This is a genomic window from Hyphobacterium sp. CCMP332, from assembly GCA_014323545.1.
Lineage (GTDB): Bacteria > Bacteroidota > Bacteroidia > Cytophagales > CCMP332 > CCMP332.
In genome coordinates this window covers 1-230,686 of the sequence record CP058647.1, presented here as the reverse complement: position 1 = coordinate 230,686, position 230,686 = coordinate 1, and the positions used below count along the sequence as shown (strand labels likewise).

The following is a 230,686-nucleotide window of genomic DNA, read 5'->3' as shown; positions in this document are numbered from 1 at the left end:
AGAAGCTTCTACCATGTATTCCTTTTACCCGGAGTTTCCCGATACACCCAACAATATTTTTGAATATAACCCCAAAATCAAACTCATTTATATAATAAAAGACCCCGTAAAAAGAATTGAATCGCATTTTGCACATAGGCAGGTGAGAGGAAGGGAAAAAACATCTATAGATGAAGCAATTAGACAAAACCGCGCCTATATCGAAATCAGCAAATATCATATGCAAATTGAGCGATACCTGAAGTATTTTTCAGCCGATCAGATTAAAGTCGTTCAATTTGAAAAGCTGATTGAAAATTTCAGAGCTGAAATTTTAACCTTGTGCCATTTCCTTGAAATCGACGGCAGGGAATTTGATAATATAAACAATCTGCCCAAAACCAATCAATCATTGAATCATTCCTATCTAACGGATAGAGGAAGAATGGTGCTGAATAATCCCATTATAAAAATAATGCCATATAGAATCCGGCAAACACTTAAAAGTATGTTTTCAGAATCGATCGCGCAAAAACAAAAAATGAACAATGAAACAGAGGCCTATATTCGCAATGAACTAAAAGATGATCTTGAAAAACTTGAAAATTTTAGCGGTTTTGATTTGAGCAAGTGGAAAAAACCGCAACAATTAATGCCTAATTAATTCTTGAAAAACAAACAATCTGAGAATAAAATCCTCATTTTTTCAAGCATTTGGCCAACGGCTACGCATCCTTACATTAGTTTTTTATTCCACGGTTTAAAACTAAAATATCCCAATTTGGAATTCTTTTTATTCAAAAAAGGAGAAAGAAGACTGGCCAAAGATCTAATTGGAAATGAGGAATTGAAGAAAATAGAACAAAGCATTTTTTTGCGTTTCAATTTTACTAAAAATCCATTAGCCTATATAATTCCCGTTTTTTATTTACTAGTTAAATTCAGGCGATCTTTGCTGGTTCTAAAACTCTGTTTGAAAAACAACTATACTTTTTATCAGTCCATAGGCCAACTGATTTATTATCATAAACTTTTGAGCCGGAAATACGATCTGGTATATTTTAATTCACTTCAAGTGGCCAGACATATCTGCATTGAGGCTTTTTTTAAGGAAACCAAAGTGATTTGTAGTTCACGAGGCCAGGACTTTGATTTCGAGCCCGATTCTTTTAGAAAAGTTCTCCAAAATTGTGATCAGCTACATGTACTGGGAGAATATTTAAAAAATAAGGCTGTAGCGCAAGGTTATGACAGCAAAAATATAAGCATAATTCAACCTGCTTCACTTCCGGTAGACCTTAAGGACAAATATAAAGAAGTGAACCCTGAAAAATCAGAAATCACACTTATAACAAGCTCCCGCTTATATTGGACCAAGGGTCATATTTATGTGCTGAGAGCCTTGTCAATTCTTAAATACAATCGTCCGGAATTAAATTTCAAATACATTATTGTAGGCGACGGTCCGGAAATGGAGTTTTTAAAATTTGAGGCCAAAAGACTTCAAATCAATGATAAGCTTGAATTCTGTGGTTGGAAAAATCAAAATGAAGTCAATCAATTGGTGATGAATGCGGATATCTATGTACTGCTGAGTATAGAAGAAGGTTTTAATAATTCTGTTACCCAGGCCCAGATGCTTGGAAAAGCTTGTATTGTGTCAAATGCCGGTGGATTGCCTGAAAATGTAAAAAATGAATATTCGGGATTAGTAATAGAAAAATATAGCCCCGAAGGATTTGCAGAAGCCCTTTTGAACTTAATTGACAAGGATTTGTTGGATAATTTTAGTGAAAATGCTAAAAGCAATGTTGCCGGGCGTAGTCTTAGGCACCAATTAAATGAGTTTGAAAACATGTTTGAGAAAGTACTGTCCTGAATGACAGGTGATTACCAATTTACACCCCTAATAAAGCCTTATTCTTTAATGTTTAAACCAATACCTGTAATTTTCGTAAAATAATAGTAGTTTTGCCTTAACCATTATAGTTATGTTAATTAGATACTCCACCGCCCTTTTTATCTGCCTTATACTTTTTACTCTGAATGCCTCGAGTCAAAATGTAAATGTTTACGTAGAAGATTTTGAAACCGATGGCAATAATTCCAGATATACGCTGAGTCATCAGTTTTACGATTTTGGAATTTCCTCATATTTTGGTAGAGGTACCTTGGCACAATTTACAGGATTGCCCTCTGGCATCACAGGTCTAAACGGATCTTATCTAGTTGCAGCTGAAGACCTTGACCGTTCCACAAGTGGCCCGAGCGATGGTGTGGTTACATTTACGACAAGACAGATAAAAGTGGATAGTTTTTCGGATTTAATTTTCATTTTTAAATTAGGTGCAAGGTCGGCCAATAATTATGATTTTTTTGCCGGGAGTAATCGGGATTGGCTTGACGTAGATGTGCGCTACGACGGGGGTTCCTGGACAAGATTAATGCAATTCAGAAACGGTCCAACAGCAAGTACCAATTCTCAAAGAATGTACAGGGACAATGACCTTGACAACCTCGGGGGAGAACAAGCGCAGGACTCCATTTTGAGTGAGACCATGCAAGCTTTTAGAGATACAACTGCAGTAACAGGCGATACGGCTGAGTTCAGAATACGTTTGCGATGTAATTCTTCGAGTGAAGAACTCTTCTTTGATCAAATTGTGGTGAAAGGGATTCCATTAAATACGCCTCCATCCACACTTAACAGAATGCTTTATCAATACATGGGTTATACTACTAATAATCTTCAGGATAATTTGTATTGTACTACAAATGGATCTGCGACCTCTTATGAATTTGAAATAAGTGGTACAGGATTTACCACCCAAAATATTGTTAATACCACCAATAAATTTAATCTGACCGAAGTAACGGGAATGACCTATAACCGTACCTATAATCTCCGACACCGCATAATTACAAGTGGAGGACCCGGAGTTTGGAGTGATGCTTATTACGGATTATGGACAATCAATGTTCTGACCGCGCAATTACCTCAGGTGATGGCCCCACAATGTGGAGGAAATATTACATTGCTCAGTGATCAGATAGATTTTGAACGCATCGGAAATGCCACCAATTACAGATTAAATGTGACAGGCCCCAGTGCTTTTGCAGCCACTGATACATTGAACAGTACAAATAATGAATTTACGCTGGCAGACCTGGGTGCCACTGAAGCAGGTGACTATGATATTCAGGTATCAGCATTTGTAGATGGATCATGGCAGGCTTTTGGTAGTACATGTACCGTAACGCTTTCATCACTAACACCTCAAATTAGCCTATTGAGCAGTGACTGCGGCGGCATTGTAACTAATAAGGCCCAATTGTTTTACACAGAAAATGTAGCCAATGCAGAATATTACGAATGGCGAATAAGAGGTGACGGGGATCCTATTGTTCAACTTATAGTTCAGACAAATGAACGTAAAATGAGAATAAGCGATTTATTCCCAACTGCAACCTATGGGGAGGATTACACCCTGGACGTGCGATACAGAGTAAACAGTATGAATGCTCCTTTTGGCCCGAATTGTGATATTACTTTATCTGCTCCAACCATTAATATACGCAAACCGACCTGTGGTTCCACCATCACTGATTCACTGGATAGGATATGGACTTTCCCGGTAGCGGATGCCAGCTATGAATACAGCGTTTACAATACCTTTTTTGATACACTAATTACATCTTCGGCTCCATACTTGGTCTTTAATCAATTGGATGACAGCTATGATTTGAGTACTATTAATATAAGTGTAAGGCCAATTATCACCGGTGAAACAACCACTTTTGGTGATACCTGTACCTATACCTATACTCAGGCTAGAATGGCCGGCGGAAAGAGGGCTTCAGAAGTATTGTTTGGTTTAAATGCATCTGAAAATAAGGTTTTCCCAAATCCAAACTCAGGACATTTTTCAATTACCGGCAATTTGGATGAAATTGAAATGGTTTCAATTTTTGATTTGCGTGGTAAAAAATTAATGGCCTGGAATGAAGCCGATATAGCTTCCGGATTATTTGTAATAGAGGATTTCCCTAATGGACAGTATATATTAAGAATTATCAAAACGGATAAATCTTCAAGTATACATAGGTTGATAAAGGAATAATCACTTTATCGATAATTATAAAGTCGTATTAATTCAATCAACAGGCGCTGAAAAGCGCCCTTAAAAATTGCCATTTCTGATTTGATACAATCTAAAAGGGTGGGTTTCATGCAAATTGGATTCCAGAAATGCGGAACCACCTCCCTGTACCGGTGGTTAAGGCAACATCCGGCTTTGCATTTTTACAATGGAAAAAAAGATCCGCAATTTTTTAATCGCGAGAAAGACTGGAAAAATAAAATCGATCTTTATCATTCAAATTTTTCGGATAATTCAAAACTTTGGTCGGAAGCGTCGGATCAGTATAGCACCTTTCCCGAATTTAGAAATACAGCCAAACGCTTATTTGAATACAATCCTGATTTAAAATTTGTAGCGGTTATACGCCATCCTGTTGATCGAAGTCTCTCACACTATGATTTTAACAAATTAAGAGGTGGCGCAAGAGGTGAAGATGAAGAAAAAGTAATTTTAAATGCATCCAAATATATTACCAGAAGCCAATATTATTTACAGCTAAAACAATTCAGAAAGTATTTTCCAAAAGACCAGATCAAAATTGTGCTTTTTGATGATTTTAAAACCTCGCCGGAAAAAGTACTTTCATCCATATTCCAATTTCTGGATATTGAAGATATTTCCAATTCACTGAACTACAATCAAAGCAAATCCACCGTAGGCGAATACCATCAAAAATTTAAATACAAAAAGCTCATTGCCAGCGATGGATTTAAATGGCTGCGTAAAATATCCCCTTCGGGAATAAGGAAAAGTTTGAAACCAGTTTTTTATGGCAAAACCGATAAGAAAACAACTTTTTCCAATCAATTTAAAAATGTACTCTGGCAGTTATTTGAAGAGGATATAAACAGTCTGGAAAAAGAATTTGATCTGGACTTGTCGACCTGGAAAAATAAATACAATTAATTCCAATAAATCTTTGAGATTACTTTTCATCTGCAATGAATATCCTCCGGCACCTCATGGAGGAATTGGAATTGTAGTTAAAGACATTGCTGAATACCTGGTTGCGCAGGGTCATGATGTCCTTGTTTTGGGTTATGATAAATCAATTAAAAAGGACATTTCTGAATCTTCCAATGGTGTGATCGTTCACAGATTGCTAAATCCCTATTTGAATAAAGGCATAAAAATTTCCAGGTTTAGATTAAGTGCCGGCCCTTATTTAGAAAGAAAACATCTATCCAAAAGGTTAAAAAAGCAAATTGCCTATTTTAATCCCGATATCATTGAAAGTTACGATTGGTCTGGCCCGCTTTGGTCAAAGCCAAAAAGCCACTTGATTGTGAGAATGCACGGTGCCAATTCAGCCTATCAGTATTTTGAGAAAAAACGAATGAGTCGCTTATTGTATTTCTTTGAAAAACGAAATATTCAAATGGCAGATACGCTTATTTCCGTATCAAAGCATATGGCTGATCTTACACTTGAAAGCTTGCGTATGAACAAGGATTATTCGGTCATTTATAATTGTGTGGATACTACTTTTTTTACAAATCAGCAGGAAGTTCGCAGAGATCCAAACCTATTGCTATTTGTTGGTCGAATTCATCCAAGAAAAGGTCTTGAGGAATTATTTATGACCATGAACATAATTTTTGAGAAACGCCCGCAAACCAAACTTCAACTATTAGGGGCTTTTGATCCTGTATTTAAAAATCAGTTGGAAGGATTACTAAAATCTGATGCCTATTTGGAAAAGGTAGAATTTTTTGGAAAAATACCACATTCGGAACTTGTTGATCACTACAATAAAGCAAGTCTGGTACTCGTGCCCTCAAGGGCAGAAGCTTTTGGACTTGTGGCGATTGAAGCCATGGCTTGTGAAACTCCCGTATGCATGGCCAATAAAGCAAGCGGACCCGAGATAATCAGAGATGGTGAAGGGGCCTGGTTGCTCAATTATGATAATTCTGAAGAAAGTGCTAATCTGATAATTGAAAAGCTCAGTCGACCCGAATTAATTTCAAAACAGGGGAAAGTAGCAAGAGCACATATAAAAGATCATTTTTCCTCAGAAAAAATTCTTAAGAAAAACGTGCAATTCTATCATCAGATTTTAAGTGCTAAGGCCAAAACAAAAGCAATTGAAAGCTGAGGCGATAATTGCCACGCGTAACAGACCCGAATCCTGCCGCCGTCTTGCAGATCAATTGTTGGAGATTGGTATTTTCAGAAATATTATTATTGTAGATTCATCAGATTCGGAACACTCCGGTATTTTCAAGGAAGATCAGATTATCCACATTAAATGCCCTGTTCAAAATCAGCCCTTTCAACGCTATACCGGTTATAAAAGAGCTATGGGCGATGTACTGTTTTTCTTTGATGATGACGTCAGAATCACCAATACCAAAGGAATACATGAGTTGTTTTCACTTTTTTCCACAGCTGATTTAGCAGGAGCATCGCTCGGAATCGAACTTGACAGGGACAATCCAGAAAAGATGTCCGGTGAAATTCGTCACAATGTATTGCTTTCGGGAATAAAAAAATTTAAAGCGGGCGAATACTGGATATACGGATTGAAACAGGCATATCCCATAAATGGAGGAATGGTGCATTATTTAAAAGGTCCGGCTTTCGCTACGAGAAAAGAATTTTTATATCGCAATTTTGATTTCAGGTTGTTTGATATTTATGAAAGAGGCCTTGGAAAAGGTGAAGATGCTATTTTAAGCTATACCTTGTCGAAACAGGGGCCTATTCAATACCTTCCTATTGATGCCATACATCATCAGGTGGTAGATCAAAGCGCATACGCTCAATCTGCCATTTCCTTTTATAAGAGATATGCCTTTTCAAGGTATTTCCACACTTTGAATTATTGTCGCTTAAACAAGGTCTCCTTTATAAAAAAAGTGGGCTATTTATTGGTTTACTACGCGCTTATTTTTAGCACTTTAATTAAATCAATGTTGGGTTCAATTCTAAAATGGTCAAAGAATGATTTAGAAAGAACCAAAGGAATATCAATTGGAATTTTAAAAAGTACATACTTGCTAAATACACTGCCATCCCGTCAAACGGCTTTTAAAAAATGGAATACCAAAGCTGATCAGATTTTGGAAACAGAAAACATAAATAGCTTAAATTGAAACCAGGTCTGGTCTTAATTCCCGGTATCAGAAAATGCGGTACTACAACGCTTTACGACATGCTTGCTGAGAATCCTCAATTATTTACATTGAAAGATTTAAAGGAATCACAGATATTCTGTTTAAAGCGTGCAGATTTTAAAAGAAATATCGATAAACTGACCTCGGAAATGGATTCTTCGGGTACATTTTTGGATGCATCTACACTTGCGCTTTATTCTTCCAATGCCATTGCCAACATTAAATCTCATTTTGAGAAGGTTAAAATTGTATTTATAATCCGCAAACCTCAAACTCGGTTTGTTTCTGCATACATGCACAATGTTAAAAAGGGAAACAAGATTGAAAATCGCACTCTTAAGGAAGTAATCGAGGCATTCAAAAAAGATGAAAATAATTCAGCAATTGAATTATCTGAATTAGAAAAAGCTAAGAGTAGCGGAAAAATAAATTATAGAAAAATTGAATTTCCAAATCTTAACAGCAAATATAAAAGTAGGATTGAAGAGGGCATTGATGAAGATTTCACCCAATTGAAATATTATAGGGAATCCTGTTATTCTGCCTATATAGAAAAATGGGAAAACGAATTTGGTAAGGAAAATTGTTTAGTCATTTCACTTGAAGAATTGCGTTTTGATACAGAAAAAGCCTTAAAAAAGGTAACAAACTTTCTAAGGCTTGAAAATCCATTGGAAATTCAATTAAAATCTTCCAATATGACTTACATGGCTAATTCTTTTTTGGCCAGAACCATGCGTCAGCTGTTTCGGATTATAGGATTAAATCGCCTGGTAAAAAAGTCAACATTATTAAAAAGCGGGGTTTTAAAGATTAGAGCAAAAATTTACGACAAGGAGAAAATAAATAATTCGGAAAGCTACAGAAGAGAATTGGACTATTTATTCAGTGAGGAAATGGCCTACTGGGAAAATCGTTCACCGGAAATCTATAAATACTGGATGTCCTGATGCGCTTGATTGACTATAAATATTATAAAAGAGAAGAGAAAATACTTTTTTGGTTTACCCTCTTTATAGTATTGCAGTTTATACAGGTTGTATTCAATATATCCTTCTATTTTTTCCCATTTTTTATCTATTTCTATTTCATTGAAAAGGGAAAACCTGTAAAGCTTTTTTCTACCTTTTCACTCCTGGCCATAGCCTTTGCCATAGGAGCCTTATTGTCATATGCCCATAGTTCAGATCAGGATAGCTCAGGCCTGGTTATTTTAAATTATATGTATTGGTCATTAATACTTATACTATTTAACTCTATAAAAAATTTCATAAGTCTGAGGGCCATTTTTGATGCAATTCTACTCGGTCTGATAATTTGCGTGCTTTATTATCACATTTTTCAGCGTATCGGTTTTCAATTAATACCAATATTCAAGGATTATTCACAAAATGCCTTTTCATTTCTAGCCATTTGTTTTACTCCGATTGCCACCTATCATTTTGTTTCTAAAAACGGTAAACAAAAAGGCCTGTTTTTCGGTATTATTCTGATTGTATTGTCCTTTTTAAGCGGTTCAAGAGCAGGGTCTTTGCTTGTGGCTGGTGGTGTCGTTTCTGCCTTACTAATTGATCAGTTGCGGTTTAGAACAATTCTTTTTTATGCCATTATAATTGCACTCTTTGGCAACCTTTTCATTGCGCTGCCGATTGTTCAGGACACTATTTACGGTTTGAATGAGCGTACTTATAATATTATTTACAATACTGAAGAGGTCTTCTCTTCCGATCGATCCTATTTAATCAGGCGATCAATGGTAGAAAAAGGTCTGGAAATATTTAATGAAAACAAGAAGTACGGCATTGGGTTGAACAATTTTCAGGGATATGAAATTCAGCTTCCCGGGGAGTTTGAAGGCGCTGAATATGTTATAAACAAAGGGAAAATTATGGATATCGGCTCGCATAATTCCTATATTAATATTTTGGCCGAAGGGGGATTGTTTTTATTTGTGCCCTTCGTTTCTATTCTCGCGATTATTATTCTGACGGGCTTATTTACTTTTCATAAAGTGTCTGATTTTCAGAGGATAATACTTGTTTCCATTATTTTGATGTGTATCCACTTGTATGTAATTACTGCCATATTAAATGTTATGGCCTGGTTTGTCATAGCACTGGGTTTTGTAGGCATGAACTGGGGGAAAAGGAGATCATTTCGATGAGACTGGCTGTGCACTACCATATTCCCTGTTTTGAAGAAAATGGCAAAATTTTTACGGATGCTCAACAAGGGGTTTTTTTGGATTCTATTGCCGTCCATTTTGAAATCATCTTGTGTTTTTTGCACAGTCCTTTGGCGCATGAAATGAAAAATATGGATTATGAAATCCTATCTAAAAACATTAAAGTCATCGGTCTTGGCCCTCATTTAAGTTTCCCAAAGAGGTTGATGAGAGTTATGCACTATCTCAAAACATTCAAAAGATACGAGGGGCAATTCGATGCTATACTTTGTCGGACACCAAGTCCACTTTCAAATTTCATTATCAAAAGGTTTCCAAAAAAATCTGCGATTTATGTCGTTGGCGACTACATTGACGGATTATCAAGCATGAAAGGCAATTGGCTAAAAAAGCAATTGATAAAATTATGGGCCCATTATTATGAAAACCTGCAAAACAAATTAGCCTCTGATATATTGTGCATAACCAATAGCCGTTTAAAACAAAACAAACTTTTAAAATTCAATGGCAAAACCCAATTAATCCGCTCAACCACTCTTAAGAAAGCTGATTTTTACGACAGGGAAGATACTTGTCAGGGAGATGTAATAAAGATCTTATATACCGGCCGTATCGACGAAGCCAAAGGCTTGGAAGATATACTGGAGGCCATTTTAAAAATCATTAATTCCGATAATAAAAAGATAGAATTTCATATTGCCGGGTTTTCTCTGACAAAAAGAAATGATCTTATTGATAAACTAAAAGGGGAGGCCGCAAAACAGGGCAATGAGGGAATTGTACAATGGCATGGTAAATTGAAAATCGGTTCAGAATTAAATGAACTCTACCGTTCATGTGATATTTACTGTATTGCGTCCAGAAGTGGATTTGAAGGTTTTCCCAGAACGATTTGGGAGGCCATGGCCAATTCCTTACCGGTTATTGCGAGTGAAGTTGGATCAATCCCATATTTTATGGATAATTACCGGCATGGAATACTCTCAATACCAAAATCTGTAGAAAGTCTTGTAAAATCGATAAATGAAATTATTGATAAGGAAGAATTGAGAAAAAATATGATCAAAAATGCCCGTGAATTGGCAAAGGACAATACCCTCGACCAGTTCGGAGTAAAAATATCAGGAGAGATAAAATCCTACTTTAATACCTAATAATTTAAGCAGCCCATTAATAAGCCTATGGATAAATTAGAAAAACACAAATGTCTGGTCACCGGAGCCGATGGTTTTATAGGTTCTAATCTGACAGAGTCACTTTTAAAAACGGGAGCAAAGGTGAGAGCATTGGTGCAATACAATTCGCAAAACAGCTGGGGTTGGCTCGAGGTCTATGCCAATGATCAACCTGATAATCTTGAAATCATTTCGGGGGATATCCGGGATTTAAATTTCTGTTATGAACTGACAAAAGATATTGACATTGTATTTCATTTGGCAGCGCTGATAGCAATTCCCTATTCTTACCACTCTCCGGGCAGTTATATTGATACCAATATTAGCGGCACATCAAATATTTGCCTGGCCGCCTTAAAAAACAAAGTAAGCAAAGTACTTCACACTTCTACAAGCGAAGTGTATGGTACTGCACAGTACGTCCCTATCGATGAAAAACATCCATTGCAAGCACAATCGCCTTACAGCGCTTCAAAAATCGCTTCAGATGCCATGGCCATTAGTTATTTCAATGCATTTGAACTTCCACTGGTTGTGATAAGGCCATTCAATACTTATGGTCCCAGACAATCGGCAAGAGCGGTTATTCCAACTATCATTTCTCAAATAGCAAATGGAAAAAAAGAAATAAAACTTGGTGATCTCAGTCCAACGAGGGATTTTAATTATGTCCTTGACACCTGTGAAGGGTTTATTAAAGCCGCAGAAACGAGCAATATAAATGGAGAAATAATCAATTTGGGTAGCGGATCCGAAATTTCTATTGGTGATCTTGTATTGCTTATTGCCGAACTCATGGGAAAGACGGTAAAAGTAGTTTCAGAACAGGAAAGAATCCGACCCGAAAAATCTGAGGTACATCGATTGTTGTGTGATAACAGCAAAGCAAAAAAGCTATTGAACTTTAAATCAAATTACAATTTAAAAGAAGGCCTAAGCGAAACGATAAAGTGGTTTTCAGATGATAAAAATTTAAAAATGTACAAAGCCAATATTTACAATGTCTAAACAAGCTGTCATACTTTGCGGGGGAAAAGGCACCCGGCTTAAACCCTATACCGTTGTTTTACCAAAACCACTTATGCCCATAGGCGAATTTCCAATTTTGGAGGTCATTATCCGACAACTCAAGGAAAATGGATTTAGCAATTTGATATTTGCCGTTAATCATCAGGCCGAATTGATTAAAGCCTTCTTTGGAAATGGAGAAAAATGGGGGATTAAAATCTCCTACTCTTTGGAAAACAAACCATTGAGCACGATGGGGCCTTTGAAATTAATTGACAACCTTGACAGCAATTTTTTGGTCATGAATGGCGATATTCTCACTGATCTGGATTTTTCCGGATTTTATGAAGAGCATGTTAGCACCAATAGCATTTTCACGATTTCATCTTATAGTCGTACGCATATAAATGATTATGGCGTATTAATTAAAAATGCAGCCAACAAGCTTGAGGACTTTAAAGAAAAACCCTCTACTAATTTTGAAGTGAGTATGGGCATATACATGGCCAGTTCAGAGATTTTAGAGGTAATTCCCGAGGATACTTTTTATGGATTTGACCACCTGATGAAAGATTTGATTGAGTTAAAAAAATATCCTTCAGTAAAACGCCATAATGGCTATTGGCTGGATATAGGGCGACCCGATGACTATTCAATTGCTATTGATGAATTTGAAAAAAACAAAAACGTTTTTCTGAAGAATTGAAAATTCTTGTAACAGGTTCGGGCGGTTTTATAGGTCAAATGCTCTGTAAAAAACTCAATGCAGAAGGGTACATGGTTTTGGCTCATAAAAAAGAGGACGGCGATGTTAGAGAACTCAAAAGTTTTGATAAATACGATTCTGAAAGGCCGGAAAAGGTTATTCATTTAGCGGCACTTACTTTTGTACCCGAAAGCTGGGAAAATCCATCAAAGTATTTGGATGTCAATATAAACGGAACCAGAAATGTACTGGAGAAGTGCAGATTATGGGGTTCGGAAATCATTTATCCGAGTACTTATGTTTATGGCATACCTGAATATTTACCAATAAATGAAAGCCATAAGGTTGATCCTGCAAATCCATATGCCTATTCAAAATTTGTTTCTGAAGGTCTATGCGGCTTTTATGCTGAGAAATACAATGTGCCGGCCCTGGTTATCAGACCATTTAATATATACGGTCCCGGGCAGAGCGCCCATTTTCTCATTCCCACAATCATCCGTCAAATAATTGATGAGCAAAGCAAGGAGATAAGCCTTAAAACCCTTAAACCAAGAAGAGACTTAATATATATTGATGATTTTATAGAGCTGATAATTAAAGTTTTAGATTTTTCAAAAAAGAAATCATTCGATTTAATTAATGCCGGCTCCGGAGAATCTTTTTCAGTTGAGGAGATAGTACAAATACTACTGGAAATAAGTGGATACAATAAGGCCGTAATTGAAGAAAAAGAAATAAGAAAATCCGAAGTTTTTGAGATTAAGGCAGACATTAGTAAAGCCAAAAAAGAGTATAATTTCGGACTAAAAACCGGTATTCGTGAAGGTTTGAAGCAGTGTTATGATCATGCAAAAGAAAAAGGTTAAGTCTATACTTTTCCTCATGCCTGAACCGTCTTATGAAGGCGGAATGACCATGATCTCTTTGATGTACCGGGATGCTGGAATATTTAAGCGGAAGGGCATCCATTATTTTAATACAAGCTTCAATCATAAAAATACTATTAGTCGCTTCTTTGAAAGTATTATACTCAAATGGAAGTTCTGGCAAATGCTTATCAAAGCATCAGTTAGGGATGTTTATATTTTAAGCTCCTCGTACACAGGATTTTATGATAAGATTTTATATGTGATAATTGCTAAATTACTATTTAAAAAAACCTATCTGAATTTGGTGGGAGGTGCCTTTTTCAAATTCACGAATTCCGGAACTTTCAATCGTTTGATGGTACCAAAACTTTTAAAATTACCCAATGCAATAGTGGTGGGCTCCGAACTCTGGAAGAACAAATTTAAAGACTTATACGGCTGTGAGAACACAAGGGTAATTTACAATCCCGTAAGAATCCCAGATAGATTTAAAAATTATAATTACAGTAAAAACATTTCGGCTAGAATTGAAATTGTTTTTCTCGGTGCCTTGAACGAGGGCAAGGGCGTCCTGGATTTAATAAAAATTATTCAGGCCTTTTCCGCTGAAGAGTCCCTTATTTTCACAATTATTGGTAAAGGAGAAATGGAGTCGCAAATTTCCGGAGATTTGGAAAAAGAGATTGCACTTGGAAGAGTAAAACTTGAGGGTTTTATAAGTGAAGAAGAAAAGCACGAAATTCTCGAAAGAGCCCATGTTTTTATTTTGCCAAGTTATTTTGAAGTATTGCCCATTTCCATTTTAGAGGCCATGTACACAGGCATGTTGATTTTATCTACGAAAGTCGGAGCCATTCCTGAAATTATCGAAGAAAATAAAAATGGGTTTTTGTACGAGCCGGGACAATACAATTTGATGATTTCCGGAATACAAAGTCTAATTCAAAACCCTGAAATGATTGAAGAAATTGGGAGAAATAACATTTCAAAATCAAAAAATTTCGATGTGGAAACCATATTTGAGGTGCAAATGAATATGATGAAGAACCATTGAAAAAGATTAACACAAAAAAAGACCCGAATATCTCATTTGACAGCATTTAGAATTTTAATTGCCAGAATGGTATTGCTTTTAAATGGCCTTCCTTTGAAAAAAGCGATGAAGGATATTCTTGAATTGAATCAATCATTTAAAAGTCCGGAGGAAAAAAATGTTTGGCTTAATAATAGGAAATGGGATATCTATAATTTTCATACGAAGAATAATCCTTTGTACCGGAAAAAAAATTCATCAGATCAGACTGAGAATTGGGAAGATCTACCGATAATGCGGAAACAGGATTTCCAAAAACCAATAGAAGAAATGTTGTCAGAAGGAATTCAAAAATCTAATGTGCATGTAGGAAATACTTCCGGTTCCTCAGGTCATCCTTTTTTCTATGCTAAGGACAAATATGCCCATGCCAGGACCTATGCCAATATTTACAGGTCTTATGATGAACATGGCTTAAGTCTGGGTATGAAGCAGGCCAGATTCTATGGAATCCCCCTTAGAGGGAAACAACGGAAAATTGAACAGTTAAAAGATTTTTTATTTAATCGACATCGCTTTCCGGTGCACGATTTAAGTCCGGCGCAGCTTGAGATTTTTCTGAAAAAATTCAAACGAAAACCATTTGCCTTTGTCTATGGCTATACCAGTTCAATTCTGGCTTTTGCCAAATATCTGGAAAGCAAAAATGTAATTCTGAAAGATTTGTGCCCAAGCTTGAAAGCCTGTATTGTTACTTCAGAGATGTGTACGGAAGAAGATAAATCTACTATTGAAAAGGCTTTGGGGGTGGAAGTACTCAATGAATACGGCGCTTCTGAAATGGATGTTATCGCTATGACCGATAAGCGAGGTGAGTGGAGAATCTCAAACGAAAATATTTATTTGGAAATTCTGGATGATAATGACAAAGTGCTTGAACCAGGAAATGAAGGCAGAATAGTGATCACAAGTTTATTCAATAAGGCCATGCCTTTTATCAGATATGATATTGGCGACTATGGCAAACTGAAACGTGAAAACCCAGGGATTCTGGAGGAATTGACAGGCAGAACTTCTGATATCATTCACTTGCCAAGTGGGAAAAAAGCAGGCGGGCTTACCTTTTATTATATTTCCCGGAAAATACTGGAATCGGGAAGTGCTATTCGTGAATTTGTTGTAAAACAAAAGGCAATTGACACCTTTGTGTTTGAGGTGGTAGCCGATCGTCAGCTAAATCATGAAGAAACTTTACAAATCAATAAAATGCTGGATGATTATTTGGAAAAGGGCTTAAAACTTGAAATTGAGTATCTTGACAAAATCGAGCGTTCGCCCAATGGAAAAATCAAACACTTTTATTCAGAAATTTAATTGAAGAGCATTTAATAATTGATGCCATCAAAATGGAGCAAGTCTTAGACACATGAAATTTCTTCATGCTTTTTTAAAGCATTTATCAAATAGGGATAATGGGATTCCACTCGTCATTATCAACTTATTACTCTTCGCGGCGATCCTGTTTTTCCCGGTAAAAGCTAAGGTGCTTGGCGATCAGGATTTTCATATAGAGGCCAAATCCATCGCTGCTTATCTTCACGGACTGAACAGCTACAATGAAATATCCATTACCAAGGCTCCGGGACCGGTTTTATTTTATACTCTTCCGTATTTTCTGGCCGGAAAAAACCCTTCGGATGTCCGATTGGTTAATTTTGCCAGAGTCTGGATCTGTGTTTTATCGACAATTTTTTTATTCTGGGCTTATAAATCCCTATTAAGAATTTTTTCGGCTCAAATATCAAATATATTCGCCCTCTTTGTATTTATCATTCCACTGCATGTCTATTATTCAATGGGTATTTTAGCCGAAGGCCCGGCATTTTTATCGGTTTTATTGATTATTATCGGATTCATTAAGTTTCAAAAAAAAGAGGGATTTTGGACATTTGTTTTAGGATTGATCTTTTTGGTGCTCTCCCGCCCAAATTCCATTTTGTGTCTTCCAATTATTTTCTCTCTGGGGCTCTATTATTGGTATTTTAAGAAAAGACCTATGTCGGGAAAATACCTTTTGGCTTCTGTATATGCCGGACTGGTAATAGTTCTTATCACCACATTTGTTAAAATGCTTCCAAATGAAAGGCAAACTTTGAATCAGGAAACCTACCTGGCTTATGTCATTCATATTGGCCGATTTCAATTTCGAACAGAAGAGTTCGATTGGCGATTTTGGGATGGCAACAACCGATCAGACAGCCGTGATTATCAGAATTATATCTCTTCGGTACATGCACTCGAATCGCAAATTGAAAACAGCAATGATTCAAAAAGCGGGGTTTATTATGATTGGATTATTAGAGATTTAAAAGAACATCCTTTTATGGCTGTCAAACAGTTCTTTGTTCGAATTATTTTTGGAAATACCTTGAGAATCAATTCCATATCCACCGATTCATTTTCAATTTTCGGGATTAAGGGCAAAACCGTTTACTATGCCATTACCATTGCCTTGAATATTATTAATTACCTTATACTACTATTGGCTTTGTTTTTTATTATTCAAAAGTCGAGCTGGAAAAAGTACTGGCCGCTCATTTCCATAATTTTAGCCATTTGGATTTTTAATGGCATCGTATACATAGAGCAAAGATATCTTTTCCCGACAAGGCCGATTATTTATTTTTTAGCGAGTTTTGGCTTTCTTCTACTAACAAAAAAAGACAATGAACCCATTGCAGCCTGAGATTTCAGTAATTGTTCCCCTCTTCAATGAAGAAAATGTGATTCCGGAACTTTTCAAACGTCTGGATAGTCTTATTCAAAGTTCTGATCGAAACATTGAAATTGTACTGGTGAATGATGGCAGTAAAGACGCAACGGCAGAACTTATTAAAGCAAAATCTTTGGACGATGCTAATTACGTTTCCGTTCTTCTAAGTCGAAATTTCGGACATCAGATAGCTGTAAGCGCCGGCATGCAATTTTCCAATGCTTCTAAAGCTGTTTTGATTATTGATGGAGACCTTCAGGATCCGCCTGAGCTCCTGGAATCTTTTTACAGCAAAATTGAAGAAGGTTATGAGGTGGTTTATGCCGTGCGTAAAAAGAGGAAAGAAGGGCCGACGAAGAAAATACTCTATTGGCTTTATTACAGAATTCTCAGAAAATTATCCGATATAAGAATTCCGGTCGACAGCGGTGATTTTTGTATGATTTCAAAAAGAGTCAATGACATCATAAAGGAGATGCCCGAAAGAAGCCGTTTTGTTCGCGGTATACGTACCTGGGTGGGATTCAAACAAATTGGCATTGAATACGAACGGGAAAAGCGATTTGCCGGCGAACCCAAATACAATTTCAAAGCACTTTTCAAATTGGCTTACGATGGAATTTTTAATTTCAGTTATGTACCTCTAAAAATGATCACCAGGCTGGGCTTATATACTATTTTGATTTCAGGTATTTATTTTACCTATGTGCTTTATTCAAAATTTGCAGGTCATGCCGTTCCATCTGGATTTACCTCACTTATTGCCGTGATCAGTTTGTTCAGCGGAGTTCAAATGATGTCTTTGGGAATAATTGGAGAGTACCTCGCCCGAATCTATTTTCAGGTAAAAGAAAGGCCCTTGTTTTTAGTCGATGAAGTAGTAAGAAAGGAAAATTAAGATTGGAAAAAGCTTATTATAAACAGTATTACGATTTTGAAAGAAATCATTGGTGGTTTCTCGCCAGGGCAAAGATTTTAGAAGCTTATGTAAGCAATTTTAGCAAATCAAAACTTAAAATTCTGGATGCCGGAACGGGTACCGGCGCCAATTCCATTTGGCTTTCAAATTATGGAGAAGTTGTTTCCATGGAATTTGATAAGGATTGCATAGATTATTCAAGTCAAAAAAATGGATTGGATTATATCAATGGTTCACTGCTTGAATTGCCATTTACGAATGACAGTTTTGACCTCATTTGCGCTTTTGATGTTATCGAACATATTGAAGATCACCATTTGGCTGTATCTGAAATGATCCGCGTATGCAAACCCGGAGGTAAAATTTTGATTACGGTTCCGGCTTTTATGCATTTATGGTCTGAACACGATGAAATAAATCATCATTTTCGAAGATATACCAGGAATGAACTAAGCATTTTGTTTGATCGGGAAGAAGGGGAACTTCAAAACTGCAGTTATTTCAATTTTTATCTCTATCCTTTGGTTTTAATGGCCCGTTTCGCCAATAAACTCTTATCTCCTTTCCAAAAATCAGATGGGCATAAATCCGATTTTGAAAAATTTAAACCGGGACTTTTAAATGATACGCTAAAGCAGATATTTTTATTGGAGCGAAATAGAATTGCATCCAAAAAGAAATACCCTTTTGGAGTATCCTTGATTCTGGAATGGCAAAAAGACAAGCCGGCCCTTTGAGTAACATAAAAAAGATCAGCATTCTCAGCCAGTATTTTCATCCTGAAATGGGAGCACCTCCCAACAGGTTGCTGGAAACTATGCGAGGTTTTAAAAATAGAGGCTATGAAGTTTCTGTGGTAACGGGAATGCCCAATTACCCCAAAGGCATAGTCTTTGAAGATTATCGATCTAAACGATTTATTCAAGAAGAACTGGAAGGGTGCACAGTTTTCAGATATAATTTTTACACATCAAATTCTAAAAGAGCAATTCCGAGGATTTGGTCGATGATTACTTTTTCTTTAAATACTCTCCGCTCTTATAACAAACTGCGAAAAATTAAACCCGATGTCGTATTCGTTGAAAGTCCGCCTTTACTTTTAGGTTTTACAGGTTGGATTCTATCGCGAAGGTTAAAGGCCAAATTTCTATTCAATATTTCTGACATCTGGCCACTCAGCGCCAAAGAAATGGGGGCAATCAATGATGGGTATTTATACAAATTTTTGGAAGGCATCGAAAGCTTTCTTTATCAGCGATCCGATTTGATTTCGGGCCAGTCACAAGAAATTATTGATCATATTCGATCAAAAACCAAAACAAAAGCAATTTTGTTTCGAAATGGAGTGGATATAAATAGATTTAAAAATCACAGCGTAATTGTGCATAGCGGTGAAAAACAAAAAATTGTTTATGCCGGATTGCTGGGCTTTGCACAAGGAATAGTGGATATCTGCAAAAAAGTTGACTTTAATGCGCTAAACTGTGAATTTCATATTTACGGTGATGGCGGGGAAAGACAGGAATTGCTGGAACTTATTGAAGCAAAGCCGGATAGCGCAATTCATTATCACGGTACGGTTAGCAGGGATGAAATACCTCAAATTATTTCGCAGTACGATACCTATTTGGTGCCATTGGCAAGAGCCATTTACGGGGCCGTGCCATCAAAGATTTACGAAGCCATGGCCTCTGGAAAAGCAATATTGTTTTTTGGTGAAGGAGAGGGTGCCGCCATTGTTGAAAAATACAAATTGGGCTATTGCGCTAAAACGGGTGATTTTGAAACGCTGAAGAAAAACATTGCCTTGCTCAATAATTCCGAACAGCGAAAAATATTCGAAAACAACGCACTGCAGACTGCGAAGTTGGAATTTGACAGAAATGTGATCATCGATAATTTTATCTCCAAGATGGAAAATGAATTTAAGTTCGAGTAATTATTCTGATCTGGCCAGACTATCAGAATGTCATCAATCGGCATTCCCAAAATCGCTTTCATCGCGAATGGGCAAAAACTATTTATGCAAAATGCTCGAGTGGTACATTGTTTCGCCCAAGGCATTTATTTTTCATTTGGTGGTAGATAATGAAGTAGTTGGCTATTGTGGAGGCCTTGTTGTTGATGGTGAGCTCGCAACGGGTTCAGCTTCTGCCATGACTCAATACAGTTTTAATTCGGCAGTTAAATCAATTCTTATGAGACCATGGCTCTTATTTCATGGTGAATTGCTGAAAAAGTACAGCTTTGTATTGAGAAATTTGCTTTACCGTTTTAAGAAACCGGAAATAAGCGAAGCGGAAAAATCAGAAAAAAAGCTGGACCCTTATACAGGCCTTGTGGTCATCGGTGTAAATCAAAAATTTCACGGCATAGGTTATGGTTCATTTCTATTGCAGGAATTTGAAAAAAGGACTAAAAATATTGGCCTTAATAAGATGTTGCTAACTGTAAAATCAGATAATGATAAAGCCATTAAATCTTATTTAAGAAATGGATGGGAAAAGGCTAAATTGGACTCGGGTTCATTGCAAATGGTCAAATATATTTAAATGAAAATTTCTTTTTCCCCACCTTATATAGATTCAGATGTCATTGAGAGTGTACTGGAGAGTTTAAACTCGGGCTGGATCACCACAGGGCCAAAAGTAAAGGCCCTGGAAGAACTAATGGCGGAATATGTGGGCACAAAATACGCCCTTTGTGTTAACTCCTGGACTTCGGGAGCGCTATTGGCCTGTAACTGGTTTGATCTCAAAAAAGGCGATGAAGTGATCATTCCGGCTTACACTTATGCAGCTACGGCCCTGGCCGTGCTACATGCCGGAGCCAAACCCGTAATGATCGACGTGGGTGAGGATTTTATGATGAATCCCGATCTGCTTTATTCTAAGATACATGCAAAAACAAAAATTATAATGCCGGTGGATTTCGGCGGAGGGCTGGCTGATTATTATTCAATCAACAAGGTAGCGGAAAGCACTGCAGATCAGTTTGTCCCGGACGGTGAAAGACAGGAAAAATTAAACAGAATTATGGTGCTTGCGGATGCCGCTCATTCTATTGGCGCCAAACAGGGTGATATGTTTTCAGGCAAACTTTGCGACCTTTCCGTATTTTCATTTCACGCTGTAAAAAATGTAACCACAGCAGAGGGAGGAGCAATTACCTTAAATCTTCCCAAAAATTTCGATGAAGCCGAAGAATATAAGTGGCTTAAGCTGATGTCGCTAAACGGTCAGACCAAAGATGCTTTTACAAAGGTACAAGCCGGAGGTTGGAAATACGACATCGTGATGAAAGGCCTTAAAATCAATATGCCGGATATCGCCGCTGCCATTGGCCTGGTTCAATTGAGGAAATACGAGTCACTTCACAAGGAACGCAAAAGGGTTTTTGATGCCTATATTGAACAATTGAAGATATACGACTGGGCGATTTTGCCTGAAATTAAAAAAGACACACGGCCTTCATATCACTTGTTTCCGCTTCGGATAAGAAATATCACTGAAGAGAAACGCGACAAAATCATAAGTATATTGGCCGAGAAGGGCATTTCTGTAAATGTACATTTCAACCCGCTTCCCAACCTGACCTATTTTAAAAAACTGGGTTATGATATTTCCAATTATCCTGTGGCTCAAAAACTCTATCGAAGTGAAATATCACTGCCCATTTACCCACAACTAAAAAATGTTGAAGTGGAATATTTAGTTAGTGAACTGCTAAACGCATATCAAAAAGTTATTTGAAGCGATTTTTAGACCTCATTGTTTCTTTTCTTGGCTTATTAATTCTCTCGCCTATTCTCCTAATCATTGCGATTTTAATTGTTATCGATTCAGGTTTTCCGGTTTTTTTTAAACAGCAAAGAGTAGGTAAGGGAAATAGTGATTTTGGTATGTTAAAATTCAGGAGCATGCATAAGGATGCCGACAAAAAAGGCTTGCTCATCACGGTGGGCGGTCGCGACTCCCGAATTACCAGAGTAGGCTATTATTTGAGAAAATATAAACTCGATGAATTCCCGCAACTTTTTAATGTATTAAAAGGCGAAATGAGTCTTGTTGGCCCCAGGCCTGAGGTAAGAAAATACGTTGAGCATTATTCCGAGGAACAAATGAAAGTATTTAGCATTAAACCGGGCATTACGGATTATGCTTCCATTCAGTTTAGAAATGAAAATGAACTGTTGGCAGGCCAGGACAATCCTGAGGAATTCTATATTAAGGAAATTATGCCGGTCAAACTGAGTTTTAATCTGGAGTATTTAAGGAAGAGAACTTTTTGGGGAGATATAGCTATTCTGTTTCAAACCGTTTTGAGCATTTTCAGATAAGGGGGGGTAATAAGTTTTTGCGGTGAAGATTATAATTTTCATTAATTAATTTTGAAATAATTTAATCTTATTATAATTTACCTAGCACAACAACAAGATGTTTATAATGAAACTCAGGCTAAAAAATATTTTAGAGGCCGTAATTATTACGGTATTTTTTAATAACCAATTATTTTCACAAACTGATCCAGGCTTAAAAGTTTACCAATTTGAAGAAAGAAATCTTGAAGGAAATTGTGTTAAACTTTATAATAATGCGGAACTCATAATTGGAGGGAGAATTGATGATAATGTGCTGATAATGAGAACTGACCTCGATGGTAATATTTTATGGAAACACGAATATGATATTACAAATTTTGAGGATCGGGTTACCGACTTAGTTATTGAGGGATCGACTTTATTTGTAATTGGTCAAAATCAAACACTTCCTGGATTTAATAATGATAGGATTGGATTTGTACTGTGCATTGATCTTGCCAACAATAACAATTTAAACTGGGTATATGAAACAGATCGAAACGACCCAGATATTAGATTCCGTGGTGCGGCATTCGATGCAGTTCAAAATGTCCTTCGAGTAGTTGGAAGTCATATTGGTGTATTCAATTCAAATGCTTTAATGATTGAGCTGGATCCACTAAATGGCACTCAAGTGTATGAACGTATTTTTGATAATGCTCAATATCAAAACGGTTCTGATGATTTTATAAGTATTCTATATAAACAGGGCCTAAATTCGTCATTTACGTTTGGAAGATCTATGATTGCCGGAGGTAGTGGTGCAAGTAGAGCTACTTCCCTCGTACACAATCATACTCAAAATATTTTCACTGATGGTACCACTTATTTTGAAAATTGGTTAGATGGTCATAGGATGTATGGAAGTGATTTAGATTATGGAGTTGATTCTGCCACCTCCGGAGATGTATTGTCTGCCGTAGCAATTGGGGATGATAACAATGATAACGTTTATGAAAGTTATGTGGCTGTTATTGCCGACGGAAGTATTCAAGGTCATATACCAGGAGCGATAATGGGAACTTCTTATATGTATGACATAAGTCATAGTCAAGGATCTGATTTAAGATTTCAAGAAATTATTCATGATACACCTTTCCCAAATAATATTTCTTATTACATATTAGCAACAGTGCGTAATCTTAATGGCGATGTAGATCTTGCACTAATAGCCTTAGATGATCAACTAAGCAATTCAAATTTATGGGCTTACAGATATAATGTTGGACTTGATGAAAATTTTTCTATGAATTATAATTCTCAATTAGCCTATGACGCTAGTTCCAATATTGTCTACTTTACGGGTAAGACCAATGCATACGATGATGATAATTTAAGAACAGATTTGCTTCTATACAAAATTGATGGAGCAAATGGCAAGGCAGGTTACTTGTGTGGTGAAAAAATTGACTTATTAGAAACTATTCATACTATTTTTAATCCTATAAATTTCAATGATAATGAACCAACTATTGGATTAGATGTTAGCTTTTTTGACCAAAATGTACAAGATCCTCAAATTTTAGATAAATGTCAATGCTATAGTTACGGTGACTTCTCTCCATTTAAACGAGCTTATACTGTAGAGACACAGGAAGAAGGAATTGATGAAGAAGTAGAAAAACCTATTGATTTGGCTTCAATGAATGTTTATCCTAACCCAAGTAATAATAATATAACGATTTCCTTGTCAAATAAAGAGGCAAAAATTAGTGAATTAAGACTGATGGACTTTTTCGGAACTAGCTTTATAACAGATCAAAATTTAGCTGGCGACCATATGATTGATATTAGTAGATTAAGGAATGGTGTCTATTTCTTGAATGTAATAGATGACAATGGAAATAGATACTTGAAGCAAATAATTAAAAATTAATTCGATATGAAACTGCTATATTCTTTAATAATAGTATTCCTTTTTCAGTCATTAACATTTGCACAACAAAATGGACCGTTTATTAAGGTTGTAAGAGATCAAGCGGGCAATGATATGTCTGGGCACAGTCTTGTTTTCGATGATAATGGTGATCTGATTATTGGAGGATCTGTAGGCGACGATATTTTTCTTTTAAAAATGGACCCCGATGGTTCTATCATTTGGCAAGATCAATTTAATCTCACAGGGGACGTCGATGATCTTAAAGATTTAATATTTTACAATGGATCCATATATGGATGTGGATACAATAAAGTCGATAATAATAGAGCGGCTTTCGTATTTGAATATATTCCTGGAAACGGGGTTAATTGGTTGTTCAGCCCGAGTCAAGGAAATGTCGAATATTATTTTCGGGACATAGAAATAGATTTACAAAGCCCGACCCCCGGATTAATGGTATATGGTTATTGTCAAGGTTCTTCTTTAACCGATGCTCTGATTTTAAAATTGGACCTCAACGGAAATTTGATACCTAATACCGTATATAGATACGCAGCAACAATTAATGGAAATGTCACCTCAGACGACTGGACTAGTGCTGTTTATGATAATGGTAATTCGTATATAGCCGGTGCTACCATTAGGGGTGTTGACGAATGTTTCAGACGAATAACTTTATCCAAGTTTGATCATACTACAAATTCACTAACAGCCAATAAATTCTATTTCGAAAACACTTCGAACAGCAATAGAATGTACGGAAGAGACATAATTAAAAAGAATAATGGATATGCAATTATAGGCATAGGAACGGCCGGATGGGGTTGTGCAGGAAACAGTAGTGACAGATATGTTGGTTATTTAACGGAAATTGATGCCTCAGGAACAACTGGAATTCAAAAAAGATTTGTTGGGGATGCCGCAGTGGGTAGTGATCTCCGGTTCTTCGAAGTAGTAGCTTCAGGCACTGACAACCTCATTATTTTAGCAAGTTTTAATAGCATTAGTTCCGGCTTAGACCACATTTTATTAAGTGTAAAGAAAAATGCTTCAGGGGACAATTATATTATAAATTGGGCTAGAAGATATGACGCTGGTGCCGATGAAACATTCAATCAAAATACCAATGGTCAATTGGTAGTTGATGATATTAATGAGCTGGCATATTTTGTGGGACAAAGCAATGCTTATAGCAGTCAAAATTCAAGAAATGATCTTATCATCTACAAAGCTTCTATAAAGGATGAAGATGAGGGAATAATAAATGGTCTTTGTAGTCAGGAATTTATTATCAATTCCTATTTTGTAGATCATTTAGAATCATGGACTTTAAATTCAATGACTCCATTTAATTGGAAATTTAAAAATTTTACCACCCCTGCCCAATTGAATATCTTACATCAGGATGTTTGTTTTTGTGAAGGTTTTTAAACTGACATTCATTCGTACTACCCTTTTTCAGCACAAACTACGTTATATATGAAATATCTAATTTCTATTTTATTTATCATATCATGTAATTTTTCAATTGCTCAGAATGATTACTTTGTCAAAATTGTCAGCTCTACGGGAGCTAAAGACATGTCTGGTCATTGTATAAAAATGCATCCACAAAGTGGAAACCTGTTCATTCTTGGAAGTGTAGACGACAATGTATTGATTCTCGAAATGCAAACAAATGGGAATGTTGTCAGGAAATTAGATTTGCCGATTACGAGCTTTTCTGATATTGTGACTGACTTTGAAATAACAAATTCGGAAATAATTGCCGTTGGATATAATAGTAAGACAAATAAGGAAAGCTTTATTTTCAATTTTAATTTATCAACAAATACCTTCAATTGGAAAAAAGTATTAGGCGAAGCAAATAATTACATTCATTTCAGCGAGATTGAGTTAAAAGATACCGACAACTCGAAGTATTTGGTTTATGGTTATATAAAACAAGAACCGGGGGGAATTAACCGACAAGCCAACTCAAATTTGCAAAGAGCAGATGCCATTTATTTTGAAGTCGATTTGTCGACAGGAACAATCACGTCAAATAATATTTATGCTTTTGATAAAAACTTAAGTACCGAGACATGGGTTAGTGCAATTAATGAAAATGATAAGTCAGTAATGATTGGATCGATAATTACTGACGGGTTTTCTGCTGAAGCTAGCAGACGTGTTACAGTTGGAAGTGCTGACCATACATTAAATCCAAATGATCCTTTACCTAGTCCTTTTACTTTCAATAAGAAATATTACGAATATGATGGGGTTTATAGAAGAATGTATGGTCGTGATATATGTAGAGTAAGTTCTTCTCAATATGCTGTGATTGGAATTGGCACTAATGAAAGTCTGAATGCAGCATCGGATACGGTTTATAATGGTTATTTGTGTTCAATTGACCCCTCCAATGGAAACGTAATTCAAAAAGGAAATTTTGACCAAATGTTTTTTGAATTATTAAGTTCATATGGTGATAATCTACAGCCTTTTGAAATCGGACAATCAGGTACTAATTATATCATACTATGCACTATGGATGGGGTTGGCACTAATAAGGATTTTGTATTAATAAGTATTGATGAATTTTCTTATAATGTCAATTGGGCTGTAAGATATGATGCAGGTGGATTTGAAAAATTTATTTCAAACTTTAACTCACAATTAGTGATAGACGATGTCAATAATTCAATTTATTTTGTAGGAGAAACAGATGGGCTTAGCACAACCGGAAGAAAGGATTTAATTGTTCACAAAGTTCCTACTTTGAATGGTGAAATTAATGATGATTGTTTTTCAATAGTTGAATTAAATAGATCTAACATTGATATTTCTCTTGATTGGAATTATTCAGCCAAAGATGATATTCAGTATCCAGTGAATAACTACAACGAATTAATACCTAGAATTGAGACTATTGAATATAAAACATGTTTCTGCGAAGGATTCTGAAAAAGATATTTCCCTTTTAAATCCTATTAATTCATCATTTAAAATATGCATTTTAACCAGTTGATTATAGTTCAAGACAAACCAAAAGCTAGGTCCGCTCTTTATTGTTTGCATGCAGGGAATAATTATATTTGATATATGTCAGAAAATGGAAATCCTGTTGTCATTATAACTGGTGCTTCTTCGGGAATAGGGAAGGGTTGTGCGGAGGTATTTGGTAAAAACGGATACTCTGTATTTATCACGGGTAGAAATCCTGAAAAACTGGAGGAAGCGATTGCTGATTTGATCGCTAAAGATATTTCAGCAAATGGACTTGCTTGTGACGTCAGCCAATTTGAAGATAATGAAAAGATGTTTGAGGCCTGCATGAAGGTTTTTGGAAGAATAGATGGCCTAATTAATAATGCCGGAATAAGCATGAGAGCATTGTTTTCCAAAACCGAAGTGGAAGTCATTGAAAGACTTATGCAGATCAACTTTTTTGGAACGGTTTACGCGACCAAAGTCTGTATCGATGAAATAATAAAAAACGATGGATTTGTCGTCGGGGTATCTTCTATTGCGGGTTATAGAGGCTTGCCCGGCAGAACCGGCTATTCGGCTTCCAAATTTGCCATGCAGGGATTTTTGGAGTCGCTGAGAACCGAGTTGTACAAAAGCAAAGTTCATGTTTTAATTGCCTGTCCGGGCTATACTGAGTCGAACATAAGAAATACGGCCTTAAACTCAGAAGGCAAACAGCAAGGTGAAACACCCTTTGATGAATCCAAATTGATGTCGGCCGAAACCGTGGCAAAACATATTTTAAAAGCCATTATAAAGAAAAAGAAATACCTTACCCTGACCGCGCAGGGCAAATTAACCGTTTTTATGAACAAGTGGTTTCCAGGATTTATGGATAAGCTTGTTTACAATGCCATAGCCAAGGAAAAAGATTCCCCTTTCAAGTGATCAGAATTTTCTTACCAGATTTGATTTCACATAGCCTTGCTTTTCATCATAGGCAATAACCTTCCATACCCCCATTTCATCGAGTATTCTTACACGCCTTCCCTTTTCAGCTGTTTCCAGCACTTCGCTTCCTGAACTCGGCAGCGAATAAATCAAAGCATTTTCAGTAAGTATTCCATTTTGCCGGAAATCCGGAAGAAGGTTAATTAATAAACCACAAATTACCAACAAAGCCACCATTACCAAGGATGTAATGGAAGGTTTTTTATTATTGAAGTATTTGATGAGGGAAATCGAAGCAAAGAGCATGGCCAAAGCCAATACAATCCACATGATTTCGGATTTGTAGCGATTAAAGAGCGACTCAAAAAATCGCAGGTCATCGTATTTATAGCCTTTTAATTTATGCGCCTCTGCCAGATCGGAGATCTTGTCGATGGTTTTTTCATCGTAGCTCAGCTCATAATATTGGTTGAGATAATAAATGGCATTGGTATAATCATTTAGCCCTTCTTTGATGAATGCCATTTTTAACAGCATTTGTTCGGACTGATAGCCCGCATCATTGTAAAGTGAATCGTAAATATTAAAAGCTTGTGTATATTTTTTTTGAACAAAAAGCGAGTCTGCATGTTCAATAGACGATGCCTCTGAGGGCATTACAGCGAATAAAAAATAGAAGTTTAAAAGCGATAAAGAATAAAAAATATAATGTCTTTGCATTTTAATTCTGACTGTCTAAATTTGCACCCTGATTTTGCAGGAGGCAAAGATAATAAACCTCCTTTTTTTATTGATATGATTCGGTAGCTCAGTTGGTAGAGCAACGCCCTTTTAAGGCGTGGGTCCTGGGTTCGAGCCCCAGCCGGATCACGCGAAGCGCCCTGAATTGAACCGTAGGTTCTACTTCAGGGCTTTTTTAACCTCAGCACTATATTTTGTTGAGGCTTTTTTATTCCAATTATATAATATCTATTGTAGGCTGGGGCGAGATCGCCTTTATTTCATTACGGCGATTAAAAAGCAAGGTCCCGTTCGAGGAACAAGCATCTGGGATTTTATCCCGATCGAGTATAGCGAGTATCGGGGAGCCCCAGCCTGCTATAAAGGCGAAGTCCTTTAAGGCCGGATCACGCGAAGCGCCCTGAATTGAACTGTAAGCTCTACTTCAGGGCTTTTTTTAACCTCAGCACTATATTTTGTTGAGGTTTTTTTATTCCAATTATATAATATCTATTGTAGGCTGGAGCGAGATCGCCTTTATTAGATTTAAATTTCCAATCAAAAGAATAATAATCCACCCAATTTATTTTTCTTTGAATCAATGATTGCATTCTTACAAAAGTTTCTCTTATTTCTCTTTGTTCTTTTGCTTTTGTCTATTGCTGTAAGGAATACCATTCCCTATGCTTTGGAAAATGAAGAATTCAATAAAAAACTTCAGACTTACAAGGCACTGAAAAAGACAAAAGACATCAATACCCTTTTTTTTGGATCTAGCCGTATTTATCATCATATATCTCCGGAAGTTTATGATCGGTTAATGGCCGATTATAAAAGCGCATCTTACAATTTTTCACTGCCGGGAACTTTTAATCCGGAGTCTTATTTCCTTCTTGAAAAATTCCTTGAAAAGGATGTGAAGGATTCAGAACTGGATCTTATAATTATCGAACTGCAGTCTTTTAATAATCTTTATTCAAGAAATATATTTTCCCATAAGGCCAGCTATTGGAACAATTTCCCATATTATTATTATGCCTTAAATTTTATCATTAATTCAAATTTGCCTTTGCCTGAAAAGACCAAACTGCTAATAAAATACAGTATTAGTTTTATTTACCGTTTGTCTTCTTATCCCAAATTGTTTCAAAAACAAAAAACAACCAAGCTGGGCGATTCGAGGACAACTACCGGTTTTGTGAGTATTGATGATCAGATAAAAAAAAGACATCCAAATGATTTCCATAACAAAATCAGGGAAAAACGCCTTTCCGACAGTCTGGAAATTGAAAGGCGCTATCGCGCTTCGGGGAAAGTAAATGCATTGTTAAAGAATACCCGCTGCAATGAAGTATTGCAAAAAAAACTACAAACGCTGATTGAAAAAGCAGAGAAGAAAAACTGCCATTTGCTGTTTTTAATTCCACCCCGTCTTACATTAAAGGATTATCAGCAGACCCTGCCATTTATAAATTGTCTGCCGGAAAAAAACATTTTACAAATGGCTGACCGCGAATCATATCCTTATTTCTATCAAGCCAAATACATCATTGACCGCGGCCATCTCAATGGTGCAGGGGCTATAATTTTTACAGAGAAATTAACGGAACTTATCATTTCCAGTAAGATTAGCACTGTTTACAATTAAGAATTCTTGATTTTTTAATGGGAGTGATTGCTGTTATATAATTTTTATTAGTGATAATAATTAGAATTGCCCTGCTTGCTTAGTTTTTAGATTCTTGGCTTTTACACTTTCAAATTACCCTTACACTAAATAGTCATTTTCCGAATAGCCCTCTTTTATAGCTTAGCGATATTCATCAATAATTACATTGCTTATGAAAGCGCTATTATCTTTTGGCCTGATCGTTTTATTCGTCGCAACCCTTTCGGCACAAACCTGGCACTCGAAATTTGATTTTAACATTCAAAGTGAAGATGGAGGTGCCATGGCAACGGTTGGAAATGTGGGCATAGGTTTTTATTCCACCGAGTTGGATGTTCCTGCTACCAATATCAATCAACAGGCTCAAACCCCTTACTTGCCTCAAAAACAATTGCACATAATTGGATATGAAGATGAGGAAAACCCCGAATTTATCGCTCCAATACCGACTATTCGTTTGGATCACAGAACCATCGATGATAATGGTGCCGGCAATACGGGTGGGGGAGAACAAAGAAGCGGTGGCCCCGCAGGGATTTCTTACATGGAATATACGGCTCAGCAGCATGTTTGGGATTTGGAAAACGACGAAGGCATCCTTGGTTTTATCAAAGACGGCACGCATAAGGTAAAATACTCCGGCAATGAAGCCAATTTTGGAATGCCAGTTTCCGGAGCGGAATACGACCTCAACGTTTATGGAACGGTGAGGATTGGCTTGAATGCAAGTACGGCTCCGAATGACCTGATCGTTAATGGCCCTTCTACACTAAAGGGAATTCTCAAATCACAAAACGAAGCCTTTTTTGAAAATCAGGTGCTGATTGGCGACCCGGCGACTATATACAACGCTCAATCAGACCCAAATAATAAATTAATTGTACAAGGCACCGGCGTATTTCAGGAAGTGGTGGTGGATCATGTGAGTGAATGGAACGATCAGGTTTTTAATACAGATTATGATTTACTGGGGCTGTCCGAACTTGAAACCTTCATTTCCGACCATGGCCACCTCCCTGAAATTCCGAATGAAGAGGATGTAATTAAAAATGGATACGATATGGTTAAAATGGATGCCTTGCTGCTTAAAAAAATAGAGGAGTTGACACTTCATGTTATCGCACTTAACAAAGAAAATGAAATGTTAAAAACCAAATTAAAATAAGTGTGTCATGAAGGTTTTAGGTTCTATTCTGTTAAGTCTAATTGCATTTTCAGTATCATTTGGGCAAGGGTTGAATATCAGCTCCTGGACTTATAATTTCAGTTCGAATTATGATTTTTTTATTGATGACAATGATCATATCGTGCTCTCTAACAGTTCCGGGATTTACATTTACGATGATTCCGTTTTAATTCAGCAGGTATCCAATACGAATCGGCCGGCATCCAAAGGACGCTTTGGAAACATACTCTTTTCAGCAGACAACCACGGAATTACTTCGTGGACTTCCAATGGATCTTATACTTTCCCTGGTGACTCATCTTATTTCATTCCATTTCCGGTAACTATGATTCAATTGTCTGATGGAAGAATATTAACAGAAAACGGACTTGGAGATTCCTACGCTATTTTGGATTCAAATGGCATTACAGTATTGCCTTTGTCAAACACCCAGAGCTGTTACAGCGCCCCGATGTTGGAAATTAATCCTGATTTGTATTTGTTTGGGTACAACGGGTTCGTCTCAGTAGATTCTTTAGGCTATTATAATAAATCTACAAATACTGTCACAAGCATTGCCAGCTCTGATATTGTAGGTGCAAATTTTATCCTGGGTTATGACAACAGCATTGGGAATAAAATTTTCATGCATTATGTCGATGGTATTGTAGAAGTAGAGAATAATACGGTCCTGAACATAGAATATTTCTCGAGTCATGGTGTATCCATAAGTCACTTTCACTCCACATCAGGATTTACCTCACTTCCCAATAATAAATATGTGGTTATGGATACAAATTATTTGATGGTATACGATGGTTCAAGTCTTGTCATTTTTGATTCTACAATGGGCTGGAATGTTGGAAGCGGCTTATATGTAAAGGCAGATGCCAATTCTTCAGGTACCGTTTATTTTTCTATAAGGAACAGAATGTACAAAATCACGGCTCCAATCTTAACGTCAATTGACTCTGAAACTAAAAGACAAAAATTCAATGTTTACCCTAACCCTAATAATGGATCATGTGAAATTCACTCTTCTTTAACATCCGGTTCCTTTGAAATATCATTAATAAACTTACAAGGCAAAACAATATTTAAAAGAGTAGTCGCGAATCTTAATGGCAGCTTTCAATTTCCAAATGACCTTCGCGATGGAATTTATATTTTGAAGGCAGAGGAAGAATGTGGTGTGCATTTTTTTAATACAAAATTAATCTTAAAACGTGATTGATTTTTCCACATTCATTTTCAAAAAATCAATTTTTATTGGCTTGTTATTAGCAATTGTATTTTGTCGATCCAATGGACAGAATATTTCTGATCGACTTGAATTGGATAATGTCATTGCGAAATTCGATTCAAAAGCTTATCTCTTTTCTACTAATCTCAACAGTCTGGAGACCGGATTTGAATTCCCAAAAGGATCTGGTAATTCAACCATATTTGCGTCATCCTATTGGTTGACGGGGATTGATTCTTCAACGAATGCTTTACACAGTTCCTTTAAAACCTATCCAAATAGTTTTGACTGCTTTTTTGCAGGTCCTGCAAGAAACCCACCTTATAATGATCAAAGCAGGAATGGCATTTTTAAAATTTCAAAAAGTACGGTAATTGATTTCAATCAAAATTTTGGAATGCCCGGTTATGTCATTCCCTCCTCAATTATAAACTGGCCGGGAAATGGGAATGTCAATTCAGGGATGTCAAAAAAATTAGCACCATTTTTCGACTTAAATAATAATGGAAATTACGAATCTATTCAAAATGGCGATTTCCCATTAGCACTTGGAACAGAAAATTTATATTTCCTCAATAATGATATTTCGGGTAATAGAACAGGTCTTAATCCATCTGTGCCCGGACTTAATATAGAAATCAGGACCTATGCCTATGTACTGGAGGATGAGTATGATGCTTTTAAAGACTGTGTTTTTCTCAATGTAGTTTTAAAAAATAGAAGTCAAATTAAGTACAAGGATGTTTACTTCGGTCTCTGGTTTGACTTTGATATAGGAGGAGGAAGCGATGATTATATTGGCTGCGACAGTGCACTAAATGTGTTTTATGCTTACAATGCTGATAATTCAGATAACGACTATGGCAATTTCATTCCCGCTCAGGGTTTGATGCTCTTAATTAATAATTTCAATTCTTTTATAGGGTATAATAACAGTATCAATTCCATAAATGGCAATCCTCAAAATCCCATAGAAGCCAACAATTATCTGCATGGGCTATGGAAAAATGGAAATAAAATAAGCCAGACTGGAAATGGAACAGATACAATTAATACGACTTATACCAAATTTCTTTTTAATAATGGTGTAAATCAGGAAAGCGGACCGGGATATGATAAAAGAGCTTTAGGCAGTATTGGACCCTTCAGTCTTTCGCCAAATGAATCCGAGTGTTTTGACCTGGTTGTTTTTCCGGCACTAGATACCATTTCGCCAATTGCTTATTCCAGCGTAACCCAATTACTTAACAAAGCGGATACGATTAAGAAATTGTTCGATGTGGTAGGACAAGGTTGTACCTCCCCTCTAATTTCCGGCATTGAAAATTGGAATGAAAATCACGAAATGAATCACGTCTCTATTTATCCAAACCCCAGCAGTGATTGGGTAAATATTTTATCTGAAGACACATTTACCTATTGGAGTTTAAAATTATTTGCGGCAATGGAAGGGAAGGAAATATATCATGCAACCGGAACTGGTACAATAAGCCTGGCTATTAATCTAAATTCCTACCGGAAGGGTTTATATATACTTCAAATACATACCAATCTATTTTCTAATAACTTCAAAATTCTGATTTATGAATAAGCTATTAACAATCAGTGCGAGCCTTCTTTTTGTTGTCTTGCAGTCTAATTATTCATTTGGTCAAATCAAGGGTGGTAATATGCCTGGAATGGCTACACCCAATAAAGCAGAACCTTCTAAACTGGAAGTGGGAAATTATGTGGGTGATGTCAATATTTTTTCAGGTAATTATCAAAACACTATTCAATTGGGATCTGTCAGCACTCCAGGAGGGTTATCCTATACCACTAATTTGACCTATAATAGCAAAAATCAGGTTTCAAATAATCCCGAACACGTAGGAGGTATTCCATACGGAAATGGATGGACAGTCAGTGTACCCAGTATTACAGTAAAAACTGTTAGTAAGAGAATTTCAAAGAAGAATTTAAACAAGGCTAATAATTTACAATTCAAAAAAGAAAATTTTACCAATAAAGAACTTTATGAAGATGGTGAACCCTATTATTATTTTCCATTTCTGAGTATTCCGGGTGAAGTTTCAGGCCGCCTGATATTGAAAGAGAAAATAGGTGAAAGGGCTGTCTTTGTGTTGGACCAATTTGAAAAATATGTTCAAGCCGAATTTTTTAATGGGGTTTGGGATGTTATACTGGATGATGGCAGGGTTTTTACATTTGATTATGTTAAGAATAATTCAAGAAATGCCCCCAACAACAGACTGGATAGATTTAAATATGAATTAGTAGAACAGGATATTTTTGCCCTGGATTCTATCGATGAGATAGATACTGTCTGTATAAAATTTGATCCCAATGATCCAAATACTTGTCTGGAAGAAAACATCATTACCAAGTATGCCATGTCTAAAAAATTTCAAAATCAATTAACGGATCTAGAAAACAATATTAGCCATGACCTGGCAAAAACCATTAGGCCTGTTCTGGAGAGAACGGCATGGTATCCTTCTCAAATCTATGACCCGGGTAAAAGTGACCAAATGATTTTCTTTCAATATGAAACCTACGGTCAAATAAATTTTCATCAGGAATACCTACAGAATAATTTCCAGTTCTTTTTCCTTGAATATGTAATTGAAGATGTTTTTGGTCTTTTTCAGGGAAACACACACGATAGTGGTCTTTTTTCTTCATGGGATGCATCATACAACGTTCCCGAAATAAATGTACCTGATTTGTCCGGATTGTTGCCATACATGAAAGCCTATGACAAATTTACTGAAATGGGTTTTCTCGGAAATGAATCTCATAACTGTGGAACAGTATTTCGAGAAATTTTTTTAAAATCAATAATTGCCGCCGATATGTCAAACGGATATATACCGGTTGAAAAACTAGATTTAAACTATGAAAGTTTTGATGTGCAAAATTACGCTAATAACAATGCCCAATTTTCACTTCAGGAAGCCAATATGTTATTGTGGAAAAACGATCCCTATGTAGTCAGGTTTGACTCACTTTATTCTATGAAAGCGGTGTATCAAAAAGGACATATTGGTGATACAAATTATTTGCCATTCAATGCAAGTAGCGATATCATTTTTTCTAATTCCAATACGAATTATTGGACCAGGTACAGAAATTTGAGATCCGATGAATTCTTAAGAAAATGCCACCCTCAGGTAAGAAATAATACGCATTTTGACAATGCCAATGTTTTTGATAGCTGGAATGATCCAAACAATGGTATTTCGCTGATCAATGATCGCAACCCTTATGCACTAAATACAAATAACAGTCAATATTATTTTGGCAGACAAAAAATAAAACCTACTCATACATCCTTAGCCTTTGATCATAGTTTCCTGGAATCGGAACGAATACAGGGCCCTGATTTTGTGCCAGGTGATAATTATGAAATTAGAACAACTATTCAATCCAACGGGGTACAATTGGCCAATTTTGATATTGAATTAGTTACCGGCGACTTAAGTGCCTCAGATGTAGATGACTACATAGGAACTGCCGACGCGGAAGCAACGGTAAACGGAATTAATATATTTAGCAATTCAGGAAGTCCTACCAAAGATTATCTCGATCCGGAGAAGGTTTCTGCAATTCCCAAGTCCACTTCTTTTTTCAACACATTTAATAACTTGATTAAATGGAGTAGTGGATGGAGTTACAATAGCTCTAACAAAGTATATACGTCGAATAATTTTACCTTTCCAAGCTTGCCCAATAGCTTTAATGGTTTCCATGTTAGAATTGGGCCCGCAACTTCAGATCAGTTTTACAATTTTGGTTTAAAACAAATAGACCGATGGGACCTGGATGACTCTAACTCACCTTCTCAATTAATAAGCAATTTTAGTAATTACGAAACTTACTATTCACATTATAGAAATCAGATTTCACAAAGCCCAAATAATCCTCAATTTGCCTGGGGCAATCATTCGATTCACACTTATTCGCAATACAGAGATGATAAGCATTTAAGGTTATGGGATACGGATCCTATTCCGAATAATTTTGGAAATGGCTCAACCTGGTATATGATGGATAAAGCTCAGGTGGCAGGATTTGCACCATCCTGGTTGGAAAACAATTGGAACCCAAAAGACTATTTTCATCACAGATCCTGGTGGAATAACTTCCCTTTAGCCAATGTATATTGTAGTCCAAGTGGCAATCCATTGGGATCCTTTACGAATGCACCTACCTTAATAGATCATAATACTTCTCTAACTGCAATTCAGATTAACAGAATGTCTAAAAACCCATATGTACTTAAAGAAGTAAAGAAGTACAAACTGTCGGGTTATTACGATTACATGGCAGAATATTTAGAAGTGGATACCATTTGGGATGACAATTTATATGAGCATTTGGTTTTTGAATACGATATTGCCCAGGTTATAAACCCAGCTACTTACTCAAATAGGAAGCGAAATATTTTTTTACTTTCTGAGGTAAAACGAATCAATCTGGATAATCCCAATGAATTCATTGCGACTCAATTCGAATATCAAGTAAATCCTCTAATCAGCACAGATTTACCATGCCATACATTTTTCTCGAATTGCCCTTCATCTAATAGTAATTTGACATTTGAACTAGGAACAATTGTATTGTTAAACAAGATCATTGATAATCTAGGTGGAGAAACACTAATTGAATATTCTGAAGAAGAGCATGCTGTTTTTAGCAGTAACTTTGGTGAATTATGGGATTTTGGAATAATTAATAAAAAACCTGTTTACAACGCTAATGTTGAAACAATTCCTCCAAATATCATACAGGAAGTTGTTTATCCAGTGAGTCGATTAGGAAAAATAGATCAAAATGGAATTCCCAGATATAAGGATTATGAATTTGAAGGTCTTATCACAGATGGAAATATGCTTCAGTACAATTCACTAAAACTTATTAATTACAATGGCGCCACATTTCAACAATCAATTAATGGATTTGAAAAGGCTACCATTGAGTTGCCACCACTGGATCCAAGCATGGAAAATAAGCGGGCTAGAGTTGAATATGAACATTATGGGTCGTTTTCAAATCAACCAAATTATTGGACAGAAATTCCGGATGATCATCCGTACTTTTTCCTTGGGAAAGTTAAATCCAAAAAGGAATATGATGAAAATGGCCAATTGATCAAAGAGAAAAAATACACTTATAAAGCCACCAAGGCCTATGCTAATTACTATCACAGAAGAAAATTCTGGACACCATCAAGTTCCGTCTGTGAATCAGAAAAGTTAAATGCTAATTTTAATCCCGGTGATCAATCAAGCGCATTTGGTGAATACTATGATTTGAATCTTGTTAAAGACGGATTTGGGATGAGCCATGCCAATTGGTATTTAAAACCCAATGCTGCAGATATTCGGGTTTCACCATTTGAAGATCAAAAATTTATGGATTGCTATGATCCTCCGGGGGGAGATAGCTATTTTATCAGACTGGTTAAAGAAGAGGAATTTGATTATTATCCGGTAGATCAAACATCAGATAATTCAAATTCAAATGAAAGAATCATGGAGGGTGGAGAAATAGGATACTTTCATACGATCAAGGAATATTCGTATTACGATGCTGATGTATATGGCAGATCATCCAATGATCAGTATAAAAAATTACTTAGAAAAGGAGTTCAGGGTGATACCCATGACCTTATTTATTTGAGTGATGAGAATATGTTTTGGGATGACCCTTCAATTTTGCATAACATTCCGTCATCAGTCTTAGGTTACCGAATAGATAAAAGCTTTCAACCGAGTTGGCAATTAAGTGCAACAAAATCCTATACTGCAGATGAACCCAATAGCTATACACTTTCCGAACAGTATTATATGTTTGATTTACAAAAGCTCTACCGTTATAAAAAATTATACGGAATTTATCCATGTGAAGGTGAATCTTTTCCAAGTCCTAAATTTATTAATGATGTCAGGGAGGATGCATGGATGATTAAATTTCACTATGATAATTTAAAGAGAAATGCTCTGTTTCAATCCATAACCACAAATTATAAAACCGGCTCGGAGGATGTTAAGAGAATGGAATTTTTGACCTATTCCGATTATAAAAATGGTGTAATTTCCATAGATCCTGATGATTATAATATAGAGTACAAAAATATACCTCAGGAATTTTGCGATTTACTAAGCGAATCGGGAGCAAATGGAAGTTCAAATGCAAGAGCTATTAAAAATCGTGCTCCAAAAAGAAGTACCTATTTGTACAATAAGTTAAAAACAAGTTATCTAAATTCGGGAATTTGGGAAGAATACCTTATTGACGAAAAAGGTATGAAAATTAAAGATCTGGCAAACAAAGATCAGGATGTAGACAATGTGTTTCTCAATTTAAGTGTATTAAAAAGCGTGCATATTGCTGTTGATGACAATAGGCGCAATGAATACAATGATCATTTATATAGTGATCATTCCAATTCATTAAGGATCAATGAAGATTTTTTATTTTATGAGGATACCGAAATTGAACTAGAGGTTCCTAATATAAAAGTCAGGCATTTACCCGATGGCAGCATTGAATATTATTCTGACTCAGTAATTTTGGTTACAACCAATAAGTTTATACCAGTAATTCCATATCACAATATCAAATATGCAGATGTCATAGGTAGAAATAGATTTGGTCAGACCATGATCATGGATGATCAAAAGGAACTCAGAACTTTGTTGGAATTTCCCGGAAGAAGCTATACATGGATTACAGATCCTGTCAAAACCATGAAAAAATACAAATATGCGGATGCAGCAAATGGTGATTATACCATTGTTCTAAAAGATGTGACTTGTCGATACAGGGTTATGAATTTTGGTCAATTTGGGGTTCCTGATTCCAAAATTGAAGGTTTTGGGCTCGATGATGCATTAAAAACAAAGTATTTCTTTGATAGAAGGTATAATTTAATCAAATCCATAGATCCCAATCAATTAGTCACAGAATTTAAATACGATGGATTCAAGCGATTGAGTGAAACAAAGGTGAATGGCAAAATTACCAACAGCTACAAATACAATTATTGGAATACGCATGAGCCGGGTTACAATAATTATAATTTCATTGAGAAGTCTAATTACAATTATGTAGATGCCTATACTCATTATGAGGACAGTACAGCCTTGTTTTCAAGAGCTCATTACGATCCTCTTGGAAGGGAATTTCACAAGTCAACCAATAGCTATAATTTCAGTGATCACATTTTTAGTTCTAAAACTATACATTCAGGTAGTATTATTTATGATGCCTGGGACCGGGCAATTAAAAATTACAAGCCATTCAAGAGTCAAAATAATGCAGTAGATCCGCTTTCTAATTTCTCTGGATATCATCAGGAAAATTTATTAGAGGCAAATACCAGGGGATTAACTTTTCGTACTGCAGATTTTGGTTTAGATATTAATGGAAGTCATGCTATACATTCCATAACTGAAATAATTGACAGAAATACGCTTCAAAGCAAAGTAGAAGCGAGCAATTCTATTTTGAATGAAATCGCACCGGAAACTGAGCAAATTTTCAAACAATTAACTGTAATAGACCAGGATGGTAAAAAGAACAGGGAATTTCAAAATAGCAGAGGTCAAAAAGTAGCGCAAACCAGCTATTTAGATAATGCGAAAATCAATACATATTATGTCTATGATGCAGCGGGAAATCTTCATAAATCAATCAATGATAAAGGGCAGATTCGCGAATTTTATTATAATTCTCTGGGTTTAATGTATAAAAAAATCGACCCGGATGCTGGTGTTAGCCTTACATGGTTCGATGAAAAAGGAAATATAGAATACATCCAGGATGAAAATTTAAGAGCTGAGGGAAATGGCTATATAAGAAAGCTGGAATACGATCAATTTGGAAGAATAATAGCACAAAAAAAATACAGTCTGGTCAACAACATTTCTGCGAATTATGACTTTTCTACTGATCTTAAAACCTATTCTTATGAGGAAGGAGGAACTCAGTTCCAATTGGGGAATTTCAAATATGAAAAACGCCTGGAATATGGAAAACCAAAATTTGTTAAAAATTATATACGCGATGAGTTATTTGATGAATATTTATGTGGTTTATATGCCAGAGGAAAACTGACAAGAACAGAGGGATTCGATGAATATGGCAGGCTTATTGAGCTTAATCATTATTTCTATAATTTAAATGGTTTGCAAAGTTCATATGCTTCACAATTCAATCCGAAAGGTATAAGTGCTTCAGAAGCGGGTATAATCAATCGCATATATTATACTTATGATCGACAGGCCAGACTAATCAACAAAACCATCGATCTGAATACAGATGGGATCATCGACTATAATTATTCATTGCTTTACGATCATTTTGGACGATTGGCAGAATTGCGAGGTGGATTAAATAAAATTCTGACTGAAAATCAAAAGATGCTCAGTTTTGTCTATGACGACGTTAAGGGACACATATTAAGAAAAAAATACTTTTTTCATGATGGCGGATTGACTAATTCTCAAATTGATGAATTGAATTATAGCTATGAGCCAAAGCGCGAGCGATTGAAAATGCTGGATAGCGAATTAATGGATTACCGTTTATATTACGATGACGATTCCATAGAATACGAACAATTCAAACCTTTGGGTTCATCAGCTTTTGCAGGGGAGTACCTGACCTATTCAAATAATTATAATGGCAATATCAATGCGATTCAATTCACTTCAAAAGATCCTAGTGCCGCTTGGAAAACATTTTACGGATATCATTACGACAAGGCCAACCGATTGGTCAAAGCAGATGCTTTTATAAAACAGGAAGTGGGAGAAGAAGATGATCCAAACAGCTATTCACCGGATGGGCCGAATAGTCGTTACAAAATCGGTGATGCCTTATACCAATACGATGAAATAGGTAATCTTGACTATAAAGACATTGGAATATGGGGAAGCAATGGAAATATGGTTGATTATTTAATTACAGATCCGGAATTGCTTTCTGCCAATAACAAATTCAGAAATGCCAATGGTATAAACAATGCCTTCACTTATGATAATAACGGTAATGTTACTATGGATCTTATCAACAATAATGTATTGTATTATGGTAGAGCTAATCTGCCACATACATTGGTGAGCAATGGAATAAATACTACTTACATATATAACAGTTCCGATATAAGGATATATAAAGAAACTGATGATGGCGGAAGTAAAACCGGGGAGTATTATTTCAGAGATCAGGGCAATCAAATACTTGCCGTATTTACAAAAAATAATAATGGTCTTTCAGATTGGAAGCATTATCTCTATGGTATAGAAAGATTTGGCAGTTTCGATCCAAAAATATCCCAGAAGCCTACTTTTATGGGATACGATTTCGTAGCAAGCCGGGCCATTGCTCAGGCAGGTAATTATTTACTGGACAATACTAAAAAGTACATAGACAATAACAATTTGACCAATGAATTGCTTTATGAAAATCTAATACTCGGCGGTGGGGATGTAGAATTTTCCGATGTAAATTATTGTAATTCACAAGCAAATATTCCTTGTTTAAATCATGAATTTCAGGATGATTTTCTTGATATTAAAGGCGCAAGAGTTATCTTTAAAGCTAATACAGTGTTAAAACCCGATGAAGGTTTTAAAATAAGGGTTGGCGCTATAAAAATTATTATCAGCGATTGCCAAGCCTCAAAAGACCTGCTAATGGCCTATCAGGATTCCATAATGCAAAATGCTACCTTTTATCAAATGGATCATTTGGGTAATACCCGTTTGGCTTATAATGTAGAAAATACTGACAACGCTTTTAATCGTACCCTCAGCAATGTCATCGATTATTATCCTTTTGGAAAAATTTTGAGAGAGTACAGTCTTCAAAACGAAAAATTCAAATTCACCGGAAAAGAGCGCGATGCCGAAAGCGGCTATGATTATTTTGAGGCCAGGCTTTACGATTCGGATTTTGGAAGGTTTTTGCAGGTGGATCCGCTAGGGTCGAAATACCCGGAATTTTCTCCTTTTAATTATACTTTAAATAATCCAATAGGTTTAATTGATAAAGATGGGATGGAACCTGGAGACCCATTATCTGAAATGCAGGTTCGAGATAATCGAGCTAGCAATTTAAATGGTAAAGTAAGAAATAATGGCACTCGAGTTCATCAAGGTTTTGATCTACATGCCAGTGAAGGAACCAACATTCTAGCAGTTAAGAATTCCCAGGTTTATAAGGTAATTTGTGATGAATCCGAAGGAGGAGCATATGGAATTCAGCTTATTTTAGAATATAATAATGAGGAAGGAGAAAAAAGGTATGCACAATATGCTCATTTAGCTGATGTATATGTTAAAGAAGGTGATAATGTAGCAGAAGGAGAAGTTGTCGGAATTACTGGAGCATCAGGAAATGCAAGTAGTAGCTCTCCTCATTTACATTTTGAATTAAGAGATACAAATTCTCCAGGAAGAGGATTAAAAAATAGAGTAGACCCAAATGAAGTTCTGGATACAAAATTTTCATCTCAAAATGCAGGTGGAAACCAAACCTTAACTGGTGTAATAAAAACTGAGAAAGATGGAACTCAATATAAAAACAATTTAGACGGAACTTCTGAACTTTACTCAGTGCCAAATCCTCCACCTGTAACTAATGAAATTGATGGAATAAAATAAATAAAAATGAAATTCAAATCTCTTGTAGTCCCAATATTAATCATCTTAAGCTTTTTTAGTTTCAGGTTTTCCTCTAAAGATTTTAACCAAAGGAACTGTATGATTGTACTGGATTCAATGTTTTCTGACTCAGATAGTAATAGCTATACTTTCAGAATATATATTGATGTCGATTCGGAAAGAAAAGTAATATGGAGCTATGAGGTCATGGATTATTCCGTGATAAGTGACAGTTATTTTCAAAACGACAGTATGCAAAGTTTTACTTTTTATTCATTGCCTTCCGGGTCAAAATGGTCGGTTTTTCAAATTCAATCAAAGGTATTTCTAACTGATTTTTATAATAACAAGGCTACAAATGATAGTATAGATTTTAAATCGATCAGTCGTGATCCTGAGAAAGTCAGGATTATTAGCGGGGATGGTTCAGAGAGCTATTTTGTAAGTGCAAGATTAATTGGAGAATGTGATTAAAGACAGAAATCACATAATTCATGCCTCAGTTCTAATCCTCATCAGCCCCGATTGATAAATATAAGAGGAGGGCTTGAGCGCTAACGGTGCGAGGGCTAATCAGCTAAGTAGCTCTTCGAAGACTTAGAATTTAATAAATCTTCTTTCTTTTTTTACATTGATAACCTTATTGGGCTACTAGCACATACATTTTAGAAATAAAGAATAAAGAAGGAAGATTGTTGTTCAAGGACAAAATCATTAAAAAATGAAAATAACCAGTCTCGTACTCCTTATTTTGGGATTTATTGTTAATGCATTATGTGCTCAAAGCATTGTTTGGGAGAGAGTTATTTCACTTCCAAATGATCAATCATTCGTAGCCATTGCAGAAGCTGATAGTGGATTTTTTGGCTTTGGCCAAGGAGAAGATCCCACAGATTTTAATGAGTGTTTGAAGTTAGACACAGCGGGAAATCTGATTTGGAGAAAACCGCTAGGAATAGGGCCAACAACCAGTATAAGTGGAGATATGGTCAAGGTACCAGGTGAATACGCTTATTATGTAAGTGGTTTTTATAGCCAGGGAGGTTTTGGAAATGATTTCATAGCTAAAGTGGATACCAAAGGCGACACAATTTGGGTATACAGGTATTCTTCATCAGGGATATATCAAACATGGTACAAATTGCTTGCACTTCAGGACAAAAGTGTCTTGAGCATAGGATATAAAAGCCAGTCTGGTACCAATGAAGATATCTATATCAGAAGATTGGATAGCACAGGGAATCTTATCTGGGAAAATAACTATCCTGTTTCGGGAAATCAAAGAGCATTGGATATAACAGAAATGCTTGATGGAAGCTTTATAATTTCAGGAAATAGCAACGGAGATAATTTGATAATGAAGATAGGGTTTGATGGGACATTGAAATTTGATACCATTTATGCTGCCCCGACACAATCGACGGGGTTTATTAGAAATTTTGTATCGCTTTTCCATGGAAATGACATTTTACTAACATCAAATTTTAGTTCAAATGGATGGCTGATAGGGGAATACAAATATTTAAATGAAAATATTAATCAAATTTCAAATACAAACACTTCAGATTGGTTGAGGTCAAATTTTAATGTACTAGCTGATTCAACATATCTGGTATCAAGATCGCCTAGTTTTGACACCATGCTTATTTCTACCTTTGGGTTGACAAGATCGTTGCTGCAAGAAACAATAATCTCTATTGGTTCTCCCAGAAAAATTATTTTAAATCAATATTATGCGAATAATGCATATTATCTATCTGGGATCTACTTAAGTGGATCAGATCAGGATTATTATTTATCTAAGCTGTCCGGAGTTACAAAGGAGTGGATTCCGGACAGATGCTCCTATCAACCTCCAATAGCCGGCTTTGAATACGAATACAACTATCCTGTACTCACACTCAGAGATACCTCCTCAGGCGGTTTAAAATACCTTGATACGGTTTATACATGGCAATGGACTACAAGTGTAGGAACCAATGGAACGGATGACAGCCTTATGGTATTCTTTGATACAGCTCTCTCTTCCAGTATAGATATTGAACTGGTTATTGGGAATTGGTATGGATGTACAGATACGGTGAATCAAACTTTGGTCTTGGGCGAAACAGGGCTTGAAGTATTTAGAGAGTTAGAAGCGAAGGTATTTCCTAACCCCGTTAGAGATATTTTAAATGTATATATCGAGGATGTTCAGGATGAACTGGTGTTCAATCTTTATGATCTTCAGGGAAGGCTCAAATTCAAAAAAGGACTTCATCAGGAGGAGAGTACCATTTCATTATCTGTTCTGCCACAGGGGCTTTATATTTATGATATTAGAAGTGAAAGACATGTGATTCCGATTGCTAGCGGAAGAGGGAAGATTATTAAAGAGTAGTTTTATTTGGGCGCCCTCGTACATCTATCGCTCTACCTTTCGCTTATACGAGGGCGAGTTTGGGGGGGTTTTTGCAGGTGGATCCGATGGGGGCAAGTTTTTCAAGTTTGACTCCCTTTTCGTATTCTATTAACAACCCTATAAACTTTATGGATCCTGACGGAAAAAGACATATCGCACTCGGTCCAAATGAAAACCCTAACAGTGAACATACTGGAAATCATGTCGGTAATGAAGAAAAAGAAGAAGTACAAAGAGATAATTCTAAGATAACAGTTGAAAAAACTACAACTGAAAACTATGGAAATTATAAAACTAAAAGTGAGATTTCAGGCAATCCAGAAAACATTTCAAATATTTCCGACTTTAGCTCGACTGTTTTGGCTTCAAGTATGAGAGAATCAAACACGAAATCAATAAATGTTACCAGTACAGTTAGAACACCAGAACAACAGTCAGCTGCTATGTATAATAACATAATAAAACTAGGAGCTACTAGTCAATATGCATTATATGGTTCTGCGGGAGATCAAGTTATTAATGTATTTGAAAATATGGGACCAAATTGGAATTGTTCTAAAAGCGAAACAATTAAATCAATGACTGACAAAATTAATGAAATTGGGCCTGAAAAAGTTTCAAATCACATAGGGGATCCGAGCAAAAATAATATTATTGATGCTGTAGGATCTAATGGTGATCAACTAAGCGGATCATTTCATAATTCGTTAATTAATAATACAAAAGTTCAAAAACTTTTAACTCCCTATAATAGTAAGGATCCTGTTTTTCATATTGAAATTAAACAATAAACAATGAGAATCTTATTAATAGTTTTTTGTGTAATTATTTTTATAATTCAGTGCAATTCAAAATCACAAAATCAGACAAAATTTAATAATCAAGAAAATCAGACTGACTATCAAAATTTTAAGTCACAATTAATCGGTGTTTGGGGAGAGCAAGGTGAAGAAAATGCATTGTTTCAAATAAGTAATGACTCCATATACTATTTTGATCATATGGACAACCCGCTGGCGTATGAACTTAAAGAAGGTGTATTGGCGATAAATTATTCAGGACAAATCTTGAAAAACAAAATAGTAAAACTTAATTCTGATACGCTCCAATTTATTAATCCCTCAGGTGAACATATAAAACTTTATAAAAGAAAGTAATCCAAGTTTTAAAAAATAGATACTCATTTACATTATGAAATAAAAATGGAAATGTATTAAATCCTAGATTATCAAATCCTGGATTAAGAAATGCGCCTGGCATGAATAATGCAAGGTTAATTCAAAAGTTAAATAGCGCCAGAATTGAAAAAGAACTAAGAACCCCTAATCACTCATATTTTATACCATGAATATCGTAGTATATTTTATCGTTTTGCACATTAGTTTAACAAGCTATTTTGATAAAAACTTATTATTCGGCGGGTATTATGAAGATTCCCAAAATACCTATACTGTTGTAGATAATGCTTTTTCATCAAGTCCCTTTGATAGTGAAAAAGTGAAAAACAAAATTATTGAAGATAGTTTCAATTTAAGTGTAGACACACTTTTAAATACTCATTTTGAAGGTGAGATTAATATTTTACTTAGATATAGTAAAAACCAGGATTGTGTAGCTAATTTGATTCAGTCCAAAGATAAGACCTTTATTGTTGAGGTAATGCTAATGGAAAACTGCTTTAAGTTAGAAAAGGATATAAATATTGGAATGACTGGAGCGGAGCTTTTCAACATATGGGAGATTAATAAAACCCATATCGATACGCTGCACATTTCTGATGATGAATCATGGAATAATCATTATTTTATTGTAAAAAATGATTCTTTAAAAGAGATTCATTTCAATTTTGGATTTGATTGATTATTCCCTTCACTTGTCCCTCAATTCTGACACACGTCAAACTGGACTTTTTTGCATAAACCTCTTTTAATTAATATAAAGGTCCGAAAGGCTCATAGCTGTTTTTAGATTTATAAATTTACTTTAAATAAACTAAATAGTGTCGCGAAGCACAGCTTCTAGTGTTTTGAGAATTCAGGTACTCTCAGGGCAATTAGCATATTTCAAAAATCGAATAATAAATTACTTGGATACAGCGTACCATAAATCGATCTATTATGAAATTAATTTTTCTTATAATATTTAATTTTTGCGCACTGTCTTGCTTTATATCTAATGATACAAACCAAGAATTAGAAGAATTTTGGATTGATTTTAAAAACTCCATTTACAATAAGGATATAGAGGGTGTATCAAAAAAGATTGAATTCCCACTAAGGGAGGCTCAGATTTTTGTAGGTAGATATGATGAGAATGGCCTTAGGAAAGATGAATTTGAAAAAGCTTATTCTAATTTTTTTAATACCAAGGTGTCAGAATTAATAGCCAATAGCTCTATTACGCAATTAAGTGAAGATTCCACTAACACCCATTTGTACCCAAATGCATACAAACTCATTTTAGAATTGGACAAAGATGAAGATGAGGAATCGCAATTAATCCTTTTTTTGGGCAAAGTAAATGGCGAATATAAGATTGTATATATTATTCTAGCCGAATAGGGGTTGAAGAATGTTTTTATAATTCAATTCATCATATTAATTGATAAATGCAGCTTTCAGCCTTAAAAAAATCTATTCTTATTTTTCTTTTAGGAATATATTAATCTGTTATAATGCCCGAAATAGATTATCATTTCCTAAAATTTTCAAATAGTATTAAATAATGAAATTCAAATCTCTTGTAGTCCCAATATTAATCATCTTAAGCTTTTTTAGTTTCAGGTTTTCCTCTAAAGATTTTAACCAAAGGAACTGTATGATTGTACTGGATTCAATGTTTTCTGACTCAGATAGTAATAGCTATACTTTCAGAATATATATTGATGTCGATTCGGAAAGAAAAGTAATATGGAGCTATGAGGTCATCGATTATTCGGTGATAAGTGAAAATGAATTTCATAATGATAGTGTGCAAAGTTTTACTTTCTATTCATTGCCTTCCGGGTCAAAATGGTCGGTTTTTCAAATTCAATCAAAGGTATTTCTAACTGATTTTTATAATAACAAGGCTACAAATGATAGTATAGATTTTAAATCGATTAGTCGTGATCCTGAGAAAGTCAGGATTATTAGCGGGGATGCTTCAGAGTGCTATTATGTAAGTGCAAGATTAATTGGAGAATGTGATTAAAGACAGAAATCACATAATTCATGCCTCAGTTCTAATCCTCATCAGCCCCGTCTGTTAAATATCAGGTTTTTCCGCCATCAGCGTCATCTAACAGAGACGCTGTTTGACAAAGAAGCTAAATATTATCCATTCCATATCAGTTTGGCCATAGCTTTTTTAGTCAACTTATTTTTGCCGCTTAATAATATCAGGACAGAGATTCCAAGAACTTCCTCCCCGAATCACTCTACGAGACTTTCGGGTTCGATCGTCTTGGAATGACGTATTCTATTTTGTTGAAAGTCGTACTTTATACTCCCAGCCTATCGGCAGGCAGGTAAACGAACCGCGAGCCTAACCCATATATTTATCAGCAGAGGCTGAGGAGGGGCAAGTAATTTTCTACTCTTTTAAAATTTTACCTCTAAATCTATAGTTTTCAGACTTCAAATTATAGATATAGATACCAGAGGGTAAACCTGATATATCAAGATTGTTAGAATTTCTTGAAATAGTGGTCTTCAATATTGCCCGACCATTAATGTTGGTGATCAGAAGCTGTAACTCTTCCTGCCGTTTTAAACTAGAAATGTCAATGCTAATTTCTCCTTTTGTAGGGTTTGGAAATACATTTATTTCACTAAATAATTCTCCGTTTTCAATACCACTAACAATGCTAACTGTATCAGAGTAATATTTACACCCAAAGTAATTTCTTAACTCTGCATAATATGATCCTGCTCCAACTAACCTAATACTTTCCTCATTTAACGAATTGGCTACTGGTGTGCCATTATTTTTATACCACTCTATTTCAAGTTCTCCCTTTACAATATGTAACGAATCTCCTGTCCGAGATATGACTCGTTGTGGTTTGAAGAAATTACAATCCCCTGTGTAATAAATTAGATACTCTGAAACAAATGGCGTTGAGACTATTTGTAAAGTATCAATAGTCAATACAGAATCCATTAAAGTGCCTGTTAACAATTGAAAACCTTGATGTATGTCGATTTCTTTTAATTCTCCACTTACTGCTTCGGACCATTGAACTTCCATTTGATCAGAATTAAAAGCCATAATGCTATATGGACTATTTATCTGGTTTACACCGTCATAGGTGATGCCTGATGTATGTTTTATAAAGTTACTTATCAAATTACCCGAAAAAGAAAATTTGTCATCTGCTGGATTGGTCAATTCTACTGTAGATCCACCATAAGCTATTCCATAAGTAGGAGGACTGAAAGCTCCGAATGAATATTTATAAAATCCTACATGATTTTGTCCCCCATAAATCGTGTTTGCTAGAATTTGATTTTCTGCTGAATCACTAAAATCTCTTGTGATCAACTCAAAATCTTCATTGAAACCAAGCGCCATAAAAGGTAGAGCTACCGTTAGATTTAAAGGACGGTAATTAATCAGATTTCCTAATGTATCGAATTGCATAAATATAAATGAAGGTGCAATAATAGTTGGTGCGAAAGTAGGAGTAGCGAAGTAATACCCATAAGAAATGATACTTGTATCTTTTACAATCAAATCTATCATTACTTGCTGTGATGGACTGCCTAAATAAGTACTAAAATCATAGTTTCCGTTAGCATCCAGTTTGCCTAGAAACATATCATCAGTCCCACCGTGATTTGATACACTATCTTCAATTAAAGTATCTGATCCCAAAACTATTTGATTTTCAAACTGACCAGTGTAATAAATAGATTTGTACATCAATGTAACATTCGAAATTCTAGATACCTTATCCGGGAAACCATTTAAATACTTTAAATTACCATTGAGGTCATATTTGACAATAAATACATCGTCATCAAATAAAGAATCAGAAGGATTTGATTCAATTATTGTATTACCACTAAAAGAAATCGTATCCCAGAAACGACCATAGCAATACAGATAATTATCATCCATGACAATTTCAGCATCAATAGTGAAACTAGAAGCCTGACTATGCCAAATAAGATTTCCGTTTGGACTTATTTTAGCAATTGAAGTAGAAGTTCCAATTGGGTTTAATGCCTGTATGGTATCATTGTTAAAGGGTAAATCAAAATCGTGAAAAAATAAAATATAGGCATTTCCATATTCATCTATTCCACCAGAATTGGCTTGAAAGGTGTTAAAGTTTGATAACAAGTGTGAATGTGCTTTCCTTTTCTGACCACATAAGTTTCCCGTAATAAATAATAAGATTATAAGTGCGAGATATTTTCCAGATGTCATATACCTTACATAAAATTATTACTGTTTAACGATTTTTTTATTGATGATGTTACTTTCTGTCTTTACATTCAAAATGTATTGACCATTTGGTAAATTTTTTCCGCCATCAGCGTCATCTAACAGAGACGCTGATTGACAAAAAAGCTAAATATCATCCATGCCATATCGGTTTTGCCATAGCTATTTTAGTCAACTTATTGATACTGTTTAATAGTTTCAGGAAAGAGATTCCAAGAACTTTCTCCCCGAAGTACTCTACGAGACTTTCGGGTTCGATCGTCTTGGAATGACGAATCAAGTGAGATTTACACCGTCAGTTTACACCCCTGCCTGTTGGGTTTACCCGCCGCAGGCGGGTTTAGCTGGCGAAGGTTAAGCAAATAACCATAGGCATGGTAGGCAGGCGAGGACGGGTGTGGGGTAGAATGGGCAAGTAACTTTCTACTCTTTTAAAATTTTACCTCTAAATCTATAGTTTTCAGACTTCAAATTATAGATATAGATACCAGAGGGTAAACTAGAAATGTCAAGTGTAGAGAATTTATCTGTTATGGTAGTCTTGAATACCGTTCTACCATTAATATTGATGATTTGAAGTTGTAATTCTTCTTTTGGATTTAAACTAGAAAGGTCAAAATGGATTACTCCTTTGGATGGATTGGGATAAACATTAAGAAAAATGTCTGTTTCTTTATTTAAAATCTCACTTACAACATTCAATGTATTTGTCGCATATTCGCATCCAAAATAATTGTTGACTACAGCATAATAGTTTCCACTGCCAGTAAGCCGAATTCTATTGTCATTTAAGTTTGGAATGATGGAGTTATTGCGATACCATTTCACTTCAAGAACATCAGTATCTAAAAAAATAGAATCATTTATAAGCTGAGCAGAGACTTGTGGCTTGAAATAATCACAATCATTGATATATACCAGCAAAAATTCATCTTGTGAGGGTGTTTTAACAATGTTGGCAGTATCAAGAATTGTAACGGAATCAATTAGTTGATTATATAAGAGTTGCACTCCCTGATTCAGATCAGTTTCTTTCAATTGTGTATTAGTTCCTAAGTTCCAAATAAACTTCATACTATCACTATCAAAGCAGGTAATGCTATATGGCATTGAAATTGGTTGATTATTATCAATTATCATTCCTTGTGGATGATTATAAAAACCACTAAAAAGATCGCCGTCGTAAATAAGTTTGTCGCTACTGCTTGCTATTGAATTTGCACCGTAGGCAATACCAGAAGTTGGAGGTGCAAAACCCCCAAAAGAATAATTATAGAAACCTAAATATTCTAGGCCGTTATAAATTGTAGTCGCTGGAAATAAATTTTCGGAGCTATCATTATATTCTCTGATAAGAAGTTCACCTTTAGAATTATAACCAAAGGAAATAAAGGGGGGAGTTAATGGAATATCAAAGGTCCTGGAATTAGTTAAATTTCCGGAAGTATCAAATTCTAAAAACACAAGATTACCTGCTGGAATTGAAGGTGCTATTTCTGGTACGCCTTGAAAATAACCCCACATTAAAATACTATTATTCACAGGATCATAAGTCATATCATTTATAACCTCAAAACTTGATGAACCTAATGCAATCGCCCATTGGTAATTTCCATCGGAATCGATTTTAGTTATGAATTCATCTGAATGGTTACCCATTTGAGAATTAATATTTTCGAAAAGGGTATCATTACCAAGAATAGCAAGACTATCAAATTCTGCAACTATTATTGCTTCATTATTGATCTTAACAACATGATCAATGCTTTTAATAGAACCGTAAAATGGATTTAAGAATTGAATATCACCATCAAAACTGAATTTGGCTAAGAACTGATCATCTATGGGATAGTTAATCTCAAATGATTCAATAATTTGAAGTCCATCCCATGTAACCGTATCTCGAAACAATCCGAATATAATAATACCATCATCTAAAATTTTCACACCATTCGGTCCTGCAATACCAGTTATTTGTTTATGCCAGTAAAGAAATCCATCTGGGCGAATTTTACATAATGTAGTTGCAGCAAAAGGAGAGTTAGAATTTTCAACTGAATCATTTAAAAAATTAAGAGTTCCAACGTGATTTACAAGATAATAACCGTTGCCATAGTCATCCATTTCACCTAATAGTATATTGGATTTGAAATCTGATAGCTTGAAAAAAGTCAATGATTCGTTTTGAGCATTTAATTCAAAGAAGGAGACAAATGCAGTTATAAAAAATAATATTGTTGTTCTCATCAGAAGTTTATAAACTCTAATTCAATTATTTAATTAACAATTTTTTAGCATAAGAATTATCATTATTACTAATATGAACTATGTAACTTCCAGCTTTCCAATTTTCAGAGCTCACGTTTATTAAATTTGATTCCAATTCCATTTCTTCTACTAATTCGCCAGTAACATTGTAAATTCTTATTTCTTTTTTACCTGGAAGATCAGTGCTTATTGTAAAGAAATTATCAGCTGGACTTGGAAAAATTGTGATTTCATTGTGATTGCTGAAGAATCCTTTTTTTGATTCTGTAGATTCATTGGTGCAAACAATAGAAGGGTTCTCAATTACGTAAAGATCATTTAGAGTAAGGGTAGCCGTAGGATTATTTTGACAGTCATTAGCTATGCAGATGAAAGTAACTTCAGAAGGGTAATCTCCATCAAAATCAAACTTACAAACAGTTCCAAAATCTTCTAAAATAGGGTTAAGGGTTACAGAATTTCCACTTTGATTTTTATATGAAATGATCCAGCCATAAGTTATACCAAGATTGAGTTGAGGATTGTCGATTCTTACTTCATTAAGATAGGGGAATTCTTCACCCCCCAAATAATAACAGTCTGGTGCAGAAATAGATGGTGTTTGTGCTGAGTTATTAAACCCTACGGATATTGTAGTTGAGGATGTCAGGAAACAATCATTTTCTGCGGTGGCACTGATATTCACAGTATTAACACTATTAGGTACAGATGGCTGTTTCCCACTAGTATTAGGCAAGTAGTCATCTAAGAATATTATCTCATTATTAATCGAAGAAGAAAATGGCTCAAAATGATTTATTGGGGTAGATGAAGGCGTCGAAGATGTCCACGAATAACTAATGATATCACTAGTTTGATTTTGAATTCTATAAGTTATATCATTCGAGGAACAATTCGGTTCTTGACTGTCTTTAATTATGTAAGGAATAGCAGGATTGGATTTAGTGTAAAATTTTTCTGTGTATGTTGTATATGAAAGCCGACAATTAAAATCCAGTTGAATTGTAACATCAACCTCGGTTTCACCCATTGGTGCAACAGAAACTTTGTCGTTATTAGCATAAGCAGAATTAATGTTCCCAGTGTTTAACAATTCTGATAATGAATTAACAAACTCATATCCGCTAAGGTTGCTGTCCCAACTTCTCATATTATAATCGTACCAACCATCATCAACCAGTTTTGCATTACCATTAGGTGAACTTACTGAATGAATAACTCTAGTCTCGGAATGACTTGGAATATTTGTAGCCCTACCTATTATGTGATAACCTTGGTTTTTACACCAGTCATAAGGTGGTTGATTTAAATTAGTAAATGGCATTCCCTGAAAATTAATCCATGAACTCTCAACAATATCAGATGGCTCAGGCAAATTTGATAAATCTCTTGTAAATGAAACTGATCTATAAATGGAACTTTGATTGCAAGTATTAAAATTTTTGAATGCATGCACTTGCAGCGTCGGTGTACCAGATTTGTTTTTATTATTTATTACAACTTGTTGTGTTCCCTGGCCTGATTTTATTTCCCAACCACTTCCCAAAGTCCACCAAAAGTAGAACTGACTAGAGTTGGTTTGCTGGAAATTGCCATTTAAAGTATATGTTAAGTCACCGCTACTGCAAGGTATTACTGTGCTGGGACCTGTTATATTCAAAGAAGCATTGTCTTCAACTCCAGATGAAAAATCTAGTGATGAGAATAAATCACACTGATTTAAAAAACCACAAGAATTACCGCGCACTTCAATATTCACAGATTGAGTAGGTCTAATTTTTACCCAAATTTGTGTCAGATCTCCACTGCCCCAATAATCACTATATACTAGAGGATTTGAAATTTGATAAATTAAGCTGTGATTAGGATTTGAGATTGGATCGGAAGAGGTGGGTCCTACATAAATTTCATTAATACCTCTAACGCTCCACATGTTTGTACCGCTTACTGATTGTCCTGCACTTCCGTAGTTTGAATTATTATTGTCACAGCCGCAGCAAGAAAGGTTTCTTGACCATTCGACTCGTACCCAAGTATTTAAACAAACAGAATTAGCAAAAACTTCATTGCCATTTTCATCCCAGAGTTTAATACTACCTGAGCAAGTCTGTTCGCTACCCTCTTCAGGGTCTTGAGAATGAGCATCGGAAATAAAAACAGGAGTGAGTATTAAAAAAATATAAGATACGCGCTTTTCATAACTTTAGCAGTTTAGGTTTAACAAATTCGTATGATTTGGATGATCACTGAATTGTTATCCGCTTCATTATGAAAGGGGACAAATAGTATATTTCTCTATGAGAATTTTAAATATAAAAATATTATTGAACAAACACACCAAATCTTAGTCTAAGCGGGCTTCTTAGTCTTAGATCATTGCACAATAATATTTCCGCCATCAGAGTCATCTAACAGAGACGCTCATTGACAAAGAAGTTAAATATCATCCCTGCCATATCAGTTTTGCCATAGCTGTTTTAGTCAACTTGTTGAAACTGTTTAATAGTTTCAGGAAAGAGATTCCAAGAACTTCCTCCCCGAAGTACTCTACGAGACTTTCGGGTTCGTTCGTCTTGGAATGATTAATTATAGGTAGCATTTTGGCCAAAACTGATGCTTCTCAGCTGCGGCTGATAAGTATCAGCTCCGCTTATAGGTCCAATAAGCAATCAAAACAATCTTAAACGATAAGAACAAGTTTGAATCAAAGCGCATCGACATAAACCCTAAAATATCTATCTGCGCGATTGCCGTTTTCATCCATTATTAAAAGCTTATGCTCACCCGGTTCAAGAGCAAGGGCCATTTCATGTCTGTATTGCGTTGAGCCCTGATAGCTGTCGTCCAGATGCCAAAACAATACCTTGTCTTCTTCAATGTGATGTGCTTTGAATAGGACTTGCTCGAGTTGTCCGGCAAAATTGACAGGAATGATCAGTTTTGAATCGGCTAAAGGATAAACGATGCCCAGACTGTTTTGAATTGGCTTGTCGCATTCCGGAGAAAGCGCAAATGAAAAATATGAACCTTTGTGTTTTTTGCGATAATAGTATTCAGCAACAGGATCAAGTTTGAAAATACTGCTGTCGCGAACTTCTCCCTTGGCGCAATCGCGAAAGACCAATTCATTTTTTGTATTGAGCAATACTTTTTGATGATTGACACATTGATTTAAAAAATTTGAATTGATGGGAATTTCCCGCTCTTCAGAGGGGCAGTTTGGCCCGGGCAAATATCCGGAAAGGGCACAGAGCTTTTGCTTTTTTAATGAAAATTCCGGTTTGTCGAACCACTCGTCTTTTGGCAATAGCTGAAATAATTCAAATAGTAGTGGTCCGGCAGCAGAAACACCTGTTAAACCCGGCCGGCCTTCTCCATCGGCATTTCCCACCCATACGGCAACTAAATAATTCCGATCATAACCCACAGCCCATGCATCGCGAAAACCATGACTTGTGCCTGTTTTCCAGGCGATTTTTCTAGAACTGCTATAATTTTTCCAATTCATATCAATCCCAGGTCTCTGTACCTCTGTCAGCGCTTCGCTTACCAACCACCATGCTCCAGGTTCGATGGCTTTGAGCGTATCATTTTTTGTTTGGGCTTGCAAAAGGTAATCCAGACTTTTAAAATTCTGATTACCCTTGAGTACCTGAACCTGAAAGGCATAATAACGGGCCAGGTCAATTAGCTTTACTTCAGCGCCTCCCAGTATTAGTGTGAGTCCATAATCATCCACCGGCCGGTCAATGCTTGAAAAGCCAAAATGATTGAGATCATTGTGAAAGGGCACAAGCCCATAATCTTTGAGCAAGAGGGTGGCAGGCACATTGAGAGATCGAGATAAGGCCTGATCTGCTGAAATAACTCCTTCAAATTCCCCATCAAAATTTTTAGGGGAAAACTGATTAATACTGATGGGCACATCTTTTAATATTGAACTGCTATGGATCAACCCTTTTTCTATGGCACGTCCATAAAGAATGGGTTTAAGAATGCTGCCTGAACTTCTTTCTGCCTGGATCAAATCGACATATGGGGAACGTGTTTTTGAAGTAGCGGAATTGCCAACATAAGCCAGGATCTTTTGATCATCCAATGAAACAATAATGGCACAGGCATTGTGTATTTCATTTTGCTCTAGCAATTCCACATATCTGCTTAGCGATTTATTTGCTAATGTTTGAATTCGCCCATCCAAACTTGTTTTAACGCGCTTTCCACCTTGTCCATCGCTAATTGCCTTATTCAATAAATGAAAGGCTTTGTTCGGCAGTGCCCCGGCAGCTTGAGGAATATCCTCCAGTACTGAAAGTTCATAGGTCAGGCTGTCGATGAGCTTTTTGTGAAGCATTTTGTTCAGCAAGCGGTCTCTTTTTTGTTTTAGGTTTAAATGATTTTTACCGGGCCGCATGGAGGAAGGAGAATTGGGTAAAACGGCCAGCATGGCAGATTCACTATATGACAAATCCTGAGGTGCCCTTTTAAAATAACGCCAGGAAGCAGTTTCAAGCCCGACTATATTTCCACCATAAGGCGCATTGCTGGCATAAAGATTTAAAATCTCCTTTTTGCTGTAAGAAAGTTCAAGACGCAAGGCCAAAAACATTTCCCATAACTTTTCGGAATAGGAGCGAGGAGGGTTGTTTCTTGATAGTCTTATTACCTGCATGCTCAAAGTACTGCCACCGCTTTTTATCTTGTCGGAATTGATATTTTGCCAGATAGCACGTGCGATAGAAAAAGGATTTATGCCCGGATGAAAATAGAAGTATTCATCTTCAAAAAGTAGGATACAATCCTCAAGCTTTTTAGGTACGGAATCTATTGCCGGAAAACGCCACTGTTCATCCTCCGCGAGCCTTGCCGATAATAATACGCCATCTTTGTCAAGCAATAGCGTAGATCTTGGCGAATTGAAAAGGGGAGAGGCTAAGCTCAAATAGACCCACAAGGCCATTATTGCTATTAGTAGCAACCCATATTTGTACTTGTTTAGCCTTGGCATATAAAATTAAGGGATTACCTCTACCCATTGGCCGGGATCCAATGCCTGAATGCTTTCATCGTACATTGGAGCACAAAAAACTCCGGGTTGATAAAATTCACCACAAAAACTGGCATTTAGCAATACTTCAAAATAAACTGTTTTATTTTTATCCAGATCAAAATAGGTATAGATTCTATCATCCCGAATGTCCTGATAATTATAATTCTTATTAGAAGCGCTTTCCTCATTCAGACGTGTATTGATGATCTGCCAACCACTTGGAAAAATCTGATTTAAAGCCACCTCCTGATAAGAAGACCTAATGCCCGGATGCTTAATTTTTATTTCTGCTTTAAAATCCTGGCCCTGTTTGATTTTCCGCACATCCAATGGCCTGTTATCCATTGTATAATAATTGATCTCCATATTGAGATCATCCCTAATGGCCTTTTGGTCTATTTCCAGTGGAATGCCCGACTGAATGAAATTAACAAATAACAATTGGGATGAGTTGTTTTGAAACTCAATGCTTCCGGAATTCAAATCTTTTTCGGAAAGTTCCAATTGGTAAATGGGCACATTCGTATTAACCGAATAATTCTTGCCATTTATTTTGAGACTTACAGAAATCTCTCCGGGAAAATCATCGCCGGAGATAAACTTTGAAATTGCCAACAAAGCATAGGCGCGAGTTTGCGTACTATGCCAACCTTTTTTGAGTTCTTTGGCCAAATCGCGAATGAGCTCTGCACCGCGGGCGTTTTCTTTTAAATAGGCCATTGTCTCAATTATCATCGCCTGATCCCTAAGATTTGATCCATAAGTGTAACCCGTTTCCCGGTAAGGACTAATTATAATTTCACGCTCGGCCAATTGTTTCGCAGCTTCTTCTCTTCCTAGAATTGCATAGGCTGCGCTTAATCTCCATGCGCCTGTATTAGAAAGCCTGGTGTCATTTTTTAATCGATTCATTGCACCAATATCAGGCTGTCCGGCCAATGCAAGTGTGAAAAGACGATACGCTTGAGTAAGATCGCCGCCGTATCTTCCGTATTGATCATAGCGTGCCCTGGTCCAGTTTGAAGCGGCTGTTTTCTGAAATTTGATCCATTGGCTGAGAATTCCCGGAGGCATATCATATCCTTTTTCTTTGGCTTCTAATAAGAAATGACCGGCGTAATTGGTCCCCCATTCTGAAATATAATTTGAATTCCCCGGCCAATAGGACATTCCCCCTTCCTGAGTTTGAAATTTTCGAAAACGATTAATGGCTGCTAAAACATTTCTTTGAATTTCCTCTTTTTGAATAGCACTTAGCTCTACCAGTTGTGACAAAAACAGTTGAGGAAAAGCCGAAGAAGTGGTTTGCTCAATACATCCGTGAGGATATTTAATGAGATAATCCAGTTGTTTTTTTAATGCGATGTCCGGTATTTTAGAAACGCTGAAAGTGGCGGAATTTGAACCATTTATTCCAATGGCTTCATAATTCAGTTCCCAATTGCTTCCGGATTCTACTGCATTAGACTTTACCGATGATATATGAGGGTTTGGAGCTCTGACATTTAGTTCCAGTTCTTCAAAGGCCTTGTTTTTCCCGGAACTCACATCCACCCGGAATGTAGCTTTACCAAGACGCCGGGCTACTTTATATTCAAAATAAACGGTTTCTTCCCCCGCTTTTTCGATTTTTAATTCCCGGGTATCCGGTCCGATTACCTTTAACATATCATTGGATGTAACCTTCACTTTTATATTTTGGGTATTGTCAATCATGGATATTACATTAACTGGCACGCGTATTTTTTCAGAAGGCCCAAGTACCCTGGGTAAAGTAGACATGACCATTAGAGGTTGTTTTACCAAAACTTCTTTTTCTTCCGCACCATAAGCGCCATCATATCCCGCGACAACCATGACGCGAAGTGCGCCGATATAGTTGGGAATATTAATTTCATGTCGCATGCTTTTTCCTTCTTTCAGATAGAAAGGGCCTAAATATTTAACTACGGCCTTGAATCGCTGTGCTTCTTCTTGTTCATTTTCAATTTTTAAGGCTTCATCGCCCCCGACGGCTAAAAGTGGAATTAATTTACCGGTCTTTGCACTCATTACATATTGATACAAATCCCATGTCCTTACTTTTAAAGCCTCCTTGCTGTAAAAAGTTTTCCAGGGATTCGGCGTTTTAAATCTTGTAAGTGACAGCAAACCCTCATCCACCACAGCCACTGTATAGGCCATTGCTTTTCCATCTTTTTCACTTACTTCCAGGCTGAAAGTACTTTCCGGACGGATTTCCTTTGGTGCCTTGATTTCCGGACTAACATGAGTATTTGGATCATTAACATATACCGGAATAACACCATAAACTCGAATTGGCAAACTGTTTTCCTTTTGAGCATGGGGTTGAATTAATGTCGCTGATACATAAACATTAGGGGCCATTTCTTTACTGGCCTCAAAACTAAACTGAGTACTTTCTTTTTCTGCTTTAACCCAGAATTGTTTAAGTATTTTATCGCCCTTTTCCAATGTTACATAAATATTTCCAACGCCTCCTGAAGGCACTGAAACATCTATTTTTTCACCGACATCGTATTTGGTTTTACCCGCTTCAATGGCCAGCATGGATGCCGCCTCAGAACCACTGCCATCGCTACTCCACCAACCGGGAAAGTCTGCGTATACCAATTGTGAAGCGGAATGCCCCGAAACAATATCTTCTATGACAATTAGCATCCTTCCCCAGTCTGGTTTATCAAATTTTAATCCGTAGGCTGATTTCCCATTGGATATTTCAATCAGGTCTTCTTTTATCAGTTCTTTATCATAGGCATTGATATATTGCGTCAGTTCATCGCTTCCATTGCCTTCCCACCACCAGCGCCAACCCAATTTGTAGACTTTTAGTTTTACCCTTGAATTAACCGGATTTCCGTGTTCGTCCACCGAAGCAAGAGAAATGGCTTGTTCTTCTTCGGTATTTAATGCGTTCATCCAGTTTTGTCCGGCATCCACTTTTAAACCTACGTAGGACCTGTAAGGTGAATAAGGAATGCTTAAAAAGTCCTGTGAAAAATCACCACCGGGTTCAAATACCTTGGTCCTAAATTTAAGTTGCAGCATGCCAGGCGCATTATAGGGCTTTTGAACCGGGAATGTAAAATCAAGATCTCCTAAAGTATTAGTGGTGCCACTGACTTCGTCTACATCAGCATCGTAAAACCGTTTTGAGCGATCGTCGAATTGATAATTTTCATAACCCTCAAAAGTTGTTTTCAAATTGGCCAGGTTGTATTCAACCTCAGCTTTCAGGTTGGCGCCCGGTAAACCATATAGCCATTTTGCATTTAAACGTGTTTTAATAGTTTTATTGGAATGCAGGATCTTATCAAAATTAAAATCGATTTTCAATCGGTTGGGCTTGATGGTTTCAAGTTTGCAGTATTTATAAAAGGTGCTGTTTCCAACCATTATCCTGACTTGCCAATTACCGGTAATGTCACTTTGTGCAGTTTTAATTTTGAAATAGTAAAGGCCTTTAACCCCTTTGTTTTTAACCTGTTTTTCATATAGTTTTCCTTTTGGATCATACATTTCCAATACAATCGGATGTGTTTCCGGAAGAGCGTTTAATTTATCTTCGAGCATAAAAGTCAAATGAAGGGTATCACCCGGTCTCCAGACGTCACGTTCACCGTAAATAAATCCTTTGATTCCTTTTTTAATGTCATCTCCACCTACTTCAAAAAGACTTACCGAAAGTGCGGATCCATTATCCACTCTTAAATATCCTTTTTGATCACCTTTTTTTGCAAGCAATAAATAAGGCTTTCTTGTGGTTTTAAACTGAGCTAATCCATCACTATTGGTCTTTGCTTCGCCTACTTCCTGATTTTGGTAGTCCAATGCAATAATTTGAGTACCGGATATTGCATCGCTATTTCTCAGGTCGGTGACAACTACATTGAAGTGATTCTCACTGCTCTCTTTGGCAAGTATTCCCAGATTGCTTGCGATGATATTTGCACTAATGGCCCGGCTGTAATATCTGTAATAGGATTCAGAGCAAGGATTGTCTTTTTCATCCCAATCAATGTAACCTTCGTACCAATCATTTGGACTAAAATAGGAGCGGCCATCTACAAAATTCAATTTGTTTTTCTTCATAGGCTTAATCTCCTCCTCGGAACTGCAGGGATACAGCGATTGATAACGTTCATAGGATATCATTATGCGGTAAATCGTCCCGGCTTGTGGTTGGATTAGGTTGGAAAGGTCAATTGAAAAATTGTTCCAAATACTGTAGTCAATGGGCTCTTCGGATATAAGATCGATCGTACCGTCATAAACTAAATTTCCTACACGTGCCAATTGATTGCTACCGTCAATTTGGTTTTCCTGCATAAACTGAGGCACATTATCTTCATAAATCTGTATTATTCTGAGATTTATGGCTTTTAAATTGACCGCTTTAAATGGAAAGGTAATATTTCCTGAGCTGGGCATTATGACGCCATCACCAATCAGTTCTACAGCGGGTTCTACCAATTTAAATTCTACAATCCTTTCATAAGTCTCTTGCAATTGATGCCCCAGACTGTTTTCAATGCTTTTGTCAATTACAATGGTTTCTGTATTGCTCAAGTCATTCAGCGGAAAGGCTTTGATTTCGTTTTCTTCAATTTTTAATCGGAGATTTTTACCAGACTTGAGATAAACCAATCCGGTCAGATCCTGATTTTGCTTGATAGGATCGGACAAGGTGATGCTAAAATGCAATCCCGGCTCTCTTTGGGTGCTGATTTGCATAAGAGTAAATTCCCCAAGCGGCGGAATGCGTTGTTCCTTTTGAGATTTTGTATCTATTCCCAATGCCTCCCCATTCCATTTTAATTTTACAAAGCTCTCTGAATTGCCTCTTTCAATGTTTATTATAATAAATTTATGAATCTTGGAATCTTTTTGATGTATCCAATTGATGATGAGCTTGCTGTTTCCCTGGCTTGCAGATAAGCACTTTTCAATTTCAGCATTTAGGGCGATATCATTCGTGCGTAAAGTTCCATACATTTCCTGCTTAGTAAGGTCATTAATATCCGCTGTTTTTAGTTTATCGATTGATACATACAGATTTTGTCGGATTACTGTAAAAGCAAAAGTCATGGTTTCGAATTTTTCTTCTACCTCCATGATTTCTGAGAGCTTAAATTCTACTTTATACGTTTCTCCCGAACGCAATTTGTTTGTGGGTCTGAATTCAATGCTTTGATTATCTAACCACACCGCTTGTCCGTCTACAGAGGGTTTTAATGTAATAATTCCCTCTTTGAGTATTTGACCCTCCCGGATGTTGCTGACTGGTTGTGCCAATACAATTTTTACATTTGATCGACTGCTAACTATTCCGGAGCTAAAAGCACTCACATAATCACCAAAACCTGCATCTACAATCAGGTGCTTGTCAGATTCACTTTTCCTGCAGGAAATTAAGGCCAGAAAGCAAAGAATTAATAGTATAAATTGTCGGAGGGAATTGTAGATCGGAGGTTTCATTTGAAGGTATTTATTCTATATCTCAAAACATACATAAATATAATTTTTTACATGCAGACTTTAAATAAAAAATTACAATACCGGATCTCCCAAATAACCCGGTCTAAAAGGAAATATGAACGATTTATTAGGGATATTCCTAGTCTGAATACTAAAGTGCTTTTTTTTGATCCTAAATCGCAATACCCAAGCATGGGTATTTGTTAATCATTAAAAAATTGGTTGATTTAGTTCATCTAACAGAGACGCTGATTGACAAAGAAGCTAAATATCTTCCATGCCATATCGGTTTTGCCATAGCTGTTTTAGTCAATTTATCGATATTAATTAGTAGTTTCAGTAAAGAGATTCCAAGAACTCCCTCCCCGAAGTACTCTACGAGACTTTCGGGTTCGATCGTCTTGGAATGACGGATTATAGGTAGCATTTTCTTATTTAGGATGAGATTTCTGGAGCTCACTGAAAAACTCGAAGAGTTTTTCAAATCTGGTCCATACATCAGGTTGACTTGAGGTTTGTGTGAATGGGTCTGCCTAATTAGTATTTTTTCTTTAATTCAATCTCCTCGTTTAAATTGATCCATGCCATACTATCTCATGCTTCTGCATTGAATGGATGCCATGAAGCTCAAGGTTCGCATAAAGAAAATATCAATTAAATCAATTATTAATTTATAAATTCGCAGTTTTATTGGCCTCCCATTTTTATGAAAACTACAATTATTAAATCTCTAATACTTTTAATCACGTTCACCCTTTATTACATCAATTCAGTTGCTCAAACGAAAACTATAATAGGCTATTATAGTAGTGTATTTAGTGAAAATTATTTTTATTCACTTGATACGGATGGAAGTAATTTTCAAAAACTATTTAATACAAATCAGTCTTTTAATTTATACGAAAACCCTATTTGGTTAAATGGAAAATATTGGGGTATGGCGAGAGGTGGTGATTCGAATGAAGGAGTCTTATTTTCGTACAAACCTGGAGATCAATTTTCTAAAAAAGTAATATCATTTAAAGATCAGATTGGCACTGCTTTTTTCCGGGGTCCAAGATTGTTACAGATCGGTGGGGAAATTTGGGGAGCTACAACCTCAGGAGGACAAAATGGTTCAGGCACTTTATTTTCCGTTGATACTTTTACTAAACAATTGACTATTCATCATCATTTTACCAATACGCGAAACATGAGAGATGGCGATATGACAGTCTATAATGGAAAGATATATTTGCTTTCAATTGATGGAGGTCAAAATGGATTAGGCCAAATCAATGAGTTTGAAATTAACACGAATAATTTTACCACGGTATTGAATTTTGGGCCTTCAATTCCCGGAAGAATTCCTTATGGTAATTTATTATTGGATGGAGATAAACTTTGGTTTGCTACAAAAGGAGATTTGAATAACCCCGGTACAATTTCCTATTATGACTTGTTGCTTGATAGCTCAAATGTGGTTCACTCCTTCACATCATTGAACGGTCTAAATCCATCATCAAACATGTTAAAAATTGGTTCAAATTTATTCGGAACTTGCAAAGATGGTGGGCAATTCGGTTATGGAAGTGTATTTAAATTCAGTCTAAGTAATAATTCACTGAATGTAATTCATCATTTTGATAGTTCAGGGCATAATCGACCGGAATATGATATTGCATATAGAAACGGATTTATCTACGGTTCCACTTCACCTGATTGGAGCTTTGATGGATTCGTATATTCCCTCGATACATTGGGTAATAGTTTTCAGATTCTTGACAGTATAGAAAATTCCGAAAGTGGATTGTCCTTAATTAATGATGAATTATATTATTCAGAAATTAAAATTGGGAATTGTTCAGACTTTATGAAGATTGATAACAATATCCAAATTGATACCGCTCATAAATTTCATAATTATTATGGTCAAAGAAATTTTCAAGGTTTGCTTCAGATTGGTTCGGAATTGATTTTTGCAACTACCGAAAATGGTAAAGGAAATAATGGCTGCTTATGCAAGACTGATACAGGTTTTTCAAATATTGAAATTTTATACTGCCCAGAGTCAAATAATATTCCTAGTAATCTCAATGATAATATAGGTGCGAATGGAGATTATATTTACGGCTCTACAACTATAGGCGGAAGTTTTAACAAGGGCTATATATTCCGTTACTCTATGAACGATGAAAGTATTCAAATCATAAAACACTTAGATTCTAATACCGGAATTTTTTTGTCTGCTCCGAATTTTCATGGTCAAAAAATATACTTTAACTCATGGTATGGTGCTTTAAATAATCATGGTGCTATAATTGAGATTGATACCACTAACTGGAATACATCTATATTACACAGTTTTAATTTACCTAACAATCAAACAGTTTACCAAATGAAATTAATTAATAATTCCATATTTGGTATTGCAAGTTCATTTTCCTCATCATCATTAATTGAGTTTGACTTAGGGACTAACAATCTGCAGACTAATCATAACTATGCCGGCAATAATATTTCACCTTTTATAACGGTAATTAATAATTCAATTTTTGGTTTAAATGGGAGTGGTGGTACTAATTCAAATGGTATTAGATATTCAATAGACAAAACAGGCAATTCATATTTAGAAAGTTCTGAAATGTTTAATTATGGTTTAAGAACATCGTTAACTTATCAAGAAGCTTATTTTGATGGGAAAATTTGGAGTTTTGCGGATGATATGAATTCAGCAGCAAGACCAGCCTTATATTCTTTCGATCCATTCATTCCTAATATTTCAGTCATTTATACATTTCCAGAAAATCCCTTTGAATTAAGCAAAATACTTATTGTTAATGGTAGCGTTAGCTCTATCTCCGATGAATCGAAAATTGAAAATTCACTAGTCATTTACCCAAACCCTGTAATAAATACATTAAATTTCACGCTCCCTAAAAACGAAACACCAATACGGTTACGAATTATTGATTTATCTGGAAAAGAAATTATGAATACTAATCTAAATTCACTTAGTCTCAATACCTCATCATTGCAGACAGGTTTGTTTATTGGAATTTTAGAAAGTACTAATCAAACTTATTCATTTAAATTTATTAAAGATTAAAATTAACATCAAACTTTATACAGTTCCTCGTCAGTCGAGGCTGAGGAGGGCGAACTTTCCGCCATCAGCGTCATCTAACAGAGACGCTGATTGACAAAGAAGGTAAATATTATCCATGCCATATCAGTTTGACCATAGCTGTTTTAGTCAAATAATTCACACTATTTAATATTTTCAGGAAAGAGATTCCAAGAACTTCCTCCCCGAATCACTCTACGAGACTTTCGGGTTCGATCGTCTTGGAATGACGAATTCAATTGTTTTGCAGACCTTAAGTTTACTCCCTGCCTGTCCGGTTTACCCGCCGCAGGCGGGTTTAGCTGCCGAAGGTTGAGCCAAAGCATGGCATGAAGGCGAGGACAAGTGTGGGGGCAGTTATATTATTTTGTTTCTCACAATTTCAAAGCCAGTCCCAGTCTTATATTTACACCGGTCATATAACCATCCACCACACGCGTCTCCACCACAGGATTGCCCTGACTATCATTGACGACCCGGCTTTCCTCGTATACATCGCCATTGGAGCTTTTAAATTTGCTATAAGAGTAATAGGGGACAGATGCATTGATGAACATGCCGAACCGCTCTCCAAAATAATGATTCCAGGCCAGGCCAAATTGAAGTTGTAGCCCATTTGCCGTCACATAATCCTGATTGTCAAAATTTTCAAATTTTAGCCTTGTGGCTCCGATTGTAAAAAATGGCGTCAACACATTTTTATCAGAATTGACCAAACTATAGCCTGCGGTAATTCCAAAATTTTGTGATACCACTTGTTCGTTTGAATCGGCATCGGTGACAAAACCGTTTCTTTCATAATCCAGGCCCAATGAAAAAGCATCGCTGATACGATAAGAGGCTCCTAAATTTGTCAGGCCCGGTACTGCATCAGCATTTTCGGTTTCAAAGCTTTTTATGGTAAAATTATAAACGCCAAACCCTACACCGGCATGAACATCGATATTCCCCTTTTGCAGGGCCTGTGACTGAGCAGCGAAAGAAATAAAAATTACTAAGAGAGTGGATATCAATAGTTTCATAACCTTTTTTTTCTATAAAGATAACAAATCAGGAATTTGCTCAAAATCAGCGCATTTGACGCATAATTGTTAGGCCTGACGCAAAATTGACAGCCCTGATCCAAAGTTTTTACTTTTTGAATGATGGCTGTTAAAGGCCAAAGAGCATTTCACCGGAGCTTTGCAAGCATCAATTAAAAATTAAAAACACATGAGAACGTTTAAATTATTTTTCGCAATTATCGCTTTCACTTTTACTGCAAATCTGGCATTGGCCAATAATGGATTGAACCGGGTACTAATCCGTGAAAATGCCAATCATATGATCAATTTAAAAACAGAACTGGATTCTAATGACACCTTAAGAATTCTTATTAAAAGGAATAATAAGGAGCTGATTCTCGAAGATGAAATTTCCAATAAGCAGGGATTAATTAGCAAAAGCTATGATTTTAAAAAGGCGAGGTTTGGCGATTATTCTATTGCCGTCTATATCAATGATAAATTGGTAAAAACAAGCGCGCTAAGAGAGGGGCAATTTAATAAACAAGACCTTTATATTTTGAACCTCTATTAAAGGCTATTAATTACTGCCTCTCTTACAAAATCCCGGTTTAAAAATCGGGATTTTTTTGTTTTAAATCTTCCATAGTAAAAAATATTATACCTGTGTAATTACTGAATTACAAATTTACCTCTGAAGAGACTTGAATTGCTTTTAACCGAATAAAAATACAAAGAAGGGTCTAGCGCGGATACATCAATTTTAGCTGACTTTTGATTTATCATAACAGACTTCACTATAAAACCATTGACATCAAAAATTTCAAAATATACCATGTCTTCTCTTTGTTCTTCGAATTGTATAACCAAAAAATCTCTTGTCGGATTTGGGTAAATCACAGGCATTTCTTTTTTAGCATTGCTACGAAGCAATGCCGGTGAGCAATTAAATGTATTTTGCAGGGCATTGGCCATTTTATTCCATGCATTAACATCATCTCTCAAACGAATCCGTTCTTGTTCAATATGAAAAAAACGCCCATTGCTGCGTGTAGCATTTTGCATACATGGGTCTGTCTCTCCATTAATAAGTCTGCCCTGTGTATTCCAGAATCCTCTCAATCGTGTCCAACTGGTATCAATATGAGCAATTTTAAAGGTCAATACCGGATCCTGAAGTAAGAGTTCGTTTTTTAATATTGGCATAAAATCTAATGTGGGACTTTTATCTGTACCATTGCTTAAAATGACATAGGGATCGCTGCTCTGTTTTGAGAAACCGTGCAATTGTATAAAATAGGTATGGCTAAAGGTGTTTAATAGGACTTCAGTTGTTTTTTGAAACAGCGACATGGTATTATGCGCCAAATCGGAAATTCTGTAGGGCTCGGAACCGGCTCCTCCCGAGCAGCTCGAGGTGGTTCCGCTGCAACTGGAAAAAGTACTGCTATTGCATCGATGGGTACCATTGACCATAAAAAACATAGCTTCCGTCTTTTGAAAAACATGCAGCCCTTGCAAACCGGTATTGATATCTCTTATGGCATGTGGCGACTGAATGACAAGACTGCGGCAATAATTGGGATTAAAAACATAAGAACCCCAATAATTTGAATCTGCCGTTTCTAAAATATAATACTGACGATTTGGAATATCAAAAGTGTCGGTAAAATCAATGAGGTTATAAGCAATGGAATCCGCTCTCAGAGCTGCCTGCGAAATATTTCCGCTTAGCAAGTCAAGTAAGCTGCGTCCCCAGGTTTTTAAATCAGATGAATCAACCTGTACAAAATGATTGCCGCTGTCGCCTGGCATTACCGCTATTTTATTGGCGATTTCAGTATATATATAGCCGCTTCTGTGCTGCTGGGCACTGCTTACAAGTGAGAGAAATAAAATGAATAATACTGTTATCGTTTTCACTTTAATTATTTCTCTACACTTAACGCTCGCCATTTGATCCATTTATCATATTATTTCAGCCTTTTGGCAATAAATAGTTTGATTTACTTATTTTCGGGCATTATTTGCTGTACAATTTATTGAGAAAATAGCGCCAATCCATATTCAATTGCATTTCGCATCAAATTCTTCAATCAGTCTTTAACAAAAAATTATCATGAAAAATTATTTGGGAACATTTTTATTACTTATTCTATTATCAATAATCGCCGCTTGTACTAAGCAGGAGCCAAAAGAAGAAAAGATGATTGATAATCCTTTATTAATGGAATGGACAGGGCCCTACGGTGGCGTTCCTGCCTTTGACAAAATGAAACTGGAAGATGTCCGGGAAGCCATGGTTAAAGGCATGGAAATGAATCTTGAAGAAATTGAAGCCATTGCCAATAATCCTGAAGAAGCTACTTTTGAGAATACCATCGTGGAAATGGAGAAATCAGGTGCGGAACTGGACCGGGCCAGTTCTTATTACAGTATTTTCAGTGCTAATCTTTCCTCTCCTGAATTCAGGGCCATTCAGGAAGAAATAGCCCCCCTGTATTCCGAATTCAGTTCAAAAATCACACAGAATGAAAAACTCTTTAACAGAATAAAGACGGTTTATGATGCTTCTCAGGAAAATCCGCTGGAGGATGATCAGCAAAGATTAGTGGAATTGATCTATAATCGATTTGCAATGAACGGCGCGGAATTGAGTCCTGAAGACAAGGAAAAATACGCAGCCATCAATAAGGAATTATCGAGTCTTTACACCAAATTTTCAAATAATGTATTGCACGATGAAGAAAACTACATCACCTATTTGAAGGAAGATCAATTGGGAGGCTTATCCGAAGGTTTTATCAAGTCTGCGGCCAAAATAGCAGCCGATAATGGCAGGGAAGGCGAATACGCCATTGTAAATACGCGATCTTCCATGGATCCATTTCTTACCTATAGCACGGAGCGCGAATTGCGCAAGCAGGTATGGACCAATTATTATTCCAGGGGAGACAATGGCGATGAGTACGACAACAATGCCTTGATATCTGAAATATTAAAATTGAGACGGGAAAAAGTACAAATTCTCGGTTATGAAAATTATGCCGAATGGCGATTGCAGGACAGAATGGCCAAGAAACCCGAGAATGCCATTGCGCTAATGGAAGCGGTTTGGCCCGCGGCCATTGCCAGAGTGGAAGAAGAGGTAGCCGATATGCAGGCCATCGCCGATGCCAATGGAGATAACATTACAATTGAACCCTGGGATTATCGCTTTTATGCCGAAAAGGTGAGAAAAGCCAAATACGATCTCAATTCGGAAGAAGTAAAGCAATACCTTCAGCTCGATAAATTAACCGATGCCATGCATTATGTGGCCGGTGAATTGTTCAATTTTGAATTCAAACCCGTGGAAGAAGGCAAGGTGCCCGTGTTTCACGAAGATGTAAAAGTCTGGGAAGTCAATGATAAAAGCACTGGCGAAAACATAGGTTTGTGGTATTTGGATCCCTATGCCCGACAAGGCAAACGCTCAGGGGCCTGGGCCATGACATTCAGAGGGCATACTACCTTTAACGGTCCGGAAAATGTATTATCTACTAACAATTCAAACTTTGTAAAGCCTGCACCGGGAGAAGCCTTACTTGTTTCCTGGGATGATGCCACTACGTTTTTTCACGAATTTGGTCATGCTCTGCATGCATTGTCTTCAAATGTGAAATACCCAACTCTGAATGGAGGAGTACGGGATTATACAGAGTTTCAATCCCAGCTATTAGAAAGATGGTTGTCTACCGATGAAGTGATCAACAATTATTTGGTGCATCATGAAACAGGCGAACCCATCCCGGCAGAGCTGGTACAGAAAATCAATAATGCCGGTACTTTTAACCAGGGATTTTCTACCACCGAGTATTTAGCCTCGGCCATAATGGATATGAAATTTCATTTGGCAGATCCCGAAGGAATTGATCCGGATGCCTTTGAAAGAGAACAGCTTGAGGCATTGAATATGCCAGAGGAATTGGTAATGCGACACAGAACGCCACATTTTGGACATGTCTTTTCAGGCGAAGGTTATGCGACCGCCTATTACGGATACATGTGGGCCGATGTGCTCACTGCCGACGCAGCCGAAGCATTTGCAGAAGCTCCCGGTGGTTTTTACGATAAAGAATTGGCAGGAAAATTGGTCGAATACCTCTTTGCTCCAAGAAATGCCATAGAACCCGCAGAAGCCTATCGCTTGTTTAGAGGCCGCGATGCCAAAATCGAAGCCTTGATGAGAGACAGAGGTTTTCCTGTCAGTGAAGAAGGTTAATAAATAGATCTTAAAAGAGAAATCCCCGTCTAATGCTACATAGTAGATTCTGGACGGGGATTTTTTTTTTGATTGCATTAAATGCAGTTTGCGTATTGCAATGCTCAGAGATTTATTCTCAAACCCGTAGTTAAAGAAAGAGGATAGAGCATGCCGATGTTTTTGACAATATCAGCTCTCAATTTAATTGGAATAGCTACTTTATCAGATATAGGAATATAATAATTACCTGAAATTAGGAATCCAAGGGTCATCCCATCGATAAAATTTAATTCAGGTCCCAGATCAAGTGAAAACATGTTATTGGAACCGATTCTGATAAAAGGTGTAATTCTCGTACAGGAAACATCGTATTCCCGGTAAATGCGTTGCGATCCAAAAGGCACACTGACCGAGTACCAATACAAATACTGATACATGATCTCAGTACCAAAACCAATATTGCTGACAGAGGCAAATACGAATTGCCCGCCAAAACCGTAATTAAAAGTGCTCCAGTCCGTGGCAAAAGTTCCGGCAATTTCATCTTCTTCAATAATCGCATCGATGTCCACAAAGGTGCCACCTACAGAAAGATTTAGTTCCAATGATCCTTGGGCATGAATATTAAATGAGATCAGGCTAAGAATGAGAAGTATTATTGGGCTTTTCATGGGACTGAAAATTGAATTAAAAAAACCGGAGGCATTTTTCAGATATAAGCAAAATCTTTCTTTACCGGATACGGTTATGAAAGCACCCTGGAGCGTGGAAATTCCTTGATGAAATTAAGGAAAATTTGCTTAAAAGAATGAGATTTGGCTAAATAAGCTTCTCCAATTAAATAATCAATACTAACATCCAATCATCCCATAGAAATAGACCAATTCTTGTTCAACGGGTTCTGATTTAGAGTTTTTGGCGCTTTTCCATTGCCCTGAAGTGGATAGAATCAGTTCTTTCATTTTATCATCGAGCGATTCAAGCCCACAGGAAGAAGCCATTCTGATATTTTCAATCGAACCTTCGGTGCTCACAACAAAGTGCAACATGCCGGATTTCAATTCGTTTTTACCAATTTCAGAAGTTCTGTTAATGCTGTTACTTTTCAGGTATTCAATTAATTTTTCTTTGCCCTCTATATATTCGGCTTGCTGTTCGGGAACCACCGTGATATAATAAACCAGATTGTAATCTATCGCATTTTCTTCGCCCTCTATTATTCTTTTACATTGAGCATGTATATTAAAATCGGATGAATACTTCAAGGTTTTTAAGAGCGCCAATTGGGATGCGCTTAGCATTTTACCATTGGATGCTTCCGTGATTTCTCCCGATTCCCCAAATACGGATACCTGTACATTTTCAAATGAATGAAAGATTTTTCCCTTATTGTCCGGGATAAGATCGTTTACGGTTTTCGCCGCTCTGATTTGATCTAAGCTTAAGTTATTATTAAAGCGAGTACCCAGGCCATAGCCAAAGTCGGGATTGGGCTCATTCATAACAGGATAAAGACTTTGATTTACATTTTGCTGTGGAATACAACAGGCTTCATTTTTCTGAACTTTCGGATTATTTCCAAATAAGTTAAAGCCAAAAAAGCAAATGCTTAATACAGGAATTATAATGCCAATGTTTATGAATAGCTTTTTCATCGTTTTTTGAATTGTTTGAATCAAATCTATGTATTCCGGCCCCTAGAGACTGTTAAGCAATGTAAAATGATGTAAATTTTATGTAAATCAATATAAATTAAACAAGATTCGGGTAGTTTTACACTATGCAATCCCTAAGGAAATACGTTTTGCTCTTCCTGGTATTAGCTCTCTTTTTGATTTACAAAGAAGTAGATGCAAACAATAACTATGATCAAAAACATATAAAAGTTGCCCTGAGAATGATCGGCCATCAGGTTTTGTTAAGCAGCGGAGACAGCACATCAAGGGTCTTGCCCATTCTCGAGGAAAATGGGAAATACCGCATTCGTTTTGAAAATGCCATTTCCTATGATCCCGAAGTTTTGTCCAGCGTAATCGATTCATTTGTTGCAGAGACCAATCTGGCTGAGTCGTATATACTGGAGGTAGAAAACTGTGAAAGCAGGGAAGTGGTTTACAGTTTTCAAATAGAAGAGGAAAAAGCGTCGAGCATCGTACCCTGTCAGTCCCGACTGCAGCCGAAGGGCTGTTATGAATTGCTATTTACCTTAACAAAAGGAGCCATCATTGATCCAATTTCAAAGGAAGATAGCATTCAGGCGGGAATTGATAAAGATAAATCCAAACTCTTTTTAATATTCATTCCACTTTCATTGGTGATATTTTTCGGTCTTCTTTGGTACTATCAAAAAAATGCCAAAAAAACAAACCATTTGATCGCTTTGGGAAAGTATCAGTTTGATAAGCAGCACACCGAGCTCAGGTATAAAGGAAAAAAGATAGAACTCACCTCAAAGGAAGCAGATTTACTTGATTTGCTTTACAGCAATGCAAACTCCACCGTGGAAAAAGAAAGTATTTTATCAAAAATATGGTCGGATGAAGGCGATTACATCGGTCGAACCCTCGATGTCTTTATATCGAAACTTAGGAAAAAATTGAATTTGGACCCGGATTTAAAAATCGTGAATATTCGAGGAGTGGGTTATAAGTTGATAATTAATAAATAATTCCTCGAAATGGAGCAGTTTAGATTTTAAAAAAAAGACAAGCTATCTTTTGCTCTCTTTTAAACTTCAAAAAAAGGATAAAATTAATGGACTGTAAGAAGCTAATAATTTACGTAATTTGCCCGCTTTATTAGCATCATATGGCGCATCAATCAATAGGTAATTATATCCGACACGAGCTTGAAGATAATTTCATCATTTTATATACTGACAACGGAAAAATTCGCATTGGGGAAATGGAATTTGGGGCCCTAAGAGTTCAGGCGGCTAGAAATGAGGAAGATTTTAATGATTTTTCCTATGCAGTGAATAATTCAGAAAGAAAGTCAATTAGCATTGCTTCCGAAAACAAAAAAGAACTAATTCTGCATAATCAATATTTTGATACACGTGTAAGCAAGTTTCCTGTGAGAGTATCTTTTATTAAAAAGGATGGAACTATCATCAATTCAGATGAGCCCGCTTTCGGTATCGCCTGGGATGGGGAGGAGGTTTGTAATTATAAAAGCCTGAACAAGGGTGAGATTTTTACCGGAATGGGAGAGAAGACCGGACCTTTAAACAAGGCTGGCAGACAGTATCAGCACTGGAATACCGATGAATTTGGTTATCATTCGGATACCGATCCGCTCTATACTTCCACACCCTTTTATTTTGCAAAAAACGCAAAGAACTGGTATGGAATATTTCTCGACAACAGTTCAAAAACCACTTTCAATTTTGGTGCATCCAATCACCGCTTTAGTTTTTTTAAAGCTGAAAGAGGCCAATTAAACTATTATTTCTTTCATTCCGATGATCCTTCAGAAATACTAAAACAGTATTGTCAATTGACCGGATTTACATCAATTCCACCCAAATGGAGTCTGGGTTATCAGCAATGCAGGTATTCTTATTACCCGGCAAGCGAATTATTGAATCTGGCAGAGAATTTTAGAGACCGACAAATCCCGGCTGATGTACTTTATTTGGATATCCATTATATGGATGCCTATAAAGTGTTTACATGGCATCCGGAGCGCTTTGCTCAAGCCCGAGAAATGCTTTCCTTATTAAAAAAGAAGGGTTTTAAAGTAGTCGTCATCATCGATCCCGGTGTTAAAATAGAAAAGGGTTATGCTGTAATGGAAGAAGGGATAAAGGAAAATGTATTTTTAAAATACCCGGATGGTGAAAAATATTCGGGTGAAGCCTGGCCCGGAAAAATATACTTTCCTGATTTCACAAAGGAAAAAGCGAGAAAATGGTGGGCCAATTATTTTAAAAACCTGGTAGAAGATGGCATTGACGGATTCTGGAATGATATGAACGAGCCGGCCGTTTGGGGCAAGAATGTACCTGACCTTGTAGAATTTGAATACGATGGACACAAGGGAAATCACAAGCTGGCACATAATATTTACGGTATGCAAATGGCGCGTTCTACTTTTGAAGGTGCTGAGCAGGCTTTGGCTGGAAAGCGACCCTTTGTACTGACAAGATCAGCTTTTTCGGGTATACAGCGTTATGCAGCAGTATGGACAGGCGACAATGTTTCCAATGAGGATCATTTATTTTTGGGCGCTCGACTCATTACTCAATTGGGATTGGCCGGAGTACCCTTTTCAGGAAATGACATCGGTGGATTTATTGGAGAATCGGATATTCCACTTTTCAGAAGATGGATTGCTTTGGGTGCTTTTACGCCTTTTTATCGCGGTCATACCATGATCAATTCACGGGATGCGGAACCCTGGTCTTTTGGAGAAGAAGCAGAAGAAATAGCCAGGAATTACATCACGCTGAGGTATATATTAATGCCTTATATCTATTCCTGTTTTTATCAACACAGTCAGAATGGGTCCCCATTAAACAAAGCGCTTTTATTGGATTTTCCACAAGATGAAAATATATTTAAAGGAGAATTTCAAAATCAATACCTCTTCGGGCCGTCGCTTTTAGTCTGTCCGGTAGGTCCCCATCAATCCTTATTAAAGGTGTATTTGCCCAAGGGCGACTGGTACGATTTCTTTACAGACAAAAAGTACAAAGGAGAAGAGGAGTATATAATTGAATGTCCAAACGATAAACTTCCGGTGTTTGTAAAAGCCGGGGCCATAATTCCGGGTCAAAATCCAGTTCAAAACAATTCCGAAAAAAACGATGGGGAGTTAATTCTTCATTTGTACAAGGGAAAAAGCAATTCGGAATTTGAACTCTACGAAGACGATGGCGAAACCTACGCTTATCGCAATGGCGCTTATGCTTTAAGACATATTCAATATGATCCAAAAGCATCCTCTCTTTTAATTGCTCAACAAAAAGGGACTTATAAATCCGATTTCAAAACAGCAAAACTTTATTTACATGGATTTGAAGCTGAATCGCTTAAGCTTGGAGAGAAGTCATTAAAAGTTAAAAAAGAAGATTTCCGTTTTATTGAGCCGGTATCGAACTTTGACCCATTCGAAGATGCTGCGGATAAAAGCAAGATTATTAAAGATTTGGCTTTTGTAAGCTTTGATTTTGTTAAAGATGAAATAAAGATCAGAATCTAATAATTGACGTCTTTCCATCCAGTTTCTATTCCCGGATTTTAACCGTGATTCCAATAATACAGCTATTCCCGGAAATTATTCGGGGTCTCAATCGTGCAGCTATTCCCGGATATTATCCGGGATCTCTCTCTCACCCACAAAATCATCAAATAAATCCCGCCAATTAGGGTTGATACTTTCAATCAGTTCATTCTTCCATTTCCGTTTCCATCGTTTCAATAAATATTCCCTATGCAAAGCTTCATCGGCACTATTGTGCGACTCGAAATAAACTAATTTATTGACCTTATATGTCTTTGTAAACTTCCCTTGCAGTCCATTTTTATGTTTAAGCGTTCTTCTATAAATGTCATTGGTAAAGCCTGTATAAAGGACATTATTATTTTTATTGCTCAAGATATAAACGTAAAACACCTGAAACATCCTCAATAATATTGAAATTGGCATTTGATAAATTTCAAAATATGTAGGAGACCCCGCATATCATGCGGGGATAGACTTTTAATTGATAAATACCAATTACATTTTTCTGAGCCTGCCTTATTGATATGCAAATTGCCTTTGAAAATTATCAACAAGAATCAGTTACTATTCCCGGATCTCATCCTGTATCTCAATCGCGCAGCTATTCCCGGAAATAATCCGGGATATCATCCTGTATCTCAATCGCGCAGCTATTCCCGGATACTATCCGGGATATCTTCCTTGATCTCTCTCAACAAAAAATACTTCACAAAGAGAATAGTTAACAATTAAATAATCTGCTGATTATTGTAAATTGAACAGACTTATATCTAGTTTTGCAAAGTCAAATTAAATTAGCGATGGCAATTAAAAAACAGTATTTCAAAACAAAAAAAGAGTGTAAGGTCACATTTTCCTTACCAGTAAAAGCAGCAGGCAAAGCAAAGAAAGTATCAGTGGTTGGTGATTTCAATGATTGGAAATCAAACGCCAATCCCATGAAGAAATTTAAAACAGGAGAGTTCAAAACAACACTCTCTTTGGAAAAAGATAAAGAATATCAATTCAGATATTTAATCGATGGGAAATCATACGAAAACGACTGGGAAGCAGATAAATATGTTCAAAGCCCTGTATCGGGAGAAGAAAACTCAGTGGTCATATTATAATATCATGTAAACCTAAAATTAAAGCCCGCTTTTGCGGGCTTTTTTTTGATCTTTTATGTCATCGCTATTGGATGTACAAATTATCTACCAGAATATCCATTTGGACAAAATCTCCATTCGTGTCTTTGGGATTCCACATGGCGAATGGTATGGCTAGCTGGCTGAGATCAAGACCGGAGAAATCGGCCATTGGAATAGAATACTCCATCCAACCGTTTCCGATATCTGTACCGGTATAGTTTACAAGGAATACTGCCGCAGCGGTGGTCTGATTCGGGCTTTCGAGTTTAATTTCCACATCGTTTAAATCCGCCTGGGTATTGATGGAAAAATGCAAATTTCCACCCGATACAGAACTAAAATCTACCGGATTATCTAAAGTAAAAAATGCCCCACCCCAGGCTCCGCCTGGATATTTTAGCAATACGCTGGAATCACCGTCAATAGCTTCGGGTGACACCAGAATTTCTGGTTCACCACCACCGCCAAAGACCATAACATCAATGGCGCCAAAATCTTCATATCCCTCTTTTACGGCATTGTCTGCTATACTCGCTTCTATAAACTGCCCGATGGTTTCTTCTTGTGGATCGAGCACAGGTGGGGCAGAAGGGTTCAGATCATCTTTTGAATAAACTCTTACATAATCAACTAGCATTTCCTGTGGAAATGAAGTATTTGCATCGGGATTTCCCGGCCAAAAGCCACCAACAGCTACATTTAGGATTAAATAGTGCTCTCTCAGAAATTCCTTCATGTCATCTTCTATTGGAACCTGATTGGTTAATATGCCGTCCACATAAAAGGACATTGATTCAGGGGTCCAATCCAAACGGAACATATGATAGTCTTCACTAAATGAGCCTGAAGAAAGAATTTGAGTTCCCTGTTGCTCACCTTTTGATGTATTGTCTACTGTACCTTCTACATAATGAACCGTGCTGTAAATTTGACTGGTATTATCACCTAGCATTTCAAAGATGTCGATCTCTCCGCATCCCGGCCAATCAATTTCGCTTCTGTTGGTTCCTAAAGTCCAAAAAGCAGGCCATAGGCCTTTGCCTTCCGGTAATTTAGCTTTGGTTTCAATTCTACCAAAGCGCGCATTAAAAGTACCATTGGTGGTCATTTTTGCCGAGGTATAGTTTCCTCCAGATTCAAGAGCGGTGATGGCGAGTACTGAATTTCCGTCATCTTCCTTTATCGATGAATTGGCCTCATCAGTGGTATAAATTTGCAATTCTGCATTTCCCCAACCTGCAGGAAGGCCGAAATCAGTGCCATCTCCTGTTTCATAGACCCATTTTGAGGCATCAATCTCATTAGAGTTGAATTCGTCATTCCATATGAGTGTATAACCTGCATACTGGGTAATATCGGAAGTAGTGTCATTTGGCGTGGGAGTGCCGGAGTTTCCATTGTCATCATCAGATCCACATGCGATTAACAATGATAACCCTATGGCATAAAATACTTTTTTCATAGTCTTTGATTTAATTAAACTTAAAAATAGCCAATACATGGCTAAGCTCTAATTCATAAACTACATCAAAAACACATCAATCCGCTTATTTTCTCTCTTTATTACCAGATTTTTTGTTCATCATTAAATAATCATCCTAAAACCCTGGTGTCTTCCTTTTCTTTATCCACGGAATCGAGATCGAGATTAATGTATTTAGCCAGATCAAAAAGAAAGGCATCACGACCTATGATATAAAGGTTTTTATGAAGGATTCTAAAAACAATATCCTGAAGCTCGTTTAATTCGGGATACACACCAATTTCATTCAACAAGGGAAGGGCTTCCCAGAGATTTTTAAGAATCTTAGGAATTTGAAATGATTTTTTTCCCTCTTCAACCAGTTTATTGAGTTTTCTTGTGGCTAAATAATCAAGCAAAACCGTATTGACCTTGAAATCCCATTTTTTAACTTCGGAAATAGAATCCTGTAGATCATCTATTGGAATTAAATCTCCATTGTGTTCAAGACAAGCTGTAAGCCGGTAGTCAATTTCAGTTTCTAAATTTTTAAGAAGAATATCCGGAATTTTCAAATTGGATTTTGACATCAGGTTCATCAGAGAATAGTTATTGCTATTCAATTTTTTAAGAGAAGCCATGGCCTCTTCTGATTTATCCTCGAGAACGCGTTCCAGTAATTTGTGCTGCTCATCCTTCAATAAATTGAAAAAGGAAAAACTCTTATGTCGGAAATTATCCTTGATCAATTGAATCACTAAGGCAATGTTTGAAGACTCAAAGGCTTCTTTGATTTGAATGACCAATCCGCTAAATTCGTCCTTGTTCAATGCATCCGATGCATTTCCTATAAGATGATGATTACCAAGGTATAGTATTGCAAAGCTAAAGTGTTTATTTGATAAAGTTACTCTTGATTTCACCTTTGTCCTACCCAGGGCAACCACCTGACTTCCGCCTTTAAATCTGTGATATTCCTCTGAACTGGAATCATAATTTAACACTGTCAATTGCTTATTGTCTTCCTGGAATAAAGAACTTACGGCATAGTGCATACCCACCTGTGTTAAACTCAGTCGTTTGGGCATTACGAAGCGTTCGTAGATCGCTTTGCCATTGTCATATTCTACGACGTTGCTAGGAATTTTTTCAAGCAGTTTTTTGAATTTCTGGTCGAGACTTTCTTTGGTTACATCATAACGCAATTGAATTGCCCTATTGGCGTATTGTAATATTTGCACGGTTTCAATGCCCGAAATTTCATCAAAAAACCAGCCGCAGGAGGTGAACATGTAAAGGGCTTGTCTTTGCATCTCCAACAAGCGAATGAGTTTGGTTTTTTGGATGTCGCTCAATTCAGGATTGACATATTTTTCAATAAAGAGATTGATTCGCTCGGGTGATCGTTTATACAAAACTTCAATGTATCTGTTTCGCAAAAACCAGCCATCGATTTTGTACTCTGAAGTCAATTCTTCAAAACTCTTAATCAGTTCATCCCTGAGCCAATCGAGCGATTCTCTCAGAGGTTTACGCCATTTCTGATGCCAGCCAGGATTCATACCTGAATTACAGCCACAGTTATCCCTCCATCTTTCTACGCCATGAGCACAGCTCCATGAACTATCCTCGTAAATCTCCACTTCATGGTCAACTTCAAAAAGTCTTAAAAACTGGCTGTAATTGGTAATAGTGGCCAATTCATGATCTTCAATATAACGGATGCAATAGGCAAGCGCCATATCTCCGTTTTTATGATGATGTCCGTAAGACTCTCCATCAGTGGCTATATGGCTTAGTTCTACACCTTTTTCATAATGAAAGCCATCAGTGAGACGATGAGCGAATTTTTTACCATCATTCAGAACTCCTTTAAAAGCCACTTCCTGGGAACGTTCTCCATCATAGAAAAACAAATAAATGCTTTTTCCGCTTGGCAGATTACATTTATAAGGCCTTTTTGTATCGATGCCTTTTTCCCATTTGCTATCGCCAATTTTGCGATAATGTTTTGCCTGGGAAGGTGCCAGTATGGTATATTTAACGTCATTTTCAGCCAGCACTTCAAGCGTTTCAATATCAACAGCTGTTTCTGCCAGCCAGATGCCTTCGGATTTTCGACCAAAACGCTGTTCAAAATCGTAAAGTCCCCAAATTACCTGGGTTTCCTTGTCCCTGCGATTGGCCAGAGGCATGATGATGTGATTGTAAACCTGGGCTATGGCGGATCCATGACCGTCAAAATGTTCCTGACTCAGTTTGTCAGCTTCGATAATGCTCTGATAAACCTTTGGCATTTTATGTTCCATCCAGGAAAGGAGGGTAGCACCGAAATTAAAATTGATCTTGGAATAATTATTGACAATATCCGTGATCTTTCCTTTGTCATTCAATATACGCGACACGCCATTGGGGCCGTAGCATTCATTGGTAATGCGGTCGTTCCAGTCGTGATAAGGTTGAGCTGATTCCTGAAGTTCTATTTCTTCCAGCCATGCATTCTCTCTAGGCGGCTGGTAAAAATGTCCGTGAATACAGACATATTTCTTGTCCATAAATTATTGTCTTTTTAAAATAGTAAGGCCCAGTGGCGGTATTTTGGCAGACATTGAATATGGTCTACCATGTTTACCTTCCTTAATGCTTTCCAGTGTTTTTTCATTGCAAAACCCACTTCCCCAATATTCCTTTTGGTCTGAATTAAAGATTTCTTTCCACTTGCCTTTCTCCGATACGCCAAATTGATAATTCTCCTTGGCATCGGGCGTAAAATTACACAATACTATTAAGTTATTTTTAGCATCATCGCCTTTTCTGATGTAAGAAAGAATTGAATTTTCGTGATCGTTCAGTTCGATCCATTCAAAGCCATCTTGTTCAAAGCTTTTTTCATACAAGGCAGGTTCTGCCTTATAAAGTTTGTTTAAATCCCGTACGAGCGCCTGAATGCCTTTGTGGGGCTCAAATTCCATAAGATCCCATCGAAGGCTATTGTCGTGTTTCCACTCGGAAGTCTGGCCTATTTCATCACCCATAAAAAGGAGCTTGGTACCCGGGTGGGTGTACATATAGCCATAGAGAAGACGCAAGTTGGCAAACTTTTGCCATTCGTCTCCCGGCATTCTTTCAATAATCGCCCCTTTGCCATGAACTACCTCATCGTGAGAAAGCGGAAGCATGAAATTTTCTGAAAAAGCATAGGCCAGACTAAAGGTTATTTTGTTGTGATGATACCTTCTGAAAAGGGGATCTTCCTTGAAATACTCAAGGGTATCATTCATCCAACCCATCATCCATTTCATACCAAAACCGAGACCGCCGGCAAAAATGGGTCTGGAAACGCCGGGAAATGAAGTTGATTCTTCGGCAATGGTTTGTACATCGGGAAATTTTTCATAAACACTCATGTTCATGTCTTTGAGAAATGAAATCGCCTCTAGATTTTCTCTTCCACCGAATTCATTGGGTATCCACTCGCCTTCTTTTCTCGAATAATCGCGATAAAGCATGGAAGCCACAGCATCTACGCGCAAGCCGTCCAGGTGAAAACGGTCAAGCCAACAATGTGCACTCGAAATCAGAAAAGAACGAACCTCATTTCTTCCATAATTAAAAATATAACTTTCCCAGTCGGGGTGAAAGCCTTCCTGAGGGTTTTCATGTTCATACAATGCCGATCCGTCAAAACGAAATAATCCATGCGCATCACCCGGAAAATGGGATGGCACCCAATCCACAATGACGCCAATACCTTCCTGATGAAATCGATCGACCAGGTATTGAAAGTCGCCCGGTGTGCCAAATCGCGAAGTCGGCGCGAAATAGCCATGGATCTGATAGCCCCAGGAACCAAAAAAGGGATGCTCCATGACAGGCATTAATTCCACATGGGTAAAATTCAAATCCTTGACGTAATTCACCAATTGATCCGCCATTTCCACATAGGACAGACTTTCGTCGGGTTTGTCCAGTTTTCTTCTCCAGCTTCCCAGATGAACCTCATACACAGAATATGGCTGATTGAGCGCATTGTTCTTTTTCCTCGACTTCATCCACTTGGAATCCTTCCAGTGGTATTCCTCATCCCAAATCACCGAAGCCGTTTTTGGTGGCACCTCCCATAGCTTGGCAAATGGGTCACCTTTTTCAATTAATTCGCCGCTTTGCGTTTCGATTGAATATTTATAGGTTTCGCCCTTAACAAGATCGGGGATAAAACCCTCCCAAATACCCGAACTGTCCCAACGGTTAAAGAGTTGATGGCTGTGTTTATTCCAGCCGTTAAAACTTCCGATAACGTTAACTGATTTTGCATTCGGAGCCCAAACAGCAAAGTATACTCCCTTTTGTTTCTTTTCATCGATGAGGTGAGCACCAAGTTTTTTATAGAGTTCAAAATGTTTGCCTTCGCGAAAAAGATGGATATCTAAATCGCTGAGTAGAGTGTATGCCTGGACCGTATTCATTGAACAAAGATGCGTTTTAGATTTGGATTGGAAAATTAAAATAAATCCAATAAGATTTAAACAGAATTTTTTGTTCGGATCAATTTTTCAATCCATCTCAAAAATTCCTTATATTCAAATATAAATGCTAATTTGAGAAGCGTCTTAATACGATCGACATGTCAAAAAATCTCAGTGAATTATCCGGTAGAAAAGGACTAAAAAACAATCTCTTTGACAAACTCGGTCATTTGGCCATTGAAAATGATGGGACACCGGATCCGAAAAAGCTGGATGAACTGGCTGAGGAGTTTCTTTTCGGCAAGGCCAATACCTATGGAACTACCACTTTTTACGATTTTCTTAAACCCGATAACAAAGGAAAAAAAGTATACATCTGCAATGGCTCTACCTGTTTATGCGCCGGCACTCAGGAAAACCTGAAAAATGAACTTAAAAGACATTTTAAGGAAGAAGAAATTGGACATATGTGCTGTTTGGGGAGATGCCATGAAAATTCCTCATTTCATTACAAAGGCAATAATTACTCTGCCAAATCACATGAAGAAATTGATACAATTGTAAAAGAGGGATTACATTCTAAAGACAAATATCATGTAGAAGCATTGGATGAGGCCATATTGACAAGGCCATTTGAAGGTATTGAAAAACACTACGCTCCTTTGATCCGGGAATTAAAAAAAGACGGAGCAGAAGTATTGGAAGAAATAAAAAATTCAAAAATAAGGGGTCGGGGAGGTGCAGGATTTCATATGGGTAAGAAATGGGAATTCTGCCGAAATGCTAAAAGCAAGGAAAAATTCATTATTTGCAATGGGGACGAAGGGGATCCCGGAGCTTATTCCGATCGCTATTTGTTGGAAGAAAGGCCGCATTCCGTTCTTTTTGGAATGATGATCGCCGGCCATTGTATCGGCGCTGAGTGGGGCATAGTCTATATCCGCGGTGAATACCCGGAATCGGTATCTGCCATTGAAAATGCCGTTGAAGAGCTTCGTAAAAACGATTTATTGGGAAAAGACATTTATGGAACCGGATTCAATTTCGATTTTAAAGTCATCAGAGCACAGGGTTCTTACATCTGTGGAGAAGAAACGGCACTTATCAATTCCATTGAAGGACAAAGGCCGGAAGTCAGAACAAGACCACCATTTCCTGCAATTTCTGGACTTTTTAACAAACCAACGGTGGTCAACAATGTGGAGACGCTGGCCGCAGTGCATTTCATCCTTGAGGAAGAAAGCGAAGATTTTCACGAATTCGGTACGGAGCACTCCTCGGGGACAAAACTGGTTTGCCTTGACAGCTTTTTTAACCGACCCGGACTTTATGAAGTGCCTATGGGAACACCTTTACTCACCGTCATCAATGATCTGGGCAAGGGTTTTAGGGAAAATGTTAAAGCGCTGCATATAGGAGGCCCCCTGGGAGGCATTGTACCGGCCGAGAAATTTTCGGATCTAAGTATAGATTTTGAATCATTTGCCGAAAACGGTTTTTTATTGGGACATGCCGGAATGGTAAGTATCCCGGAATCATTCCCAATAGTGAAATACCTGGAGCATCTTTTAGAATTTGCGGCAGATGAAAGTTGTGGCAAATGTTTTCCATGCAGATTGGGTACACATCGGGGTTATGAAATGTTTAAAAAAGCTCAGGAAGACAGTAGTTTTAAAATGGATCGCTACCTCATTGATGATCTTTTACACACCCTGGAAATCGGATCGCTTTGCGCGCATGGTGGAGGGATTCCTTTGCCCGTAAAAAATGCACTGCATTATTTTAACGATGAATTAAAAGCCTATTTCAAATAAGAAGAACATGACTAAGATAGCCTATATCAACGACCGCCCATTTGAAATTAAAGCAGAGGAAACAATTCTATCATTTGTAAGACGTGTGGAAGGAAAAAGAGATGCCATTCCGACGCTTTGCGATGCACCAAACCTCGAACCTTTTGGTTCCTGCAGGGTCTGTAGCGTTGATGTAGCCAATGAAAAAGGTGGAAAAATAATAACCGTGGCATCATGCCATATTCCTATTTCGGAAGGTCAGTATGTTTACACAGATTCCCCAAATGTACAGCGTTTGAGAAAAAATATTATGGAGTTGGTATTGACTGATCATCCTTTGGATTGTCTCACCTGTGAAGTCAATGGCAATTGCGAATTACAGGATGTAGCCGCAAGAGTCGGAATAAGAGAGGTGCGCTATCCGGAAGGGGATAACCATTTGGACAGGGAAAAAGACAAATCGCATCCCTATATGACCTCAGACTTATCCAAGTGTATTAATTGTTATCGCTGTGTACGGGCTTGCGATGAAGTGCAGGGAGAAATGGTGCTGACAATGGCTGGTAGAGGATTTGACAGTAAAATTGCCAAGGGTGCGGATGTCAGTTTTTTTGAATCGGATTGTGTGTCATGCGGCGCTTGTGCTCAGGCCTGTCCTACATCCGCAATTTCTGATGTGTTTCAATCCAAGGCTGTTCAGGCAAAAGAAACGACCAGAACCATTTGCACCTATTGTGGTGTGGGTTGCAATCTTGAAATCAGCACAATAAACGGCGAAATCAAATCCATACAGGCGCCATATGAAGCAGAAGCCAATGCCGGGCATACATGTCTTAAAGGGCGTTATGCATTTAAATTCTACGATCACCCGGATCGCATAAAGTCTCCATTGATCAAACAGAAGGATGGCAAATTCAAGGAAGTATCATGGGATGAAGCCTATGATTTCATAGTAGATAAATTTAATCAATTAAAGAAAGATCATGGTCCGGATTCCATAGCCGGTATTTCTTCGGCACGAACACCCAATGAAGAAAATTACCTGATGCAAAAATTTATGAGAGCAGTGATTGGTTCAAACAATATAGATTGTTGTGCCAGGGTATGCCATTCGCCGACGGCATTGGGAATGCAAAGAACATTCGGAACAGGTGCAGCTACCAATTCCATAAAGGATATAGAAAAAACAGATTGCATATTTATAATTGGCGCAAATCCTACTGATGCTCACCCTGTTACGGGTGCTAAATTAAAGCAAAAGTTAATGAAAGGTATCACCGGCATTGTGGTGGATCCAAGAAAGATAGAATTGGCCAAATACGCTTCTTATCATTTACAACTAAGACCGGGTACCAATGTGGCCTTGCTCAATATGATGTTGTATTTCATTCTTTCCGAAGGTTGGGAAGATAAGGAGTTTATCGAAAACAGATTGGAAGGCTGGGAGGATTTTAAAAAGGGTATACTCAGCATTGACATCGATGAAATGGAGAAAATTACCGGTGTCGATAAAGAATTGGTTAAAGAAGCAACAAAAGCCTATGCAAGTGCCAAGTCAGCAATGGAATTTCATGGATTAGGCGTAACAGAACACAAGCAGGGGACATTTGCCGTTCAATTGATAGCTGATCTCGCTATGATCACAGGGAATATTGGCAAAGAAGGTGGCGGCGTAAATCCACTCAGGGGCCAAAACAATGTGCAGGGTGCAGCAGATATGGGTGCACAGCCGCATCAGGGTGCAGGATATCTCGATGTTACGGATCCGCAAATCAATAAAAGATACAGGGAATTTTACGCTTCTGACATCGTCCCTTCGCATATTGGATACAAGATCCCTGAAATGTTTGATGCTGCTATTGAAGGAAAACTCAAGGCCTTATGGTTGATTGGTGAAGATGTGGTTCAAACCGATCCCAATACCAATAAAGTTAGAAAAGCGCTTGACAGTTTGGAATTACTGGTCGTTCAGGAATTGTTTATGACAGAAACTGCCGAACATGCCGATGTAATTCTGCCGGGAGCATCTTTCCTTGAGAAAGAAGGCACCTTTACCAATGGTGAAAGAAGAATTCAGCGTGTTAATAAAGTGGTAGAGCCATTGGAAGGTACCAAACCCGATGGACAGATCATCGTGGATATAATGAACAGAATGGGTTATTCTCAGCCTGATTACACGGCTGCGGGAGTTTTGAAAGAAATTGCGGGCATCGTTCCATTCTTTGCCGGCGTAACCTGGGAAAATCTTGGGGATAATGGCAAACAGTGGCCTGTATTACCCGATGGCACGGATTCACAGATTCTTCATCAGAAAGATTTCAAAAGAGGCAAGGGTAAATTATTTTTTATCCCCTTTGAAGAAAGCAACGAAATCCAAAAACACGGAAAAGACTATCCATATATCATTACTACAAACAGAGAACTCGAGCATTACAATTGCGGTGCCATGACGCGTAGAACCGGAAATCTGGATATTCTGACCGAGGATGTATTGCTTATCAATCCTGAGGATGCCAAAAAGGAGGGATTAAAAGACGGAGATATGGTATGCGTGGAAAGCCCAAGAGGAAAAGTAGACATAAAAGCTAAAGTGAGCGATGAGATGAAACCGGGTATTCTGAGCTCGACATTCCATTTTCCGGAGATCATGTTAAATATCATCACCTCAGATGAGCATTGTTCAGAAGCCATGTGCCCGGAGTACAAGGTGGTGAGCTGCAGAATTCGCAAGGCACGTAAAACGCAAAATCGCAAAGCGGGTAAAATAGAAATGATAAAATAACCATTTATTCTGTCGAATTGAGTGTCTGAAATCCTGGTAGTCCCCCAAAAACTGGTCCTCGTTACAAACGAGGACTAGATAGGGAGCCAGTTATGAAAATCCTCGTTACAAACGAGGACTAGATAGGGGTATTAAATGAAAAAATCAAAGGCTGATTTTCAATTTGCAAAAGACTGGTTCGCTGAAAAAAACTGGAGACAATTTCCTTTTCAAGAGGAGGTTTGGAAGGCTTTTGCTGAAGGAAAAAATGGTCTTTTAAATGCGCCGACGGGTTCCGGAAAAACCTATGCGTTGTGGTGGGCCGTATTATTGGATGCTATTTCAAATCCGGATGATTATCAGGAGAAAGGATTAAAAACGATTTGGATTACCCCGATTCGCGCTTTATCAGGAGAAATTGCAGGGGCATGTCAGCGTGTGATCGATGATTTGGGTTGGGACTGGACTGTGGGCGTAAGAAATGGCGATACCGGTACGGCAGAGCGCGCAAAGCAAACGCGAAGTATGCCCGACTTATTGATTACTACACCAGAAAGTCTTCATTTATTACTCGCACAAAAGAATTATGAAAAGCGTTTTAAGAACCTGAAAGCTTTTATCGTTGATGAATGGCATGAGCTCACGGGAAATAAAAGAGGTGTACAAACACAACTCGCCATCTCGCGTCTCAAATCCCTGAACTCTAAACTCTGCATTTGGGGTATTTCAGCTACCATAGGCAACCTTGAAGAATCCGCTTATGTATTGCTTGGCTCATCTTATCGCACTGAAGCATTTCAAATGGTGAAAGCGGATATCCATAAGACTACAGAAGTGCATACGATCCTTCCCGATGAAATAGAAAAATTTCCATGGGCAGGCCATTACGGAACAAAACTATTAGAGAAAGTTATTCCAATTATTAAAAGCTCAACGAGTACATTAATCTTTACAAACACAAGAGCACAATGTGAGATCTGGTATCAAAAACTTCTTGAAAAGGAACCGGATTTTGCGGGAATCATGGCCATGCATCATGGCAGTATCGATAAAGATATTCGCGCCTGGGTGGAAAACGCCCTTGATCAAGGCAGTCTCAAGGCGGTGGTCTGTACTTCGAGCCTCGATTTGGGTGTGGATTTTCGGCCCGTTGAAACCATAATTCAGGTCGGTGGCCCAAAAAATATTGCGCGTTTTATGCAAAGAGCGGGTAGAAGCGGACATCAACCCGGGGCTACAAGCAAAATACATTTTTTACCAACGCATGCGATTGAATTGATAGAGGGGGCTGCTCTTAGAGATGGAATCAACAGTGGGGTGGTAGAAGGTAGAATTCCTTATATCCGATCCTTCGATGTATTGGTGCAGTACCTGGTAACCTTATCAGTTTCCGGAGGCTTTGAGCCCGACAAAATTTTTAAAGAAATAAAAAAGACCTTTGCTTACAGCAGTATAAATAAAGAAGAATGGAATTGGGTACTGAACTTTATTAGCAAGGGTGGAGAAAGTCTGGATGCTTATGAAGAATTTAACAAGGTAGGCGTTCACAATGGAAAATACCTTATCCAGAACAAAAGGGCAGCCATGCGTCATCGTCTTTCCATTGGGACTATTGTTTCGGATAACATGCTTTTGGTTAAATACGTCAGAGGAGGCACAATTGGCAGCGTGGAAGAGTGGTTTATAAATAATCTTAAACCGGGCGATGTATTTTGGTTTGCGGGCCGAAGCCTGGAGTTTGTTCAGGTAAAAAACATGTCGGTATTGGTGAGAAAAAGCAAAAACACAAAGGGAAAGGTCCCATCCTGGCAAGGTGGCAGACTTCCACTTTCATCTCAATTGGCGCAATTGCTTCGGAAAAAATTAGCAGAGGGAATCCGCGGTGAAGCCAGTGATATTGAGATTAAAACCATCTTACCATTGCTGGATTTCCAAAAGCAACGATCGCATATACCGGCAGAAGATGAGTTTTTGATTGAGGTTTTTAATACCCGAGAGGGCCAACATGTTTGCATGTACCCCTTTGATGGCCGCTTTGTACATGAGGGCATGGCATCATTGCTGGCTTATAGGATGTCTTTGCTTCGGCCATTTAGTTTTTCCATGGCCTATAATGATTACGGATTTGAATTGTTATCCGATCAGGAAATTCCCATAGTAGAGGCCATTGAAAATGGGTTTTTTACTACCGATCGGCTTTATGAAGACATTCAGGCAAGTGTCAATAGCACTGAAATGGCTAGATCCAAATTCAGAGACATCGCCACAATTTCAGGAATGGTGTTTAATGGATATCCCGGGGCTTATATTGCCGATAAACATTTAAAATCTTCCTCGGCTTTATTTTTTGACATGTTTAAACAATACGATTCTGATAATTTGCTTTTAAAACAGGCTTACCAGGAAGTTATGGATTTTCAATTGGAAGAAAGCCGCCTTCGCGATTGTCTGGAAAGGATACAAAATCAAAAATTTGTGATTACCTATCCAGAAAAACCGACACCTTTTGCATTTCCAATAATGGTGGATCGATTAAGAGAAAAAATGAGCAATGAAAGTTTAGAGGATAGAGTACGGAAATTGGCAATAGCTTTTGGTTAGGATTTTTATAATTTTCGAAGACCAATATATCCCCTGGATTAAAATTAAAGGTGTGGTTTCAGTTGAAAGATTAATCATCTAATATCAAGTGGCTATTAACAGGAATAAATTTCGAAAGATCATATTACAGTTCAACACTTTTATATGTAGCTTCAGCAGAATTCTCTTATTTAAAGCTTAAAATAAACAGATCATTGTAAAAACAATTTTTTGCTATGAAACGCTTATTTCTACTTCTCTCGGTTTTAATACCAATTGTGTCTTCAGCTCAGGAAATTACGCAAATCATTAGAGGTCAAATTAAAGATCAGCAATCCGGAATGCCTATGCCGGGAGCAAGCATCGTGCTTTTAAATTCTAAACCGGTCAATGGGACCGTATCCAATGCGGAGGGCTACTTTTCATTAACTGGCATTCCAGTGGGCAGACAAAGCTTGCAGGTAAGTATGCTGGGTTATGAGCCGGTTTACTTTAACAATTTGGTACTCACTTCTGCCAAAGAGCTTTATTTGGAAGTGGCCATGCTCGAACGCATTGACCAATTGGAAGAAGTTATTATAAGCTCAGAAAAAAAGCCCAACGAAGCCATCAATGAATTTGCTTTGGTTTCCGCTCGTCAGTTTTCTGTTGATGAAGCCACACGTTATGCAGGTGCCTGGAATGATCCCGCTCGTATGGCGACAAACTTTGCCGGTGTAAGCACTTCGGGAGATGTCAGAAATGATATTGTGGTTCGGGGCAATTCTCCTAGTAATGTTCTGTATCGACTGGAGGGAATCCCGGTTCCTAATCCCAATCATTTTGGAACTTTTGGAGGCGCAGGAGGTGCCATTTCGATGATATCACAAAACATGCTGGCCAATTCGGATTTTATGACAGGAGCATTTCCATCGGAATACGGCAATGTAATAGGTGGCGTATTTGATATAAACTTCAGGAAGGGTAATTCTCAAAAAATGGAACACGGTGTACAGTTGGGCATGCGCGGAATAGAATTAACAACAGAAGGCCCGATAAGCAAAAAGAACAATGCCTCTTATCTGGCCAATTACAGATACTCCACACTTGGCGTTTTTGATGCATTGGGACTGGATATCGGCGTTCCGGCTGTTCCGGAATATCAGGATGTTTCGTTTAAAATAGACATCCCAACGGGTGTTAAATACGGACGCTTTTCAATATTTGGATTGGGAGGCATGGCAAGTATTAACCTCAACGACAGCGAGGTTGAAGATCCTGAAGATTTTTTTAGCCAGGATCAGCCTTCAGACATTTATAACATTACACAATCAGGTGTTTTGGGATTTGGTCATGAATATTTTTTTAGTCAAAAAACATCGGGGAATTTAATTCTGGCCTTATCGGGCGCCAGTGACAGATACACCTCCGATACCTTGACTGCCCCGGATTTTAATTCTACTTCCAGAAATTCTGAAGGTACGTTTGAAGAAAGTAAACTCAGTGTATTTTATAAGTTGAATCACAAATTGAACTCACGGAATGTATTGCAAGGCGGAGTATTGGCTGAAATCGCTAATTCCAATTTTCAGGAAAGCACTTTTACCAATGGCTTTTATCAGAGAATAACAGATTATAAAGGTTCAATTGGATTGTATCAGGTTTTTGCTGATTGGCAACACCGATTTACCGACCAATTATCAATGAATATTGGTACGCATTTTCAATACCACGATTTAACCGAGGCGCAGGCAATTGAACCAAGAGCCGGAATCAAATGGGCATTTTCTAAAAATAAATCATTATCCTTTGGGACAGGCCTTCACAGTCAAACTTTACCGGCATATGCTTATTTCATACAGGAAAGAACCCAGGGAGGAGAAATTATTCAAAAAAACAGGAACCTTGAATTTATGCGAAGCAATCATTATGTGCTGGGATATAATCAAATGATCAATCCAAATCTGCGTTTGAAGGTGGAAAGCTATTATCAGTACTTATTCAACATTCCCGTAGAGCAAAATGCATCTACTTTCTCAGCCATCAATACAGGAAACAATTTTAATGGATTTCCAGATAATACCGATGTGCTTATCAATGAAGGAACAGGCCAAAATATCGGAGTGGAAATCACCCTGGAAAAATTCTTTTCAAAGAATTATTACTTTCTTTTAACAAGCTCCTTGTTTGATTCCAAATATAAAGGCAGTGATGGTGTGGAAAGAAACACCGCCTTTAATCAAAATTATGTATTCAACGCACTGGCGGGGAAAGAATGGGTTATTGGCAACTCGGATCACAAAATATTAGGTCTGAATATTAGACTTAACTGGACAGGAGGGAGGCCCTATATACCCGTTAACCGTCAATTGAGTCAAAATACCGGAGCAACTCAATTGATTTCCGACAAAGCCTATTCAGAAAAGTACAATGATTATTTTAGGACAGATTTAAAATTGAGCTATACCATTAATAAATCAACTTTGGCGCATCAGGTATCGATTGATATACAAAATGTTACCAATAATCAGAATTTGTTTCAGGAAATTTACAATGTACGTACCGACCGCTTTACAAGGGAATACCAACAGGGTTTTCTTCCAGAAATCCAGTACAAAATAATGTTCTAATTTTATAAGCATGGATGAGTACAAGGGATTTACGCCAAAAGCCATTGCTTTAAAAATGGGTGCTTCGGTCCTGATATGGATATTTTTCAAAGTCACCACTGCTCCGGATTACCAGGAGATGATCAAATTCGATAAATTGTCTTTTATCTACTTCATTGAAACTGTTTTTCTAACATTTTCAGCCTGGTCCATTAATGAATATTTTTTTCAAAAACTTGAAGACAAGCACGGAAAAAATTTTTTAAGTCCCGGGCCATTGGGTAAGCTTTTCACCTATTCCTTTTTAGCAGTTGCACCCTTGTTGATAGGCGTAACCTGGTTTATGACCATGTATGCAGAAAAATGGTTGGATTGCGCGGAATTGGTTGCACCTGAAGTTCAGATTGTAAGCGACACTTTTAAGGGTTTGATGTTTAATCTACTCATATTAGGTGCTTTTATTGTCAATCATTTCTGGAAAAATAAAAGAGAAACTGAATTGATACAGGAAAAGATTATCAAGGAAAATCTGGAATATAAATACGAAACCCTAAAGAGTCATATCAATCCGCATTTTCTTTTTAATAGTTTTTCAGTCCTGACTTCATTGGTGCATCAAAATTCCGATCTCGCCACTGATTTTATAGCACAATTATCCAAAATTTATCGATATGTATTGGAAAACAAAGACAAGAATATAGTTCCTGTAGAAGATGAATTGTCATTTCTTGAATCTTACATGTTTCTGCTTAAAATCCGCCATGACAACAGCATTGTAATAAACCAAGACATTCGGATAAATAAAGGTATTTATGGAATTCCTGCTTTGGCTTTGCAAATGTTGGCCGAGAATGCTGCTAAACATAACAGTTTCTCAGGGGAAGAACCATTGAAGATTGATATCTATACAGAAAATGACAATTTTCTGGTAATGAGAAATACTCTGAAAGTCAGAAAAGTTGAGAATAGTACCGGAACAGGTCTGAAAAATATAAACGACCGCTACGCACATCTATCTGAAAAAGAATTAGAAGTGAGCAGCGAGGGGGGATATTTTACGGTTAAACTTCCATTAATAAAACTGGCATCATGAAAGTCATTATTATTGAAGACGAAAAGCTCACTGCCGATCATTTAAAAAACTTGCTACTCCAAATAGATGAGGAGATAGAGGTTTTAGGGAGTCTGAATTCGGTAACAATGGCCTATTCCTGGTTTATGGATAATCCGGAACCCGATTTAATATTTATGGATATAGAATTAGGAGACGGCACCGCATTTGATCTCCTGGATATTATCAAAATTAAGTCAAACATCATTTTCACAACTGCATATAATCAACATGCTATTAAAGCATTCAAGTACAATTCAATCGATTATTTGTTGAAACCGCTGGAGAAAGGAGAATTAATCAAGGCTATAGAAAAATGGAAAAGTCAAAAAGACAATAATCCCTCGATGGATTTGATTAATGCACTAAAGAAAGAACTAAATCAAAATTATAAACACCGATTTTTAGTAAAATCCGGGGATAAATTTAAAACGATAGAATCGGAACAAATCGCCTATTTCTTCTCCGAAGACAGCTATACGCATATTATGACTAAAGAGGGCAAAAAGTGGTTTGTAGATTACAGTTTGGAAGATCTTGATGAGATTATGGATCCGAATGCTTTTTTTCGTTTAAATCGCAAAGTTATTAGTTCAGTTTCAGCTATAGAACAGATTTCCAGTTATTTCAATGCGCGTTTAAGCGTCCGTTTGATGCCCGAGTTTAAAGATCAAATCATTATCAGCAGAGAAAGAGTGAAAGCATTTAAAGCCTGGCTAGATAAATAATTATTACATGAGATTGATTTTCCGTACATATATAATTGTAATAAGCATAATTCTGATATTCAATGAGTCAATGGCCCAAAAAAAAAAGGCTTTTTTGAAGGATTTATAATTGATCAAAACGGCGATACTTTATGGGGCCTGATTAAAGATCGCGATCCGGAACCTTTCACAGAATTAAAAATTAAAATACGATTTAAAGAAAAAGGAAAACACCGGATTAAAAGATACGGGCCAGGGGTAATTCAGGCTTATTCTTACAATGATCTGCTTTATGAATCTGTCTGTTTAAGAGAAGATGTTAATATGTTGAAATTCAGATATATAATAGAAAATAATATATCAAATAAATTTCTCAAAGTCATTGAGAAAGACCCTTATTTGATTTACTATCATTTAGAATATGTTCATGACGATAACTTTTATCTGGATTATATTCCTCTGTTTTATAAGCCGGGAAATTCAGAGATGTGTCGGGCGAGCCAGGGTATACTGGGGTTGAAAAGAAAACGACTAATTGAATACTTTTCAGATTGTAAGGCTTTATGTGAGGAAATTTCTAATAAGAAAATAAACGAAATCAACGAGGTATATCAATTCTATATCAATGACTGCGTAAGAGCAAAATTGTAATTCTAATGCTCAAGACTAAGAAATACCTCTTTTTCATTTAAACATCATACTGAATTTACCTTTGATATAAGCAGCTGCAGTTTTGATGCCTTTTCCCTTATTTTTCCTTGCAATTTCAAAAGCATCCCACATTTCTTCGGTGATGATGTCCAGATTATTAAATTCACCGGCCCCTTTTAACCACTCACCCCCGTCAATGGTCATGACTTCTCCATTGACATAAGCCGAGTAATCTGAAAGCAGGTATGCAGCGAGATTTGCCAGTTCCTGATGTTCTCCAACACGACCGACAGGCACTTTCTTGGCAGGATCGAATTTCTTTACGAGATCACCGGGTAATAAACGGCTCCATGCGCCTTCGGTAGGAAATGGTCCTGGAGCAATGGCATTGGACCTAATTTTGTATTTTGCCCATTCTACTGCCAATGACCTTGTCATAGCCAGCACCCCGGCTTTGCTTACGGCAGATGGAACCACATAGCCCGATCCGGTCCATGCATAAGTGGTCACAATATTCAATATTGTAGCAGGAACTTTGTTTTCAATCCAGTATTTACCCGAAGCCAGTGTGAAATTGTAACTGCCTCTTAAGACTATGTCTACGACAATGTCAAAAGCCCGATGCGAAAGACGCTCGGTAGGGGAAATAAAATTTCCGGCCGCATTGTTAAGCAGGGCATTATAGGAACCAAATTTTTCAATAGTAGTTTTGATTACATTCTCAACTTCATTGTATTCGCGGACATCGCATTGAATTGGCAGAACAGTTCCGCCTTTTTTGTCCATCATTTCCTGAGCGGCTTTTTCAAGGACCTCCATTCTCCGGCTACAGATCACAAGATTTGCACCCAACTCAAGACAGTATTCTCCAATTGAGCGTCCTAAACCTGTGCCACCACCGGTGATGATTATTGTTTTCCCTTTTAATGCATCTGCCTTTAACATACCCTCTGCCTTGATCATAATATGATTTTTTTAAGTGAATATGAGAAATATTTTAGACTATTCCCTGACATAAAAATAGATAAATACAGCACCTATCAAAGGCATAAATGCACCGATCAGACAAACGTGTTTGTAAATGGTTAAAAAACTCTCCCTTATGTTGAGATTGATTCTATCTTTTTCCTCCTCATTAAATATTTCAGGTGCTTTAGCTTCGGCAAATTTTAAAAGTTCTTTATCGAGATGTTCTCTTTGTTCAAGCGTATATGAATTTAAATCCATGTCGCTTTTAAAGTCTTTTTTAAATTGAATGAGGGCTAATGAACCCATGATGGCCAAAACAATTACACTGGCAGCCCTGGCAATAGTATTATTTATACCGCTGGCAGCCCCTGTGTGGCTTTCCTTTATACTCATCATTATACCCGTTGTTAAAGGAACAACCGTCAATCCCATACCAATGCCACAAATAATCAAAACCGGTAAAAATGTATAAATGAAAGTCATAGTATTTCCTATGTATCCTATAATTGAAAAAGCCGCAAAGCCAATGGCTGTAATAAGAGGTCCAATGATTAACAATTTTTTAAAGCCGTATTTATCTACCCATTTTCCTGAAATTCTCGCCAATACTGATATTAGAATACCAAAGGGAAGTATCCCCAAACCAGCAATTATTTCAGAATAACCCTGGATTTGGATGATATTGAGTGGAAGAAAAAACAATACCGCACCCAATCCTCCATAAATTAAAAATGTCAGAAAGTTTAAGGCTGAAAAAGTGTTATTTCTAAATAAGAATAATGGCATGAGCGGATTTTTAGCCCTTTTTTCAATCACTATAAATATGGAGAAGAATACAACGCTAAGAAGCAGGCTTGCAATAATTATTGGATTGGAAAAACTCCATTCTGAGGCTTGTATAAAACCATAGGTGGCAAAACCCAATGAAAAAGTGATGAACAGAGCCCCGCTAAAATCAAGCGCACCTTCTTTTTTCCTGATTTTTGATTCGGGAATTTTAAAAGAAAGAATCCACAGAGCCATAAGCCCAAGAGGTACATTGATAAAAAATACCCATCGCCATAATCCCAGATTGGCAAAAACACCTCCCAGGACAGGCCCCAATATAGTGGTAAGTGCCGAAAACATAGACCAGGTTCCGATGGCACGTCCTTTTTTTTCCTGAGGGAATAATGTTGCAATCAATGTTAAACTACCCGGCACCATTAATGCACCTCCGATTCCCTGAACAGCTCTTGCAATTATTAAAAAAAGACCGTTTGGAGAAACTCCGCAGGCGATCGAGCTGAGAGCAAAAATTCCTATTCCCAACATAAATATTTTTTTTCTGCCCAGGTAATCACCGAGTGAACCACCGACAAGCAATAGCGATGAGAGAAAAAGCAGATAAGAATTGACCACCCATAGCAATTGAGCGCCACTGATATTCAATGATTTCTGAAGTGCGGGTAGTGCCACATTTAATGCAGTAGAATCAATCATGGCCATACTCGAAGCTGTGATGGTTGCTATAAGCAGCCATATTTCATTTCTGGGTTCTATTTTTTGTCCCGATTCGATCGACAATTGATTTTATTGCTTTAAACTTAGCGTCTTTGTTTTAACGACTTGCAATAAGTACAGTGAAGATAACCAATATTGACTGCTCTTGTTAATGATGTAATTTGAATGACTTGCGGAAATTATAAGATGCGTTGTTATTAGACAGAGAGTATTGCTTCCTTTAGATTTAAAGCAAAAAAAAATATAATAAATACAAATAATTTATATGAATTTCATGCAAAATGATCTGAAATATGATTGCAAAATATACATGACAAAATAAAACATAAGGGTAGTTTCTGGCCTTTTGAAAATCCTTTACTATAGATTATTCAGGAAATTGAGGATTTTGCTAGCCCTGTTTTTAAATCCACTGCTCTGAAATGGCAGTTGCTCTTCAATTGAAAAGAGGAGTTCTTCTTTCAATTCCGGAATTCGTTTCACAATATTCTTAAGTATTTCCATTGCATGTACTTTCACGGCAACGGCTTCATGCATGCTGTTTAAAAAGTTAAAACATATTTCAGCGACTTCGCCCAGGTTTTCCTCGTCGATTGATTGATCTGCAAGCGTTCTTAACCCTGACCTTTTTACGGCATCGTGAATAGAGGCTTTTTTTAATGTATTTATTATTAAATTCTGAAAGGGATCGCATTGCTCAGGGGCAAGATTGTGAAGATGTTGTAAAACCCATGATGCCCTTTTAGCCAATTCCTGATCTTTTCCGGAATACAAGGCCATTAATTCGGCTGTTTTATTTTTGTGGTCTTTAATATATGCAGCCAGCCTTATAGAGTTGACAGAGCTATATTCCTTTTGTAGTTCTTCCTTTAAATTCATTCATGATCTTCGATTCTGATATCATCCGATAACTCATTGGTATCATCACTTCTAACATGAAATCCATTTTTAATCAGCAGTTCCTTGCAAGAATGTATGGCCTTAACAAGCCCATCGGATACTTCATCGGTTTTTATTCCTTCGAGTATTTGGGTGACTACTGAATCCCAGTCTTCCTGATTTACTTTTTGGTTTATTCCGCTATCGCCCATTACTATCACCTGATGTTCAAGAGCACTGACATAAAACAGAATACCTGTTCTGTCTCTGGTATTAAATACTTCTTCATTGATAAAAGCTTCTATAGCTCTTAACCTTACTTTGTGGTAAGCATTTTCACGACCGACGATAAACAAACGATAGGATGGAAGTGCCCCGGCAAGCACATATCCAAATATTCCACAAAGCAGTATAAAGCCGCTTGTTTCAAACGTACCAATAGTACCAGGTAACCACCACATGTAAGACATGATGGTCAGCATAAAAGTAGCCGATGCCATAAATAAAAGTGCATTGGACCATTTTGCAGAATCGTAATTGCTTGATTTCTTAGCAAAATAAGTCACGATTTCACCGGAAGATACTTTTTCGAGTTCTTCTACCGCCGCTTTAACTTTTTCCTTGTCTTTTTCGCTAAAATTAAATCTTGCCATAATATTACCAACTTCCTGAGGCGCCACCGCCGCCAAAACTTCCACCACCACCGCTGAATCCTCCTCCAAAACTTCCTCCACTGCTGAACCCGCCACCACCGAATCCGCCATAGCCTCCATATCCGCGATAGCCTCCGCCACTACGACCACCACCATAACCGGTGAGGTTTACGATAAAGGTTAAGAAAACAGATATGACAGCTGCGACTGCAAAAATTGAGAACAGCAAATAATAAATTAAAAATGCAGCACCAAAAATGATTATACTGGTTTTTAGTCTACCCAATTTCTTTTTGAGTGCAGCTCCAATAGAAATAATCAAAATCATGAAAATCATGGTAAGTGGGGCAATTAATCCAAAATTTTGAAAATCCTCAGTTGTTTCCTGACTTGGTGTTGGCAAGGCCTCACCATTAATTAAATCTACTATCGCATGTACACCTTCATTGATGCCATGGTAAAAATCTCCCGATCGAAATTCAGGCAATATGATGGTTTCGATAATTCGTTTGGAATAAGCATCGGGAATGGCACCTTCAAGTCCATAACCCACTTCTATTCGGATTTTGCGATCCTCTTTTGCTACGATTAGAATTACACCATCATCCTGGCCTTCTCTTCCAATTTTCCATTTGTCTGCCACTCTGATCCCAAACTCCTCGATACTTTCTTCTGCTGTGGTGGGAATAATTAAAACGACTATTTGACTTCCTTTTTTTGAGCTGAATTCGAGTAAGAAGCTATCAATTTTTGCTTTTTGTGAGGACTGGAGGGTGGATGTGAGGTCTGTTACAGGACTTTCTAATTTTGGAATCGAAATGAGGTCTTGCGCATTTACAAAGTTGCATGCAAACACAAAAGTCAGCAAGAAGGGAATAATTAATGCTTTATTATTATTTGTTTTTGACATTATTGGAGTAAATATCAATTGAAAAATTAAAGAATAAAAGCTTATGCTTAATTTTACGTCAAAACACTAAATTATGAAAAGATCCTGGATCATTATAGGCGTTGTTGTCCTAGTACTTATTATAGCTTATTCAAGTATTAAAGGCACATATAATTCAATGGTTGGCAAAGATGAATCTGTATCAGCACAATGGGCCAATGTGGAAACACAATACCAAAGAAGACTTGATTTAATTCCAAACCTGGTCAATACGGTAAAAGGATTTGCAGAACAGGAAAAGGATGTATTAGTGGGCGTTACAGAAGCAAGAGCGAATGCGAGCAGTATTAAAATCGATCCTTCCAATGCTGCTGATCTTCAAAAGTTTCAGGCGGCTCAGGGTCAACTAAATTCTGCACTAAGCAGACTTTTAGTTACCGTAGAACGCTATCCAGACCTCAAGTCCAATCAGAACTTTCTCGAGCTTCAGGCGCAATTGGAAGGTACAGAAAATCGCATATCTGTTGAAAGAAAACGCTTTAACGAGACTGTAAGAGATTATAACACCTATATCCGTCAATTTCCCAATAATATTTATGCCGGATTTTTTGATTTTGACAAAAGACCTATGTTCGAAGCGGATGAAGGGGCTGAATCAGCTCCAAAAGTTGAGTTTTAGTTGGATTCTGGAAATATTTTTTTCTCTGGCACAAGTTTTGTTTTCAAATGGCATCTAAGTAATTGTAACAAAAATTTAAAATCATGAAAAGGAGAATCAAATTAATCGGCGGAACATTTTTAGCAATGCTCTTATTAAGCTTACCAATGTTGTCGATGGCACAGGAAGCTGAACAAAGACAGAAAGGTCAGGAAATGCGCAAGGATCGAATGGCAAATATTGAAGAAAGAATTCCCAATCTGACTGAGGATCAAAAGGAAAATATAAAGTCCATACGTCTTTCAGCTATGAAGGACATGAAACCCTTAAGAAATGAATTGGGCGAAAAAGAAGCCAGATTCAAAACACTCAGATCAGCAGATGAGCCGGATATGGATGCAATTAATAAGCAGATTGATGAAATCGCAGCTTTGAAAGCCAGTATTGCAAAAAGAGAAGCGAAAGCACAACAGGATATTCGAGCATTGCTGAATGACGATCAAAGAATTACATTCGATATGCATAGAGAAAGGAGAATGGAAAAGGCCAAACATAAAGCCCACCATTAATATGTATTAATTTAAATTCGGGCCATTCCATAAAGAATGGCCTTTTTTATTTCTAACCTATGGTAAGAAAGTCCGATGAACAATTACTTATTGAAACAGGAGAAGGCCTTAATGAGTCTTTTCGGGAATTGGTAAGCCGTTTTCAGGACAAGGTGTACAACACCTGCTTTGGCTTCCTTAAACGACAGGAAGATACAGAAGAAATAGCACAGGATATATTTCTTCATATTCATGAGAAGGCTCATACATTCAGAGGTGATTCAAAGGCCGGTACCTGGATATACAGGATTACAGTCAACAAATCACTTGAATTTTTAAGATGGAAATCCAGGGAAAAACGAAGTGGATTTTTTAATACCATTTCTATTGAAGATCAGAAAAACAGATCTATTTGGGAACATCCCGGAATTCAATTGGAAAATCGAGAAAGAGCAACAATCCTCTATTCAAAAATTGAATCCCTGCCTGAAAAACAAAGAACTGCTTTTGTGCTTCATAAAATAGAGGGCATTGCCTATAAGGAAATTGCTGATATCATGGAAATGAGTTTGAGCGCTGTGGAATCATTGATTTTCAGAGCAAAAACAAACCTGAGAAAAGAACTGGAAAATTATTATAAGTCCTGATACAAGTTTTTTAGAGATATGGCATCTAAATAAATACAAAATGGAAAAAGAAATAGAAATAGAAAAAACTCTGAGCAGCCTCGACAATTTGATTAAGGCCAAGGCACCGGATTCATTTTACGATGAGCTTGAAAAACGAATGTCTGAAAGAACCATTATAATTCCTATGCCGCTGCTAAAAATTGCCGCTACGATCATCCTTGTTCTAAACCTTTCCATTTTCTTTCGTACACAAATCGTTGAGCTATCATTTAACAATAGCGCTGTAGAGTTAAATGATGACTATTTTAATAATTACAGCATTGATTTTGAATCTTACATTGAAATAGCAGAAAATGAAGGATACTAAAGTTTATATTATACTGATCATAAGTCTTGCAATTCTAAATGTATTTAGTATTGGATTTATTTGGTATGGCCATATTAAGGACCATAAAGGAAAACACGACAGACATAAAAATGAGCATAGAATGGAAAAAATCCTGAAAAAGAATATTGGTTTATCAGAATCACAAATGCAGGATTTCCATGAAGCAAGATCAAGACATTTTGAACAAATCAAACCTGTTGAAAGAGAATTGATGACTGTAAAAAAAGTTTTGTTTGACGCCAACGTAAGAAATGCCGAAAAAGAAGAAATTTCACCCCTTTTGAGAAAAATTGGCGATTTACATATTAAAATAGACAGCCTTACTTATGAACACTTTAAAGAGCTGCGTTCATATTGCAATGAATCACAAATTGAGGAATTCGACAAAATGTTGGAAAGAATGTTGAGAAAGGAGTTTGGAAAGAGGGCAAAAAAAAAGGCTAATAAAAGATCTAGGTAATACGATTATGTGAAATGGACTTTTGTCTTGAGCTTTTAAATCGTTTTACAGCATTATCTCTTAATTTCACATGTTTGGTTTTTCTTCCCTGAACATGTTTTCTCCAGCGCTTAAAACTTTTGAGTTTTAACTCTCGGCGCATAAGATCTATAACCTCTTTTTCAGTCACATTGAATTGAAATTCAATGGCCTCGAAAGGCGTTCTGTCTTCCCAGGCCATTTCAATAATTCTATCTCGATCTCTTTGCTTTAAACTCATTTAAAAGTGGAGCTGAATAGAAGTTCCATTTCCTCCCAACTTGCACGATCTGCATTTTCGTCATAAGCCAAAGGCAGGTCAAATTTAGCACCGAGGGAGTCGGCTCCGGGATTGGTAAAAGCATGGACAACTCCGGGATAGCTTATGTATTTGTAATCCGCACCCGCGGCATCCATAGCATCCTTAAAGGCCATAACTTGTTCCGCGGGCACCATTGGATCATCTTCGCCATTGCAGACCAATACTTTGGCTTTAAGATTTTCATTGGGCATTACCGGCAATTGAACCCCGGAATGAAAAGCCGCTACGGCATCGAGATCCTTTCCCGAATTGGCCATGGTAAGTACCACGCTGCCACCGAAGCAAAAGCCTATGGCGCCAATTTTTTCCGGATCAGTATTTTCATTGGAGGCCAGGACCTTATACGCAGCATCAAATCGTGCTTTTGCTCCTTCGAGATTGCTCATGACCATTCCTGCGAATTTTCCGGCGTCCTGAGGATGCTTAGCTTGTTTGCCATCTCCATACATATCAACAGCCAAAGCTACATAACCCATTTCCGCAAGTTTCCTGGCCTGATTTCTTGAATGCTCATTATGACCCCACCATTCGTGAACTACAAGAATTCCGGGTTTTGGTTCAGAGTTATTGGCATCGAAAACCAAGAAACCTTTCATCTCAACAGAATCAGCGCTATAAACAATTTCTTCGGATACGATTTTTGATTCTTTGACCTCAGTCTCAATAATGGTTGAATCACTTGACTCAGAGCCGGTAGATTGATTTTCGGCCGAGCCATAAGCGATAAGAGAAAACATTGCAATAAACAATAAGTAAGTAGTCTTCATATTTTGGTGTTTTGATCTTAACATTCAATTTAAAAAAATGTTGCTTATTCGAATCAGTATTAATACACAATATTTACTTTTCTGAACTTTTAAATGGCTTAATTCTAAATTGTAAAAATACAAGCATAAGGTTTTGGCAGGTTATAGAAAACAAGTTTTAAATCGTCTTCGCTATGCAACAAAGCTTATACCCACAAATCTTTTGACAGGATTGGTCAAACCTCCATGTATTTTACCCTATTATCATTGTATTTCAGACGAGCCTAAATCGCACCTAAAATTTCTCTATAGACATAAGTCGGTCAGAGAATTCAGATATGATCTGGACTATTTGTTAAAGTTCTATTATCCTCTGAATCCGGGTGAGCTATTAAATGGCCTTGAATTAAATCGAAAAGGTAAAATCCCATTTGTATTAAGTTTCGATGACGGTCTGAGTGAATTTTATCATGTAATCGCGCCCATTCTTGAGGAGAAAGGCCTTAGTGCAATTTGCTTTTTAAATTCAGCATTTGTCGATAATAAAGCTCTTTTTTATAGATATAAAGCCAGTTTAATTGTTAATCAAATAATAAAAGATCCGCAAAGACTGAAATTGTTAGGCTTTGCAAATCAAAATTTAGAATTTGTGATTCAAGATATTTTGACTATTAAATACCTAGAATCAAAACGATTGGATGATATCGCTGAAAAGATAGATTTGAATTTCAATATTTTTCTGAAAAAAGAAAAACCTTATTTGGATTCAACTCAAATAAAATCTTTAATAGACCGCGGCTTTTATTTTGGTGCACATAGCCATGACCACCCTTTGTATTCTGATTTAAATTCTGATGAGCAGCTTTCTCAAACTCAAAAATCCCTTCAATATCTGGAGAGCAATTTTAATTTGAACTACAAATTGTTTTCTTTTCCATTCAGTGATTTTGGAGTGAACTACGATTTTTTCAAAAAAATAAATTTGAAGTATCCTTCGATTAAAACCTTTGGAGGAGCAGGATTAAAAACAGAAAATATTGACTCTCATTTCCAGAGAATTTCTTTTGAAACGTCTGATTTAAGGGGCGATGAAATTTTAAAAGGGGAAATGCTTTATTATTTATTGAAATGGCCTTTTGGTAAAAATAAAATTTGGCGAAAATAATGGAATTCAAAACGCTTAATAAAAAACAGCTCTCGGACTTTATTGATTCAGTAGAATACAGCAAAATGGATAATTTGCCTATTAGTAGACACAGGGCTATATCGCAAATGGCTAATCCACGATTGGATGATAATGACGTTTTATTAATTCTTTGTTTTGAAGAGGACCAGCTATGCGGCTATCTGGGAACACTGCCCGATTTTCTTTATTATGAAGATCATTTTGAAAAATGCGCCTGGATGTCTTGTATTTGGATAAATCCTACGTTCAGAGGTAAAAATATTGCATTCAAACTAGTAGAGAAAGGATTAGAACTTTGGGATAATCGTTTGCTTGCCACACGCTTTACTGATCCGGCTAAGAAACTTTATGACAAAACAGGCCGTTTCAATTATCTCTGTCAAAAACAGGGTAGAAGATATTATTTGCGTTCTGATCTTCATTTTATATTAGCACCCAAACATCCTTTATTTAATAAACTAAAGGGCATTCTTAAACTAAAAGATCTTTTTTTCAACTTTTTTCTGGATTGGAGATATTGGTTAATCAAGGATTCCATTGAAGGATATCAATTTGAATATATTGAAAAAGTAAATGAGGAATTGAATGAATTTATTCGTGAAAATCAGAATAAGGAATTATTTAAGAGATCCTCAAGAGACTTTAATTGGATTTTAAATAATCCCTGGATCCTTTCGGCTAAGGTGAAAGACAAAATGCATAAAAAATATTACTTCTCTTCCGTAGACAAAAAATTCGAAATTAAAGCTTTAAAAATTAGAAACGTAAAGGGACAGTTGTGTGCATTTATAATATTCACCTTGAGAAATACTCATTTAAAAATTCCTTACTTCTATCAAAACACAGATTGTCGAAGTGAACCAATCCGAAATATTATTTTACTGCACATAAAAAAATGGAAGGTCAGTACTCTAAGCACCTATAACTCTTCCGTCATTGAAATTCTTGGAAACCTTGGGCTTTTAAGTCTTTATCAAAAAAAAATAACCAATAGATACATCATTGCAAAAGCATTTGAAACAAATAAAATTCAAGCCGACATTCACATTCAGGATGGAGATGGAGATTCGGTATTTACGTAAATCCGTATCTTTAATTGCTTTGAATTATATTAAGACTGCCTGTCTTATTATTAATATAATAACTTTGATTCTAGATTTTTTAGTCCCCGAACCTAATAATAATTTGATTAATTGATTCATTTATGAAAAGTCTAATAACCTCATTAATAACACTTTTACTGTTTTCCTATTCTTTTGCCGATGAAGCTCTTTGGCTTAGATACGCCAGTATTTCTCCGGACGGCAAGCAAATTGCTTTCTCTTATAAAGGCGATATATACAAGGTCAGTAGTTCGGGCGGGGAAGCAAAACAATTAACCGTGCATGAAGCATATGATGCTTATCCGATTTGGAGCAATGATGCGCAGAAGATCGCATTTGCCTCTAAAAGATTTGGGAATTATGATATTTATATAATGTCTTCTGACGGTGGAAAAACGACAAGATTAACTTATCATTCTTCCAATGATTATCCCGGTGATTTCAGCAAAGACAATTCAAAAATCATTTTTACTTCCGCGAGACTGGATGCTCAAAGCTCCGTTTTACATCCCTCAGGTGTTTTGTCAGAGGCCTATATGGTTGCTGACAGCGGAGGCAGAGTAGAACAGGTAATCACAACACCAGCTGAAGATATTCAGTTTAGTCCCGATGGCAAAAAGATTATTTACCACGATAGAAAAGGCTATGAAAATAGCTTTAGAAAACACCATACCTCATCCGTTACCCGCGACATTTTAATATATGATCTGGAAGCGAAAAAATATCAAAAAGTGGTAGACTGGATGGGCGAGGACAGAAATCCAATATGGAAAAACAATGAAGAAATTTATTTTTTAAGTGAGAGAAGTGGATCGTTTAATGTTTGGAAAAGTAACATTTCATCGGGTTCAGAGAATAACAGTAGCCAAATAAGTCGATTTGAAATGCATCCTCTAAGGTATCTAAGCTCAAGCGATGAGGGAACACTTTGCTATACCTTTGACGGCGCACTCTATACCCAAAAAGAAGGAGAAGAACCTAAAAGAATAAAAGTTGAGGTCAAACAGGATGAGCGTTACAATGAAAGCATTGTAAAATTGATTAAGGGCGGAGCTAAGGATTTTGCCGTTTCTCCCAATGGAAAAGAAATAGCCTTTATTGTGAGGGGAGAGCTATTTGTAACCTCTGTGGATTATGGCAATACGAAAAGAATTACCAATACACCTGAACAGGAACGAAGCCCTGATTTTAATGAAGACGGAAGCAAATTGGTATACGCAGGAGAAAGAGATGGAAGCTGGAACATCTACGAGGCCAGTCTGGATCGCAAAGAGGAGAAATACTTTTACAATGCCACAATTATCAACGAAAAGGTTTTGATAAAAACCAATAAAGAGACTTTTCAACCGGTCTTTTCACCAAATGGGAAGGAAATTGCCTATCTCGAAGATCGCACTGCCATTAAAGTATACAATTTAGAATCAAAAGAGAGCCGATTGGTGCATGGCGGAATTCACAGATATTCTTATTCAGATGGTGATCAGTATTTCGCATGGTCGCCCGACAGCGAATGGCTACTGATCGAATATTTAAGTAGCAACAGATGGAATTACGACATTGGCTTAATTAAAAGCAGCGGTAAGGAAGCCCCAATAAATTTAACAAGATCCGGTTATAATAACGGACGCGCAAAATTTGGTATGAAAGGAGAAATGGTCTATTGGGAAACTGATAAAAACGGTTACCGTTCGCATGGCAGTTGGGGTTCGGAAAGTGATGTTTACGGAATATTTTTAACCGAAGATGCATGGCAAAAATTTAACCTCAGCAAAGCGGACTATGAATTGTGGAAGGAAGAGAAAGAAGACAAAAAAGAGGATGATAAGGATGATAAAAAGAAAAAGGATAAAGGAAAAAGTGATGAATCTTCTGTAAACAAACTGACAATCGATATGGACGGTCTTTATGATCGAAAAAAGAAACTGACCATCCATTCATCCTTCCTGTCCGATTTTTTGGTCGATCAAAATGGAGAAAACCTTTATTATCTCACGCGATTTGAAAAAGGATATGATTTATGGAAAACAGACTTCAAGGAAAATGAAACAAAGCTATTAACAAAAATGCAGGCCGGATATTCAGCCCTGGTTTTTGATAATGATGAAAAAAACATCTTTTTAAATGAGAAAGGAAAACTGAGTAAGATATCTGTTTCAGATGGAAAGAAAAGCGGTATTTCCTTTAGCAGTGAAATGAATTTAAACAAAGATGCCGAAAGAGCATATATGTTTGAACACGCCTGGCGACAATTCAGAGAAAAATTCTATCTAAAAGATTTGCACGGAGTGGATTGGGACATGTACAAGAAAGAATACTCCAAGTTTTTACCACACATTAACAACTCCATTGATTTCGCCGATATACTTAGCGAGATGCTGGGGGAAGTAAATGCATCACATACCGGAGGCCGTCATTTTGATAACAAACCCACTGGAGACAAAACAGCGAGTTTAGGCGCTTTTTATGATTCCGATTTTAAAGGGAAGGGCTTAAAAATAATCGAGATTATGGATAAAAGTCCACTCATTACTGAGAAGGGCTTGATTAAAAAAGGGGTAATTATCGAAAAAATCAATGGTGAGTTAATTAAACCCGGTGAGAATTACCACATACATTTCAACAGAATAGAAAATAAAAAGACCTTAATCTCCTTTTACAACCCAAACACCAAAAAGCGATGGGAAGAGGTAATTACTCCTATTAGTTTAAATAAAGAGTATCAACTCAGATACGAACGATGGATTAAAACCAGAGAAGAGGCTGTGGATTCACTTTCAAATGGGCGTCTGGGATATGTGCATGTAGCCGGAATGAATTCCAGCAGTTTTAGAGAAGTTTATGAAAAAGCCCTTGGCAAGCATCACACAAAAGAAGCGCTTATTGTCGATACCAGATTTAATGGTGGCGGCTGGTTGCACGATGACCTGGCTACTTTTTTAAGTGGCAAACAGTACATGAAATTTGAACCCAGAGGCCAGACTAATATGGGTGGTGAACCACTGGGAAAATGGTATAAGCCTTCCATTGTATTGATTAGTGAAAGCAATTACTCCGATGCGCACATGTTTCCTTATACCTATAAGGCATTGGGAATAGGAAAACTAATTGGAATGCCCGTACCGGGAACGGGTACTGCCGTATGGTGGGAAATGATGATCGATGGTAAAACCATCTTTGGAATTCCCCAGGTGGGTATGAAAGGCATGGATGGCCAATTTTTGGAAAACAGTCAGTTAGAACCAGATATTAAAGTTGATAATACACCTGAAATGACAGCAAAAGGCCTTGATCAACAACTCATCAAGGCGGTTGAAGTATTGCTGGAAGAATAAGTCAAAATGTTTAATTCATATTAGGGGATCCGGAATTGGCTCCCCTTTTTTTGCTCTGGGTTGTGTTACGAAATGTTTAATAATCAGATAAATTATTTTTCTAGATTTCAATAGACGTACTTTGCATTCCGAAATAAGCCCTCCCTAATATAAATCACATATGAATTTTAATGTACTAGGCCTGAGCCCTCCAATTTTAAAGGCTCTTAAAGAAAAGAAATACCATATCCCTACTGAGATCCAACAAAAGGCAATCCCACTAATTTTACAAAAAGCAGATATTTTAGGAAGCGCCCAAACGGGTACAGGAAAAACAGCTGCATTTGCCTTGCCAATCATACAGTTAATCGATGGAATGGATAGAGATGGTAAAAAAGTCTTAAGGTCATTAATCATTACGCCAACGCGTGAGCTGGCCATACAGATTGGAGAGAATGTGGCCAATTATTCAAAACATACAGATATTCGTCATACCGTCGTATTTGGAGGTGTTAATCAAAATACTCAAACGAATGCGCTAAAAAGAGGGGTGGACATTTTAATTGCAACACCTGGTAGATTATTGGATTTAATCAATCAGGGATATATAAAATTGGATACCATTAAACTATTTGTTTTGGATGAAGCAGACAGAATGTTGGATATGGGATTTATCAATGACATCAAAAAAATCATCCGTTTATTACCCGAAAAAAGACAGTCCTTATTCTTTTCGGCTACGATGCCCGAAAATATCGTGCGATTATCAAAAGATATATTGAGAAATCCGAGGAAGATTGAAGTAAGTCCGGTTTCTTCAGCTGCTGAAACTATAAAGCAATATATATTTTATACCAATAAGAGTTCAAAGAAAGATCTTTTATTATATGTACTCACAGATGCTTCGATGGATCAGGTTCTATTATTTTCAAGAACAAAACACGGTGCGGATAAGATTGCCAGAAATCTAAACAATAAAAATATTAGGGCTGCAGCAATCCATGGCGATAAGGCACAGAACAATCGACAAAAGGTACTTTCTGAATTCAAGAAAGGCAATATCAGAGTTTTAGTAGCTACAGACATTGCAGCGAGGGGAATTGATATAGACAAACTCAGATATGTGATAAATTACGACATACCAGATCAGGCTGAAACCTATGTACATAGAATTGGAAGATCGGGCAGAGCAGGAGAGTCCGGGGTGGCCATATCTTTTTCCGAACCGGAAGAAAACGACTATGTAAGGGATATCGAAAAACTTATTGATAAATCTATTATCATTATTGATAAAAACCCCTTTCCTCAAACAGATAAGCCTATGACAAAGGCCGAAAAAGCTGAATTCAACAAAGAAAAACAAAGAAGAAAAAATGAATTCTTTGCAAATAGAAAAAAGAATAGGCGATAATCATTTTTTAGCCAGATTCTTTATTTAAGTTATTCTCTTTTGACTAAATTATCTCATGCTTTGTTATTTTTAAAAGAGATTTTTTTCCATGACCAGTATTCGAATTCGTCCGCGTTTTAAAAAGCAGTTTAATCTTAAAGTCGAAAAGGTAGAAGAGATCATTAAAAAGGAATTAAATTCTAGAGGAATATTTACTGCGAGTCTGGATAGCGGACATTTCACAATTCGAATTAAGCCCGAAGACCGGCATTTTTGGTCGCCTCAGTTGAGCTTGAGTTTCGAAGAGAACAATGGTAAAACATTGATAAGAGGTTTATATGGACCGGCCCCAAATGTCTGGACAATATTTCTATTAAGCTATCTCGCAATTGGTGTATTATCTTTGTTTGCCTTGTTTCTTGGACTTTCTTATTGGATGCTGGGTCAGGATGTCAAAATACTTTGGGCCATGCCGGTATTGGGTATTATAGCAATCATAGTCTACCTTATAGCCCAATTTGGCCAAAAATTAGGGGCGGAACAAACATTCAGATTGCATCAGTTTATCGAATCCTGTTTTCATGATCATATAGAAATTGAATAACATTAATTGCTTTTTCTGACATATTTAAAAAGGCCTTTGCTCTTTCTTTCTCCTTCCATGTCAAGAATAAGATGAATGCTTAGGGTGTCATTGTTTACTTCAATTGTAAATGCATCGAAATAAGCTGAATTTTCTTCAATACCGACTAATTTAAATTCTTTGTATTCAGTTTTTTCTTCTCTTCCAATCAGGTTTCTGTCGAAATGCTTAATTTTTAAGGAAAGGCTTCCATCTATTTCAGAAATGGTCATGAATTCATAAAGATCTATTTCTTCATTGCTCATTCGATACATTCCCATCATTTGATTTCCTTTTGGATCAGCCCATATCTCTTCAATGTCAGATTTGCCAATAGCACCAATCCAATGGCCACATAGCCATTTCATTTGTTCAATTTTGGCAGAGCCAGGTTTTGAACTTTCTAAAAATTTTATTTCCTGCGCTGATGCTAAAGATGCAATGGCGATACCGAAAAGCACTAAAATTGACTTCATAATTAATCCATTAATTCATTTTTATAAATAAAAGGCTGCATCTCTTCGTCGATATTTTTTCTGAGCTCCATGAGTTTTACCGCATGGTGTTCATGAGCTTTTTCATCTTCTGTTTTGGGCTCCCATTTTGGTACGGGTACAGGTTGTCCTTTGTCGTTTACAGCAACAAAGACAATTATACAATGTGTGGTTTTGATAAATTTCGAAGCGTCAATTGGTTTGGAAAATACATCGACGGCGATGTGCATGCTCGAAGTACCTGTCAAAATTATCCGCGCATCCACCTGGACAATTTCTCCTATTCGAATGGGTTGAATAAAACGAATACCCCCTACATATACCGTTACGCAATAACCTGAGCACCAATTGGATGCACAGGCATAGGCCGCCTGATCAATCCATTTCATAACCGTACCTCCATGGACTTTGCCACCAAAATTCACATCAGACGGTTCTGATAAAAAACGAAAAGTGATCTCTGATTTCATACTTTTAAATACGTTACATTTATTAAGAAATTCAATTTTTAAAAGTGAATTCGCTTATTTTGTGCTCAAATTAATCTAACAAGCAATGAAATACCTTTATAACTTAATCATTACAGTTGTTATAGCATTATTTCTAATCTCTTGCGGGGGAAATGATACCGAAGATCCGGGCCCACCTGAAAACCCATCCGTACATAAACCGAGCTATTACAATCACGAACTTACGCCACCTAATAAAGTTAATGTTATTTTTCAATTAAGCGATGATGGCTCAGTACCCTTGCCAGGGCTTCTTCCTCAGGATGTCATGGTAATGGAGGATGGTGAATCTTTGAATTCTGAAGAATATAATTTTAGCATGGCTTCAGAATTTGATTATGAATTTTCACCTTATGTTACGCTTTTAATAGATGTTAATCTCGATAATGAAACCATTTTAACGGATTTAATTGAAGCTGGAAAAGCAGTTATTGGAGAGCTTCCTGCAGGTTCCAGTGTGCAGGTGTACACCTATTCAGTGGATGTCTCCGGTTATTCCGGGTTTGACACGGACCTGGCTGCAGTGGCAGCGAATTTAGACAATATTGAATTGGGAGATGAAGGCTCAAACTTATTGGAAGCTGTTGAATTTGGAATGAATGCATTAAAGGATTCACTGACTTTTGGAGCAAACCGACTTGCTCCAGGCTTTGTGATTGCCATAGCAGCCAATGCAGATACTGAAGGACGTTCCAGCGTAGAAGATATCAATGAAATTAGTGAAAATATTCGATTATATTCTTTATCCCTGGGTACAGCTGCGGATTCATCTTTACAGGATATTGTAAATAGAAGAGGTTTCGTTGCACTTGATCCTGCGGAATTTGATGCCAAAATAAGTGAAATTGGAGCTCAGATAGATTTGCTCGAAAGCAGTTTTTATGTCTTCAATTATGAATCTGACAAGGAAGGATCAGAAGAAGTAAATGTAACCATGTCAACAGCAAGATCTGAAGCAGAAGACAATATAATTTTCACATATGAACCTGGTTTGTTTTTTAATCCCGATAGTTTTGAAATTAAAACAGATATTTTGAGAGTTGTATTGACAGGAGAGTCGAGAAACGGCAGTGTTATTGTAAGAAAGGATATAAGAAATGACTCGGTGGATTTTCAATTGTTCTCGGGTTTTAATGCCAGCGATTATGATATAATATTTACAGATAAAGATCCGGCAATATTCAATGACTGGGTTAACCTTAATAATGATCCGGATAAAATTAAAATCAGAATAAATAGTTCAGAATTTGTACTTGATGAGGGCTTTCAAAGCACCTACCTTGAATCTGAGATTTGGGATAAAAAATACATGGTTATTAGAGACGATCGCAACAGAAAGGATTTAAGTTACATACAAATGACTTTGCAGTAATTGAAAAAAGCTGTTTAATAGTGCGCTTGCCGGAACCATTTTCAACAGGGATTTAGGCAAGGGCTTTTTTAATGTTCGCCTGCTTTAAATGATGCTACATTCATAAAGAATTCCTCTTTTGAGGGTGGATTATCATCGTATTTAATTCTGCTAACGTAGAGTTGATCGTCAATTACTCTCTCTTTGCGATAACCCAATAAGTGGAATAGTTGTAATGCAAAAGCAAAAGCAATGCTTTTATCTACTTTAAAATGTTGTTCATCGTGATCATACTCGTTGACTCCGGGCAAATAATGGATATAATTATCAATATTTCTGTGTCGCAGCCATTTTGATATTTTCATCCAAATTGGTTTGATTTTTCTAATTAAGAAATAGCCATCCTGACCTTTATTCTGATAGAGCGGCATAAACATTATGTCCTTGTGAGGAGCGAAAATATCACCTCTGTTATTTTTGGCTATTTTCTGATTGTTTTCAATTGGCTGAAAGCTTTGAAATCCGGGATACATTTCAAATTGATCTCCAATTTCGACAGGGTATCTGAATGTAACCTCATAAAAACCCTCTTTTCCTTTTGAAGCATTCTTTAAAATATCTCTGTGTTTTTGCAATGACTTAACTGCATTTCGCTGAATACAGCCAAGTTTATATAACATATACCAGATAAAGGATTCGTGATAATCAATGGTTTCTTTTTCATCGTGTTGCCCCGCCTCAAATAAAACTGCCGGCAAACCCATATCATTTAATATTCCATTGAGTGTTCCTTCAATTTGTTCCTGCAAACCCAATATGATTGGAACAGGCAAGCCCTTAACAATACTTCGATTATATATGGAATCGTTAATGGCTGCAAAGGGAAGGCTGGGGGCAGAGGTGCTGTGAAGGTCAAAAAAAATGCAAGGCTCCGAAGCGTCTTGCATAGTTTCAAGTATGGTATTCAAAAGTGCATCTCTCTCTGAATCTTCAGCAGTTTCGATTGTAGAATCAGAGGCTTTTCTGCGCATATATCTATACCAGTTTCTGTTCATGTCTTCTTCGAGAAATCGCTCACTGCTGCTTATGGCTTTTAAATTTCCCCTGAATCCGTGAATCTGACCTTTAAATTGAAGATTTCTTGTTTCAAGAACTTTTAGTACTCGCTGAAATGCAGTAATTCCTGCGGGTTCATTGCCATGTAAACCTCCAAGTATCATTATAGTCGGGCCATCGGAACCATAAAAGGAGCCAATTCTTCTTTGTATCTGAATGTTCTCCAACTTAACGGACTCCTCTAGGTTTTGCATTGTGTAAAAATCGTAAAAAGTAGTGTGCTTGCAAATTTGAGATATGAACTAAAACTCTTTTATGATTTTGCTCATAATTTATTAAGTGCTATTTCTATTTTTTCAGTAATTATTAGACAGCATAATGACTTTGGAACATTTTTTTCCTGAGAAATTATAAATTTCATTATTTCCAAAGCCTTTTTAAGCCTAATATATTATCTTTCGATTGATCAATTAATGATATGGCAAAGAAGAATACAAAACTCGAAGATTCCATTCTTATTGAATGCGCATGGGAAGTATGTAACCAGGTAGGAGGAATATATACGGTGATCCGTTCTAAAGTTCCGGCAATGATCGAAAAATGGGGCGACAATTATTGCTTGTTGGGTCCATTGGAAAATTCTAATATAAGTGCAGAATTTGACCCTATTTCTGATTTAAGTGACCCGATAGGCAAAGCTGTTGAAAAAATGAGAAATATGGGTTATGATGTATGGTACGGAAGGTGGTTGGTTACCGGTAGGCCAAAAGTTGTTCTCCTGAATCCCGAAAATGTTTTCAACAGACTCGAAACTCTTCAAAAACATTTGCATGAAGATTTTAAGCTTGATGTAATAGTAGAACATGATCTTTTGGAAAAAATGATCATGTGGTACGACCTAAACAGAACTTTCATTACAGTACTATGCAAGGATATCCTGAAAGGCAAATCAGACCTTATTGCTCATTTTCACGAGTGGATGTCTTGTCTTCCAATATTAGATATCAAAGCAAAAGGCCTGAAATGCAGAACGGTGTTTACAACCCATGCGACAATGCTCGGTAGATATCTGGCCATGAATGATGCAAATTTCTATGAGAAATTGCCTAAATACAATTGGGAAAAAGAGGCCAAGCATTACAATATCTTACCCATGGTGCAAATTGAAAGAGCGGCGGCTGATAAAGCGGATTCCTTTACAACTGTAAGTCAATTGACCGCCATTGAATGCGTTTCTCTATTGGGAAAGAAACCGGATACCATTACGCCCAATGGTCTAAATATTAAGCGATTTGCCGCCTATCATGAGGTGCAAAATCTTCATCAGAAATTCAAGGAAGAAATACATCAGTTTGTGATAGGGCATTTTTTCCATTCTTATGATTTTGATTTGGAAGACACCCTCTATTTTTTCACTTCGGGAAGATATGAATACAAAAATAAAGGTTTTGATCTTACGCTGGATGCATTGAATTTACTCAATAGCATGATGCTCAAAGAAAAGATTAAAACAAGCGTTGTGATGTTTTTTATTACAAAACAACCTACCTGGTCTATCAATCCGGATGTCTTGCAAAGCAGGGGTGTCATGGAGGAGATTCGCAATAATTGTGAGGCCATCCAGCGTCAATTGGGGCAAAGGCTTTTTTATGCCGCCGCTAAATCCAAAAATGAGCATAAATTACCCGATTTAAATAACCTTATTGACGATTACTGGAAGCTGAGATATAGAAGGACCATTCAATCATGGAAGACCGATAAATGGCCAATCATTGTTACCCATAACCTCGTCAATGATCTGGATGATGAGATTTTAAATTATTTGAGACAAAATCAGTTGGTCAACAGTCCATTGGACAGGGTTAAAATGGTTTATCATCCCGACTTTATTAGTTCTACCAATCCACTTTTTGGCATAGATTACGGTGATTTTGTAAGAGGATGTCATTTAGGGATATTTCCAAGTTATTATGAACCCTGGGGTTATACACCATTAGAATGTATTGCACGAGGAGTTCCTGCGGTTACCTCAGACCTTTCAGGTTTTGGTGATTATGTAAGTACTCTCGACAAAGAACATGAAGACAAAGGGATTTTTGTTTTAAAACGCTACAAGAAAACATACGAAAGAGCGGTGCAGGATCTTGCAAAATTCATGTTGCATTTTGTTAAATCTACCAGAAGGTATAGAATGATTCAAAGAAATAAATCCGAGGATTTTTCAGAAAATTTTGATTGGAAAGCTCTGCGTTCCGAATATGAAAAGTCTTATTCTTATGCCTTAAAATCAAAATCCTGATCGGGGTTCCATTCCTCTAAAAAGTTTCTGATTTTATCCAGGCCAATGATCAAGGGAATAGGATCAAATTGCTCGTCGGCATAAAAGCATGGACAACTTGATTCCTGATATGGCCAAATACCCTCACCGGGTATAATCATGTATTTGTGATTTGGGCTTTTTTCAACATATTCCAAATTTAACAGGTGAAGAATTTTATCTAGGAATTCGTTTTCACAATGAATAACAAAAAAGGCCTCTTCCTTAAATTGTTCAAGAATTTTATCTGCGAGTTTGATTTCAACCTTTAAAAATTGTTCTTCCTTTTTCACTGCTATTGGATGCTATTCATTATAAACTCAAAAACAATCTGATTGTATTGTTGTGGATTTTCAATATTGCAAATATGTCCACTTTTTGGCATTACTTTTAATTGAGAACCACTATATAAACTGCAAAAGTCACGTGCTGGTTTTAAAAACAAATGATCTTCTTCCCCCATAACTACAAGAACTGCTTTATTCTGCTTACTAAAATCAAGTTGTGACACAGTTTCGCGAAATTTAGCGTATAAATTTAACCATCTTAAATATTCTCTCCGGACCAATTTTTGAGAGGCCTTAATGAATATCTTTCTCGAAAGATTATGATTCTTCCTTGGCATTACGATATAGGCGAAGACTTTATAAAGAAAAGGATAAGGAAAGATTTTTGCGAGTAGATAGGCCGATTTACTAAAATAATGTATTTGCCAATTGATCTTGTAGATTCCTCCGGTACCGATTAAAGAACTCACTTTGTGCGGGTACAAATCGCAATAACTGTGAATGATAAGCGAACCAATAGAAAGACCAATAAAATGTGCCCTTTCAATGTTATGATGTATCATTAATTCATTAATATCTTCGGCTATGCTTTTAAAAGTATAAGCTTTTTCAATTTCCTGACTTTTTGAATTGCCATGACCTTTTAAATCAATCAAAAGCAGATTGAAGTGGTTTTGAAAGAAGGGAATTTGAAATTTCCATGTAGAGATGTTTCCACCGGCACCATGAATAAAAACAATCCATTGTTTATTTGGGTCTAAGAGATGTGTTTCTGAATATAACAAGTATTAATAAAATTGTTATGACAATGACTTTAACAAATAATGACAGCAAGAGTTTAGAAATGGACAAAAGGGTATTGATAACCGGTGCAAGTTCAGGTCTGGGCAAGGAGTTGGCTCTTTTATATGCTCAAAAAAACAGGAGTCTATTATTGGTTGCCCGAAGCAAAAAGAAGCTGGAAAAAATTTCAATGGACATTGGCAAAAGGTATAATGTGAAAGTGGCCTTTATAGTGATGGATCTTGGCAAAAGTGATTCCGCCTATGAGCTTTTCAAATATTGCCAGAAATCAAATTTTCAAATTGATCTCTTGATCAATAATGCAGGTTTTGCATACCGGGGTGAGTTTTTAAAAGAGGAGATAGAGAATATAAGCGAGATGCTTTATTTAATGGTGCTTAACACAGCATTATTAACCAGATTGTTCGGACATGAAATGCAGAAAAAATCTGAAGGGAAAATAGTGCAAATCTCTTCAACAGCTGCTTTTCAGGCCGGTCCATATATGGCCGTATATTTCGCAGCCAAATCTTTTTTACTTTTATTGAGCGAAGCTATTCAATTCGAAACTAAATATCCCAAAATTCAAATAGCCTGTCCCGGAGCTTTTCATTCAAATTTTGAAAAGCGATCGAAAATGCAAGACAATATTTTTTTTAAACGAAGAGGCCTTCCGGATGCAGCGGAAATGGCCAAAAAGATGTTCAACTTTGCCGCGTCCAACAAGTCAATTTATGTCCCCGGATTTCGCAATAATGTGATTTTACTTTTAATACGATTCTTCCCAAGGAAAGTAGTTCATTGGGTTATTTCCATTTTCTTATCTAAGAAAAAGATTTAGAATCAAAAAGAAGCTTATAAAAATGATATAAACAGGAATGCCAATCTTGTTTTTCTTATTGTAAGTCCCTTGCCAGTAAATTATCTGTAGGGCAAATCCCGTAATGAACCAACCCAAATAATTTTTAAGAGGGATAATATTGTTTTCCCATTGCCAAAATTTAAGCAAGTCTGATATAGGCTCAATCCAAAGATCAATGAAAAGCATTAGTACGGTAGATAATAAAGCTTTGAGGATTAAAGGAATTTGAGATTTTCTAAAAAATGAAGCAGAAGCAATAGTTAATATCCACCAATTGATCCCTATTATGGGCGGAGTCTCCCAAATTTTTGGACCTAGACTGTCCATGTATTGATAATTTCCAAAAAATAAACCTGTATTCACACCAATCACTTCAACGATATAGGCGACCAAAACAATTAAAATGGAGTTGATAATAAATGAATTGTTTTTCTCCTGTTGATTTAAAAAGATCAGATATGCCGTTATTAAAAGATTGACAGGTGTAAGTGGAAGGATATATCTTGAATATCCAAGAAAAAAAGTGGCAAGAGCTACAAGGTGGAGAATAATAATAATCCCTATTGAATATTTTGCGGTAGAGTTTTTCATTTAATCAATTCGGATACAATTTTCCCGGAAAGTAAACATAATGGTATTCCTCCTCCAGGATGAACACTTCCTCCACAAAAATAGAGACCTTTTATTTTTTGACTGAAATTGGGGTGTCTTAAAAATGCAGAGAATTTAGTATTTGAACTAGTCCCATACAATGAGCCTTGATAAGAAGAGGTTTTTGATTCGATGCTCCTTGGGTCCAGGAGGGATTCATTCACGATGTACTCTTCTATTTTTGTATTCAGAATATTATTTAATTTATCAAGAATGTTTCTTCTTGACTTTTCAATCATTTGATCCCAATTCTGTCCGGTGTTCGCAGGGGCATTGATCATGACAAACCAATTTTCTGATCCTTTAGGTGCATCATTTGGGTTGTATTTTGAGCTGATATTTATATAAACGGTGGGGTCAGTATATAGCTCTTTTTTTCCAAACAGGTAATCAAATTCCTTTTTGTAGTTTCCGGAAAACAATATATTGTGGAGGTCCAATTCAGGAAATTCCTTTTTTACGCCCCAATAGAATATCAGTGCAGAACTAGAGCGTTCTTGTTTTAATATTTTCTCTGGATCTTTTTGACCTTTTAAAAGCTTCTTGTAAGTAGGATATATATCTGCATTTGAAACAACATAGTCAAATGACTCTTCTTTTCCATTAATTTTTATGCCTTGTACTTTGTTCTTATCCACTAAAATAGTCTCCACTTCAGTGTTGAAATGAAAGTTTACTCCTAGATCCTTTGAAAGTTTTACCAATGCCAACGTGATTTGATGCATTCCGCCAACAGGAAAATAGGTGCCTATGTTGTGTTCCAGGTGTGGAATGATATTTAATACTCCCGGGGCCTTGTAAGGGTTGGAACCATTATATGTTGCAAAGCGATCGAATAATTGCACTAGTCTTGGATCTTTAAATCGATTGCTGTTTACTTCATGCATGCTCACATTCAAATGGAGCCTAAAAACGTTCAGTAAGGCTTCTAAAACATCTTTGGTGAAATAGTTTCTCAATTTATGAAGTGATCTCTCCATAAATAACGCATGTGTTTTTTCATATAAGAAGGCACTCTTATTTAAATGATCAATCACACTTTTAGCATCCGTACCTGTTTTTTCCTGAACCTCTTTGGCAAATCTATTTTGATCACTGTACGCGATCAATCTGGTTTTATCATCAAAGAAATAATGACAGCTTTTTTCTATTTTCTTAAAGTTGTAATAATCTCTGGGATTTTTTCCCGCATCGTAAAAAACAGCATCCAGGTGTTCGGGTAAGGTAAAAAGGGAGGGACCCGCATCAAATCTGAATTTCCCCTGTTCAAAGGCACTAAGCTTTCCACCTGGATAACTATTTGAATCGTAGATATGAACCTCATGACCTTTTGCAGCCAATCTTGCGCCGGAAGCCAAACCGGCTACGCCTGATCCTATAACTGCGATTTTCATAAGGCCCAAATCAATGTCAAAATATAACTTATAATTATTAGGTATAGATATAAAAAAAGGCGAACTAAATAGTTCGCCTTTTAAAAAAAATATTTTGAGATTAATTCGATGCTATCAATTTAATGTCCAATTGGATATCTTCGGAGAGCACTTTGTCGGCAACGGGCATTTCAAATGATACATCATAATTCATCCTGTTGAATGACATGGTACCTCTTACCACTCTTCTTCCTTCTTCTTCGCTAAAAGTAATGTTTTCAACCGTTTCGGAATTGCTTTTACCTCGAATTGTAAGCGTGCCGATTGCAGTATTTCCTTCTACACTCTCTATCGTAAAGCTCGCTGTTGGGAATGAGTCGACAGCAAAGAAATCAGGAGATGATAAATGACCAACCAGTTTTTCCTGAGTTTGGCCTTCCTCTGGATTAAAGTTTTCATCAGTAGGAGTGATGCTTGTTAAATCCACCACAAAACTTCCTCCTGATATTTGCCCATTTTCCATCATCAAAGTGGCTTCACTTACATTAACTGTTCCTTCGTGGGCATATATTCCCAACATTTCACCTCTCCACCTAACTTTACTGTCTTCCGCGGATACTACAAAGTCGTCGATTGAAGCATTATCAGCTTCTGTCTCCATGTTTTCTTCAGTTGATGTTTCAGCTTCAGAGCTTTCCTGACTTCCTGAGCAAGCTACCATAAATAGGGTAGCTGTAAATAAAATAGCTGTTAAGAATTTGTTAGTTTTCATATTTGGTGCATTTGGTTTTAATTCGTTTCAATATTTAGAATTACTCATTGATATAAAAAGATATTTCAATAAATAACAAAAGTTTAACATTCAAAATAGTATTCTGTTTTCTTAAAGACAAAATTTGGTCTATTCTAAGATTAAAAAACAAGAGCTGATGTAATAAAATTCATCGATTTGATAGAAAATTTATAAAAATCTAGTCAGAGTAAATCCCTTCTGAATACTTTATTTTATCAAGAGGTAAAAATCGATGTTTTCAAAAACCAAATTGGAGTTGTGTTGAATATTTTAAAATAAGAAGTGGTCCTGAAACAAAGATTCTTTATATCTGAACTATCCTTATAACTTTGCCTAAAAAGGCATGCCTCCAAAAGTTTTAGTAATTAGCAATTACAATGATCCGGTTGTCACCCGACCGGAAGCTGAGATATTTATAGGCTTAAAGAAAGAAGGTCTTGAAATTGAGGTTATAAGCAAGGGCGATACTGATTATGGCAAGAAATTCCTGCAAAATGGCATCAAAGTATATGATAGGCTCATATCTAAGAAATACGATAAGGAGGAAATCAATTTTATAAAAGAAATTTTAAAAGAAGGAAAACACGATGTCCTTCAACTCTTCAATGGAGCAGCCATTGTCAATGGCATTCAGGCCGCTAAAAATCTTGATGTGTCAGTAGTGCTTTACAGAGGATTTTCAGGTCATATTCATTGGTGGGATCCATCGGCTTATACCAAGTTTTTACATCCACGTGCAGATAAAATAATTTGTAATTCTATTGGTGTCGAGGAAATTTTTAATCGTCAGCTTTTTTTTAATTCTGACAAGGCGATTACAATTAATAAAGGTCATAATTTAGATTGGTATAAGGATGTTAAGGCATTTTCAAGAAATGACCTGGGTATTGCGGATTCGAGTTTGGCTATCGCCTGTGTGGCCAATAACAGGCCAATGAAGGGGGTTAAATACATAATGGAGGCCATCACCAAATTGCCTGCTGAAATTGATATCGATTTATTTCTAATTGGCAAAGGATTGGACGATACTCAGTTCAAAAATATAATTAAGGGACACCCCAATGAGTGCAAAGTTCATTTTATGGGTTTCAGAAAGGATGCTTTAAGAATTGTGGCTGCTTGTGATGCTTTCATTATGGCTTCCACCAAAGGGGAATCGATTACCAAGGCAGTGCTGGAGGCAATGTCACTAGGCCTGGCACCTATTATAAGTGATATTGCCGGCAATAGAGAGTTGGTGGTTCAAAATGAAAACGGATTAATTTTTCCCTCAAGGAATTCCAATAAACTTTCTGAATGCATTCAAAAAATGGAATCTGACAGGGTTGCAACCAAACTAATGGGGAAGAAGTCAAAGGAGAGAATCGAAGGATTATTGAACATTAATACGACCATTTCCAAATACAGGAAATTGTATGAGGAACTGAGCAATAAAAATTAAGAAAGAATTTTCGTTAAAGCCTGATCCACATATTCAAAGGTTGATAAAACTTCTGGATGTCCGTTGACAATAGCTACATCATGTTCAAAATGGGCTGATGGCATTTTATCAGCTGTGGTGATCGTCCAGCCATCTGAATGTTGAACTATGTTTTTTGTGCCCATATTTATCATAGGTTCGATGGCGAGCACCATTCCATTTTTTAATTTAGGTCCTTTTCCGCGTTTTCCATAATTAGGCACTTCAGGTTTTTCATGCAATTGACGCCCCAAACCATGCCCAACCAATTCACGAACGACACCATAGCCATGACTCTCGGCATAATGCTGGATTGCAAAACTAATGTCTCCAATTCTATTACCGGCTTTGCACTGCTCAATTCCCTTGTCAAGTGAATCTCTGGTTACTCTTAGTAATTTTTTTGTGGCTTCATCAACTTCACCTACTTCGAAAGTAAATGCATGATCACCATAAAAACCATTCATTAATACACCACAATCCACTGAAATAATATCCCCGTCTTCAAGTGGCTTTTTAGTGGGAATCCCATGAACAACCTGCTCATTGCTCGACATACAAAGGGTATTGGGAAAATCATACAAACCCAGAAATGCCGGTTTCCCTCCATGATCTCTAATAAATTCTTCAGCCATGGCATCCAGCTCTAAAGGAGAAATCCCGGGGCGAATTTTTTCGGCAATAAGGCCCAATGTTTTGGAAACCAATCTTGCACTCATTCGCATAAGTTCTATTTCTTCGGAAGTTTTTATGGGGATTGAAAGCATCGCGCAAAATTAAGAATTTCGCAGCAATTCATTCAAACCGTTTTGCAGGGATATTAAGCCAGGATAAAATGGATTTATTAAATATATCTTCAACAATTTTAATATCTAGATCCATATCCTCGACGAATTTACCTATTTCCAAATCACCCAATGGAAAAGGGTAATCGGAGCCAAGGCAAACTTTTTCAGAACCTTGCATATCGAGAACATAGTTGAGCATTTTTGGATCATGTGTAATACAATCAACCCAAAACTTTCCAATATACTCTCTTGGATTTACAGGATTATCTAAAGCTACCAGATCCGGTCGACAATTAAATCCATGTTCTATTCTGCCAATTGTAGGCAGGAATGAGCCTCCTGCATGTGCAAAACACACTCTCAATTTGGGCAGTTTCTCAAAAATCCCACTAAAAATCATAGAACATATGGCTCTTGAAGTTTCAGCAGGCATTCCGACGAGCCAGGGCAACCAATATTCTTCCATATCATCTTTACCCATCATATCCCAGGGGTGAACCAGAATAGCCATGCCTAGATCTTGTGCAGCTTCGAAAATTGGGAAAAGTTCTTCTTCGGATAGGTTTGTATTATTAATGTTGGAGCCAATCTGTACACCTGGAAACTCACATTCATTTTTACATCTTTCCAATTCCTGAATGGCCAATTCCGTGTCCTGCATAGGAATTGTACCTAAGCCAATATAATTTTTGGGATATTTAGCCTGTACTTTCGCGATATCATCATTTAAAAATTTTGAGACTTCCAATCCGTCTTTTGGTTTGGCCCAATAGGAAAACATGACAGGGATTGTACAAACCACTTGTACCTGTGTATTGAACTGTGCGTATTCTTCTATTCGTATTTCAGGGTCCCAGCAATTTTCCTTTATTTCTCTAAAAAACTTTGTGCCGGACATCATTCTGGCAAAACCTTTTTTGTGATGATCAAGGGTGATAAAATTTCCATAACCAAATTTTCCTTTAAAATCAGGTAGCTGTTTTGGAAAAATATGGCTGTGCATGTCAATCTTGAGCATAGGTCGAGCTTTATCGCTAAGCTAATAAATATTAGAAATAAGGATATTTTATTGAATTAAAAATGATTGTTCAAAATCAATTTAACAGAAAATAAGCTTTAATAAGAAATACCGCTACTTGAGGCCCTGTTAAAAAACTTTTTCCCCTGGTAATTCAGAAGCCAGCTTAATCCATTTTTTTAATTGCTGTTCATCTAAATTATCATTTTCATAAATCCGAAAATATCTGACGTAATCCACTTTTGAAGCAATAGGTGGAATTGGTTTCAACTCTGTCCCTTTAAAAAAGGTTACAGAAACATATTTATTAGTACAATTGTAGGCAATGAACCAACCCTTACCCTCAATTCCATAAAAAGGGGTATTCCATCGCACGGCTTTTTTAACTTTTGGGACCACCTTCTCAATCAACTGATCAAGATAATGACCTATCTTACTTTTCCAATCCGGCATTGCGGCAATGTAATCCTGAACGGGTTGATCTCCATCGCCCTTTGGAATTTGGGGATTTCCACCGCTTAGCAATTTTGGTTTTTCATTCATTTTTCAGGTATTCAAATCATTAGAATTTAATACTAAATTATCATAAAGGGAATAATTAAATGCACCAGTATCGCCAGTGATGTTCAAACCATAAAAGGCTTGTTTTTTTTCTAATTTTCAATGTTTTAATTCTCAATTTTATTTTGGATCCAGGCTCATTACATAATCATAGCTTTCATTTAGGTATTCGGCCACTCTGCTAATGTCCTTTAACATTTCCTGGGGGACTAGTACATAACCCTGCATAATTGAATTATAGGATCTAAAATGGCTACTGCTCCACTCATGTATATATTTTTTTTGAACATCTTTTGAAAATCGAATTCCGATTTCACCTTCTTTGTTGAGTTGGGAAAACATATGTCCGTTTGCGGAAGTGTATGGGCTGTTTTTGCCCTTTCGCTCAAAACGAGGACATTTTGCAATTATCTTCTCATAAATTTTTAATTGTTCTTCCCACATAAATTTATAATTCAGGATGTTTTTAAAACGAATTTCATCCTATTTATTTTATCTAATAATTTAAAATACTGCCAAGGAATATCCTTTATTTCAAGCATTTAGAATTCTTAAATATTTGACCCAGGGACCTACTTCATTTTTGTATTGCTTGGCCATGACTCTGGAGATTTGTGCAATATGCCCAAGGTCATGAGCCACCCATGTGGCGATGAGTTCTGCAAGTGTAACTGATCCAAAATCCGGGTGGATGCCCTTTATTTTGAGTTGAAATTCTGTAATATTTAATGATTTCAATTCCTTAATATTATTTTCCCTCAAATGCTTGAATTCAGAAAGTAATTCAGATAGGGTTCTGTTTTGGTTTTCCTTGAATTGAGCAAATCGGTCAAAAGGAGTAAATTTTTTGTTCCCGGAATCCTTTAAGATGATTTTTACTCTGTCCATCCAATCTGTTTTCTCACCGTGAATCAAATGCCCGAGGATATCATAAGGACTCCAGGTGTCCGGACCTTCATTATTTCTAATCCAATCTTCAGACAAACCGGAGAGATAGGATTTTAGTGTTTGTGGTGTGTTTTGAAGGATTTCTATTGATTTCTTTAAAGAGAATTCCATTTTTTTTAACAATAAATTTAAGTATTCGCAGACTTATTTTTTAGTAAAACTTTATCCTCAACCAAAACGAAACTCGAACCAATAGAATTAGTGTTGGCACTTCAACAAGTGGCCCAATGACAACAGCGAATGCCTGCCTGGAATTTAAACCAAATACTTCAATGGCTACCGCTATGGCCAATTCGAAATTATTTCCAGCAGATGTAAAAGCCACAGAAGCGGTTTTATTGTATTCAATTCCGCTAGCTTTTGTAATAAAAAAACCAATGATAAACATCAAAGTAAAATAGATCAACAAAGGAATCGCTATTAAAACTACATCATATGGAATTTCAACAATCAGTTCGCCTTTCAGGGTAAACATTATGATGATTGTAAAAAGAAAAGCAATCAATGTTAATGGAGAAATAGCCAGTATAAATTTTCCTGTATACCTATCTTCTCTTTTTAACCTTATCAAATATGTGTCTGCTTAAATTCCCATCAAAAATGGAATCTCCAAAAAAATGGTTACACTTTCAGCAATTGTAATTATTGAAATATCTACTATGGCACCATCGAATCCAAAATAGGGTGGAAGAATCGTAATAAAAATCCATGCATAAAAACTATAAGCAAATACCTGAAAGATACTATTTAGTGCAACAAGGCCTGCACCTTATTCGCTGCTTCCTTCGGCGAGATCATTCCAGACCAGTACCATGGCAATGCATCATGCCAAACCAATAAGAACCAAACCCACCATATACTCCGGATTATCACTGAGAAAGATGATTGCCAATATTAACATCAGTAACGGGCCTAAAATTCAATTGAGAAATAGGGAAATTGACAATAGCTTTAAATTTCTAAAAACCTTTGGTAATAGCGTGTAATTGACTTTGGCCAATGGCGAGTACATCATTAAAATCAATCCAAATGCAATGGTTATGTTAGTTGTGCCGCTGTTAAAGGAATTAATAATTTCCGGAAATGTCGGAAAAAAATAACCAATACCAACTCCGCAAACCATGGCTACAAAAATCCACAAGGTTAGATTATTATCTAGAAACCCCATTTTTTTGTTATCGCTGATGATTAAATTTTAGAGAATAGAAAGTACATCTCATTTGCAATTTGAAGACTTCTTTCCAGATATTTCTCATATTCTTCAGGGCTATTATCAAATTCTTTTGGATCATGATAGGTAATGGGAATTCTAAATTCTGAACCTGCAACAAAAGGACAACCGTCATCGGCCTGTGAGCAGGTCATTACGGCAGCAAAATGAGATTTAGGATTAAAAACATCTTCGAATTTTTTAGAATAAGCAATTACGGGGTGCTCATTTTCAGAAAACTTTATACTGTAAACGGGATTTTGGCCATCCGACAGTTTTTTAATTTCATAGCCTGTATTTTTTAAAGTCTCAATTACTCTTGGATAAACAGATGTAGATTCAGTACCGCCGGAATAGCAGCTAATTTTATCAATGTTAAAATGAAAGGCCATAGTCTGCGCCCAAACCTGAGCCAAATGGCTCCTTCTGGAGTTATGAGTACAAATAAAATTCAGATTTATTCTTAGTCCCTTAGCTCTTTTGCTTTGGATATATGCTATTAGTTTATCCAGTAAGTTCTTTCGTTCTTTTGGGATTGAATTCGTATCTAATTCTGAGATGAATTTCTCTATTCCCCTGTATAAATTGCTATTTGCCACTTTTATAAATTTTATCTGCTTATACCTTATTTAAATTGTGTAATCGCTTAATATTAGTTGATTTCCAGCTTATTTCTCAAACTGTTTTTCCAGGTTCTGCTTTTGATTAAACAATATATTGCAATAATACGATAATTAAAAATAAACCTAATAGCCTTGATTGTTTTTAACTGGTCAAATAGTCTTTTAAAGATTTTTAGATGTTATCTGATTAAGTCCAAATAATGATTCGCTGTAATTCCTCAAAGACGCCTATACCGGCGTGACCTATGTTTTAATCAATAGATAACTAAAAGAAAATAATCAGGCCCCTGAAATTAACTTTTTTCTGAATCTTTCTTTTTTGGCACAGGGTCATAACCGCTACTTCCCCAGGGATGGCATTTTCTAATTCGATTCAAGGCCAATTTCAAACCTTTAATTGGCCCCCAAATTTGAATGGCCTCAACAGCGTATTGAGAGCAAGTAGGTACATGTCTGCAATTCTGACCGAGTATAGGAGACAAGGTCCATTGATAAATACGGATAGGGACTATCAAAATGTATGAGAATACTTTGCTCATTCAATTATGTAGGAGGATTTTCCTTCTTTTCCATCCATTATTTTAATACCTGCCTTTTGCAATTCATCTCTGATTTTATCAGTGAGCGCATAATCCTTTTTGCGTTTTGCATCCGCCCTTAAACCCATCAAAATTTCCATAGCAGCATCCAAATGAGAACTTTGATTTTCTTCTTCCGGAATGAGTCCTAAAACAGTTTCTATAAATCCACGGTAGGTTTTTTCTAGGAAATTAAAAGTGTCTTTGGATATGTTACTTAAGGGAATAGCTCCATCCTTAATTGCGTTGATTTTGGTGGACAAATCAAATAGATTAGCCAGCGTTTTAGCAGAATTAAAATCATCCGACATATTTTGATAACATTGCTCGCAAGTAGCTTTTATTTCCATGTCAAGGGCTTCATTTATTTTCCCGGCTTTTTCGTAATTAAGGCTTTGAAGGTTTTGTAAACTTTTCATCAATTTTTTATAGCCTTTTTCCGCAGCGCGCAAGGCATCATTTGAAAAATCCAAAGTACTTGCATAATGCGCCTGCAACATAAAAAAACGAATAGTCATAGGAGAAAAACCCTGATCAAGCAATGGATGGTTGCCGGTCATTAGTTCCGAGGGTGTAAAACCATTACCCTCCGACTTACTCATTTTCTTTCCATTGACAGTAAGCATATTGGTATGTATCCAGTATTTTATTGGATCCTTATCATAAGAAATTCTATTCTGTGCTATTTCACATTCATGATGGGGAAATTTCAAATCCATACCCCCACCGTGGATGTCGAATTGTTCACCCAGATATTTATTGCTCATGACAGAGCACTCCAAATGCCAACCGGGAAAACCCAATCCCCAGGGAGAGTTCCAGCGCATTATATGATTGTCTTCTGCCTTTTTCCATATGGCAAAATCAAGTGGATTTCTTTTTTCATCCTGTCCGTCCAAATCACGCGTATTGGAAATCATATCTTCTATATTCCGGCCGGTGAGACTTCCGTATTTGTAACTCTTATTGTATTTCTCTACATCAAAATAGACCGATCCCTTTGACTCATAAGCAAATCCCTCTTTTAGAATCTTTTGAACCATTTCTATTTGTTCGATTATATGAGCCGTAGCGGTGGGTTCTATACTCGGAGGAAGGGTATTGAAAAGTTGCATTACCTGATGGAAACCATTGGTGTATTTTTGTACAATTTCCATGGGTTCCAGATTTTCCAATTTTGCTTTTTTTGCAATTTTGTCTTCACCACTATCCTCGTCGTTGAGTAAATGTCCGACATCAGTAATGTTGCGAACATACCTCACTTTATAGCCTAAAAACAAGAAATATCGATAGATAAGATCAAAACTTGTAAAGGTTCGTACATTGCCCAGATGGACGTCTGAATAAACCGTAGGGCCGCAAACATACATTCCAACATAGCCCTCCACCGCGGGCTTAAAATCTTCTTTTTTTCTGCTTATCGAATTAACTAGACTGACTGGATATGTTTTGTACTTCATGAAATGCTCTGATTAATTGCAAAGAAATATGATTAAAGCCGGATTATTAAATATAATCGCCTTTTTATCAGTGACAGAGCACATTTGCTGCTCCAGTAGCCATTAAAAGATTGGGTTTGGTTTTGGCGCTAAATCCTAAAGACTCTACATAGCCAACTGCAGCTTTCTTAAGTTTATAGGAGGCATATCGCGGGTTGTCGTTGTAATCCAGATCAATTTGGTGCACATCTATGCCACAATCATTTTTTAAATACAATGCCAGATTGGTTGAACGCTCGAGTTCTGACCATAACCTCGTCCAGATATCGGTGATCTTTGGGACGCGATCCTTTTTATAAATTACATGCGCTCCCTGTTGAACAAAACGGAACACTACGGTAGTAACATAGACGGTGTGTTTAGAATAATTTTGACTGTCCGTTCCAATATGCAATTCTACATTAGGATTTTGATTAAGCAATCCGGGTACATAATCATCAACCTGAACCTTTGTGCCACAGCCCATTTTGTTATATACTATTTCATCCATTACAGTAGAATTGTCAAGCATTCACATAAATATAAACCACAGAAATTAAATATTGCTTAAGAAAATGTTAATTCATTGAAAATGTGCTGCTTTAAAATCTAAAAAATTGGATATAAAATCATTTATTGTGAAGTTTACTATTTAAGAATTTTATGAAAGAATTTCTCAACAAGCTAAAAAAATGGACATTTCGCCTGATTGTTGTGGCGGCAATTGTATTTATTTGTGTTATTGTTTTTTTAAGCTCGATGACCTACAGTGAAGGGTTTATCATAGGCAAAGCCACTTCATTTAGTAAAAAAGGCATAATATTTAAAACCTATGAAGGCGAAATAAAAGTATCCGGATCAGATTTGGCAGAGCTGGAAGGTCTGGAATCGGGTAAATGGGCTTTTAGTGTCAAAAAAAATATTGAAAAAGAAGTTCTTGAATCCATTGAAAAGGCAATTGAAGAAAATAAAAGAGCCAAGTTTTATTACAAGGAAAAATATTGGAAATCATCCTGGTCCGGGGATACAAAATACTATGTATATGATGTTGAAATATTGGAGTAGAGGCACAGTTTTAGCTCTTTTTATATTGCTTGTTCTTAGTTGTACTAATTCCCAGGCTATGTCTGACAGCAGTGCTGTTGTTTGGGTATTGATTGAAAAGGCGAAAATTGAATCAGATTCCAGCAATCCCAAAGATCATGCGAAGATCATGAGGCAACATATGGACTATTTGAGCAAAATTCACAGCGAGAAAAGAATGTTGGCTTCAATTTCCTTTCAAGGAGGTGGTGGCTTAATGTTTTTTAAAAGCAATACCGATAGTATTAAAAGCTGGATGAAACAAGACCCCGCTATTCAGAATAATTTATTTACTCTTACCTATCTTACCTGGATTCCTGAAAAAGGAAATATTTGTCAAACAGATAAAAACAGTAAGCTTGGAAACGTAAATGTTACCTTTATTAGTTTTTCAGCTCCAAAGGATCCCGCCATGAGAGAAAAAATCGAAAAGAAGAAGAATAAACTTTTGACAGAACTTAAGGATTCAGAGCAAACCATGTGTCTGGGCAAGATGAATGAAAACAATACATATGCAGTTATTAGTGCAAATGCAGCAGTTGAAAAAGAAGAAACGGAAGTCAGCAAAACTATAGGTGATGGAATCATGAAAGATGCCTACAAAGCCTGGGCGCCTTTAGCTGCTTTTTGTGATTAAAACATGAATTCTAACAAGCGAACATCAATTTCGATATCCGGAATTAAGAATTTCATTGATCACGATATTTGGGAAATAAAAGCGGATCCCAAAAAGGAATTTCTTAAATATTATACCTTAAGCATTATAAGGGTACTTATCCTGTCTTTTGAGGGTTTCATTAAGGACAATGTTCAAATCAGGAGTAGTGCATTGACTTTCTTTTCTCTATTGAGCATTGTACCACTTCTTGCGATGGCCTTTGGGGTTGCAAAGGGCTTTGACCTGGAAAAACAACTACATGTAGAACTAATAGAAAATTTCAGCGGACAGGCTGAAGTAATTGACCAGAGTATTTCATTTGCACAAAATCTTTTAGAAAATACAGAGGGTGGATTAATAGCGGGAATTGGATTTGTAGTATTGGTTTATTCAGTACTTCGGCTTTTCTCCAACATAGAACAAAGTTTTAATACCATTTGGAATGTAAAAAAAGAAAGGTCGATTGTAAGAAAATTAAGCGATTACCTTGCAATTGTATTATTGGCGCCTGTATTTCTAATAGCTGCCAGCAGTTTGACCATACAGATTACTAACATCATTACTGAAATAACCAATGAAATTGAGTTTTTGGGCATTATGGACTCATTGCTTTTGCCATTACTAAGAATACTTCCTTATACAGTCATATGGACCTTATTTCTATTGATGTATATGATTATGCCGAATACAAAGGTCAAATTTAAATCGGCATTAATAGCAGCCATAATAGCAGGTTCTGCTTATCAATTAACTCAGTGGGGACTAATCAATTTTCAAGTTGGTGTGTCGCGCTACAATGCCATTTATGGAAGTTTTGCCGCGCTTCCTTTGTTCTTGTTCTGGTTACAGCTAAGCTGGTTAATATTTTTATTTGGTGCGGAATTGGCCTTTTCACATCAGAATATTAGCAATTTTGAAAGGGATGTTGCTGAAAGTGAAATGAGCCGACAAGCAAGGATGGAAGCAATTTTTGTGATCGCCACATATGTTATTAATAAGTTTGTGGGTAGAGAACATGCACCGAGTTTTGAAACTATAGCTCAGGAATTAAAGCTTCCGGTAAAAATAACGCATTCTATTCTCGAAGAACTGGTTGAAGCTGAAATTCTCACAAGAACGGAAGATACAGATGGAGACCTAAGCGCATATCAACCGGCCACTGATCCGAATTATATATCTTTTGCATTTATTATGGAAAAAATGAATACAAAGGGAAAAAATTCAATTTGGGATGAAAAAGATTTTGACTTTGAACAAATTAGAAGTCAGATTGATATTATGAACAAAGAAACCAGCCTTTCTTCGGCTTCGCTCTTACTTAAAGACATTAAACTTAGCTAGACTCAAACTTTTCTGATAATTAAATCCGCCAGGAATAAAAAAAACAACACAACCGCAGGAAACCCACGATTGTGTTCAGACCTAACTTCAATACGATTAACGATTCAAAACTAACACAGCCTTATTTATATCTGTCAATATTTTATAAATTATTAAGGATAATTACAAATAATTTAATTTATTAGCAATTTAATTATTATTCTTTCAGTTTATTATTAAAATGATGCTCAACTATTATAAAATTGACAAGGTGGATAAGCAGATAATCAACTTTTTATCAAATGATGCGAGAATGCCCTATACTGAAATTGCCAAAATTATTGGGGTATCAGTTGGCACGGTGCATGGAAGAGTAAAAAAGCTTGAAGATGCCGGGATTATTAAAGGTGCAACATTGACCATAGATTATGTTCGCTTGGGTTATCGATTTATTGCTTATGTGGGTATCTTCTTAAGAGAAACATACAGATCTGATGACGTAATTAAAGAATTGTACAAAATTCCCGAAGTAACCATTGCAAACGTGACCTCCGGACAATTTTCAATTTTTACAAAAATAAGATGCAGGGATACTCAGCACGCAAAAAAGGTGATTGACAAAATATTAGGAATTAAAGGAATCAGACGAACAGAATCTATGATTGCATTGGAAGAAAGTTTTAATAGCAAACAAAGACTAATCAGTTCAATATTCGATCAAATGTGATCAAAAGGCGAATACCATTCTTTTGCTATCCACTTTTACATTATCGATCACAAGGGTGTAAATAAATGTACCGCTTTTATTATAGCCGTGATTGTATATTACTTCATTCATTCCTTGGTGAACCTCAACGGGAATTCTGGTAATTTCCCGGCCGTCAAGTTCTCTAAGTTGTATAAAAGCCTCCGAATATTTTGGAACTACCTCTGCATGAAATGCAATTAATGTGGCCTCATCAAATGGATTGGGTTTATTTTGTAAAAGAGTAATGCCAGAATAGGGGCCTTTTAATTTATCAAGCCCTGTGGCTGCCACAGTTAAAAATTCTTCATTTGAGAAAAGACCTTCTATTCCATTTTGGTCAACCGCACAGGCACTTAAAAAATAAAAACCAGGACCATAACTGGGAAAAGAATCTATGCTACTATTGCTTAAATGAATTGTATCAAAATCATTTCCGGTAGTTCTTATTCCGACTTTATAAAGACCGGTAGAGTCGGGATCATTAATTTCAACTTTCAAATAATTGTCAGTTGCAAGGCTGCTTAGAATACTCACTTTTCGAGGCGAAGAACTTAGCGCAGTAGCTTCTGCAGCATTAATGATTGCATTTCTTGCCAGATAATTAAAGTCAATAAAAAAGCTATCAATGATATTATCATTATTTGTATCAACCCCCAATATGTCATTGCTTGTGTGTTGCCTGTCGGTATAACCGGGGCCTGCAGAAGCATTTCCATGTTCATTGGCTGAGGTAAAACGCATAGCTGTAAACCCTTGCTGCCGGAATGGTATATGATCTCCTCCGCGTCCCGAACGATCCTCTTGAGACATTATGGTAATTTGCATTGGAACAGAAACTATAGGAAGCAGTTCATCTTCATAAGTGATTTTGATATGCCTGCTCAAAGCTTTGTGTTTTGAGTTCAGGCCACCTCCGGAAAAAAGTCTGACCTGAGTTGAATCAATGTGATTTAAACCCGGACAACTAGGAGCCGAACTGGTTTGCCCACATATAATACCACCCACAATATCATTATTGAGAACCGCTTTAATTGGAAGGTTATTTGCACTGGCATAATCAGCCATTGCATCCGCACCCAAAAGTCCTTGTTCTTCAGCTGTAGTCAACATGAAAAGCATTGTTGCTTCAAAAGTGTACTTGCTCATTATTCGCGCAAGTTCCAATACAAGAGCTGAACCACTGGCATTATCTTCTACACCCTCGGCAATACAGGCGGTGTCGCATAATACATCACATCGTGAATCTAAATGAGCCTCAATAAGAATTATTTTATCAAATACAGTATCAGTTCCGGGTAGGACTGCCAGGATATTTTTGTGTTTATCCACACCACAAATACTTAAATCAAAATCCAGATAGCTAGCCAAGAGCCTACCGTGATTTTGATTGCTGAATTCCTGAAATTTAGCCAGAGCCCATCTCCTTGCAGCACCAATTCCGATCGTACTTGAGCTGGTATCTGATCCTGAATTTCGTGTGCCAAATTCACTAAGTTTGATTAAGTAGGATTTTAAGGAATCTGTACTGATTTCATTATTTAAACCTTGAATAATAGTTTGAGGATTATCTATAATTTGAGGTGGTAAATAATTCAGAGGGTTGTATAATCCTTTTAAAACAGAGTCTGCCTCAGGGTTGCTCAATCTTATATTTGTTTGCGAAAAAGCCAAAGAAGCACTAAGAACAATAATTAAAAGAAAGGCTAAAATTTGTTTCATAGCATATAAAGATAATACTTAGATTAAATTTAAAGACATAATTTTATGTTATGAAATATTGTCGTTCGAATCATTTCACACTAATTCTATTCCTCTTATTGATTTCTATTATCAGTTCTTGTGATAAAAAATCAAGTCAGAATGAAGAAGTAAGAAAACTAGGCACAATAGAATTTGAAAATAGCGGAGCTGAAAATGCTCAAAATGCATTTTATCAAGGTGTGTTAGCCTTGCATAATTTTTGGTACCCGGTGGCTGAAGCTTCATTTCGCGAAGCCATTCAAATGGATTCAGGTTTTGCAATGGCTTATTGGGGCGAAGCCATGAGCAAGAATAAAACGCTTTGGCAGATTCAGGATCGCAAAAAAGCCAGGGAAATCCTCAGTCAATTGGGAAATTCAAAAGAAATGAGGTTAAAAATGGCGGAATTAGAAGTGGAAAAGGATTTTATAAGGTCATTGGATGTATTGTATTCAGAAAAGGATAACAAACTAGAAAGAGATCAGGATTATGCTGTGTTTATGGAAAACATGTTGAACAAGTATCCTGACAATTTAGAAGTAAGAGCCTTTTATGCCCTTTCATTATTGGGTTTGCTGAGAGACAACCAGGGAAATGAGGATATTCGAATGAAATGTGCGGCTATTTCACAACAAGTTTTAGACAAAAACCCCAATCATCCGGGTGCACTCCATTATAAAATCCATGCTTTGGATGATCCCTTGCATGCCATACTTGCCTTAGATGCCGCTTATAAATATGCAAAAGTAGCACCGGAAAGCAATCATGCATTGCATATGCCTTCGCACATTTTTGTTCAACTGGGAATGTGGGAAAATGTAATTTCTTCCAACATTAATGCGAGGAACGCTTCTGAAAACTGGGTTAAGAAAGAAAAACTAAACCGTACATATCTCGACAATCACAGTTTATCATGGTTGGCATATGCATATACACAGGCCGGTTTGTTCGATAGTGCCTTAGTTCAACTGGAAAAGATTCAAATAAATAATAAGGATACCTTTACCAGACGAGAGAAGCATTATGAGATTGATATTCTTACGCGAATCTGGGTTGAAAACTCATCCGATCTTGGAGATTACAGTTTCGAGATTGAGGGCGTTAATAGCGTGTCCGAAATGTCTCTTGCCAAATATCAGTTTGCATATGGATGGAGAAGCCTTGAAAAAGGGGAGAGGGATAATTGTCTTGCTTCCATCCAAAATATCTCTGAATATTTAAATCAAATGGATTCAACAGAATCATTTGATCAAAAAATCATTGAAATATATCTGAATTCACTTAAAGGGTTGTATTTCTTTGAGAACTCTGGTTTTGACAATGCTGAATCTTATTTTGAAAAGGCTATTTTATTGGAGGAATCCTTAAACCCTCCAACAGGTCCACCGGATATTATCAAACCCATTCACGAATTATATGCTGAAATCTGCTTAAAAGAAGGGAAAATTGAAAAATCCATTGACTTATTCAAAACCAGCCTCATGCGAACACCAAATAGAAGCATGAGCCGTTTAGGACTGGCACGGGCTTATCGGGTGAATGGAGACTTTGCTTCGGCTAAATACCAATATGAAAAATTCGCAGAAAATTATTCCAATGCCAGTGATGATAAAAATCAAAGTGAGGCTTTGACATTTATTAAAAATAATGAACAATTAAGCTCCAAAGATTTTATCAGTTCTTCTAATCGAATTCTTAAATACGACTCAAAAATGAAGATTACCCAATGTCAACCGCTGAATTAATTATTTATTGACGATCGTGAAAACGCGGTTTACATTGAATCCAAAATAAATATCACCGTCCAGAATATTACCATCGGTATCGGGGATGGAATAAGCTGCAATCATAGAACGCGAATTCGTAATGTGAAGAGAGAAAATATGGCCACCTGTTTCTATATCTACACCTAATGCTATCGCATCGTATTTATCAGATCTGTTTTGATTGATTTGATAAAAATACTCAGTATTTAAGGTTACCATTCGACTTAATTTAATTCTCTGACCAAATCCTATTGAATAAATATCATTGGGATCTTCCGTAGTTGCCACCAAATTCCTGTGAACAAGCCCTGGAGTTAATTGTACCGAATATGAATTGCTGATCTTTCTGGCAATCAGCAATTGATGGTTGAAAAAGTATCTTGAAGAAAAGTAATTTTCTCTTTCCTCATCTAAATATTTTAAACCGTTTACTGCCATATTTCCATAATACACAAGTGTAAATGGCATATTTTTTAATCCGCTGGATTGACGAAGCAATTTGAATTTAAGCATTCCATCTACTGTCTTACCAACAGAACTTCTGCCTATTCCTATGGCCAGTCTTTCATTGATTCCATATTCAAATCCGAGTCTTACCGTGGCATTGTCAAGTCCAAACAAATCGTAGGCGCCATCACTGAGTTTTCCAAATCTGTGTCCAATTACAAATTGCAGAACACCATGCGCCGGGTTTTCAATGGATTGCCCATTGATTATTCGGGTAGTTTTAAAAGTCGCATAGGTGTACTCGGTTGTTTCTACATCTGTTTCGGATTCAAGCAGGTCCATAAGGTCATCCTGAGAATAAGAAAATGTAAAGGATAGTGCGACCATCGAGATCGCCAATAGTAGTTTATTTACCATAAGGCTCGTAGCTTATGTCCACTGTCACTTCCACCACTTCAGCAATGTTATTCACCTTGCCTGCTGGTATTTTAATTCCGTGTTCAGCAACTTTTACATTAAATTTCGACTTGCCTTGAATTTTATTTCCGTCGCGTATTAATTTTCCATTAATGCTGTATTCTTTGGATACGCCATGAATTTCGAGCTGTCCTTTTACTACAACATCATATTCTCCATTTTTACTCAAGTTAATAGCTTCAAAATTCTGAATCACACCTTTAAAGCTGGATTTGGGGAATTTTTCCGATTCCACATAACTCTCGTTGAAATGTTCCTGCATCAAGGCCTTTTCAAATTCAAAACCTTTCATAAGCATTGAAAATACCATGTCGCCATTTGTAACATTTAATATGCTGGTCACCTGGTGGTTATGGGCTTCAATATTTTCCATTGGTGCTTCGGAAAAGAAGGAAACATGACCTGTTCTGGTAATGTACTTTTCCTGTGCAAAAACAGAGATTGAAACCATAAGAAGTGATAGAAATAATATAGTTCTCATAATATTAGTTTTGCGGAGCGCCGGCATTAATCCAGCTTTCCAATTGTTTAATTTCACATTCGCTTAGAGGTGTAACACTTGAAGGAGGCATGGTCATTTGATCTACCGCCCTTACTTTTATTCGATCTGTATTTTGACTTACAGAATTAAAATCTGAAAAATTCGGATTTTGTGGGCCACCGTGACAGGCGGGAAGCGCACATTTAGTATTAATTATAGTAGCAATATTGGCATCATAGCTGAGACTATCTGTATTGCAGACTATTTCTCCTGGATACAATTCTTCTTCATTGTCGTAATAGCAGGATGAAATCACTGCAGTGAATACAAATAATATTAGAACTAATTTAATTATCCTGTGCACCATCGTTTATCCAAGCTTTTAGTTTGCTTATATCGCAATCGGGTAAGGGGCCGGAAGGAGGCATAGGACTGGAATGCGTTCTTTCTATAGCTCTTACCTGTATTTTATTTAAATTATTGACTATGATCTGGTGATTTTCCCATATAGGACGAACCGAACCTGATCCGTGGCAAGTCGAATTCGTATTACAGCTGCTGACGAATATCGGAAGAACGTCATTTGCAAATGAAATAGAACTTGTATCGCACTCATCACAGCGATTGTTATTGGCACCCTGAAGAATCCATTTTTCTATCAAGCGAATCTTTTCATCATCCAGCATTTGGCCAACAGTTTGTCCTACGATCCTTGGCATTAATTTATCTGGATCATCTTCTGTTATTCTCTCATAAATATCACTTTCCTGTAGATTAGAGGGGGTGATTTCAGTCATAATACCATTGTAATTGGAAAGGTCCAGGTTGCTCTGTTGTGTGCCTGCATCATGGCAGGGAGAAAAGGCGCAGTTCGATTGAAAAATGGGTAGTATATCATTTTCAAAATAGACAATACTTGTATCACAGTTATTTCCTGTTGTATCTACCGGATTCGATGTGGTATCCATGGGATTATTACCGGGTGTATCCTCCGGGATCACCGGATCGTGTGTACAGGTAATGGCCAGCATTAAAATGACAGCGATATAAAAGAGGTATGAAAACTTCATTTTCAATTAAGGACAGAACACTTTTTTAATGTAATTGTAGGTTCAATGAGGTCATCATAGCCAACAAAAAGTCCTTTAATTTTGACAGTTTCATCTTTCTTAAAAAAATCTTTTGACTTTTCCAGCATTTCACAATTTGCGATTCCCATGCCACCATCAGATAAAAATAAATGGACATGTTCTCCATCCTGAATATCACTCATTGTGGCTTCTATCATTAAAACTTTGTCGGTATATTTAGAATTGGATTCGTCCGGTTTTTGCTCAAATTCATCAATTAGGGCAGAAAGATGTGTTTCATAATCTACCTGAGCAGAAGCGATATCCTTATGGGGTTTATTGTAAATTTTGTAAACAACAAAAAGCCCAATTATGACTATCAACACCAGACCGAGAAATACTTTCCAATTCATAAGACTTTTTCCTTAAAAATACTATTAAATTCCTTTTATGGAAATTTTTTAGAATTAATTCCTGTTCAGAAAAAACCCTGAAAAGTTTAGTTGGATAAACCGGGCAGTAATTCAAGTACACCATTGGCCATCATTTCTATGGCAAGAGCTGCCAGAAGCATGCCCATTACTCTTGTTGCGATTTTAATCCCCGAAACCCCTAAATATTTCCCAATTCTGGAAGCAAATAATAGGAGAACTGTAATAAACAAAGCCACCAGCAGTGAAATACCAACCATGAGAAATTTATCAAGGAATCTGGAATATTGATTTGAATAAATAATCAATGTGCTAATTGTACCCGGTCCGGCAATAATAGGCAGGGCCAAAGGAACAATGGCTACATCGTCTTTTTCCTCAGCGTGTTTTTGCTCTTGCTTGGTATGTTTTATTCCGCTTTGTCTGGAATTGATCATTGAAATGCCAAGAAGAAAAATGATAACTCCACCAGCCACTCTAAACGCACTTACAGAAATTCCGAAAACTGAAAGAACAAAACTTCCGATTAATATGACCACAGTAAATATAATTGCTACCGATAAACCGGTTTTTAAAGCAATGCGCTTTCTTTCAAAAGTAGTATTTGTAGATGTCAGACTTAAAAATATTGGAATGGCACTAAATGCATTTGTTATGACAATCAATGCAATGATAAATTTGATAATTTCGGTGCTATTCATAGCTTGCAATTTTAGAAATTTTTCAGGTCAAAATCTCAATAGTTTGTACTTAAATTATAGTTGAAAATTTTATCATTAAAGAAATAAATTAGAATGGATGTAACAAAAGCAAAGGTTAGGGGATACCACCTAGATTTGTACGGGCATGTCAATAATGCGAGATATCTTGAATTTCTTGAGGAGGGAAGGTGGTCTTTTTATGAAAAACGCGTTGACCGGGATCAAATTCATAGCAGGGGCCTGGGCCTTGTAGTGGTTAACAACAACATTAATTACAGATATCCGGCACGTCTTCATGATGTGCTTGAAATTCATACCGACGTAGAACGAATTGGTGAAAAGAGCATTACTTTCAAACAAAAGATTTTTCTTGATGGTACTCAAACTCTGGTAATTGATGCTACAGTTGTATTTGTAATACTGGACATGAAAAGCGGGAAAGCGATCCCAATTGATGATGAATTAAAGTCCTACATGAAGGATCCCTAAAGATTAACTTCCATTTTCATTGGTAAACTTCCTGAGCATTTTGGCGGTGCTTTTTTGAAGAGATCTTTTAAAAAATAGTGTCCATCCAAATAAAAGACCTTTAAAACCCAATGCCTGTATTGCCCAATTGTAAAGATTGAAATCGTCATAGTGTCTGTATATTTTACCATCTTTAAACTCAAAATTGGCTTTTATTACGTTTTTGACTCGTCTGTTAGTTTTACTAAATGTATATTCTGCTTCCCATTTAGCACTTCCTTTTTCAGTATTGGCATGAACATCAAAATAATCCAGAATAAAATTTTTGTCTTGTTGAGATTCACAAAGCATTCGCCACATATTGCAGACTTGCTCACCTTTTAGTAAGCCAAATGCCGGATCCTCAAATTCCACATCAGGATGATAATGTTTAATCATTCCCTCGGCATTGAGGTTTTTAAAATTATTATAGAAATCGCGAATTAGATTATCCACATTGAAAACTAATAAAAATGTTTAATATTCATGGAAATAAATTCAGACCTAAATTTTCTATTGTTTAGATTTTTTCTTTTATCCGGGAATTAAAAATGTCAGACCGCCACCAAAATTTACATGTGAATTATCTTGTCTTGTATCATCCGGAAATGTCACAGTACTGCCATTAACCGTTATTTTACTCAGTGAATTTATAATATAAGATCCGAATAAATGAAGTAAAACACCTTCAGCTACCTGAATATCAAATCCCAGATCTAACATTAATCCTAAACCTTCACCTCTGAAATTAACGGACTGTCCGGCAAAGGCATTATTCACGTAAGAAAAGTAACCAATTGAGGTACCAAGGATTAATGCGCTCTGATCCAGACCGGTGGGATACCTACCGCAGAAATGAGGGCCGAAATAAACCATACTTATATTGTCTTCAACATTGATCGTAAAAGATTCCTGTAGATCAGGATCAAAAAAACTGAATGTTCCGGAATTCGAAGTACCTGTTCTGCTCACTCTAAGTCCATAACCAGTCTGGCTTTTGTAAGGAAAATAGTGAAAACTTGCTCCAAATTGATACCCACTTCGCAATTCATCCTCGTATGCTTTGAGGTCTGCACTCAATCCCGAGGCGCCTTTGGCTGTGAGGTAGCTATATGCCCCCATAATGCTTAGTCTTAATAGTCCCGCTTTCGATTCTTCACCAGTACTTTTATCATATTTGTCTTTATTTGCATTGTATTGATCATTATAGGTATTGTATGGGCTAACACTTTGATCCTGAGTTGGGTTTGCATCTGATTTAGTACCAGACTGATTAACAATAGTATTTGATTTTTTGATACCGCGATTATAGGATTGAACCTGATCAAGAAGAATTACAGTTGAACGAATTTCATCGCGGACCGCATAATCAAAATGAATAAAGCGTTCTGTAATCTTAGTAATTTTGCATTCAAAAGTATCGCCTTTGACAGTAACAATATAATCTTGAGCAAGCCCTGCATAGCTGATCGAAAAGAATATGAAAATAAATAGTAATTTTTTCATGTTTTGAATGTTAGATTAGTTCCTTTGAAAAAAGGCTCAGTAAATAGCACGCAATTTTATAAATAATTTATGCTGCAAAAAAGGATTTAAAATTTGAATTTTTATTCATAGACTAAAATTGCTTCGTTCCTGGCACAAGTCACACCTTTTGGAATTTGTGGTTTGCTACAATCCGGAATTATATTCAAATGTTGGTTATAAGTACGCTCTGTGGATTCATGGCTGTTTAATTGTGCAAACAGCAATAAAGTATCAGTTTTTAAATTAAAAGCCAGAAACCCTTGTGGGCCACCCCGCGCTTTTGCCCCGTAAGCAACATAAGACCAATCCTATGAGTCTAAACATTGAGCGCTCTGTGCCAATGTTACTAATTCATTGAATTGTTGTTCAAGTTTCTGGCGGTCGGACTCCCTGCTTTCCGATTAATCATGTGCATTGCACTCGGTGACAAATACAAGCAAAACTGCATAAATTAAAAATTGACTATCAGGGCTCATTCTTATACGGAATTTTATTGACTATGTGCTCAAGTGAAGCAATTAGTGCCTGGTTTCTGTTTTCACCATCTAGTATAGTCCAGGGGGCTATTTTTGTATCCGTTCTTTCGAACATCGCATTTTCATATTTGGAATATTCATTCCATAAATCCTGTGCTTTTGAATCTACCGGAGTCATGCGCCATTTTTTTAAAGGATTAGAATTAATTTCCATTAACCGTCTGGCTTGCTCTTCCTTGCTGATTTTCAAAAATACTTTGAATATAATATTTTCGGATTCAAATAGCATTCTTTCAAATTCATTGACCTGGCCCATAAATATATCGTATTCTTCCTGGCTGCAAAAGCCATGAACAGGTTCAACCACTGCACGATTGTACCAGCTTCTGTCAAAAAAAACTATTTCTCCAGGCCTGGGTATTTGCTCTACATAGCGTTTAAAATACCATTCGCCCTGTTGGTCTTTACTGGGTTTGGGCAGAGCAACAGTTTTATAATGTCTGGGGTTAATAAATGCTGTAAGCCCATTGATTACACTGCCTTTGCCAGCGGCATCGCGTCCTTCGAAAATGACTATAACTTTCTTATTGTTTTTTCTGATCCAATCCTGAACTTTTACAAGTTCAATTCTTAGCGATTCAATCTGTTTTAGTTCTTTAAGTATTTGAAGGCTTGACTCAAGATCAATTTCTTCATTTGAAAATAATGATTTAAGTCCCTGTCCGGAATTGAGAAGTTTTAAATCGTTCTTATCGAGTCTTACTTTATGTTTCTTTTGGTTCATCTTTTTTCTATTCTTCGATAATATCGATAAAGTACATTGGGGTCTATCAGCAGGTTGGAATCGTCTTTACTTTTTAATTCATAATCAAATTTGGAAAGCACATAGCGAATACACTCCAATCTGGCCACTTTTTTTTCATCAGAATTAATAATTATCCAGGGACTAAATGAAGAATGTGTTCTGGAAAACATCTGCTCTTTGTAAAAGGTGAATTTATTCCACAACTTATGCGCTTTTAAATCAACAGGACTTACTTTCCACTGTTTTAGTGGATTTTTCTGTCTTGATTTTATTCGCTTCATTTGCTCCGATTTACTTATATCCAGCCAAAACTTAATCAATACTACTCCGTCTTCGTAAAGCATGTGCTCAAACTCATTCACATGATCCATAAACCTTTGGTATTCCTCTTTTTTACAGAATTCCATTATTGGTTCCACTACAGCTCTGTTGTACCAGCTTCTGTCAAAAAAAACGATTTCGCCCGGATTGGGCATTTCTTTAATATATCTTCTGAAATACCATTGCCCTCGTTCAATTTCGGTGGGTTTATTTAATGCTACAACACGCATAGATCTGGGATTGAGATGTTGGGTAAATCTCTTTATTGCACCTCCTTTTCCGGCAGTGTCTCTTCCTTCAAATAAAATTGCTACCCTGGCATTTGTTTTTTCAATCCAATGCTGAAGATTTACAAGTTCAACCTGTAAGGAAAGCAAAGATTTTTCATAGGCCTCATTTTCGTAAATTTTATCAAGATTTATTCCTTTTTGCTCTGCAATTTGAATCAGCTCTCCCCGGGAATTTAAACTTTGAAAATCGGATTTATTTAACCTGGCCATATATTAAATACATTGAAATGTAAATAAAATACATTTCGATTAAATGTTATTAAAGGAGTTTAATTCAGTTTAATTATAAATTATTTGTAAACCTCCATGCACACACCTGTGTAATTATCTCCACAGTTTTTTTTCTTTTAGGCAAATAATCAAAATATTGGATTGGAATGCATCTTGAAGAATTATTCGTAAACTAATTTTTAACTAATACTTACAGAAAGGATATACAATGAAACTCAAAAGAATAACAATAACACTCATTTCTATATTGACGTTTACATTTCTGATGGCTCAAGAGAAAGAGAATACTACATTTAGCACCTGGGATAAAGATGCCGATGGCCTGATAGAAAAACATGAATTCGTTGAAACCTTTGTTGATAAATTTTATCATGTATGGGGTTCGGACAATTCTACAGGAATGTTAAAAGAAGATTTTTTTAAAGAATCGTATGCTGGTTTGGATTCAGATAATGATAATTACTTATCAGATGAAGAATGGATCATAGGCTATAATTACTTTTATCAAGATTATGTATTTGATTCTGAAACATATGTTGTAGATGCCAATGCAGATGGAAAAATAGATTACAATGAATATTACAGTGTTGTATATGACACAAAGTACTTCTCAGATATAGACAATGATGAAGACAATTATATCAGTGAATACGAATTGGCAGAATACGTCTTTAACAATTGGGATTTAAATAACAGCGGTACATTGAGCACTTCTGAATACAGTCGCTTCGATTGGTACTACCTTGATGTATAATTAATTGTCAAAATGAAAATAAGATCGCAGGAAATGCGATCTTTTTTTTTGGAGCTTAAATCCAAACCTTAATTTGCTTTTTGGTTCTTTACTGATAAAAGCATCTTTGGATTTCGTTTCAATTGCTTGATATAACTGATATGTCTGAATCGCAAAGCAGACCAGTCATCATCAATGGATACTTGTCTTACTGGTTCAAAATTATACTTACCTAGGGCCTCCCAGCCATTATCCCTGTTGATATCTGAATAGTAATTCTTTGAAGATTTTTTTGGGTAAGCAAACCACAAAACAACATCACCATTTATGCTTGGAAGAATGGTTTCAATATGATTTTCCAATTCTTTGCGATTTTGGGCAAAACACAGTAGGAATGACCATTCCGAATCTGCATTGAATTTTGGCTTAATTAAATTTCCGAAATCTGATTTAGTGAGAAAGGATTTAATATTCTCCGGAGCAAATAAAATTATCGCTTTAGACTGATCCTTGTAATTCAGCTTTTTGAATAATTGTTCCGGGTTCATTTCGCATTAAGTTTTTGGTTGCATTTTTTTACAGCGGCATTATGGAAATTTTATATATCTAATCGGTCATTTCTATTATCTGGAATTAACAACAAAGTATAAACGCTTATTTACAAATATTCTATCTTCAATTCAAATTAATATGTTATCATTTAATTTATCCTTCCAGAAAACCAATTAATTACTTATATGAGCGCTAAAATTATTTTTATAAAATCTTTTTACAGAATTAGAATTTACTCATTCTTTCTCTCTAACTTTCAGATACATAAAATTAAACTATTAGAAATGAAAACAAACTATACTTATTTCAAATATCTTTCAATTTTAATGATCGGAATGCTTTTTAGCTCTGTATCATTTGCTCAATTGACCTACGTACCGACACCGGGCGGAAGTTCATCTGCAAACTTTCGGGGCCCATGCGCATCTTGTGGTTTTCAACGCTATGTAGGAATTTACCCGGGTTCTGAAATTTCCGGACTTTTACCTAGTGGAGATTCCTTGAGGGCCATGAGCTTCAATATTTTAACACCACAAACAACGGCCGTAAGTGGAAATATGATTATTCTAATTTCAAATACCAGTGATCTTGACTATCAAAAAGGATCAAGTTGGTCTGCGGCAATTGCAAATATGGATACCGTATATGATGGTCCAATGACAGTTCCATCCGTAGCTGGATTCTATGATATTGTGTTTCAAAATGCTGTTGAATACACCGGTGACGGAATTTATTTGGCTTATCAATGGACCACCTCAGGAACTTTAGCAGGTGCTGAGCCAACTTATTCTGCCAATACAGCATTTAATCCGGGTATGGTGAGAAACCAAAATTCTACAGCTCATTCTGATGCACTTGGGTCAACAGCTCAATGGCGTGTTCAGCTTCGTTTGGCTTATCAAACTGCTGCCATTGATTTAGGAGTTTCAAATCCGGGCACTTCAGGTTCGCCATGTGGAGGTACAGGAGCGAATTTTGATTTTCAGGTTATAAATGCAGGTGCTTCTTCAGTCGACACAATTTTTTATCACTATGATATTACAGGTCCATCTACGTCGTTAAGTGATGATACCTTTGCTGTAAGTACTTTGAATCCGGGTGATACACTCTTAATCAGTCGAAATGAAACATTGACAAATAGCGGTGAATATTTCTTCACAGCCTATCTAACACAACCAAATGATGCTATTCCTCTTAATGATACTTTGAGCAATGTTAAAGTAGCTAAATTGGATGTGGTTAGTTCATTTCCTTATTTGGAAGATTTTGATGGTGCAAGTCAGGGTTGGTCATCTGATGCTATCAGTGGTCCAAATGACTGGGAGCTAGCTACACCTTCGGGTTCAGTAATAAATTCGGCCTCTTCAGGTGCAAATGCCTGGGTGACCAATGCAGCAGGCGACTATGCTGTATCACAGGATTCATGGGTAAATTCTCCATGTTTTGATTTAAGTTCTAATACCAGTCCGGAAATACAGGCACAGATCTGGTGGAATATTGAAACTGACTGGGACGCAGCCTTATTGGAATCTTCTATCGATGACGGACAAACCTGGAATGTAGTTGGATCACTTGGATCAGGAGTAAACTGGTATAATAATAATGCTGCAACTTTGGTTGTTCCTGAAGGATGGTCCGGAGATCCGGGTTCTGGAGGATATGTAAATGCTACACAAGCGTTAAGCGGTCTTGGTGGTCTGCCAAATGTAAGACTCAGATTCAGATTTGTATCAGATGGAAGTGTTGTTGCCAACGGATTTGCTTTTGATGACGTTTCAATTATATCAACTTCCGTTAGTGCTCCAACTGCCGGATTTACCTACGTTAATAGCAGTGGAAATACGGTCGATTTTACAGATGCTTCTACGGGAACAATCGATACTTTTGCCTGGGACTTTGGCGATGGTAATACATCAATGATGCAAAACCCAACGCATACTTATGCCAGTGCTGGTAATTATAATGCTTGCCTGACCGTGTCTAATTCAGCAGGATCAGATACATTTTGCGATACTGTTTCAATTCTTTCAGGAATTAAACAAAATGTAATTGCAGGATTAAAATTATATCCAAATCCATCCAATGGCATTGTCAGCATTGAATTTGAAAATCAATATTCCAGTGCGGCTGTTTTATTAATCACCGATGTATTCGGAAGAAAAGTTTACGAAGAAGAACTAAGTCAATCTTCGGGATTGGTTAAGAAGAGCATTGATATGCAAAACTTATCCAAAGGAATTTACTTCATCGATATTCGAGTAGGTGACAAAAATTCTATAAGACGAATTATTTTAGAATAGAAAACCAATTTAAACCAAAGGCCTCTCAATCCGAGAGGCCTTTTTTTTATTCACTTTTGAACGAATTTGAATTTCCCTATTTTACTAAGCCAAATTTTTTAGTCGGGAAATGCTCGTCGTGATAATCATAAAACCGCTTTGCCCTTCTCCGAAATTAAGAAGAACTCTGTCCTAATTATTCAGATTTTGAGTCAAAAGACAATGCATACCTACTATTAGAAAATAAATAGTCAAAGCAAATTCTGTTTTTTTTAATCAGATCTCTTCCAAATATTCATGAACTAATTTGATCGCCAATGCGCCTTCACCAACGGCAGATGCCACTCTGTTCATTGCACCCGCTCTAACATCCCCTGCAGCAAAAATTCCGGGAATACAGGTTTCAAGAAGATAGGGTTCGCGATCTTTCTTCCAAAACTTTTTATAGTCTTTGTGTTTTGTTAAATCCCTTCCCGTTTCAATAAAACCTTTATCATTGGTTATAATTTTATCATCGAGCCAATCGGTGATGGGCTTGGCACCTATAAAAATAAAAAGTGAGGCTGCCGGATGTAATTTTTTGCTTTTATCCTTGAGATTCTCAATTTCCAATTGTTCTAAATTCTCACTGCCAATGGCTTTGCTAATTTGTGAATTGGCTATTACCTCAATATTGGGCGTTTCATTGATCTGATCGATCAAATAGGAGGACATACTTGAACTGAGATCCGGCTTACGAATAAGTATATGAACCTTTGCGGCATACTTGCTTAGATACATAGCACCCTGGCCGGCCGAGTTGCCACCGCCGACAATATAAACCTGCTGGTCTTTGCAGGCATTGGCTTCTGTTGTCGCTGCTCCGTAATACACACCTAGACCGGTTAATTCATCAAGCCCCTCCACCTGTAATTTTTTATACGATACTCCCGTTGCAATTATTACGGATTTTGACTTAATTTCTTTATCATCATTAAGTTTTAAAAATTTGTACTGCCCTTCAATTCTGATCTCCTTTACCTCAAGAGGTGATAAAAATTCAATTCCAAACCTTGTGGCCTGTGCAACTGCCCTCCGCGACAGCTCTGCACCACTTAATCCTTTTGGAAATCCAAGATAATTTTCGATTCTCGAACTTGTGCCAGCCTGTCCTCCGGGAGCATGTTTTTCGATAAGCAAGGTCTTTAAACCTTCTGATCCGCCGTAAACTCCGGCGGCCAGACCACCCGGCCCGGCTCCGATAATGACAACATCGTAAAGTTCTTCTCTGGCCTGAATATTTCTACCGGTTTTTGATGCTATGGATCTCAGGTCCGGATCTACCAGAAGTTCACCATCTTCCATTATTACAGCCGGTAAATTTTCAGAATTCAGGTTATTGGCTTCCATTAATTCCAGGGCCAATGAATTATCTTCAATTGGCAGCCATTGGTATGGAATAAGATTTCCACTCAGAAAATCTTTAATACTATGAGATTTTGAGCTCCATTGTTTACCGATGACCTTGATACCTGAGTAAAGTGGAATTATACTTGAATTCCATTCATCGAGAAGATCCTGTAATATGGGAAACATTTTCTCTTCCGGTGGATCCCAGGGTTTCATTAGATAATAATCCAATTGCACATCATTAATGGCTTTAATGGCTGCTTCAATATCTGAATAAGCTGTTAATAGCACCCTTTTGGCATCAGGATATGACAATTTGGCCTTTTCCAAAAAATCTACACCCTGCATTTCGGGCATCTTCTGATCCGAAATGAATAGGGCTATGTTCTCACCTCTTTTTTTTAATTCGGAAATATTTTCAAGGGCTTCTTCAACCGAACTGGTTGAAAGAATTTTGTAATCCTTTCTGAATTCGCCTCTTAAATCTCTAACTATTGCTTTTAAAACCTGAGGGTCATCATCAATTGCGAATATTATTGCTTTGCTCATTGATTTATTGGTAGTGAAATTTCAAATATAGTTTGGCCGGGTTTTGAGTTGACAGTTATATTGCCATTGTGCTCTTTAATAATTCTGGACGATATATCCAGCCCCAAACCCGTGCCTTTGCCCAAATCCTTTGTTGTAAAAAAGGGTTCGAAGATTTGATTAACAATATTTTCCGGTATTCCAGGACCATTATCTTCAAATTTGACACTTAGAAAATTTTTATCAGATACGGCCGAAATTTTTAACTGCCCTTCAGAATCTATGGCATCAAGGGCATTATCAATTATGTTTGTCCAAACCTGGTTGAGTTCGCCCTCCATGCCTTGAATTTTTGGCAGATCATTTTCAAAGTCAAGAATCAAATTGATGTTCTTTTCTTTAATCTTATGTTGGAAAATCACAAGCGTGCTTTCAATTCCATCATTTATATCCACTTCAGCCAGCTCAGGAGCGCGATCCATATGGGAGTGTGATTTTATCGAGGATACGAGTTTACTTATTCTTTCTGATGCCTCATTTACATCTTTAAGCATTTCATGAACGCTGGAATTCAAAACCAACCAATTGAGAAAGCTTTCAAGCTTCTTTTCACCTATCTGTTTTTCAATTTCCTCTACCTTTTCTTTATATATTCCCTGATCAATCAGATCCTCTGCGAGTTCCATGCCATCTTCAAGTCCAAGCTCATCGAGATAATCTATCATTTCATCTTCAAGATTACTTTTGTCGATCATTGAAATTTGTTTGGGTTTTGCTTCGGAATCCAAGTCAAGAATTTTTTTAATATTTTCAATTGCATTCATTTCAAGTCCTGAGCTCATCAAATTAAAACTCAAGTTCTGTAGCTTTTTCCAATTCTTGTCCAATTCACGACTTGTACTTCTAATGGCCGAAGCAGGATTGTTTATTTCATGTGCTATTCCGGCAGACATTTTGCCCAAAGCCTCCATTTTCTCTCTCTGTTGTTGAAGCATGGTAAAGCTTCTCACACGGTCTGACATCAGTCCTACAAGATTTTGTACAAGGCTCTGGCTAACTCTTTCCATTTCTGAAAAGTGTTTTTTATGCACAGCAAGACAATGTGTATCAATTACTACTTGTGACGTACCTCCGGCTTCCTTCATTCGTGAAAATGGCAGGACACCCGTAATATCACCACTTTTTGCCGATCCTGTTTTTAAAAAATTCCCACCGGCCTCAATCATGAAATTCATTTCACCTTCGAGAATTATTATCATTTCTTCAACAAGGTCGCCTTTCTTAAAAAAATAATCTCCTTCTTTTACATTGCGATATACACTATGGGCAAGCAGCCAGTCAATTACTTCTTTTGATTCCTTTTGCATTATAGGAATTTCAAGTAGTTTTTCTCTAATAGGGTAAGCCATCAAAATGATTTAAGCTTTGAAAATAAAAAAACCCTGAAGCTTCTGCCACAGGGTTTGAATTTTTTATCTTCCCAAATAGGGGATGAGCGATTTGCTTCTCGAGGTAGATCTCAATTTCCGCAAGGCCTTTTCTTTAATCTGCCTCACTCTTTCTCGGGTTAATCCAAGGTTTTCTCCAATTTCCAAAAGAGACATGTTTCTTTCCATTCCGATGCCAAAGAATAATTTTATAACTTCTCTTTCCCTTTCATCCAGCGTTTGAAGCGCTCTTTCGGTTTCTATACGCAATGAGTCTCTGTATTCAAGTTCCTCGTCTGTTTTTTCCGCATCTGCGTTTTCCAATACATCCAAAAGGGAATTGCTTTCACCTTCCTGAAAGGGGGCATCAACAGAAACAGATCTAGAAGCTGCCTTCAGAGTAGATTTAACCTCATCAGTGGTTAACTCCAGTATTTCTGATAGTTCTTCCGGAGTTGGTTCCCTTTCGAACTCCTGCTCCATTTGAGATATCCCTTTATTAATTTTTGAAAGCGATGAAATTTTATTTAATGGTAATCTGACCAGACGACTTTGCTCTGCTAAAGCCTGTATAATTGATTGTCGAATCCACCAAACTGCGTAAGAGATAAATTTAAATCCCCTCGTCTCATCAAATCTTTGAGCGGCTTTTACCAGCCCAAGATTTCCTTCATTAATGAGATCATTTAATGATATATTATTATTCTGATATTGTTTCGCCACAGAAACTACGAATCGAAGATTGGCTTTGGTTAATTTTTCAAGAGCAATTTGATCTCCTGCTTTGATTCTTCTTGCCAGCTCTACTTCTTCTTCAGGTGTTATCAGATCCACCTTATTAATTTCCTGAAAATATTTTTCGAGAGATTGTGACTCCCGGTTAGTAATAGTTTTTGAAATTTTTAGTTGACGCATTCAGTAAATTGTTTTAAGTAAATCACGCGTTTTGAAAATATGGCCGCAAAAATACTCTTTTTTGACAAATAATTGTCAAACACCTGTTTTATAATAATTTAACTTAAAAATTGGCGAACGATCTGACAAGAGTTACGATTTGGCTTATATCCAAACACAAGCATTAAACTCCTAATAAAGAAAAAAGGTTCGTAAAAATTCATTTTTTGAACAATTAATTCTTAGTATCGTAGCATATTCCTTGTTAAGTTTGGATGAAAGAAAATAAAAAACATGAAAAAACTAATTCCTTTCCTTGCAATTGCTTCGTTTTTATTCCTGGCAAATTGCAGTCCCGAAAAAAAAGAAGAAACTAGCTCAAAAGAAGAAATGAGCAATGAAGAAATTGAAGACAAAGTGGCCGAAGAAGCGAAAGCAGCAAATGTTACAGGTTATACAGATCTAAATGAGCTAAGCAAAGAGCTTGTGGCCTCACTAAAAGCCAATGACTATGAAGATTATCTTAATCATGTGATGACCGAAGAGATGGAAAAAACGGTTGTTAATGAAATTAAAAATGAAGAGAAGCGAGATTTCTTTTTGGGTGAATTTGGATTTAGCCTGGAAAGAGAAAAAGAAGAATTTGCAAATCTTGTGACTTATTTAAATGACCGAAATGTTAGCCTCGACAGCATTAATTACGATGAAGTTGAAGTTATAGATTATCATCACAATGAATACGCGCCTTTGACTTTGAAAGAAGTGGTGATCGTAGTTCCTCACGAATATGATGTGTTATTGATCTACACGGCTATAAAAATAAAAGATCGCTGGTATCTAACCTCCGAATTAGAGGTATAAAATCAAAAGTAAAATTATGAAAACCACGAAGTATCGTGGTTTTTTTTTGCCTTTTTCAATTCTTATTGGAATTTGTTTAAAGCGCATAATATGTATATTAGTCTGCACATATATTTGAAAACTATATGACAACTTCAAGATGTTTTGACTTTCTCCATGAGCAGATGGACCAATTTCCCCTCAAAGATTGCATGTCATTTAAAATGCAGGGGAAATGGAAAAAGTACAGTACTGCAGATGTAATTTCAATTTCAAATCGCTTAAGTCATGGACTGCTGTCACGGGGAATTAAAAAGGGAGATAAAATAGCAATCATTTCCGAAAACAGGCCGGAATGGTTATTTGTTGATCATGCCATTCAGCAAATAGGTGCTGTTTCTGTCCCGCTATATCCTAATGCAGTAGCCAACGATTATGAATACGCATTTAACCATGCAGGTGTAAAACTGGTTTTCTTTTCAACAACTGAAATAGGAAGAAAAGTAGAAAATGCATTAGGTGACAAAATTGAAGTTCATTCATTTTCATTTGATAAATCAGGCTCCTTCCTACATTGGGAAAATGTGCTTGAAGATGGTGATGATTCAATCCTTGAAAAGTCGAGAGCAGAAGTAAAGCCAGAGGATTTATTTACAATAATTTATACTTCGGGAACCACCGGGCAGTCAAAAGGTGTCATGCTTTCACATAATAATGTAGTCAGCAATACATTATCTGTTGGGAAAAGAATTAATATCGAAAGAGGGAATTCAAGAATACTTAGCTTTTTACCGCTTTGTCATATTTTTGAACGTACAGCTTCATTTTTCTATTTATCCGCCGGTATATCGATTTACTATGCTGAAAATATTGATACCATTGGCGATAACCTTAGAGAGGTAAAACCACATTTTTTTGTAACCGTTCCGAGATTGCTTGAAAAAGTTTATGAAAAGATTGAAGCCAAGGGCCGAGACTTAAGCGGAATTAAAAAGATGTTATTTTATTGGGCCATTGGTCTGGGACTCAAATATGAGCCCAATAGGAATCAGGGTTGGTGGTACAATATGCAATTGGCTTTGGCCAATAAACTCATTTTTTCAAAATGGCGGGAAGCTCTTGGGGGAAATGTCAAAATTATAGGTTCAGGAGCTGCGGCCTTACAACCCAAATTGGCAAGAATATTTTGGGCCGCAAAAATAAAGGTGATTGAGGCCTATGGACTTACAGAATCCTCTCCGGGAATAACAGTGTCACTGGATACTAAAGAAGATATTAGAATAGGTTGTGTCGGGCCTGCAATTGAAGGTGTAGAAGTTAAAATAGCCGAAGATGGGGAAATTCTCTGCAAAGGTCCAAATGTGATGATGGGCTATTACAAAGAACCTGAAAAGACAGCCGAAACGATTGTCGATGGCTGGTTACATACAGGTGATGTTGGAGAACTGGTCGAAGGAAAATTTTTAAAAATTACCGATCGGAAAAAAGAAATATTTAAAACCTCAGGAGGCAAATACATAGCACCTCAACCCATTGAAAATCAACTTAAAAATTCATTGCTAATTGATAATGCCATGGTAATCGGGGAAAATGAAAAATTTCCGGCGACTTTGCTTGTGCCCAATTTTGAAGAATTAGAGAAATGGGCTAAAAGACACAATATGAAATATTCCGATTCCTTAGACCTTCTCGAAAACGAAAACGTATTGGAGAAATATCAGATCGAGTTGGAAAAAGCGAACAAGGGACTTGGTCAATGGGAGAAAATTAAGGCTTTTCGACTTACAAAGACTCTTTGGAGTATTGAAAGTGGTGAATTAACGCCTACGCTAAAACTAAAGCGAAGAATTATTAAGGAGAAACATAAAGATCTCATTGAAAACATCTATTCAAAGTAATAAGCATTGAAGCATCGTTATGAGAATAATCTTATTGTTGAATCTGCTACTTATATATAGTACAAAGGTTTTTTCTCAAAATCCAAACACAGATATATATATTGCAGAATACAGTTTTGACAATGGTAATTTTGAACTCAATGGCCTTTATAATTTTACCAATAGGGTTGGTTATGACAATCAACCTTTTTTTCACCCTGAAAATAAATGGCTTTATTATTCTTCAATCAGAAACGATGGACAGAGTGAAGTTTACAGATTTGAATGGGAGAATCAGAAAACCTACAAGGTGACTCAAAGCTATGAAGACGAATTTTCTCCGCAGCTTATACCGGGAAGAAACTCTTTTAGCACAGTGAGAGTGGAATTCAATCAAAAACAACGACTCTGGTCATTTGACATCTTAAATCCTGAAATGCCTGAAGTTTTATTTCCGGAAATTGAAAGAGTGGGCTATTCGGCATGGATGGATGACGATAATCTGGCACTTTTTATTGTTTCACCTGATGAGCAATCTCATGAATTGATGCACATCAAAGTTGCAAATAAGGAGGTAAAAAAGGTCGATTCTCACATCGGACGTGGTTTTGCTGTAAGACCCGAAAGCAATGAACTGCTTTATGTATCAAAAAAAGATTCGTCTAATTGGGTTTTGAACTTATACAGTCCTTCCGCTGAGAGTCCTGAATTGATAGCGAAAGCACTTAATTCATCTGATGATTATTGTTGGTTGAATTTCAATTTGATAATTTCAGGTAAGGGAAAAGCTTTCTATATACTTGATATTACTGATAATAAAAAGGAATGGATTTCGGTCTTAAATTTGAATGATGATATAATTGGTTCAATAGAAAGAATCGCAATTCAGCCAAAATATAAACGTTTAGCATTCGTCGTAAATAAAAAACAATGAAAAACTTAATTTTTTTACTCGTTTTAGGATTCGCACTAAGTTCTTGTGCACTCGAACAGGCCAGTCCATCAGATTACAATGATGCCTTTTACAGGGAGCAAATGAAAATCAAGGAAAAAATAAACCTGCTCGCAAAAACCAACGACTATTCACGGCAAAAGGAAATCGTGGAGGAATTAAAAGTACAAAGTACGGAATCCTATCAAAAAATAATGGAAGTGGGGGCCTTCAGAGGAGATGATCAACTTTTTAAAGCGGCTAAACAATTGTTTGAATTCTATAAAAGAATGGCCCATGAAGGACTGGATACTGAACCTGAGAATATTTCAAGTCAGCTCGATCAATGGCGTCAGGTGCTGGCAGATGAGGAACACGAGTTTTTAAGAGCTCAGGGTAAATTTGCCGAAAACTATGAACTGTTTCTGTGATAGCTCTTATTCAGAGAGTACTTGAAGCAGAATGCCGTATAGATTCCAAAGTATTTTCAAGAATCAACAAGGGATTATTGGTTTTTATTGGAATTGAGGAGAGAGATAGCGAAGAAGATGTAAAATGGCTGTCTAATAAGATCGTCAATATGAGAATCTTTTCTGATGAAGAAGACAAAATGAATCTTTCTTGTCCCGATGTGAATGGTGAATGCCTTTTAATTTCACAATTTACTTTACATGCCAGTACCAAAAAAGGTAACAGACCTTCATTTATCAAAGCTGCCAAACCCGAAAAAGCAATCTCGCTTTATGAAAAAATGATTATTCAGTTAAATTCCCTGGGCTTAAAAACCCTGAGCGGTGAATTTGGAGCAGACATGAAGATTTCTTTAATCAATGATGGGCCGGTGACAATAATTATAGATTCTCAGAATAAAATCTAAAATTCATATATTTCGTAGATATATCAACTATTGATAAATATGAATCAATATCAAAAATTTTATTCTGAAATCGATCTGCTATTGAAAGCCTATCGTGCCACCTTAAAAAATGCCTTTGCAAATGAGGGGATAAAGATTTCTATTGATCAATGGCTGGTTTTAAATGCCATTGGTAAAGATGAGGGAATAAGTCAAAAGGAGATTGCGGATATTACAGCTAAAGAACCCGCAGCGGTTATGAGAATGCTGGATTCCATGACAGAAAAAGATTTAATTGCAAGGATTCCAACAAAAGAAGATCGAAGAAAGTACCAGATAATATTGAGCCGTGAAGGCAGACAAATCTATTCAAAACTCAGCAAGGTTGTACAAGAGGTCAATAAGAGAGGGTTGAAGCAGTTTGATTTTGACCAATTGAATATTTTAAATGCTTATTGCCGGCAAATTAAAACCGACTTAAAAGATTGATTCACAAAATATTGAAATTTATTTAATCCAATATAGATTTGCTAAAAATAATATTTAGATTTGTCTAAATTTATGATTAGCAAGATCAAAATAATTATTTTATTTTCAATTGCCCTGACCTTAAATTGGCAGGGAGCTATGGCACAAAGAACCTCAGTGTCCGGAAAAATCACATCCGCTCAAAAAGGGCTTGAATTTGTAGCCATTCAAATTCTAAATACTAATCATTTTGCGTTGAGCGATTCAAGCGGTCAATTCAGGATAGATTCTATCGATCCGGGTTCATACACAATTCGATTCAAAGCTCTGGGATTTAAAGACGTAGAAATGCCGCTCATTTTAGATGAGAATGAAATGATGAATATTGAAATGACTGAAGATCGCCTGCAACTCAATGAGGTGGTCATAAGCGGTACAAGATATGAGTTGGACAAAAGGGAATCACCTGTAATAGTCAATGTTTTAAAACCGAGAACATTAGAGGCAACGCAATCCATGGCCATTTCCGAAGGGCTCAATTATCAACCGGGTGTTAGGGTAGAAACCAATTGCCAGAATTGCGGATTTACTCAAGTAAGGCTCAATGGGCTGGATGGGGCTTATTCACAAATTTTGATTAACAATCGTTCGGTTTACAGCGCCCTTAATGGTGTTTATGGGCTGGATCAAATTCCCAGCAATATCGTGGAACGCGTGGAAATTGTTAGAAGTGGCGGGTCAGCACTATACGGATCCAATGCTATTGCGGGGACAATCAATGTTATAACAAGAGAACCTCTATTCAATGCCTGGAGAATTGCCAATAACACTGCATTCATTGATGGTACAAAATTAGACAATACAACAAATTTTAATGCTTCATTGGTAAATGATGAATTGAAATCCGGTATAACAATTTACGGGATGAAAAGAATGCGTGAGGCTTTTGATGCCAATCATGATGGTTTTTCTGAAATAACAAATCTTTCTACCAATGTCTTTGGTTCCAAAGCTTTTTATAAACCTCATGAAAACTCAAAATTGAGCGTTGATTTTAGTCTAATCAATGAAAAAAGGAGGGGAGGTGATCGTCTTGATTTAGAACCACATTTAACCGACATCACTGAAAAACTCCAACACAATACTGCTTTTTACGGACTGAGCTATGATCATTTTCTCGACAAAAAAAAGAGACAGAAATTGAGCAGCTATGTTTCCGGTCAATTAACAAAACGAGACAGTTATTATGGTGGGCTTGGTGGTGGAAGGACAAGTGAGGATAGTATTCTGGCATTAAACGCCTATGGAAATACAAAAGACGCCGCATTGGTGACAGGCATTATGTATAAGATCGGATTTGCAAATAAAAATACATTAGTCTTTGGATCAGAATATCAATACAATGAAGTGAAAGATATAATCCCCGGCTATAATAGATTGGTGGATCAAAAAGTAAATACAAGTGGTTTTTATTCTCAATTTGAGTTTCAGGCCAGTGCAAATTTGAAAATTCTTTCAGGATTGAGGTACGATCTGAGCAAAGTGGAGGGTCAGTACAAATTACAATCCATTGAGAGGAGTTCAGAAGTAGACCTGGGTATTCTAAGTCCGAGAATTACTCTGTTCTACAATTTATTAAACCAGTTGCAATTTCGGGCCGGATATGCAAGAGGTTTTAGGGCTCCACAGGCTTTTAACGAAGATTTACACATATCCTCTGTTGCCGGAGAAGCGCGTTTTGTCATTTTGAGCGATAATCTGGAAAAGGAGCTTTCTGATGCGTATACCGCTTCATTGAACTTTAACAGTAAAGATTCAAGAATTCAAAGTCAATTTCTTGTCGAAGGTTTTTATACTATTTTGAGAAAGCCATTTACAATTATAAACAGCGGGCAAAGATTGCCAAACGGATCAATCGTGGAGGAGCTGAGCAATGGTAATGATGCCATTGTTAGAGGCGTTAATCTGGAACTAAATTTTAGTCCTCATCGGGAATTCCGTTTTGAAAATGGTTTTACAATCCAGGAATCTTCCTATCGCAGCAGTCAGATTATTTATGAACCGAATAATAGTTCTTCCGATGCAAAAGTAAGTACCGATCGGTTTCTGCGTAACCCAAATTTATACGGTTATTCATCTATTAATTGGAAACCAGTGGAAAATTTTTCGACAGATATTAGCAGTAACTATACGGGTGAAATGATCATTCCAAAAGTTGTTAGCCCTGAAGGCAAAATTGACTTGATAAAAAGCAATCCCTTTATTGACTCTAATATAAAATTTAGCTATCATTTTGATCTTAAAAATGACCTAAGACTCGAATTGGCTATAGGTGTTCAAAATATTTTTAATTCTTATCAGGAAGATTTTTCCAGAGGCCCTCAAAGGGATTCGGATTATATCTATGGACCTGCACGACCAAGAACCTATTTCATTGGGATAAACCTCGGCAATTATCATTAGAATTCAATGTGACATAGGTTACAAATAAGGTCTTGAATCCAAACTAACTTTATTAATTATTGGAAATGAATATGACAGCTAAAAATTTCAATTAATTTGCGGTCATGATTAAACAAATCATCTCTTTTTCCATAAGGAATAAGCTGATAATCGCATTAATGACCCTGGCTTTGATCATTATGGGGATTTGGAGTGCATTGCAGGTACCTATCGATGCTGTTCCCGATATTACCAACAATCAGGTACAGATCATCTCTCAGGCACCCAATCTTTCAACAGAAGACATAGAACAGTTTATCACCTATCCGGTTGAATTGGCCGTGGCAAATTTACCTGGCATCACAGAAATTCGATCCATTTCAAGATTTGGCCTCTCTGTGGTAACTGTAGTTTTTGAAGATGATATGGGAATTTACCTGCCAAGACAATTGGTGGCCGAAAAATTATCTGAAATCAAAGATGATATTCCGGAAGGCTTTGGAAAACCCTCAATTGGGCCAATTACCACAGGTTTAGGAGAAATTTATCAATACACGTTGGAAGTCGATTCCAATTATAGAAATCAATACAGTTTAACCGAACTCAGAAGTATTCAGGATTGGCTAATTAGAAGACAAATGGCGATGTGTCCGGGAGTTATCGAAGTAAATGCTTTTGGAGGATATGTCAAACAATATGAAATCGCAATTGATCCCAATGAACTCAATGCAATGGGCATATCGCTAAGTGATATTTTTAGGGCTTTAGAGCAAAACAATCAAAATACCGGTTCTGCCTATATCGAAAAGGATCATATGGCCAATTATATAAGAGGAGAGGGGCTTTTGAGGACTGTTGATGATATTGAGAATATTTTGGTCTATAATCATGCCAATATTCCCATTTTAATTAAAGACATAGCAGAAGTTCGAATAGGTCATGGCATTCGCTATGGCGCTTTTACCAAAAATGGTCAGGGAGAAGCCGTAGGAGGAATAATACTCATGATGAAAGGTGAAAACTCGAATCAGGTGATCAAAAATGTAAAGGAAAGGATGGCTAAAATTGAAAAATCCTTACCTGAAGGCATCAGTATTAAGCCCTTTCTCGATAGAACCAAACTTATACAGAACACCACAAAAACCGTAGCCACCAATTTATCAGAAGGTGCTCTCATAGTCATTTTTGTTTTGGTCTTTCTTCTTGGCAATTGGAGAGGAGGTATAATCGTAGCTTCGGTCATTCCATTGTCATTGCTTTTTGCTTTTATACTGATGAATGCTTTCGATGTGTGGGCCAATCTTATGAGCCTAGGAGCCATTGATTTTGGAATAATTGTGGATGGGGCCGTAATCATCGTGGAAGGAAGCGTATTTATGTTTCAGACAAGAGTCTTAAAAGGTCAAAACCTGAGCAATTCCGATAAAGATGACTTAACGATAAATTCATCGACAAAAATGATGAATGCTGCATTCTTTGGCCAGTTGATTATTCTCATTGTTTTTCTCCCAATCCTAGCCCTGGAGGGAATAGAAGGTAAAATGTTCAAGCCAATGGCTCTGACCTTTATTTTTGCTATGATGGGCGTGATGCTTCTCTGTCTGACTTATGTTCCTATGATGAGTTCCTATTTTGTAAAAGTCTCAAAAAACCCCAAACGAGGATATGGCGATAGGTTTATTAATTGGCTAGAGGACAAATACGAATCTACTTTGAACAGAGCCATGCGATGGCGTTCTATGGTAATCATTTCAGCTTTAATTTTATTGGCTGCATCGGTATTTTTATTTAATAGGATTGGAGGAGAATTTATTCCAAAACTCGATGAAGGTGATATTGCCTTTCACGATCTACTGAGGCCTGGTAGTTCATTGACTGAAGGCATTGAAGTCACTACAAAAGTTGAAAAACTTATTTTAGATAATTTCCCTGAAGCAGAACAGGTATTAAGTAGAATTGGTGTTTCTGACGTACCAATTGATCTTATGCCAATGGATGCGGCCGACTGTTTTATAATATTAAAACCTAAAAAGGAGTGGACAAGCGCAGAAAGCAAGGAAGAGCTGATTGAAAAGATCAAAGCAAAACTACTGACTGTTCCTGGGGTTAATTACGAATTTACCCAACCTATAGAAATGCGTTTTAATGAATTGATGACCGGCGTAAGAGAGGATTTGGCCATAAAACTTTACGGTGAAGACATGGATATTCTCGCTGCCAAAGCGGAAGAAATCTCTGCCTTAATTTCAAATATAAACGGTGTTGGCGATGTTAAAGTGGAACCGATCAGTGGTCTTCCACAAATTACAATCAAGTACAACCGATCTAAATTGGCCCAATACGGTCTAAATATTTCAGAGGTAAACAGAATTGTTGAAAGCAGCGTAGCCGGGCTTAAAAGCGGCACTATTTACGAAGGTGAAAGGCGTTTTGATTTAGTAATTCGCTTTCATGAGGAAAATCGAAAGGATATAGAAGATATAAGAAACCTATTTGTCAATCTTCCGGAAGGTCAGCAAATTCCATTGAGAATTATTGCAGATATAAATTATAAAAGCGGACCGATGCAAATCAGCAGAGATGATACCAATCGCAGAACTTATGTTGGCGTTAATGTTCGGGGAAGGGATATACAATCACTTGTTGATGAAATCAGCCGTAAGTTGGATCGTTCACTCGATTTACCTGCCGGTTATTTTATTCGTTATGGCGGAACTTTTGAGAATCTTCAAAAAGCTACGCAGCGACTTAAAATAGTGGTTCCCATATCGCTGGCGCTTATTTTTATATTGATATTTTTCGCCTTAGGCTCTCTTAAACAGTCCGCAATGATTTATATAGCAATTCCTCTGGCAGCAATTGGAGGTGTTTTCTCATTGTGGCTGAGGGATATGCCCTTTAGTATCTCTGCGGGAATTGGCTTTATTGTATTATTTGGAATAGCTGTATTAAATGGCCTGGTTCTGATCTCGGCCTGGAATGAATTAAAAGAAGAAGGTATTTCAGATTTAAATGAAAGAATTATAAATGGTGCAAGAAGACGAATTCGGCCTATCTTGTTGACGGCATCTACTGATATCTTGGGTTTTTTACCCATGGCATTGTCAACATCGGCAGGAGCAGAAGTTCAAAGACCCCTGGCTACTGTTGTTATAGGTGGGATGATATCTGCTACCTTATTGACTTTGATCGTGTTACCTTTATTATATAAATGGATTGAAGAGAAAAAGAAAATGAATTTTACGGCCAGGCCAATATTGATGGCGCTGTTTTTAATTATTTCCTTACCGGCGATTTCCCAAAATTCTGCGGATAAGGTTTTGAGCCTTGAACAGGCAATTGAAATTGCAGTAAGTAATAATGGGGATCTTCAGGCATCAGAAAATCGCATATTGATAGCGGAAGAAGCCAGGAAAGGGGCAATCAGTTTACCTAAAACTGACTTTGGAGTTCAATACGGACAATACAATAGTGCTGATGATGAACTGGCTTGGCAGCTGAATCAAACTTTTGCCTTTCCAACGGTTTACAGCAGGCAGCGGCAGTTGGCTATTTCCGAAATTGAAAGTAAAAAATTGAGCTATGACATGGATTTGAATGAATTGAAATTCAAGGTCCGATCCTCTTGGTACAGACTTTCTTATCTCAATGAAAAATTGAACATTTTACTTTTTCAAGACTCTCTTAGTCAGGATTTTCAACGCGCAAGTGAAAGCAGGTATAAGACTGAGGCATCCTCTTTATTAGAAAAAATGACAGCTGAAACTCAGGTGATGGAAATATCTAACAGAGTGTTTATGTTGCAATCGGACATTGAAATTGAAAAGGCGCGCTTACTTATTTTATTAAACAGCAGCACTCATAAGGATGTGGCAATCTCAATTGAAGAAAAAAGGGACTATCAATATTTACTTGATTCAAAGCCCGATGATCAAAACCCGGGATTATTATTGCGCAATTGGGAAATTCAGAAAGCCGCGATAAATCGAAAAGCTAAATCGAGCACATATTTACCAGAATTCAGGATAGGCTATTTTAACAATTCGCTTAAGGGTGTTACACTTTCAAATGGAGAATTGGCGAATTCATCACAGCGATTTGACGGATTTCAGGCGGGGATTTTAATTCCAGTATTTTACAATAATATAAGGTCAGATGTTCGCAAAGCTAAATTGGATCAAAAAATTGCAGAAATAAAAGCTGAATATTATTCTCATACATTAGACAATCACTTTAATCAACAATTACAAGAGATTAGAAAATTTGAAAACAGTTTAAATTATTATCAGGAAAAAGCATTGCCACAGGCGCGTCTGATCATTAAAACAGCGCAAAAAAGTTATGATCTGGATGCCATCGGTTATTTGGAGTACTTCCAAAATGTTGACAGGGCATTGCAACTCAAATATGAGTATTTGGAAAATTTGAATTATTACAATCAGGCCGTTATCCGCCTTGAATATATTTACGGTAAATAAATGAATCAGTATAGTATAAATATCAGAAAATCAGTAATATATATTTTTTCATTAATGTTTTTTATAGCCTGCCAGAATCAGGCAAAAGAAAATACTAATGTTGAAGATCACAATCATGATGAAGGCCTAATTCATTTGAGCAAAAAGCAATTTGATGCGCTTGGTATAAGGGTAGATAAAATGGATAAAAGAAACCTGAATGCATTTGTGGAAACAAACGGACAGCTAACTTTGCCACCTCAAAGTGAAGCCAGCGTAAGCGCTGTCATTGGTGCAAACATTACTCAAATTAAAGTAATTGAAGGAGATCGAATAAATAAAGGGCAGGTCCTTGCTTATATCTCTCACCCTGATCTTTTAAAGCTTCAGTCCGATTTCATCAAGAAAACAAGTGAATTAGATTATTTGGAACTCGAATATCAAAGACAGAAAAAACTTTATAGCGAAAAAATTAATTCGGGAAGAGAGTTTCAAAAAGTGAAATCGGATTATCTTTCTTTAAAGGCCGAAATCAAAACCACGGAATACACTTTAAAACTTCTGAATGCCAATCCCGAGCAAATAAGAAATGGGAAAATATACACAGAACTTGCCATAAAATCTCCAATAAGCGGTTATATAAGATCTGTCAATGTAAGAAGAGGTAAATACGTTCAAGCCCAGGAAAACCTTTTCGAAATAGTGAATAATGATCATATTCATGCTCATTTTTTAGTTTATGAAATGGATATTCAAAAAGTTAAGGTTGGTCAAAAGGTAAGGTTTAAGGTGGCTTCGCTCGAAGACAAGGAATACGAAGCTGTAATTTTTTCCGTTGGTAAAGTTTTTGAATCCAACCCCAAGGCTGTGGAAATTCACGCTGAAATTGAAAATGAAGAAGGTCTTTTGATTTCTGGTATGTATTGCAGAGGTAGAATAATCACCGGAGAGCAAATTAAAAATGCCCTGCCCATGGATGCAATTGTGATGGATGGAGATAAGAAATACATTTTTTCCGCTGAAATGCATGAACTGGAATGGGAATTTTCCGCTGTCGAGGTAATAACAGGTATAGAATCTGAAAATTGGGTAGAAGTTAAACTTTTAGCAGACATTGAGCCCGGGACAAAATTTGCTTATAATCAGGCTTATTATTTATTGTCCGAATGGAAAAAGGATGAAGCCGGGCACGGACACGAACATTAATTATGGAAATTTCAGAAGCACAAAATCAGGTTGATCAATGGATTAAGAAGTACGGGATTCGTTATTTCAGTGAATTGACCAATATGGCGATTTTAACCGAAGAAGTAGGTGAATTAGCCAGAATAATTGCCAGAACGTATGGCGATCAATCCTTCAAAAAAAGCGATGAGAAATACAGTCTTGAAGATGAAATGGCCGATGTGCTTTGGGTCTTAATTTGTCTGGCCAATCAAACTAATATTGATCTTGGCAAGGCATTTGAAAAGAATCTGAAGAAAAAAACCAGTAGAGATTCACAAAGACATAAAAGCAATTCTAAATTGAATAAGTGAATGTCATTATTCCTGACATAGCTGTTCTCTTTCACATTTAATGCATTTATTGTAACTTAAAAACGGAATAAGCGTAATTACACATGTATTTGATGGAAAATTAACCCTTTTGATATGAAAAAAATTTTAAGCTCACTTCTCGTTTTTAGTTTGTTTTTAGTCCTACTTTCCTGCTCCGATGACGAGGAAACCGAACCACAGGATAATAATATTGTTCCCGAAAAATTTAAAATTGATATTCCCAACTCAATTTCCGATGCTAATTCAGGTGGAAAACTTCTTCATGATCCGGATTCAGTTTTTGACATGTCTTTTGTATATCAAGGATTGCCTTTATTTATTCATATTGGCGAAAACTCAGCAGAAATTGTTGAAACATTGATTTTGGGAATAAGAACCTATAATCTTTCTAGGGCACAAGCTTTGGATTTCACCAGTGATGATGATGGACGTGTCAAAGAATTGGTAGTAAAGGAAATGCCAATAGTGGATGGAACAGTTTATCAATTTGGACTTCAGGTCAAAGACAAGGCCGATGATGAAATCGCCATGCAAGTCTTTTGGAACAATTCGCCTATTGAAGGAATTGCCATTATGAATGTATATCAAATGGACAGAGTAAATAATGATTCAAGCACATTAAATACTTTTTATAAGGTCCGCTATACAGAGAATGTCGTAGATGCCGATGCTGAAATGGAAGTATGGGTAGCCGATTTTCCAACTGATGCCAGCGATACCTTTGCCCTGGATGGATTGCGCATGCTGGCACAAAAAAACGGTGATGTGATTACCGTTTACGGCAACTCAAATCATCCATATTTTCAGTTTAGCGATGGTGGTTCAGGTGTTGTAGGAAGGAATTATGCTTTCCGCGCTAGAGGAGATGAAGTAAATGAAGTTGGGGTAGCAGAAGTGGCCTTACCACCTTCAAGTGAAACTTCATTTAACGGCGTTTTCAATAATTTCAATATTCTTGAAGTTTGCAAAGCAGAATATGGTAATTCTGTAGAATCTGCACTTTTTAATTACTTAGCACCAGGTTATTTTTCAGATGCCGATGGATTCCTTGGCGATGGCAATTACAATGCGGATCCTCAGCTCTATCCTGCCAGTTTTGTAGACCTGACAGGCTTGAGACCATTTGTACCCAAAGACATAAGGGATTTACAGATTGATTTTGAAAATTTCTAAAACATTAATTAGACAAAAAAAAGGGGATGCGTTGTTTCCCCTTTTTTTATTTTAGACCACTTGTTTTCTCAAATAAGACATGCAGTATTCTGGCCCAGTCTGATAGCTCTTTTGCTTGCCCTGGCTTTGAGTGTATATGACAAATTGCTTTTTCTCAATGTCGTTCAGTTAATAAATGAGAGTATTCTCAATCATTTTTCCTGGTTATTTAGTACAGCTACGATTTTATTAGTGCTGATGTCTTTAGTGATATTTATTAGCCCCTTAGGTAAAATCAGGATAGGAGGAGATAAGGCAGTTCCCATATTAAATCGCTGGAGGTGGTTCAGCATAGTTCTTTGTACGACCATAGCAACGGGCATTCTTTTCTGGGGTATGGCAGAACCCATCTTTCACTATATAAGTCCTCCTGAATCGCTCGATATAGAACCCAAATCCGAAGCCGCAGCCATATTTTCCATGTCCACCATGTATTTACATTGGAGTTTTACCCCTTATGCCATTTATGTTTTGCCTTCATTATTATTTGCTTTGGCTTTTTTTAATAAAGGATCGGATTATTCCATATCAGCAACTTTGTTTCCTTTGTTTGGTAGGAACCCCAGGGGATTATTGTCCAAAAGTTTAGATGCTGTCGCATTGTTTTCATTAGTGGCAGGGATGGCAGCCAGTTTGGGTGGAGGCCTATTGACATTGGCGGGAGGTATAAATCTCATATTTGGTACAGAAACCAATTTTATCCTTTTGGCATGTATTTGTTTTGCTGTAGTGGCTATTTTTCTGATTTCTGCAGTCAGTGGCCTGCTTAAAGGAGTAAAAATCCTTTCTGATTGGAATTTAAGGGTATTTATACTTCTGCTATTAATCTTTGTCATTTTTATACCCTTAAAGGAAGTTTTGGAACTCAATTTTTCAGGCCTCAAACTTTATATAAGTGATTTTATTGATAAGAGCACCTTTATTGGGGCTGAGAGCGGTGATGATTGGCCTAAAAAATGGACGGTGTTTAATTGGGCCAACTGGATGGCCTGGGCACCGGTAACTGCTTTATTTCTAGGAAATCTTGGCTATGGAAGAACCATTAGGGAGTTTATATTATTCACCTGGATTTTTCCAGCCTTGTTCGCAATTGTTTGGATGTCGGTATTTTCGGGATCTGCTCTTGTATATGAAAATCTATCAATAATTGATTTATCAATGAAATTACAAGAATCCGGTCCCGAAAGCATAGTCTATTCCGTAATAGAACATTTTCCCGGCGGTGATTTTATATCCATTCTTTTTTTCCTGGCTGTGTTTATTTCTTTTGTGACAGCTGCTGATTCCACAACCATTGCCATGGGTGCCTTAAGCACCAGTGGTTTGACGCCCAAAAATCCGGAACCGCCAACCGGAATTAAAATTATTTGGGGTATTTTAGTTGGTATAATGGCCTTAATCATGGTAGCCTATGCAGGAATCGAAGGAATAAAAATGATTTCGACAATTGGAGGTCTTCCGATAGCATTTTACATGATTGCAATATGCATTTCTGCATTTATTTATTATATCAAAATGCTCAAAAAGCGGGATTCATTTTAGTTAAATTCAAACTCTATTGGGGTATTTATGTTCCTTTTTGTATATAAATAAGAGTAAAATGAGTAATCTCTCATTTTAAATATACTTAAACCAAATACTTAAACATTATGAAGACTACAAAACAACTATTTAAACACTATTTAAGCATAATCATGGCAGTAGTACTATCTTTTGCCATTGTATCTTGTGGAGATGATGACGAAGACAGCAGTACTCCTGCGCCAACTTTACCATCCACTACCTATGACCTTGCTGAAATGGGAGGATCCGGAGTTAGCGGAACCGCCAAATTTGAAAAAGTGGATGATCAAACTACGAAAGTTACCCTAGAACTTACAGGAACACCGACCGATGGAGATCATCCGGCACACATTCATATGGATAATGCGGCCACAGGAGGTGGTATTGCAATCTCCCTTACAAATGTGGATGGAAATTCCGGTATGAGTGAAACTACCGTAACTACAAAAGACGATGATACAGCCATCACATACGAAGAACTAATTGATTTTGATGGTTATATTAATGTGCATTTGGCACCGGATAATCTTGGTACCATTGTAGCCCAGGGTGATATAGGATCAAATGCCTTAACAGGAGAATCAAAAAGTTATACTCTTAATGAGTTTGATAATTCGGGAATTTTGGGAACTGTGTTATTTGAAGAGAGAATTAATGGAGAGGCACTTGCAACCATTTCTTTGCAAAATACACCTGCAGGCGGAAGTCATCCGGCGCACATCCATGAAAATGATGCTGCAACGGGAGGACCGATTTACTTTTCCTTTAATGCAGTGGATGGAACAAGCGGAATGAGCAAAACCAACGTAGCAAGTTCAGATGGAGGTGATGATTTTGGTTATGCTGATGTTTTAGTGGTAAATGGTTATGTCAATGTACACCTTGCAGACACGGCCTTATCAACAATTGTAGCTCAGGGAGATATTGGAGCAAATGATCAATAGTTAAAAAATAGATCAAAAAGAGGCCCGGTTCAAATTTTTGAAACGGGCTTTTTTATTGCTTTAAAAGGTAATTGATATTTTTGAAAAATGGATTTAAAAACCGGACTTATAAAATCTACGAGTATTTCACTGGATGGTGAAAATCTGGTTTTTGATTACAGAAGGGCTGTTTTCTGGCCAAAAATAAAAGCTCTTATAATTGCTGATCTGCATATTGGAAAATCGGGCCATTTTAGGAAAAACGGAATAGCCGTCTCCAATTCGGTAAGCATCGATGACTTTAAACGGTTGGATGCATTGATCAAATCCTATTCACCTAAAACTTTAATGATATTAGGTGATTTATCGCATTCTAAAATGAATAAGGACTGGGAGCATTTGTTGGAATTAAGAACAGGGTATCCCAATTTAAAAATCTTACTTGTTCCGGGAAATCATGATATTTTACCCAAATCAGCATATGATGAAGCCGAAATTCAGCAGACGGAGCCCATTCATGAAATTGACCCCTTTATTTTTATTCACGAATCGAAAAGCGAAATCAATGCTAATTCAAGACAATTTTCCGGACATATTCATCCAGGGGTTAGACTAAAAGGGGCCGCAAGACAAGGCATCACACTGCCCTGTTTCTGTATATCAGATAGCAATATAATTTTACCGGCTTTCTCGGGATTCACAGGAAGGTACAAGATTAAACCCAAAAAGAACGATACCATACTGGCTCTAACTTCTAAGGGCATGTTTCATTTAGGGAAATAGAAGCATTGTATTTTCTTCATAATAGTTAAACAATGTAAAATATCAGAAACCTATTAATTATAATTCTTTCCATATTTCAATAATTAGCTTTATCTCTCACATTTGCCTTAAATCAAATCACCTATCTGAATTGAGACTCATCAAAAATTAATATCTATCTTTAAAGAAGAAAAAAAATTGAACCCAATGAAAAGAATTTACTTATTACTTATTGCAACCTTATTATTTTCCTTTGGATCATATGCTCAATTGACGCGTACAAATCCCGAGCTTTTCAAAACTGCTCTGCCTGCGGTAGAAAAAGCCAAAACTGGGCAGGAAAGTATAAATATTCCAAAAAACTCATATCTAAAACAGCCTACCTCCATTCCATCTTATGGGGATACAGTTGGATTTACCTGGTACGACCTTCAAACCAATGCAGGTGTGTCGAGAAGAATTCATCAGGATGACAATGGCAATATTCAGGTGGTTTGGACTAAGGGTTTGGACACCATTACCGATCCGACGCTGGCTTTGAGGGGAATTGGTTATAATTATTACGATGCGGGTACGCAAACCTGGAATCCGGGAGATTCATTGAATACCCCTTATGGTATTGCCGATCTCAGAATGGGCTGGCCTTCAGTGGCGCCAATAAAAGCTTCCAATGAAGCAATTTTTGCTCATCCGAGACGATTGTTTACCAATCCTGTAAAAGGACAAACCAATTATACGGCTTTCGATCTGACAGCTCCATTGCATGGTGTTAATAACGAGCCATTCCAATGGTACAATGTATCCGCGGAAGGAAATTCTTTGTATGCAGTGGCACAGGTGGCCAACGCTAGCTGTGAATTTGGACGCTCCGATGATGGCGGACAAACCTGGGTAATCAATAGTTTATTTCCCGATTCAGCAGCAGGAGCACCTTTAAGAGGAACCGGTGCAGATGGTTATGACATTGACACCAAAGGTGATACCGTTGTGATTGTTACTGGAGGATATACCGGCTATTCCGGAACTGATCCCAATGACCTTGTGATGTTAATGTCTACGGATCGTGGAGCAACATGGACATCAACTGCTGTTCATGTTTTTGACACTATAAATGCTGCTTTTGATTCAGCATCAGGTGGTTATCAGGTATTAACTCCGCATCCGGATGCAAGAGTAACGATTGGAGCAGATGGCAGAATTCACATTACAGGTAGTCTTATGGCTGCTTTGACCAACCCCGGAGACTTGACATCAAATTCATGGTTTCCTTTAACTAGAGGAATCTGGTATTGGAATTCAGACATGCCTGCGGGATTTGATTTAAACGATTCTGTTGACTATGCCAATTATATTCTGACAGATTCAATTCCGGATTTGACAACCATGGGTACTTATCCCTCTGCTTTTGCTGATCAGCCGAGTTATGTAGCGGGTTCCATGACACATCCGAGTGTTTGCGAAAATGTCAATAACGGCAACCTTTATATCGTATTTGACGCTGTGACCTGTGGTTCAAATAACAACCCTTTTGATAATTTATATAGAAGAGATTTGTTTACCATGGTGTCGGGTAATGGGGGAGCAAGCTGGAGCGATGCTAAAAATATTGCATCTCTACTTTTTGCCAATGATATTACCGATGGAACGGTAGGCGAGGAAGCATTCCCAAGCATGACCAAACAATCAAGCGACGGTTTTCTTCATATACTTTTCCAACATGATTCATGGGGCGGCACTTCTTTGGTGGATGCAACAGTATTGGAGAAAAACTTTATGACTTATTTGAAATTAGACCAAAGTATTATTGATAATGCAGTTGCGTTAAATGATGTTGGTTTGGATGAAAATACTATAAAGTTATATCCTAACCCAGCAAGTGGTTTTTCAAATCTTCAGTTTGAATCTCAGCTAAACGGGGAATCACAGCTTGTGCTAAGTAATCTTATGGGCCAGATTGTGAAAAATGAAAACCTTTCTATTACAAAAGGTCTGAATGAAGTTATTCTGGACCTATCAGATGTTCAGAAAGGAATTTATCTTGTGACTGTGGGTAATGGAAATAATATATTGACAAGAAAACTCATAGTGGAGTAGACCATTTTCAATTAAATAAGAAACCTCATTTCATCCGGAATGGGGTTTTTTTATGTCTTAAAAAATTCATTGATATAAATTGTGACTTTTTGATAAAACAGCGTCTTAAGGTTATTCGAATTTGATCAAAATTTAGGATCAGAACTATGGAAACGCTTGTAAAAAACACCGGAATTCAGAAAAGAGAAATTGAGTATAGAGCATTTAATATTGCCTCTAGTATTGATTTAATAGAATACAAAAAAAACAATAATAAACACCTTATTTCATCCAATTCTTCTGAACTTTATTATCATCTAATCAAAGATCAATACTTATTGATTTTAAATTACGGTCTGATTGTTTTCGCCGGCTTTTCGGAGGATGAAATAAAACTGCATCTCGACAAAACAAAGTTCTATTGCAAAAACCCTGCTTCAGAATTTCTTTCTGATGAACTCAACATTATTTTGAGCAATGATTTCCGACAGTTTGAAATGACTTTTGATTATTTAACAATAGGTCGTTTTGATCATGAAATAAACAAAGCCATAATGCTCAATTTAGCGCAATCGGTTGGCCTTAATTATTATGGTATTCTAAGTCAGCAAATACTAAAAGAAATTAAAAATTCTACATTGATTCTCGGTAAATCGGGAAAAATTAAATTAAAACACAAAGAGGCACTTCGGTTATCCGGGCAATCTCTTACAGCAAAAAACGGCATAGCTGAAAACCTTTATATTCTCGATAGCCCCGACATTACATGGGAAGATGAGTACATTGACAAACTGCATAAAACACTTTCAAGACATTTTGAACTCCGCAGTCGTTATCAATCGATAGAAAACACCTTCAGGATCATTGAAGACAATTTGAATCTTTACATTGCTTATAATCATCATCGTGAAAGCAGTCGGTTGGAATGGATAATTATCATACTGATTGTAATTGAAGTATTGGATACGCTTATTAGCAAATTAATATAAATTAATTTCTATTCATCTTTTTCAAGTTCTCAGAATAGAGCTTGTTGAGTAGATCTTTGGCTCTTTTCAAACGCATTTTTACTGCGCTTTCTGAAAGTCCCAAACTCTGCTGAATATCGTTTATGGAATGTTTTTCCTTGTATTTTAAAAGAATAATCAATTTGCCTTCCGGCGTTAATTCATTTAAAAATGCATCCAGAATTTCCATGTTTAGTTCTTCAGGCAGCTCTTCATCATAATCCACCACATCTATCAAGCTGTCATTGAGTTCTACACTTAATACGCGATGAACATTCTTCTTATTTTTTCTTAAATAATCTACACAGGTATGATGGATAATGGCATATAGCCAGGTGCTGAGTTTTGCTTCTTCGCGAAAATTGGGAATCTGCAAATACACCTTGATGAGAATTTCCTGCGCAAGGTCTTTGGCCGTATCGGTATCTTTAACATATTTATTGCATCGTTTTAAAATGTAGGTCTCGAATTTATCAGTAAACAGCGAAAAATAGCGCGACTTGCCATCTTTCATCCCCAGTACCAATTCTTTTTCGCTTAATTCAGACATTTAAATACTTTTAAAGCAATGTGACTTTTGATCACATTTAACGTCATAGCTATAATAATAAAAATAATATGACTGAAGCTTCAATAAAAACGAAAGCACATATAAAGATTTTACCTCAACCTACCGATGAAAGTTGTGGACCCACTTGTTTACATGCTGTGTATTCATATTATGGTGATAAAATGGACTTGAGTGATTTGATAAAAGACGTTAAAACACTCAAAGACGGTGGTACATTAGCTGTCATGTTAGGAAATCATGCTCTTAAAAGAAACTATAAAGCCTGTATTTATACTTATAATTTACATGTATTCGACCCTTCCTGGTTTTCAAAAGATATTGATATATCTGAAAAGCTAAAGGAACAATTGTTTTACAAAAATTCGAAAAAGCTCCGGCAAGCTACCAAGGCATATTTGCAATTTCTTGAAATGGGAGGAGAGATCAGGTTTGAAGAATTGAGACCCTCACTCATCAAGAGGATACTTTCTGAAGGTAAACCTATACTAAGTGGTTTAAGCGCTACCTATCTTTACAACAGCCAAAGGGAAATAGGAGAATTAAATGTATATCATGATACTAAGGGTGAACCTTCAGGCCATTTTGTTGTAATCAGCGATTATGATCACCTAACTAAAAAATGTAGAATTGCCGATCCTTTAAACCCAAATCCTATAAAAGACTCCGTTCAGTATTATAGAATTGATGTGCAAAGGGTTATCAATTCAATTCTTTTAGGAATTGTCACTTATGATGCAAATTTGCTTGTTATAGAACCCTAACTAAATGCATAGAATAGTTGTAACTGAGCATCCGGAGAAATGGAACCTTGAGCTTGATAGCGTGCAGCTTATAAAACCACAGGATTATATTTCAAATGAGGAATATGCTAAACAAAGAAAAGTAAAGGTTATAAATCTGTGTAAAAGCTATCAGTACCAGAGTGAAGGCTATTATATCTCTTTATTGGCAGAAGCAAGGGGCCACAAATCAATTCCTGTTACTTCAACACTTTTGGATTTTAAATTGCCCAATCTGGCAAGAGAAGATGCAGAAGATTTTGACAAACTGATTCAGGAAGTATTGGAGAAGTCCAGTTACAATGAAAAAGTAGAGTTTACCGTTTATTTTGGACTAACAGAGGATCCGTCTTTATCGAGGATAGGTATTTTGTTGTTCAATCTTTTTCAGACGCCTTTACAACAGGTCATTTTTATTAAAAAAGAAAAATGGCAATTGCATTCATTGAAGCCAATAAACCTCAAGGATCTCGATGCAAAAAGCAATCACTTCCTGATCAAATCACTTGAAAGTTTTCTCAGCGGTAAAAATATATCAAGGAAAAACTACAAACGCCGCAAATACGATTTGGCCATATTGGTAAAGCCGGGTGATGAAACCCCTCCTTCGGATGCCAGGGCCTTACAGAAGTTTGTTAAAGCTGCAGAAAACGTCGGATTTAATGCGGATTTTATAAGTAAAAGTGATTATGGCAAAATAACCGATTACGATGCCCTTTTTATACGTGAAAACACCAATGTTAACCATCATACTTTTCGTTTTGCTCGCAAAGCCGAACATGAAGGCCTGGCCGTAATAGACGATCCCAATTCCATATTAAAATGCACTAATAAAGTTTATTTGGAAGAACTGCTAAGAGCTAATAATGTAGCCACACCAAAATCACTTATATTTCACAAAAACGACATAAAGGAGATTGAAAGTTTTGCTTTCCCATTTGTGATAAAATTACCCGATGGTTCATTTTCAAAAGGAGTTAAGAAAGTGGAAAATGTGGAAGAAAGAGATGCGCTCTTAAAAGAGTATTTTCAGAATACCGATTTGCTCATTGCCCAGGAGTTTATGCCTACCGATTTTGATTGGAGAGTAGGGGTCTTAAATGGCAAAATACTTTTTGTTTGCAAATACTTTATGGCCAGAAACCATTGGCAGATCATCGAATGGAAATCGGCAACAGAACATCGCGAGGGCAATGGAGAAACCATAGCCATAGATCAGGCACCAAAAAAATTAATATCGCTTGCTATAAAAGCCTCAAAACTTATCGGAAATGGTTTATATGGAGTTGATGTTAAGGAAAGTAATGGTAATTTCTATGTCATTGAAGTAAATGATAACCCAAATATTGATTCAGGATCCGAAGATAAGGTGGGCAATATGGAAGTTTATGAAAGCATTATGAAGCATTTAATGAATATCGTAATATCCAGGGATCATGGCAGATAAAATGCATTTATTTGAAGGTTTTGGCATAGAGCTGGAATACATGATTGTTAACCGCGATAGTCTTGACGTCATGCCAATAGCTGATAAATTATTGGAAGAACTGGCAGGGGAATTGGTTGATGATTATGAAAATGGTCCGATCAGTATTTCTAATGAACTGGTTCTTCATGTAATTGAGCTGAAATGCACCAAACCGATTACAGACTTGATCCAAATGGAGAAAGATTTTGTGAGCAATATTCTACAAATCAATACCATATTAAAAAATAAATTCAATGCCCGATTGATGCCAGGAGCTGCACATCCCTGGATGAATCCTAAAAAAGAGACTTTTCTATGGCCACATGGTAATTCGGAAGTCTATGAGCGCTATAATAAAATCTTTGATTGCTCGGGTCACGGTTGGTCAAATTTGCAAAGCATGCATATCAATTTGCCATTTTTTGATGATGAAGAGTTTGCCAGATTGCATACGGCTTGTCGATTGGTATTGCCAATAATACCTTCATTATCAGCAAGTTCGCCAATACTTGATAAAGCTTATTCAGGCGTACATGACAAGCGTTTAATATATTATCAAAACAACCAGAAACGCATGCCGAGTTTTACCGCAATGGTGATTCCGGATCTGATGCTTTCAGAAAAAGATTACGAGGATAAAATTTATAAAAAGATTGAGGAGGAGGTAAAGCCTTACAATAATGATGGCATATTAAAACCGGTCTGGCTAAATTCAAGAGGTATTATTTCCCGTTTTGACAGAGGTTCTATTGAGATTCGAATTATCGATATACAGGAATGTCCAAAAGCAGATCTCGCCATTGCTTCATTGCTAATACATTTGATCAAACTATTAACAGAAGAGAGGATAGCTTCATATGAAACACAAAAATCTGCGAATACGAATTCACTTTATGATATTCTGCAACTATGTATAAACGATAGCTCTGATGCAATCATTGAAGATTCGGACTATTTGCAATGTTTTGCTATTTACAAAGATAAGATGCCCGTAAAAGATCTCTGGAAAGACCTTTTGGAAATATGCATGAAGCATTTTCCAAAGGATTTATCACCATGGTACGATACCCTCAATTTTATTCTGGAGGAAGGGACTTTGGCTTCCAGGATACTAAAAGTGGCCAATTCAGTATATACAGAAAATAATTTGAAACTGATATATCAGGAATTGAGTCAAAACCTACCAGAAAACAAACAATTTGACCCATGCGTCCAGTACAGCTAGTCATAAGTTCAGAGCATTCGGGCAATGAAATACCCGCACAGTACGCTTCACTTTTTGAATCTGCAGGTGCAGCATTGAACAGTCACCGGGGTATAGACTTTGGATCGGCAGAAATAGCTAAAACATTTAAGGAGGCTTTCAAGGCTCAATTATTCGAAACTGAAATCAGCCGTCTGCTTGTCGATTGCAACAGAAGTTTGCATAGGAAGGACTTATTTTCTGAGTTTTCTGGAGTACTTGATGAAATAGGTAAAAAAGAAATCCTGGATAATTATTATTACCCGCATCGTAAAAATGTTGAAAAATACGTGAAGGAACATTTTAACCGTGCCATGGTATTGCATCTGAGCATTCACACTTTTACACCGTATTGGAATGATACAGAGCGCGGAGTCGACATCGGTTTATTGTTTGATGAACTGAGAGCTCATGAAACTGTACTCTGTACCTTTTGGGAAGATGAGCTTAAAAAACAATTGCCATCAAAAAAGATCCTACACAATAGCCCCTATACCGGTGCTGAAGATGGCCTGACGGCCCATTTACGAAAATTATTTCCCGACGACTGCTACATGGGAATTGAAATAGAAGTCAATCAGAAATACGCCGGTACTGAAGAATTAAAGACCCTTTGTATGGCAATGATAGATGCTTTGAAAATTTCGGTTAGCAAAATGAATAGCTCTTTTGCCCCCCTTGTAACAACTCATTGAAAACCCAAAAAAAAATTATTCAAAAAAGAAGTGACTTTTTATAAGGGTCTCGTCCAATGGATAAAATAAAATAAATGAATAACAAATTTCTTTACATTGCTGCGCTCGTAGTATTCGGTGCATGCAATAACCCTTCAGAAAAATTAATTGCTGAAAATCAATTAAAACTGGATTCTCTTCAGAGCATTATTAATGATAACAATTATTCTTTGGCCCTGCTCGATCAAATGGGAAGATACCTTGACACCATAGAAGCGAACAGAAACTATGTAGTGATTGACTTGGAAATGGGTATGACGGAAGAGAATTATATAGATCGAATGAAAAACTTAAATCTATACACTCAAAAAGCTGAATGGACCATAGGTGAATTGGAAAAAACCAGATCGGCTTATGCTTCTCAGGTTAAGCGATTAAAAGCCCAGATTTCTGAAATGGAAAAAATGAATGAGCAACTTCAATTAAAAGTCGCCCAGTTTCAGGCCAAAAATGCTGATATTGAAAATCAATTGACCATTTCAATGGAGCAATTGTCAGAGGCAAAAGAAGAAATTGCCATGAAAGATATCAATTTGCAGCAAAAAGAAAATGAATTGGTAGATGCTCTGAACAAAGTGGTATTAACAGAAGCCGAAATTTACTTTGCAAAAGGTGAGGGTATGGAATCGGTAGCTGATCATATGCAATTTGCACCAAAGCGCAAGAAATCAAATCTTGAGGAAGCTTTAAAAAATTATGACAAATCATTGGCCATGGGTTATGAACCAGCCAAAGAGCGAATCGAAATTGTAAAAAGCAAACTGAAAATCTAATCAGAATTAGGGAGTCATCGACTCCCTTTTTTTTTGTTAGCCGATTACAAAGGTCAGAAACAATTATGATTTAAATCCCTAGATTTGATACGCAATTAGAAATGACAAGAAGACTTGTATCTCAGTCCAAAATTCAAGTATAATTTATCGAGAATTCTGCCTTTCGGCATTTTGTTTATGCTGGTGGGATGGTTGTTTTTACTCACCGAAGTAATTGCTACCAGAAATATAAAAACGAGCCAATCAGAAGTCATTGAGGTGACTTTTAACATCTTCATATTTTCCTCTGTAGCTGTTTTTTTATTTGGTTTATTTATTGGGTTTCTCGAAATAATAGTTTTTAAAAACTTATTTAAAAGGGAGGGCTTCAGAAAAAAACTGCTTTACAAATTTCTGCTATATGTCTTCTTCTTTTTAGTAACAATGCTATTAACATATCCGATGGCTGCGGCTATAGAAATGGGAAGCAATATTTTGAGTGAAGCCGTATTTTCAAGATTTATTGAATTTCTTTTTAGTGTTACATTTTTCAACACCCTATTCCAATTGTCATTTTCGCTTTTTATCGCACTTATTTATTCATCAGTCAGTGAAAATATCGGCCATTCGGTTTTATTCAATTTTTTTACTGGCAGATATGCAAAGCCCAGAGAGGAAATTAGAATTTTCATGTTTCTGGATATGAAATCTTCGACCAGTATCGCTGAAAAATTGGGCAATATCGATTATTTCAATTTTCTAAAAGATTACTACGAGGTGTTTTCTGAACCAATAATTGAACACAGGGGAGAGGTTTATGAATACATTGGGGATGAAATAGTAATCACCTGGCCTTATGATAAGGGAATTCACAATGCAGAATGTGTGGATTGTTTTTTCTCAATGAAAAATACTTTGAACTCTCAGAAAGAATACTTTAATAATAAATACGGAATTGTTCCTGATTTTAAAGCCGCTTTACATTTAGGTAGAGTGACCATTGGCGAAATAGGAGCTCTTAAAAAGGAAATTACGTTCTCTGGTGATTTAATGAATACAACTTCGAGAATACAGGACATGTGTTCAGAATTAAAAACAGACCTCATAATTTCCAGAGATCTGTATTTGTTAATTCAGAGAAACGAAAAATACCATTTTGTAAGCAAGGGCGAGTTTAGTCTCAAGGGCAAACAAAAAATCATAGGCTTATACGGGCTTGAGGATTAATTTGCATCTGTGCTTTGCTTTTCAGCTTTAAGCCAAAGAGCGGTCTTAAAATGTTCAGGTTTCTTATCAGATAGTGGTAAGCTAGAATTGAACCAAAAAATGTAAATATTGCCAATCCAATAAATTGAAGGCTCACAGGAATATTAATATTAAAAATCCAAAGGGAACCGAGATGTATAAATATCCAATGTACAATGTAAACAGGATAGGCAGCTTCACTTAAATAACTTAAGTATTTGTTGTTAAAATTTAAATAGCTAAAGGATAATCCGAAGATTCCATATATCCAAATGACCGTTTCGAGTGCCATCAGGTATTTTGGCCCTTCTAATTCCCAAAAATAGAATCTCATGGAATACATTAAAAGAGCGGTGCTTAAAAATGACCATTTCCATTTTTTCATTGTATCCCAAAATACTTTTCCGGTAAATACAAATAGAAAACCAAATAGAAATGCCAACAATCCAAGAATAAATCCATGCATCGTCATGGCATACATGGCATAGGCTGCAGGTTTTATCAATACTACGGAAAGCATAAAGGGGGCCGCAATTAAGATTAATTTAATAGGATTATCAAAAACCCTATTTAAAACAGACCTCCACTTTTCTTCATTTCTTTTGATAAAATAAAATAATGGGCATAACAGCAGCACATAGATGAATATATTTCCAAGAAACCATAAATGTGCAGGATTAAAAACAAACTTTAATTCCTGATTATAATAATGCTGCCAAATTAAAACCTGCAAGGGTACCACCGTTAGAATACCGACAATAAAAGGGAGTAAAATCCTTCTCGTTCTTTCGGATAGAAGCATTTTCCAATTTCTTTTTTTCATAGAAAAATAAAGTCCCATTCCCGATACAAAAAACAAAAGCGGGATTCTCCAGACATTGATCATTGACATTGGAATCCAGATGGAATCCAGGTTTTCAGGGCTTTTTATAAATCCGAAAAACACTCCCCATGGCTGAAAGGGAATTGCCACATGATAGATTAATAAAAATCCTATGGCAATAACCCTAAGCCAATCTATATCATATCTTCTAAGTGTATTTTCCATTTTTAATTTGTAATGTTAACTGAATCTGTTTCCAGCATTTGAGCAATTACCAATCTTTCTTTTTTCAATTCATCATAATCCAGTTTGAAACCAAGTGGGCCAAGATCTCTGCTTAATTGGTCATAAACAGGTTTCAATTGATCAAATGGGATTGTTACATTGTCATAGGCTTTTGCATTGTATTGATTTTGGGCATTGGGATTGGCACCGTGATCAAGTAGTGATCTTACAATTTCGGTTCTGCCAAAAAACGCTGCGGAAATCAAGGGAGTAGAACCGTCGTTGCTTTTACTTTCAAGATCAGCCCCACCTCGAATTAATTCCTGTGCAACTTCTTTTTTATTAAAAGTTATGGCAATGTGAAGCGGTGTAGATCCGTAATCATCTTTTACATTGAGATCGCTTCCATAAGCAATATGCTCTTTAATGGATTCCACATCTCCAAAAAAACTCGCTTCGTGGATATTCCTACCAGGTTTGCTTTTTTCTGAACTTTCATCTTTGTTTTTATTTTCTGAAGTACATGCAATAACAAAAAAGAGAAGTGCTAAAATTAATAATGATGTTAAATTTTTCATGATGTATATTTCAATTGTTTATACCAGCAAAAGTCGTTTGCAAAGCATTGTGAAGGCTATCAAGCGCTATTCAATAGATATAAATTTTGCGTCAGAAGTATCAATTTTGCGTCAATGCCATGGATTATGATTCAATCGGATGAATTTCCATCTTTGAGGATATATTTTTTTTAGAGCTAAAATCAATTTATGAAAGCAGACGATCCTATCCTGGAAAAACTAATAAAGGCAGTAGAGGATAATATTGCGAACGAAAACTTCGGGGTTCAGGATCTGGCAGATATTCTTGCTATAAGCAAATCCACTTTGCTGAGAACAGTAAAAAAACACAGTTCCATGTCTGTGAATCAATTTATCAGGGAAATACGTCTTGAACAGGCTAAAAATAAATTGGAGGAAAGCGAGTTGAGTATTTCTGAAATTGCATTTCAGACCGGTTTTAGCAGCCCTTCCTATTTCATAAAATGCTTCAAAGATAAGTACGGATTATCTCCGGGAGAACATCGGCAGACTCCTGAAAAAAATGATATTAGGCCATTGGACATTCCAAAAAAAAGAAGTCTTAAAAAATACCTTCTGATTTTGTTAATTATAAGTGCAATGATTGCGGTCCGGTATTTTTTCTATTTTAAAAATGTCAACAAGGAAACAGAATTCAAATCGATTGCAGTACTGCCATTTAAGAATGAAAGTCTTGACAGCGGCAATGTATATTTTATTAACGGAATGATGCAATCCATTCTAAATAATCTTCAGAAAATCGGGGATTTGCGGGTGATAAGTAGGACTTCGGTTGAGAAATACAGAAATGTCAATATGACATTGCCTGAAATAGCAGAAGAGCTCAAAGTCAAATATATCGTGGAAGGAAGCGGGCAGAAAATAGGAGAGGAGATTCTTTTGAGTGTACAGTTAATTGAAGCTAAAAGCGATAAACAGGTTTGGGCGGAACAGTACAAAAGGAAATGGACCAATGTATTTGAATTACAGTCGAGCATCTCCAGACAAATAGCTTCAAACATTGAGGCTTTGGTTAAACCCGAAGAAATAGACCAAATTGAAAAAATTCCAACAGAGAACCTGGAAGCTTATGACTTTTTTCTTCGTGCTATTGAATTTCTCAATGGAACAGAAGCATATGGACTCGATTCTTCATTGTTCTACTTTCAAAAAGCCATTGCACTCGATGACAATTTTGCACAAGCCTATGCGTACTCCGGTGTCGCCTTTTATTACAAGGATATGTTTAAAAGCGACAAATCTTACCTCGAAGATTTAAATAATTACTCAGATAAAGCCATTTTACTCGATCCGGACCTTCCTGAATCCCTTATAGCTCGTGGTCTTTATTATATGCAAACCGCTAAGTTCGAAAGAGCCGTTGAGTATTTTGAAAAAGTGCTGGAGATCAGTCCAAATTCGGCATGGACGCATAATTTTCTTTCTGAGATCTATCATCGTTACATACCCGATACGGAAAAGTATTTGGTTCATGCCATGGCAGCTATGCAATTGGATTACAGCAAAGTCGATTCCAATGATGCAAGTATTTCTCATTTGATTCTTGCCAATGCCTTGAGTCAAAGTGGCATGATAGAAAAAGCCAAAATTGAAATCCAGAAATCTCTGGATTATGATCCATCCAATATATTTTCATTGTATCTGGACATTTATCTCGACTTATTCATGGACGATTCAATTGAGAATTCCATAAATCGTATGCACAGTGTTTATTTACTTGATACCAATAGAGTTGATGTAATTAAGGAATTAGGCAAATTGTATTACGCTACTAAGGATTATGATAAATCCTATTTTTATTATAAGAAACTACTTGAAAAAAAGGAATTGTATGGATTGAATCTTTTTCAGGAAGAAGACCTGACGATTGCCCTTGTAGCTCGACATGTCGGGGATACACAAATGGCCAAAGAAAGACATGATTTGTACAGTAAGTATGTCAATGAGAATGAAAATACCTATACCAATCTACAAAAGGCTCTGTTGTATATGTATGAAGGCAAAGAAAATGAGGCTCTAAACGCTTTTGATAAATTTTCAAAGGAGAATAACATCTTGTATTTTGTGGTCAAATGGATAGATCAGGATGAATTATTTGAGCCAATTGCCAATAACCCTCGTTTTAAGGCCAGCATGAAAAAAATGCGGATGAATTTTGAAAAAACCAAAGCCAGAAGAATTCAAATGCTGAAGGAAAAAGGATTGTGGTAAGGGCTATACTACTTTGATACCTGAATAAATCCCATTTGTCATCATTCAGAATTTATCCATATTTTAATCTTTCAAATGTGGAATAATGGATTCAAAATCAGGATAATAAGAGACTACATCATAGGCTGGACCCTGGCTTTGTTATTTCTATGTGTGATTCGCGGTCTTGGAACTAAAGAGCTGGGCGCGCTGCAATTTAGCTTTGGTCTAAGTATTGTATTGTCTTTGATCGTCGGGCCGGTTTTTGGGGCCATCTCGGGTTTTATACGGATTTATTCATCCGAATACTTTGTCAAAAGAATATCCATTTTGGAATTGTTGGGAATCCGGCTTCTAATGTCCGTCCTGTTTTTAAGTGCGTTAATTGTTGTTTCCTATTTTGTTTTGGATCTTTTTATGGATCATGAGCAAAGCCTCCTTCCATTTATGTTTAACGTCTCTAGTTTCCCCATTTATTTCTATGTCATTGTCGTGGATTTTGGGATGTCGGTACTGAGCCATATCAGCCAACTTTTAGGGGAGGATAAGCTCTGGGAAATCTTAAGTGCCAAATACTATCGCCCCAAAAAAGAGAACCGGCTATCTATGTTTTTGGATTTAAAGAACAGCACACAACTGGCTGAAAAATTGGGACATATCAAATACAGTAGATTGATTCAGGAATGTTTTAATGATTTGGCAGTAATGTCGCGATATGAAGCGGAAATCTACCAATATGTGGGCGATGAGGCGGTATTGACCTGGCAGGAAAATGTTAAAAACAGATGTCTGAAAAGTATAAATGCGTTTTTTGGCTTCAATGACATGATAAAAAAGAAAACTTCTTATTATCAAAAAGAATTTGAAGTTATCCCTGAATTCAGAGCGGGTATTCACCTGGGAGAGGTGGTTGTAACCGAAGTAGGCAAATACAAAAAGGAAATCGCTTTTCATGGCGATCCGATAAATACAGCCGCCAGAATTCTCGATGAGGCCAAAAAAGCTAACCAGGATCTTTATATATCAAAGGAAGTAATGGCTGAGATTGAACCTGGACTAATAAATAATTTCAAGATTCAAAACAAGGGCTCATTTGATCTCAAGGGAAAATCAAAACAAATTGAACTCTTATCTATTTCTTCGTAAAACTATATTTTTTAATGTCTGACAAACAAATCTTTGTTTTATGCATTAATAGGGCATGAGACTTTATCCCATTACAAGAGACATGTCTGAAAACTATGTTTCATTTGACCGCTCCCAATACCCACTAATTAAAATGACCTTTACCGGTGAAGCTGCAAATGATGAAAGTTTTGCTGCTTATTTAAAGGGCTTAAAAGACAACTATAATAGAAAAGAAAAGATAGCCTTACTCTTTGATGCCAGCAATGCCGGACTGCCCAGTCTCAAATATCAAAAACAAATGGCCGGCTGGATGAAAGACAACAATGCTCTGATTAAAAAATACTGTATTGGTATTGCTTATATTGTTCCTCAAACAATGATTCGGGGCGCTCTGAAAATGATCTTCAAATTCTTCAATAACCCTGTGCCTTTTGAAGTCTGTGAAAATGAACAAGCCGCCATTGCCTGGCTGAATGATGGATTAAAAACTTCAGTGATAGCTGATCAAAAGGCATAAATGAATAACATTATTCTGTAGAAAATACTCCCCATATTCGTGTCGATTACACACAAGTATGGAATAATAACAGCGTAATTGATGATTTTTAAGCGAGTATCATAATTGCAATACAAAGGGAAAATTAAAAATCATGAATTTTAACATAGAAGAAATTTCCAATATTTTATTCAATAAGCTGGACAGCTGGTACGAGGCGATCATCTCCAACGTACCAAATGCCATCGTTGCGATTCTTATCATTATTTCATTTGCATTGATATCGGGTTTTGGTAGAAAACTCGTTCATCGTGGATTGGGAAAAGTGTCAGACAAAACAGCGCTCAACAATCTTGCTTCCAACATTGTGCGTTTTGGTCTTTTAGCCTTGGGTGTTTTGATGGCCCTTAAAGTGTTGCAATTGGATGGAACGGTGAAATCCTTACTGGCAGGAGCGGGGATCGTTGGTTTAGCCCTCGGTTTTGCTTTTCAGGACATCGCAGCCAATTTTATGGCGGGTATTCTAATGGCCGTCCGAAGACCGATTCAGGTAGGAGATATTATAGAATCCAATGATTATATGGGTGTGGTTGAAACCATTAACCTAAGAGTCACCACCATCCGTACTTTTCAAGGCATACATGTCATGATTCCCAATAAAGATGTTTTTCAAAATCCGCTGCAGAATTATACCAAAACAGATGAGCGTCGAATCGATCTCAACGTGGGAGTATCTTATGCTGATGATCTCAGAAAGGTCAAAGATATCACAGAAGGCACCATCAAAACCCTGCCATTTTTAATTCGCGAAGAAGACGTGGCTTTGTATTTTGAAGAATTTGGCGGGAGTTCTATTAATTTCCGAATTGTATTCTGGATAAAGTATCCCGGACAAACAGGTTATTTGGATGCTAAGAGCGAGGCTATTATGGCGATACAGGAAGCCTTTAATGAAAATGATATTACCATTCCATTCCCAATTCGAACATTGGACTTTGGAATCAAAGGTGGAGAGAAGCTTTCTGAAATGAATCTCCAGCCACAGGAGGAAGAAATAAGTGCTTAATTTAAGCTCATGGTAATAATTTTGAAAAGAGAGTTTTTACTCTCTTTTTTTTATGTTCTCAATCGCCTCATAGTAGTCCTGCATGGTATCTATGTCACGGTGGATTTCAGAACCATCCAGGGTAATTAAATGGTCCTTAAATTTTAAGATTAAGGACTTCGCGCCTTCATCGCCTTTTAAATCACAAAGGGATTTAAAATAAGCGCTGCCAAATAATGCAGGTGTACCAATATTGTCCTCGTACTGGCTCGCAACAATCGTTTTTTCATCCGAGTCATAATGTGCGATCATTTGATCATAATATTCGGTATTTACAAAAGGCTGATCGGCCAGACTTATCAAGAGCGCATCGGGAGGATTCTTTTTAAGTATTTCTCCAATACCATAAGCGATGGAAGATCCAATGCCAATTTTCCAGTTAATGTTAATGAGCACATTGGCCTTTGATGTATCGGTTCTTTCAAGAATGGTCTCCGCATTGGCGCCCAGAACAAGACTTACCCGATTAACTTTGGAATTTAATGCTTCCTTCAGAGCATGTTCGAGCAGGCTGGTCTTTTGCCAGGGTAAAAGCTGTTTGATTCGCCCCATGCGTATTGAAGCACCGGCGGCCAGAAGAAGAAAATGGACTTTTGGCAGCATTTATTTTTGTTCGGTGTTTTGAAGACTTTCGGATCTCTCGCTCAGTGAATTGGCTTGCCGGTTTCGCTTTATAGCAAGGATTTCAGACAGAATGGAAATAGTGATTTCCTGCGGACTGATGGAGCCGATGTCAAGGCCTGCCGGACCTTTTATTTTTTCGAGCCAGGAAAGATCTACATCGGACTGATGCAGGATTAACTCATCGAGTAGCTGGTTTTTTCTTTTGACCGGACCTAAAATGCCAATATAAGTGGCCTGACAATTCTTTAAATTCAATAAGTATTGCAAATCGAGGGCGTAGTTATGGGTCATTAATACTATGGCGGTTTGACCGTCTATATGAACTGAAGACAATTCTTCAGGAGCGATGTGCCATATTTCTTTTGCTCCGGGAAAATCCCGAAGGTCTTTTCTGACCTTTGGAGAAGCAATGATTATTACTTCCCAATCCAGAATAGACGCCATTTGACTCAGATGTTTGGCATCGTGTTCCGTACCAAATACCATTAATTTTAAGATGGATGTTAATTCCTCACTAAAGCACTCCAGGCCTTTGCTGTCCATAGGCGTATTTGAGAATGAAAATTGATTTTCGTTTTTAAATGTAATCCTTGAACCGGCTCCGTTTTGAAGTCCTTCTTCTTTTCTGAAAAAGGAATGAATGATAAAATTTTCTCTTTTCTCCAGACATCGGTAAAATGCATTGATAAAATTTTCGGATGGATGAAATGGTTCGACCAGAATATACAAAGCGCCTTCGCAACCCAAACGATAGCGCCCATCGTAGCGGATTAATTTGGCCGTTTTGCTTTCAAATAGTTCTTGCGATTGTTTTAAAACTTCTTTTTCCACACAGCCACCACTCAATGCGCCAATCATTTGGCCATCTTCGAGAATCAGCATTCTAACGCCCGGTTTGCGATAAGAGGAACCATCGAGCGCTACAAGACTGGCCAATAAACAATTGAGTCCCTTTTTATTGGCCACTGCTGCAGCCTCTATAATTTTTTTAAACTCCTGAGTCATCGCGAGAATCCAGCTTTTTTTATCTTTTTCATAAAATTTAAAGATAGAATTTATTCGATTGTAAAAAATGTAAAACACATAGCCGACATGGATTCGATTATATGAAAATTCAAAATTACGGGCTCTGCTTTTTGATAAATAATGATAAATTTATCTGTGTATAAAATTCCGTTCCCATGAAATCACTCTTACAAATTTTTCTATGCACATTATTTATTTTCCCTGTTCTTCATTTAAATGCTCAAAATGCTTTAAACTTTGACGGCGTCAACGATTTTGTGCAAACAAGCTTTGCGGGTGTTCAGGGCTCAAACAACCGGACTTTTGAAGCCTGGGTCAATGTAGCTCCGGGAGCGGCGGCCTCTAATCTTTGTATATCAGACTATGGTCTGAACGCCGTGGGTTCGAGAAACACATTTTCAGTGGGAGGGGACCGGAGTTTAAAATTTATATCGGGAGGCACCAATGCCAATATTTCTACTGCAGCCAATGTAATTGTTGAAGGGGAGTGGACGCATGTGGCTTTTGTGCTGGATAATGGCACCGGATATTTGTATAAAAATGGCCAACAGGTGGGTACAGGGCTCCTGACTACGGTCAATACCCCCTCAGGGAATCAGAATTTAATCATTGGTCAAAGGGTCAATGGCGGCTCCATACCTTTTGAAGGAAGCATCGATGAATTGAGAATATGGAATGTGGCCAGAACGCCTCAGGAAATTCAATCCGATACCCTAATGGAATTGTGTTCATCCACGCCCAATTTAATGGCCTATTACCAATTCAATCAGGGCATGGCCGGGGGGAATAATAGTGGCATAAATACGCTAATCGATGAAAACGGGCTGAACAATGGAACATTGACCGGTTTTACATTAAATGGAAGTATTTCCAATTGGATTTCAGGAAAAACAATGAATCCTGCGCCGGTGGTATTTGCCAATGATACCGTCACGGCCTGCGATTCCTATACCTCTCCGAGTGGTAATAATACATGGACCAGTTGGGGAAATTATGTGGATACCATTCCCAATGCCTTCGGTTGCGATACCGCATTGAGAATTAATCTGACCATTCTAAATCAAAGCAGTTCATCAATTACCGAAATCATTTGTGATTCACTTGTTTCCCCGAGCGGAAATTATGTGTACACCGCCACAGGCACCTATATGGATACCATCCCCAATAATGCTGGTTGCGATTCGGTCATCACATTAAATGTAGTTTTACAAACGATAAATGACAGTGTAAGCGTCAATGGCAATACCCTCACAGCGCTTCAAAACGGCGCCAATTATCAATGGTTTCTCTGTCAGGCAGGACTTAATCCTATATCTGGCGCCAATTCACAGAGCTATACCATTAGCAGTACGGGCAATTATGCCGTCAGTCTGGAAGTCAATGGATGCCGCGATACCTCCGATTGTGTACTGGCTATTTTTACAGGGCTGAATGGATCTGATTTGAATAAATTGCAAGTTTTTCCCAATCCAAATAAGGGCGAGATTCAATTCAAGGGTGACTTTGAAGGCCATTTGAACATTGTGGATTCAAAAGGAATCAGCGTCTACGAAACCGATATAAGCAAGTCATCGATGAATTCCATAAACATTCCCAAATCAATTGGCAATGGCATGTATATTCTTCATTTTCAAAGTGATGAGCTCATTTTGACACGCAAACTATTTTTGTTCCGGGGTGAGTAATACATAAATATTGGGCCTTATATCAAGTATAATCTTATTATATAGAAATTGATACAATAGGACCAAAATGTTTAATATTTGATAAATTCAAAATTGCAATCGGAATTATATTTAATGGCAAATGAGAATATTGGAATTTTTATACAATCCATTTCCGAGCCCTTCCCAATCCAAAAGAAAATTGTTTTTGATCTTGCTGATTGGAGTGGTCTGCAGTTTGTTTATACTGATTTATAATCCATTTGACATCGCCGATCAATCCGGCCGAAGTTTTTATGTCGATTTTTTAATTTTTCTCTTGGGAATTATTTTTTCGGCCTCAGTCATTTTCATGGACTGGTTGGTTCCCCGCATATACCCTGGACTTTTTAAAAACTGGACTGTGGGTAAAACACTTTTATGGTATGTGCTTGTCTTTCTCTTTACAGGCATGAATATTTATTTCTATAAGTCTTTTTTGGGAGGATTCCAGCAATTTGAATTTAATGATTTTATAATGGTTCTGTTCAGAATCGTCATCATCAGTTTTACTGTAATTTTCTTCATCCTTGGGATCACTCAATTTCTCAATTTGAAAAAAGTTTCAAAAATTGCTTCAGGAACCGACTTTGAAATCAAATCAAAAGATGACAAATCCTTTATAGTGAATTTGAGAAATCTTATATATGTAAAAAGTGATGATAATTATGTTGATATTTTCTTTTGGTCAAAAGAGGAAGGCTTGAAAAAGAGAGTGTTCAGATCCAGTCTGCGAAATATTGAAAATCAAATTGTCAGGCCTTTTAGCACGATTAAAAAATGTCATCGTCAATATTTAATCAATACTATTCACTTTGAAATCCAGAATTTAAGTAGCAAAGCGATGACATTAAAGGATAAAAAATCGAAAGAAATTGTACCAGTATCCGGCCGATATGTTAATACCATTCGAAAAGCTATGGCCATTCGCCCCTAAATCGGCATCGTTCTCCACAAAACGTTTTTCTGACTTGTAGCAGAGCCTTTTCAAGGACTTATTTGAAATTCGAATTCAATCGAGGGATTGGAGAAAGTCAAATTTAAAATTTAATAATTATGAAAAAGAGAACATTGATTACATGTCTATTGGCACTGTTAACGACAAATTTGCTCCTAGCTCAAAGTCCAACTTCTAAGTCTGATATTGATTCCGAACAAAAAGCAATAGCAGAAAAAATTATAAAATCATTTGTAAAAGATTACCAGGAAGATCGTTTTGCAAAAGAAGCCCGAGTAATTGGTATTGAAATACCAAATGCAGGTCAATGGACAGTAAACATTAAAGGCCTCCGGGAAAATGGAAAATGGCTGGTCAATTTAAAAGAGGGTTTGCCCGATACTCCATGCTATGCATATAGTATTGAATTTGAAACACTTAATGCCATTTATGAAAATAAGATAAACGCATTGACCGCACAAGGAAAAGCCTTTGCTTCCGACTATACCCCAATGAGCGTCAATGAAATCAATGGCTTCAAACCGAATGAGGATGAGGACAGCAAACTCAATGCTTTTTCTTTTCATTTCTGGACAAAAGGCTTTCCTGAAATCATCCCGTTCAGAGAAGAACTAACGAGACAGGCGCATGGCTCGAATTTCACTATTTTTTATTATGAAAAAGGGCTGAGGACTGCCTGGTACAGAATTTTACCCGGTGAAAGAGTGAGAGATGATGCGAGAGAACAGGCGGCGCCTTTTCCAATGCTCGCCGTAACAATTAAAGGCACCATTGATGGTGAGGTAGATGGAAAAAGTGTAACCATTTCTGAGGGTAATACCGTATTTATTCCTGCTAATTCCAATCACAAATGGTGGAATGACAGGGAAGAGGCTGTAGAAGTAATACTGATCATGTTTGGAGAAGGAGCATAGAAATAATATTCTTAAACTTATTTAAAGTTAATTTAACTTAGAGGGATTTGGGAAAGCAAATCCCTTTTTAATTTTTTGCAGCCATCCTAAGAGGTAAATAATTAGAAATGCTTATAGAATTGATTCAAATCTCAAATAAAAGAACCAATTTATAATGATTATGCTTTCAAAATAATATTCATTTATATCTGCTTAGCGTTATCGAAAAACTTCGGGCCATGGCACAGAGCAGGAGATGATCCCTGGCCAATTTCTCATCCGCTTTAGGGTATAAGAGATATGGATTGACCCTGTTTTTCTTTGATGTTAAACCCATTTGAGGTGAATCCTGCCATTCCATACTAAGCAATTCTCCCTTTAACAAATGTGTTCTGAAATACTTGGCGCTGCTGATAAGTTTGTAGGGCTCTTTTTTAAAGACCCCCAGGATCATAAAATCTTGGGATAATTCATAATCAGCATATCGCGCCAGTTTTTGACTTATCCATCCATATTTTCTTTGATTAAAGCTCCTCCAAAAATGTGAAAGCGAATCGCTATTTTCCCGAAGTACTATATTAAATGTGCTGAGAGTATCATTGTTTAGAATTAGAAATCCAATATTTGCGTTTTCCCAGTTCAGATCATATTGTTCTACCGTATTGGTGGAAACACTTCCATCGGGATTGTTGATGCGCTCTTTGCTCTTCTCATAGCTGCCTTCCACATAGACTTGAAACAAATACAACTTGCCGCTTTTCATATCTTTCATGTAATTTTCGATGAGAAAAATACTATTCGATTCCAGGCTTGTTTGCATTCCCGTAAATAATGTCAAAGTGCCAGCCAGTTTGCTTTCTCCAAGAGAAATTTTATCAACAGGACTGATTTGAGGCGATCTTGTTTTGATTCTGAGTTCTGAAAAGCCAAACCGATCAATTATGTATTTGCCCGAATAAATATTGACTTTTTTGAATGGAAGGGAGTCAAGATTTTGAAAAAAGGAATTACTACTTATAAAAATAAGTAATACAAGCAATTGGGAAGTTCGGAGTAGTTGCTTTTTTTGCCACATGCTCTTGGATTAAACAGAATAAATTTAACCAAATGCAATTAGAATCCTTCTATTTTATCAATTATTTAAATATATATTACAGAATATCAAAGCCTTAGATAGTTGTATTAAAGTAGCTTTTCAAAACCATTCGAGTATAAGAGTGAAGCAATCTGTTGATTTTGAGCAGAACGAGACAAAATTTTATATGGTTCTATAAAGCTGCAACATAATTTCCCAGGTCAATATTACTTTGGCTATATTAAAAAGTTGACTGCCACTTTCATAATATTCTCCCAGAACAAAATTGTTGATCATTGCTGCTTGACAATGCCATTTTAAGGCCTCGCTGTATTTCTGAATGCAATTTTGGGGCTGCCCAAATCGATTGTATAAACATCATCATTGGCATCTTTATATAGGAAACTAAAAAAACAGTAAATCCGCCGTAATCCCGCAAATGGAATTCATATTTTGCGTTTACGATTTTTTCGAAAATAATTACTGAATTTAAAGAATTCGATAAAACCCTGCTGTTGGGCGAAGACTTAATTCAAAATGCAAACAAAAGCAATTCGGCTCACGAAAAATTCACTGTTTAATTTGGGATTGGAAAGTGTAAAGGATCAATTGGTTTGAGATTGGTGAACAAGGCAAATCTTTTCGAGGGCTGAAGAAAACAATTCAACTCGAATTATTATTAATATATGTAGATTAATATTATTAAATAATGATTTTATGGAATACCTTGAAATTGTACTAAAAATCGTAGTGGGTCTGAGCATTCTCAATGTATGGCTGCTGCGCGGTAAAAAATCAAGCCCTTTTCGCGGGGGTGATGCCAAGTCGCTCAAAGAAGAATTCGCTGTCTATGGATTGCCGAGCTGGGTGATGTTTGCTGTAGGCACTATAAAAGTTGCACTATCATTGCTATTGCTGATCTCTATCTATTATCCTTCGCTTGAAATGATTGCCGCATTGGGTCTGGCCTTTATGATGTTGGGAGCAGTGAGCATGCATGTAAAAGTCAAGGATTCGTTCAAACAAACCTATCCTGCACTTTTATTTCTGGCATTATCGTTGGTGATTTATTTTATATAAGCCTGCTTGTAGCCAATCAGAGCAATAGATAAAAACCATAGCTGAGATAGGCATTTAAAAGCATAAAAATAAAACTGGGCAGGGAGGCGAGGAGGCCATCTCTTACTTTAAGACGGACAGCAAAACCAAAAAGCATAAGCAATGACAAGCCAGCGGCGGCCAAAGCGCCGATTCCGGCCGATAAGAAAACACCCACCAATAAACCCATCGCGCCGAGTAATTGTAAGATACCGGTTAGTTGGCGTTGTGCATCCAAACCAAAACGCCGGAATTCTTCCTTCATTTTAAAGCTAAGAAGACAATTCAATCCATAATACAAAAAGGAAGCGGCAGAAATAAGCGCAAGGATGTAAATCATATGCTTAAAACCCCGGATTGAGGGCATTGTTTTTGGATTTGGAAAAGATTAAACCTAACAGCTTGAAAAGGCCAAAAATTCATAGATGGCTTCAAATATTCTTTTTGAAATACTGCTGCCAAAAAGATTGCCATTAAAAGAATAGGAGATCAGAAAATGGAAAGCTCGGAATGGGTGGTCAATTCTTCGAGAAAACGCATACCCTTATAGGAATTACCCATGGCATTCAAGCGGGGACTCCATACAGCAATAGAGTAATTATTGGGGTTGAGTGCCACAATACCGCCACCGACGCCACTTTTTCCCGGTAAACCCACCTTAAAGGCAAATTCACCCGATTCATCGTAAAAACCACAGGTGAGCATAAGGGCATTAATCCGTTTGGATTTCATTTTGGAGATGATCTGTGTGTTATGACCAAAACGCTTGCCGCCATTGGCCAAAAAAGAAAAACAATGCGAAAGTTCCATACAGCTCATTTCCAGCGAGCACATGGTAAAATAAAAATCCAGCACCTCTTCAGGTTCGTTTTTAATGTTGCCAAAGGATTTGATAAAATTGCAAAGCGCAACATTTCTGTAGCCATGCACTTTCTCCGATTGGGCAATCTTTTGAGAATAGGAGAGATCGCCATAGCCTGAAATCTCCTGTGCAAAGCTTAAAAACTCGCTTTTAGCATCTTTTAGTTGTGAAATGAGAATATCGCATACCACCAGGGCACCGGAATTGACAAAGGGATTTCTGGGAATGCCATCATTGGTTTCGAGCAGGATAAGCGAATCGAATTTGGTACCGCTGGGTTCCACATGAATGCGTTTCCAGAGTTTTTCACCTGTGCGCTCTTAAGCCAGGCTTAAAGAAAGGACTTTGGCAATGCTCTGTACCGAGAATTTCTCTTTGTAATCGCCTTTGCCATAATTCTCAGCCTCGCGTGTATAGAGATGCACACCAAATTTATCCGGATTTATTCGCGCCAGCTCGGGAATATAATTCGCGAGTTTACCCTGATCCTTAATCGATTGGATTTTTTCAAAGGCTTTGTCGATATACTGCGAAAAATTTACAGGCATCTGTATTTAATTAATTCGATGCAATATTAGCGCTTTAAATATTCAAGCGACTTGAATTGGCTGTATATTATATATTTGTTAGATAATTTATATTATGTTAACCAGCAAAGCTGGACATTGACGTGCACATTTTTGATTGATAATTTTTAATTTTTAATTCTTAATTTCCCCCCTTCACACATTCTCATAAAATAATGTGAAATCTGTCCTTATTTTTACCAGCTATGGAATTACAGGCCATGGCCAAACTGGCGGCCAGCTATATCAATACAACCAACAGGCATATATTTCTCACTGGAAAAGCGGGAACGGGAAAAACGACTTTTCTCAAATACATCATCGACCATACGCATAAAAAAGCGGTGGTTGCAGCTCCAACGGGTATTGCCGCCATTAATGCGGGCGGTGTTACGCTCCATTCGCTTTTGCAATTGCCCTTTGGGTCTTTTATTCCGGAAAATATAGCCCTGGAGCAAACAAATGACCGGGTGTCCATCCCAAAGACCCTTTTTCAGGACTTTAAATTTAATGCCAGCAAAAGACAGCTCATCAATGAAATTGAGCTTTTAATTATCGATGAGGTCAGCATGCTTCGCGCCGATCTACTCGATTGCATTGATTTTACTTTGCGTTACCTCCGTAAAAACTCCTCTCCTTTTGGTGCGCTTCAAATTCTATTTATTGGTGATTTAATGCAATTGCCTCCGGTAGTCAAAGAACATGAGAAAAGACTGCTGGGTCATTACTATCCGAGTCTTTACTTTTTTTATTCCAAAGCACTTGAAAACAATCCACCCATTCATGTGGAACTCAGGAAAATATTCCGTCAGGATGATCAGGAATTTATCGAATTGCTCAACCGTTTGCGGCACAATGAGCAAAGTCAAGAGGACCTTAATTTCCTTAATGGCTATTACAATCCCGATTTTGCCGAAGCGGGGGAAGCCGGCTTTATACATTTAACCACGCATAATTATCGCGCGGATAAACTCAATCAGCAAAAACTGAGTGATCTGGATGCATCGCTTTATACCTTTCATGCCGAAATTGATGGCAATTTTCCCGAAAGTATGTTTCCAACTTCTGAGCAATTGCTATTAAAAGAAGGCGCGCAGGTCATGTTTATTAAAAACGATCCGAGCGGCGAAGGGCAATTTTTTAACGGTAAAATCGGCTTGATTTCGAGTCTTTCGCAGGAAGAAATATGGGTTCAATTTGAAAACGGATCAGAAGTTTTGGTGAGTCCCTATATCTGGGAAAACAAAAGATACATTCTCGATAAAGAAAGCAATGAAATTGAAGAAAGTTATCTCGGAAGTTTTAAGCAATTCCCAATCAAACTGGCCTGGGCGGTGACGATTCATAAAAGTCAGGGTTTAACTTTTGAAAAGGCCATTCTGGATCTTTCGGGCACTTTTGCTCCCGGACAGCTCTATGTGGCTCTTTCGCGGCTGACTTCGCTCAAAGGATTGGTTTTATCCTCTCCCCTTCCTGAAAATCCTCCAAAAATTGACGAGAGTCTGGCCCGATTCAATGCCGCACAATTGGAACAAAAAGAATTGGAAGAAAATCTTGAAGACAATCAAAAGGCATTTGTATTGGAGCTTGGACAGAATGCCTATGATCTTTCAACATTGCACAATAAACTAAAGCATCATCAGAAAGGCTTTAACAAAGATGAAAATCGCTCCATCAAACAGAAATACAGCGAATGGACAAAAGCGATTTTGGATGAAATACAGGAATTAAGAGGCATAGGAGAAGGTTTTTCAAAGGAAATTCAGCGCATTCTAGGCCATGCGGATTATCTCGATCGCTTAGCCGATAGAAGCACAAAAGCAGAACGTTATTTTCTAGATAAACTCCTGCCCATTGCAGAAAAGATTCAGGCGCATGCGGCTGAAATAGCAAAAGAGAAAAAGGTAAAAGCTTATCGCAAAGAGTTGGAAGAAATAAGCGATGTCCTGATTCGAAAAATACAGGATATAGAACGCTTTTCTTATTTAATTGGGAATTTGAAATCGGGCGCTGATTTTGGAGAAAAATTTAAATCCCGTCTCAGCAAGGATTTGATATCCGGAAAAGTGAAAAAGCCTGCCAAGGATAAAACGCCTACGGCTGAGATCAGCTTTAAATTATTTCAAAATGGCAAAACAATTAAGGAAATTGCAGCAGAAAGAGCATTGGTGGAAAGTACCATCGAAGGCCATTTGGCAGAATATATTAAAACAGGTAAGATTCCAATCGAAGATCTGGTATCCAATACCAAAATCAAGAAAATACAAAAGGTGCTTGAATCCGATGCAGTGGGCCTGGCAGAAATCAAATCTAATCTACCTAAAAATTATTCCTATGGAGAGATCAAAATGGTAATTGCTCATCAGAATAGATTAACTTAGACGCACTAAAATCAGAAATCATGCTAAAAAAAATATTAATTGGAATTGGAATCCTTCTTGGGGTTTTTATCCTCTGGTCCCTTTACGGTTTATTTATTGCCACTCCTGTCAGTCCTCCGGCAACGGCCACTTATAACCAGGACGGACTGGAAATTACCATCGAATACTCTCAGCCTTCTAAAAAAGGCAGACTTATTTTTGGTTCTGAGGAAGATGGTGCCTTACAGCCCTATGGTAAATACTGGAGATTAGGTGCCAATGCGGCTACGGAAATTACCTTTAATAAGGATGTTTTATTTGCCGGTGAGCCTATTAAAGCAGGAACCTATCGTATGTATGCGGTTCCGGGACCTGATGTGTTTAAAGTAACTTTAAACTCTGAAACTGATGTGTTTTTTGGTGTATCGGAGCCCGATCCCGAATTGGACATACTTACCGTTGATGCGCCTGTTGAAAAACCTGCATCCGAAGTAGAGACCTTTACCATCGGGTTTAGTCCTAATGATGAAGGCGTCACAATCAACTTTGTATGGGTTCAAAGCAAGTTTACTGTTCCAGTTATCTTGCAATAAAGCTATTTAGTCTTATTCAATTGGATTTGTAATTAATAAATGGGTAAAGTTTGAATTGCCCTATTTTTTCCAGGTAAAAATAAACTCAGATCCCCGCCCCGGGGCAGAAATAACTTTGATTGTTCCATTATTCTGTTTTACCAGTTTCTTGACAATCGCCAATCCTATTCCACTGCTGTCTTTTCTTGAAGAGCTGTGGGCCTTGCTGAATATGTTAAATAAGGTATTGTGGTATTTTTCCTCTATTCCGGGACCATCGTCTTTTACGCTTATTTCTATTTCATCGATGGTTGTTTTCGAACTCAGCACTACCCTGCCCTTTTTCTTGTCGTGATATTTTATTGCATTGCCGATCAGATTGGAAAGCACCTGAAACATCTGTGTTCTGTTGGAATGTAGATCCAGATTTTCAACCCTGTTAATGATTTCAAAGCTTTCTTTTATTTGAAGATTTTCAACCACTTCGGCTATCAAATCCTGCAGATTGTATTTGCTTTTTTCTATTTGTGAATGCCCCGCTCTTGAATAACTGAGAACGGCTTCGATCAGGCCATTCATTCTCAAACTCGACTTTTCAACAAGTTTAAACAATTCCCTTCCTTCCTTACCTATATTTTCAAGGTGATCGCTTTTTATTAGGTTAATTAATGCTGTAATGTTATTTATGGGCGACTTAAGGTCGTGTGAAACAATATGTGCAAATTGATCGAGTTCTTTATTTCTGGACACTAATTCTAAATTGGCCTCCTCCAGTTTTCTTTGTATTTGAATGATATCACTAATGTCTCTAATTATGGCAATGAACATCATTTGGCCATTCTCTACTGCAGATGAAAGTGAAATGTCAATAGAGAATTCATCCCCGTTTTTATCAATAGCAAATAACTTCCGCCCGGTTCCCATCCTTCTTGAAACAGGGTTTTGGGTATAGCTCTTAAACATCTTTTGATGGCCTTTGTGAAATCGCTGTGGTATGAGAATATTCAAATCCTCACCTATCACTTCTTCCCTTTTGTATAGAAAAATGTCTTCAATTGATGGTGAAACTTCAATTATTTTTGAGTATTTATCACAGATTACTACAACGTCGCTCAGGGCATCAAAAATTCTGGAAGATTCCATATAATTTAATTATGCATTTTGATATTCACTATTATCAATAAAAGAAAAAGACTCCTATGCCTTTTAAAAATATACTTTTAAGTAGCATTATCTAATCTTGTTGAGCTTTAAATGCATATTCCAGAATTCATGAACAAATTAGAATGATTTTTATCAGTGCTTTGAATGATTTGTGAATTAATCACTGAAAAACTGAAACTATTAAAAAATATCAATTTGCTTTAAAAGCTAAACCTGAGCTTTATATGATGCAACAATTGAAAAATCTTAATCAAATTTAGATACAGCAATAAAATCAGGCATAATAGATGTAACTTTCGCTTTTATTGCTCAAACAATCCTGTACATAAATGGTATATCAAGAAATGATTTTTGCGGGATTGGTTCTGGCTTCCATCTGGCTGCTCTTTTATCTTTTACCTTTTAATATCTGGATCACCGCAATTTTTTCTGGCGTAAAAATTCGACTTTTGGATCTGGCGTTTATGCGTTTCAGAAAAGTACCACCCAATCTTATTGCGCGATCATTGATTCTTGGCCAAAAAGCGGGTTTAAAAGACATCAATTCAAACCTTTTGGAAACACATTATCTCGCCAAGGGCAATGTAATAAATGTTATTAAAGCCATGATTGTTGCAGATAAAGCCAATCTGGAATTGAGCTTTGCCAATGCCTGCTCAATTGATCTGGCAGGAAGGAATGTGCTTGAAGCCGTGCAAATATCCGTAACACCCTATATCATAGTGGTGCCATCCATAATGGCTGTTTCAAATGATGGCATTCAGTTGATAGCAGATGTTCGCGTTACCGTTCGCACTAATATAAAACAACTGGTTGGAGGTGCCGGAGAGGAAACGATTAAAGCGCGTGTGGGTCAGGGAATAATATCGAGTATTGGCTCGGCCCCCAGTTATCTGCAAGTCCTCGAAGAACCGGGTAAAATATCAAAATTGGTTTTATCGCATGGCCTCGATTCAGGCACCGCATTCGAAATCCTGTCGATCGATATAGCCGATATTAATATCGGAAAAAATATTGGTGCCAAATTGCAAATAGATCAGGCCATGGCAGACCTGGAAATAGCAAAGGCAAAAGCCGAAAAGCGAAGAGCCCAGGCCGTCGCCCTCGAACAGGAGATGATGGCTAAAATTGAGGAATCCAGGGCCAAAGTGATACAATCGGAAGCCGAAATTCCTTCTGCCCTATCTGTAGCTTTTACAAAGGGTTATCTCTTTCCCTGGAGCATGAAGAAACAAGATATATCGGGTTCATAAAATAAATCCCCAATGCTATTTCAAATTTTTAATCAGAAACTTGCGAACTGGCATTGATATTTTAGCCAAACCGAGTTAAGGTCATTTATTGCAGTTACAATAAAAGTCCCAATAGTTCATTGGCGCTCTTCTTTATTTGATTTGAAAAGCCCTCTCCTGCCGATACATCTGCGGGTTGGATGCCGAGAATATAAACGGGTTTATCAAAAAACTCGGCTATTCTTTTTAAAGATAGATTATGTGTTGAAGAAGTCTGATCCAGAATTTTCGAAACCGGTACTATATCAACATAGCCGACCTCCTTATTGAAACTAATAGCATCTATAATCACGAGAACATCGTGCTGGGTATTATTTATCTTGCCGATAAACTTTTCTATACTCATTTCGGCTATTATGACATTTTCTTTGTCTTTTTTTAGCTCCTCAGCAATATATACTCCAATACCGTCATCGTGTTTGAAAACATTCCCAACGCCTACAAATAATGGTATTTTATCGAGCAGGATTCGCCTTATTTTTTGATCCAATTTCAAATCATACGGGATTTTTGTCATTCTGACTTTAGCCCATTAAATTTTTCACCTGAATTTTTCTTAAACAATTGGGACAGAGGTTATTGAACATATCCTTCCTTTTCAACCAGTCTTTTACTTCCACTTTTGTATCCTCTTCCTTTGCCAATTCGAGATCTCTATTCAGAACGTTAAGATTTAAAATACTGGAATAATAGCGTGGGCCGAGTTTATTTCTCAAAAATTGTAAATGCTCCTTTGTTGTAATCACCGTACCACAGCCGTCGCATATTACCAGTTCTCGTTCCTGTTTTTCAACTAATTCTGCTGTATCCAATGTTGCGAGGTCATATATACTTTTCGACAATTTCACACCTTTACCCGTAATACAATGATCTTCGCATTGTCCGCAAAAAATACACTTCCCATAATCCCGCGTAATAATCCTGAGGCCTCTCTCCTTCTGGTCTTCAAAAGTTATGGCATGCGAGGGACATACATTAGCACAGGTTTCACAACCCACACAGTATTCTTCATCCACCACAGGTTTGCCCCTGAATCCTACTTCAGGTATATGGTCCTTGTATGGAAATTTATTTGTGTATGCCGGTGTGAACAGGGATACCAGTGCTTCCCTGATCTCTCTTATCTTCGGATATTTCATTTTTACCTCCTTCTTCTAAGGTTTTTCTGTCTTTGTAATGATCCACCACCGTTTTCTCCCCTAGCCTTATACCAAATTGATATGATCCACGTGCTAATGCATGTGCTGCAACCGTGGCTGAAAAAAATAATAAAGGTATGGCTATCAGTGCTTTTACACCTATACTGTTAAAGCCATAGTAGATAAGCACGCTTAATAATATGCTACATGTTCCAAGTGTCACACATTTGGTAGCAGATTGGAGTCGATTGTATACATCGGGCAAACGTACTAAGCCGATACATCCAAATAAATTGAATAAAACTCCTATTCCAAGCAATATTGCTGCGAATATACTAGTCATTGAGCCTCCTTCCTCCCAGGTATTTCGCCAGGCTTAGTGTTCCTACAAAACTCAATATGATCCATGCAATACCGATATCCAGAATAAACATTCTGTCGGTCTGAATCGCGATAATTGCGCAAATGCCTACAACCAGGATTCCAAAAATATCGATCCCCACCATGCGATCTGCAATGGATGGCCCTCTCACAATCCTGTAAAGACAGAGCAATACCAATCCAATTTGTATGTAAAGCAGTATGTTGAGGAATTCAGTCATATCTTATTATTCAAATATCTTTTTTATGTACTTTTCAAATTTTCCTACAATTCTTTCTCCGTATTCATTTGGATCGGTACTTCTCACATAAATCCAGTGTATATAAATGTCATCATTAATAATATCCATTGTGATGGTTCCGGGTGTCATTGTTATGGAATTGGCCAATGTGGTTTTGGCAACATCTGTTTTCAATGTAGTCCTGGTTTTCACAATACCGGGTTTTATAGGAAGGTCAGGATGTAATACCCTATAAGCCACATCAAAATTGGCCTTAATGCATTCCCAGATAAACACGAATAAATACACAATAAACCAGTAATACCTCTTTGGTTCGAGCAATTTGCTGAGATCCTGAACAAAATATTTTCCAAAAAGGAATACTGTTATGGTCGAAACAAGGATACCGACAATAATATTTTCCCAACTGAGCTTGAATGTGAAAATCATCCAAAGGCCAAATCCGATTATAATATATGCCAGTTTTTTCATGTCAACCTCCCAGAATTTGTGATGAATAAGATGTCAATTCCAAAAGTGAATCCACTGCAGGCGCAAATAGCATTTCACGCAATTGCGGAATCATAACTGCACTTAAAAGCAGACACATGGATGCTAAAACAATCATAGGTGCTTTCATACTAAATGGTAAATTCCGCTTAGCGCTGAAATTTGATCTTGGTTCTGCTGCAAATGATTCCCTATGGAATTTCAAGAAATAACCGAGCGTTATCACACTCATAATGGCAGCAATGAATGCCACAGTATATAATTGTGCCTGCACTGCAGCTATAATGATTACCAATTTGCTGAAAAATCCGCTAAATGGTGGCAAACCGGAAATAGCCATTGAACCACTAAATGAAGTAGCGGAGGTTACAGGCATCAATTTACCGAGACCACCGAGTAGTCTTAAGTCCCGTATACCCGTAGCATGTTCAATCGAACCGGCATTCATAAACATCAGGCTTTTAAAAACCGCGTGATTGACTAAATGGAACAAGGCACCAAAAATAGCCATTGAGGCTATGCTCATGCTTTCTCCATTTGAAATGACTATCATCCCCACTCCCAGTCCTGTGAATATATATCCAACCTGACTAATACTTGAATAAGCCAGCAATCTTTTGTAATCCCACTGTCCGATAGCCATCAAACCGCCAACAATAATGGATAAAATACCCAATACGGTAAATGTGATTGCGATCTCATAAGAGATGATGAACATATTGAAAAACAGTCTAATTAAAACATATACACCAATAGCCTTGATCAAAATTCCTGATAACAAGGATGAAATTGGTGATGGTGCCGATGAATGCGCATCTGGTAGCCAGGCATGGAAAGGAACAATTGCTGACTTCAAACCAAATCCGACGATTAATAGGATTTGAATAAATACGACTAAGTAGGATCCTTCAGAACCGGCCAATACCTTCGAAATATCCGCGATGTTCAAGGTGCTACTTGCCCAGTAGATCATGGCAATGGCAAACAGAATGATCATAGATGCCAATCCGCCCAAAACCATATATTTAAACGAAGCCTCGAGTTCTTCTTTTTCCACTCCAAATGCCACGAGAGCATATGAAGAGATTGCGGCGATCTCGAGAAAAACGTAAAGATTAAAAAGGTCTCCGGAGAGGATCACACCATTCATTCCCGCTATCATAAGACATAGCAAGGTATAGAAATTCGTCTCTGCCGTATATTTTTTGATATAGCCTATGGCGAAGAATGCCGCTAGAAAGGCAATGAAGTTTACAATACCGAGCATAAAGGAGCTAAAACCATCATAAACGAGATAAATACCAATAGGAATAGAATCAAGAGCCCCCCATCCGCCAATAGCATAAACCACCCTTTGTCTGTCCCAGTAAAGCATGGCATAAAGACTAAAAAGCGTCAACACCAAAAATATAAAGGATGCCTTTATTCTTGGGAATCCAATGAAAAATCTACCCATTACCGGTATGATAAATGCGGCGGCCAAAGGCAATACAACGAATAATGGTAGAATATAAGATTCCATGGATTAACCTTTTAAGTTTCTCATTTCACGAATATCAAATGTGCCGTATTTGCGATACAGTCTAATGGCCATTGCAAGGAGCATGGCATTCGTTGCCAGACCGATTACAATAGCTGTAAGAACCATTGCCTGAGGCAGTGGGTCAACAAAAATCTTCTGTTCCGATCCATTTACTATTATCGGCGCATCTCCCATATCTACATAGCCTATCAATGCGAGTAATAGAAAGATGCTTATTTCCATAATCGCCAGACTTATAACGATCTTGATTACATTTCTCTTTGTAAGGACTCCGTAAAGTCCGACAAGGAAAAGCACAAAACACAATATAAACACTGTCATGACTTCACCTCCTCCTTAAATATTACCAATGCTAAAAAAATAGTGAACAATGCTGCCGCAACCTCCACTCCTATTGCGATATTGTATAGCGGGATGGTGCCTGCGCTGATTAATTCTCCGATTTCTCCTTTTGGTAAGTAATTACCAAAAAACACATGCATTCCAATACCAAATCCGATTAATGCCAAAGTGATAAAAGCCAGGAGTGCCAGACTTTCAAAAATGGCTGATCCTTTTTCCTTCAATTTTAGATTTAGCTTATCACTTCCAAATGCCAGAACAAGTAATACCAATGATCCTGCGATTACAGCTCCACCTGCAAATCCTCCACCCGGTGTTAAATGGCCATGAAGAATAATGTACATGCCATAAATGAAAATCACCCCTGCCATTATTCTGACTACCGTTTTCACTATGAGGGTCATGCCTTTCATTGATTTACTAATTTATCTTTCTTCCTGCCGTAAATCCGTAATACTGTGATTACGCCAATTACAGCAGTAAATAATATCGTGGCTTCACCAAGCGTATCATATCCCCTAAAATCAAATAGGATACCGGTTACAAGATTTGCGCTTCCGGTTTTTTCTGCAGCCATTTTAATATAGGCTGTTGACATCCTGGTAATGTGTTCACCTAAAGGTGCCATGAGTTCAATAGATTCGAAAAAGAAATAAAATAGAATACACCCGAATGAAGTGATCATAAGCAGGTTCAAAACATAGCGGAAATTGATATAGCTAACACCCTTCAAATTGATCAGGGTTTTTTCTCTTAGTTCTTCTTTGGAACTATCTAATACCACTGCAATCATGATGACCAAGGTGATCGTTTCAACGACAATCTGAACTATAGCAAGGTCAGGAGCTTTTAAGAGCAAAAAACAGATTACAAGACTGTAACCCACCAAACCGGTTGAAATTACTGCAGATAGCAAGTCTCTTGCATTTAAAGCAAATACTGCTCCCAGAATCATTATTACAAGTATTATGGAAATTAGCACATCCATAGTTTTAGAATAAGAGTAAAAGGATCATCATTAAAATCAGTCCTATAATTAGCCAGATAGCATAGGTCTGTAACACTCCATGGTGAGCTCTTTTCAGAAGCTGCGTTAGCCGTAATACTCCTGTTTTAGAGAGCTCGTAGATATCAAACCACTTGTGTTCTGCTTTATGATAGATAAAGGAAAGCGGTTTGGCATCACTAATGGTTTTATAAAAACCAGTTACTTCATAAACGCCTTTGTCAGACATCATTTCCCCTCCTACAAAACTTTCATCACGTCTGAAGCCCTTAACATTCGTCAGAGCATATATTATTAATCCCATCACTATAGACAGGACAATGAGCAAACTTACCTGCACAGAATTCCATGTGCCGATATATGATGTGCTCGGAACAATATCTTTAAATAAAAATGGCACCACATAATTTGTGGCAAAAACGCCGAATCCAATACAGAAAACAGCAATAATCAGCATAGGAATCTGCATCAGGATCTTGGCCTCCTTCACATTGACTAATTCCTCTTTTTGTCTTCCAAGGAATATTCCTGAAATAAATTTTATAAAACTCGCCAGTGTGAGCGCCGAACCAATTACGGCTAATGCAAGCCATAATATCCACAGATTATTTGCTATTCCGGGAGTCTTGCCAAAATCGATAATGGCCTGATAAATAATCCATTTTGAGGCAAAGCCATTCATTGGAGGAATTCCACTAATGGCCAGGGCAAATACCAGTGCCGAAACAAAGGTTACCGGCATATTTTTAGACAATCCACCCAGATCTTCAATTTTACGATGGCCACTTTGTTTCTCAACACTACCTGCGGAAAGGAAAAGACCACTTTTATAGAGTGCATTATTAATCATATGGAAAAGCCCACCAATTAAGCCCAGAGCAGAACCCAAACCGAGTCCGGTAATCATATAACCCACCTGAGAAACGGCATGAAAACCTAACAATTTCTTGTAATCGTGCTGTATCAAAGCCATCATCACACCGCTGATGATAGTTGAAACCCCCACAATGATTATAGCAAGTGTCAGCCATTGATTTACTGTAAACACATCATTGATTAATCGCGCCATGAAATAAATACCTAGTAATTTATCCAGCGAAGCAGGCAAATAGGCCGATGAAGTAGCGGGCGCTTCCTGAGTAAAATCAGGTATCCAACTGTGGAATGGAAATGCTCCGGCTTTGGTAAATGCGCCAATTAATAATGCGATGAATGCAATTATATTCAGACTACTGTCTGTTTCAAGATTAAGTTTAGAGAAGGCCAGCAAGTTAGTGTTCGACCATATAATAGCTATACCGAATAGCATGATCACATCAGATGCGCCAATTATAATTAAGGACTTGGTAGCTGCTGCCGAGCTTTCTTTATTATTTGAGGGGATCAGTTGATACAGTGAAATGGCTAAAAAACTCCAAAATCCAAGAAATAATAACATGTTATCAGCCAATGCAGCACCATTTGATGCACCCAATGTTAAAAGAATGAATGAGAAGTAATTTGGACATTTATCCTTCTTACTAATAAATACCAGTGCATATACCAGAATCAGGAAGGTAAAGAAGCCAATAAATGTCACAATTAAGGTGTTGAGTGAATCCACAAGGAATAGAGCCGACACCTGTTCGGAATCAAAAAGTTGGGCTAGCCATTTCCCTACTGTAGAATTTTGAATACTACTCAATCCAAAATAAAGGAGGATAGAATGATAAAATACAAATACTCCGGTAAATAAAGCGATGGCCGCCTTTATGCTTTTGATTCTCTCAGGAAATATCAGGAGTATAAATCCGATCAATAAGGGTATCCATATGATGAAATCGTAGATCATGAATTATTTTTTTCCAATTTTCTTTTCACATCATCCGTCTTCAATTGACCGAATTTAATCAGGTCTTCGCCGTTGAATAACTTTTTCCCACTTTTCCAGTCATACACAAATGCCATCCTTTCGGTGCAACAATAACAAGGGTCCACAGCTGCTAAAGCAATTGTAGAATCCGAAATCGTTTGTCCCACTGCAGAAACTTTGAAGGTCGGGATATTCATATAGCTCGGTGCGCGTATTTTATGTCTTTTGGGGTATTGTGATCCATCGGTCTCAACAAAGTGAAATACTTCACCACGCGGTGCTTCAGCACGGCCGAAACCAATTCCCGCCGGAATTTCTTTCACCAGAGTTTCTATATCTCCTTCCGGTAATTTCTCAAGGCCATCGAGGCACTGCTCGATAATTGAAATAGATTCGTACATTTCCAGCAATCGCACTTCAGCTTTGGCAAAAACATCACCTTGCTGCGCGGTAATTACTTTCCAATCAACCATATCGTAGGCTGCATAAGGATCATCTCTTCTCACATCAATTTCTACACCTGCTGCCCTTGCCGTTGGGCCCAACGCTCCGTATTCTATTACTTCTTTGCGGTTTATTACTCCTACTCCTTTGGTCCTAGCATGTATTACCGGATCGTCCATTACTGCACCGGTCAGTAGATCGCATTTCTTTTTCACATCTGCTACTACTTTTCTTACCCTTGGAATCAGATCATTTGGAATATCTCGTCTCACACCTCCGACTTTGAACATGGCATAACTGTTGCGATTACCGGAGATCATTTCAAAGAGATCAAGAACCGGTTCGCGGTATTTCCATGCCCACATAAAAACCGTATTGTATCCGAGAAAATGACCTGCCAAACCGACCCAAAGTAAATGACTATGAATTCGTTCCATTTCGCCTATGATGCTCCTTATGTATTTGGCGCGATTGGGAATTTCTACACCAACGATCTCTTCAATACAATTGGCAAATGCAAAAGGATGAGAGGTAGAGCATATTCCACAAACTCTTTCAACAAGGAAAAATGATTGGTCAAATGTCTTTCCTTCACTGAGTTTCTCAATACTCCTGTGGTTATAACCGGTTACCCATTCAACGTTTTTGACCGTTTCCCCATCGCAATAGAGTTTAAACAATTCGGGTTCTTCCTGAAGTGGATGATAAGGGCCAATTGTGATGATTTTTTCTTTCATGATATTAGGTTTTCTTTCTGTAAGGAAATTCTCCAGGTTCCCAATTACCATCGGAAATCAAAGGTCCTTTTTCCGGATGACCTTCAAATTCAATTCCGAATAATTCATGCATTTCTCTTTCTATCCAGTTAGCCGATTTTGTCAAAGTTGCAATGGACTTGATTTCAGGTTGATCATAGGGGACTCTGACATGCAGATTCATGATCAAGCCTGTTTCATCATGGCTGAAATGATAATAGATCTCAAAATCCCTTTCCGGCTGTGTAGCAGTGGCTGTCACCAATCTACATTTCAATGTTTGCAAGAAGTATTTTGACAATTCTACTATGTCATCTGCTGACACATCTATAATCACCCTATTGCTTTTCACTTTGTTTATTATCACATTGTAATGCTCAAGGTTTTGTTCAAGCTGACGATATAATTCTTCCTTTGTCATAACACCTTTTCATTTTGTTTCTTTCTTCCTTTTTTGGCATTCGCCAATTTTACTATACCGGCGATGATGGCTTCCGGTTTGGGCGGACAACCTGGTATATATGCATCTACGGGTATAATCCGGTTCACCGGTCCTGCGAAAAACAGACTGTCGGAAAATATACCACCTGAACAGCCACAGGCTCCTATAGCCACAACCAAAATCGGTTTTGGCGCCTGCTGGTAAAGCCTTTCAAGTCTATCCTTGTCTTTCTTATTAATAGATCCATTGACAAGCAATACATCAGCGTGACGAATACTTCCGACGAGTTTAATACCAAAGCGTTCCAGGTCATGACGCGGGGTCAAACAATCGAGAATCTCGATATCGCAGTTATTGCAGGAAGCTCCACCAAAGTGGAATACCCAAAGCGATTTTTTAAATATGAAGTCCTTAAATCCCATAATCTTAGAATCCAAAAAATGTCAAAACGATCGAAATGATCACCAAAAGGTTCATCCATAAAAAGAAAAACCTCATTGCTTGTCCTATGCGCAACCTTGGATTGGTGTTTTTAATCAAAATGACCAGCACCACCACGGCGAGTAATTTTAGTATTGAGTAAAGGGCTCCCATACCCGTAATACTCAAGCCCCCAAAGAAAATTGTAGCCACAAATGCCGTCAAAGTAAAGAGCATTATATATTTTGTCAGAATGATGATGGCATATGCAGATCCGGAATACTCGATAAATGAGCCATGATTGATCTCTGTTTCAGCTTCAGCTATATCAAAAGGTACAAAACCCAATTTTGCTTGTATGATAAATATCGCGACTATGAAAAGCAGTACACCGGAAATACTTCCGATGAAAACGGTTTCAGATTGAGCTGCAATTATTTCGCGCATGCTTACAGTCATTCCCGATTTAAATACCAGGGCCGATAGTAATAAAATAAAGGTCAACTCATAGCTCAGGATCAATTTGATTTCTCTGGATGCTCCCACTGAAGCCAATGGATTGCCTGATGCCATGGCTCCCAGAATATAAGCCAAAGGAGGAATGATCAATAGATAAAAGATAACAATCAAATCGCCTTCGAATCCGGAGTTTATGTTGAAAGCGGGAAGAAGTATAAAAACGCTGGCCATCAGCGCTCCAAAAAGACCAAAAACAGGTGCCATTAAAAATAAGGTTATCGAACCTTTGGCCGGTACGATCGTCTCTTTTACCAATAAAAGCTTGAGAAAATCATAGAGCGGTTGCAAGAATGGCGGTCCTTTTCTGAATTGTACCCATGCAGTAACTTTTCGGTCCAGCCATGACAAAACACCTCCTATAGTCGCTACAAAAGCGAGACCCGGAAAAATCAGAAAGTAAAATACTTCTCTCATGGTTCAAAATTTATGGCAATTCATGCCATGCATAATCTTTAATCAAAACATGATCTCCTAAAGCATAAATGTGCTTTTCCCAATCTTCTTCTTCCTCTGTAAGGGTCACCATTTCATCGGGAAAATTATCGGCAAAGCGTTTCATTTCCTCTTTATTGGAAATGTCATAGATCTCATGATCAGGCTTGACCTGAAAAAGATCAAGGGGCATCGTGCCAAATGGACACATGGCAATACAGGATTTACAGCGTATGCATAGATTGAGTTTTCTGTGAATGACATGCTCTTCATCCCTTTGCAATGCATCAACAGGACAACTGTCGATGCACGGTGCATCCATGCAACGTCTGCATGTAAATCGGAATGTAGCCAGCTCACGAATAGATTTAAAACCAATTTCTCCTTTGAGTAAAGCAGGATCGGCAGCCTCGAAACTTACCCTTTCGAGATCTCTAAGCTTTAACAAATCTATAAGCAACTTTTTACTCATCTTCCTTTGCTTTAGGTCCAAATATCAGGGGTGTCTCTGATCTCATCAAAGGAAAATACGGGGCCATCTTTGCAAACGAAATAATCGCCAAGCATACAATGTCCGCATTTTCCACATCCACAGGACATGTTTTTCTCCATTGAGAGATAAATGTCCTCATCTTTAAATCCTAATTCCTTAAGCTTGAAAGTCCCAAACTTCATCATAATCGGTGGGCCGCATACAACTGCCACCGCGTTTTTGGGATTCACTTTTATATCATCAAGTAGTATTGTCACCACTCCCACTTTTTCACCCCAGTTTCCATCAGCATGATCCACACTGCGGTAGACTTCAAAATTGTCCACTTGTCTTACTTCTTCCACAAATGGTTTATAAATACATTCGCTTGGATTTTTAGCACCATAGCAAAGCGTTACTTTCTTGAATTTGTCTTTTTCGGCGATCAGATTGTACATAAGCGATCGGATCGGTGCAAAACCACAACCACCACCCAGTATAATTACTTCTTTTCCGTAGAATTTATCTAGAGGATATCCCCTTCCGTAAGGACCGCGAATACCTAAAACCTCTCCCTTTTTAATTTCATGAAGTTTATCTGTCACATAACCGGTTTTCATAACCGTTATCTCGAGCTGATCGTGATTCAATGGCGATGATGAAGGAGTAAATGGTGCTTCTCCGTAGCCATTAAGTGTAACTTCGATAAACTCCCCGGTTTTGAAAGTAAATTCTGATTCCGGTTTCATAACAAACGTTTTGATCAGTGGAGATTCATCCAAAATGTCGATGACCGGAGCTTTTAATGGACGATATATATTTTCGAAATCAGACATTTTCTGATAATTTATGAGTCTTAGCGGCCTCCATAAATAATTCATTCTTATTGATCCTTGCAATACATGTTTCTATGCACCTGCCGCAACCTGTGCAAGCAAGAGATTCGAATTTTGCCGGTTTGTAGACATATTTGCACATGTATCGATTTCGGAAACGTTTAGCCCGGCTTGCCAAGGCATCCTCACCCCCTGCGGTGCGAACGAATCCGGGATATTGGCATGCATCCATTTGTCTTACCTTTTCAAAACCAGGGCGATCGATCAGTAAGAAACAGGTACATGTAGGACAAATAGTAGCACAAGCGCCGCATGCCACACAATGCCTTGCATATTTTTCCCAAAGTGATTCGGGCGCTTCTTTAACCAAAATACTTGTCTGCTTGTAATTGGGAAGATCTTTATTTTTATAGTTTAACTCTTTTAAGACTTCATTCCTTTTGACAGAAATCTTATTTAAATGCTCGTGATTTGGTTCAACCGCTTTATTGAGAAGTTTCCTGTTTTCTTCAATAAATTTTTCTCCCTTATTCGTTTGAATTTGCAGGATGAAGTTTTCATCAACTCTTGAAAGTGTTATATCGCAATGCTTTTCAGGATAAGGATTTACGCCATAGCTGGTACAATGACAATGTTCATTGATTGAATGGCAGTCCGTACCAATAAGCAGCGTGTTTTCCCTTCGCGCTTTATAGTATTCATCGACATAGGGTGGATTGAGATAGAATTCATCCAAAATACCCAATGCATCAAGATCGCAGGAAGGAATGCCGAGGATTATTCGAAGTCTGGTTGATTTCGAAGGTGCTTTGACGACATTCTCTTTTACAGGAAGGAAAAAAAGTTTTAGTGGTGTAACAGGCTTTGGTGTGTTATAAATGATATTGCTGATACTCGCTTTGTCTTTCATTAGGGAATAATCGATCGTTTGATCAATTTTCACCGGTGCATAGATTTTGTGATGCTCGCTGAGGGTCTCCAGGAACATTTGCCATTGGGAGAACGCTATGCACAATCTTTTTTCCATCGCAAATATTTCTGCGATTATAGCATTGAACCTAAGCCAGAAAGAGCCAAATTGCAATGATTTGTATCAGGCTTGATGATGAAGATTTGTAGGATTGAAAGGGGCTTGAATGGTCGGTCAGATAAATGGATAATCTCTACTCGTATCTATGAACAAATTGTTATTTGCAATCAAACTGCATTAAATTCTCATACTGATTCTTGGCTTTGCTAATCAAAGTCAAAATCATCAATTGGTTTGAGCACTCTTTTCGTACTTCGATTTGGTAATACCCTGTACACAAAATTAATTCTGAAATTACCACTGTAAATGGTCACTCGCTCATTTCCACTTGCTTTGGCCAGACTCTGCCCATTATTGATGCCCGTAAGTCCAATGGCCCATTTCCTTGAATTATAACCTGCAAAAGCTCTTACAAAAAAATTAGGAGTGAAATTGATTCTTGCATTATTTCCCAAATCTAAAAAGGAGTTTGTGCCAAAACCCAGACTAACCGATCCGGAAAGAGATAAATAGAAATGCTTTTTAAACACCAAAGTATGTGCATAGCCAAAATTGGGGCCAAACTGAAAGGATCGAAGTAAATTAGTATTGAGATCAGACTCTGCCCTGCTAATTAAAGATGGAACAATGCTGCTATCCGCATTGATATTGACTACAAAAACTTCAAAACCTGCAAGCGGACTACCAGCCGATTTCTTTTGCCACTCATTTTGAAAAAACAGCGCCCGGTATGAAAACCGTTGATGATTAAATATGTACTGTACAGAAGCACCTACTTGAATCACATTCAAATCCGGACGGTTATAGTATTGTTTTCCCACTTTTACTGCTTTGCCTGCAGGTGATAAATAAAAGCCCGAGTAAAACTGACCGAGTACATCGATGGTAATTTTTCTAAAATACTGATGGGCCTGCAAATCAAGCCATCTTGTTCTTCCTTTATCCTGATCTCCATTCAAAAACCTAAATCCATAGGCCAGGTTGAGCGTGGCCCATTTATAGGTGGCGCCAATGCCCATATTTAGTGAGGTATTGGGAATGTAATTCAGTTCGTAATTTTCGCTTACATTGGCCAAACGCAAAGAAGTGTACTTCTGTGACAAATAATACCGCCAATTGAGATGATTGTAAAAGGAAGCAACATAGCTCGAGTCTGTTTCAGTGCTTTCCGTATCTGCCCAACTTAGAAAATGACAAAAAGTACAATAGTAAATAATCAATAAGGTGCGAATGAGTCTGTTATTCATTTCAATTTCTGGGAGCTCCCTAAAAATTAAATTATTCTACAATGATTTAAGCATTAAAAGATGAAATAGATTACTTTTTATAAACCCTGACCCAATCGATTTCCATTATAGAGCTATCAGCATAATTCGCAGAGTTGCGATCGAAAAAGAAAAATCCTCCAACAGCGGTATTTAAAACGATTTTCTGATCTGAGCCATAGAAATTCTCGATGTTATTTTTGGAATTGGCGGCATAACTGAAAAGCAGGGAACCATCAAATAAAATATCGATGGAATCCGCTTTCCAGATCATTTCATAGCTATGGAAGTCTGCCGTTAAATCAGGACCGGGAATATGCTCTACATCGTTATTGCTATTGATATTGATGTCGGTTTCTGTGCCGTAAAAAATATTGGTTTGAAACATAAAAGGCTCGCCTCCTCTCGCTTCCAAAATATCAATCTCTCCTTGAGTAGGCCATGGATCGCCGTAAGTCCAAAAGGCCGGCCACATGCCATGACCCAGAGGCAATTTGATGCTTGCAACAAAACGGTATTCTCTTTCACCTGCACTGTCGGAAGGACTAAAAAGTGTTTTGGATTCTATGCGGCCCGATACGTATTCAAATTCTTTGGAATTATTGCTCCAGGGATGTTCAAAACCCGTAATAGCTTCGCGTTTGCTTTTGATGCTCAGTTTGCCATCGGCTATGCTCAATTGTTCTTTGCGGTACAATTGTATCTCTTCGTTAAAAGCCCCGCCTTCCCAGATATTCCATTTGACAAGATTATTTTCAAATTCTTCTTCAAAAATCAACTCCCAGCTTGTTTCTGTACTGTCATTTTCTGTAATGGGTTCAACAGCAGGCACAGTTTCATCATCCGAACAGGCTAAAAACAAAAACAGAATAATTATTAAAAACGGATTTTTATGAATAAGTGCTAATCTCATGCGTTAATGAAAGGGTTTTAAAACTTATTATTTTGTTAAATTGAAGCATTCAATTTATTCATTTTAAATAATAGCTCATGAGTATTCTTAGAATTATTTTTGCCATTTTGCTACCGCCATTGGGCGTTTTTCTAACCGTTGGTATCCGAGGCGCATTTTGGCTCAATATATTGCTAACCTTGCTCGGATTCCTACCCGGCATAATACATGCTGTATGGGTTATTGCCAAACACGATTAATGCATTGTAGATAATTCCATTTCCTTGCTACTGATAATTTACGAATAGAAATGCTTGGTTCTGAATTAGCCAATGTCTGTCATATTTTTACTGTAAACCTTATCCAAAGCCTCCTGAAGGGGCATATCTTTTAATCGAATCCCTGTAAGACGTCGGATGGCATTGCCTATTGCAGCGCCGATTGGTCCGAGTGGAGGTTCGCCCACAGGCAATGGAATATCACGACCTTCAATAAGATGTACTTCTATTTCTTTTGGGGCATGTTTCATTCGCACCATTTCATAAGGCCCGTAAATGGTAGGAGTCAACTCTCCTTTCTCAAGGGTCATTTTTTCATAAACTGCTGCGCTCATACCCATGATGATGGCGCCTTCACATTGGGCACGTACCTGGTCCGGATTAATAACTTTTCCGCAATCAAAAACACAAAATACCTTATGAACTTTTATTTGTCCTTTCTCAATGCTTAATTCTACCACATGAGCTGCTATTGAATTATTATCCATTGAAGCTGCAAATCCTTTGGCCCTTCCATTTTTGACTACATCTTCATAGTTTCCTTTATCAGCGGCCATTTGGATAACCTTTTTTAACCTTAAGCTATTGCCTTCATCGCTCAGTTTATTCAATCTGAATTCAATGGGATTCTTACTTGCCTCAAGGGCCATTTCATCTATAAAACTTTCAATGGCGAAGGTATTGGCTAATAATCCCAAAGCTCGCCACCAACTTGTAGCAAATGGCAAGGTGGTATGCCACTGTACCGAGCGACAATTTTCAATCCCATCATACATGATTTTTGCTCCTCTACCCGCTCCTAGATCGGTTCCAAAAACTGTTTTTACTATTGGAGGTTGAATTGCTGAATTGATACTGACATCTCCGCTTGCATAATGATGTTCAAGACTTTCCAAATATAAATCACTACCCAATTTTCCTTTTACAATATGATGCGTCGGTGGACGGAATTGATCATTTTGGAATTCCTCCTTTCTTGTAAATACATATTTGACCGGTTTTCCCACTTCTCTGGATAATTGCACCGCCTGAATGGCGTGATTGGTATCGAGGCGTCGTCCAAATCCACCACCCAAATGTGTAGGAATCACATTGATATCCTCAAGTTCCATATCGAGTGCTTTTGCAATTTGTTTTTGCGTCACGCCGATGACCTGCGTGGAAAGAATCACTGTAACTTTACCCTCATTATAATAGGCAAGGGCTCCATTTGGTTCAATTTGCGCGTGGGCTCCTATAGGACTGGTGAATTCCATAGTCTGCACTTCATCGTCATCATCTGCAAGTTTTTTACCTTCTTTTTGTGCCATAAAGGAATCGCCCATTCCCACACTTAAGGTTTTGCGCATTTCCTCTTCGGTCCATAGTTTATCGTATAACCATTCTACTTTTATCGTGTCTTTTGCCGCGAGTGCTTCTGCAAATGATTTGGCGATTACGCCCACCCAATTATCGATTTGAACCACTTTTACTACCCCGGGCATGTCCAAGGCTATTTTTGTATCAGCACTTTTAAATTTGGCTCCAACTATTCCCGGCCGGATTACCGATGCATAAAGCATATCCGGCATTTGAGCATCCAGGCCATATATAGGAGAACCAAAAACTTTTTCCTTTAAATCTACTCTAGGCATGGGTCTGCCGATATATTTAAAATCCTTCGTTTTTGGTACAGGAACATCATCCGGTATTTTCCATTCCTTCACTCCGGCCGCCACTTCTGCATAAGTCCTTGATTGAGAACCATTTGAAACTATTCCTTCAAGTGTTTTCAAAGCGCTGATATCAACGCCCATTTTTGCTGCGGCTTCATTCTTGATCATTTCGCGCATGGTAGAGGAGAGCTCCCTGAGAGGGCCCCACAGTTGGGCTACAGATAAACTACCTCCTGTGCTCATGGCATCAATTATACCTGTATCCGTTGCTGCTGCCTTAACCTCGATCTGTGAAGGAAGTAAATCCATTTCTTCAGCTATAATTTGAGTAAATGCTGTGAATATTCCCTGTCCCATTTCAACTTTTGGAGAATGAAAAATGAGTTTATTTTCATATGTTAGTTCAAACCAAAGAGCTGCTTCAGTCCCTTTTCCGCTATAGGGTAAAATTCCTTTTTCCACTGCATTTAAAATGCCCCTTCTCAATGGATTTCTGGCAATATATGTACCTAGTGCTAGTACCCCAATACCGCCAAGACCGCTGCGAATCAGAAATTTGCGTCTGGATATTTTCTTTTGTTCAGCCATTTTTTATGGATTCTTCCGGCTTTGAATTATTTATTTCCACAGCCCTTCTTATGGCTTTGCGCATTCGATAATAGGTTCCACACCTGCAGATATTGATGATATTATTATCGATATCCTCATCGCTGGGATTTGGATTTCTATTGAGTAATGCTGCAGTTGCCATCATAAAACCGGGTTGGCAATAACCGCATTGGGGCACAATTTCTTCAATCCAGGCTTTTTGTACGGGATGAGGCCTTTCTTCATTCCCTAGACCTTCTATGGTCTTTATTTTTTTTCCTTCGGCATATTTGACCGCATAGGAACAAGATCTCACTGCTTCTTCATTGACATGTATTGTGCAAGCTCCGCATGCTGCTTTTCCACATCCAAATTTGGTACCTTTCAAATTTAGGATATCGCGAATAACCCATAGCAATGGCGTATTTTCATCTACATTGACCTCTACACTTTGTCCATTTATTTCAAATGAAATCATTTTCCATTAATTATCTGTTTTCGGAATTATAGCTCCCGCTTCTATCCATTCTTTAACCGCAGTAATGTATTTTTCTTTGGAGTGAGGCGGCTTTTCTCTGGGTTTACCATTAATATCGAGCCCCGGATCCCAGGCCCATAACACCAATTCGTGTTCAGTGAGGTGATGCAATAAATCCTCATGCGAGCGATTGCCATTTTTTTCCGGGTCCAGCATGGCTTCAGCAATCTCAATTCTAGAAAGCCCTTCCCAACGCATATTATGAGGCGCTAAAGCCCAATGTGGCGCTCCAGGCACACCGGAATAGTCGTTATTGGAAGCCTGATGACAGGTATTGCAATTGGTGGCAGCAACACTATTGGATCTGTCTATATCAAAACGATGCGGATGACTATCTTCTCCCTGTTTAGGAACATTATCCGATGGATGGCAATTAAGGCAACGCTGATGCGTCAGTACATCCATCATGGTATTAAAATGTTCATAATTTTCTGATGAGGGTTCTATTGTTTTTATAATTGATGGATCTTCGGCTTGAAACAAAGAATGCGAAAATGAGATAGAAAAGCAGGCAATCAAAATGAATGGGATAATTACTTTTCTATGCATAATCTAAAATCAATCTTCAATCTAAAATAATCAATTATTTATTAAGATTTGAATTGCTCAATTATACAAAAGATGTGTTGAATCTCAATATCTCAAAACCCAAAGACCATTTCCGTATTGGCTGTAATCTGAAAGAGCAGCTTCGGCTTCTTCCCGGGTATCAAAGTTGGCAGGAGAAACCGCAAAATAAGTGTGTTTTTCATCTCTGGTTTGAAGGATATTTACGTTTATTTTCTTTTTTGCCAGTTTTTTGGCAAAATCCATGGCCAGATCATCATCGATGCTGCTGGAAAGAATAATATAATAACGTCCAGTGGCGGTTCTCAACATGTCTATGGTACCTGGCTTTGCAGCTTCAATCGCTGCAATTTCATCTAATTTAGCATCTATAATGGAAATCTGATCCTGAGGATATTCTTGTTCGGGATACATAGTTAACGCTTCAGAATAAATGGATTTAGCGTTCTCCCAGTTTTCAGCCTGAAACTCCGAATCGGCATTTTTTATAAAATCGTCGTATTTAGCCTGTTTGGCTTCTTCTGCTTCCCTGGCTTTGCGTTCTGCTTCTTCCTTTGCCAGCTGCTCCAAACGCGCTTTTTCCTTGGCTTCCTGCTCTGGAATATACATAAACCAGTACCATGCTGCTCCGGCTCCTGCCAGTATAATGACCAGAATTACGATAATCAAAACGACCTTCCCACTTTTATTTGATTGCTTATTCATATGGCTATTACGCATTATTAGAGTTTAAAGTTAAGAAAAGGAGGATTAACCTAAATGCAATGCTTTAGAAATAATTAAATTGCAAATGCTAGAATGAATAAATACTTGCACCTATTTGTCTTGAGCCTTTTCCTGCTTATTTCCTGCAGGGATGATGCACTTAATGTAAATAATGGTTGTCCCCCGCTAAAAGTGGTCTCAGAATTTGTCAATCAGGGAGGAGATCATATTCGAATATTTGAAGATGGTAAAGCTTATTATGTCAATGAATCGGGGTGCAGTTTTGCAGCACAGTATTTCGATCCGAATTTTTACGCTGATACATATCTCAATACCGATTCAGGCATCTATCTTATTATTTCGGAAGGCGAGTATTTGTCACCCATAAGAAATCAATATCTCGATTTTGAAGGTTTTAATAATACTTTGGATATTTTTAGGATGGACATTTCTCAAGATAGCCTGTTTCTTAACAGTTTTACATTGCAAAGTCCTTCCGCCCCTACTGTTGAAGATTATGTTGCACTCCGTAAATGTATTTTTGAAGGAACTTGTGATTTCATTGACAATAAGTTTGAATTAATTCCGGATCCGGTCATCATTAATAATAATACAGTTTTAAAATTCTATGCTGTACCTCCCTCTCCGTCTATGACAACTTCTAAATCTTCAGTCAGCACTACCTTGAGCTATTTTGAAAAAGGAGATGATTTTTGGTTTGAAGCGAAATTCTATATTTCCGGAAACCTCCCTACGACCCTGGCAGATTTTGAATCTTCCTTCTTTTTTGAAAGTCCAGGCCCGAGAATAATTTTTCGAGGAGATCAATTGGCCATTGAAAATAAATTCAATGAAAAATTAACATTTGACCAGCCCGAACAAAGCGCCATTCCCTTTCCAACGAATCAATGGGTAACTGTAAAGGTTCATTTGACTTATGATGTTCAAAATGGCATTGTTCAAATGTGGCAGGACGGTGAATTGATCATCGATCAAATAGGCCCTACCATTCCTCTGGAATTGTGGATTCATGATCGTATCGAATTCGGTATTTCAGCGACATCAAATGAATGTACTTTATATATGGATGATATAAGGTTTTCGGATGAGGCCTTTTAGTATAATTTTAATTTCTGAATTTACACTTGCTTCAGCCTGTGTTCCTCATGGCTCCGGAAAGCGCATTGATGGTTAGCAGTAATTCTACCTGCAAATTATCTGCTTTCTTTTTGTCTTTCTCCTTAGCATTCCTCCATTCCTTTAATATTGAAACCTGCTTTTTATGCAATGGCTCCATTAAAGATGCTCTTAACATGTTTGAGTAATAGTGATTTACCCTTCGTTCCTGAATTGGTTTGTCAAGAAGTTCTTCCATATGCCCTCGCATTCTTTTTAATTCATCTAAAAACCGATTACCAAATTTATTTTTTAGCTTTTCATCATTGACAAGATTCAGATAGAGTCGAAATATATTTTCGTCTGTAGCGGCCAGACTAGTATCAATATTTGTAAATACATACCTCACAAACTGATCGTTTTTCAGCGCTTTTCGCATGGATTCATAGGCTTCGGGTTGTTCTTTTTCAAGATCGGATAAAGCACTTCCCAGGCCGTACCAACTGGTCATATGCACACGCGATTGACTCCAGGAAAAAACCCAGGGAATGGCGCGTAAATCATCAAGTGTATTCATGCCGGTTCTTTTTGCAGGTCGGGATCCAATTTTACTCACTTCAATTGCATCGATTGGGGTAGCCTGTCTGAAAAAATCAATAAAACCATTAAGCTTCATCATTTTTTCATAATGGGATTTGGAACGGTTTGCCAACCACTCGAGCGTTTCTGAAAGTGGATGAAAAGTGCGTTTTGTTCTATTGTCTCTCAGGCTTTTACTAAGTGTATTGGCTGTTAGCAGTTCAAGATTATAAGCGGCGTTGATGTTATTAGCATATTTCTGAGCAATGGTTTCTCCTTGTTCGGTAAGCCGTAAATCGCCATTTGGCGATCCATGGGCCATGGCTTTTATGAAATAGTGTGTAGGGCCGGCGCCTCTGCTGATTGAACCTCCTTTTCCATGAAAAAAGCGAATCCTGACATTGAGCTTTTCGCCCAATTCCGAAAGTTTGTATTGAGCCTTATAGAGATTCCACTGGCTGGCCATGATGCCACCATCTTTATTGCTATCACTATAGCCCACCATGATTTGCTGAACCGGAGATTTCCATTGGTACCTATCTTTTAAGTGGTTTAATGTTCTTTTTGTTATAGGATGAGAAATAAACTCCTTCATAATACTTTCGCCGTTTTCCAGATCTTCTATAGTTTCGAGAAGAGGAACAACCGGAATTTCAGAAACAATCTCCCCCTTCTCCGTCATAAAGGTCAAACCGGTTTCCCTGGCCAATAAATAAACCACTAATAGATCGGAGAGTGATCTTGTCATGCTTACAATAAAGGATCCGATACAATTGTAACCGTATTTTTGGGCATGTCCTGCTACAACACGATAACACGAAAGAACTGCTGTTGCTTCAGGACCCAATTGCGCATTGATCTGAGTAAAAGGTCTTGCAGACCGCAGTTCAGCATTTAAAAATTTTACTCTTTTTTCTTCAGACCATTCGGAGAAATTACATTCTTCAGCCTGAGATGCTTCTAAAAGCTGTTCTACAGCTTTATCGTGAAAGGCACTATTCTGACGTATATCCATAGCAGCCAAATGAAAACCGAAAGTTTCCACAGTACGAATTACAGTTGTAACATCATCAAGAGCGACAGATTTCGCACCATAATCGAGAAGCCCTCTTTGAAGAATTTGAAGATCTTTTTTGAGTCTTTTTGAATGAAGATAGGCTCCATTTTGTTCAGCCAGATGTGTTGCATGCCCTCTGGCGGTTTCTACAGGTAATTTATATAACATCAAATTGACAAGCTGTCGAAAAGCTTCGCCCTTATTTCTTTCAATGGCTTCCGGGCCTCTTTCCCCCAGTTCTTCTATCATTTCACGAATTCGGTTTTTCATTTCGGGGAGGGCATCTTTCAATTCAAGACTAAAGCTGATGTGACGAACCAAATTCATTAATTTCCTTCGGATAACTACAAATGCATTAAGACGAAGCTTTAATAGACTGTACTTCGTAATTTCTGCTGTAACCAACGGATGTCCGTCACGATCTCCCCCAACCCAGTCACCAAAAGTCAATTTCGGAAAAGCATGCGACCTGCAAATTTCTTCTATGCTAAATCCTGCAAATTGTGCTGCCTGCAACATTCGGCGATCGAGTACAGGTATGACATCCGGAAATACATTGACCAAATAGTGAATGATATTTCTCAATTCATCTTCGACATGTGGCTTTTCGAGATAAATTTCACCTGTTTTCCAAAGTCGATAAAGTGCCTGTTCAATATTGTGATCTATATTAATGATCTCAGCGCTGGTAAACATGCTGTTTTCCCGCTTAACCAATAATAAGTAAAGTTCTCTATAATGTTCAAGTACGGTGGCGCGTTTGGCTTCAGTTGGATGCGCTGTAAGAACAGGTTCAATTGAAATTTCAGATATTGTTTGAAGAATTTCAGCTTTATCAAATCCCTGATCAAGCATTTCTTTTATATTTCTTGCCCAGAGACCGTTAATGGAATCAAGAGCATGGTCTTCAATTTGACGCCTATTTTGTACTGCCCCATTTATTTCGACCATATTGACAAGTTGAAAAATAAGTGAATATAACTGGATCAATTGAGGAGAAATTTTTTCAAGCACAGGATCATCATTGCCTATCCAGGGAATTTGTTGCGCAATTTCTGATTCGCCATTTTTTTGCAATACTTGTTTTAATCTTTGCAGCAAATATTCCAGATCTTCATATGGTTTCCCAAGTTTTGATTTTACTTGATTAAACGTGTTTGTTAAGCTTGACATTATAATTATTTAATAATCTGAATATTAGATATTTATATCTAAATTATTAAACTAAAATAAGAGCCACAATCTACATTCTTAATATATAGGAAATGCCTTCTATAAATTTGAAAATAGCTCTGGTTTTAATTTTGACTGCAAATATTAATTTAAATGGTTTAAATTCTTAATAATCCATTTCTTCATTTACAAGAGAAATACTAAAAAGCGCAAAAGGAGAATTTACGGACAGGTGGAATTTATAGCACATTTGTTGTATAAACTGTATAAAAATATATTGGATAAAAACCATTCCTGGAAATGATTATACTAAATCAAAGGACAAAAAGCAGATAGAATATCAAATTCCCTCAATTAAGAGGCTTTTCTTTTAATTCGGAACAGATTAATCTCTAATCTTATTTGTTTAAAGCAATAGGTGCTGACAAACATTTATCGGGAATCCCAAAGGCTTCCACCAATGGAACAGCTTCCTGTCTTACTTCATAGCACAGTGAATTGACAATTTGTCGGATAGCTTTGGTTTTAGCACCATTCATATAGCCATTTTCAAGATACCAGCCTTTGTTTTTCTCAATTTGTGAAAGCGCAAATAATTGACATAGTCTGGTTAATGCACTTTGAATTTGTGCATCCTTATTTTTTTGAATCTCTTCAATAAATTGTTCAAGAATTACTCTTTCAATAAATGCATAGCCCACTTTAAGCATATGATATTGGGTTTGGTTAAAGGCATCAAATGAATCCATACCCTGATCCAAATGGTTTTTAAAGCGTCTTGCTGCCGATGTCACCACACTGCGTTCACGGTACATAAATGCGTCAAGCAGAAAGCCAAAATCTTTTAAATGTTGCGGGTCGGTATTTCGAACAACTATTGGGTTTTTCTCGCTAAGATTAGTTTTAGCCTGTACTGCGAGGTAAGAAAGCATTCCAAAAAAATTGATATCGGAAAATTCCTTTTTAAATTCGGATAATCGACTTTTAGCTACAAGTTGCATTAAAACGGTATTATCGCCTTCAAAGGTTGTATAAATGTCTGTGTCATTTTTTAAACGATCGATACGGTTTTCCGAAAGATAACCTTTACCTCCCAGCGCTTCTCTACATTCCTGGAGAGTGCTCGTGGTATTCCAGGTACACCAGGCCTTTAAACCGGCTGCCAATGCTTCAATCTCCTGCATATCTTCTTCCTTTCTAGTCAAAAAGCGAGAAGTGAGATATTGTAAAGCAAAATGACTTGCATAAGCATTGGCTAAAAGCGGCATAAGTCGTCTTTGATGAGTTTTATAATTTAGTATTGGCACTTCTTCTCCATTTTCAGGCCCAAATTGTTTTCGGGAATGGCTGTATTTGATGCAAATCGATAAACCTGATTTCGCCGCACTCAGGCCCGATCGTGGAATTCCAATTCTTCCTCCGACCAAAGTTCCCAACATGGTAAAGAAACGCCGATTATCGCTGCTTATAGGACTTTGGAATTCACCATTTTCATCCACGGAAGCATACCGATCGAGCATTTCATCTTTCCCTATTTCTACATTGTCAAACCATATTTTTCCATTATCTACCCCATTCAATCCCATTTTTCTACCACAATCCTCTATTCGTACTCCAGGCCATAATTGACCTTTCTCATTGCGAAGCGGAACCACAAAGGCATTGACACCATAATCAACCTCATCAATAATAAGTTTGGCAAAAACCGTTGCCATTCTACCATGCACCGCGGCATTACCTATGTATTCTTTGCCCGCTCCTATATGAGGTGTGTTTATGTTAAAGACTTGTTTCTTGTGGTTATAAGTAGCCGTCGTTTCGATACCTTTTACATTTGAACCATGGCCTGTTTCAGTCATAGCAAAACAACCGGGTATTTCCAGAGTCCCGATAGCTGCAAGGTATTTGTCGTGATGTTTTTTAGTTCCAAGGAAATAAACGCTCATTCCCCACAATCCAAATTGTACGCCAAATTTTATTACCGTGCTCAAATCGTGATAAGATAGCGTTTCCATGATGGCGAAGTATTTGTCCATGTCGCCCTCACCTCCGTATTCCTTTGGATAGGCCATAGAACCAAAACCCTGATCAGCCAGATGTTGGCACCACTTTAATACTTGTTCTCTGTATTCTTTGAGATTATCGGTATCCAGATAATTGAATTCCTGATCGCTTAAAATGGTTTTAACCTTGTCATTGATGTCCTTATTGCTTCCATCAAGAAGGGCTTGCATTTTCTTAACATCAAAGGTTTTGCGACCTTCTTCTTTATTGGCATCTGTTTTATGTTTGGCCGTATGAAAATGAAAAGCCGACTCATTTGAAACAATTCCCAGAGCTTGTTCAAGATCAATTAAATGTAATTTTGTCTGTTCAAGTTTATCTTCTGAAACATCATTTTGATGCGCTTTTACCATTTGAATGCCTATTTCAGCAAGTGTAATCTTTAAATCTGAATCGATGTATTTGGCCGTATTTTGAATTTCATTTTGCCATCGCTTAAGCTGATTAGGCGAAGGAGGATTTTTGGGATCGATGTGACTCATCAGAAAATCCTGTTCTTCTTTTGATAACCATTTCTGTTCATCAATGAGTTTTCTAATACTCATGATTTCACTAGGTGTTAGAACAGCATCGGCCCATACCATATAAAATACAGGTAAAAATGCATATAGGGATGGATTTTTCAGGAATTGTGGAGATTGTATCATAAACCGGGCTTTAAACTCCATTAAATATAATCAATGTCTTTATTTAGTTCACCCGTCTTTTAATATGATTTTCCAGTTTTTTTCTCTGTTTTATTTACTTACTGCTATAGAGATTACAATAAATTATTGCTGTACTAACAATCGGAAGATTACCGAATTTGTCAAAGTCTCCACTTTAACCAAATACATTCCGGCATTTAAACCTGAAATGTTAAAAATTATCTCCTCTCCATTTTTATTAGATGAAACTTCGAATTCCTTGCCTTTTAAATCTGTAATTGAAATTATAGCCTCAGAATCCTGAATTCCCAATATGGAGAAGGCATCTTTAGCCGGATTAGGTTTTATAGAAATTCCGGAAAGTGCAGTGTTGTTGTTTATGTCAACAATTCTTGAAAATTTGAACGAATCATCATTATCAACAATCTTAAGCCGGTAAAAACTTCTACCTTCATATGGGTGCTCATCTGTAAATGAATAGCTTTTAATTGGCTCTGAAGATTCCGAAACGGAAACATCAGCAATTTTATTGAAGTTTAAAGCATCTCTACTTTTTTCAATTTCAAAGACTTCAACATTCTCTTCAGATGCCGTTTTCCAGTTGAGAATTGCATTGTTGTTGTTTACGTCGAAATGAGCAGTAAAACTCAATAATTCCAAAGGAAGCGGTGTATTTAAATCTACGGAACCAATGGTAAAATAATCTCCGTCGCTTAAGTCTATCCCCGTAAATTCAAAAACTTCGGAGCCGAGGTCTGTTGCCGTACCTACAATTCCGCCTCCACCTACTGTTTCGTCGCCAAAAATCCCATTTTGGTTTTTATCGATTAATACACGTAAATCAGCAGCCGTTTTTGAATTTGGGGCTGCAGATAAATCAACACGAATATCAACGGTCCCGACATCACCGTGTTCCTGTACCTTCCAAACTCTGGCCAATCGGGCCACTATGCCTTCAGAATGTGGCAAATCTGTCACTCCGGTTGAATTCATTGCCGAATCATTATTTCCCCACATCAATGCTTCTATGCTGTTGATCGAAGATGGGTTTCGAATGGTTATATACGCATCGGCGCTTTCGTTTTTAGATTCAAGCTGAGATAAAACGGATCCACTATCAAGCATTATCCCGGTAATATCATTGTTGTATCCCACATTGGCAGAAAAATCCCAAATTACTGTACTGTCCGATGCAAAATAGTCTCGTTCATCTTCTGTGGTCCCACCGTTATCCGCACTTTGTTTGGTCAAACCGTATTTCAAAGCAAGATAACTGTGTACCCTTTCCTGTTCCATAGCAGTTGGTGCACTGGTATAAATAATAAGTTCGGCCAGTTTTCCACCAAAATTATTGCTTAACGGATTACCTCCATTATATCCGCCACCAAT

The 230,686-nt window shown here is 37.1% G+C and carries 194 protein-coding genes, 1 tRNA gene and 2 pseudogenes (1 of these 197 cut by a window edge); 108 read left to right on the top strand and 89 right to left on the bottom strand.

What is annotated here, in order from left to right; translation table 11 throughout:
* From HZR84_00985 to HZR84_00865, 25 genes are all read left to right on the top strand, one after another.
* Window positions 1-643, top strand: the 3' portion of a protein-coding gene (locus HZR84_00985; GenBank protein QNL20583.1) for a sulfotransferase domain-containing protein. 194 nt of this gene lie to the left of the window's left edge; the window shows 643 of its 837 coding nt (coding positions 195-837); its start codon lies off the left edge, out of view; it ends in the stop codon at window positions 641-643.
* A 3-nt stretch (window positions 644-646) separates the two neighbouring features.
* The gene (locus tag HZR84_00980; GenBank protein ID QNL20582.1) at window positions 647-1,858 is read left to right on the top strand and encodes a glycosyltransferase family 4 protein; all 1,212 of its coding nucleotides are present in this window, start codon (window positions 647-649) and stop codon (window positions 1,856-1,858) included.
* Between the two features lie 112 nt (window positions 1,859-1,970).
* Window positions 1,971-4,100: a T9SS type A sorting domain-containing protein gene (locus tag HZR84_00975; GenBank protein QNL20581.1), complete on the top strand. Its 2,130-nt coding sequence runs from the start codon at window positions 1,971-1,973 to the stop codon at window positions 4,098-4,100.
* A 108-nt stretch (window positions 4,101-4,208) separates the two neighbouring features.
* Complete coding sequence (locus tag HZR84_00970) at window positions 4,209-5,027, top strand: sulfotransferase (GenBank protein ID QNL20580.1); 819 nt, start codon at window positions 4,209-4,211, stop codon at window positions 5,025-5,027.
* Window positions 5,028-5,040: 13 nt separating this feature from the next.
* A complete protein-coding gene (locus HZR84_00965; protein ID QNL20579.1) occupies window positions 5,041-6,219 on the top strand; it encodes a glycosyltransferase family 4 protein in 1,179 nt (392 codons plus the stop codon).
* Window positions 6,209-7,219 (top strand): glycosyltransferase family 2 protein, encoded by a 1,011-nt coding sequence (locus HZR84_00960; protein ID QNL20578.1) that lies wholly within the window; start codon window positions 6,209-6,211, stop codon window positions 7,217-7,219. The genes HZR84_00965 and HZR84_00960 overlap by 11 nt, the downstream gene beginning before the upstream one ends.
* Window positions 7,216-8,190 (top strand): sulfotransferase domain-containing protein, encoded by a 975-nt coding sequence (locus HZR84_00955; GenBank protein ID QNL20577.1) that lies wholly within the window; start codon window positions 7,216-7,218, stop codon window positions 8,188-8,190. The genes HZR84_00960 and HZR84_00955 overlap by 4 nt, the downstream gene beginning before the upstream one ends.
* The gene (locus HZR84_00950; GenBank protein ID QNL20576.1) at window positions 8,190-9,404 is read left to right on the top strand and encodes an O-antigen ligase family protein; all 1,215 of its coding nucleotides are present in this window, start codon (window positions 8,190-8,192) and stop codon (window positions 9,402-9,404) included. The genes HZR84_00955 and HZR84_00950 overlap by 1 nt, the downstream gene beginning before the upstream one ends.
* Window positions 9,401-10,579: a glycosyltransferase family 4 protein gene (locus tag HZR84_00945; protein ID QNL20575.1), complete on the top strand. Its 1,179-nt coding sequence runs from the start codon at window positions 9,401-9,403 to the stop codon at window positions 10,577-10,579. The genes HZR84_00950 and HZR84_00945 overlap by 4 nt, the downstream gene beginning before the upstream one ends.
* A gap of 27 nt (window positions 10,580-10,606) precedes the next feature.
* The gene (locus HZR84_00940; protein ID QNL20574.1) at window positions 10,607-11,608 is read left to right on the top strand and encodes a GDP-mannose 4,6-dehydratase; all 1,002 of its coding nucleotides are present in this window, start codon (window positions 10,607-10,609) and stop codon (window positions 11,606-11,608) included.
* Complete coding sequence (locus tag HZR84_00935; GenBank protein QNL20573.1) at window positions 11,601-12,314, top strand: NTP transferase domain-containing protein; 714 nt, start codon at window positions 11,601-11,603, stop codon at window positions 12,312-12,314. Before HZR84_00940 ends, HZR84_00935 begins: the two co-directional genes overlap by 8 nt.
* The gene (locus tag HZR84_00930) at window positions 12,311-13,183 is read left to right on the top strand and encodes an NAD(P)-dependent oxidoreductase (protein ID QNL20572.1); all 873 of its coding nucleotides are present in this window, start codon (window positions 12,311-12,313) and stop codon (window positions 13,181-13,183) included. The genes HZR84_00935 and HZR84_00930 overlap by 4 nt, the downstream gene beginning before the upstream one ends.
* Window positions 13,184-13,199: 16 nt before the next feature.
* The gene (locus HZR84_00925) at window positions 13,200-14,240 is read left to right on the top strand and encodes a glycosyltransferase family 4 protein (protein ID QNL20571.1); all 1,041 of its coding nucleotides are present in this window, start codon (window positions 13,200-13,202) and stop codon (window positions 14,238-14,240) included.
* A gap of 36 nt (window positions 14,241-14,276) precedes the next feature.
* The gene (locus tag HZR84_00920; protein QNL20570.1) at window positions 14,277-15,593 is read left to right on the top strand and encodes a phenylacetate--CoA ligase family protein; all 1,317 of its coding nucleotides are present in this window, start codon (window positions 14,277-14,279) and stop codon (window positions 15,591-15,593) included.
* Between the two features lie 52 nt (window positions 15,594-15,645).
* Window positions 15,646-16,965: a hypothetical protein gene (locus HZR84_00915; GenBank protein QNL20569.1), complete on the top strand. Its 1,320-nt coding sequence runs from the start codon at window positions 15,646-15,648 to the stop codon at window positions 16,963-16,965.
* Entirely contained in the window at window positions 16,946-17,890 is a 945-nt protein-coding gene (locus tag HZR84_00910; GenBank protein QNL20568.1) for a glycosyltransferase family 2 protein, read from the top strand. Before HZR84_00915 ends, HZR84_00910 begins: the two co-directional genes overlap by 20 nt.
* 2 nt (window positions 17,891-17,892) lie before the next feature.
* Window positions 17,893-18,648, top strand: a complete 756-nt coding sequence (locus HZR84_00905; protein ID QNL20567.1) for a class I SAM-dependent methyltransferase — start codon at window positions 17,893-17,895, stop codon at window positions 18,646-18,648.
* Window positions 18,621-19,850 (top strand): glycosyltransferase family 4 protein, encoded by a 1,230-nt coding sequence (locus HZR84_00900; GenBank protein QNL20566.1) that lies wholly within the window; start codon window positions 18,621-18,623, stop codon window positions 19,848-19,850. Before HZR84_00905 ends, HZR84_00900 begins: the two co-directional genes overlap by 28 nt.
* On the top strand, window positions 19,831-20,463 hold the full coding sequence (locus tag HZR84_00895; GenBank protein ID QNL20565.1) for a GNAT family N-acetyltransferase: 633 nt from the start codon (window positions 19,831-19,833) through the stop codon (window positions 20,461-20,463). Before HZR84_00900 ends, HZR84_00895 begins: the two co-directional genes overlap by 20 nt.
* A complete protein-coding gene (locus tag HZR84_00890; GenBank protein QNL20564.1) occupies window positions 20,464-21,663 on the top strand; it encodes a DegT/DnrJ/EryC1/StrS family aminotransferase in 1,200 nt (399 codons plus the stop codon). It abuts the gene before it with no gap.
* Window positions 21,660-22,250 (top strand): sugar transferase, encoded by a 591-nt coding sequence (locus HZR84_00885; GenBank protein QNL20563.1) that lies wholly within the window; start codon window positions 21,660-21,662, stop codon window positions 22,248-22,250. Before HZR84_00890 ends, HZR84_00885 begins: the two co-directional genes overlap by 4 nt.
* Before the next feature lie 106 nt (window positions 22,251-22,356).
* The gene (locus HZR84_00880) at window positions 22,357-24,147 is read left to right on the top strand and encodes a T9SS type A sorting domain-containing protein (protein QNL20562.1); all 1,791 of its coding nucleotides are present in this window, start codon (window positions 22,357-22,359) and stop codon (window positions 24,145-24,147) included.
* Between the two features lie 6 nt (window positions 24,148-24,153).
* On the top strand, window positions 24,154-25,581 hold the full coding sequence (locus tag HZR84_00875) for a hypothetical protein (GenBank protein QNL20561.1): 1,428 nt from the start codon (window positions 24,154-24,156) through the stop codon (window positions 25,579-25,581).
* 48 nt (window positions 25,582-25,629) lie between these two features.
* On the top strand, window positions 25,630-27,099 hold the full coding sequence (locus HZR84_00870) for a hypothetical protein (protein ID QNL20560.1): 1,470 nt from the start codon (window positions 25,630-25,632) through the stop codon (window positions 27,097-27,099).
* 138 nt (window positions 27,100-27,237) lie between these two features.
* A complete protein-coding gene (locus HZR84_00865; GenBank protein QNL20559.1) occupies window positions 27,238-28,053 on the top strand; it encodes an SDR family oxidoreductase in 816 nt (271 codons plus the stop codon).
* On the opposite strand, the gene HZR84_00860 is transcribed toward HZR84_00865, so the two are convergent.
* Complete coding sequence (locus HZR84_00860; protein ID QNL20558.1) at window positions 28,054-28,713, bottom strand: SH3 domain-containing protein; 660 nt, start codon at window positions 28,711-28,713, stop codon at window positions 28,054-28,056. It abuts the gene before it with no gap.
* Between the two features lie 140 nt (window positions 28,714-28,853).
* On the opposite strand from HZR84_00860, the gene HZR84_00855 reads away from it, so the two are divergent.
* The 13 genes from HZR84_00855 (at window position 28,854) to HZR84_00795 (ending at window position 49,122) form a co-directional block, all read left to right on the top strand.
* A tRNA-Lys gene (locus tag HZR84_00855) sits at window positions 28,854-28,926 on the top strand.
* Between the two features lie 451 nt (window positions 28,927-29,377).
* A complete protein-coding gene (locus tag HZR84_00850; protein QNL20557.1) occupies window positions 29,378-30,424 on the top strand; it encodes a hypothetical protein in 1,047 nt (348 codons plus the stop codon).
* A 193-nt stretch (window positions 30,425-30,617) separates the two neighbouring features.
* Complete coding sequence (locus HZR84_00845; protein QNL20556.1) at window positions 30,618-31,610, top strand: hypothetical protein; 993 nt, start codon at window positions 30,618-30,620, stop codon at window positions 31,608-31,610.
* A 7-nt stretch (window positions 31,611-31,617) separates the two neighbouring features.
* Complete coding sequence (locus HZR84_00840; GenBank protein QNL20555.1) at window positions 31,618-32,844, top strand: T9SS type A sorting domain-containing protein; 1,227 nt, start codon at window positions 31,618-31,620, stop codon at window positions 32,842-32,844.
* Between the two features lie 40 nt (window positions 32,845-32,884).
* Window positions 32,885-34,444, top strand: a complete 1,560-nt coding sequence (locus HZR84_00835) for a T9SS type A sorting domain-containing protein (GenBank protein QNL20554.1) — start codon at window positions 32,885-32,887, stop codon at window positions 34,442-34,444.
* Entirely contained in the window at window positions 34,437-43,529 is a 9,093-nt protein-coding gene (locus HZR84_00830) for a peptidoglycan DD-metalloendopeptidase family protein (GenBank protein QNL20553.1), read from the top strand. Before HZR84_00835 ends, HZR84_00830 begins: the two co-directional genes overlap by 8 nt.
* Before the next feature lie 99 nt (window positions 43,530-43,628).
* Complete coding sequence (locus HZR84_00825) at window positions 43,629-44,003, top strand: hypothetical protein (protein ID QNL20552.1); 375 nt, start codon at window positions 43,629-43,631, stop codon at window positions 44,001-44,003.
* Window positions 44,004-44,250: 247 nt separating this feature from the next.
* The gene (locus HZR84_00820) at window positions 44,251-45,909 is read left to right on the top strand and encodes a T9SS type A sorting domain-containing protein (GenBank protein QNL20551.1); all 1,659 of its coding nucleotides are present in this window, start codon (window positions 44,251-44,253) and stop codon (window positions 45,907-45,909) included.
* 149 nt (window positions 45,910-46,058) lie between these two features.
* Window positions 46,059-46,721, top strand: a complete 663-nt coding sequence (locus HZR84_00815; protein QNL20550.1) for a hypothetical protein — start codon at window positions 46,059-46,061, stop codon at window positions 46,719-46,721.
* A 3-nt stretch (window positions 46,722-46,724) separates the two neighbouring features.
* Window positions 46,725-47,087: a hypothetical protein gene (locus HZR84_00810; protein QNL20549.1), complete on the top strand. Its 363-nt coding sequence runs from the start codon at window positions 46,725-46,727 to the stop codon at window positions 47,085-47,087.
* Between the two features lie 187 nt (window positions 47,088-47,274).
* Complete coding sequence (locus tag HZR84_00805) at window positions 47,275-47,790, top strand: hypothetical protein (GenBank protein ID QNL20548.1); 516 nt, start codon at window positions 47,275-47,277, stop codon at window positions 47,788-47,790.
* Window positions 47,791-48,047: 257 nt separating this feature from the next.
* The gene (locus tag HZR84_00800; GenBank protein ID QNL20547.1) at window positions 48,048-48,491 is read left to right on the top strand and encodes a hypothetical protein; all 444 of its coding nucleotides are present in this window, start codon (window positions 48,048-48,050) and stop codon (window positions 48,489-48,491) included.
* Between the two features lie 256 nt (window positions 48,492-48,747).
* Entirely contained in the window at window positions 48,748-49,122 is a 375-nt protein-coding gene (locus HZR84_00795) for a hypothetical protein (protein ID QNL20546.1), read from the top strand.
* 381 nt (window positions 49,123-49,503) lie between these two features.
* Here the strand turns inward: HZR84_00795 and HZR84_00790 are convergent, their stop codons facing one another.
* The 5 genes from HZR84_00790 to HZR84_00770 form a co-directional block, all read right to left on the bottom strand.
* Complete coding sequence (locus tag HZR84_00790; GenBank protein ID QNL20545.1) at window positions 49,504-51,345, bottom strand: T9SS type A sorting domain-containing protein; 1,842 nt, start codon at window positions 51,343-51,345, stop codon at window positions 49,504-49,506.
* Between the two features lie 441 nt (window positions 51,346-51,786).
* The gene (locus HZR84_00785) at window positions 51,787-53,610 is read right to left on the bottom strand and encodes a T9SS type A sorting domain-containing protein (GenBank protein ID QNL20544.1); all 1,824 of its coding nucleotides are present in this window, start codon (window positions 53,608-53,610) and stop codon (window positions 51,787-51,789) included.
* A 25-nt stretch (window positions 53,611-53,635) separates the two neighbouring features.
* The gene (locus tag HZR84_00780; protein ID QNL20543.1) at window positions 53,636-55,564 is read right to left on the bottom strand and encodes a T9SS type A sorting domain-containing protein; all 1,929 of its coding nucleotides are present in this window, start codon (window positions 55,562-55,564) and stop codon (window positions 53,636-53,638) included.
* Window positions 55,565-56,335: 771 nt separating this feature from the next.
* Window positions 56,336-58,639 (bottom strand): penicillin-binding protein 1C, encoded by a 2,304-nt coding sequence (gene pbpC, locus HZR84_00775; GenBank protein ID QNL20542.1) that lies wholly within the window; start codon window positions 58,637-58,639, stop codon window positions 56,336-56,338.
* A 6-nt stretch (window positions 58,640-58,645) separates the two neighbouring features.
* The gene (locus tag HZR84_00770) at window positions 58,646-64,180 is read right to left on the bottom strand and encodes a hypothetical protein (GenBank protein QNL20541.1); all 5,535 of its coding nucleotides are present in this window, start codon (window positions 64,178-64,180) and stop codon (window positions 58,646-58,648) included.
* Between the two features lie 706 nt (window positions 64,181-64,886).
* On the opposite strand from HZR84_00770, the gene HZR84_00765 reads away from it, so the two are divergent.
* Entirely contained in the window at window positions 64,887-67,268 is a 2,382-nt protein-coding gene (locus HZR84_00765) for a T9SS type A sorting domain-containing protein (GenBank protein QNL20540.1), read from the top strand.
* 392 nt (window positions 67,269-67,660) lie between these two features.
* Here HZR84_00765 and HZR84_00760 read toward each other — a convergent pair whose 3' ends face one another.
* Complete coding sequence (locus HZR84_00760; GenBank protein ID QNL20539.1) at window positions 67,661-68,308, bottom strand: porin family protein; 648 nt, start codon at window positions 68,306-68,308, stop codon at window positions 67,661-67,663.
* Window positions 68,309-68,498: 190 nt separating this feature from the next.
* Here HZR84_00760 and HZR84_00755 point away from each other — a divergent pair, with 190 nt between their 5' ends.
* Window positions 68,499-68,864 (top strand): hypothetical protein, encoded by a 366-nt coding sequence (locus HZR84_00755; GenBank protein QNL20538.1) that lies wholly within the window; start codon window positions 68,499-68,501, stop codon window positions 68,862-68,864.
* A gap of 98 nt (window positions 68,865-68,962) precedes the next feature.
* On the opposite strand, the gene HZR84_00750 is transcribed toward HZR84_00755, so the two are convergent.
* Complete coding sequence (locus HZR84_00750; GenBank protein ID QNL20537.1) at window positions 68,963-70,246, bottom strand: T9SS type A sorting domain-containing protein; 1,284 nt, start codon at window positions 70,244-70,246, stop codon at window positions 68,963-68,965.
* Window positions 70,247-70,409: 163 nt separating this feature from the next.
* Here HZR84_00750 and HZR84_00745 point away from each other — a divergent pair, with 163 nt between their 5' ends.
* On the top strand, window positions 70,410-72,554 hold the full coding sequence (locus HZR84_00745; protein ID QNL20536.1) for a M3 family metallopeptidase: 2,145 nt from the start codon (window positions 70,410-70,412) through the stop codon (window positions 72,552-72,554).
* 104 nt (window positions 72,555-72,658) lie between these two features.
* On the opposite strand, the gene HZR84_00740 is transcribed toward HZR84_00745, so the two are convergent.
* Both HZR84_00740 and HZR84_00735 read right to left on the bottom strand, forming a co-directional pair.
* Window positions 72,659-73,207 (bottom strand): hypothetical protein, encoded by a 549-nt coding sequence (locus HZR84_00740; protein QNL20535.1) that lies wholly within the window; start codon window positions 73,205-73,207, stop codon window positions 72,659-72,661.
* Between the two features lie 180 nt (window positions 73,208-73,387).
* Window positions 73,388-74,191 carry a hypothetical protein gene (locus tag HZR84_00735; GenBank protein QNL20534.1) on the bottom strand — a complete coding sequence of 268 codons (804 nt, stop codon included), beginning with the start codon at window positions 74,189-74,191 and terminating at the stop codon, window positions 73,388-73,390.
* Between the two features lie 242 nt (window positions 74,192-74,433).
* On the opposite strand from HZR84_00735, the gene HZR84_00730 reads away from it, so the two are divergent.
* On the top strand, window positions 74,434-75,204 hold the full coding sequence (locus HZR84_00730) for a winged helix-turn-helix transcriptional regulator (protein QNL23149.1): 771 nt from the start codon (window positions 74,434-74,436) through the stop codon (window positions 75,202-75,204).
* A 140-nt stretch (window positions 75,205-75,344) separates the two neighbouring features.
* Window positions 75,345-77,741: a DUF5110 domain-containing protein gene (locus HZR84_00725; GenBank protein ID QNL20533.1), complete on the top strand. Its 2,397-nt coding sequence runs from the start codon at window positions 75,345-75,347 to the stop codon at window positions 77,739-77,741.
* Window positions 77,742-77,840: 99 nt separating this feature from the next.
* Here HZR84_00725 and HZR84_00720 read toward each other — a convergent pair whose 3' ends face one another.
* On the bottom strand, window positions 77,841-78,164 hold the full coding sequence (locus tag HZR84_00720) for a GIY-YIG nuclease family protein (protein ID QNL23148.1): 324 nt from the start codon (window positions 78,162-78,164) through the stop codon (window positions 77,841-77,843).
* Window positions 78,165-78,565: 401 nt separating this feature from the next.
* On the opposite strand from HZR84_00720, the gene HZR84_00715 reads away from it, so the two are divergent.
* Window positions 78,566-78,874, top strand: a complete 309-nt coding sequence (locus tag HZR84_00715; GenBank protein ID QNL20532.1) for an isoamylase early set domain-containing protein — start codon at window positions 78,566-78,568, stop codon at window positions 78,872-78,874.
* Between the two features lie 64 nt (window positions 78,875-78,938).
* On the opposite strand, the gene HZR84_00710 is transcribed toward HZR84_00715, so the two are convergent.
* The 3 genes from HZR84_00710 to glgB form a co-directional block, all read right to left on the bottom strand.
* Entirely contained in the window at window positions 78,939-80,357 is a 1,419-nt protein-coding gene (locus HZR84_00710) for a family 16 glycosylhydrolase (GenBank protein ID QNL20531.1), read from the bottom strand.
* A gap of 131 nt (window positions 80,358-80,488) precedes the next feature.
* A complete protein-coding gene (locus tag HZR84_00705) occupies window positions 80,489-82,912 on the bottom strand; it encodes a DUF3536 domain-containing protein (GenBank protein QNL20530.1) in 2,424 nt (807 codons plus the stop codon).
* Window positions 82,913-82,915: 3 nt separating this feature from the next.
* Window positions 82,916-84,823: a 1,4-alpha-glucan branching protein GlgB gene (glgB, locus tag HZR84_00700; protein ID QNL20529.1), complete on the bottom strand. Its 1,908-nt coding sequence runs from the start codon at window positions 84,821-84,823 to the stop codon at window positions 82,916-82,918.
* 158 nt (window positions 84,824-84,981) lie between these two features.
* Between glgB and HZR84_00695 the strand changes: the two genes are divergently transcribed.
* The 7 genes from HZR84_00695 (at window position 84,982) to HZR84_00665 (ending at window position 97,014) form a co-directional block, all read left to right on the top strand.
* The gene (locus HZR84_00695; GenBank protein QNL20528.1) at window positions 84,982-86,637 is read left to right on the top strand and encodes an NAD(P)H-dependent oxidoreductase subunit E; all 1,656 of its coding nucleotides are present in this window, start codon (window positions 84,982-84,984) and stop codon (window positions 86,635-86,637) included.
* A 7-nt stretch (window positions 86,638-86,644) separates the two neighbouring features.
* Complete coding sequence (gene fdhF / locus HZR84_00690) at window positions 86,645-89,398, top strand: formate dehydrogenase subunit alpha (GenBank protein QNL20527.1); 2,754 nt, start codon at window positions 86,645-86,647, stop codon at window positions 89,396-89,398.
* Window positions 89,399-89,533: 135 nt separating this feature from the next.
* The gene (locus HZR84_00685) at window positions 89,534-91,978 is read left to right on the top strand and encodes a ligase-associated DNA damage response DEXH box helicase (protein ID QNL20526.1); all 2,445 of its coding nucleotides are present in this window, start codon (window positions 89,534-89,536) and stop codon (window positions 91,976-91,978) included.
* Between the two features lie 215 nt (window positions 91,979-92,193).
* Complete coding sequence (locus HZR84_00680; protein ID QNL20525.1) at window positions 92,194-94,566, top strand: TonB-dependent receptor; 2,373 nt, start codon at window positions 92,194-92,196, stop codon at window positions 94,564-94,566.
* Between the two features lie 10 nt (window positions 94,567-94,576).
* Entirely contained in the window at window positions 94,577-95,638 is a 1,062-nt protein-coding gene (locus tag HZR84_00675) for a sensor histidine kinase (GenBank protein ID QNL20524.1), read from the top strand.
* The gene (locus HZR84_00670) at window positions 95,635-96,384 is read left to right on the top strand and encodes a response regulator transcription factor (protein QNL20523.1); all 750 of its coding nucleotides are present in this window, start codon (window positions 95,635-95,637) and stop codon (window positions 96,382-96,384) included. The genes HZR84_00675 and HZR84_00670 overlap by 4 nt, the downstream gene beginning before the upstream one ends.
* Window positions 96,385-96,687: 303 nt before the next feature.
* Window positions 96,688-97,014: a hypothetical protein gene (locus tag HZR84_00665; protein ID QNL20522.1), complete on the top strand. Its 327-nt coding sequence runs from the start codon at window positions 96,688-96,690 to the stop codon at window positions 97,012-97,014.
* 33 nt (window positions 97,015-97,047) lie between these two features.
* Here HZR84_00665 and HZR84_00660 read toward each other — a convergent pair whose 3' ends face one another.
* The 5 genes from HZR84_00660 to HZR84_00640 form a co-directional block, all read right to left on the bottom strand.
* Entirely contained in the window at window positions 97,048-97,977 is a 930-nt protein-coding gene (locus tag HZR84_00660; GenBank protein QNL20521.1) for an SDR family oxidoreductase, read from the bottom strand.
* A 39-nt stretch (window positions 97,978-98,016) separates the two neighbouring features.
* Window positions 98,017-99,549 (bottom strand): DHA2 family efflux MFS transporter permease subunit, encoded by a 1,533-nt coding sequence (locus HZR84_00655; GenBank protein QNL20520.1) that lies wholly within the window; start codon window positions 99,547-99,549, stop codon window positions 98,017-98,019.
* Between the two features lie 297 nt (window positions 99,550-99,846).
* Entirely contained in the window at window positions 99,847-100,365 is a 519-nt protein-coding gene (locus HZR84_00650; GenBank protein QNL20519.1) for a hypothetical protein, read from the bottom strand.
* The gene (locus HZR84_00645; GenBank protein ID QNL20518.1) at window positions 100,362-101,087 is read right to left on the bottom strand and encodes a hypothetical protein; all 726 of its coding nucleotides are present in this window, start codon (window positions 101,085-101,087) and stop codon (window positions 100,362-100,364) included. Before HZR84_00645 ends, HZR84_00650 begins: the two co-directional genes overlap by 4 nt.
* Complete coding sequence (locus HZR84_00640) at window positions 101,023-101,928, bottom strand: TPM domain-containing protein (GenBank protein QNL20517.1); 906 nt, start codon at window positions 101,926-101,928, stop codon at window positions 101,023-101,025. Before HZR84_00640 ends, HZR84_00645 begins: the two co-directional genes overlap by 65 nt.
* Before the next feature lie 73 nt (window positions 101,929-102,001).
* On the opposite strand from HZR84_00640, the gene HZR84_00635 reads away from it, so the two are divergent.
* From HZR84_00635 to HZR84_00615, 5 genes are all read left to right on the top strand, one after another.
* Entirely contained in the window at window positions 102,002-102,586 is a 585-nt protein-coding gene (locus tag HZR84_00635) for a LemA family protein (protein QNL20516.1), read from the top strand.
* An 83-nt stretch (window positions 102,587-102,669) separates the two neighbouring features.
* Window positions 102,670-103,134: a periplasmic heavy metal sensor gene (locus tag HZR84_00630; GenBank protein QNL20515.1), complete on the top strand. Its 465-nt coding sequence runs from the start codon at window positions 102,670-102,672 to the stop codon at window positions 103,132-103,134.
* A gap of 59 nt (window positions 103,135-103,193) precedes the next feature.
* Window positions 103,194-103,760, top strand: coding sequence for an RNA polymerase sigma factor (locus tag HZR84_00625; GenBank protein QNL20514.1), 567 nt, complete (start codon window positions 103,194-103,196; stop codon window positions 103,758-103,760).
* A 40-nt stretch (window positions 103,761-103,800) separates the two neighbouring features.
* On the top strand, window positions 103,801-104,109 hold the full coding sequence (locus tag HZR84_00620) for a hypothetical protein (GenBank protein ID QNL20513.1): 309 nt from the start codon (window positions 103,801-103,803) through the stop codon (window positions 104,107-104,109).
* Window positions 104,096-104,590, top strand: a complete 495-nt coding sequence (locus HZR84_00615; GenBank protein QNL20512.1) for a hypothetical protein — start codon at window positions 104,096-104,098, stop codon at window positions 104,588-104,590. Before HZR84_00620 ends, HZR84_00615 begins: the two co-directional genes overlap by 14 nt.
* Here HZR84_00615 and HZR84_00610 read toward each other — a convergent pair.
* Together HZR84_00610 and HZR84_00605 are read right to left on the bottom strand one after the other, a co-directional pair.
* Window positions 104,583-104,849 carry a TIGR03643 family protein gene (locus HZR84_00610; GenBank protein QNL20511.1) on the bottom strand — a complete coding sequence of 89 codons (267 nt, stop codon included), beginning with the start codon at window positions 104,847-104,849 and terminating at the stop codon, window positions 104,583-104,585. The genes HZR84_00615 and HZR84_00610 overlap by 8 nt on opposite strands.
* Window positions 104,846-105,697 (bottom strand): dienelactone hydrolase family protein, encoded by an 852-nt coding sequence (locus tag HZR84_00605; protein QNL20510.1) that lies wholly within the window; start codon window positions 105,695-105,697, stop codon window positions 104,846-104,848. Before HZR84_00605 ends, HZR84_00610 begins: the two co-directional genes overlap by 4 nt.
* A 133-nt stretch (window positions 105,698-105,830) precedes the next feature.
* Here HZR84_00605 and HZR84_00600 point away from each other — a divergent pair, with 133 nt between their 5' ends.
* The 5 genes from HZR84_00600 to HZR84_00580 all read left to right on the top strand — a co-directional run bounded on the left by HZR84_00600 (window position 105,831) and on the right by HZR84_00580 (window position 113,270).
* Window positions 105,831-106,841: a polysaccharide deacetylase family protein gene (locus HZR84_00600; protein QNL20509.1), complete on the top strand. Its 1,011-nt coding sequence runs from the start codon at window positions 105,831-105,833 to the stop codon at window positions 106,839-106,841.
* Window positions 106,829-107,944 carry a GNAT family N-acetyltransferase gene (locus HZR84_00595; protein ID QNL20508.1) on the top strand — a complete coding sequence of 372 codons (1,116 nt, stop codon included), beginning with the start codon at window positions 106,829-106,831 and terminating at the stop codon, window positions 107,942-107,944. The genes HZR84_00600 and HZR84_00595 overlap by 13 nt, the downstream gene beginning before the upstream one ends.
* A 122-nt stretch (window positions 107,945-108,066) precedes the next feature.
* Complete coding sequence (locus tag HZR84_00590) at window positions 108,067-111,297, top strand: PD40 domain-containing protein (GenBank protein ID QNL20507.1); 3,231 nt, start codon at window positions 108,067-108,069, stop codon at window positions 111,295-111,297.
* 160 nt (window positions 111,298-111,457) lie between these two features.
* The gene (locus HZR84_00585) at window positions 111,458-112,687 is read left to right on the top strand and encodes a DEAD/DEAH box helicase (GenBank protein QNL20506.1); all 1,230 of its coding nucleotides are present in this window, start codon (window positions 111,458-111,460) and stop codon (window positions 112,685-112,687) included.
* Window positions 112,688-112,775: 88 nt separating this feature from the next.
* Window positions 112,776-113,270, top strand: coding sequence for a hypothetical protein (locus HZR84_00580; protein QNL20505.1), 495 nt, complete (start codon window positions 112,776-112,778; stop codon window positions 113,268-113,270).
* Window positions 113,271-113,272: 2 nt separating this feature from the next.
* Here the strand turns inward: HZR84_00580 and HZR84_00575 are convergent, their stop codons facing one another.
* Both HZR84_00575 and HZR84_00570 read right to left on the bottom strand, forming a co-directional pair.
* The gene (locus HZR84_00575) at window positions 113,273-113,764 is read right to left on the bottom strand and encodes a hypothetical protein (protein QNL20504.1); all 492 of its coding nucleotides are present in this window, start codon (window positions 113,762-113,764) and stop codon (window positions 113,273-113,275) included.
* A 2-nt stretch (window positions 113,765-113,766) separates the two neighbouring features.
* A complete protein-coding gene (locus tag HZR84_00570; GenBank protein QNL20503.1) occupies window positions 113,767-114,252 on the bottom strand; it encodes an acyl-CoA thioesterase in 486 nt (161 codons plus the stop codon).
* A gap of 85 nt (window positions 114,253-114,337) precedes the next feature.
* Between HZR84_00570 and HZR84_00565 the strand changes: the two genes are divergently transcribed.
* Window positions 114,338-115,663, top strand: coding sequence for a VWA domain-containing protein (locus tag HZR84_00565; GenBank protein ID QNL20502.1), 1,326 nt, complete (start codon window positions 114,338-114,340; stop codon window positions 115,661-115,663).
* A gap of 68 nt (window positions 115,664-115,731) precedes the next feature.
* On the opposite strand, the gene HZR84_00560 is transcribed toward HZR84_00565, so the two are convergent.
* Complete coding sequence (locus HZR84_00560) at window positions 115,732-116,952, bottom strand: succinylglutamate desuccinylase/aspartoacylase family protein (protein ID QNL20501.1); 1,221 nt, start codon at window positions 116,950-116,952, stop codon at window positions 115,732-115,734.
* Window positions 116,953-117,176: 224 nt separating this feature from the next.
* On the opposite strand from HZR84_00560, the gene HZR84_00555 reads away from it, so the two are divergent.
* Complete coding sequence (locus HZR84_00555) at window positions 117,177-118,997, top strand: glycosyltransferase (protein QNL20500.1); 1,821 nt, start codon at window positions 117,177-117,179, stop codon at window positions 118,995-118,997.
* Here HZR84_00555 and HZR84_00550 read toward each other — a convergent pair.
* Both HZR84_00550 and HZR84_00545 read right to left on the bottom strand, forming a co-directional pair.
* Entirely contained in the window at window positions 118,973-119,308 is a 336-nt protein-coding gene (locus tag HZR84_00550; GenBank protein ID QNL20499.1) for a hypothetical protein, read from the bottom strand. The genes HZR84_00555 and HZR84_00550 overlap by 25 nt on opposite strands.
* 2 nt (window positions 119,309-119,310) lie before the next feature.
* Window positions 119,311-120,087, bottom strand: coding sequence for an alpha/beta hydrolase (locus HZR84_00545; GenBank protein QNL20498.1), 777 nt, complete (start codon window positions 120,085-120,087; stop codon window positions 119,311-119,313).
* Between the two features lie 23 nt (window positions 120,088-120,110).
* Here HZR84_00545 and HZR84_00540 point away from each other — a divergent pair, with 23 nt between their 5' ends.
* Window positions 120,111-120,926, top strand: a complete 816-nt coding sequence (locus tag HZR84_00540; protein ID QNL20497.1) for an SDR family NAD(P)-dependent oxidoreductase — start codon at window positions 120,111-120,113, stop codon at window positions 120,924-120,926.
* On the opposite strand, the gene HZR84_00535 is transcribed toward HZR84_00540, so the two are convergent.
* The 3 genes from HZR84_00535 to HZR84_00525 form a co-directional block, all read right to left on the bottom strand.
* On the bottom strand, window positions 120,906-121,538 hold the full coding sequence (locus tag HZR84_00535; GenBank protein QNL20496.1) for a carotenoid biosynthesis protein: 633 nt from the start codon (window positions 121,536-121,538) through the stop codon (window positions 120,906-120,908). The two genes, HZR84_00540 and HZR84_00535, sit on opposite strands and share 21 nt — an antisense overlap.
* Window positions 121,535-122,992: a phytoene desaturase gene (gene crtI, locus HZR84_00530; GenBank protein QNL20495.1), complete on the bottom strand. Its 1,458-nt coding sequence runs from the start codon at window positions 122,990-122,992 to the stop codon at window positions 121,535-121,537. The genes HZR84_00535 and crtI overlap by 4 nt, the downstream gene beginning before the upstream one ends.
* Window positions 122,993-123,092: 100 nt before the next feature.
* Window positions 123,093-123,743 (bottom strand): YceI family protein, encoded by a 651-nt coding sequence (locus tag HZR84_00525; GenBank protein QNL20494.1) that lies wholly within the window; start codon window positions 123,741-123,743, stop codon window positions 123,093-123,095.
* A 364-nt stretch (window positions 123,744-124,107) separates the two neighbouring features.
* Here HZR84_00525 and HZR84_00520 point away from each other — a divergent pair, with 364 nt between their 5' ends.
* On the top strand, window positions 124,108-125,205 hold the full coding sequence (locus HZR84_00520; GenBank protein QNL20493.1) for a glycosyltransferase family 4 protein: 1,098 nt from the start codon (window positions 124,108-124,110) through the stop codon (window positions 125,203-125,205).
* Here HZR84_00520 and map read toward each other — a convergent pair.
* From map to HZR84_00470, 10 genes and pseudogenes are all read right to left on the bottom strand, one after another.
* Window positions 125,202-125,990 carry a type I methionyl aminopeptidase gene (gene map, locus HZR84_00515; GenBank protein ID QNL20492.1) on the bottom strand — a complete coding sequence of 263 codons (789 nt, stop codon included), beginning with the start codon at window positions 125,988-125,990 and terminating at the stop codon, window positions 125,202-125,204. The genes HZR84_00520 and map overlap by 4 nt on opposite strands.
* A gap of 28 nt (window positions 125,991-126,018) precedes the next feature.
* A complete protein-coding gene (locus HZR84_00510) occupies window positions 126,019-127,014 on the bottom strand; it encodes an amidohydrolase family protein (protein ID QNL23147.1) in 996 nt (331 codons plus the stop codon).
* Window positions 127,015-127,158: 144 nt separating this feature from the next.
* Window positions 127,159-127,572, bottom strand: a complete 414-nt coding sequence (locus tag HZR84_00505; protein QNL20491.1) for a DUF1801 domain-containing protein — start codon at window positions 127,570-127,572, stop codon at window positions 127,159-127,161.
* A 138-nt stretch (window positions 127,573-127,710) separates the two neighbouring features.
* On the bottom strand, window positions 127,711-128,034 hold the full coding sequence (locus HZR84_00500; GenBank protein ID QNL20490.1) for a hypothetical protein: 324 nt from the start codon (window positions 128,032-128,034) through the stop codon (window positions 127,711-127,713).
* Between the two features lie 90 nt (window positions 128,035-128,124).
* Window positions 128,125-128,649 carry a DinB family protein gene (locus HZR84_00495; protein ID QNL20489.1) on the bottom strand — a complete coding sequence of 175 codons (525 nt, stop codon included), beginning with the start codon at window positions 128,647-128,649 and terminating at the stop codon, window positions 128,125-128,127.
* A gap of 40 nt (window positions 128,650-128,689) precedes the next feature.
* Window positions 128,690-129,706: pseudogene (arsB, locus tag HZR84_00490) on the bottom strand (ACR3 family arsenite efflux transporter).
* Between the two features lie 20 nt (window positions 129,707-129,726).
* A complete protein-coding gene (locus HZR84_00485) occupies window positions 129,727-130,353 on the bottom strand; it encodes a protein-tyrosine-phosphatase (protein QNL23146.1) in 627 nt (208 codons plus the stop codon).
* Window positions 130,354-130,664: 311 nt separating this feature from the next.
* Window positions 130,665-130,910, bottom strand: coding sequence for a membrane protein insertion efficiency factor YidD (gene yidD, locus HZR84_00480; GenBank protein ID QNL20488.1), 246 nt, complete (start codon window positions 130,908-130,910; stop codon window positions 130,665-130,667).
* Window positions 130,907-132,409: a cysteine--tRNA ligase gene (locus tag HZR84_00475; protein ID QNL20487.1), complete on the bottom strand. Its 1,503-nt coding sequence runs from the start codon at window positions 132,407-132,409 to the stop codon at window positions 130,907-130,909. Before HZR84_00475 ends, yidD begins: the two co-directional genes overlap by 4 nt.
* A 67-nt stretch (window positions 132,410-132,476) precedes the next feature.
* The gene (locus HZR84_00470; GenBank protein ID QNL20486.1) at window positions 132,477-132,959 is read right to left on the bottom strand and encodes a hypothetical protein; all 483 of its coding nucleotides are present in this window, start codon (window positions 132,957-132,959) and stop codon (window positions 132,477-132,479) included.
* A 131-nt stretch (window positions 132,960-133,090) separates the two neighbouring features.
* Between HZR84_00470 and HZR84_00465 the strand changes: the two genes are divergently transcribed.
* The 4 genes from HZR84_00465 (at window position 133,091) to HZR84_00450 (ending at window position 136,215) form a co-directional block, all read left to right on the top strand.
* Window positions 133,091-133,492: a hypothetical protein gene (locus HZR84_00465; GenBank protein QNL20485.1), complete on the top strand. Its 402-nt coding sequence runs from the start codon at window positions 133,091-133,093 to the stop codon at window positions 133,490-133,492.
* A 58-nt stretch (window positions 133,493-133,550) separates the two neighbouring features.
* On the top strand, window positions 133,551-134,147 hold the full coding sequence (locus HZR84_00460; protein QNL20484.1) for a hypothetical protein: 597 nt from the start codon (window positions 133,551-133,553) through the stop codon (window positions 134,145-134,147).
* A 3-nt stretch (window positions 134,148-134,150) separates the two neighbouring features.
* On the top strand, window positions 134,151-135,509 hold the full coding sequence (locus HZR84_00455; GenBank protein QNL20483.1) for a YihY/virulence factor BrkB family protein: 1,359 nt from the start codon (window positions 134,151-134,153) through the stop codon (window positions 135,507-135,509).
* Window positions 135,510-135,732: 223 nt separating this feature from the next.
* Complete coding sequence (locus HZR84_00450; protein QNL23145.1) at window positions 135,733-136,215, top strand: winged helix-turn-helix transcriptional regulator; 483 nt, start codon at window positions 135,733-135,735, stop codon at window positions 136,213-136,215.
* Here HZR84_00450 and HZR84_00445 read toward each other — a convergent pair whose 3' ends face one another.
* Window positions 136,216-137,955: a M28 family peptidase gene (locus tag HZR84_00445; protein ID QNL20482.1), complete on the bottom strand. Its 1,740-nt coding sequence runs from the start codon at window positions 137,953-137,955 to the stop codon at window positions 136,216-136,218.
* 50 nt (window positions 137,956-138,005) lie between these two features.
* Between HZR84_00445 and HZR84_00440 the strand changes: the two genes are divergently transcribed.
* The gene (locus HZR84_00440; GenBank protein QNL20481.1) at window positions 138,006-139,721 is read left to right on the top strand and encodes a hypothetical protein; all 1,716 of its coding nucleotides are present in this window, start codon (window positions 138,006-138,008) and stop codon (window positions 139,719-139,721) included.
* Here HZR84_00440 and HZR84_00435 read toward each other — a convergent pair whose 3' ends face one another.
* From HZR84_00435 to HZR84_00410, 6 genes are all read right to left on the bottom strand, one after another.
* The gene (locus tag HZR84_00435; protein QNL20480.1) at window positions 139,722-140,606 is read right to left on the bottom strand and encodes a hypothetical protein; all 885 of its coding nucleotides are present in this window, start codon (window positions 140,604-140,606) and stop codon (window positions 139,722-139,724) included.
* Window positions 140,596-141,147 (bottom strand): YceI family protein, encoded by a 552-nt coding sequence (locus HZR84_00430; GenBank protein QNL20479.1) that lies wholly within the window; start codon window positions 141,145-141,147, stop codon window positions 140,596-140,598. The genes HZR84_00435 and HZR84_00430 overlap by 11 nt, the downstream gene beginning before the upstream one ends.
* A 4-nt stretch (window positions 141,148-141,151) precedes the next feature.
* Window positions 141,152-141,514: a hypothetical protein gene (locus HZR84_00425; protein QNL20478.1), complete on the bottom strand. Its 363-nt coding sequence runs from the start codon at window positions 141,512-141,514 to the stop codon at window positions 141,152-141,154.
* Window positions 141,495-142,217, bottom strand: a complete 723-nt coding sequence (locus tag HZR84_00420; GenBank protein ID QNL20477.1) for a hypothetical protein — start codon at window positions 142,215-142,217, stop codon at window positions 141,495-141,497. The genes HZR84_00425 and HZR84_00420 overlap by 20 nt, the downstream gene beginning before the upstream one ends.
* A 2-nt stretch (window positions 142,218-142,219) precedes the next feature.
* On the bottom strand, window positions 142,220-142,630 hold the full coding sequence (locus tag HZR84_00415) for a hypothetical protein (GenBank protein QNL20476.1): 411 nt from the start codon (window positions 142,628-142,630) through the stop codon (window positions 142,220-142,222).
* Between the two features lie 86 nt (window positions 142,631-142,716).
* Window positions 142,717-143,349 carry an NAAT family transporter gene (locus HZR84_00410; protein QNL20475.1) on the bottom strand — a complete coding sequence of 211 codons (633 nt, stop codon included), beginning with the start codon at window positions 143,347-143,349 and terminating at the stop codon, window positions 142,717-142,719.
* 93 nt (window positions 143,350-143,442) lie between these two features.
* Between HZR84_00410 and HZR84_00405 the strand changes: the two genes are divergently transcribed.
* A complete protein-coding gene (locus HZR84_00405) occupies window positions 143,443-143,838 on the top strand; it encodes an acyl-CoA thioesterase (protein ID QNL20474.1) in 396 nt (131 codons plus the stop codon).
* 3 nt (window positions 143,839-143,841) lie between these two features.
* Here the strand turns inward: HZR84_00405 and HZR84_00400 are convergent, their stop codons facing one another.
* The 4 genes from HZR84_00400 to ppk2 form a co-directional block, all read right to left on the bottom strand.
* Window positions 143,842-144,312 carry a nuclear transport factor 2 family protein gene (locus HZR84_00400; GenBank protein ID QNL20473.1) on the bottom strand — a complete coding sequence of 157 codons (471 nt, stop codon included), beginning with the start codon at window positions 144,310-144,312 and terminating at the stop codon, window positions 143,842-143,844.
* Window positions 144,313-144,390: 78 nt separating this feature from the next.
* A complete protein-coding gene (locus tag HZR84_00395; protein QNL20472.1) occupies window positions 144,391-145,362 on the bottom strand; it encodes a hypothetical protein in 972 nt (323 codons plus the stop codon).
* A 486-nt stretch (window positions 145,363-145,848) separates the two neighbouring features.
* Window positions 145,849-146,643 carry a polyphosphate kinase 2 gene (locus HZR84_00390; protein QNL20471.1) on the bottom strand — a complete coding sequence of 265 codons (795 nt, stop codon included), beginning with the start codon at window positions 146,641-146,643 and terminating at the stop codon, window positions 145,849-145,851.
* Complete coding sequence (gene ppk2, locus HZR84_00385) at window positions 146,640-147,485, bottom strand: polyphosphate kinase 2 (GenBank protein QNL20470.1); 846 nt, start codon at window positions 147,483-147,485, stop codon at window positions 146,640-146,642. Before ppk2 ends, HZR84_00390 begins: the two co-directional genes overlap by 4 nt.
* A 229-nt stretch (window positions 147,486-147,714) precedes the next feature.
* Between ppk2 and HZR84_00380 the strand changes: the two genes are divergently transcribed.
* Window positions 147,715-148,260, top strand: coding sequence for a hypothetical protein (locus HZR84_00380; protein ID QNL20469.1), 546 nt, complete (start codon window positions 147,715-147,717; stop codon window positions 148,258-148,260).
* A gap of 68 nt (window positions 148,261-148,328) precedes the next feature.
* Here HZR84_00380 and HZR84_00375 read toward each other — a convergent pair whose 3' ends face one another.
* The gene (locus HZR84_00375; GenBank protein ID QNL20468.1) at window positions 148,329-148,787 is read right to left on the bottom strand and encodes a hypothetical protein; all 459 of its coding nucleotides are present in this window, start codon (window positions 148,785-148,787) and stop codon (window positions 148,329-148,331) included.
* A gap of 288 nt (window positions 148,788-149,075) precedes the next feature.
* Between HZR84_00375 and HZR84_00370 the strand changes: the two genes are divergently transcribed.
* A complete protein-coding gene (locus HZR84_00370) occupies window positions 149,076-151,091 on the top strand; it encodes a PKD domain-containing protein (GenBank protein QNL20467.1) in 2,016 nt (671 codons plus the stop codon).
* Between the two features lie 255 nt (window positions 151,092-151,346).
* Here the strand turns inward: HZR84_00370 and HZR84_00365 are convergent, their stop codons facing one another.
* The 3 genes from HZR84_00365 to HZR84_00355 all read right to left on the bottom strand — a co-directional run bounded on the left by HZR84_00365 (window position 151,347) and on the right by HZR84_00355 (window position 155,329).
* A complete protein-coding gene (locus HZR84_00365; protein QNL20466.1) occupies window positions 151,347-153,008 on the bottom strand; it encodes an FAD-dependent oxidoreductase in 1,662 nt (553 codons plus the stop codon).
* Window positions 153,005-154,396: a cyclic nucleotide-binding domain-containing protein gene (locus HZR84_00360; protein QNL20465.1), complete on the bottom strand. Its 1,392-nt coding sequence runs from the start codon at window positions 154,394-154,396 to the stop codon at window positions 153,005-153,007. The genes HZR84_00365 and HZR84_00360 overlap by 4 nt, the downstream gene beginning before the upstream one ends.
* 63 nt (window positions 154,397-154,459) lie before the next feature.
* A complete protein-coding gene (locus HZR84_00355) occupies window positions 154,460-155,329 on the bottom strand; it encodes a sigma-70 family RNA polymerase sigma factor (GenBank protein QNL20464.1) in 870 nt (289 codons plus the stop codon).
* A 273-nt stretch (window positions 155,330-155,602) separates the two neighbouring features.
* Between HZR84_00355 and HZR84_00350 the strand changes: the two genes are divergently transcribed.
* The 16 genes from HZR84_00350 to HZR84_00275 all read left to right on the top strand — a co-directional run bounded on the left by HZR84_00350 (window position 155,603) and on the right by HZR84_00275 (window position 176,260).
* Entirely contained in the window at window positions 155,603-156,169 is a 567-nt protein-coding gene (locus tag HZR84_00350; protein QNL20463.1) for a hypothetical protein, read from the top strand.
* Window positions 156,170-156,294: 125 nt separating this feature from the next.
* Complete coding sequence (locus HZR84_00345; protein ID QNL20462.1) at window positions 156,295-158,046, top strand: long-chain fatty acid--CoA ligase; 1,752 nt, start codon at window positions 156,295-156,297, stop codon at window positions 158,044-158,046.
* A 19-nt stretch (window positions 158,047-158,065) separates the two neighbouring features.
* Complete coding sequence (locus tag HZR84_00340; GenBank protein ID QNL20461.1) at window positions 158,066-158,959, top strand: PD40 domain-containing protein; 894 nt, start codon at window positions 158,066-158,068, stop codon at window positions 158,957-158,959.
* Window positions 158,956-159,387 carry a hypothetical protein gene (locus HZR84_00335; protein QNL20460.1) on the top strand — a complete coding sequence of 144 codons (432 nt, stop codon included), beginning with the start codon at window positions 158,956-158,958 and terminating at the stop codon, window positions 159,385-159,387. The genes HZR84_00340 and HZR84_00335 overlap by 4 nt, the downstream gene beginning before the upstream one ends.
* Window positions 159,384-159,833, top strand: coding sequence for a D-tyrosyl-tRNA(Tyr) deacylase (locus HZR84_00330; protein ID QNL20459.1), 450 nt, complete (start codon window positions 159,384-159,386; stop codon window positions 159,831-159,833). Before HZR84_00335 ends, HZR84_00330 begins: the two co-directional genes overlap by 4 nt.
* A 39-nt stretch (window positions 159,834-159,872) precedes the next feature.
* Window positions 159,873-160,301: a MarR family transcriptional regulator gene (locus HZR84_00325; GenBank protein QNL20458.1), complete on the top strand. Its 429-nt coding sequence runs from the start codon at window positions 159,873-159,875 to the stop codon at window positions 160,299-160,301.
* A 72-nt stretch (window positions 160,302-160,373) separates the two neighbouring features.
* Window positions 160,374-162,743, top strand: coding sequence for a TonB-dependent receptor (locus HZR84_00320; protein ID QNL20457.1), 2,370 nt, complete (start codon window positions 160,374-160,376; stop codon window positions 162,741-162,743).
* 104 nt (window positions 162,744-162,847) lie between these two features.
* Window positions 162,848-167,200 (top strand): CusA/CzcA family heavy metal efflux RND transporter, encoded by a 4,353-nt coding sequence (locus HZR84_00315; GenBank protein QNL20456.1) that lies wholly within the window; start codon window positions 162,848-162,850, stop codon window positions 167,198-167,200.
* Window positions 167,201-167,254: 54 nt separating this feature from the next.
* Window positions 167,255-168,385, top strand: a complete 1,131-nt coding sequence (locus HZR84_00310) for an efflux RND transporter periplasmic adaptor subunit (protein ID QNL23144.1) — start codon at window positions 167,255-167,257, stop codon at window positions 168,383-168,385.
* 2 nt (window positions 168,386-168,387) lie between these two features.
* Window positions 168,388-168,717, top strand: a complete 330-nt coding sequence (locus HZR84_00305; GenBank protein QNL20455.1) for a nucleotide pyrophosphohydrolase — start codon at window positions 168,388-168,390, stop codon at window positions 168,715-168,717.
* Between the two features lie 114 nt (window positions 168,718-168,831).
* Window positions 168,832-169,911, top strand: a complete 1,080-nt coding sequence (locus HZR84_00300) for a hypothetical protein (protein QNL20454.1) — start codon at window positions 168,832-168,834, stop codon at window positions 169,909-169,911.
* A gap of 60 nt (window positions 169,912-169,971) precedes the next feature.
* A complete protein-coding gene (locus tag HZR84_00295; GenBank protein ID QNL20453.1) occupies window positions 169,972-171,492 on the top strand; it encodes a BCCT family transporter in 1,521 nt (506 codons plus the stop codon).
* 152 nt (window positions 171,493-171,644) lie between these two features.
* Window positions 171,645-172,457 (top strand): hypothetical protein, encoded by an 813-nt coding sequence (locus tag HZR84_00290; GenBank protein ID QNL20452.1) that lies wholly within the window; start codon window positions 171,645-171,647, stop codon window positions 172,455-172,457.
* An 87-nt stretch (window positions 172,458-172,544) separates the two neighbouring features.
* On the top strand, window positions 172,545-173,219 hold the full coding sequence (pdeM, locus tag HZR84_00285) for a ligase-associated DNA damage response endonuclease PdeM (GenBank protein QNL20451.1): 675 nt from the start codon (window positions 172,545-172,547) through the stop codon (window positions 173,217-173,219).
* Window positions 173,220-173,405: 186 nt separating this feature from the next.
* Complete coding sequence (locus HZR84_00280; protein QNL20450.1) at window positions 173,406-175,292, top strand: T9SS type A sorting domain-containing protein; 1,887 nt, start codon at window positions 173,406-173,408, stop codon at window positions 175,290-175,292.
* Window positions 175,293-175,438: 146 nt separating this feature from the next.
* Window positions 175,439-176,260, top strand: a complete 822-nt coding sequence (locus HZR84_00275; GenBank protein QNL20449.1) for an RMD1 family protein — start codon at window positions 175,439-175,441, stop codon at window positions 176,258-176,260.
* A gap of 1 nt (window position 176,261) precedes the next feature.
* Here the strand turns inward: HZR84_00275 and HZR84_00270 are convergent, their stop codons facing one another.
* Entirely contained in the window at window positions 176,262-176,828 is a 567-nt protein-coding gene (locus tag HZR84_00270) for an RNA polymerase sigma factor (GenBank protein ID QNL20448.1), read from the bottom strand.
* A gap of 83 nt (window positions 176,829-176,911) precedes the next feature.
* Here HZR84_00270 and HZR84_00265 point away from each other — a divergent pair, with 83 nt between their 5' ends.
* From HZR84_00265 to HZR84_00240, 6 genes are all read left to right on the top strand, one after another.
* Entirely contained in the window at window positions 176,912-177,610 is a 699-nt protein-coding gene (locus HZR84_00265; GenBank protein ID QNL23143.1) for a C39 family peptidase, read from the top strand.
* 4 nt (window positions 177,611-177,614) lie between these two features.
* Complete coding sequence (locus HZR84_00260) at window positions 177,615-179,075, top strand: RimK family protein (protein ID QNL20447.1); 1,461 nt, start codon at window positions 177,615-177,617, stop codon at window positions 179,073-179,075.
* Window positions 179,065-180,321: a glutamate--cysteine ligase gene (locus HZR84_00255; protein QNL20446.1), complete on the top strand. Its 1,257-nt coding sequence runs from the start codon at window positions 179,065-179,067 to the stop codon at window positions 180,319-180,321. Before HZR84_00260 ends, HZR84_00255 begins: the two co-directional genes overlap by 11 nt.
* Window positions 180,303-181,034 (top strand): N-formylglutamate amidohydrolase, encoded by a 732-nt coding sequence (locus HZR84_00250; GenBank protein QNL20445.1) that lies wholly within the window; start codon window positions 180,303-180,305, stop codon window positions 181,032-181,034. The genes HZR84_00255 and HZR84_00250 overlap by 19 nt, the downstream gene beginning before the upstream one ends.
* A gap of 74 nt (window positions 181,035-181,108) precedes the next feature.
* Window positions 181,109-181,846, top strand: a complete 738-nt coding sequence (locus HZR84_00245) for a hypothetical protein (protein ID QNL20444.1) — start codon at window positions 181,109-181,111, stop codon at window positions 181,844-181,846.
* A gap of 114 nt (window positions 181,847-181,960) precedes the next feature.
* On the top strand, window positions 181,961-183,052 hold the full coding sequence (locus HZR84_00240; protein QNL20443.1) for an adenylate/guanylate cyclase domain-containing protein: 1,092 nt from the start codon (window positions 181,961-181,963) through the stop codon (window positions 183,050-183,052).
* Here the strand turns inward: HZR84_00240 and HZR84_00235 are convergent.
* Together HZR84_00235 and HZR84_00230 are read right to left on the bottom strand one after the other, a co-directional pair.
* Window positions 183,024-184,118 (bottom strand): acyltransferase, encoded by a 1,095-nt coding sequence (locus tag HZR84_00235; protein ID QNL20442.1) that lies wholly within the window; start codon window positions 184,116-184,118, stop codon window positions 183,024-183,026. The genes HZR84_00240 and HZR84_00235 overlap by 29 nt on opposite strands.
* Before the next feature lie 2 nt (window positions 184,119-184,120).
* A complete protein-coding gene (locus HZR84_00230) occupies window positions 184,121-184,696 on the bottom strand; it encodes an ankyrin repeat domain-containing protein (protein ID QNL20441.1) in 576 nt (191 codons plus the stop codon).
* 189 nt (window positions 184,697-184,885) lie between these two features.
* Between HZR84_00230 and HZR84_00225 the strand changes: the two genes are divergently transcribed.
* The 4 genes from HZR84_00225 (at window position 184,886) to HZR84_00210 (ending at window position 189,597) form a co-directional block, all read left to right on the top strand.
* Entirely contained in the window at window positions 184,886-186,928 is a 2,043-nt protein-coding gene (locus HZR84_00225; protein QNL20440.1) for a helix-turn-helix domain-containing protein, read from the top strand.
* 75 nt (window positions 186,929-187,003) lie between these two features.
* Complete coding sequence (locus HZR84_00220) at window positions 187,004-188,053, top strand: adenylate/guanylate cyclase domain-containing protein (protein ID QNL20439.1); 1,050 nt, start codon at window positions 187,004-187,006, stop codon at window positions 188,051-188,053.
* A 55-nt stretch (window positions 188,054-188,108) separates the two neighbouring features.
* Window positions 188,109-188,552 (top strand): STAS/SEC14 domain-containing protein, encoded by a 444-nt coding sequence (locus tag HZR84_00215; GenBank protein ID QNL20438.1) that lies wholly within the window; start codon window positions 188,109-188,111, stop codon window positions 188,550-188,552.
* Between the two features lie 133 nt (window positions 188,553-188,685).
* Window positions 188,686-189,597 carry a mechanosensitive ion channel family protein gene (locus HZR84_00210; protein QNL20437.1) on the top strand — a complete coding sequence of 304 codons (912 nt, stop codon included), beginning with the start codon at window positions 188,686-188,688 and terminating at the stop codon, window positions 189,595-189,597.
* Window positions 189,598-189,633: 36 nt separating this feature from the next.
* Here HZR84_00210 and HZR84_00205 read toward each other — a convergent pair whose 3' ends face one another.
* Together HZR84_00205 and HZR84_00200 are read right to left on the bottom strand one after the other, a co-directional pair.
* The gene (locus tag HZR84_00205) at window positions 189,634-190,239 is read right to left on the bottom strand and encodes a nucleotidyltransferase family protein (GenBank protein QNL20436.1); all 606 of its coding nucleotides are present in this window, start codon (window positions 190,237-190,239) and stop codon (window positions 189,634-189,636) included.
* On the bottom strand, window positions 190,240-191,265 hold the full coding sequence (locus HZR84_00200) for an XdhC family protein (protein QNL20435.1): 1,026 nt from the start codon (window positions 191,263-191,265) through the stop codon (window positions 190,240-190,242).
* Between the two features lie 176 nt (window positions 191,266-191,441).
* On the opposite strand from HZR84_00200, the gene HZR84_00195 reads away from it, so the two are divergent.
* From HZR84_00195 to HZR84_00185, 3 genes are all read left to right on the top strand, one after another.
* Window positions 191,442-192,971, top strand: coding sequence for a T9SS type A sorting domain-containing protein (locus HZR84_00195; protein ID QNL20434.1), 1,530 nt, complete (start codon window positions 191,442-191,444; stop codon window positions 192,969-192,971).
* Between the two features lie 121 nt (window positions 192,972-193,092).
* Window positions 193,093-193,926, top strand: a complete 834-nt coding sequence (locus HZR84_00190) for a LytTR family transcriptional regulator DNA-binding domain-containing protein (GenBank protein QNL20433.1) — start codon at window positions 193,093-193,095, stop codon at window positions 193,924-193,926.
* A gap of 119 nt (window positions 193,927-194,045) precedes the next feature.
* Window positions 194,046-194,861, top strand: coding sequence for a cupin domain-containing protein (locus HZR84_00185; GenBank protein ID QNL20432.1), 816 nt, complete (start codon window positions 194,046-194,048; stop codon window positions 194,859-194,861).
* Window positions 194,862-195,039: 178 nt separating this feature from the next.
* On the opposite strand, the gene HZR84_00180 is transcribed toward HZR84_00185, so the two are convergent.
* Window positions 195,040-195,915, bottom strand: coding sequence for a hypothetical protein (locus tag HZR84_00180; protein ID QNL20431.1), 876 nt, complete (start codon window positions 195,913-195,915; stop codon window positions 195,040-195,042).
* A gap of 717 nt (window positions 195,916-196,632) precedes the next feature.
* Here HZR84_00180 and HZR84_00175 point away from each other — a divergent pair.
* Window positions 196,633-196,995, top strand: a complete 363-nt coding sequence (locus HZR84_00175) for a DoxX family protein (GenBank protein ID QNL20430.1) — start codon at window positions 196,633-196,635, stop codon at window positions 196,993-196,995.
* 16 nt (window positions 196,996-197,011) lie between these two features.
* On the opposite strand, the gene HZR84_00170 is transcribed toward HZR84_00175, so the two are convergent.
* Complete coding sequence (locus tag HZR84_00170) at window positions 197,012-197,353, bottom strand: DoxX family protein (protein QNL23142.1); 342 nt, start codon at window positions 197,351-197,353, stop codon at window positions 197,012-197,014.
* A 149-nt stretch (window positions 197,354-197,502) separates the two neighbouring features.
* Window positions 197,503-198,423: pseudogene (locus HZR84_00165) on the bottom strand (glutaminase).
* Window positions 198,424-198,647: 224 nt separating this feature from the next.
* Here HZR84_00165 and HZR84_00160 point away from each other — a divergent pair.
* The gene (locus tag HZR84_00160; protein QNL20429.1) at window positions 198,648-200,822 is read left to right on the top strand and encodes a helix-turn-helix domain-containing protein; all 2,175 of its coding nucleotides are present in this window, start codon (window positions 198,648-198,650) and stop codon (window positions 200,820-200,822) included.
* Window positions 200,823-200,842: 20 nt separating this feature from the next.
* On the top strand, window positions 200,843-201,394 hold the full coding sequence (locus tag HZR84_00155) for a DUF2911 domain-containing protein (protein QNL20428.1): 552 nt from the start codon (window positions 200,843-200,845) through the stop codon (window positions 201,392-201,394).
* A gap of 60 nt (window positions 201,395-201,454) precedes the next feature.
* Here HZR84_00155 and HZR84_00150 read toward each other — a convergent pair whose 3' ends face one another.
* Complete coding sequence (locus HZR84_00150) at window positions 201,455-202,516, bottom strand: PAS domain-containing sensor histidine kinase (protein QNL20427.1); 1,062 nt, start codon at window positions 202,514-202,516, stop codon at window positions 201,455-201,457.
* Window positions 202,517-202,866: 350 nt separating this feature from the next.
* On the opposite strand from HZR84_00150, the gene floA reads away from it, so the two are divergent.
* Complete coding sequence (gene floA / locus HZR84_00145; GenBank protein ID QNL20426.1) at window positions 202,867-203,790, top strand: flotillin-like protein FloA; 924 nt, start codon at window positions 202,867-202,869, stop codon at window positions 203,788-203,790.
* A gap of 94 nt (window positions 203,791-203,884) precedes the next feature.
* Here floA and HZR84_00140 read toward each other — a convergent pair whose 3' ends face one another.
* The 19 genes from HZR84_00140 to HZR84_00050 all read right to left on the bottom strand — a co-directional run bounded on the left by HZR84_00140 (window position 203,885) and on the right by HZR84_00050 (window position 218,351).
* A complete protein-coding gene (locus HZR84_00140) occupies window positions 203,885-204,346 on the bottom strand; it encodes a hydrogenase maturation protease (GenBank protein QNL20425.1) in 462 nt (153 codons plus the stop codon).
* A 7-nt stretch (window positions 204,347-204,353) separates the two neighbouring features.
* On the bottom strand, window positions 204,354-204,968 hold the full coding sequence (locus tag HZR84_00135) for a 4Fe-4S dicluster domain-containing protein (protein ID QNL20424.1): 615 nt from the start codon (window positions 204,966-204,968) through the stop codon (window positions 204,354-204,356).
* The gene (locus HZR84_00130) at window positions 204,898-205,311 is read right to left on the bottom strand and encodes a monovalent cation/H(+) antiporter subunit G (protein QNL20423.1); all 414 of its coding nucleotides are present in this window, start codon (window positions 205,309-205,311) and stop codon (window positions 204,898-204,900) included. Before HZR84_00130 ends, HZR84_00135 begins: the two co-directional genes overlap by 71 nt.
* The gene (locus HZR84_00125; protein QNL20422.1) at window positions 205,304-205,570 is read right to left on the bottom strand and encodes a multiple resistance and pH regulation protein F; all 267 of its coding nucleotides are present in this window, start codon (window positions 205,568-205,570) and stop codon (window positions 205,304-205,306) included. The genes HZR84_00130 and HZR84_00125 overlap by 8 nt, the downstream gene beginning before the upstream one ends.
* 6 nt (window positions 205,571-205,576) lie before the next feature.
* Window positions 205,577-206,062: a Na+/H+ antiporter subunit E gene (locus tag HZR84_00120; GenBank protein QNL20421.1), complete on the bottom strand. Its 486-nt coding sequence runs from the start codon at window positions 206,060-206,062 to the stop codon at window positions 205,577-205,579.
* A 1-nt stretch (window position 206,063) separates the two neighbouring features.
* On the bottom strand, window positions 206,064-207,602 hold the full coding sequence (locus tag HZR84_00115; GenBank protein ID QNL20420.1) for an NADH/ubiquinone/plastoquinone (complex I): 1,539 nt from the start codon (window positions 207,600-207,602) through the stop codon (window positions 206,064-206,066).
* A gap of 3 nt (window positions 207,603-207,605) precedes the next feature.
* Window positions 207,606-207,944, bottom strand: coding sequence for an NADH-quinone oxidoreductase subunit K (locus tag HZR84_00110; GenBank protein ID QNL20419.1), 339 nt, complete (start codon window positions 207,942-207,944; stop codon window positions 207,606-207,608).
* A complete protein-coding gene (locus tag HZR84_00105; GenBank protein QNL20418.1) occupies window positions 207,941-208,378 on the bottom strand; it encodes a sodium:proton antiporter in 438 nt (145 codons plus the stop codon). The genes HZR84_00110 and HZR84_00105 overlap by 4 nt, the downstream gene beginning before the upstream one ends.
* The gene (locus HZR84_00100; GenBank protein QNL20417.1) at window positions 208,375-208,953 is read right to left on the bottom strand and encodes a DUF4040 domain-containing protein; all 579 of its coding nucleotides are present in this window, start codon (window positions 208,951-208,953) and stop codon (window positions 208,375-208,377) included. Before HZR84_00100 ends, HZR84_00105 begins: the two co-directional genes overlap by 4 nt.
* A 4-nt stretch (window positions 208,954-208,957) precedes the next feature.
* Window positions 208,958-210,802, bottom strand: a complete 1,845-nt coding sequence (locus HZR84_00095; GenBank protein QNL20416.1) for a hypothetical protein — start codon at window positions 210,800-210,802, stop codon at window positions 208,958-208,960.
* Window positions 210,799-212,004 carry a nickel-dependent hydrogenase large subunit gene (locus HZR84_00090; GenBank protein QNL20415.1) on the bottom strand — a complete coding sequence of 402 codons (1,206 nt, stop codon included), beginning with the start codon at window positions 212,002-212,004 and terminating at the stop codon, window positions 210,799-210,801. The genes HZR84_00095 and HZR84_00090 overlap by 4 nt, the downstream gene beginning before the upstream one ends.
* Window positions 212,005-212,008: 4 nt before the next feature.
* Window positions 212,009-212,443, bottom strand: coding sequence for an NADH-quinone oxidoreductase subunit C (locus tag HZR84_00085; protein QNL20414.1), 435 nt, complete (start codon window positions 212,441-212,443; stop codon window positions 212,009-212,011).
* On the bottom strand, window positions 212,440-212,886 hold the full coding sequence (locus HZR84_00080; GenBank protein ID QNL20413.1) for an NADH-quinone oxidoreductase subunit B family protein: 447 nt from the start codon (window positions 212,884-212,886) through the stop codon (window positions 212,440-212,442). Before HZR84_00080 ends, HZR84_00085 begins: the two co-directional genes overlap by 4 nt.
* A 4-nt stretch (window positions 212,887-212,890) precedes the next feature.
* Window positions 212,891-213,817: an NADH-quinone oxidoreductase subunit H gene (locus HZR84_00075; protein QNL20412.1), complete on the bottom strand. Its 927-nt coding sequence runs from the start codon at window positions 213,815-213,817 to the stop codon at window positions 212,891-212,893.
* A gap of 10 nt (window positions 213,818-213,827) precedes the next feature.
* Window positions 213,828-214,307 (bottom strand): hypothetical protein, encoded by a 480-nt coding sequence (locus tag HZR84_00070; GenBank protein ID QNL20411.1) that lies wholly within the window; start codon window positions 214,305-214,307, stop codon window positions 213,828-213,830.
* Window positions 214,308-214,318: 11 nt separating this feature from the next.
* Window positions 214,319-215,143 carry an FAD/NAD(P)-binding protein gene (locus HZR84_00065; protein QNL20410.1) on the bottom strand — a complete coding sequence of 275 codons (825 nt, stop codon included), beginning with the start codon at window positions 215,141-215,143 and terminating at the stop codon, window positions 214,319-214,321.
* Entirely contained in the window at window positions 215,136-216,131 is a 996-nt protein-coding gene (locus HZR84_00060; protein QNL20409.1) for a 4Fe-4S dicluster domain-containing protein, read from the bottom strand. The genes HZR84_00065 and HZR84_00060 overlap by 8 nt, the downstream gene beginning before the upstream one ends.
* 248 nt (window positions 216,132-216,379) lie before the next feature.
* Window positions 216,380-217,420 (bottom strand): DUF4421 domain-containing protein, encoded by a 1,041-nt coding sequence (locus HZR84_00055; GenBank protein ID QNL20408.1) that lies wholly within the window; start codon window positions 217,418-217,420, stop codon window positions 216,380-216,382.
* A gap of 70 nt (window positions 217,421-217,490) precedes the next feature.
* A complete protein-coding gene (locus HZR84_00050) occupies window positions 217,491-218,351 on the bottom strand; it encodes a glycoside hydrolase family 16 protein (GenBank protein QNL20407.1) in 861 nt (286 codons plus the stop codon).
* A gap of 77 nt (window positions 218,352-218,428) precedes the next feature.
* On the opposite strand from HZR84_00050, the gene HZR84_00045 reads away from it, so the two are divergent.
* Entirely contained in the window at window positions 218,429-218,590 is a 162-nt protein-coding gene (locus tag HZR84_00045) for a YqaE/Pmp3 family membrane protein (protein ID QNL20406.1), read from the top strand.
* A gap of 65 nt (window positions 218,591-218,655) precedes the next feature.
* Here the strand turns inward: HZR84_00045 and HZR84_00040 are convergent, their stop codons facing one another.
* From HZR84_00040 to HZR84_00025, 4 genes are all read right to left on the bottom strand, one after another.
* Window positions 218,656-220,851, bottom strand: a complete 2,196-nt coding sequence (locus tag HZR84_00040) for a xanthine dehydrogenase family protein molybdopterin-binding subunit (GenBank protein ID QNL20405.1) — start codon at window positions 220,849-220,851, stop codon at window positions 218,656-218,658.
* Window positions 220,844-221,329, bottom strand: coding sequence for a (2Fe-2S)-binding protein (locus HZR84_00035; protein ID QNL20404.1), 486 nt, complete (start codon window positions 221,327-221,329; stop codon window positions 220,844-220,846). The genes HZR84_00040 and HZR84_00035 overlap by 8 nt, the downstream gene beginning before the upstream one ends.
* A gap of 6 nt (window positions 221,330-221,335) precedes the next feature.
* Window positions 221,336-221,938, bottom strand: a complete 603-nt coding sequence (locus HZR84_00030) for a hypothetical protein (GenBank protein QNL20403.1) — start codon at window positions 221,936-221,938, stop codon at window positions 221,336-221,338.
* 84 nt (window positions 221,939-222,022) lie between these two features.
* A complete protein-coding gene (locus tag HZR84_00025; GenBank protein ID QNL20402.1) occupies window positions 222,023-222,661 on the bottom strand; it encodes an SPOR domain-containing protein in 639 nt (212 codons plus the stop codon).
* Between the two features lie 93 nt (window positions 222,662-222,754).
* Between HZR84_00025 and HZR84_00020 the strand changes: the two genes are divergently transcribed.
* Entirely contained in the window at window positions 222,755-223,780 is a 1,026-nt protein-coding gene (locus HZR84_00020; GenBank protein QNL20401.1) for a heparin lyase I family protein, read from the top strand.
* Between the two features lie 31 nt (window positions 223,781-223,811).
* Here the strand turns inward: HZR84_00020 and HZR84_00015 are convergent, their stop codons facing one another.
* The 3 genes from HZR84_00015 to HZR84_00005 form a co-directional block, all read right to left on the bottom strand.
* Window positions 223,812-226,586 (bottom strand): phosphoenolpyruvate carboxylase, encoded by a 2,775-nt coding sequence (locus tag HZR84_00015; GenBank protein ID QNL20400.1) that lies wholly within the window; start codon window positions 226,584-226,586, stop codon window positions 223,812-223,814.
* 398 nt (window positions 226,587-226,984) lie between these two features.
* Window positions 226,985-229,297, bottom strand: a complete 2,313-nt coding sequence (locus HZR84_00010; GenBank protein QNL23141.1) for an acyl-CoA dehydrogenase family protein — start codon at window positions 229,295-229,297, stop codon at window positions 226,985-226,987.
* Between the two features lie 123 nt (window positions 229,298-229,420).
* Window positions 229,421-230,686: T9SS type A sorting domain-containing protein (locus HZR84_00005; protein ID QNL20399.1), on the bottom strand; the 1,266-nt coding region annotated here is incomplete at its 5' end.

Excerpts from the sequence above, each read along its gene's own strand:
- HZR84_00975 (QNL20581.1), top strand. The coding sequence starts at position 1,971 with ATGTTAATTAGATACTCCACCGCCCTTTTTATCTGCCTTATACTTTTT.
- HZR84_00970 (QNL20580.1), top strand. The coding sequence starts at position 4,209 with ATGCAAATTGGATTCCAGAAATGCGGAACCACCTCCCTGTACCGGTGG.
- HZR84_00950 (QNL20576.1), top strand. The coding sequence starts at position 8,190 with ATGCGCTTGATTGACTATAAATATTATAAAAGAGAAGAGAAAATACTT.
- HZR84_00945 (QNL20575.1), top strand. The coding sequence starts at position 9,401 with ATGAGACTGGCTGTGCACTACCATATTCCCTGTTTTGAAGAAAATGGC.
- HZR84_00940 (QNL20574.1), top strand. The coding sequence starts at position 10,607 with ATGGATAAATTAGAAAAACACAAATGTCTGGTCACCGGAGCCGATGGT.
- HZR84_00935 (QNL20573.1), top strand. The coding sequence starts at position 11,601 with ATGTCTAAACAAGCTGTCATACTTTGCGGGGGAAAAGGCACCCGGCTT.
- HZR84_00925 (QNL20571.1), top strand. The coding sequence starts at position 13,200 with ATGCCTGAACCGTCTTATGAAGGCGGAATGACCATGATCTCTTTGATG.
- HZR84_00915 (QNL20569.1), top strand. The coding sequence starts at position 15,646 with ATGAAATTTCTTCATGCTTTTTTAAAGCATTTATCAAATAGGGATAAT.
- HZR84_00910 (QNL20568.1), top strand. The coding sequence starts at position 16,946 with ATGAACCCATTGCAGCCTGAGATTTCAGTAATTGTTCCCCTCTTCAAT.
- HZR84_00900 (QNL20566.1), top strand. The coding sequence starts at position 18,621 with ATGGCAAAAAGACAAGCCGGCCCTTTGAGTAACATAAAAAAGATCAGC.
- HZR84_00895 (QNL20565.1), top strand. The coding sequence starts at position 19,831 with ATGAATTTAAGTTCGAGTAATTATTCTGATCTGGCCAGACTATCAGAA.
- HZR84_00890 (QNL20564.1), top strand. The coding sequence starts at position 20,464 with ATGAAAATTTCTTTTTCCCCACCTTATATAGATTCAGATGTCATTGAG.
- HZR84_00880 (QNL20562.1), top strand. The coding sequence starts at position 22,357 with ATGAAACTCAGGCTAAAAAATATTTTAGAGGCCGTAATTATTACGGTA.
- HZR84_00875 (QNL20561.1), top strand. The coding sequence starts at position 24,154 with ATGAAACTGCTATATTCTTTAATAATAGTATTCCTTTTTCAGTCATTA.
- HZR84_00870 (QNL20560.1), top strand. The coding sequence starts at position 25,630 with ATGAAATATCTAATTTCTATTTTATTTATCATATCATGTAATTTTTCA.
- HZR84_00865 (QNL20559.1), top strand. The coding sequence starts at position 27,238 with ATGTCAGAAAATGGAAATCCTGTTGTCATTATAACTGGTGCTTCTTCG.
- HZR84_00860 (QNL20558.1), bottom strand. The coding sequence starts at position 28,713 with ATGCCCTCAGAGGCATCGTCTATTGAACATGCAGACTCGCTTTTTGTT.
- HZR84_00850 (QNL20557.1), top strand. The coding sequence starts at position 29,378 with ATGATTGCATTCTTACAAAAGTTTCTCTTATTTCTCTTTGTTCTTTTG.
- HZR84_00845 (QNL20556.1), top strand. The coding sequence starts at position 30,618 with ATGAAAGCGCTATTATCTTTTGGCCTGATCGTTTTATTCGTCGCAACC.
- HZR84_00840 (QNL20555.1), top strand. The coding sequence starts at position 31,618 with ATGAAGGTTTTAGGTTCTATTCTGTTAAGTCTAATTGCATTTTCAGTA.
- HZR84_00830 (QNL20553.1), top strand. The coding sequence starts at position 34,437 with ATGAATAAGCTATTAACAATCAGTGCGAGCCTTCTTTTTGTTGTCTTG.
- HZR84_00825 (QNL20552.1), top strand. The coding sequence starts at position 43,629 with ATGATTGTACTGGATTCAATGTTTTCTGACTCAGATAGTAATAGCTAT.
- HZR84_00820 (QNL20551.1), top strand. The coding sequence starts at position 44,251 with ATGAAAATAACCAGTCTCGTACTCCTTATTTTGGGATTTATTGTTAAT.
- HZR84_00815 (QNL20550.1), top strand. The coding sequence starts at position 46,059 with ATGGATCCTGACGGAAAAAGACATATCGCACTCGGTCCAAATGAAAAC.
- HZR84_00810 (QNL20549.1), top strand. The coding sequence starts at position 46,725 with ATGAGAATCTTATTAATAGTTTTTTGTGTAATTATTTTTATAATTCAG.
- HZR84_00805 (QNL20548.1), top strand. The coding sequence starts at position 47,275 with ATGAATATCGTAGTATATTTTATCGTTTTGCACATTAGTTTAACAAGC.
- HZR84_00800 (QNL20547.1), top strand. The coding sequence starts at position 48,048 with ATGAAATTAATTTTTCTTATAATATTTAATTTTTGCGCACTGTCTTGC.
- HZR84_00795 (QNL20546.1), top strand. The coding sequence starts at position 48,748 with ATGATTGTACTGGATTCAATGTTTTCTGACTCAGATAGTAATAGCTAT.
- HZR84_00790 (QNL20545.1), bottom strand. The coding sequence starts at position 51,345 with ATGACATCTGGAAAATATCTCGCACTTATAATCTTATTATTTATTACG.
- HZR84_00785 (QNL20544.1), bottom strand. The coding sequence starts at position 53,610 with ATGAGAACAACAATATTATTTTTTATAACTGCATTTGTCTCCTTCTTT.
- HZR84_00780 (QNL20543.1), bottom strand. The coding sequence starts at position 55,564 with ATGTGGAGCGTTAGAGGTATTAATGAAATTTATGTAGGACCCACCTCT.
- pbpC (QNL20542.1), bottom strand. The coding sequence starts at position 58,639 with ATGCCAAGGCTAAACAAGTACAAATATGGGTTGCTACTAATAGCAATA.
- HZR84_00770 (QNL20541.1), bottom strand. The coding sequence starts at position 64,180 with ATGAAACCTCCGATCTACAATTCCCTCCGACAATTTATACTATTAATT.
- HZR84_00765 (QNL20540.1), top strand. The coding sequence starts at position 64,887 with ATGAAAACTACAATTATTAAATCTCTAATACTTTTAATCACGTTCACC.
- HZR84_00760 (QNL20539.1), bottom strand. The coding sequence starts at position 68,308 with ATGAAACTATTGATATCCACTCTCTTAGTAATTTTTATTTCTTTCGCT.
- HZR84_00755 (QNL20538.1), top strand. The coding sequence starts at position 68,499 with ATGAGAACGTTTAAATTATTTTTCGCAATTATCGCTTTCACTTTTACT.
- HZR84_00750 (QNL20537.1), bottom strand. The coding sequence starts at position 70,246 with ATGGCGAGCGTTAAGTGTAGAGAAATAATTAAAGTGAAAACGATAACA.
- HZR84_00745 (QNL20536.1), top strand. The coding sequence starts at position 70,410 with ATGAAAAATTATTTGGGAACATTTTTATTACTTATTCTATTATCAATA.
- HZR84_00740 (QNL20535.1), bottom strand. The coding sequence starts at position 73,207 with ATGAAAAGCCCAATAATACTTCTCATTCTTAGCCTGATCTCATTTAAT.
- HZR84_00735 (QNL20534.1), bottom strand. The coding sequence starts at position 74,191 with ATGAAAAAGCTATTCATAAACATTGGCATTATAATTCCTGTATTAAGC.
- HZR84_00730 (QNL23149.1), top strand. The coding sequence starts at position 74,434 with ATGATCGGCCATCAGGTTTTGTTAAGCAGCGGAGACAGCACATCAAGG.
- HZR84_00725 (QNL20533.1), top strand. The coding sequence starts at position 75,345 with ATGGCGCATCAATCAATAGGTAATTATATCCGACACGAGCTTGAAGAT.
- HZR84_00720 (QNL23148.1), bottom strand. The coding sequence starts at position 78,164 with ATGTTTCAGGTGTTTTACGTTTATATCTTGAGCAATAAAAATAATAAT.
- HZR84_00715 (QNL20532.1), top strand. The coding sequence starts at position 78,566 with ATGGCAATTAAAAAACAGTATTTCAAAACAAAAAAAGAGTGTAAGGTC.
- HZR84_00710 (QNL20531.1), bottom strand. The coding sequence starts at position 80,357 with ATGAAAAAAGTATTTTATGCCATAGGGTTATCATTGTTAATCGCATGT.
- HZR84_00705 (QNL20530.1), bottom strand. The coding sequence starts at position 82,912 with ATGGACAAGAAATATGTCTGTATTCACGGACATTTTTACCAGCCGCCT.
- glgB (QNL20529.1), bottom strand. The coding sequence starts at position 84,823 with ATGAATACGGTCCAGGCATACACTCTACTCAGCGATTTAGATATCCAT.
- HZR84_00695 (QNL20528.1), top strand. The coding sequence starts at position 84,982 with ATGTCAAAAAATCTCAGTGAATTATCCGGTAGAAAAGGACTAAAAAAC.
- fdhF (QNL20527.1), top strand. The coding sequence starts at position 86,645 with ATGACTAAGATAGCCTATATCAACGACCGCCCATTTGAAATTAAAGCA.
- HZR84_00685 (QNL20526.1), top strand. The coding sequence starts at position 89,534 with ATGAAAAAATCAAAGGCTGATTTTCAATTTGCAAAAGACTGGTTCGCT.
- HZR84_00680 (QNL20525.1), top strand. The coding sequence starts at position 92,194 with ATGAAACGCTTATTTCTACTTCTCTCGGTTTTAATACCAATTGTGTCT.
- HZR84_00675 (QNL20524.1), top strand. The coding sequence starts at position 94,577 with ATGGATGAGTACAAGGGATTTACGCCAAAAGCCATTGCTTTAAAAATG.
- HZR84_00670 (QNL20523.1), top strand. The coding sequence starts at position 95,635 with ATGAAAGTCATTATTATTGAAGACGAAAAGCTCACTGCCGATCATTTA.
- HZR84_00665 (QNL20522.1), top strand. The coding sequence starts at position 96,688 with ATGTTGAAATTCAGATATATAATAGAAAATAATATATCAAATAAATTT.
- HZR84_00660 (QNL20521.1), bottom strand. The coding sequence starts at position 97,977 with ATGATCAAGGCAGAGGGTATGTTAAAGGCAGATGCATTAAAAGGGAAA.
- HZR84_00650 (QNL20519.1), bottom strand. The coding sequence starts at position 100,365 with ATGAATTTAAAGGAAGAACTACAAAAGGAATATAGCTCTGTCAACTCT.
- HZR84_00640 (QNL20517.1), bottom strand. The coding sequence starts at position 101,928 with ATGTCAAAAACAAATAATAATAAAGCATTAATTATTCCCTTCTTGCTG.
- HZR84_00635 (QNL20516.1), top strand. The coding sequence starts at position 102,002 with ATGAAAAGATCCTGGATCATTATAGGCGTTGTTGTCCTAGTACTTATT.
- HZR84_00630 (QNL20515.1), top strand. The coding sequence starts at position 102,670 with ATGAAAAGGAGAATCAAATTAATCGGCGGAACATTTTTAGCAATGCTC.
- HZR84_00625 (QNL20514.1), top strand. The coding sequence starts at position 103,194 with ATGGTAAGAAAGTCCGATGAACAATTACTTATTGAAACAGGAGAAGGC.
- HZR84_00620 (QNL20513.1), top strand. The coding sequence starts at position 103,801 with ATGGAAAAAGAAATAGAAATAGAAAAAACTCTGAGCAGCCTCGACAAT.
- HZR84_00615 (QNL20512.1), top strand. The coding sequence starts at position 104,096 with ATGAAGGATACTAAAGTTTATATTATACTGATCATAAGTCTTGCAATT.
- HZR84_00610 (QNL20511.1), bottom strand. The coding sequence starts at position 104,849 with ATGAGTTTAAAGCAAAGAGATCGAGATAGAATTATTGAAATGGCCTGG.
- HZR84_00605 (QNL20510.1), bottom strand. The coding sequence starts at position 105,697 with ATGAAGACTACTTACTTATTGTTTATTGCAATGTTTTCTCTTATCGCT.
- HZR84_00590 (QNL20507.1), top strand. The coding sequence starts at position 108,067 with ATGAAAAGTCTAATAACCTCATTAATAACACTTTTACTGTTTTCCTAT.
- HZR84_00585 (QNL20506.1), top strand. The coding sequence starts at position 111,458 with ATGAATTTTAATGTACTAGGCCTGAGCCCTCCAATTTTAAAGGCTCTT.
- HZR84_00580 (QNL20505.1), top strand. The coding sequence starts at position 112,776 with ATGACCAGTATTCGAATTCGTCCGCGTTTTAAAAAGCAGTTTAATCTT.
- HZR84_00575 (QNL20504.1), bottom strand. The coding sequence starts at position 113,764 with ATGAAGTCAATTTTAGTGCTTTTCGGTATCGCCATTGCATCTTTAGCA.
- HZR84_00570 (QNL20503.1), bottom strand. The coding sequence starts at position 114,252 with ATGAAATCAGAGATCACTTTTCGTTTTTTATCAGAACCGTCTGATGTG.
- HZR84_00565 (QNL20502.1), top strand. The coding sequence starts at position 114,338 with ATGAAATACCTTTATAACTTAATCATTACAGTTGTTATAGCATTATTT.
- HZR84_00560 (QNL20501.1), bottom strand. The coding sequence starts at position 116,952 with ATGCAAAACCTAGAGGAGTCCGTTAAGTTGGAGAACATTCAGATACAA.
- HZR84_00555 (QNL20500.1), top strand. The coding sequence starts at position 117,177 with ATGGCAAAGAAGAATACAAAACTCGAAGATTCCATTCTTATTGAATGC.
- HZR84_00540 (QNL20497.1), top strand. The coding sequence starts at position 120,111 with ATGACTTTAACAAATAATGACAGCAAGAGTTTAGAAATGGACAAAAGG.
- HZR84_00535 (QNL20496.1), bottom strand. The coding sequence starts at position 121,538 with ATGAAAAACTCTACCGCAAAATATTCAATAGGGATTATTATTATTCTC.
- crtI (QNL20495.1), bottom strand. The coding sequence starts at position 122,992 with ATGAAAATCGCAGTTATAGGATCAGGCGTAGCCGGTTTGGCTTCCGGC.
- HZR84_00525 (QNL20494.1), bottom strand. The coding sequence starts at position 123,743 with ATGAAAACTAACAAATTCTTAACAGCTATTTTATTTACAGCTACCCTA.
- HZR84_00520 (QNL20493.1), top strand. The coding sequence starts at position 124,108 with ATGCCTCCAAAAGTTTTAGTAATTAGCAATTACAATGATCCGGTTGTC.
- map (QNL20492.1), bottom strand. The coding sequence starts at position 125,990 with ATGCTTTCAATCCCCATAAAAACTTCCGAAGAAATAGAACTTATGCGA.
- HZR84_00510 (QNL23147.1), bottom strand. The coding sequence starts at position 127,014 with ATGCACAGCCATATTTTTCCAAAACAGCTACCTGATTTTAAAGGAAAA.
- HZR84_00505 (QNL20491.1), bottom strand. The coding sequence starts at position 127,572 with ATGAATGAAAAACCAAAATTGCTAAGCGGTGGAAATCCCCAAATTCCA.
- HZR84_00500 (QNL20490.1), bottom strand. The coding sequence starts at position 128,034 with ATGTGGGAAGAACAATTAAAAATTTATGAGAAGATAATTGCAAAATGT.
- HZR84_00495 (QNL20489.1), bottom strand. The coding sequence starts at position 128,649 with ATGGAATTCTCTTTAAAGAAATCAATAGAAATCCTTCAAAACACACCA.
- yidD (QNL20488.1), bottom strand. The coding sequence starts at position 130,910 with ATGAGCAAAGTATTCTCATACATTTTGATAGTCCCTATCCGTATTTAT.
- HZR84_00475 (QNL20487.1), bottom strand. The coding sequence starts at position 132,409 with ATGAAGTACAAAACATATCCAGTCAGTCTAGTTAATTCGATAAGCAGA.
- HZR84_00470 (QNL20486.1), bottom strand. The coding sequence starts at position 132,959 with ATGCTTGACAATTCTACTGTAATGGATGAAATAGTATATAACAAAATG.
- HZR84_00465 (QNL20485.1), top strand. The coding sequence starts at position 133,091 with ATGAAAGAATTTCTCAACAAGCTAAAAAAATGGACATTTCGCCTGATT.
- HZR84_00460 (QNL20484.1), top strand. The coding sequence starts at position 133,551 with ATGTCTGACAGCAGTGCTGTTGTTTGGGTATTGATTGAAAAGGCGAAA.
- HZR84_00455 (QNL20483.1), top strand. The coding sequence starts at position 134,151 with ATGAATTCTAACAAGCGAACATCAATTTCGATATCCGGAATTAAGAAT.
- HZR84_00450 (QNL23145.1), top strand. The coding sequence starts at position 135,733 with ATGCTCAACTATTATAAAATTGACAAGGTGGATAAGCAGATAATCAAC.
- HZR84_00445 (QNL20482.1), bottom strand. The coding sequence starts at position 137,955 with ATGAAACAAATTTTAGCCTTTCTTTTAATTATTGTTCTTAGTGCTTCT.
- HZR84_00440 (QNL20481.1), top strand. The coding sequence starts at position 138,006 with ATGAAATATTGTCGTTCGAATCATTTCACACTAATTCTATTCCTCTTA.
- HZR84_00435 (QNL20480.1), bottom strand. The coding sequence starts at position 140,606 with ATGGTAAATAAACTACTATTGGCGATCTCGATGGTCGCACTATCCTTT.
- HZR84_00430 (QNL20479.1), bottom strand. The coding sequence starts at position 141,147 with ATGAGAACTATATTATTTCTATCACTTCTTATGGTTTCAATCTCTGTT.
- HZR84_00425 (QNL20478.1), bottom strand. The coding sequence starts at position 141,514 with ATGGTGCACAGGATAATTAAATTAGTTCTAATATTATTTGTATTCACT.
- HZR84_00420 (QNL20477.1), bottom strand. The coding sequence starts at position 142,217 with ATGAAGTTTTCATACCTCTTTTATATCGCTGTCATTTTAATGCTGGCC.
- HZR84_00415 (QNL20476.1), bottom strand. The coding sequence starts at position 142,630 with ATGAATTGGAAAGTATTTCTCGGTCTGGTGTTGATAGTCATAATTGGG.
- HZR84_00410 (QNL20475.1), bottom strand. The coding sequence starts at position 143,349 with ATGAATAGCACCGAAATTATCAAATTTATCATTGCATTGATTGTCATA.
- HZR84_00405 (QNL20474.1), top strand. The coding sequence starts at position 143,443 with ATGGATGTAACAAAAGCAAAGGTTAGGGGATACCACCTAGATTTGTAC.
- HZR84_00395 (QNL20472.1), bottom strand. The coding sequence starts at position 145,362 with ATGAAAAAATTACTATTTATTTTCATATTCTTTTCGATCAGCTATGCA.
- HZR84_00390 (QNL20471.1), bottom strand. The coding sequence starts at position 146,643 with ATGAACCAAAAGAAACATAAAGTAAGACTCGATAAGAACGATTTAAAA.
- ppk2 (QNL20470.1), bottom strand. The coding sequence starts at position 147,485 with ATGGCCAGGTTAAATAAATCCGATTTTCAAAGTTTAAATTCCCGGGGA.
- HZR84_00380 (QNL20469.1), top strand. The coding sequence starts at position 147,715 with ATGAAACTCAAAAGAATAACAATAACACTCATTTCTATATTGACGTTT.
- HZR84_00375 (QNL20468.1), bottom strand. The coding sequence starts at position 148,787 with ATGAACCCGGAACAATTATTCAAAAAGCTGAATTACAAGGATCAGTCT.
- HZR84_00370 (QNL20467.1), top strand. The coding sequence starts at position 149,076 with ATGAAAACAAACTATACTTATTTCAAATATCTTTCAATTTTAATGATC.
- HZR84_00365 (QNL20466.1), bottom strand. The coding sequence starts at position 153,008 with ATGAGCAAAGCAATAATATTCGCAATTGATGATGACCCTCAGGTTTTA.
- HZR84_00360 (QNL20465.1), bottom strand. The coding sequence starts at position 154,396 with ATGGCTTACCCTATTAGAGAAAAACTACTTGAAATTCCTATAATGCAA.
- HZR84_00355 (QNL20464.1), bottom strand. The coding sequence starts at position 155,329 with ATGCGTCAACTAAAAATTTCAAAAACTATTACTAACCGGGAGTCACAA.
- HZR84_00350 (QNL20463.1), top strand. The coding sequence starts at position 155,603 with ATGAAAAAACTAATTCCTTTCCTTGCAATTGCTTCGTTTTTATTCCTG.
- HZR84_00345 (QNL20462.1), top strand. The coding sequence starts at position 156,295 with ATGACAACTTCAAGATGTTTTGACTTTCTCCATGAGCAGATGGACCAA.
- HZR84_00340 (QNL20461.1), top strand. The coding sequence starts at position 158,066 with ATGAGAATAATCTTATTGTTGAATCTGCTACTTATATATAGTACAAAG.
- HZR84_00335 (QNL20460.1), top strand. The coding sequence starts at position 158,956 with ATGAAAAACTTAATTTTTTTACTCGTTTTAGGATTCGCACTAAGTTCT.
- HZR84_00325 (QNL20458.1), top strand. The coding sequence starts at position 159,873 with ATGAATCAATATCAAAAATTTTATTCTGAAATCGATCTGCTATTGAAA.
- HZR84_00320 (QNL20457.1), top strand. The coding sequence starts at position 160,374 with ATGATTAGCAAGATCAAAATAATTATTTTATTTTCAATTGCCCTGACC.
- HZR84_00315 (QNL20456.1), top strand. The coding sequence starts at position 162,848 with ATGATTAAACAAATCATCTCTTTTTCCATAAGGAATAAGCTGATAATC.
- HZR84_00310 (QNL23144.1), top strand. The coding sequence starts at position 167,255 with ATGTTTTTTATAGCCTGCCAGAATCAGGCAAAAGAAAATACTAATGTT.
- HZR84_00305 (QNL20455.1), top strand. The coding sequence starts at position 168,388 with ATGGAAATTTCAGAAGCACAAAATCAGGTTGATCAATGGATTAAGAAG.
- HZR84_00300 (QNL20454.1), top strand. The coding sequence starts at position 168,832 with ATGAAAAAAATTTTAAGCTCACTTCTCGTTTTTAGTTTGTTTTTAGTC.
- HZR84_00290 (QNL20452.1), top strand. The coding sequence starts at position 171,645 with ATGGCAGTAGTACTATCTTTTGCCATTGTATCTTGTGGAGATGATGAC.
- pdeM (QNL20451.1), top strand. The coding sequence starts at position 172,545 with ATGGATTTAAAAACCGGACTTATAAAATCTACGAGTATTTCACTGGAT.
- HZR84_00280 (QNL20450.1), top strand. The coding sequence starts at position 173,406 with ATGAAAAGAATTTACTTATTACTTATTGCAACCTTATTATTTTCCTTT.
- HZR84_00275 (QNL20449.1), top strand. The coding sequence starts at position 175,439 with ATGGAAACGCTTGTAAAAAACACCGGAATTCAGAAAAGAGAAATTGAG.
- HZR84_00270 (QNL20448.1), bottom strand. The coding sequence starts at position 176,828 with ATGTCTGAATTAAGCGAAAAAGAATTGGTACTGGGGATGAAAGATGGC.
- HZR84_00260 (QNL20447.1), top strand. The coding sequence starts at position 177,615 with ATGCATAGAATAGTTGTAACTGAGCATCCGGAGAAATGGAACCTTGAG.
- HZR84_00255 (QNL20446.1), top strand. The coding sequence starts at position 179,065 with ATGGCAGATAAAATGCATTTATTTGAAGGTTTTGGCATAGAGCTGGAA.
- HZR84_00250 (QNL20445.1), top strand. The coding sequence starts at position 180,303 with ATGCGTCCAGTACAGCTAGTCATAAGTTCAGAGCATTCGGGCAATGAA.
- HZR84_00245 (QNL20444.1), top strand. The coding sequence starts at position 181,109 with ATGAATAACAAATTTCTTTACATTGCTGCGCTCGTAGTATTCGGTGCA.
- HZR84_00235 (QNL20442.1), bottom strand. The coding sequence starts at position 184,118 with ATGGAAAATACACTTAGAAGATATGATATAGATTGGCTTAGGGTTATT.
- HZR84_00230 (QNL20441.1), bottom strand. The coding sequence starts at position 184,696 with ATGAAAAATTTAACATCATTATTAATTTTAGCACTTCTCTTTTTTGTT.
- HZR84_00225 (QNL20440.1), top strand. The coding sequence starts at position 184,886 with ATGAAAGCAGACGATCCTATCCTGGAAAAACTAATAAAGGCAGTAGAG.
- HZR84_00220 (QNL20439.1), top strand. The coding sequence starts at position 187,004 with ATGTGGAATAATGGATTCAAAATCAGGATAATAAGAGACTACATCATA.
- HZR84_00215 (QNL20438.1), top strand. The coding sequence starts at position 188,109 with ATGAGACTTTATCCCATTACAAGAGACATGTCTGAAAACTATGTTTCA.
- HZR84_00210 (QNL20437.1), top strand. The coding sequence starts at position 188,686 with ATGAATTTTAACATAGAAGAAATTTCCAATATTTTATTCAATAAGCTG.
- HZR84_00205 (QNL20436.1), bottom strand. The coding sequence starts at position 190,239 with ATGCTGCCAAAAGTCCATTTTCTTCTTCTGGCCGCCGGTGCTTCAATA.
- HZR84_00200 (QNL20435.1), bottom strand. The coding sequence starts at position 191,265 with ATGACTCAGGAGTTTAAAAAAATTATAGAGGCTGCAGCAGTGGCCAAT.
- HZR84_00195 (QNL20434.1), top strand. The coding sequence starts at position 191,442 with ATGAAATCACTCTTACAAATTTTTCTATGCACATTATTTATTTTCCCT.
- HZR84_00190 (QNL20433.1), top strand. The coding sequence starts at position 193,093 with ATGAGAATATTGGAATTTTTATACAATCCATTTCCGAGCCCTTCCCAA.
- HZR84_00185 (QNL20432.1), top strand. The coding sequence starts at position 194,046 with ATGAAAAAGAGAACATTGATTACATGTCTATTGGCACTGTTAACGACA.
- HZR84_00180 (QNL20431.1), bottom strand. The coding sequence starts at position 195,915 with ATGTGGCAAAAAAAGCAACTACTCCGAACTTCCCAATTGCTTGTATTA.
- HZR84_00175 (QNL20430.1), top strand. The coding sequence starts at position 196,633 with ATGGAATACCTTGAAATTGTACTAAAAATCGTAGTGGGTCTGAGCATT.
- HZR84_00170 (QNL23142.1), bottom strand. The coding sequence starts at position 197,353 with ATGATTTACATCCTTGCGCTTATTTCTGCCGCTTCCTTTTTGTATTAT.
- HZR84_00160 (QNL20429.1), top strand. The coding sequence starts at position 198,648 with ATGGAATTACAGGCCATGGCCAAACTGGCGGCCAGCTATATCAATACA.
- HZR84_00155 (QNL20428.1), top strand. The coding sequence starts at position 200,843 with ATGCTAAAAAAAATATTAATTGGAATTGGAATCCTTCTTGGGGTTTTT.
- HZR84_00150 (QNL20427.1), bottom strand. The coding sequence starts at position 202,516 with ATGGAATCTTCCAGAATTTTTGATGCCCTGAGCGACGTTGTAGTAATC.
- floA (QNL20426.1), top strand. The coding sequence starts at position 202,867 with ATGGTATATCAAGAAATGATTTTTGCGGGATTGGTTCTGGCTTCCATC.
- HZR84_00140 (QNL20425.1), bottom strand. The coding sequence starts at position 204,346 with ATGACAAAAATCCCGTATGATTTGAAATTGGATCAAAAAATAAGGCGA.
- HZR84_00135 (QNL20424.1), bottom strand. The coding sequence starts at position 204,968 with ATGAAATATCCGAAGATAAGAGAGATCAGGGAAGCACTGGTATCCCTG.
- HZR84_00130 (QNL20423.1), bottom strand. The coding sequence starts at position 205,311 with ATGACTAGTATATTCGCAGCAATATTGCTTGGAATAGGAGTTTTATTC.
- HZR84_00125 (QNL20422.1), bottom strand. The coding sequence starts at position 205,570 with ATGACTGAATTCCTCAACATACTGCTTTACATACAAATTGGATTGGTA.
- HZR84_00120 (QNL20421.1), bottom strand. The coding sequence starts at position 206,062 with ATGAAAAAACTGGCATATATTATAATCGGATTTGGCCTTTGGATGATT.
- HZR84_00115 (QNL20420.1), bottom strand. The coding sequence starts at position 207,602 with ATGGAATCTTATATTCTACCATTATTCGTTGTATTGCCTTTGGCCGCC.
- HZR84_00110 (QNL20419.1), bottom strand. The coding sequence starts at position 207,944 with ATGACAGTGTTTATATTGTGTTTTGTGCTTTTCCTTGTCGGACTTTAC.
- HZR84_00105 (QNL20418.1), bottom strand. The coding sequence starts at position 208,378 with ATGAAAGGCATGACCCTCATAGTGAAAACGGTAGTCAGAATAATGGCA.
- HZR84_00100 (QNL20417.1), bottom strand. The coding sequence starts at position 208,953 with ATGGATGTGCTAATTTCCATAATACTTGTAATAATGATTCTGGGAGCA.
- HZR84_00095 (QNL20416.1), bottom strand. The coding sequence starts at position 210,802 with ATGATCTACGATTTCATCATATGGATACCCTTATTGATCGGATTTATA.
- HZR84_00090 (QNL20415.1), bottom strand. The coding sequence starts at position 212,004 with ATGAAAGAAAAAATCATCACAATTGGCCCTTATCATCCACTTCAGGAA.
- HZR84_00085 (QNL20414.1), bottom strand. The coding sequence starts at position 212,443 with ATGACAAAGGAAGAATTATATCGTCAGCTTGAACAAAACCTTGAGCAT.
- HZR84_00080 (QNL20413.1), bottom strand. The coding sequence starts at position 212,886 with ATGGGATTTAAGGACTTCATATTTAAAAAATCGCTTTGGGTATTCCAC.
- HZR84_00075 (QNL20412.1), bottom strand. The coding sequence starts at position 213,817 with ATGAGAGAAGTATTTTACTTTCTGATTTTTCCGGGTCTCGCTTTTGTA.
- HZR84_00070 (QNL20411.1), bottom strand. The coding sequence starts at position 214,307 with ATGAGTAAAAAGTTGCTTATAGATTTGTTAAAGCTTAGAGATCTCGAA.
- HZR84_00065 (QNL20410.1), bottom strand. The coding sequence starts at position 215,143 with ATGTCTGATTTCGAAAATATATATCGTCCATTAAAAGCTCCGGTCATC.
- HZR84_00060 (QNL20409.1), bottom strand. The coding sequence starts at position 216,131 with ATGTTCCTGGAGACCCTCAGCGAGCATCACAAAATCTATGCACCGGTG.
- HZR84_00055 (QNL20408.1), bottom strand. The coding sequence starts at position 217,420 with ATGAATAACAGACTCATTCGCACCTTATTGATTATTTACTATTGTACT.
- HZR84_00050 (QNL20407.1), bottom strand. The coding sequence starts at position 218,351 with ATGAGATTAGCACTTATTCATAAAAATCCGTTTTTAATAATTATTCTG.
- HZR84_00045 (QNL20406.1), top strand. The coding sequence starts at position 218,429 with ATGAGTATTCTTAGAATTATTTTTGCCATTTTGCTACCGCCATTGGGC.
- HZR84_00040 (QNL20405.1), bottom strand. The coding sequence starts at position 220,851 with ATGGCTGAACAAAAGAAAATATCCAGACGCAAATTTCTGATTCGCAGC.
- HZR84_00035 (QNL20404.1), bottom strand. The coding sequence starts at position 221,329 with ATGATTTCATTTGAAATAAATGGACAAAGTGTAGAGGTCAATGTAGAT.
- HZR84_00030 (QNL20403.1), bottom strand. The coding sequence starts at position 221,938 with ATGCATAGAAAAGTAATTATCCCATTCATTTTGATTGCCTGCTTTTCT.
- HZR84_00025 (QNL20402.1), bottom strand. The coding sequence starts at position 222,661 with ATGAATAAGCAATCAAATAAAAGTGGGAAGGTCGTTTTGATTATCGTA.
- HZR84_00020 (QNL20401.1), top strand. The coding sequence starts at position 222,755 with ATGAATAAATACTTGCACCTATTTGTCTTGAGCCTTTTCCTGCTTATT.
- HZR84_00015 (QNL20400.1), bottom strand. The coding sequence starts at position 226,586 with ATGTCAAGCTTAACAAACACGTTTAATCAAGTAAAATCAAAACTTGGG.
- HZR84_00010 (QNL23141.1), bottom strand. The coding sequence starts at position 229,297 with ATGATACAATCTCCACAATTCCTGAAAAATCCATCCCTATATGCATTT.